This is a genomic window from Scopulibacillus daqui, from assembly GCF_016908855.1.
Lineage (GTDB): Bacteria > Bacillota > Bacilli > Bacillales > Sporolactobacillaceae > Scopulibacillus_A > Scopulibacillus_A daqui.
In genome coordinates, this window is record NZ_JAFBER010000003.1 from 1 (window position 1) to 200366 (window position 200366).

Below are 200366 nucleotides of genomic sequence, written 5' to 3' on the forward strand. Positions count from 1 at the left end.
CGTATATTATTACATCATCAATATAAATCAACGGGATATCAGTTGGGTTAAGGAGTAGAAGCTATTACTCCTACCCCAACATTTGACGTAGAACCAAATTTTATGCGTGAGTCTAGTGTGGGTTAAAAAAGGGCGGCACAACAAAAAAGCTAACAGCGACTGTTAAATGGGTTAAGAGCGGCGATATCTTGAAAAGGTTAACAACAACTTGACGAAAGCCATATTGGCGCAAATCATTGATTGCAGCCTAGAGATTAACGGCCAGCATAGCTTAAGGGAATAAAAAGCATTTCTGTTTTTCGGGCTAATCTTGTGCCCATTCGATTTTTATGTTTATTTTATTTGCAAATCATTCAGGTCAAATGATCTATATATCATTCTTTGATGTACCTAAATCTGTGATAGATGAACTATTTTCTTTAATAACTAATGAAAATGATAGCTAATCCTGATACGCTGTTTTTATGATAGTTATTATCAATAACAAGTGAAAAATAAAGTGGAGTCAGTTATTAAGAAAAAATCACCGAGCAAGGAGAATTTTATGATTTTAAAATCAATTATGGCGGCTGTCATTGCAGGGATTCTTTTCACGTTCATTTCTGGACTTTATTCGAAATCTAAACATAAAAAAATCAACCCATCCAATATATTTTTTCAAGGCATTCTTTTTGCAGTCGTTCTTTTTGTTTTATTTTTTATAGAACGTCCTTTTAAATAAAAGAAAAGCCGACACCATATGACAGCAAAAGAGAACTTTCGAGGCAAATTTTATTTTTTGAGAAATATTTGTTGACAAAAGTCAGATGCGTATTTTATAATACTTCATGTAATCGTTGGTTTTGAGAAAATCGCAATATCATATCGATGCTGGGTATATAATAAAATTCAAGATTTGCCATCCTATACAGACGCGGAAGTAGTTCAGTGGTAGAACATCACCTTGCCAAGGTGGGGGTCGCGGGTTCGAGTCCCGTCTTCCGCTCCACGGGGCCTTAGCTCAGCTGGGAGAGCGCCTGCTTTGCACGCAGGAGGTCAGCGGTTCGATCCCGCTAGGCTCCACCAAACTCAAAAACAAATCCCTTTAGAACCTTAGACTTTAAGTTTAAGGTTTTTTGTTTGTTTGCGGAATCTTCATTTGAAGCTTATCAGAATTATTTTCAGTATATTTTATCAAGATTGAAAAATTGACATTTGACAGATGCGGTTTCCATTGGCTGTTTATTGATTAATGACATTGTGCTTAAGAATCTATATAGATGAAATATTCGCTTTTTATTGTAGTCTCTTGGGCTTTATGTATAAAATGAATATGTAGTCAAAAAGGAGGCTGTATGCAATGAGTAAACAGATATCCATTATTGGGGCGCCAATGGATTTAGGACAATCAAGAAGAGGCGTAGATATGGGCCCGAGCGCGATAAGATATGCAGGATTAGTCAGCAGATTAGAGGCTATCGGCTATGAAGTAGAAGACTGCGGTGATATTGAAATCAGCCGTCCTGAAAAAGAAAATCATGATCATTCATCATTAAAAAATTTGAAAGCGGTTACTGAAACGAATGAGAGATTGTACCAAGCTGTTGCAGAGGTTATTAATAAAAAGCGTTTTCCGCTTGTTTTAGGCGGTGATCATAGCATTGCAATCGGTACATTAGCCGGTGCAGCTAAGCCCTATCAAAACCTTGGCGTTATTTGGTATGATGCGCACGGAGACTTAAACACAGCTGAAACATCTCCAAGCGGAAACATTCATGGCATGCCTCTTGCCGTCAGCCTAGGACTAGGACACCCTTCATTAACAAGCATCGGCGGCTATCAACCTAAAGTGAAGCCGGAAAACATCGTCATTATCGGTGCACGCTCCTTGGACAAAGGAGAAAGGGATCTTATTCGGAAAGAAAATATTCGTGTCTATACGATGCACGAAATAGATCGGTTAGGCATGACTGCTGTTATGGAAGAGGCCATTCATTATTTAAAGGATCGGACTGACGGCGTACACCTTAGTTTAGATCTGGATGGATTAGACCCAAGTGACGCTCCGGGTGTCGGGACGCCGGTTTTAGGCGGTATTTCATATCGGGAAAGCCATCTGGCCATGGAGATGCTCTCAGAAGCGGACATTTTAACATCAGCCGAGTTCGTTGAAGTGAATCCGATACTGGATGAAAAGAATAAAACAGCTGAAGCAGCTGTTGCGTTGGCAGGTTCCTTGTTTGGAGAAAAGCTTCTGTAGAAAAAACAACCGCTTTAACATATTAAAGCGGTTGTTTCCCATTTCTAAGCTGAGTGCCATGTTTTTTGATATTGATAAATCAGATGATCGAGTTTTGTGCTTAGATTGATGACATCTTTTGATGACAGTGTTTGATTATTTGCGGCTATCAGCAGATAGCGGCGTGTTTTTTCGATTTCAGCCATTAATTCATATTGAGTCATGGTAAGGGTCCTCCAAGACTTTATAATATCGTAAAGGATAAAAGTATAAGTTCAACAAATAACCCCAATTCTTCCTAAATACTATTTTTCCCTTTTTAATAAAATTAAAACATGTTTTTGGGAAATTTTGTTCGTTTAGTAAAAATAATGGGGTTTATAGTCCTGAAAGGAAGAAGTGCTGTCATGGAAAGGTTTCATGTGTTTTTGGCATCGAAATCCGGATTATATTTAACTTTTGAGCTAAAGCCCATATAACAGTAGAGCACAATGAATCCAATGCCTATAAGATAATTAATAAAAGGAATAAGGAAGCCGATTAACCCTAACAGCCATAAAGGACTCATGTTAAAGGCCTTGAAAAAGCGAACAGTCCACATAATGTTCAACACAATAGGAATAATTGAAAAAATAATGATCACAGCCACATAAATGATGAAGCCTGTGCTGTCTTGAAACCCAACCAATATGGCTGTTCCGATGGCAGCGCCTAGAAAAGGGAGTAAAAACCAAAGGATATTCCAAGCGCTCTTTTTAATGGCCCAAAAAAACGGCCATAGCTGTGCAATAGGAATATAGGCCAACCAGGGATGGTTAATGTTGGCTTTTTGATACAATTTAAACATAGCCGTCGCTTGTAAAATATAAATCGCTACTAGTACGATGCACATGACAGCGCCGAATGCTCCAAAACCATACGTGTTCATAGACATGCTGTTATCCATGTTGCTCCTCCTTTTCTCATCTGGTCTCCCCATTTCCAAAGGGAATTTTTCTTAACATTAAATGATCAGCACTTAATGTCATAAAATCATTTTATTCAATCGTTATGTATTGTATGACTTTCCATTCTTTGGTTTTAAAAGGGTTGATGTGGATTTTGAATATTTATTGAATAACTGCCGCTGAATATCATTTATTTGTTAATATTAAAATGAAACCTTAGTTTTTTATCTTCGTAATGATGATTTGCTCAGAAATGAGGCTGAAAATGGAGTCGAAGATTAAACGTTTGATTAAAAAGATAAAGAAAGGCGATCAAGCGGCATTCGAAGAGATTGTCAATCTATATAAAAATCAAGTATATAATATATGCTACCGCATGGTTGGGCTGCCTCATGAAGCTGAAGACCTGGCACAGGAAACTTTTTTGAGAGCTTATACCCATATTGACCAATTTAAGAGTGATAAGACATTTTCGACGTGGCTTTACAGAATTGCAACCAATTTGTCTATAGACTATTTAAGGAAGAAAAGGCCAAGCACTTATCTCGATGCGGATATTCCCGGGACAGAAGGATTCACGATGTATATGCATGTTCCCTCTGATGAGCGGCTTCCAGAAGACCGCTTGATAGAAAATGAGAAACAGAAAATCATTCATTATGAAATTAATCAATTGCCTCCGAAGTACCGTTCCGTTATTGTTCTAAAATATTTGCAGGACTTAAGTTTAAAAGAAATCAGCAATATCCTTAATCTACCTGAAACCACAGTCAAAACACGAGTGCACCGGGCAAGGGAAGCGTTAAGAAAACGATTGCGCCATTTTTAAATGAGGTGAGGACATGGCTTGTTCATTAGAGATGAAACGGCTAATAGATGCTGTTCTTGACGAAGAGGCGACAGCAGAGGAGCAGCAAAAATTAAAAACTCATATGCATGATTGCCGTCATTGCCGGCAGCATTACAATCAATTAGTTCAGTCAATAAACCTTCTTAAAGGATTAGAACAACCGAACGTCTCGGAACATTTTACAGCATCTGTTCTGAGCGTTGTCCCAATCAGGGAGAAAGGCCAAACATTAAAACGGTGGTTCAAGCCGCATCCTGTCTTAACGGCGGCAGCTGTTTTTATCATCTTAATGATCAGCTCTTTTTTCTCTTTATGGCAATTCACGCCGTTTCAAGCTGTTGTGAAAGGTAAGGGGCGTCTCGCGTATCAAGGAAACACGGTTATTGTTCCAAAAGACGAGGTTATCGACGGGGACCTTATCGTCAAGAATGGAAACGCAAAAATAGAAGGCAAGGTAAAGGGTGATGTTGTTCTTATTCAAAGTCATTCACTTTTGGCTTCAGCCGGCCATGTTAATGGAAAGATTGAAAAGATAAACAAGTTCATGGAATGGCTGTGGTATGATATGAAAGGTTTTTTCACGCGTGTATTTTTAATTAAAAGGCTGCCGGGTTAGGCAGTCTTTTCTTTGGAAATTGGACGAGTTATGTGAGTACCCTCATAATCTGCATTTAATCAATGAATAACTAAACAGATAACTGCTTTAGAATCAGCGGAAATCCAAGTTTTTCTAAAAAGAAATGTATGAACATATAATTTTTAAATTATGCTATAATTGGGGTTGCGGCATACATGACTGATATGGAGGAAAAAGGCCATGTTTTCATGGATTCATATAAATATTTTAGATTATTTAACTGAAATTATTGATATTCTGCTAGTAACTTTTGTGATCTATAACATCATCATGGTTATTAGAGGAACAAAGGCCGTACAGTTGTTAAAAGGTATTATGGTAATCATCGCCATTTGGTTTTTGAGCAGTTTCTTTGGCCTGAAAACCTTGGAATGGTTATCTAATATCGCTATTACCTACGGGTTGTTTGCCATTATTATTATCTTCCAGCCTGAACTTCGCAGAGCTTTGGAACAATTAGGACGGGGAAGGCTATTTTCGCGCCAAGTTCCTAAGGACGAAAAACAAAAGCAAACAATTGAAGGCATCGTTAAAGCAACATCTTACATGGCCAAGAGGCGAATTGGCGCTTTAATGTCTATCGAGCGTGAAACCGGCTTGAATGAATATATTGAAACAGGCATCCCTATGCATGCTAATTTGTCATCACAGCTTTTAATTAATATTTTTATTCCTAATACCCCTTTGCACGATGGGGCGGTTATTATAAAAGGAAATGAAATAACGGCTGCCGCATGTTATTTGCCGTTATCTGAAAGTCCGTTTATTTCAAAAGAGCTGGGTACAAGGCACAGGGCTGCAATGGGAGTCAGTGAGGTTACTGACAGTATTACTGTTGTCGTGTCAGAAGAAACAGGCAGCATATCGGTAACAAAAAACGGTGAGTTGAATCGTGATATCTCTGAAGACAAGCTGAGAGAATTGTTAGAACAGGAATTAATCTACTCCTCTAGATCTAACAGTTCCTTACGCTGGAATTGGAGAGGTAAGCACCATGGATAAATTATTTAAAAGCAAATGGTTTATAAGGATACTTTCATTTCTGATTGCGTTAATGTTATATACCGTTGTGTCATCGAATGATCAATCAGCCGGGGGCCAGGCAACAAGGATCATTGGCAGATCAAGCCAGACAGCGGCCGTGACGGAGCCGCTAAAAGTCGAATATGATCAGGATAATTATGTTGTTACTGGGGCGCCTAGTTCGGTTAAAGTCGAAATGAAGGGGCCGAGTGACCTCATATTGAAGGCCAAACTATTAAGTAATCATAAGGTTTATATCAATCTTAACGGCAAGGGGCCGGGACGTTATTCAGCTACGGTCCAAACGGAAGGTTTTCCATCAGGCATCCAAGTAACGCCGATACCATCGACTGTTGATGTAAATGTTCAAGAGAAAACAGCAAAGACATTCCCAGTCAGCATTGATGTAGCTAATAAAGATAAAGTTGCGAGCGGATATAATGTCGGTGTGCCTCAAACATCCCGAGACACTGTTAAAGTGACCGGAAGCAAAAAAATGGTTGATTCCGTCGCGTTTGTTAAGGGTGTTGTGGATGTGAGCGGAGCCAGCAGTACAGTAAGGCAGCAAGCGACATTGCATGCCTATGACAGCAGCGGCAATCTATTGAATGTCAATATCAGTCCATCCAAAACCTACGTTAAGGTGCCGATCATAAGCGGGTACGCGAAAAGGGTACCCGTTCATATTTCGGAGCAAGGGTCGCTGCCGGACGGCGTCAGTATCGACTCCATCCAAGTTGAACCTCAGACTGTAACTGTGTATGGAAGCAAAGATGCGCTGAAAGACATTGATTCTATCGATGGCGTCGTCTTGCCGCTTGACAATATTACTGATGATAAGACCTTTAAGCTGGATGTTCCGACACCGGATGGAGCGAAAAGCGTTGATCCCGGGACAATTAAGGTGAAAGTTAAAGTGAAGACTTCATCGGAAAAAGGACAGAAGGGTTCATCCGATAAGGGGCAGCAAGCTGACAACAATAATGGCCAATCTGCTTCTGAAGGCGATGCCTCAGGAAGCGATGATCAAAGCCAAACTGGATCATCAAATGAAAATACGCCAAATGATAATAGCGGCAATAACAGTAATAATGACGGCAATGACAAGAGCAACAGCCACGGCGACAGTGATCATCAGTCTGGTTCAAGTTCAACGTCAACAGGAAGCTCGAGCGATTCAAAGGACAATACGTCCAAAGATGATGGGCAGAATGTTGATAACGGCCAATCTTCTAAAGATGGCGATACGTCCGCGAACGGGGACCAAAATGAAACGGGCTCATCAAACGATGGCTCATCAAATAATAGCGGCAATAATTCTGATGATAAGGGCAACAGCCATAATAACAATGAAGGCGATCAGTCTTCATCAGGCCATCCGTCATCAGACCACTCGGATAGCTCGAATGATAATTCAAACAAAGATGACGGGCAGAATAACGGCACAAATTAGCTTGAATGATCTGGATACTCATCGTATCCTCTTGTTTTTTTAGTCATTCATCATGAACGCCGGATCAAAAATATAGCGTTAAAGGCGTTTGATTCTGATAAATAATAAAGTAAGAAGATCCATCCGTTTCCTGTAACTGTTACACCCCCGGGTCAGCCCAAGGAAGCAGTTCGTGCAAGCGGCGAAAATAACAAAAATGACAATAGTGATTCTGCCGATGAAAAAGCATCGATTCAGATAAACAATGAAGGCGAAGATAAGGAGCGATAAAGAAATGGGAAAATATTTTGGAACTGATGGTGTTAGAGGTGTAGCCAATACTGAATTAACACCTGAACTGGCATTTAAATTAGGCCGTTATGGCGGCTATGTATTAACAGAGAAAACAGAACGCCCAAAAGTTCTTGTCGGTCATGATACGCGCATTTCCGGATATATGCTAGAAAATGCATTTATCGCGGGGCTGTTATCTATCGGTGTTGAGGTTATGAAACTTGGCGTTATTTCCACCCCGGGTGTCGCCTATTTGACAAAAGCTATGGGTGCACAAGCGGGTGTTATGATTTCTGCTTCGCATAATCCTGTCGCTGATAATGGCATTAAATTCTTTGGCGCAGACGGTTTTAAACTCAGCGACGACCAAGAAGAAGAAATTGAACAATTATTAGATAAGGATGAAGATAACCTGCCGCGCCCTATTGGCGCTGAACTTGGTTCGCAAAGTGCTTATTTTGAGGGCGGACAGAAGTATCTTCAATTCTTAAAGCAAACGGTTCAAGTTGATGATTTTTCAGGCATCCACATTGCATTAGATTGTGCAAACGGTGCTACCTATTCCTTAGCACCGCATCTTTTTGCAGATTTGGAAGCAGACATTTCAACAATGGGGACATCTCCTAACGGAACCAATATTAACGATGGTGTCGGTTCCACTCATCCTGAGGCTTTAGCAAAATTGGTTAAAGAAAAGGGAGCTGATATCGGCCTGGCCTTTGACGGAGACGGCGACAGGCTCATTGCTATAGATGAGAATGGCAATATCGTTGACGGCGACCAGATCATGTATATTTGTGCAAAATATTTAAAAGACGAAGGCAGATTGAACCATGACACCTTAGTGACCACAGTCATGAGCAATATCGGTCTGTACAAAGCATTAGAAGAAGCCGGCATTAAAACAGAGCAAACAGCTGTCGGCGACCGTTATGTCATGGAAGAAATGAGAAAAGGCGGCTTCTCTTTAGGCGGAGAGCAATCAGGCCATATTATTTTCCTTGACTATATTACAACTGGAGACGGCATGCTTTCAGCGCTCCAACTCGTCAATATTATGAAAGCAACCGGCAAGAAATTATCTGAACTCGCAAGCGGCATGAAAAAATATCCGCAAAAGCTTGTTAATGTTAAAGTCACGGATAAATATAAGGTGACAGAGAATGAAAAGGTTGCTCAAACGATCGAAGAAGTTGAAAAAGACATGAACGGAAAAGGGCGCATCCTTGTAAGGCCGTCCGGGACAGAACCGTTAGTCCGCGTCATGGCAGAAGCACCGACAGAGGAAGCATGCGATCAATATGTACAAAAAGTGGTTGACGTTGTTCAAGAAGAAATGGGTCTGTAAACAGACAAGATATAACTTCATAGCATAAAATAAAACAGAACGTATGCATAGCATTTATAGATCTTCTATGCATACGTCTTTTTTTTAAGTTGAAAGTGAAAGGGCATTCATGGATGTTTTAAAATCCGGCTTGCCTCATTCAAGAAGTTGACGATTTAAATTGGGAATAATCATTGACATGACTGCGTGTATTTTGTAAAATTACTAAGTGTTTATTCAAAGATAGAAAGGTGGATCGCAGAACTATTAAGATGTAAAAAGCGCCTGAACTATTCTTGATCGGTCAAAAGAATAGTTGACGAGGAAGAGGTTAATCGAATGATCGGCGGATGCCTCTCGGGTAGTGCTCACCCCCGTAAATCCCAGTCTGAAAACAGAGGGGCAACCCTTTGCACAAGGGCGGGATAGTGAGTAAAAAATAAAAATGGAAAACAAGTGGGGTAAGAAAACCCCATTGGACGCTTTCTTACCCCACTTAAGGGGGAAGATATTATGTGCGGAATCGTAGGATATATTGGAACAAAAGACGTTAAAAGTATTTTAATAGAAGGATTAAAAAAGCTTGAATATAGAGGTTATGACTCTGCGGGAATCGCAGTTATGAATGATAACGGCGTTCATGTGTTTAAAGAAAAAGGACGGATTGCTGTATTAGAAGCGTCGGTTGACCCGAATGTCACAGCAACAATGGGCATCGGCCATACACGCTGGGCAACACACGGCGAGCCAAGCAAACATAATGCTCACCCGCATCAAAGCGCGTCACGCCGCTTCACATTAGTGCACAACGGTGTCATTGAAAACTACGAAAAGTTGAGAAACGAATACCTTGCTCATGTTGAACTTAAGAGTGAAACGGATACAGAAGTCATTGTTCAGCTTATCGAGGAATTCGTTAAAGAAGGCTCCTCTGTTGAAGAAGCCTTCCGGAAAACTTTATCACTCTTGCACGGTTCATACGCGTTGGCACTCATTGATAATCAAGATGCCGAAACCATTTATGTCGGCAAGAACAAGAGCCCGCTCTTAGTCGGCGTCGGCGAAGGCTTTAACGTTGTGGCAAGTGATGCCATGGCAATGCTTCAGGTGACAGACCAATTTGTTGAATTGATGGATGAAGAAATTGTCATCGTCAAACGGGATCACATTGAAATAAAAACATTGGACGGCAAAGCTGTTAACCGTGCGCCTTATACAGCTGAACTTGATGCCAGCGATATTGAAAAGGGTACTTACCCTCACTATATGCTAAAAGAAATCGATGAACAACCAGCTGTGATGAGAAAAATTATTATGGAATACCAAGACGAAAACGATAACATCAAGCTGGATGAAGACGTCCGCCATGCTGTTCAGCAGTCGGATCGCATTTACATCATTGCATGCGGCACAAGCTATCATGCCGGCCTTGTAGGTAAGCAAATGATTGAAACAATGGCGAAAATCCCGACTGAAGTGCATATTGCAAGTGAATTTTCATACAATATGCCGCTGTTATCTGAGAGGCCGCTATTCATTTTCATTTCGCAAAGCGGAGAAACAGCCGACAGCAGAGCCGTGCTCGTCCAAATTAAGAGCATGGGCCACCGTTCCCTAACGATTACAAACGTTCCCGGCTCAACATTATCCCGTGAAGCAGATCACACTTTGCTGCTCCATGCCGGTCCGGAAATCGCTGTGGCTTCAACAAAAGCTTATACAGCACAAATTGCCGTACTTGCGCTCCTTGCGGTTGACGCAGCAAAAGTGAAAGGCATTAAGCTTGATTTCAATCCGATCCAAGAGCTTGGCATCGTTGCCAATGCTATGGAAACGCTCGTTGATCAAAAGGACGTTATTGAAAAGATCGCCCGCGACTATCTTGCAGTCACTCGCAGCTGCTTCTTTATCGGCCGCGGCATCGACTATTATGTCTGCCAGGAAGCGGCACTTAAGCTGAAAGAAATCTCATATATTCAAGCGGAAGGCTTTGCAGGCGGCGAACTCAAACACGGTACCATCGCCTTGATCGAAGAAGGCACACCGGTGATTGCCATCGCCACTCAAGCTCACGTTAACGGCAGCATCCGCAGCAACGTCAAAGAAACCGTTGCCCGCGGCGCCCACGCCTGCATCGTCAGCATGGAAAGCACAAGCGAAACAGGAGATCAAATCGTACTCCCTGAAGTACATGAATATCTCACACCACTTGTTTCCGTTGTACCAATGCAGCTCTTAGCCTACTACGCTGCATTGCACCGTGACTGCGACGTCGATAAGCCAAGGAATTTGGCTAAGTCAGTAACGGTTGAGTAAGTTTGCAAGGGAAAGCAACTTTTAAACCCTAACTAGCTGTTTGCTATGTTAGGGTTTTGTTTTGCCTTTTTTCAGGCGCGGAATCTAATTGGCCAATCCTGCTTATAACGTGTTTGCTTTCGATTAAAGTCATTGGAGATATAGTGATGTGATGTAATAATATGTTAATATGTAAATGGGCGAAGAGTCAGATGATACAGACAAGTAGCGGTCAATTTGTTTATTTCAGGGGCTGTCATTTTAATATGTGCCTTTTTGGTCGGCAAAGATAAATATAAATGGTTATTAGCCGGTTTTAGGAATCGAAAAGATGATGCAAAGATTTATTATTCATTATTGGGCGGATCAATGATCGTTGGCAGTGTTATTGACGATCCTTGTGTAAACGGCTTTATTTTGCCAATGTTTGTGATTCTTCTTTCAATAATAACTATGATCAATGCAGCAGCCATGAAGAGAAAAAATGTGCATTAACTAACCAAATGATAATATCAAAGGGATAATGGGTGAGGCGTTTTAAAGTTTTTTATATTAAGCTTAATCATCGTTTTGTCCGTAATGTATGATTGTTTTTTGTTTGCTGATGAAAGAAAAAGATGGGGATGGATGAAAAATTGGTCTACGGGAAGCAAGTTCATATTTTTCGCTTGCTTTATCATTGTTTTGTTTATAGTTAATATGGCCATAAACTCGGATTTACTATAATCATTATTTGGATTTATATGCTCAATCGGGGCACTAAGGCCATTGCGCTTAGGCTTAGGCAGGCGCTTATGTATCATCGCCCTAAAATTAAAGTTCCAAGGACAATCGTGGAAATGTTTGTGTGGTGTTAATTTTTGGAATATGCCAGCCATAAGTCCCTGCTCATCATAACCGAACCTAATAACTGGGATCGGTAAGTGGGCTATTTTTTGCTTTTGTGAATAATATAATGAGTCTATTACAGAACCACTCCGAGCTGGACGGTTTACCTTTCATTGCAATTAACACCACAAGTTCTTCCTATCGGCTGAGGAAGAACTTGTGATTTGTCGAACCATCTTTTTAAATCATTTTCCGGGAAATAATGACGGGATTCGACTTAATATTATTTATGAATGACATAGGTTTAGATTACGTCATAAAGTCTATTTATTTCGGCACCTTTTGCAAACTTGGATCATTTGATCTTGATCAGTTTGGTGCGAGTACAATAGCTTAATGCCTGTTCTGCCGCATAACGGGCACTTTCCTCGTCCTCTATGGGGCAGATTGCCTAATGTTTTACCCCGGTATCTTTTAGCCATTTCCTTTTCACTCCATTTTTTGATTCTTTCTTTATTTAATGATGGAATGGCATAAATATTGTTAGGCATTTAATGGTTTTATTCCTTCTGGGATAAAAATGTTGATTCCTTTTAATTCATTTTTATTTTACTATGGTATGTAAGAATATTTGAAAAGGGGTAATAAGCGTTGGAAATTCGGTATCCAATAGGGGAATTGCACTTTCCAAATGAGATAAAACAGAGTCATATAGAGCTTTGGATTAATTAAATAGAAGAAGCTCCAGTTAAATTGAATGAAGCAGTCAAAGGGCTGGCGCAGGAGCAATTAGACACACCTTATCGTCAAGGTGGATGGAAACTGTATCAAGTTGTCCATCATTTAGCTGATTCACATCTTAACGGTTATATCAGAATTAAAATGGGTTTAACAGAGAATGAACCAATAATTAAAACCTATGATCAAGAACTTTGGGCGGAATTAGAAGATAATAAATGTCCGATTGAAGTCTCATTAAATCTGTTCTCGTCGGTGCATAAGCGCTTCGCATTTCTTTTAAAATCTCTTAATAATGATGAGCTTAAAAGAAAGGTTTGCCACCCAGAAAGCGGCCTTCTTACTATAGAACAGCTAATCGCTACTTACGCTTGGCACGGAAAGCATCATACCGCACATATTATATCTTTAAGAGAACTGAAAGGATGGTAAAACTCAGGAAAGTTAATTTCTTCCATTTCACACACTTAAACGTTTTTAGGGTTTTTTATAGGGCATTGGTAAACAAAGGAGTTGCAAATGACGAGAAAAATCATACATTTAGAAGGCTTTATTATCCTTATGGGCACAATCTATTTATATTCATTCAATGATTTTAACTGGTGGGTTTTTTTCTTATTTCTGTTGGTTCCAGATATTTCAGTGTTGGCCTATTTCATTAATCAGCGTATAGGAGCAGTCATTTATAATTTGTTTCATACTTATTCAATATCAATATTTAACCTCTTAATAGGCGCTTTATGTCACCAAGAGTTAATGCTTGCAGTTGGATTAATTTGGACAGCCCATATTGCGATGGATCGAATGTTAGGATTTGGGCTTAAATATAATACTTCATTCCAAGATACGCATATTCAAAAACTGTGAGAGTACTTACTTTTAAAATGATGATGCTTGCCTGATATCAAAAAACAGCTTCGAGCGGGAAATCATTCGTATATTGGAGTTAAATGACACAAATATTGTTTTGTATCCTAAAATGTAAGGGGATATGAAAAATAACTTAAACCAAATTGGTGGTGAATGAATTTGGAACCTAAATGGCTGACTTGGGCAAAACAATTACAATCCATTGCACAAGCCGGGTTAACGTATTCTAAGGATGTTTATGACTTGGAAAGGTTTGAATTAATAAGAAATATTAGCACTGAGATTTTATCGGAATATACAGACACAGATAAGACAGTGATCAAAGATTTGTTCGCCAATGAAACGGGTTATGCAACACCTAAAGTAGATATTAGGGCTGTTGTATTTAGAGATAATAAAATATTGATGGTCAGAGAAAATACTGATGGTGAGTGGTCTCTGCCCGGCGGTTGGGGTGATATAGGATTAACTCCTGGTGAAGTCGCAGTTAAAGAAGTAAAGGAAGAGTCGGGATTTGATGTGAGATCCGTTAAATTGATGGGGGTATGCGACAAAAAATGTCATCCGCATCCTCCTTCGCCCTATCACGTTTATAAGATATTTATTCAATGTGAAATCATTGGCGGCCAACCTAAAGAAGGGCTGGAAACGAGTGCGGTAGGGTTTTTTGAAGAACATCAACTGCCGCCATTATCAAACGCTAGAAATACAGAATCACAAATCAATTGGGTTTTTAAACACTTACATAATCCTCAAGAACCTGTATACTTTGATTAATTTTAAAACAAGGCTGCACTCAGGTTTAAAAATGAATGGCGGAATTTTACTAAGGAAACAGCTGTATTGATCAGCAGGAGATTAATACTTATTGAACAGAGAATAAAAAGGAATTTTCAGAACCTTTTTCGAATAACTACTTGAACCCAGGCTGTACGGGAGGTATACCATGATTCAAGTTTCATTAGTTCCACACGATTTAAAGTACGCACGGTCAATGTCATCTCAATCTTCCGTCCCGCAAGTTAAAAACGCTCTGGGATTAAGTGATGAACAAACATCACTAAACGGAACTATCGATTTTATTAAGTTTATACTGAAACAAGAAAAATTAGGAAAGCAATATTCAAGAGTTATTCTAAATGAGGAAGGGAATTTGTCAGGAGTTATAACACTTAAAGATATCAATCAAACAGATAAATCAAGCCATATTGGCACTTGGATAGGATACCAATATTGGGGAAAGGGATATAATCAGTCAGCAAAGGCAAAAATGCTGCATACTGCATTTACTATACTGGATTTGGAATATGTTTTTGCCGGAGCCAAGTTGACAAATATACGTTCTCAAAAGGCTCAGGAAAAGCTGCCCTATATAAGAATCGGAGCAGAAAAGGAATTTCCAGAATAACATAAAAAATTGGAATCTCAAGTAAATGAACCTTGTATTTTAAACGTCATTGAAAAGGATACGTTTTTAGAGTGGTATTCAAAACAAGACAAATCATTATAACAGGCGGAGGGCATTTTTTTTAAAAAAAGAAGAAGCTCTAGATAAGCAGGATCATAGCTTTTTCATGAGAATAATAAATTTTTTGCAAAGGAGGGGAAATCTTTGAATTCGCATGTAAACTCACCGCTCACGCAAAGTGAAAAAACAAAACCTAGAAAAGCGAATAAATGCATGAAAATAAGTAAAAACAATGCGGAACATTATATGTGGAGACAGCTGTGATGGGTGGTATTTGGTTAAAAATAATAATTTGACGGTTATTCATGAACGTATGCCAGTGAATACTATTGAAGTTAAACACTATCATAATCGTTCGCAGCAATTTTTCTTTGTTTTATCAGGGACTGCAACATTAGAAACTAATGGAGAGTTCATCACTTTGGGCCCTAATGAGGGACTAGAAGTGCCGCCTTTAATTCCCCATCAAATGAAAAATGAATCTCAAGGGGATGTAGAATTTTTAGTGATATCCCAGCCTCATAGTCATGGCGATAGAGTATTGACAGACTAAAAAAGGTTTTATTTGGAAATGTTTACAGGAGTGATCTCATTGCCGCGAGGGCTCATCCATCATGTTGAGATAAATGTATCCGATATAAAGAAGTCAGTTGAATTCTGGGATTGGTTTTTAAAGGATTTAGGCTACAGGATTTATCAAAAGTAGGAAAATGGGCAGAGCTGGAAATTAGGAGAAACATACATCGTTTTTGTTCAAACGGATGAAAGATTTCTTGATATTCCATACCATAGGCGCCGTGTTGGCTTAAATCACTTAGCATTTTATGCAAATTCTCGGGAACACGTCGATGAAATAACTATAAAATTAGAGAATAAGGGGATTAACATACTTTATAAGGATAAGCATCCTTTTGCAGGTGGAAAAGATCATTACGCCGTTTACTTTGAAGATCCGGATAGAATTAAAGTTGAACTTGCTGCACCATGATTGACTTGAAAATTCCGGATATCATTTCTTTTCGAGAGAAACTGGACAAGCATCTGTCTTTAAAGTAACCAAAAATGCTTCATATTTTCATGTAACGTCAAATAACCCGTCTAAGTAGCGGGCTATTTTGACGCTCATATTTAAAATTCTTCATAAACAGCGGGGTCTTGATTGTTAATTCTGCCATCAAGGCGGGTAAGTTCGGAAATACGGGTCATTTCCGATTCGTTTAGCGCGAAATCAAAGATTGAGATGTTTTCAAGTTGCCGTTGGGGAGATGAAGATTTAGGAATAGGAATTGCCCCGAGCTGGTAATGCCAGCGCAAAATGACTTGTGATGCTGTCTTATTATGCTGTGCGGCAATCTGTTTGATCGTTTCATTTTGCAAGACGTCATTTGCTCTAGCTAATGGACTCCAAGATTCAGTTGCAATATTATTCTCTTCGTGCCATTTTCTTTGTTCTTCTTGATTGAAAAATGGATGCAGTTCTATTTGGTTGATGCTTGGCTTAACACCTGTTTCCTTTTCTAACCGTTCGATATGTTCTGGCAAGAAATTGCAAACGCCTATGGAACGGATTAAGCCCCATTTTTTTGCATCAATTAATGCTTGCCAGGCTTCCACATAGAGGTCTTGCTTTGGATTTGGCCAATGTATAAGATACAAATCATAGTAATCCAGATTTGCTCGGTATAAGGATTCTTGAATAGTGTTAACTGCTTTTTCATACGTATGATAGCGCCCAGGCAGTTTAGATGTAATGATTAATTCTTGCCTCGGAACAGAACTGCGCCGAACAGCTTCGCCCACAGCCCCTTCATTTTCATAATTATAAGCCGTATCAATCAGCCGATAGCCAGCATGAATGGCGGTTGTTATCGCATTGGCGCCGAAATTGCCGTTAAGGCTGTATGTACCAAAGCCTACAGCTGGCAAAGTGACCCCATCGTTAAGTGTTACCTTCGGAATAGCTTTTCCCATAACAAGTCACTCCTTTCAGTATATTTTAAGGTTATCATCTAAATTAATGAGAATTCAAATAATCTAAACTGCATGTCAATTTATGGTATACTAAAGTGTCAATTGTTCGTTTGTTAGATTATCAGTATAAAAACTTCCTTTTCAACATATGGATGAAAGAGTGGTATGATGAACCAATCTCCTTCTATTAAAGGCAAAAATGTTCTCCTTAGAAAACGGAATTGACAGGGATGTCTATGACTATTTTAATTGTGGCATTAACAAGGAATTGATAAGAATGTACGGCGGTGATACAAGACATTTACAGCCGCTGACAATAGAGGATGCCCAAAACTATATAAACCGGATCTTATCGGATGTGATGATGGGTATCTTAGACAGGGAATATACGGGTTTAAAAGACCGATATATAACGATGATTTTATGCGATTAACGGACAGTAAAGGGGATAATATGATGGGGAACAAATCCATTTGGCATGACGTTGATAGCTATTTTATTGATAAACTCTTACCATTTGATCCAACTTTAGAACATGTATTAAAGGCAAATAGAGAGGCAGGCATTCCAGAAATAGAAGTGTCGCCAACTCAAGGAAAACTGTTGTATCTGTTAGCTAAAATTAAGGGGGCAGAGAATGTATTAGAAATAGGCACTTTGGGCGGATACAGCAGCATTTGGCTGGCACGTGCTTTGCCTGAAGCAGGGAAAGTTTACACGCTTGAAATTAACCAAGAGTACGCCAATATTGCGGAGGAAAATATTCGGCATGCAGGCTTCCAGGATAAGGTAGATGTCATTGCCGGTAAGGCGCTTGATACTTTGGCCAGCTTAAAAGAAAAAGGCGTGCCTCCGTTTGACTTGATTTTTATAGATGCGGACAAGCAAAATAATCCTCATTACCTAAAATGGGCATTAAATCTGGCAAACTCCGGTGCGCTTATCGTTGCTGACAATGTTGTGCGGAATGGAGAAGTGATTAATGAACAACGTACGGATGAACAGATAAGAGGCATACGCCGATTTATGGACATGCTGGAAAACGAGCCGCTTATTGAATCTACAGCGATTCAAACAGTTGGCCAAAAAGGGTATGATGGTTTTGCGATTGGCGTTGTAAAATAAATGTTTATAAAAATAGTAAAGTTGTGGACGAAGCGGTCTCAAAAAAGGTGTCCCAAAAGCTTAGCTTAAGGGGACACCCTTCTTATTTAAAGCAACAAATGATTAATTTTTTTCTTTTCTCTCTTTCATTTCATTGCTTTCAACGCCGGCTTCGGACGAACCGCCAGATTGAAAATATTCTTGACCCTTCAATTTAACCTCCGGCAAGAAGAATGTGCCAATGAAACAAAGGACCGCAAAAACTAAACCGACTAAAAATAATCGTTGGATGCCGTACGTTAGTGATGTTTTGACTGCATCCATCAATTGAAGATATAATTGATGGCCTTGTGCCCCCAATTTATTGAACGCCGCCGAAAGTGACTGCTGAGCTTGTGAAGTGATCAAAGATTGCGGATTCACATCAGAGAGTTTGCTTTGAAACTGTTTCAATGAAGCTGGCAATGTTTCATTCAGTTTATCCGAAAATGTCTTATTTAGAATAGTGCCGAAAATCGGTGATGCGATGACGCCGCTAAGCGACTGAACAAATTGTTGGGTAGAGTTAACGGTTCCCATCATACGGTATGGAAATGCGTTTTGGACTGCGACGTTCATCATCGGCATTAAAGAGCCAATCCCAAGCCCAAGCACTATCATATTAATGACAACCGTAGACCATGCTGTGTGAACGTTCATTTGATTTAAAAGAAATGACCCAAGGACGATAACAGCACCGCTGATCCAAGCCAACACTTTGTAGCGGCCTGTACGGGACATCACTTGGCCGGATACAATGCTTCCGACAATAAAGCTGATCATCATTGGCGCCATCACCCATCCGCTGCTTTGAGCATTAAGCCCGATGACTCCTTGAACATAGACAGGCAGAAACATTATGCTCCCAAACATTGTCATCCCCACTAATATGCCGAGAATTAACGATGTACTAAAAATACGGTTTTTGAATAGGGAAGGCGACAATAATGGATCTGATGCTTTACGCTCCCAAAACATAAACAGAGCAAGAACAATAATACCGCCAATAAAAAGTGTCAATTCAATTGGGGAATTCCAGTGGTACTTTGAGCCGGCCCATGTGAAGCCCAGAAGAATCGGGATGAGGCCGATGATCAAAAGCGCCGAACCGACCCAGTCCACCTTAACCCGTTGCTCAGCCCGAACTTTTGGCAAAGAAACAATGACACCGATGATGGCTAGAACCGCAAAGGGCAAATTGATGTAAAATACCCATCGCCATGAAAAAGTATCGGTGATCCAGCCTCCAACGGTTGGTCCAAGAATACTTGAGACCCCGAATACGGCACCCATAACGCCCATCCATTTACCGCGTTCTTTAGGATCAAAAATATCACCGACTGTGGCTCGAGGCATGCTCATCATAGCTCCGGCCCCGATGCCTTGAACAGCACGGGCCCAAACAAGTTCAGTCATCGTATGCGCTTGGCCGCATATAGCGGAACCTATTCCAAATATGATTAATCCAAACAAGTAAAAAGGCTTCCGGCCATAGACATCTGACAGTTTCCCGTAAATCGGGACGGTTACTGATGATGCCATCATATAAGCTGTAAACGTCCAAGCGTATAGACTAAAGCCGTGCAATTGTCCGATAATCGTTGGCATAGCAGTGGACACAACCGTTTGGTCCATTGAAGAGAAGAACATTGTCACAAGCACAGTTGCGAGTGCCAGCCACTTTCTTGAACCAGTAATATGGTTCGTTGTTTGTACACCTGATTGAGCCAAAATGATCCCTCCGATTCAGTTTTTTAACTTAATCATTGAATTTTTATGTATATTGCTTGAGAACGGCAGTCATATTCTAAAGTATGGATGTTCTTATCATAATTCATTTGGCGAGGATTAGGATGAAAAATTAGGTTGCGGCAATAATCTCAAATATCGGCTGATACCTTATAGAATTCATGAAGTATATAAAAAATCCCTTCGTTTTTTCATAACATTAAAAGCGGATTGTGTTTATATGAAAGTCCATGTTAAACTCGTACAGAAATGAGATCATCTTGTACGGGTTTTTTACCTTAGGAGATAACGAGATATCATTAATGATATGTTTTTTTTAGGCAAATTTCAAAATAAAAATAGCCATTCTTTTGAGCCTTGTATTGGAATGAGAGCTATGATAGGAATGCATAAAGAGCGGCATCGTGCTGCTTTTTATGCTATATTTTTTCATAGTGCATTTTCGCCGGCATCTAATGATGTCTTTTAATAAAAAATTTAAAAAGAAAGAGGTGGAAAAATGACATCCCACAATTATAATAGGAAATTGATTGTTTCACTGCTGCTGACTGGGGCATTTATTGCTATTTTAAACCAGACGACAATGATTACGGCTATTCCGCCGATTATGAAAGAAATGCATGTCAGCGCCAATTCAGCTCAGTGGCTGACAACTATTTTTATGCTTGTTAATGGCGTGATGATTCCTATCTCAGCCTTTTTGATTGAACGTTTTACGTCGCGGCAGCTCTTTATTTCCGCGATGAGCATTTTTGCCTTTGGAACATTGATTGCTGGCTTTGCGCCGAACTTCCCTATCTTGATACTCGGCCGGATCGTTCAATCAAGCGGCGCAGGGATTATGATGCCGCTGATGCAAACGATCTTTTTGTTAATTTTCCCGGTTAATAAGCGCGGTCAAGCGATGGGGCTTGTTGGTCTCGTTATTCAATTTGCACCGACTATCGGACCTGCTCTGTCAGGGTGGATGATCAATACTTATTCCTGGCGCGTCATGTTCTTTATTATTTTATTGATTGCTCTTATCATTATTGGCATTTCTTTTAAAGCCATGCAAAACGTTACAGAGCTGACCTATCCAAAGGTTGATATCTTATCCATTATTTTATCTTCGTTCGGTTTTGGAGGGCTGCTCTACGGCTTTACCAGTGCGGGTAATTACGGCTGGGGAAATATCGCCACCATTCTTACCTTGACGATTGGCGTTATTGCTTTAGTGCTGTTTATCTTTAGGCAGCTGCGGCTGGAACACCCTATGCTGGAATTTAGGGTATTTAAATATTTTATTTTTACATTGACCACTTTAATAGGTATGATCGGTTTTATGGGCTTGATCGGAATAGAAACATTAATTCCGCTTTATATGCAAAATATGCGGGGTTATACTGCGATGGCGTCCGGATTGGCCATTTTGCCGGGAGCGCTCATCATGGGATTAATGTCACCGATCACGGGCCGTATCTTTGATAAAGTAGGGGCGAGATGGTTAACGATTATCGGGTTAATCATTGTTACTTTATCCACAGTGCCTTTTGCAAACTTAACAACAACGACATCGTTTGCCTTTATCGCCATCTATTATTCCATACGGATGTTTGGCTTGGCGATGGTGATGATGCCTGCCACAACGGCTGGCTTGAATCAGCTGCCTAAGCGGCTCATTCCGCACGGCGCAGCGATGAATAATACCATGCGTCAGGTCTCCGCTTCGATTGGAACAGCGATTATTGTAACAGTAATGACAACAACTGGTGAAGCGGCAAAGCATAATCCAAGTATTTCTCATCCAATGATTTATGGTGTTAATGTCGCCTTTATAGTGATCACTGCGCTTTCCATTGTTGGGGTCTTTTTAGCCTTTTTTATAAAGAAAACCTATCCTCCTAAGGAAACGAACAAAGCATTTAGCCACCGTAAAAGTCCGGAGAGAGGTTAAATCCAGTTAAAACAGAGGGCATGTCCCTCTGTTTTTTACTTTCTTAGTGATAATGATAAGCGGGTTAGGGCTTCCATTTGCATTACGATAAAAAAACGCTTCGGAATTTCCTTTCTAATTTTTTATGAGAGGAATAGATTTAACATTGGAGGAATGACTATATGGCTAACGAATTAATAAATATTTGGTGATTGTTATATCTTTATTCATGCTTTTTTGGAGGGAGCCCATGTTTGTAAAAGTCTATAAATACCATATACCCGTTGAAAAACAATGAATTTCTCAAGATTCAGGAAAGGGCCGGAGAGATTTATCGAAAGTATTTAGAGTTTCGAACAGTTTATTTGAAAAGCAAGGAGGATGAAACACAATGGTTAGAGATTAGCTGGTACAAAGATGAAGAATGCTATGCAAAAAGTCTTAGTTTGATTAATAATCATCAAGACATTCAAGAACTGTTTGCGAGTTTTCAGGCGATACTTGCATCGGGGAAAGATGAAATTTCTGAGCAGGAGTATGATCAGATAGAAGAAATGTCCTATTAAACTGGGATTTTTAATTTCTATCATTTAAATCCCCGCCCGGAGCTGCTGGGCAGGAATGGTTTACTTCAATGGATGTTTAAATACATAACTGATTTTATCATAATTCATTTTATTCTCGTAAAAACGATGGGCATCTTTGCGTTGTAAACCTGAAGATAAGGCTACGCACTCATAATGATTATCTTTTGCCCATTGGTGAACATATGCCAGCAGTTTTTCACCGTATCCTTTAGAACGGTTTTCGCTGTCTGTAACAAGATCACAAACCCAAACAAACCTGCCATAGTATAGGGTTATCATTGGCTTAAAACCAACGATCGCGGTAATCCTATTATTTTCATATAAAGCAAACATTTTGTAGTTGTCATTGTCTTGGGCATCAATGACGAGATCAAGATAAGTGCGCTCATCTAAATGGGTTCTCAACTGCTTTACAACCGGAAAGGCTTCAGCGATTTCATTTCGAGATTTAAGCTCCTTAATGGTATTCATTGCTGAACGAGTCTCCTCTTGAATTTTTTGTATGCAGGTTAATTATACATTAAAATAACGAACTTTTTCAAAATTTCCTTTTTATAGTCATACAAAACGGTTGTAAATAAAGTGTTAGGAAAATCACAGTCTAAGCTGATAACATTTTAACTCATTTTCCGTTTGTAATCGCATATAACAATGAATCATCATGCAGGGGGATTATGATGCCGGAATTAAATACTGAAAGATTGAAGTTAGTCACATTCACTGTAGATATGATGAAAGCGAGTTTGAATAGCATTGACGACCTTATGAAAATTGTGCCGTATAAGGTTGATCCTGAATGGCCGATGGATGTTTATAAGCAGCTGTTTCCATATAAAATTGAAAGATTTACTAAATATCCGGAAGAAAATGAATGGGAAGGTATTATCATACTTAAAAAAGAAAATAGGATTATCGGCGATATGGGGTTTAAAGGCGGACCAAACCAGCAGGATGAGATTGATTTAGGATACAGCATTGTTCCGCGTTATCAGGGCAACGGTTATGCAACAGAAATGGCAAAAGCTATGATCAGTTGGGGATTAAAACGACCAGGTGTTAAAAAGGTCACCGCGAATTGTTTGGAAACGAATGATCCATCAATCCGCGTCTTAGAAAAGGCTGGGCTGAAACAAATAGGCAAAGCAAAGGATAGATGGCTTTGGTCGAGTTAAGGACGCTGTTTTAGTCTTTGGTTTCATTTCAATGACAGTCGAAAAGAACTGACCGTCATTGGTTAAACAGATTAAGCCAAAAAGCAGGCTTTAAAGAGTTTTCAAATAATTGGAGACTTAAAATTGTATGTGTGTGATGGGATTAAGGATTCCGCTGCGAATTACTTTAAAGTTCATTGTTTTTTTGGAGCATTAATTGACGATAATTCTTAAAAGAGGCAACCTTTTTGATTTACTTAATATAAGCCGCTATGTAAACTTGAGATATAGGAACTTTTGTATAAAGGAGCGGTTCTTTCATGTGTACGAGTTTGACATTGGAAACGAAAGACGGTCATCATCTTTTGGCAAGAACGATGGATTTTGCGCAAGATTTCAATCAAGAAATAATCATCACACCGCGTCGTTATAAATGGAAGAACATAACAAATGAGACGATTGCGGCGCGGCAAGCTGTTGTGGGTTTGGGAGTTAATCTTCAAGACAAAGCGATGCTTGCAGACGGCGTCAATGAAGCAGGGCTGACGTGCGCTACACTATATCTTGCAGGTTTTGCTGCTTACAATAAGACATTAGAAGATAATAAAACTAATCTGGCTCCATATGACTTTGTATTATGGTCCCTGACACAATTTGATTCGGTACAATCTGTGAAAGAAGCAATCAATGAGATTTCGTTTTTTGACGCGCCTATGCCTTTGCTGGAACTGACGCCTCCTTTGCACTGGATTTTATCTGATAAATCCGGAGAATGCATTGTCATTGAGCCGACAGTTGAAGGCGTAAAGCTGTATGACAATCCTGTTGGTGTCATGACTAATAGTCCTGAATTCGATTGGCATTTACAAAATTTACGGCAATACATGGGTCTCAGACCTCAGCAGTTAGAACCGGCTCAATGGGGAAGTTTAGAGCTGAGTGCCTTTGGCCAAGGGGCTGGTACAATGGGATTGCCGGGAGATTATACACCGCCTTCAAGATTTGTCAGAGCAGCCTATCTCAGACAGCATATTACGAATATAGAAAGCGAAATCGACGGGGTTACAGCGGCTTTCCATATTCTATCCAATTGTAATGTACCTAAAGGCGCAGTCATTAATTCAGAAGGTGCAGAGAATTACACCATCTATACTTCGACTATGTGTATGGAAACAGGTACATATTATTATCATACGTATGATTGCCATCAGATTTCAGCCGTACATTTGTTTAATGAAAATCTCGATACAGATCAAATTAAAACGTATCCCTTCCATCGTGCCCAAAAGATTAATAATGAAAATTGATTCGTTAATGTTAAAATGCCTTAACCAGTCTTAAAAAGTGCCCTAAGGGTAGACTCTTTTACTCTATCGGGCACTTTTTTATTTTAAAATGTCCTTTACAAAGACCCGTTTAAACATCCAAACGTTGGAATTTGTTTTAATTTTTTATAAAAAAAGTTGTACAATGAATAAAAAGGAGGGTGCTAAATGACTTTTCGAAAAATAGGCGCTGATAAAAAAGCAAATGTTGTTAAAGAGGCTTCTAAATCATTTGTCAAAGGACTGACTTTCAATTCGATTTTTGATAATGATTTAACGGAGGAAAAAGCCAATCATACCAAAGAGTTTTCGGATAAGGAAATATTAAACCATTTATTAGGCAGAGGGAAACTTTCAAAGATAGAAGTAGAAGATTTAAAAAGGGCGGCAAAGTATCGGAGTTTTTTGTAAGCCAACTTTTTTATTTGAAAAAGCCGGACAGGCTGGAACAAGAGACTCATAAGTTAGGGTGTAGTCAGTGTTATTGGTGAGTTCCTGTTTAGCAGGTTTAAAGGTAAGATATAACGGTTCGCACTGCTTAAATAATAAAATACGTCAGCTCATAGAAGAAAATAAAGCAATAACTGTATGCCCGGAATTGCTCGGCGGTTTTTGAACACCAAGAGAACCGGCCGAAATCGCAGGCGGCACTGGGGAAGATGTACTGAATGGAAAAGCCAAAGTGCTTGAAAAATCGGGGAGAGACGTTACAGACCTGTATCTAAAAGGCGCTTATCTTACTTTGAAAAAGGCCAAAGAGGTGAATGCAACCACTGTTATTCTTAAGGAATACAGCCCATCATGCGGAACTTCAATGATTTACAATGGGGATTTTTCGGGTGAGAAGACGGTTGGCAATGGGGTCACAGCCGCTTTGCTTAAAAGAAACGGATTGCAGGTCATTTCAGAAGAGGCGTTTATTAGATATTTTGATGAATGACTATGAAAATTTTTAATAGGCAATTAGATAAGGGAGGCTTACATGAGGAAGGTTGAAGTGACGCCATATCATCCGCGTTGGACTCGGATGTTTAATGAAGAAGCAGATCAATTGCGTGATGTTTTCGGATCTGTAATTCTTGATATCCATCACATTGGCAGCACTTCCGTAGAAGGGCTTAAAGCTAAGCCGATTATTGACATGATGCCGGTCGTGAGAGACATTCATAACATTGATGGATTTAATAAGGCAATGATTGCGATGGGTTATGAACCAATGGGTGAAAATGGAATACCAGGCCGCCGTTTCTTTCAAAAGGGAGGAGACAACCGCACACATCATATACATATGTATCAATTAGGCAATCCCGAAATTGAGCGTCATCTGGCATTTCGAGATTACTTGCGTGCCCATCCAAAGTCTGCAAAAGAGTACGGGAACTTAAAAGAGGCATTGGCTCAACAGTTTCCCTATGATATTGAATCGTATATCAAAGGGAAAGAACAATTAGTCACAGATATTGAACAAAAAGCCTTGGCGTGGTATAGAAGAAAAACATAAGCTTTTAACGATCATGTTCCATATGAAACATTCATAAAAGGGCTGGATTCATATAAAGCTGTTTCGTTCTGCATCAACGGATGGAGGGCTTTTTTTTGGCTTTATTAAAGGCATTAAATGGCGGATTATATTCTAATGCTTTCATTTTTGGGGAATAAAGGAATAGGACATAAGTTTCATTGACAATGATAATCATTATCATTTAAACTCTGTGTTAAGCGATGGTACCGAATCGCTTTTTTATTTCAAATCATATTGAGAATGATTATCAATTTCATTAAATAGAAAGGGTGTTTTTTCAGTGTTAAAGGTTGAGGGTAGACATTCGGAAAATGACTTCTTCTTAGGCAAACAGGCCATGCGCGAATCCAATGCGCGTTCTTATCCGAGAAGAATACCCATTTCAATAAAAGAAGCCAATGGGATTTATGTTAAAGACATGGATGGTACGACATACATAGACTGCTTGGCGGGTGCGGGTACGCTGGCACTCGGGCACAATCATCCGGTTGCTGTTGATGCAATGAAAAGGGTTTTTGCTGAGGGGGGGCCTTTACATACGCTTGATCTCACAACGCCAACCAAGGAAGCCTTTATTGACGAAATATTTTCAAGCCTGCCGGAAGAGTTTGCAAAACGGGCAAAAATACAATTTTGCGGCCCTACAGGGGGAGATGCGATTGAGGCTGCTCTAAAACTTGTAAAAACCGCAACAGGCAATCGAACCATTCTTTCTTTCCAGGGCGGATACCACGGCGCTACTCATGGAACGATGGGAATCAGCGGAAATATTAGTCCGAAGCTAAATGTTCAGGGGCTGATTCCTGATGTTCATTTTCTTCCTTATCCTTATCAATACCGCTGTCCATTTGGGATAGGGGGAGATGAATGCCACCGTATCAGCAGCAGTTACATTGAGAATCTATTGGACGATCCAGAGAGCGGGATTTTGCCTCCGGCGGGTATGATCTTCGAAGTGGTTCAGGGTGAAGGGGGTTCGATACCGGCACCTGTTGAATGGGTGAAAGAAATGAGACGGATCACACAAGAGCGCCATATTCCTCTAATTATTGATGAAGTTCAAACAGGCATTGGCCGGACAGGAAAGTTGTTTGCCTTTGAACATGCAGGCATTATGCCGGATGTCATTGTGCTTTCTAAAGCAATCGGCGGCAGTCTGCCGTTATCTGTCGTGATTTATGACGAGAATCTTGATCAATGGGGTCCGGGCGCGCATATTGGGACATTCAGAGGCAATCAGTTGGCAATGGCCGCCGGTACGGCTACTTTGAAATTTATTAAAGACAACCATTTAGTTGAACAAGTGGCGTATCTCGGCAGCAAGCTCATGCAAAAGCTAAAAGGACTCAAGCAAGCGTTCCCTGTCATAGGCGATGTCAGAGGGCTTGGACTCATGATTGGAGCAGAAGTGATTAATGTGAATGAGTCGCCGGATCGACAAGGCAGTTACCCGGCAAATCCCAAACTGGCGGGCAAAATTCAGCAAGAATGCTTCAAAAGAGGATTGATACTGGAATTAGGGGGCAGACATGGTAGCGTTGTTCGATTTCTCCCTCCTTTAATCATCACCGAACAACAAATTGAGGAAGTTGCGGCCATCTTTGAAGATGCTGTTAAGGCAGCCGTTCAATAAGCGAGGAGGTTGGTTTTATGAAACATAGCGAAACAGTTGACTCTTTTGACCGGTTTTTCCTTCATCAGGGAGAGAGCGGCCTGAAGGCTTATGAAGAAGCCGTTCAGATGACAAAAGACATACTGATGTCAGAAATAGAGGAACATCCCTCTCCATACAGCGGGAAGAGACCTGATGAATTAGAAAAGTCTATTGAAAAGATGCGGTTATCGTCTCCAAGCGGGGAAGATATAGAAACGGTTTTAACAGATATTAAAGAACAGATCATGCGCCATACCATTCGGGTCTCACATCCGAAAAGCATCGCTCATTTGCATTGTCCGCCGCTCATTGCGTCAATTGCGGCTGAAATGATCATTAGCGCATTTAATCAATCGATGGATTCATGGGATCAAAGTCCATCAGCTACCTATGTGGAAAAGGAAATGATTCATTGGCTTTGCCGGCAATTCAATTATCCTTCACAGGCGGATGGAGCGTTTACAAGCGGAGGGACGCAATCAAACTATACGGGTTTGCTGCTTGCGCGGGACTATTTCTGCCAAACGCGATTAAATTGGGATGTAAAGAAAAAAGGCCTGCCGCCAGAGGCGCGGCGCATGAAGATTCTTTGTTCGGAAAGCGCCCATTTCAGCGTAAGGAAGTCAGCGTCGCAATTAGGACTTGGAGAAGATTCAGTCATTCCTGTTAAGATCGATAACCATTTTCGTATGAGTATGAAAGATTTAGATCATAAGTTAGACGAAATCAAGAAAAAAGGCAATCTTCCAATTGCGATTGCGGCGACGTGCGGAACAACAGACTTTGGCAGTATTGATCCAATGCCATTGATTGCTGAAGCTGCTAAAAAGCATAACCTTTGGCTTCATGTAGATGCCGCATACGGCGGAGCTTTAGTATTAAGCGGCAGGCACCGTTATAAGCTCAACGGCATCCAAGAAGCCGATTCGATTGCTGTTGATTTTCATAAGCTTTTTTATCAGCCGATCAGCTGCGGCGCTCTCCTGTTAAAGGAAAGCAAACATTTTCAATTAATGAAGCTTCATGCCGATTATTTGAATCCCGAAGAAGACGTCATCGATGGGATGATAAACCTAGTCGAAAAATCTGTTCAAACGACTCGCCGCTTTGATGCTTTGAAACTTCTAATGGCGTTAAGAATAGTCGGGACGGAAAATTTTGCGAGAATGATTGATTATACGATTCATTTAGCCAATGACACGGTTAAGGAAATTGAAAGGCATGAAGCGTTTGAAATCATAAATAAAAAACCGGAGCTCAATGCTTTGGTGTTTCGCTACACGCCTGGTCTAGGAGATACGGATAAGGAAAATCAAATCAACCGCAAGATTCAGCAATCCCTTCTTATTCAAGGGTTTGCGGCGATAGCCAAAACCAGCGTCTTCGGAAAAACGTGCTTGAAATTGACGTTATTAAACCCAAGAACGACATTAAGCGATATCAGAGAAATTTTACGAGAGATTTCTTTATTGGGACATCAGATGACTTCCAAGAAGGAGGCGTGACATGCCAATGAAAACAGCTAAACAAATGGCAGAACATGCGACAATGCAAAGCTTTTTAAACTGCTATTTACGAGAGACGAATAACTACGAGGAATTGGAGCTTGCCACTTACCGGCAGCTATTGACGTTAAAAGGTTCACATGCGGAGAGGCTGATTAAGAGCTCCTTAAAGCATCAGGAAATAGAGCTGCTATTGCCTGTCCGCTATTGGTCGCTGACAGGAAGGCATCTGTTCGACTTTCCGGTTTATTACCAAGCAAAAGGAAGCGACGAACCCAAGCAGGCCGATTATCTGACATTAGCGGCACTGATTACAAAGGAGCTTTTACTTGAAAATAACCGTTATGACAGTGAAGATGAGTTTATTTTGCGGGTTATTTTAAGCTGCCGCAATATTGAACGGTATATTGAGGCACGGTTTGATGATGCTGATGCTCTTCAAGAATGGGAGATGGACTTCATAGATGCCGAACAATCATTGATATTCGGGCATCTTCTTCATCCAACGCCGAAGAGCAGGCAGGGCATGAACGAGCAGGAACAATCCATCTATTCCCCGGAATTAAAAGGCCGCTTCCAGCTCAGCTACTTCCTTGTACACGAGTCTATGATAAAGCAAGACTCCAGTTTAACGAAAAAGGCGTCAGAACTTATCAAGGAAGAGGTTAGAAACGATCATAGCATCAATCAATCATTTAAAAACAAGTATTGTCAAAAGGATGATTATATATTATTGCCGGCACATCCTTTCCAAGCTAAAGAACTGCTGAAGCGAGAAGAGGTAAAGGATTGGCTGCAAAAGGGGATGCTTAAATATTTAGGTTCTCAAGGAAAATATTTTACGGCGACCTCTTCAGTGAGAACAGTATACCATGAGGACTCTGATTTCATGTATAAGTTTTCGCTTAACCTAAAGATTACCAACTCTTTAAGAGTGAATAAACAAAAGGAGCTGGACCGCGGAGTAGAGGTGGCCAGGCTTTTGCAAAGCGATATTGGAAAACAATTAAACCAACGCTTTCATCAATTTAAAATCATCCCTGATCCTGCGTATATAACGATAGACAGCGGCGGACAAGAGTCGGGATTTGAAGTTGTGATCAGGGAGAATCCATTTAAAGCCAACACGAAGAAGAATGCCGCATTAATAGGCGGATTATGCCAGGATCATTTTCTTCGGGGGGAATCCCGGCTTGCAGCGGTTATCCGGCAGCTTGCGGAAAAGGAAGCCGCATCAACAGAAACGATCAGTATGAAATGGTTTAAGCGATATTTAGAAACGACTTTAAGACCGATGATGTGGCTGTATTTGCATTACGGCATTGCCCTCGAAGCGCATCAGCAGAATGCTATTATTCAATTAGAAGACGGCTATCCGGCAATTTTCTATTACCGGGACAATCAAGGCTATTATTTTTGTGAATCAAAGGCCGCAAAGCTTCGGGAATATTTCCCGGATTTAAATAAAAGAAGCCAGACAATATGCGGAGATGATGTAGCGGATGAAAGATTGAGATATTATTTATTTTTTAATCATTTATATGGATTGATTAATGCCTTTGGAACAGCCGGGCTGATTCATGAACAAAGATTGCTTGACATGCTAAGGGAGGAGTTAGAGCAGATAGACGAATTTTGGAATCATCAATCCAAATTAATTCACAGCCTGCTTAATGAGAGCGAACTCCCTTGCAAGGCGAATTTGCTCACGCGTTTTAATGACATGGATGAGTTATCAGGCGCTATGGAAACGCAATCTATTTACGTGAAAATAAAAAATCCATTGGTGAAACGTGCGGTGGTCAGCGGTGAAATATGATTATTCATATTTTGACAAAGGCATTGGGAAGACGATTGCTTTTTCCAAAGTCGAGCTGGAACGTGATGTGAAATTGATTCATTCTTGGATGAATGAATCTCACGTGATTCCATTTTGGGGCTTAGATGGTCCATTTGAAACATTTAAGCAGCATTTAAACAAAGCGTTAAATGACCCGCATCAGACCCTTTACTTAGGCTGTCTTGATGGCAAGCCAATCAGTTATTGGGAATCCTATTGGGTCAGGGATGATATGATTGCGGACTATTATCGTTTTGATGCAGCAGACCAAGGGGTTCATTTGCTGTTAGGCGAGAGAGCTTATCTTGGGAAAGGGCTGGCTCTCCCGTTTTTGCGGGCGATGGTGCGGTTTCAATTCCAAGTTTCTGAAACGCATAGAGTCGTGGCTGAACCGGATATCCGAAACGAAAAGATGATTCATATTTTCAAGAAATGCGGTTTTGAGCCCATTAAACCCATAGAACTCCCTGACAAAACGGGATTGCTTATGATTTGCCGGCGTGATTGTTTCGAAAGGAAGTGAGGATATGAAGGAAGAAAGCGGAAAGATCATTTATGATTTGATCGGTATAGGATTGGGGCCTTTTAATTTAGGACTGGCTGCTTTGTTAGAAAAAGTGCCGGAGATAGACGCGCTGTTTTTTGAACAAAAAGAACAATTTTCTTGGCACCCCGGGATGCTGATAGAAGGTGCGACTTTACAAGTCCCTTTTTTGGCGGATTTAGTCAGCATGGCAGATGTCACAAGCCCATATAGTTTATTGAATTATTTACAATCGCATCAGCGGCTTTACAAGTTTTACTTTTTAGAGCGGTTTCATATTCCGAGAACAGAATATAACGCCTACTGCCAATGGGTCGCTGAACAGCTGGACAGCTGCCTGTTTGGCGCAAAAGTTTTAGATGTTGAGAAACATGACGGTTATTACGAAGTGAAGGTGTTTAATCAAAAGTCAAGGCAATTGGAACGCTTTTATGCGGAACATCTTGTCTTAGGCGTAGGGACCCAGCCGGCTGTTCCAGCGTCTCTAGAAGGAAAGCTGGGAGATTCAATGTTTCACTCTTCCGAGTATTTGAACAGGAAAGACCGTTGTTTGGAAGCGGAATCGATTGCTATTATCGGTTCCGGACAAAGCGCAGCAGAGGTTTTTTACGATTTATTAGAACAACAGACAGATTATCGCTACTCGTTGGACTGGTTCACCCGGTCGAAAGGCTTTTTCCCAATGGAGTACTCAAAATTAGGTTTAGAGCATTTTTCACCCGATTACATTCATTACTTTTATCAATTGCCCCAATATAAAAAGGATGAAACGCTTCAATCTCAAGATTTGCTTTATAAAGGCATCAGTGCAGAAACCATTTCGGATATCTATGATTTGCTCTATGAACGTACAATAGGAGATCAGAACCCTCCTGTTCATCTTCAGGCAATGACGGAAATTCAGGAGGCGGACAGGTGCCGAAATACATATCATCTCAAGTGCTGGCAGTGGCACAGCGAACAAAGCTTTTCCCGCCAGGCTGAAGTGGTCATCTTAGGAACGGGGTACAAACCTGTCATACCCAGCTTCATGTCAGGTGTCTATCCTTTCATTGATTGGGATGAGCAAGGGAGATATCAAGTTGAACGCAATTATCAATTAAAGCTTAAACCGCCTTATAAAAATGATATTTTCATTCAAAACGGGGAATTGCATACCCACGGAATAGGCGCACCAGACTTAGGGCTTGGCGCATATCGAAATGCCGTCATTATTAACACAATAACGGGAAAAGGAATATACAAAATCGACAGCCGGAACGTTTTCCAAACTTTTAGCACAAAGGCATCAGCCGAGCGAGTCACCGTTTAGCTGAAGAAGGCATCGGCAATGAACTTAACAAAAAAAGCGAGGAGATATGAATGCCATCTGTACAGGATCTTGAAAAGGTTTTAAACAAACAAATTTGGTTAGATGTTAATCGGCATATGCTGGCGAAAATGATTTCTGAATTTATGTATGAAGACATGATTCACCCCGATGTCATTGAGGAAAATGATCAAGAGAAGCTTTATGAATTAGTCATCTCACCCGAAAAAAAATATCGCTACAAGGCCGCTGACCGTTTGTTCGACAGCTTCGACATCAATCCGGACTCTATCATTGTCAATCAGAACAGTCATTGGCAGAAAGCGGAGAGCGCCATTGAGTTTCTCCTGGACATTCAGCCGATGATAGGCATGTCATCAGAAACCGCGGGGCATTTGATAAAAGAATTAAATCATACATTATTAGCGGACGCTCATATTCTGGCAAAACAGCAGAAAGGTTCAGATGAACTCGTGGATACTGACTATGTTTGGCTTGAAGGTGAAATGACGGGGCATCCATGGATTACCTATAACAAGGGCAGAATCGGTTTCAGTTATGAGGATTATTTGACGTTTGCTCCAGAAAATCAGCAGCAAGTGCAATTATTTTGGATAGCTGTCCATAAAGAGAAAGCAACCTTTCATTCTGTTAAAGGCTTAACATATGATCGGCTAGTGAAAAATGAACTCAGGGAAGAAACCATTCAATCATTCACAGATCAATTAAAGAAAAGAGGCGTTTCAGCCCAAGATTATTATTTCTTGCCGATTCACGACTGGCAATGGAAGAACATGATTGTTCAAAATTTTGCTGAGGACTTGGCGCAGCTTGATATCATCCCGCTTGGGAAAGGGGAAGATATGTATCTTCCGCAGCAATCGATCAGGACTTTCGCGAATATCACACATAAGGAGAAGCACCATGTGAAGCTGCCGATGAGTATTTTAAATACACTGGTCTATCGCGGACTGCCAAGCGAGAGAACGGTCATCGCTCCGAAAATTACAGAGTATATTAAAGGCATTTATGATAAGGACCCGTTTTTAAAAGAACAATGCCGGGTTATTCTGCCAGGGGAAGCTGCCAGCATCAATTATGATCATCAATATTATAAGCAGCTGGATGGTGTTCCTTATCAATATCTTGAAATGTTAGGCAGCATATGGCGAGAAAGTATCTATACTTATTTAGAGGAAGGAGAACGGGCCATAACGCTGGCTGCATTGCTTCATATCGACCGTCAAGGCAAGCCGTTTGTTTCAAGTTTGATTGAAAAATCCGGCATCTCAGCTGAAGATTGGATAAAACAAATGTTTAATGTCATGCTGCCGCCATTGCTTCATTATTTATATCAGTACGGCACCGTATTTTCTCCGCATGGACAAAATACAATATTAGTCATAAAAGATTATAAGCCGCATCGTTTGGCAATTAAGGATTATGTCGATGATGTCAACATCAGTGATCAGCCGCTTCCTGAATTGGAGGTCCTGACAGAAGATTTAAAGGCGGTTTTGCGAAGCGAGCCTCCTGAAGGATTGACACAATTTATTATCACAGGGCTGTTTATCTGCCATTACAGATATTTATGCAGTATCCTTGTTAAGCATCATCGCTTGGATGAGAAAACATTCTGGGGGGAGCTGGTTCGCACAATCTTGAACTATCAAGAGCAGTTTCCGGAATTGCAAGCAAGATTTGAGCTGTTTAACCTATTCAAGCCGAGGATAACAAAGCTTTGCCTCAATCGGAATCGTATGGTTGACTATGGATACACAGAAGGCGATGATCGGCCTCACGCTTCTGAATATGGCAAGGTTAGAAATGCTTTATACGATGTTCAGAAAGAATAACAGCGGCGTTATTTGCCTTCTCAATATCATAGAAAAGAAAAAACCGGCTCAATGCCGGTTTAAATTTATTTAGGAAATGGCAGGATATCTTTCAGCTGAACCTTGCCATACGTGATGAAAGTTGCCTTTTCAAATCATACTGCATGATACGTCCTTTTATTAAACTAATTGTCCATCAGTATGGAACTGTACACTTGGGCGGGGGCAGAAGGGTCGATCCTGGCTTTAGCGCTGTTGACGGCAGTAATCGCTTCATTAAAGGCAGAAGCAATTAATCTCCATTTGTTCGGATACCCGGCAATGTCACCGGCAGCGTATACGCCTTCAATCTTAGTCTCCATCTTTTCATTCACTGGAATGCGCCGGCCATTAAGGCTGAACCCCCAATTTTTGACCGGATCAAGATCAAAATGGTAGCCTTGGCTAATGATGAAATCATCGACGTTTAGGTTCTCTATTTTGCGCTTATCCGTACTTTCTACGGTTACCGTTGACAAATGCTGTTTGTCACCGTATAAGCCGGTAACTGTACAAGGACACTTAACTTCAACATTGGCTTTAAGCAGTTCTTCCATTTCTTTTTCCAGCCCTTTAGACCCGCTGCGGCTGCAAATAAGATAGACATGGCGGGCTGTCTTTGATAATTGTACAGCCATCCGGCAAGATGATTGGACATCCCCAAAGACAGCTGTGCATTTTCCGGCAAAACCGGTTAAATCCTTTGGTTCATAGTGAACACCCTTGTCTTCGTAATGCTCGATGTTTTTCAGTTTTGGGCGGCGAATCTTGAATAGTCCCGGGCCTGCTGCTATAATAACGGTTTTAGAATAATGGGTTTCGCCGCTGCTTGCGGTTAACTTGAATAGGCCGTCTTCCATTTTTTTTAGGCCTTCAACGGCTTGCCCCAATATAAGGGTCGGGTCAAACCTAAATGCTTGTTCTTTGATTTGGCTAATTAAATCCCGGCCGCTGATTTTCGGTATGCCGCCGATATCATATATGTATTTATCAGGATAAAAAACTGAAACGGTGCCGCCTAAGTCATGGTGATATTCAATGATTTTCGTCTTCATGCCGCGCATCCCGGCATAGTAAGCGGCAAATAGCCCTGCCGAACCCCCTCCAATAATCGTTACATCAAAACATTCGTTATTTCTCAATTCCCTGCACTCCCTTAATCTATGTTAACGAACCGAAAAGTCAAAAAAACTTGATATTCTATTAAAAATGGCAGTTGACGATAAGTATGAAAAAAACTACAATACCATTGTAAACGAAAATGAGAATCATTATCAACAACATTTATACATTTTAAAATGGCGGACTATCCAATGGCAGAAGGAAACTGCTATTTTTTAATGGATTTATAGATTCGGCAACTTTTTTAAAAGGAGATGAAGCAAATGAAAAAGACGATGAGTCTTTCCTTGTTTCTGCTCGTGCTGGCATTTTTATTAGCCGCATGCGGAAGTCATCAATCTTCTGATACAAAAGAGCAGAGCAAAAAAAGCCAAAAGGAAGAACAAACGACAAAAGTTTATCAATCAGAAAACGGACCTGTGAAGGTACCGAAACATCCGAAGCGGGTGGTCTTGCTTTCCTCTTACTTTGCCGGAGATGTCGCTTCTCTTGGTGTGAATATCGTCGGCGTTGATAAATGGGGGAAAACCAGTCCGGTATTAAAAGATAAATTAAAAAACGCAAAAGTGGTTTCCGATCAAGACCTCGAAGAAATTATTGATTTGCATCCAGATCTCATTATTGGATTATCCAATACAAAAAATATAGATAAATTGAAACAAATCGCGCCAACCGTTACATATACGTACGGCAAACTTAATTATTTAGATCAATATACAGCTATCGGAGAGCTTTTGGGTAAAGAAAAGGAAGCGAAAAAATGGGTAGAAGACTTTAAACAGCGCTCTGAGGCTCTTGGCAAAAAAATAAAAGCGAAAATCGGCGAAGATGCCACTGTTTCAGTTATCGAGAAGTTTGATAAGCAGTTCTATGTATACGGAGATAATTGGGCCAGAGGAACAGAAATTTTATATCAGGCTATGGGTCTGAAAATGCCGAAAAAAGTGAAGGAAACGGCATTGAAAAAAGGATATCAAGCCATTTCTCCTGAAGCGATACCAGAGTTCGCCGGTGATTATATCGTGCTCGTACAAGAGCCGGGCAAGAGCAATTCATTTGAACAAACAAAGACATACAAGAATATTCCTGCGGTTAAGAATGGCCGTGTGATTAAGGTCAATGCGAAAGCTTTTGATTTCAATGATCCTCTTAGTCTTGACTATGAATTAAAAGTCTTTGAAAAAGCTTTCCTTGATAAAAAGTGATTTAATCAATCTATTGCCTGGGCTTATAGGGCAGGAATAACTGAAAATGCTTTGTTGTTTTTCGAACCCTTTTAGGAAGATGAGAGAATATGAGGACATTTAGAATAAAAATGCCGTTTATTTATAAGATAATAGCTGCCGTTCTTGTTCTGTTTATCTCTTTTTTCGCGACGATGATTTTCGGAGCGGGAGATGCAGCGGCGCATGATGTTTGGCTTGCACTGACCTCTAGGGTTGACTCAGAAGCCGCAACATTAATCCGGGAAATTCGTATGCCGCGGGAAATAGCTGCTGTCTTTGTCGGTGCAGCTCTTGCGGTTTCCGGGGCAATCATGCAAGGCATCACGCGAAATCCATTGGCTGATCCTGGGCTGCTTGGCGTGACTGCAGGAGCGAATGCCGCACTGGCAGTCACCCTGGCTTTCCTTCCTCATGCTCATTATTTTGCAATGACGATCGCTTGTATTATAGGCGCGGCGGCTGGGACATTGATTGTTCTCGGTATAGTTGGAACGGTTAGGAAAGGCGGCTTTTCGCCTTTCCGCATTGTCTTGGCCGGCGCCGCGGTTACCGCTTTTTTGAATGCTGCAGCGGAAGGCATTGGGCTGTATTTTAGAATTTCTAAGGATGTTTCTATGTGGACGGCCGGCGGTTTAATGGGAACGGCATGGATTCAGCTTAAGGCTGTTATTCCCTTTATCATCATCGGGATTGTCATGTCCTTTATCATGGCTCGTCAGCTGACCATTCTAAATTTGAATCAGGAACTCGCTGTCGGGTTAGGGCAAAAAAGCAGTCAAGTTAAAATTATTTTATTTCTCGTGATTATACTGCTCGCGGGTTCTGCGGTTGCGCTAGCCGGTAATCTGGCTTTTCTCGGGTTAATGATTCCGCATATTGTACGATTTATGGTCGGGACAGATTACAGGTTTATTTTGCCGATGTCAGCAGTTGCAGGGGCTGTTTTTATGCTTCTGGCAGATACGTTGAGCCGGACGATGAATGCGCCTTATGAAACACCGCTGGCCGCGATCATTTCAATACTGGGTCTGCCGTTTTTCTTATTTGTCGTTCATAAAGGGGGGCGGACCTTCTCATGATTCCAACAAGATTAATCAAAAAGCAGCAACTGGTTCTTTTGGTCTTGGCAGCTTTGATTTTGCTGACCGCTTTAATCGGAATGGGGCTCGGATCTGCCCCTTTATCTTACAAGAGATTGTTTTCGGTTATTTTAGGACAGGGAACATTTAAAGAAAACTTTATATTGTTTTCCATCCGGCTTCCTCGTTTAGTGATAACGATATTGGCAGGGATAGCGCTGGCTGTCTCCGGTGCCATATTACAGGGGATGACGCGAAATGACCTCGCAGATCCCGGCATCATTGGCATTCATTCAGGAGCCGGCGTTGCGATCGCTGTCTTTTTTCTCTTTTTTCCAATTGAGACCGGTTCTTTTGTATATTTGCTGCCGGTAGTTGCTTTCGCTGGGGCTTTTCTGACAGCAGGCTTAATTTACGTATTTTCTATCAGACGGGGCAGCGGTCTTCAACCGATAAGGATTATTTTAACCGGCATTGGTTTTTCCATGGCGCTATCGGGGATGATGGTTGTTCTGGTTTCATCAGGAGATCGCCAGAAAGTTGATTTTATCGCGCGGTGGATGTCGGGAAATATCTGGGGTACAGACTGGCCGTTTATTATTGCTTTAGTTCCGTGGCTTGTCATTCTTATCCCGTATACTTTATTTAAAGCCCGGCGCCTGAACTTATTAAGTCTAGACGATACAGTCTCGGCGGGGCTTGGCGTCTCTATGGGGAGAGAACGGTTAACGCTGCTAATCGCAGCAACAGCCCTTGCTTCTGCAGCCGTTTCAGTCACAGGAGGCATTGCCTTTATTGGATTAATGGCACCGCATATGGCTCGGGCGCTCATTGGACCGCGTCATCAGCTGTTGATACCGATCGCTGCGTTAATAGGCGGTTGGCTGTTAATGATGGCTGACACGATCGGGCGCAACTTGGCGGAGCCCGACGGTATTCCTGCAGGGATTGTCACTGCGCTTATCGGCGCGCCGTATTTTCTGTATTTATTAAGGAAAAAAGTATAGATGCTCTAAAAGGGAGTGTTCCTTCATGTCATAGTTTAGGTTGAAGGAACCTCCCTTTTTTGCTGCCTAATCAGTCCGCTTTTGTTTTATTTTTTTACATTTTTTCCTTGTGAATGAATAAGATCAAATTTGGATAATGGCCAAAAGCGTATGTTTACCTTGCCGACAACTTTATCCATATCAACAAAACCGAATTGGCGGCTGTCAACACTTTTTTGGCGGTTATCACCCATTACCCAAAGCTTTCCCTTAGGTACAGTTGAATGGCCGGTGTATTCTTTTAAAGTAAAGTCTTCCGTTAATTGGCCGGTGATGAGCTTATCTTTGTAAGGCTTTAAATAAGGTTCATTAACCGGCTTTCCATTGATATATAGGACATCATTTTTGTAAGCAATTTTGTCCCCCGGCAAACCAATGACTCGTTTAACATAATCTTTAGTTTTATCAGCGTGGAAGATTACAACATCGAAACGGTGCGGCTTGCTGATGTTATAGTCGATTTTATTCACGATCAGCCGATTGCCGTCCTGTAAATTGGGCATCATCGATTTCCCTTCAACGACATAACTGGAAAACAGAAAGGTCCTGATCATAATCGCGGCTATCACTGTAACCCCAAGTACCTTTAACCACTGGGGTATTTTCTTTCTGTTATTCATGATATTGCCTCCCTCCATAAGAGATTAAGCTTAGATTTCCTTGTATGAGAAACGGCACTCCTATTTCAAATGTGCAGATGTTCCAAACGATATCAGTTGGCCGATGTAGTCTGAAAAGTTTTAATGTCAGTGTTTGCAGCTGATTTTTTTAAACGAATGTTATGGTTCATCGCTGTTATGTATGTATAAATTTTACCAAATAACCGTTATCTATGTATACTGGGGCCATATCATAAGAATGATCCCTTATCTAAGACTAGCGAAAAGGAGTTTATCATAAGGTTATAGAAATATTTTAAATAGAATTTTTTTGAAGGCATTCATGTTCGGCAAGGGTGTGCCATTTGTCATTCAGGCACTTAAAATCAACGACTATGTTTTTGAGAATAAACATGGATGAATAGGAGGCTAATCATGTATTTTCTGAGTCATGAGACATAACAATTTTGCTGTTATACAAGAGGACCTCCATTATAGCGGTTGTTGTTGAAATATTAAACTGCGAATCGGGAGGCCAATATGTAGGAGCATTAGTCTATTATTTAAAGGCTGTTTCTTGGCAGGTTCCAGATTTTCATATCAAAAAATACTTGCCCAAATTGTATCGCATTCACCAGTTAATACAGTCAAATGGCTATTTTGATGTCAAACAGCACCGGTTTATTGTAAAAGCAAAAGCAATATAAAAAATGTTAAGTTAGGGGAAGAAGGATGAAATATACAGACATAAATGCGAAAAAGTGGGATCAATGGTCGAAGGAAAAGTGGATATGGACGGTCCCGATTACCCATGAACAGTATCTGGAGGCTTTAAATGGTTCAATTAAAGTTTATCTGACACCGCAGATTCAAGTACCGGAAGAGTGGTTAGCGGATATCAAAAATAAGAAAATATTAGGTTTGGCATCGGCGGCGGACAACAAGGGCCGATTTTTGCCGCTAATGGAGCGGATGTCACAATTTTAGATTATTCTGTTGCCCAATTAAATGCGGAGAGAACAGTTGCAGAACGAGAAGGCTATCAGATTAATCTTGTAAAAGCGGACATGTCGGAGAGGCTGCCGTTTGACGATGAGATCTTTGATATGATTTTTCATCCTGTTTCCAATACTTATATTCAAGATATTATGCCGCTTTGGAAAGAATGTTATCGCATTTTGAAAAAAGGCGGGCATTTGCTTGCGGGTTTTACCAATCCTGATGTTTATTTATTTGATGAAGATTTAAAAGTTGTAAATAAATTGCCGTATGATCCGCTGATTGACTTGAACGAGGAAGAACGGGAAGACGTGATAAAAAACGAAGGACTGCAATTCAGTCATTCATTTGAAACACAAATCGGCGGTCAATTGAAAGCGGGTTTTAAATTAATTGACTTATACGAAGATAAAGACTCGGACACTTTGTCACAATATATGTCCGCATTCATTGCAACAAGGGCAGTTAAATAAATAATCATTGCAAAATGAATAAAGCTGAAATGCCCTCTTGTCTTATGACGGGGCGTTTAAACCTTTATTTAAAAAAGATGCTATTTCAAAAATAACAGGAGGAATCCATATGTTTGTATCAGTCAATACCATTCCAGTCCCTCATCAAGACATGGTTTCAAGAATGGAAGAAAATTTTAAGAAAAGCGTTTCTGATTTGCATAAGATTGATGGCTTCATTCGCTTTGAATTATGGAAACAAGAGGGTCAAGTCAAAGCAGTTTCCTATTGGGAAACAAAAGAAGCTTTTGACAATTATATCAATAGTGAGGACTTTCAAAAGCATCATCACGAAAGCAGCGGAAACAAAAACCAGGCACAAGTGGAGTATTATGAAGCGAAGGAATTTTGATGCTAAAAACTTTATCTAAATAAAAAAAGAATCAAGATCGCATTTGTTTAAAATGTCATCTTGGTTCTTTTTCATTGCAAACACTTTGTCATGTTTCTTAAAAACATTCGGCTTGTTATCGGGCATGAGGCGTATTTTGCCCAATGTGAACCTCTCTTGGCAGCCGGTTGGAAACGCTGGGGATTTTTCGCGGAACAGTCTTTGTCATTTCGGAGGAGTATATGGTGACGATCATACTGCCTCGATGTGCTTTGGCCTTTATTAATATAGGCTGGCTATATTTATTTTTGAAACGGAAATCAGGGCCGTACCAGCTTACTGTCGCGTCGCGGCCCGGCGGAACGTACGGTACCCGCTTGCTGTGGGAATAGCGCTGAACGATTTGCAGCCCCGCGCGGTCAACAGCATTAAAGAGGGTTGATGACACTTGGCAAATCCCCCCGCCAACATCTTCAGACAGTTCTCCTTTTACAATAACAGGCGCTCGCTTATAACCCTTCATGATGGTCCTTATCCCGACAACTTTATTAAAAGAAAAGATGGCGTTAGGCAGAACAACATAATTGTTAATGGCATTGGCAGCCAAAGAAATGTTGTGAGACCGGTTTTTGTTATTAGGATTAAAATAAGTCACATATTGGCCGATCTGCTTTTCCTGAATGTGTGAAAGGAGTTCGCTGTCGATTTTTGGATATATGATATCGGTTGGCGCTTCTATAGAGGAAGGGCCATGGTTTAATAAATGGGTGTAGAGACGCTTTTTGAACGCTTCATGATTCAATCTGTATCCTGATTTTTCCGGAACGATTTTTCCTTGGTCATTAAACCAAGCGTTTACAGGCGCCTGGTAAATTTGCCGGTCAATTTTATCAATCAATTGATTGTATTTATTGACATCAATCAGCGGCGAACCAAGATAAGGAATTGTAAAATCTGAACGGTTAATGTTGGCAATCGTCTTGCCTTGGCGGGTTATGGATAAGTTATCAGGAAGATTAACATGCTGAGAAAATAGTAAAAATCCGATCAGCCAAATCAATTTCATTTGCGGTACCTCCCAACTTTAGTATTTGCAGGCGGGGGTTTTTTCATGTAAATAGGTAAAATGGAATTCTAGTTATAATTAATTAGAGGTGATTAAAAATAAGGATATCTATAGGGATACGCTAGCTGATAGATGGAGTAATCAAAAAAATCTAATAAAAAATGGAATTTCTGCCTAATCATATTCATTGGCTGTAAATTAGAAACTAAACAAGTAAGGAATATGATTAATATTTAGATGAAGATAATGAATATACGGTAAGATTGATAATTGAAGGATTTATCTATACAGAAGGTGGTTTGTAACGAATATTTTGATATTTCACCTGAATACATTTGTTATTTAATATTTTCTATTGACCGAATATTGTAAATGTGTTAACTTCTTACTGAAGAGGTTGTTATATATTAGATGAAATGGATGTGAAGTCCTTTTTGTATACTTTGTCAAACATATTTATTTGATGTATGAAAAATTATGTAAAATAAAAAATAAGGTTGCAGTTATGTCTCATATATTCAATACCAAATGGTTTGGTGTGTAAATTATAAGTGTAATATATTACCAATTTACTGTATAAATTTTTATAATATTATACAAAATTGCTTTGGATAACGCATTTATTATTACCATATAAAAAGTGATTTAACTATATTTAATTTTTGTCAATTGTTCAGCTTCAAATAAAACTATTTATAAGATTATTATTTAGAGGATATTCTGTTTAGAGGTTTATTGGTGGAATCGGTTGATTAACAGACTTAAATAAAGGATTGAAATGAATTAATTTGATATTTGAATGTGTGCTTTTATTTGACCCGTTATAGGGGATATTTGCAAATCATATAGGGGGACGTTACCGTATGGACAAGCTATTCGAAAACATAACAGGAGATACTCCGTATAAATTTCAAAGAGACGTATTTGAAAAATTAGTTCATGGGGAGAGTAATCTTGTTATAACAGCTCCGACTGGTGCAGGGAAAACATGGATGAGTGTCATTCCATTTATTTATGCGAAACAAAACCGTTTGGAATTCGCCGATCGTATGTTTTATGTTTTACCCCAGCGCACACTAGTGACGGCGGTCGCCAATACGATTAGACCAAAGTTAACAGAAGCAAAATTAGAGTATAAAGTTACTGTTCAAATGGGAGGGGAAAATAAAGATCCATACTTTGAAGGTGATATTATTGTTACAACGATTGATCAGCTTCTTGCGGCATATATTGGCCTTTCCTACGGTACTACACGTCCTCTGAGCAACATTCCACCAGGCGCTTTGCTCGGTTCTTATATTGTTGTCGATGAATTTCATTTATTAGAAAATGGTAAAGCGCTTACGACATTTATTGACTTAGCGCGCAGGCTATCTTCATTTACAAAGGTTTGTATGATGACTGCTACAGCTTCAACATCCTATATTAAAGAAATTGCTTCAAAGATTAATGCGCAAGATTATGAAGTTTCACCAAAGGAAATTGTTTCATTACAGAAAAATAAAAAAAGAAATGTGACGTGGGTAAACTCGCCAATTACCCCGGAATCCATCAAGCAATCACATAAAGATCGAACATTAGTTGTTGTAAATACCGTTCATCGAGCACAGCAACTGTATAAACATCTTAAGGAACTTTTAGAAAATGGCGAAATTGAACTTATTTGTCTTCATGCCCGTTTTCTTAAAGAAGACAGGTACGAGAAAGAGGATCGTATTAGAGATATTTTTAAAGAGGGTTTAGAAAAGGGTTCAGAAAAGGATTCAAAAAAGGGTTCAAAGAAACAAATGATTGTTATTGCAAATCAAGTAGTTGAAGTAGGACTAGATATTTCTGCTTCCGTTTTAATAACAGAGCTTTGTCCTGCTAATGCTCTTATTCAAAGAATAGGAAGATGTGCCCGGTTCGGCGAAGTAGAAGGTAAAGTTTTTGTGCACGAATTAGAAGGAAAAACTACGTATCCTTATACAAAAGATATTGTCGATAAAACAAGGGAATATTTGATTAAAAATACACCTATAAGAACAACGGCAATCGAAGAAGCAAAAATGGTTCAAGAGATACATGAAGAAGTGGATCGCAGTATAAGATTCCCAATTGATAAAAGAAAAAAAGAAGTTGAAAAATCTCTTTCGGATGGACATGTGTCGAACATCAGAAAATTAGTTCGAGAAGTGAATAATGTTCAAATTATTATTCATGAAAAACCTTGGGAGATAGATATTTTCCAAAAACCGCAACAGTTTTCAATTCCCATTTCAATTTTAAAAGCAAGGTTAAAAGATGCTCCTCTATCAGAAACGGTATATTATCCATATTTTTCAGAGGAAACCAAGTACAGGGAGCAACCGGAATGGAGGCCGATTCATCAAATAGATGAAATCGGTGAACACTTATTTCTATCCCTATCCTCGCGAATCGTTACTTATTCTAAGGAAATTGGTTTGGTTATAGGGGAGTCTGGGGAATTTTCTTCGCCATATTCAGCGCAATCAAGTGCCAAAAAGGAACCGTATTCTTACACGAAAGAGAGCTACGTCTTTCATGCGGAAAGTGTAAGAAGCTTAATTCGCAGTCAAGATCAATCTTATCAAGTTTTTACAAAAAAACTAGCTCAAGAACTTCAAACTGATAGTGAAACTATAAATGAATTTGCTAGTCTTGTGGGTGCTCTTCATGATGTGGGAAAACTAAGAGAAGATATTGCTTATTTTTATTTAACGTGGCAAAAAGAAGTGATTGGTGAAGAAGCAAATGAATATTTAGCCCATACGGATTACAATCCGGAAAGCAGCTATCATCGTGAACAGATAAAAAAATATAAAAAACAGCAGTCACATGCGCCCGAAGGAGCTTATATAGCTGCGCCGTTAATTGAACAATTTATGAGGAATAAATTTAGGCTGCCGGAAAAATATCATTCTCAAATCTTTAGGGCCGTTGTGGAAGCGATTAGAAAACATCATAACGCTTATGTGAAAAAGACTCAATGTTATCGTCTTGTTAGTGATGCGGAAAAAGTAGTAGAGAAAAGTTTAAAAGAGTTTAATATGAAAAGTATTGATCTTAACTTATCACTTGGCCCGGCAAAGAAAGTAGGGGTAAGTAAAATTAAGATTTGTCCCGATGAGAAACTTGGTTGGATGATTTATTGGTTTATTGTTAGAAGATTGCGGATCGCGGATCAACTGTCGCAAAAATTAAAAAACGAAAGGAGGTGATTTGTAATGCCGGGAAATATCTTTTATTTTTTGAAAAAACATGGCAGCTATGGAGATGCGTTAGCTGCGGTTGGGTTAGCGGAAATGATTTCAACCGTTTCTCATGTTGATGATGTTATTATTGAGGATCACGGAGCTTATTTTACGTGTACAACGGAAGAAGAAATAGACCTTATTAAGGTCGATGTAAATAAGCTTGTTCAATATCCCTGTTTTGATTATGTTCAATTCAATGAAAAAGATCCGAAGGCACCGCCGGAGGCGTATCCATACTATAAAGAAAAGGAACTTTATCAAGTAGAAAAAGAGCAAAAGAAGAAGTCGCGGAATAAAGTAGCAGCGCTTATTAGTGATGAAGAGATTCAAGCGGACAGTGTAAGTGACGATTATTTATTAATGCAGAGTTTAAGAATGTTGCAAGCTTTAGATACAAGTAATAAGTTTTACAAGGCAATTGAAAAAGCAAAGAAAGAAGATCTACAAAAGACGATTCAACTACGTCTAGAAATGTACTCCAAACTCGAACAAAAAGAGATTAAGAAAGAACCATTTAAAGTTTCTGTGTCCGCAGTTCAAGCTTATAATCCTGTTGTTGGGAAAGGAGTTAATAAGGCCAAAGCAAACTCTATTTCTGTTGCTACCATTTCAAACAAGTTTGTTGACTGGTTTGAAGAATGGTTAAGATTTATTGGATCAAAGATTATCTTAAATGCTTATAAAATAGAAAAAGATTTGAAATTTGCCGCGATCGTTCCTCAAAAGGCCAATATACGGACGATTAAGGATTTAAGACAGAAGTTTCTTTCTCTTAGAACATTTACATCCAGTAAAAATGATATTATTGTTTCCCTCGGATTAACAAAGTTTTTGGTTGAAAATTCTGAGGCATTTAAACGGCTTTTCAATGATGATTCTTTTTTTTCATACTTACCAAGCGATATCATTTCTGGACTTTCAACAGCCTACTTTAAAAGTCTAGGCTCTGGCCGCGCATTAATCAATAATTCTTTCATATCGTTTCCAAAATGGTTCCCGATTGTTGACGAAAGCGATGCTGATTTATGGATAGATGTGATTGAAGATCATGAGAATGTGATTCGCTCATTGGACGAGAGAAAAAGTGAAGAAATGGAGCTTCTTTTAGATTATCGCAACTTTTTGTCTGGTGGAGGATGGAGAAATTTTCTGTCCTATTTATCATCATATGGAACATTATATATGAGGCGAAAAGATGCTGGGAAATTCGTGGTTCAACACTCATTATCAATTTTCGAAAGGATGTGTAAAAGGGTGGGTTCTATATACGGTGAAGTAATGGCAAACGAAGGTTTTAAGGAAATTGCTAAAGCCATGCGTGAAGCAACGGTCAATGAACAATATCGCAAATCGAGAAATCAGCAACAATTTGAAATTCACTATGGACTGTTCCAAGAAATTAAACGAGAAGCAAAGTTTAAAGATCAAGTGATTAATCCAATAAGTAAATTTATTAGCGAATATAACATGGAAACAGTGAGGAAAATGGAACAAAAAGGCGCTGAATACAAAGGAAGAAGATTAATTTCTTATGAAGCCTTCGAACAACTTGTTCAACTATTTAAAAACTACCCGGAAAAATCAGAAACTATTGCTCTTCTTTTAATAGCGGCAGCTTCGTGTTATGACGGAAAGAAAAAAGAAAAAGGAGGAAATGAACGTTGATTAAAAATGTAACAATTTCTGGTTTACTAACAATGGACATGCATGCATTAAACAATGAAGGCGGCGAGGGGAATCAATTACAGACGCGCATGGTTCATGTTGTTGATGGAGAGGGTGAACTTCAGGTTGTTAATGCCATCAGCGGGGATATGTTAAAGCATATTCAAGCAGAACATTTAATTAACATTTCCTTAGAAAAAGATTTTTCGCTTTGCGATGGTTGTAAAGTATTTGATGCAAACAGGATTAATCGAGACGGGGCGTTTTTTGAACGGCTGAAAGATGAGAAAAAAGGAGATCTTATTATCGATCAGCTTTTGCCGCATTGTGTGATTGATGATTTAGAAGGAGTAATGATTACAAGAGATGGTAGGTCAGTATCACGAAAATCTGTTGTCGAATTTGGGTGGCTAGTCGGGCTGCCGGAATTTACACGTACAGAATCCTATTTCCATGTAAAGTTTGATCAGTCACGTGAGAAGGGATCGGGTGATGAATCGGGGGCAAACTTAGGGCAAAATATTTTTTACCGTCCGGCAAGTTCAGGGAAATATGCCATTGTAGTGAATTTAGAATTAAGCCGAATCGGTTTTAATGATATTACTCGGGAATATATTCTGTCGTCGGAAGAAAGAATTAAACGGACACAAGCGCTATTAGAAAGTGTTTTATTTACGTTTATTAAACCATTGGGAGCACATCGTAATACACAAAATCCGCATATATTAAATTTCGAAGGAGTAATAAGCTATTCTCATTCAAGTGTTCCTGCTCCGTCGGTCAGTGCTCTAAATGAAAAATACAGAGAAGAAATGGAAGGAATTATACAACAGTTAAATCGTAGCTATAACGGACAAGTCGATGCCAAACGATTTGATAATCAAGTTGAGTTTTCAAAGCGGATTATGGATTTAATCCAAGAATTGATGTAGGTGGTAGAATGGGTTGGTTAGTTGGTCGTTATAAGTTTACCGCACCTTTTTCATTAAAAAGTTCTTTAGCAACAAGTTCTGGTGGTCGAACAAATCTATTGCCTACAATGTATTCGTTTAAGATGGCTTTAATTAACGCAGCCTTTCAAATGGGGAAAGATGGAGAAAAAGAATTTGAATGGATTAAAAGGTTGGATATAAGGTTTAAACCTCCTAAAAAAGCAATCGTTCAAAATTCGTTTGTGAAAATTCTCCGTGAATCGCGAAAAGAAGTTTTAAAAGACAATCCAGATCAATGGCTTTCTCCAACCGTTTCGTTAAGGGAATATATCATATACGATGGTGAGTTATTAGTCGCTATTAAAGATTCTTTACTGATGGATGAACAAGTACAAACACTTGAAAAATTAATGGTTCATATTAATCAATTAGGTAAGAGAAGCTCCTTTGTCCAATTTATCTCATTCACGAAAATGAATGAGATCGATAGGGCTTTTACCTTTTTATTAAAGGATGAAATGATTCAAATGCCATCATCTTTAACGGTTCAGTATCTTGATGATATGGGAGAAAAAGCAATCTTTTCTTCTATTAATAGTTTTGATCAGAAAAGAGCAACAATTGGAAAAGACCGTTTGTTTGTACCGGTTGGCATACCCTACAAATTAAAAAGGTCAAGTAGGAGCTACTCCTGTTATGAACGAATAGATTGAATGTTATAAGGCTTCATTATAGATGATAGTGAAGCCTCTAGATTTTTTATAAAGGAGAATGAATAGTGAGTTTTACCTTTTTTAATGAGTTTAAGGTAGCGCGATTTTATGCAATGTATTCCGTAGGAGAAGAAGGACTTTATCTCCCCGCGTATAAAGGTTCAACATTTCGTGGAGTCTTTGGAATGGCATTAAAAGAAGTTGCATGCAATTGTCCGAAGGGTTCCGGGCACGAGCCATATTGTATATACGCTTACTTATTTGAAACAGCTTTATCAAATACAGAAGCAAATCATTTACCTCGTCCATTTATATTGGAACCGCCAAATAACGAAGAGGAATATTATCCGCCGGGGGAAAGGATTTGGCTTGGGTTTACATTATTGGGGGGAGCGATTCAATATCTGCCTATTATTATCTATACTTTAAAATTGTTAGGTGAAAAGGGGTTCGGAAAAGGGAAACATTCCGCAAAACTTGTCCAAGTTTTTTCATTAAATTTATCGGGATCAATGGAATCCATTTATAAAATAGATAGTCCAACCATTTGTAATCACTTTAGTATATATACCGGCAGTGAAATTATTGAACATTTCTTAAACAAAAATCATAAAATAAATCAATGTACATTACATTTCGTTACCCCAACAAGACTAAAATATAATGGACAATATACGGATTATCCAGAATTTCACATCGTTTTACGTTCAATAGTAAGAAGAATTACTTCATTATATTATGTTCATCATAATGGAGAGAAACAGTCAGAAAACTGGGCTTTACTTTTCGAAACTGCGGAAAATATTAAGTTGATCAAAAGCGCGGTACGCTGGTATGATTGGGAGAGATACTCAAATCGTCAACATCAGCGTATGAAAATGGGGGGGATTGTTGGACAAGCAACTTATGTAGGAGATCTTCAACTATTTATCCCATGGTTGATTCTTGGAGAATATGTGAATTTAGGGAAAAATGCAACATTTGGATTAGGGAAAATAAAAATAATATTAAAACATTAAAAAGAGAGTGGTAATGAGGTATTATTTAAATAGAGGATTGACAATAACAGTAACGGATTTTTTACTTAATTTCGAAGCTTACCCCAAGTTTGCCACAAAAATGAGATCTTCGAAATTAATTCAAATTTTTAAAACCAGTGATATTTAGAAATCCTTATTATTACGGGCAAACTGACACATAATAAAATGCGGTAACAAAGATAATGACTCATATTTGAGGATTGAAACTAAAAAATCCCATATTCTTTCGTTCCCCTTTTTTAGTAACAAAGATAATGACTCATATTTGAGGATTGAAACTTGTGCAATGATTAAAGATGCTAAAATATTATAATTGTAACAAAGATAATGACTCATATTTGAGGATTGAAACCAAGGGGCAGCAGGTGCAAATGGTTTTCCTTCTGAAGTAACAAAGATAATGACTCATATTTGAGGATTGAAACTCACATGTTTTATCTGATCCAAGTGATATTTTTATGTAACAAAGATAATGACTCATATTTGAGGATTGAAACATCGAAAAAATACTTGCTTAAAACAAACGATAGCTTGTAACAAAGATAATGACTCATATTTGAGGATTGAAACAAAAAAACGATTTTTATCAACTTCCGACAGAATACCGCTTATTTTAACCGTAACGAAGCGACAGCAGGTGAAGGTTAAGGAGGGGATAAATGTCGGCTAGGCGACAGCCTAAAGTGACTCTCTCGTAAGAACCTTTTCAGCGGCTTCGCTTTAACATTTACTTTAATAAATACTCATTTAACAAACATCGTTTTAAAAATGAGACACTTGGCAAAAATGAATAATAGATTAGGAGGTGACTTTGAATGATGTTAAAAGAGATTATTGTTGATGACTACGGTATTAGTTTGTCGAAAAAGAGTGAAAGAATGGTTCTAAGGAAAAATGGTAAGGTTATTGCAGAATATGCAATTAAGGAGCTCAATGATTTGGTAATAAGTTCCAAATGTGGAGCGGTTTCGATTTCCTTACTAGAAGAGCTGATCCAAAATGGCACTCAAATTCATTTTGTAGATTACCGTGAGGAACCATTTGTTACGATATATACACCGGCCCACCACGGTTCAGTAAGAGGGAGAAGGGAGCAATTGTTAAGCTTCTTTGATGAACGATCTGTTGAACTATCGAAAAGGCTCATTCATGCGAAAATACAGAATCAAATCAATGTATTGAAATATTTTTTGAAAAGCAGAAAAGCAACAAAAGGTAGCCAAAAAATAGAATCGTCGATTGTTTCAATGAAAAATTATTTGCAAAAGCTGAGCGAAATTACAGGAATGAATATTGATGAGGTTCGCCAAAATATTTTAACCTTAGAAGCGCATGCAGCTAAACAATACTGGAAGTGTATACAGATTGTCCTTTCAGATAAATGGCCTTTTCCTAGTAGAAATAAAAATTCAAATGATGAAGTAAACATGATGCTAAATTACGGTTATGCAATTTTAAGGTCGCGTATCAGCTCCTCTATTTTACGTGCCGGATTAGAGCCATATGCTGGTTTTATTCATATCGATCGCTCTGGAAGACCATCCCTCGTTTTAGATGTAATGGAAATTTTCCGTCCGGCAATTGTCGATCGGGTAGTAATTTCGTTAGTGACCCGTGGATATCAGCCAAAACTTGACAAGATGGAGGATGGCTCTCTATTTTTAGACATTAACACTTTAAACACACTACGAACTCACCTATTAAAAAGATTTGAAAAGAGAGATGACTATCGAGGGAAAAAATTTATGATAAAAACAATCATTCAATTACAAACTCGAGAATTAGCATCCTATTTTCGAAATGGAACGCCGTTTAAAGGTTATATTGCAAGGTGGTAGATATGAACATTTTGCTTATTTACGACATATCAGAAGATAAATTACGGACAAAAACTTCGGAAACATGTAAAGATTATGGCCTTGTTCGAGTTCAGTACAGTGCCTTTTACGGAAGTATGAGTAAAAACTTATATGGTGAATTGCAGCGTAAATTAAAGGATTTACTCAAAAATAGTGAACGTAGCAGCGTCATTATTTTTCCTTTAAGTCAAGAAAGTATCGATAAAGTTGTTTCTCTCGATTTTAATTACTCAAAAACGGCCATTTAATCAGGAGGAATTCAAATGGAGATTCTTGCTACAGATATTAAGCAGTTTGTTTATTGTCCAAGAGTCATATATTATACATATGTAGAGCCTGTTCCTAAAAAAGTAAGTTTTAAAATGAAATATGCAAGACAGCAGCATCACATATTAAACCAAAAGGAGAAACGTCGTAGTCTTAAAAGATATCATCTTATTGATGGGGAACGACTATTTGGATATGAAATTTATTCAGACATGCTTAATATTCGCGGAAAAGTGGATATCCTAATTGATACAAAGAGAAAACAGGGTCAACAATATTTTCCAGTAGAATGTAAAGATTCGGATTCGAAAATTCATAACAACGTGAAGTACCAATTAGTTGCGTATGCAATGGCAATTGAAGAAATGACAGGTACGAGAGTAAATAAAGGATTTATTTATAATATCAATGAGGGGAAAGCGTACCCGATAGAAATTACTAAAGAACAAAGAGACTTTGTAAGAAAAATGATATCCATGATTAAAAAAATAGTTTATGAAGAGTATTTTCCCGAACCGCGATCACGAAAACGATGTTTCGATTGTGAATTTAGAAGGTACTGTAATGATTTGGATATAGAAAGTGATAATAAGGTAAGGAAACAAAATTTTAAAAAAGTGCAAGAACTTTTTAACTTAAAAAAGCCCGCTCCCTGAAAAAGTTATGAAGAAAGGGCTAAAAATATTAATAACTTTTAAAAATATCATAATCAAATGTGTTATATTATGGGTATAGATAATATTCGAAGCAGACCCTTATTTTTGCACAAAAAATGAATCTTCGATTAATTAATCGGTTTTTTAAAATCTTTGTATTAGATAAACCTAAACTGCTAAAGAGTTCTTTGCTCTGTATAAATTGCGGTTACAAAGATCTAGACTCAGATTAGAGGATTGAAACTTCAAAACTTGATTGCTTAGTAGCAAGAACACTAGGCGTTACAAAGATCTAGACTCAGATTAGAGGATTGAAACCTTGAAAAGACCGTCCATAAATTTGAGCATGACTTTGTTACAAAGATCTAGACTCAGATTAGAGGATTGAAACATTGTACATTAATAACATCTTCTAGCATGTGTTCCTGTTACAAAGATCTAGACTCAGATTAGAGGATTGAAACGAACGTTGTGAAAAATGTGATTACTGTCGGTCTACAGTTACAAAGATCTAGACTCAGATTAGAGGATTGAAACCATTCTTACCCTTGCCGCAGCTAATGTCATTTTTAGGTTACAAAGATCTAGACTCAGATTAGAGGATTGAAACTAATGAAAAACAAAAACAGATTAAGAGAAATCGGGATAGTTACAAAGATCTAGACTCAGATTAGAGGATTGAAACGAACACGGGCACTTATAACAACAGGTGGTTCATATGGTTACAAAGATCTAGACTCAGATTAGAGGATTGAAACTTTTTATAAAACAGATATAAAAGGGTCATAATCTTGGTTACAAAGATCTAGACTCAGATTAGAGGATTGAAACATATCGATTACGCCCGGTCTTGCATCTATTGTTTCAGTAAGTTACAAAGATCTAGACTCAGATTAGAGGATTGAAACCATTCAACCGTCAAACCACCCGCCACAAAGACACATTCCGTTACAAAGATCTAGACTCAGATTAGAGGATTGAAACTTCATACTCTTGTTCATTCAAAAAAATGGCGCCTCTGTTACAAAGATCTAGACTCAGATTAGAGGATTGAAACATTGCAAACTTAGCATTTTTACCATAACCACGTTTTGTTACAAAGATCTAGACTCAGATTAGAGGATTGAAACTATTAAATGCACCTAAAATGCTCGGTGATGGTGGCTAGTTACAAAGATCTAGACTCAGATTAGAGGATTGAAACTCCAGTTTTTAATCTTGAATTCATCAAGTTCAAACGGTTACAAAGATCTAGACTCAGATTAGAGGATTGAAACTCTTAATTTGGAACGGTATTAAAAGGTTTATGAAATGTTACAAAGATCTAGACTCAGATTAGAGGATTGAAACTCGAGAATTTGAAAACGGTGGATATGTCCATGTTAGGTTACAAAGATCTAGACTCAGATTGAGGATTGAAACAGCAACGAAAAAACAAAAGTCGCGTTTGGGCAGACCTGTCGAACTTAATGATGCGGCAATGATTTACTTCTTAGTGGCAAGGATTACCTAACGAATTCCATTTATTAAAGACTTAGTCAAGCGATTAAAAAACGACATTTATTAAAGGGTATTCATGAACGTGTTCCACTTACCACTTTGCGCTATGAAGTAATGGATGCCGGGTTCGAATTCTGCAGGTCTGTTTTTCTTTTAACAATAGAATTATGAAATTGATTCAAATAAAAAGAATCAAGATCGCATTTGTTTAAATGTCATCTTGGTTCTTTTTCATTGCAAATACTTTGTCATGTTTCTTAAAAACATTCGGCATGTTATCGGGCATGAGACGCATTTTGTCCAATGTGAACCTCTCTTGGCAGCCGTTTGGAAACGCTGGGGATTTTTCGCGGTACAGTCTTTGTCATTTCGGAGGAGTATATGGTGACGATCATACTGCCTCGATGTGCTTTGGCCTTTATTAATATAGGCTGGCTATATTTATTTTTGAAACGGAAATCAGGGCCGTACCAGCTTACTGTCGCGTCGCGGCCCGGCGGAACGTACGGTACCCGCTTGCTGTGGGAATAACGCTGAACGATTTGCAGCCCCGCGCGGTCAACAGCATTAAAGAGGGTTGATGACACTTGGCAAATGCCCCCGCCAACATCTTCAGATAGTTCTCCTTTTACAATAACAGGCGCTCGCTTATAACCCTTCATGATGGTCCTTATCCCGACAACTTTATTAGGGGATCAACTAAATGTTAATGGCGGAACAGTTTATACAATTCACCATAGGACACATATGCACAGAAAAAAATATGGGCATCCACAGGTGGGTGAATATTTAGTTAGCCCTTGCCGTTCCTGCAGCATACAAATCATCGCTATAATATTCTGTTGACAAAAACATAAACATATATTAATTTTGTTTATATAATATATAGATATATTTTGGTGGTGTTTAAATCATGGATCGGAATGATTTGTTTTGGGAAGCATCTGTGGAGGAACTGAAAAAGGGCTTTATAGAAAAAGATAACAGCTTTATTTGCTTGCTTTGCGGAAAGGTGTTTGAAAAAGGTATTATTTATCCGGAAGATGGCGTTTTTTATGAGGCAGAGAAGTATACGCGGCTTCATATTGAACATAAACATCAATCCGTTTTTGATTACATCATTTGTATGGATAAAGAAATGACAGGTCTATCGGATCATCAGAGAAATCTTCTTCAGTTGTTTTATCAAGGGAAAAGTGATAAAGAGATCCAAAAGGAAATGGGAATTGGAAGCACCTCGACGATTAGAAATCACCGTCACACTTTAAAAAAGAAAGAGCGCCAGGCGAAAATGTTGCTGACCCTTATGGAGCTTGTAAAGGATAATGAAAAACGGCGTCAGGAAAATGACTTTTTTGAAACGGTTGAAATCTTAGACGGGCATTATAATATCTCAAAAGAAGAGTATAGAAAAATTTTAAATATGAACTTTCCGAAAGGTCTTAACGGGCCTCTGAGGACACTTAATGTAAAAGAAAAACAAAAAATCGTTGTTCTGAATGAAATCGCCAAACGCTTTGACAAACGGCTTATTTATTCCGAACAAGAGGTCAATGAAATGTTGAAGCCTGTCTATCATGATTATATTGGATTGAGAAGATATTTGGTTGATTATGGATTTTTAGATCGTCAATCAGATGGAAGCGAGTATTGGGTAAAAATGAGTTCTGAAAGAAGGGGAACAAAGAGCATGGATCGAAAAAAAGAGTTAAGGAAAATATATAAAGACTTGAAAACCAAAGCGGGTGTCTATCAAGTTAAAAATACGAAAAATGGAAAGATCTTTGTAGGAAGCACAATGGATATAAAAACATTAAATGGGCTCCGCTTTATGCTGAAAAACGGCGGCAATCCCAACAAAACGCTTCAGAATGAATGGGATGAATTTGGGGAAGGTGCGTTCGTTATCGAAGTGTTGGAAGAACTTAAGACGGAAGAAACAGAGCGTTCTAAAATCAAAAAGGAATTAGAAAAGCTTGAAGAGAAATGGTTAGTCAAGTTAAAGCCGTATGGAGAAAATGGATATAACTAAAAAATGAATAGGGGAAATGAACGTGGAGAGATCACGAGAAAAAGAAAATATGAGTTCACAGGTTAATGGAAATGGCGAAAAGCCGATTTGGCGGAGCATGCTAATATTTTTAATCCCGCTCCTTCTCAGCAATGTTTTGCAATCAATCGGCCAGTTAGTTGGCAGCGTGGTTGTCGGCCGCTGGCTCGGGGTCAGCAGCTTGGCGGCTATTTCAGCCTTTTTTCCGTTATTTTTCCTGCTTGTTTCTTTTGCGATAGGCATAGGTTCAGGGAGTTCGATTCTCATCGGCCAGGCCTATGGTGCACGCAATGAAGAGCGCTTAAAGGCGATCGTCGGTACAACACTGACGTTCACTTTCCTTGTTGGATTAGTGTTGGCTGTTGCCGGCGGTATCTTTACATGGGACATTCTGCGTCTGATGGGCACACCGGAGAATGTTATCGGCGTGAGTGTCCATTATGCTCGTATTCTGCTTATTTCAATGCCGATCATGTTTTTATATTTTGTCTATACAACTTTTATACGCGGTATAGGGGATTCAAAGACGCCTTTTTACTTTCTGATTATTAGCACCGTCCTGAATTTGGCGTTGTTGCCGGTGCTGATCTTTGGCTGGCTGGGCGTTCCTAAATTCGGCATCTACGGCGCGGCGTACGCAAATGTTATTTCAATGGTTATTACATTTATCGTTATGCTGATTTATTTAAAGAAAGTAAAACATCCGCTCCGATTCGATGCATCTGTCCGGCGGCATCTTGGGATGGAAGGCAGCTTGCTGAAATTATTGCTTCGTCTCAGTATTCCGTCAAGCATTAATATGATTTTGGTTTCCTTATCTGAAATCGCTGTAATCACATTTGTGAATAGCTATGGTTCTGAAGCTACCGCTGCGTATGGTGTTGTGAACCAAGTTGCCAGTTACGTGCAAATGCCGGCAGTAAGTCTTGGCATTGCTGTCTCAATATTTGCTGCCCAGTCTATTGGCGCTAATCAATTCAATCGCCTCAAACATGTGATACAGGCAGGTCTTGCACTGAATTATATGATTGGCGGGATCTTGATCGTTTTGATTTATCTGTTTTCAAACGGGATTCTATCTTGGTTCTTAACAGACAAAAGCACACTGGCCATTGCCCATAGTTTGTTAATGATCACATTATGGAGTTATTTAATTTTCGGCCATGCGCAAATCATTACTGCGACCATGAGGGCAAGCGGAACCGTCCTTTGGCCGACTGTGTTCAGCGTTATATCCATTTGGCTTGTTGAAGTGCCTGTGGCATTTGTGCTTTCACACTACACAAGCCTTGGCATTAAAGGAATCTGGATTGGATATCCGGCAGCATTTATCGTGAGTCTTATCTTGCAGTATTCCTATTATCAATTGGCATGGAAAAGAAAACGCATCGAGCGCCTTGTTCAATAAATAGAGGATAAACCGTTTCAACAATGGCGCATGCCGCTTGCTTTATGCCATACGCGGCATTTTAATTGTTAAACCATTTTTTGCGGCAGTCTATAATATCCTGTCTGTAATGGTCATTTCGTTATATTATAAACTGTAAAAATGATGATATAAAAAATTGCATTTTCTTATTGACTTCGTTTTATTATTCTGTATAATAAAAAACATCAAAACAAACGGAAACAAAATCGATGACAAAGAGAGTAGTTGCATGGACACTGCGAAAAGCGAGCCGGGATGGTGGAAGCCGGTGCAGAACATGTAATGAACCGCACTTTAGAGATGTCAGCCTGAACGGGCGAAAGCTTGAATAGGGCTGGCCGGGTGACGCCCGTTAACATGTGAGAGCTGATTCCGGGTTTTTTATCGGAATAATAAGAGTGGTACCGCGGGTATTGATATATACGCTCGTCTCTTTTTTTAAGAGACGGGCGTTTTTTATATTATCAGAGATATCTTGGCAGCATAAATGCAGCTGCCATAGAGTTGATAGCAAAGTTGACTGTGAACAGAGCAGGTCAGCAAGACTTGTGCTTTTACCGGCGCCTCAGTGTATGGGCGCAATTTGAACAGCATATATTTAAAATCAATGATGAAGAGAGTAGTTGCATGGAATCTGTGAATAGCGAGCCGGGATGGTGAAAGCCGGCAGCAGAACATGTAATGAACCGCACTTTAGAGATGTCAGCCTGAACAAAGGCTAAGCTTAAGTAGGGCTGACCGGGTAACGTCCGTTAACCGTTTCGAAAGCTGGTTCTGACTTTGGAACAATAAGAGTGGTACCGCGGGTGATATTTAACGCTCGTCTCTATTTTGAGACTGAGTGTTTTTTTATACCTTATTATTTAACTATATATTGGAATATTTCATGATTTGCCAATTTTCACTATAAATGATTTGAGATGAGATGGGGGGATTCAAGTGAAGGCAGGTATTATTGGTGCTAATGGGTACAGCGGTGTCGAATTAATTAGATTCCTCAGCAATCATCCTTTCGTTCAAATTGAGATGCTTATATCTCACTCGACGAGCGGAAAAAACATAAAGGACCTTTATCCACACTTGTCGGACGTTTGTGAAAAAACTTTGGAAAATGTTGATATTGATGAAATCGCCGAACGCACAGATTTATTGTTTTTTGCCGTTCCTTCAGGTGTCAGCCAGAGTCTTGTACCGCAATTCTTGAAAAAAGGTTTAACATGTATTGATTTGTCCGGAGACTTTCGATTAAAAGATCCGGATAAATATACAAAATGGTATCAGAAACCGCCGGCACATCAGGGTTATTTGCAACAAGCTGTCTACGGCTTGCCGGAATTTTATCAAGAACAAATCAAAAACGCGAAGCTGATTGCAAATCCTGGATGTTATCCAACCGCAGCTTTGCTGGGCATTCTGCCGGCTGTGAAAATGGGTTTGGTTAATTTTGAAACCTTAATTATCGACGGCAAGTCGGGCGTTTCAGGTGCGGGGCGAGGCGTCTCTTTAGGGTCACACTTTTGCGAGGTGAATGAAAACGTCAAGGCTTATAAGATTGGCGTCCATCAACATACGCCGGAAATTGAGCAAACGATTCAAGATATTAGCGGCGAGCAAATAAACATCAATTTTACTCCCCATCTTATACCGATGACAAGAGGGATTATGTGCACGATCTATGCCGGCTTGAAAAAACCATTAACAACAGAAGAAGTTGTAGAACAGTATAAGCAATTTTATGAATCCAGCTATTTCGCAAGAGTAAGAGAAGCGGGGGACTGGCCGGCGACAAAAGAGGTTTACGGCTCCAACTATTGCGATATCGGGATTGTGTCTGATGAACGCACGAACAGAGTCATGATTATTTCAGTGATTGATAATGTTATCAAAGGCGCTTCGGGTCAAGCGATTCAAAATATGAATCTGATTTATGGATGGGAGGAATGGACGGGATTAACTTTAACACCTGTCTTTCCGTAAACGGTCGGACTTCCAGCCAGGATAAATAATAGGAGGGTAAGGAAATGGCGAGCATTATCGATCAAAAGCAAGATAGTATTCGAGTGTTATCAGAAGGCGGCGTTGCTCAGCCAAAAGGATTCAAAGCGGGCGGGCTTCATTGCGGGATTAAATATAAACGGCCGGATCTTGGATGGATTTATTCAGAAGTGCCGGCCGCGGCCGCAGCGGTGTATACAACAAATCAGTTTCAGGCAGCGCCTTTGCTTGTCACACAGGAAAGCATTGCGGCCGAACAGAAGCTCCAATCAGTATTAGTTAATTCCGGCATAGCCAATGCGTGTACAGGAGAGGAAGGGCTTGAAAATGCCTATGAGATGCGGAAAATGTTTGCCGAGCATTTAACGGTTCCGGAACATTACGCGGCGGTCGCATCAACGGGAGTTATCGGCGATCTGCTGCCGATGGAGAAGATCAGTCAAGGCGTTAAACAAATAGCTTTAACCAATAATGAGGAGAGCCAATTTGAAAAAGCCATTTTAACGACGGATACAGCGACAAAGCATGCGGCTGTTCAGATAAACATTAATGGGAAAACAGTTGCGATCGGCGGGGCCGCCAAAGGTTCCGGAATGATTCATCCGAATATGGCGACTATGTTGGCATTTATTACCACAGATGCCTCTGTTGTTCAAGAAGATCTGTTAGAAGCGCTAAAAGAAGTAACCAACAAAACATTTAATATGATTACAGTTGATGGTGATACGAGTACGAACGATATGGTCTTACTTATGGCTAATGGACTAGCGGAAAACAAACCACTATCCAAGTCGCATGCAGAGTGGCCATTATTTGTCAAAGGCCTGACCCATGTTTGCCAAACCTTGGCTCAAATGATTGCCAGAGACGGTGAAGGAGCGACAAAGCTCGTTGAAGTCCACGTCAATGGCGCCAAAAATGATCAGGCCGCACAGGCTATCAGTAAAGCTGTTGTCGGGTCAAATTTGGTTAAAACGGCGATTTACGGCGAAGACCCGAACTGGGGAAGAATCGTCTGTGCTGTCGGATACAGCGGTCAGCCGATCGATACAAAACAAATTAAAGTATCCATCGGGCCGATAACGATTGTCGAAAAAGGGCTCCCGGTTCCGTACAGCGAGCAGGATGCTAAAGACTATTTAAAACAAGACGAGATTCAAATTTTTGTTGATTTATTTGAAGGGGACGGAAAGGGAACGGCCTGGGGCTGCGATTTATCCTACGACTATGTCAAAATCAATGCTTCTTACCGGACTTAAGAAGGGGGCGGCTTAAATGAATTTTCTTGTTATTAAATGCGGCGGGAGTGTAGTAGAAAAATTGCCTGATAGATTTTATGAAAATATTGCAGATATACAAAAAAGCGGAAAGTGGCTTCCTGTTATTGTTCACGGCGGCGGGCCGCTGATTTCAAGTTTTTTAAATAAATTAAACATTGAAACGTCTTTCCGCCACGGTTTAAGAGTGACGACAGAAGAAGTGCTGGATGCCGCGGAAATCGTGTTAAGCGGTTTGGTAAACAAACAAATTGTCAGAAAGTTATCAATGGCGAAGGGAAAAGCGTTTGGCATGAGCGGTGCTGACGGGCATCTATTAACAGCTGTCCCGGTTGATGACAGCGGCAATCTTGGATTTGTCGGGAAAATAGGCGGGGTCAAAAGCGAATGGCTTATTCAAATCATTAAAGAGGGATATATACCGGTCATCTCGCCTATATCGCTTGATGCCAAGGGCCAGCGCTACAACATTAATGCAGATGCCGCCGCTTCTGCAATAGCTCAGGCGCTTAAAGCACATCTTTGTTTTATAAGCGATATCCCGGGGATTTGGATTGAAGAAGACGGCAAGAAAAAAGTTTTGAATAAAGTCACCCAGCAAGAAGTTGTTGATATGATTGCCGAAAAAAAGATTGCCGGCGGCATGATTCCAAAGGTTCAAGCAGCCATTGAAAGTCTATTGGAAGGCGTCCCTGAAGTTGTCATTTTAAACGGCTTCGATGATAAAAGTTTGCTTGATTACACAAATAACGGAAGAGCAGGAACAAAAATCATCCTTGAAGGGGAGGCTGCCCATGTCTAATCAGCAGTTAACCGAACTAGAACCCTTAATGCCGACATATAATCGTTTTCCAATTGCCATAGCCAAAGGCAAGGAAAGTTTTGTTTGGGATTCGAATGGCAAACGGTATTTGGATTATACGTCAGGTATAGCTGTATGCAACCTCGGGCATGTGCCTGATGAAGTCAAAGAAAAAGTAGAACTGCAGCTGAACGATTTATGGCATTGTTCCAATTTATACCACATACCGCAGCAGAAAAAGCTGGCAGCGTTATTAGTCGAAAAGTCGTGCTGCGATCAAGTGTTTTTTTGCAGCAGCGGTGCTGAAGCAAATGAAGCGGCCATCAAACTCGCTAGAAAATATTCGCAAACCATTAAGCAGCAAAAAGCTTTCGAAATAGTTACATTCAGCCGATCGTTTCATGGCAGAACATTAGCGGCGCTGTCGGCAACTGCCCAAGACAAAATCAAAACCGGGTTTGCCCCGTTTATTGATGGTTTCCGTTATCTCCCTTATAACGATTTCGAAAGTATAGACCAGCTCCAAAACGGCAAGACATGTGCGGTTTTGCTTGAACTCGTTCAAGGAGAGGGCGGTGTTATCCCAGCTGATCAAGAGTGGATCGAGAAGCTTGCGGCAACATGCAAAAAAGAAGGGATATTATTGATGGCGGATGAGATTCAAACAGGCATCGGGAGAACCGGCACGTTCTTTGCCTACGAACAATATGGGATTGAGCCGGATGTCATTACATTGGCGAAAGGGCTGGGATCGGGTTTTCCAATTGGCGCCGTACTCGCGAAAGCTGAAGCGGCAAAAGCCTTTGATCCCGGAAGCCATGGCAGCACATTCGGAGGCAACCCGCTTGCCGCAGCCGCCGGTATTGCCACGCTTGAAGCTATCGAACAATACGAGGTATTAAAAACAGCGCAAGAAAATGGCAAATATTTAAAAGACCGATTAGAGGCGCTGCAAGATAAATATAGTTGTCACATTCAATCAGTCAGGGGAAAGGGCTTATTGTTAGGGCTTGTCACGACATCCGATGCTGTCAATATTGTCAACCAAGCAAGGGAAAAACAAGTGCTTATCTTAACAGCAGGTCAGAATGTTGTACGCATCCTGCCTCCTTTAACAACAGACCGATCAGAGATAGACATGTTTATATCTGTGATGGAAGAGATTTTTGCAAACTTAGAAGCATAAGAGGGGGAGTTTTATATGGAAACGGGTTATCTCGTATTAGAAACCGGAGATGTTTTCGAAGGCGCATTAATCGGAAAGAATAAGGCTTCTATGGGAGAGGTTGTCTTTAATACGAGTATGACAGGCTACCAGGAGATTTTAACCGATCCTTCATACGCCGGACAGATTGTTACTTTCTGTTATCCGCTGGTCGGAAATTACGGGATTAATCTTTTCGATAATGAGAGTGCAAAACTTCATCTGGAAGGGGCTGTTATCAGCGATTTGTGCATGGCGCCAAGCCACTACCAATCAATAAAAGCTTTTAGTGAGCATCTTGAGGCAAACGGCGTTGCCTGTCTTACAGGAGTCGATACAAGAGCCATTGTAAAAAAGATACGGCATCATGGGACGATGAAAGCGATCATCACTCAATCTCTTGATAAAAGTTTAATGAAATCTTTTGTTCACGACCCTGTTTTCAACACATCCATGGTCAAAAAGGTTTCTGTGAAAAAAATCAAACAATACGAAGGATCAGGGCCGCACATTGCATTGTTTGATTACGGGTATAAAAAGTCCATGCTTGACGCCTTGGTAAATGCAGGCTGCAAGGTCACAGTTGTCCCATACTGCACAACATTTCCAGAGATACAATCATTAAATCCAGACGGTGTCATGTTCAGCAATGGTCCGGGTGATCCGGCAGCGCTCAAGCCAATGCTGCCGGAGATTAAAAAGATTACGGAGCGTTATCCTTCGCTCGGCATCTGTTTAGGCCATCAATTGATAGCATTAGCATACGGTGCCGAAACGAATAAGCTGTTGTTCGGTCATCGCGGCGGCAATCACCCAGTGAAAGAAATTGAATCAGGAAAGGTATGGATAACATCGCAAAACCACAGCTATGTGGTCACAGATAAAAGTATTGATCAGGAGATTTTTGATATTACTTATGTAAATGTTAACGATCAATCCATTGAAGGATTAAAGCATAAAAAGCTGCCAATCGAAACGGTTCAATTTCATCCTGAAGCTCATCCGGGTCCTGATGATACACAATACATCTTTGAAAGATTTCTAAATACAATACGAAATGCAGGTGAAATGAAACATGCCATTACTTACTAATATCAAAAAAGTGCTGGTTATCGGATCAGGGCCGATCGTGATCGGGCAGGCAGCCGAGTTTGATTATGCCGGGACACAGGCATGCCTAGCCTTAAAAGAAGAAAATATTGAAGTCGTTTTAATTAATAATAATCCAGCAACGATCATGACTGATGAACAAGTGGCCGACAAGATTTATATTGAGCCGTTGACGGTAGAAGCCATTGAAGAAATTATAAAGAAAGAAAAACCTGACGGCGTGATCGGCACGCTCGGCGGCCAAACAGGATTAAATTTAGCCGTTCAATTATATGAAAAGAACATTTTACAAAAATACGGCGTCGAGCTCCTGGGCACCTCAGTTGAATCCATTCAAAAAGGTGAAGACAGGGAAAAATTCCGTCAGCTGATGATTGATATCGATGAACCGATTTGCGAGTCGGAAATTATTCATTCCTATGAGGAAGGTTTGGCATTTGTAAGAAAAATTGGATTTCCTGTTATTATCCGTCCCGCTTACACGCTCGGGGGTTCCGGAGGCGGATTTGCCGCAAATGAAAAGGAGCTGGCACTCGTTCTCAAGCAAGGACTTCAAGCAAGCCCGATTCACCAAGTGATCATTGAAAGAAGCATTAAGGGCTGGAAAGAAATTGAGTATGAAGTGATGCGTGATGCCAACGATACATGCGTTATTGTCTGTAATATGGAAAATATCGACCCGGTCGGTGTTCATACCGGCGATTCAATCGTAACAGCACCATCGCAAACTTTATCCGATGTGCAATATCAGATGTTAAGAAGCGCGTCGCTGAAGGTGATTCGGGCATTAGAAATTGTCGGCGGCTGCAATATCCAATTTGCCCTTGATCCGTATTCAGACAAATATGTGATCATCGAAGTCAATCCAAGGGTCAGCCGTTCTTCAGCGCTGGCTTCAAAAGCGACCGGCTATCCAATAGCGAGAATTGCCGCAAAATGCGCGATAGGATTTCATCTTGATGAGATTATCAATCCAATTACCGGTACGACTTATGCCTCCTTTGAACCAGCGCTTGACTATGTTGTTGTTAAGCTGCCGCGTTTCCCCTTTGATAAATTTACTGAAGGCGACCGTTCGCTCGGCACGCAAATGAAAGCGACCGGGGAAGTGATGGCGATTGACAGGACGTTTGAAGGTGCACTAAACAAAGGATTAAGGTCAATGGAGTTAGGCCTCTTCGGACTTTCGCTTTCCGCTTTTCAAGAGGCTGGCTTGGAAACATTGAAAGCTCATATTGAAGAAGCCGCGGACTTACGGCTGTTTGCGATTGCTGAAATGTTCAAGAGAGGCATGACCGTTGAGGAGGCATTTCAATACACGAAGATAGATCGGTGGTTTTTAACGAAGATTAAAGCCATCGTTGACCTTGAAGAGCATTTAGCCGCTTTGGCTTGGGAAGAGGTGCCTGTACAACTTTTAAAGCAGGCTAAGTCTTTCAACATCAGCGACAAGCGAATAGCGCAAATCTTCGGCATTAGTGAAAAAGAAGCCAGGCAGAAATGGAAAGCGCTCGGCTTAAAACCGGGATATAAATTAGTTGATACTTGCGCGGCTGAGTTTGAGGCCAAGACGCCTTACTATTATTCAACTTGGCGCGGCGAAGATGAGGCAGAAGTTCATGATCATAAAAAAATTCTTGTCATCGGCTCTGGGCCAATACGGATCGGTCAAGGCATAGAATTTGATTATTGTTCTGTTCAAGCCGCATTAGCTGTTAAGAAAAAAGGCTATAAAGCCATTGTGATCAACAATAATCCTGAAACGGTCAGCACAGACTATTCAATTGCTGACCGGCTCTATTTTGAACCGCTCGCGCTTGAAGATATTTTAAATGTCGCCGAAAAGGAAAATGCCGAAGGTGCGCTAATACAATTTGGCGGACAAACGGCTATTAACTTAGCCAAGGAACTGGAACAGGAAGGTATAACGATATTAGGCACGTCAACAGAAGCGATTAATCAAATGGAAGACCGCGGCCAGTTTTATTGTTTGCTGAATCAACTGAACATTCCGCATATTGAAGGCGAAACAGTCAACAGTGCCGATGATTTGCATCAGGCAGCAGAAGACCTTGGATTTCCGATACTTGTTAGACCTTCTTACGTCATTGGCGGCCAGTCGATGTTTATTTTCTACAACAAAGAAGAGTTAGAGCGCTATATCGGAAATAAGGGAGTTCTTGATAAAAAGTCTTGGCCGCTGCTCGTTGACCGTTATCTGCCGGGCGTTGAATGTGAAGTGGACGCCATTAGCGACGGTGAGAATATCGTCATTCCCGGCATCTTTGAACATATCGAAAAAGCAGGCGTTCACTCGGGTGACAGCTTTGCGGTTTTTCCGCCGATCACTTTGCCGGACGACATGAAATCGACAGTTGAAAATTATACAAAGCAAATTTGCAAAGCATTAAGAATCAATGGCTTGATAAATATTCAGTTTGTCGTTTCGGGAAAAACCGTCTACGTATTGGAAGTTAATCCGCGGGCATCGCGAACGGTGCCTATCATGAGTAAAGTTACAGGAGTTCCAATGGTAGAGTCGGCAGCAGCCGTTCAATTAGGCGAAAGCTTAAACGGCCTTTTCGATAAGTTTGGTCTATTAAGCGAACCGTCCTTTTATTCAGTTAAAGCTCCGGTTTTTTCCAATGAAAAGTTGAAAGATGTAGACCTTGTTTTAGGGCCGGAAATGAAATCAACGGGGGAGCTTTTGGGCTTAGGCCGTTCAGCCGAAGAAGCCATGGAAAAGGCAATGTTTCCAAACGGCGAAAATATTTTTCAGGATGCATCTGGAGATTCAATTGTTTTTTGTTCGATAGCAGACCGGGAGAAACCGGAAAGCATTGAGATTGTAAAAGCCTTGCAAAATAAAGGATTTCAAATAGGAGCGACCGTCAATACAGCTGCTTACTTTAATAAGTACGGTATCAAAACACCATTCGTTTCTAATGATTTGGATGAAATAAAGGCATTGATCGCGGACGGAAAAGCGGCCGCTGTTTTAAATAGTCCAAATCAAGGGAGAAATAAAGCATCGTTCGGTTTTGGCTTAAGAGAGCTTAGCGTTCGCTACAAAATACCATTGTTTACTTGTCTCGATACGATTAAAGCGGCACTTAACTTATCGGGAAGAACCGATCAATTGACAGTATTGACGCTTGCGGAATACCGCAGGCTTGAGATGATAACGAGTTAGGGGGAAGAGGAATGTTAAATGTTAGCCAGCCGGTTCAATTGAAGGCAGTTCCTTCAGATTTAAAGGGAAAAGACTTTTTAACTTTAGCCGATTTTACCCAAAATGACATTTTCTTTCTATTAAATCAAGCACTTGAAATGAAGAAACTGCAAAAAAAGGGTATTCCCCATCCGTATTTGCGCGGGAAAGTGTTGGGGATGATCTTCGAAAAACCGTCGACAAGAACGAGGGTTTCCTTTGAAGTTGGCATGATGCAGCTTGGCGGCCAGGCGATATTTTTAAGTTCAAACGATATCCAGCTGGGCCGCGGAGAAACAATAGGCGATACTGCAAAAGTATTGTCGCGCTATGTTGACGGCATCATGATCAGGACATTCGCCCACGATTCAATTGAACAGTTTGCGGAACATGCGGAAGTACCGGTGATTAACGGTCTGACCGATTTGCACCACCCGACGCAGGTGCTTGCTGACCTATTGACAGTTTATGAGCATAAGGGGACGTTGAGCGGACTGAAAATGTGCTACATCGGCGACGGCAATAATAATATGTGCCATTCGCTTCTCGAAGGGGCAGCAAGCGTAGGCATGGATATTTCGGTTGCCAGCCCGGCCGGTTATGAACCAAACCTGCAAATCTTTGAAAATGCTAAACGCATCGGCCAATCGACGGGAAGCCAGGTTGCATATACCTCTTCACCAGAGAAAGCGATTGAACAAACAGACATTATCGTTACCGATGTCTGGACCAGCATGGGTCAAGAGGCAGAAACTGAAGAAAGATTACAAGTCTTTGCACCTTATCAAGTGAACAAGGAACTTTGTTCATACGCGAAAGATGATTTCCTTTTTCTGCACTGCTTGCCGGCACACCGCGGTGAAGAAGTGACGCCGGAAATCATTGACGGTTCTCACTCAGTCGTTTTTGATGAAGCTGAAAATAGGATGCACGCCCAAAAAGCTATATTGAAACATTTAATGGAAGGCTGATTGTTTGATATAGAAGGAGATTTTTAATAAAGGAGAGATGCTTAATGGCCAAAGAAAAAATTGTTTTAGCGTATTCCGGCGGTTTAGACACATCTGTTTCAATCAAATGGATTCAAGAGAAATATGGATATGATGTCATCGCACTAGGACTTAATGTTGGAGAAGGGAAAGATTTAGAAGAAATTAAACAAAAGGCATTAAATGTCGGAGCGATTAAATCCATCTGCATTGATGCAAAAGAATTGCTTGCCAAAGATTATATTTTGCCGGCATTAAAGGCGAACGCCCTATATGAAGGTAAATACCCGCTCTCTTCCGCATTGTCGCGGCCGTTAATCGCAAAGCTCTTAGTTGATACGGCCGAACAGGAGGGAGCAGCCGCTGTAGCTCATGGATGCACCGGGAAAGGCAATGACCAAGTCCGGTTCGAAGTGTCGATTAAGGCCCTCAATCCAAGCTTGAAAGTTGTCGCGCCTGTACGCGAATGGGGGATGACAAGGGATGAAGAGATTGCTTACGCCAAAGAAAAAGGCATTCCGATTCCAGTGGATCTCGATAATCCTTTTTCGATTGACGCCAACATTTGGGGGCGTGCTTGTGAAGCGGGTGTATTAGAAAACCCTTGGACAGAAGCGCCGGAAGAAGCCTTTGAGTGGACAAATCCAATTGAGAAAACCCCGGATGAAGCGGAATATATTGACATTACATTTGAGGAAGGTGTTCCAACAGCCTTAAACGATAAAAAACTCCCTTTAGTCGAAGTCATTGAAACATTAAATGAAAAGGGCGGTCTTTATGGCGTCGGCCGGATCGATCATATCGAAAACCGCCTTGTCGGCATTAAGTCAAGAGAAGTCTATGAAAATCCAGCGGCGCTTATTTTAATCAATGCTCATAAGGAACTGGAATATTTAACTCTAACAAGGGAGGTTTCCCAGTTCAAATCAATAGTTGATCAGCAAATGGCAAAAATCATTTATGAGGGATTATGGTATTCGCCGCTTAAGCCGGCTTTGGACGCCTTCGTTAATGAAACACAAAAGGCCGTTTCAGGAAAAGTGCGCGTAAAGCTTCATAAAGGCACTCATGTCGTTGTCGGCCGGGAATCCGCAAACAGCCTTTATAATGAGGAACTAGCGACCTATACAAAAGGGGACGCGTTTGACCACAATGCGGCTGTTGGATTTATTAATCTGTGGGGTCTGCCGACAAAAGTGTACTCAGAAGTTCATCAAGGACTTTCGCCTGTTGGAGAACCAGCTGCGGGAAAGTAAGGGGCATTCCAAACTGCTGATAGAGCGTCAAGCTGTTTTTATAAGTGCAAATACTGAATGAATGCGTTGATTTTCAGGTCTGCATCAGCCAACTTTTTATAAATGTCTATTATGGATAGAAAGCGGGTGGCATTGTGGCAAAACTTTGGGGCGGACGGTTTACAAAGGAAACGGATAAACTCGTCGATACGTTTACTTCATCTATTTCATTTGATCAAAAATTAGCCAAAGAGGACATTCAAGGCAGCCTCGCTCACGTTCAGATGCTCGGTGAATGCGGTATTATTGCGGACGAAGAAGCAAGGCAAATTCAATCAGGATTATATACGATATTAGATAAAGTTGATAAAGGGGAAGTTGATTTTCAATTGGAGCATGAAGATATTCATATGAATATCGAAAAGCTGTTAATTGATGAAATCGGCCCGGTTGGTGGGAAATTGCATACCGGGCGAAGCCGCAACGATCAAGTGGCAACGGATATGCATCTTTATCTGCGAACAAAGACAAAAGAATTGATTAAATGTCTGGAAAAAGTCCAAATGGCTTTAATCAATCAATCGAAAGAAAATTTTGAAACGATATTGCCTGGATATACACATCTTCAGCGTGCCCAGCCTGTCTCTTTTGCTCATCATTTGCTCGCTTACTTTTGGATGTTTGAAAGAGATAAAGAAAGGTTGCAAGACAGCTTAAAACGGATTAACGTTTTACCTTTAGGGGCAGGCGCATTAGCAGGCACAACCTTTCCTATTAATCGCGGCCGCATTGCTGAACTGTTAGACTTTGATGATGTTTATCCAAACAGCATGGATGCGGTCAGTGACCGGGATTTTATTCTGGAATTTCTGTCAGTTGCATCAATTATAATGGTGCATATTTCAAGGCTTTCAGAGGAATTGGTCATTTGGAGCAGCCAAGAATTTCAATTTATCGAACTTGATGATGCTTTTTGTACAGGATCAAGCATGATGCCCCAAAAGAAAAACCCTGACGTTCCTGAATTATTAAGAGGCAAAGCAGGCCGCGTATTCGGCGGTTTAATCGGGCTGTTAACGGTGTTAAAAGGATTGCCTTTAGCCTACAATAAGGACCTGCAAGAGGATAAGGAAGGCATGTTCGATACGGTTGAAACGCTCGAAGGGTCTTTGAATTTGCTGGTACCGCTCCTCGAGACAATGACAGTCAATACTGAAAAAATGAGAAATGCTGTGGCGCAAGATTATTCAAATGCGACCGACATCGCCGACTATTTAGCCGCAAAAGGGATGCCGTTCCGCCAAGCTCATGAAGTCATCGGAAAAATAGTTATTTATGCCGTTCAAAAGGGAAAATATTTACTAGACTTAACGATGGAAGAATATCAATCATTCAGCCGGTTGTTTGAAGAGGATGTTTATGAGTATTTAACGCCGGAACACGTTGTAGACGCACGGAAAAGCGCAGGCGGTACAGCGGCAGCACAAGTTAAACAGCAGCTTAAGCTGGCGGAAAGCAAATTAGTCAAAAATAATTGACTTTAGGAGCGTTATATGCATAAAATAAATTAACAAAAATCGGAAGGGTGAAAAAAGTACATGATTTTATAATCCTATTTAAGAACAAACATTCGTTAAGGTCATTGAATGGTTTTTTGAATGGGATAAATCTGTACTTTTTTACCATTTTAAAGAATGGCATAGCGTTTGCACTCGGTTCTCCTATTCAGAAAATCATATTGTTTAACGATGTTTTCTGAATAGGATGAGTCATGTACTTATATAGACAAAAAGGATTTTCAGCACTGCTTTTGACAGCAGTTCTTTTTGCTATATGTTCATTGCCTCCTATTCGGAAAACGGATAGGAGGTTTTTTATATCATGAAGATCTTTTGACGGTGCTTAAAACAGTCGGGAAATGTATAGAAAGCAATGAGACCTAACGTTAAGGGAGGGGTTATATGATTATACTTGAAGCGAATCACATAGAAAAATCAATAAAAGACCGGAAACTTTTTGGCTTTGAGCAGTTACGGATTCAAGATAGAGAACGAATCGGTTTGGTCGGCCGCAACGGCAGCGGGAAAACAACTTTGTTAAACATTTTGGCGGGGCAATCAGAAGCGGATGAAGGAACAATCATGACGTCTGCGACGCGCTATTTGTTGCCGCAGTTGAAAGAAGCGGGTACTGTCAGAAGCGGCGGCGAGATCACAAAAAGATACATTGACAAAGCATTAGCGGCGAAGCCGGATATATTATTCGCTGATGAACCGTCAACAAATCTCGACGCTGAAAGCATTGAAAGACTTGAAGGACAGTTTAAAAGATTTCAAGGAGCCATTGTGCTTGTTTCCCATGACCGTTATTTATTAGACCAGCTCTGCACAAAAATATGGGAAATTGAAGATGGCCATGTCAGAGAGTTTACCGGTCATTACACGCAATACCTTGAACAGAAAGAATTGCTGCGGCAGCAAGAGCGGGAAAAATATGAACAGTATACTGCTAAGAAAAAGCAGCTGGAACAGGCTGCACAGCTGAAAGAGCAGAAAGCTAAGAAGATGACAAAAGCACCCTCAAAACATATGGGAACTTCAGAATCCCGCCTTTATAAGATGAAGTATGCGAAGAAGCAAAAGATGATGCATCAAAATATTAAAGCTTTAAAAACGCGAATTGATAAATTGGAAAAAGTCGAAAAGCCAAGGGAGCTGCCGCCTATTAAAATGGATTTGCCGGATGGATCGGAAATTCAAGGCCGCCGCATCATTCAAGTCAAAGACTTCACCATGAAAATTAATGAGAAAGTGCTGTGGAGAGAGGCTTCTTTTGATATAAAAGGCGGGGAAAAGGTCGCGGTGATTGGGAAAAACGGCGCCGGCAAAACGACCTTGCTAAAGCAAATTTTAGCAAGAGTCCCTGAGGTAATGATCTCTCCGGCTGTGAAGATCGGTTATTTCAGCCAAAATCTTGATATTTTAAATCCAGAAAAAAATATTTTGGAAAATGTCAAAGCCACGGCCATCTATCCAGAAGCGCTGATACGGACCGTTCTTGCCCGCTTGCATTTCTATGAGGAAGAAGTGTTTAAGCCTGTCAAAGCCCTCAGCGGCGGTGAACGAGTCAAAGCGGCATTTGCAAAGGTGTTCTTGGGCGATATGAATGTATTAGTAATGGATGAACCGACAAATTTCCTCGATATTCATGCAATGGAAGCTTTGGAAGATTTATTAAGCCATTATGAGGGAACGGTTATCTTTGTCTCGCATGACCGCCGTTTTATCGAAAACATAGCTGCTAAAATGATTGAAATTGAAGATCAATCCATTACAGTATTTACAGGAAATTATAAGGAATATCGGGAAAGCAGGCAGGAATCATCGCGGGATTTTGCAAGAGATGAGCTATTAAAGATTGAAACAAAACTGACTGAAGTGATTAGTAAACTCAGTGAGCATCCATCGGAAACGCTTGAACAAGAATTTCAAAGGCTTATAGCTGAACGCAAATCGCTTAAGGAAAATTTAACGGATATTTAAAGGATTAGGTGCCGGGTCAATATGTTCCGGCATCTATTTTTATTAAGCCGCGGGAACGCACTTGCTTTTTCTAAAATCGGGCAGTCAGTCCCCAATTTCCCTATAAAGGGTTGAATTCCAACTTTATCAAGGTTAAACTGAAAAAAAATAATAGGGGGAAAAATGAACATGAAAAAAGTCACAGGACTAGTCTCAGCACTTATTTTATCCTTTTCGTTAGCTGGCTGCGGTACTCAAGATAAGATGAGTGCCGAGGCGCAAACAAAACCTCTTGCCGCCAAGGAAACAGCAGAAAAAACAATGGGTGAAGAATCTATTATGGCGGATGCCTGGTATCAAACCTCGGGTGAGGCAAAAGCATTATATTACCAAGGCTATAATATTGGTAAAATGAAATTGGACGAAGCATTAAAAAAAGGCACTAAGAAAAAACCGGCTGTCGTCCTGGATTTGGATGAAACGGTCCTGGATAACAGCCCTTGGGATGCGTATGTCGCTCAAAAAGGGAAAGCTTTTCCTTACAAATGGAATGAATGGGTCAATGCGGCAAAAGCAAAAGCTGTTCCAGGAGCAGTAGACTTTTTAAATGATGCAAACAAAAAAGGTGTAGACATTTACTACGTTTCTGATCGTTCAGTTGATCAATTAGATGCAACAATTAAAAATCTAAAGCGTGAGCATATTCCTCAGGCAAATAAGGAGCATGTCCTTTTAAAGGGCAAAAATGACACAAGCAAAAAAGGCCGGGATGATCGTATAGCCAAGACACATGACATAGTTTTATTTTTCGGAGATAACTTATCAGATTTCCCTAATTTCAAAGGAAAATCTCTTGAAGACAGAAATAAGGCTGTAGAGGAGCAAAAAAGCCAATTCGGGGACAAATTTATTATCATGCCAAATCCAATGTATGGAGATTGGGAAGGGGCATTATACAATTTTAAAGACAAGAAAGCCCACGAAAAAATAAAAGAACGCAAAGCCCATTTAAATGCTTTTCAGCCGTAAAATTTTAATTACTGACGCCAATATTTCATTTTAAAATGTAGAAACCGCCGGTAAACCATGGTTACAGCGGTTATGGTTTTAAGTCGAAAGCAGTTCGCCTTGCTTTCGGCTTCTATGATATTTTTTTAATATTCACAATGGGGGAATATTAAATAAAAACTGCGGGGGGAAATCTGTATGAAAAAGGTGATTTTAGCCGTTTTACTTGTGTTTTCACTGTCAGTTTCACCGGCTGTATCACGTTTGACAGCACAAGCTCATGCAAAAGGACATAACAGCAAAGAGATTGCTTTCCAAATGCTTGCGGTTAATGACTTTCATGGCAATTTGAATACTGTAAGCGACATTAAAGATAACGGCAAGATGTATAAAGTCGGCGGAGCGGCTTACTTGGCTTCACACTTAAATCAAGCCGAACAGGATATGAATCAGCAGGCAAAGAAAGAAGGGCTCAGATCCTATACCATTCGTCTTCATGCCGGGGACCTTGTCGGTGCAAGTCCGCCGATTTCCGCGCTGCTTCAAGATCAGCCGACAGCAGCGGCATTCAATGCGATGAACTTTAAGATCGGTGTTCTCGGAAACCACGAATTTGATGAGGGAATACCAGAATTAAAGCGTCTTTTATATGCAGCTTCTGTCCATCCGAACGTTAAGAAATATACAAAAGGGTTTGACTATCGCTATAAAGGGATAGATAAAGACTTTGACTATCTATGCGCTAATGTTGTTGATAAAAAGACGGGCAAACCCATCTTTCCGCCTTATGCCATAAAAAATGCCGGCGGCGTCAAAGTGGGTTTTATCGGCATCGATACGCTGGAAACGATGAAAACAACATTACATAAAAATATCAAGGATTTTAAATTTCTTAATGAAGCCGATACGGTCAATAAGTACGTGAAAATATTGCATAACAAAGGGGTTCATGCGATTGCCGTCGATGGCCATATTCCTGCAGACAATAAAGATGGTAAAATCGTCGGTGATGCCGCGGATTTAGCCAAAAAAGTCAGCGATGATGTGGATGTTATTTTCGCCGGACACAATAACACAAATGTTAACGGTTTTGTGGATGGAAAGCTGATTGTCGAAGATCTGAAATACGGACAAGCTTACGGCGATGTGAGAGGCAAGCTTGATCCTAAGACCCAAGACTTTGTGAAAGGTTCTCTTAAGGCGAGTGTCGTTCCAAATACAAGAGACATCAAACCAGATCCTAAAATTCAAAGCATTGTAAATCAGGCGAAAACAATCACTGACAAAGTGACAAAAAGTCCAATCGGTTATGCAGCAGACGGTAAGACCATCGGCAAAAAGGACCCGGAAGAAGGCGAAGATCCTTTAGGAGATCTCATTACTGACGGCCAACGCGAAATGACGGGGGCACAAATAGCCTTTACAAACTCTGGAGGCATTCGTACAGGATTAGTGTCTCATACGAACACTAAAGGCTTGCATGAAGTGTCTTGGGGGGATGCTTACGCCGTTCAGCCATTTGCAAATCAATTGGGCGTTTATCAATTAACTGGGAAACAAATGAAAGCGGCTTTAAACGAACAATGGCAAAACCCTGACCATATGATGTTTATGCAAGATTCTGGAATAAAATACACATACGCCGATGGTGACAAAGTTCCCGGCTGTCATCAGAAATATTGTGTCAAGGATATGTATCTTTCAGATGGTGAAAAAATAGCAATGGATAAAACCTATACAGTGGCGTTAAATGAATTTTTGGCAACCGGAGGGGACGGGTTTTCTGCCTTTAAACAAGGAAAGCTGGTGAAACCTTACCAGTCCGATACTGATACCTTTATTGAATATTTAAAGAAACTAACTGCCGAAGGCAAAAAGCTCGATCCCAAAGTTGATGGACGCGCAACGCTGGCTGAACCCTCCAAAGCAGAACAAGTCAATGCCCTTAACGGCGATGACCGCCATGAGCAAAATCAAGGGAAGACATCAAGCAGCCATTCAAAAGCCGGGCACAAACTCCCGGATACAGCAACAAATATTTACAGTTATCTATTAGCGGGTATTATTCTAGCCGCTCTGGGCCTTATGGTGTTATTCTATCGAAGGAAAAGAACATAATTTTATTTGCAGGGCGGGCCTTTAACTGTATCTTTAAAGATTGGTGGCTAATATGCGCAAATTAATAGGATGCTTTCTATTATCTATTGGCGTCATTTTAATTTCTGTTTCAGGATGCATACTCTGGATTGATCATACTGGACAAAAGCAGGCCATTCACCAAGCAGAAGCCGCTGTAAAAAGCAATCATCCGCAAGATAAGGATATAAAAGAAAGACCGTTTCATCCAAGAAAAGGCCAAGTTTTATTATCCGGGCACAGAGATACAGTATTCCGGCATTTGGGTGATTTGAAACCCGGGGATAAAATCATTGTCCAAATGCCTTATGGAACATTCCAATATAGCATGAAGGGATGGAAAATTGTATCAGAAGACGATACAACCGTCATTCATTCCACCGCGCCAAAAGAAGTTTTAACGCTGTCAACGTGCTATCCTTTTCATTATATTGGCCATGCGCCTAAACGCTATATTATAACTGCTTATCCGCTTAAATAATGTTGATCAGGGCGGCTTTTAAGGTCAGATTCACAATAATATTGACATTTTGTTGAACAAAGGGGAATATTTATGAAACAAGGCAGGATTATTATAATTACTGGTTCACCAGGGACTGGTAAAAGTACAACGGCGTCTATTGTTGCTAAAGAATCTAGCTTATTAAAAGCTGTTCATATGCACACGGATGATTTTTATCACTATATTCAAAAGGGGGCAATACCTCCTTTTTTACCGGAATCACAAGAACAAAACTTAATTGTTATTGAGGCTTTTTTAGAAGCTGCAAAACGTTTTGCACGTGGCGGGTACGATGTGATTATAGATGGAATTGTTGGTCCTTGGTTCTTAAAGCCGTGGTTAAATGTTGTACAAGATAATTATGAAGTACATTACATTATCTTAAGAGCGACTAAAGAAGAAACAATGAAACGAGCAATCAATCGCACTAAATTAGACGAAGGCGCCAACATTGAATTGGTAGAAAAAATGTGGGAGCAATTTAACGATTTAGGTGCCTATGAATCCAATATTATCGACACAACAAATCAATCTATCGAAGAAAGTGTTTCAGCAATAAAAGCCATAATTGAAAAGAAATCTTTTTTACTCACGACGTGATGCGATACAAAAGTTAAGCAAACGGGCGCGATTGTTTAGACCGATCTCTTTTTTAGCCCAAGTTAACATAAACCATCTTAGCTGAACCAATGAAAAAGAAAAAAGCCTATATTCGGCCAAATTCGCCGATATGGGCTGATTTTTATGTCGGGAAATAATTACGAAAATCAGTCTGATAATCAAAAACCACGATCTTATGATTTCTCCGGATTGCTTTGATTTTCAGTGGCATTTGAATGTTGCCTAAAACCCTGTTATATATCATAAAAATACCTTTTATTTTCGATATAGCACAAAGCGATCAGGCAAAAGAACACATACTAATGTGTGGTAGCAAAAAAAATCATCTGCAGGCTAGAAGCAGGGCGGCTTTTGCATTTTTTCGACATTATCGAAAAAAATTAGACAGCGTTTTCAAAAGTTATGTTATAATAGTCACATAGTATTGTTAGAAAATAGCCACATATTTTAAAAGGGGTGTATGTGAAACTGCAAATCTGAAAAAGAAAATAATATGACAGAATATTTATTTAATTGTAAATATTTTATTATTCTTAAATCTATCCGTTGATAATATCATTTATTAATAACATTTAAACGCTTTGAGTATGTTTCATCTATTTCAGATTCATGACAGAAAGGAAGTTTCTATGTATGAAAGATAATATGCGGCGAGACATTGGAACCTTTGCGCTGACGATGACTGGTATTGGTTCGATCATTGGTTCTGGATGGCTCTTCGGGGCGTGGAAGGCTGCAAAAATTGCCGGTCCTTCAGCTGTTTTCGCTTGGGCTATCGGAACAATCATTATTTTATTGATTGGTCTGACGTTTTCTGAATTAGGGGCCATGTTTCCTGAAGCAGGCGGCATGGTTCGCTACGGCCATTATACACATGGCTCTCTCGTAGGTTTTATCGCCGGCTGGGCAAACTGGATTGCCATTGTCTCGGTTATCCCAGTAGAAGCGGAAGCCTCTGCGCAATACTTAAGTTCCTGGAATTTTGATTGGGCTCATAAGCTATATAACGGAACAGAATTAACAACCCCTGGCCTTATGGTAGCTGCGGTTTTAGTTATTGTTTATTTTATACTTAACTATTTTACTGTGCAGCTTTTTGCCAGGGTTAATACAGCGATTACCGTATTTAAATTTATCATTCCTGCCCTTACAATTATTGGACTCATTTTTGCTTCTTTTCACGGCAGCAATTTTACGTCTCACGAAACAGGCGGATTTATCCCATTTGGATGGTCGGGCGTTTTTACGGCGGTTGCGACATCCGGTATTGTTTTTGCATTTAATGGGTTTCAAAGTCCGATTAATATGTCGGGCGAAGCGCGCAATCCAAAACGTTCAGTGCCGATTGCTGTTATTGGTTCCATTTTAATTGCAGGCGTTATTTATATCCTTTTGCAAATAACATTTATCGGTGCTGTCAAGCCGGATATGGTAGCTCATGGCTGGGGGCAAATTAATTTAAACTCGCCATTTGCTGACTTGGCGATGGCATGGGGATTAAACTGGCTGGTTCTTTTGCTTTTTGCAGATGCCTTTGTATCGCCTTCAGGAACCGGCATCACTTATACAGCCACAACGGCCCGGATGATTTACGGAATGGAAAAGAACGGCTATTTTCCAAAAGTTTTTGGAAGGGTTCATCCGAAATTAGGCATTCCTCGTCCGGCTATGTGGTTTAACCTCATTGTCTCATTCATATTCCTGTACTTGTTTAGAGGCTGGGGATCACTTTCAGAAGTCATTTCAGTGGCGACGGTTATCTCTTATTTAATTGGCCCGATTTCCGTTATTGTATTGCGGAGAGTAGGGAGCGATTTAGACAGGCCGTTAAGAATTAAAGGCATATACATTCTCGCTCCAATTGCTTTTATTGCCGGTTCAATGATGCTTTATTGGTCAAGGTGGCCGCTGACCGGCGAGGTTATCATCGTTATGCTGATAGGTTTGCCGATCTATTTTTACTATCAAGCTAAAGCGAAATTCAAAGGTTTTGCCAAACACTTAAAAGCAGGGCTTTGGGTTATTATATATCTGTTATGGATGATGTTCGTTTCCTTTATCGGCGGCAAAGAATTTGGCGGTTTAGGCTTGATCCCTGCCGGTTGGGATTATGCGGCCATCGCCGCTTCATCATTAATTTTCTTTTTCTGGGGAATTAAGAGCGGCTGGAAAACACCGGAAATTGAAGGGAAAGAGCAAGAAAAAGAAGAAAATCCGCAAACTGCATAATAGCCATGCTCCGCGAAAAACGCGGGGCATTTTTTTCTATCCATGGATCAGCCATTGGATAACGATTTTTAGATGTTTTTTAGAAGAATCACAGAGTCAGCAGAATGCTTAATCTAAGCGATGCATGTCATGAAAAAGCTGGGGTTCAGTTGCGGATCATACTTCATATGTAAAGTAAAACGGCACTCCGCTGAGCGATTTCAGCAGGATTATTTTTCTGATATAATAGATAGAAAATTCGGAAACATAATTGACTTAACACCATTTTTGCCTTAATATAATCCCAAAAGACTGGCTCGATGAGGAGGGGTTTCTTATAGCGCATATAATGAATGTGACGATTGGCCAATTGCTCGAAGAAACAGCGGATAGACAACCTGACCGCGATGCTGTTGTGTATCCTGATCGAGGTCTGCGTTATTCCTATAAGACGTTTAATCAGTTGTGCAGGGAAGCGGCAAGGGGCTTTATGAAACTGGGCATTAAGAAAGGCGAACATATGGCCATCTGGGCTTCAAACCGTCCGGAATGGGTGACAACTCAATTTGCAGCAGGCAAAATGGGTGCTGTACTCGTTACGGTGAATACAAGTTATCGTTTGACAGAACTTGAGTATCTTTTGAAGCAATCTGATTCAACAACACTGATTTTAATGGAAAATTATCGAGGAACGTCTTACATCGATATGCTTTACGAAATTGTACCGGAATTGAAGACATCAGAACCTGGGAAACTCCAATCTAAAAAGTTTCCTTTTCTAAAGAATGTTATCGTTCTAGGGGAAAGAGGCTATCCGGGCATGTACCAATGGTCCGATATTTTTAAATTGAAAGATGAGGTAAGCGAAGAGGAACTGGATAAACGAATACAATCGCTGGATCCGGATGATGTCATTAATATGCAGTATACATCAGGGACAACAGGTTTCCCAAAAGGTGTTATGCTGAGCCATAACAATTTAGTGAATAACGCCGCAAATATTGCGGCGTGCATGAAGCTTACTTCAAGTGACCGGATGTGCATACCAGTGCCGTTTTTCCATTGTTTTGGATCAGTGCTTGGGACATTGACTTGTGTAACCGCTGGAGCAGCAATGGTTCCGATTCAGGAGTTCGATGTTAAACAAGTTTTGAGAGCGGTGCAGGATGAAAGGTGTACAGCATTGCACGGTGTACCGACCATGTTTATTGCAGAATTGAATGACCCTGATTTTGACAAATACGATTTGTCGTCATTGCGTACGGGCATTATGGCAGGCTCCACTTGTCCAATCGAGGTTATGAAAGCGGTGGCAGAAAAGATGTGCGCCAGAGAAATGACCATTGTGTATGGACAGACTGAATCATCTCCGGGGATTACGCAAACAAGGACTGACGACCCGCTTGAAATAAGGGTATCCACTGTGGGACGGGCATTGCCGAATGTAGAAGTAAAAATTGTTCAGCCGGGAACAAATAAAGCAGTTCATAATGGTGCTCGAGGAGAGTTGTGCACCCGCGGTTACCATGTGATGAAAGGGTATTATAAGGACCCCGAGGCAACAGCCGAAGCGATAGATGAGGATGGCTGGCTTCATACTGGAGACCTTGCTGTCATGGATGAAAATGGCTACTGTAAAATTGTCGGCAGACTCAAAGACATGATTATTCGCGGGGGAGAAAATATTTATCCAAGAGAGATTGAGGAGTTTCTTTACCAGCACCCGAAAGTTCTTGATGCACAGGTTGTCGGTGTACCGGATGAAAAATACGGAGAACAAGTGATGGCTTGGATTAAACTGAAACCGGGGCAAACAGCTTCAGCCGAAGAAATTCGTGACTTCTGCCTTGGGAGGATTGCTTCTTTTAAAGTGCCGCGCTATATCGAGTTTTGTGAAGAATATCCAATGACAGCATCTGGGAAAATCCAAAAATACAAGCTTCGCGAATTTGGGAGAAAGCTTCTAAATCGTTAAACCGAAAATCTTTTGAAATAGAAAATCGTTTGAGAGAAGATGGCTTTATATGTGAAACTGCTGCTATAGCGGCAGGTTTCTTAATATAAAAAATGTGTAACCCTTTCTATTTTTCTTGTGAAGAAGGTTACACATTACCGAAAGATATTAACTTTCTTATACACCAAATCATCCTTTCAGAATTAAGCGATATGCGGATATTTAACACCTTTGAATTCTACATTAACCAAGGATGACTTTTCTTTCTCATATTTTTTGCTTAATTGCTGTGCTTTATCAAAAGCTTCGAACATATGCTTAGACTCAATGACTTCATTCCATCTGTCTGGATGGTCACTATCTGTTTCAAATAAAAACACATACTGTTTCATTTATATCACCTCCTAAAAAGCCTATATTATATTAAGGATCTCAAAAATTAATGTCAGCCTGTTGTTACCCATTATACTTAGCTGTGATACTTGTGTAAACCCTTTCAAAAAAATATCCTTGACAAATTTGTTAACACGTGAAAAACGCCCTGCGTTTCCTTCGGTTCAAAAAATCAGGCTTGTATATATAAAAAAGGTACTGTTGATTTTTCACAGTACCCTTCTTTATATTTAAAATCTGCCGGAACGGAAAATAGAGAATAGCAGCCAAACAAACATAAGTATAGCTATAATGACCCCTATGCCGATCACAGGGATATTGGATAAAAAAGTGTTGCCAAAAGTTGAGGCAATAATTAAGCCCACAATAACAATGCTGAAAGCGAGAAGGGTGATGCTGAAAGATATTCTATTGCCGATCCGGTCGAGCCTTAACAGCAATTTATCAATTTGGGGCAAATTCATTTCAAGATGGGTTTGTCCTTTGTTTATCTTTGTCAGCGTGTGCCTAAGCTGTTTCGGCAACTGAAAAATGATCGATGCAAGTTCTGTGATCTCAACCCACTTTGCAGGAAAATTTTTGACTGGATTAATTCGATTTAACAACAGTTTTTTTCCATAAGGTTCTGCAAGATGAATCAAGCTCAGCTCTGAATCGAGATCGGTAATAAATCCTTCGATGGTCATTAACGCCTTGCCAAGCATGGTATAGTCCTTCGGGATGGTAATCCGATTTCTTTGCGTTGTATTAAAAAGATCTGCAATGGCATCGCCGATATTAATTTGACTCATCGGAATATCGTAATACTTGTCTTTTAATGTATCTATGTCGCTTTTCAGCTTGCTTTCGTCGATATCATGCGGCATATTGGCCATTCTTTGAACGGTATGTAAAAGCATATCAGTGTCTTTGCTCATTAATCCAATAATAAGCGAAGCGAAATTTTCTTTCATTTCGCTGCTTAAAACACCAATCTGACCGAAGTCGATGTAAGCTATTTTGTTTCCCGGCAAGAAAAATATGTTACCGGGATGCGGATCGCCGTGATAAACCCCTTTAATTAAAACTTGGTCTAAAAAAGAGTTGACGAGCCGTTCGGCAAGAAGCTTTTTATTAAATTCATCGGATGGCAATTCCTTCAGTTCAATAAATTTTTTTCCTTCGATATATTGGGATGTTAATACTTTCTTTGTTGAGTAGTCCCAATAGATTGAAGGAATAATGACATCATCGTTATTTTCGAACATCTGTCTGAACTTCTCAGTGTTTCTTGCTTCTTGTGAATAGTCCATTTCGTTTCTGATGGCAACGGCAAGCTCGTCGACAATTTCCCTTAGCTGATAATGCTTAGCCCATGCGTAACGGTTCTCGATCAGACGGGCCAAGTCTCTTAAAATTTCAACATCAATGTTCACCTGATCTTCAATATTAGGACGGCGAACTTTAACAACAACACTTTCGCCAGTTCTTAATGTCGCTCTGTGTGCTTGTCCTATTGAAGCAGCAGCGAGACATTCTTCTTCAAAGGTTTCGAAAAGGTCTTCGCATGGCGCGCCGAGTTCTTCGCTGATAATTTGCTTAATGACAGAACTGTTGACAGGTCTGACAGCATCTTGGAGTTTCTCCAGTTCCTTTGTCAGCGAGGCAGGTATCATGTCCCTCCGAATGCTTAGCAATTGTCCGAATTTAATAAAGGTCGGTCCGAGTTCTTCCATAGAATGCCTTAACCGTTTGCCAAGCGGTTTGGCATTGCCTTTATTTAAATCAGATTCTATTCTTTTCGGAAGGGACAATAAATGAAACAGCCCTACTTCTTTAACGAGATATCCGAACCCATTTTTAACGAGAACCGTTGTAATTTCCCGATACCGGTTCATGTGCCGCATTCTCTTTTTGATCATGATTCTCACCAACGCATTTCATGCTTACTTATTGTTTTTTTCAATCACTTCATCGAGCTTTTTCTCCAATGATTCAATCCGGGAATGCAAATCATTAACATGGTCAACTGTGACAAAACCAATTTGTTTTAATGTGGATATGAATTCTTTGCGAAATTGTTCATTCCATTCATTTTGCTTGCCTTTTCCTTTCTCTTGAAGCTCTCTTAAAATGCCTTTTGCTTCAGAAGGGGCGATTTCCTTCTTTTCCACAAGATCATTGATATATTTTTCAACTCTTTCTTTGCTTGCAACCGCAGCGCCTAATCCAAGGAAAAAGCCTTTTTTCAATAATTCATTCATTAGTCTCATCCTTTCTAAGTGCTTTTAGTTATCTATATACCCAAATTTGATAAGTATCTATCATACATTTTTTGTAAGGTAAATAAAAAGTGACCGATAATAAATTTTATTTGCGCATGTTATTGGTTATTTAAACAGTATTATATCAGTCATTAGTTAAACGCGAATGATGCCAAAAGTACTAAAAATTTATTTTATCCTTAAGAATGCCTTTTTATTCATATAAGAACTTCTTTTAATTTTTTATGAAATGGAATTGAAATTATTCTAATGCTAATTTAATGTAATGTTACGGACCGAATAAGGAATAAAAAACCGAATTTATCAAGTAAAGGAAGAGTGAAAGGAGCAATGTTTTGAAAGCATTCATTCTAATCTTCGTCATAATCATTGAGGCATTTCTTGTAATTGTTCCTGAATATGTTAGAAGTAAAACTGGAATGAAAGTCAAACATAAGAAAACGTGGCTTTTCTTAGTATCTGTATTAGCTTTAGCTATAGGAGTAATGCTGGCTGCTTGTATTTCGTAAAAAAAGGTCATGTTTCTTTTCGAAAAAGCGAAGTGAACTTTTGGTTATAGTTAAGGATTTTGAAAATATATTTACTATAAATGTTTTTTTACGTCACGGACCTTTTTTGGGAAAGAAGGAATGACTTATGGTAGCGCGACCGCCTATGTTGAGGCCAGGTGATACCATTGGCATTGTTACGCTTGGCAGTCCATTGGATGATAACATCATTAATGCGCGAATCAACACATTAAAAAACTTAGGATTTAATGTGGTATTAGGGCGATACGTATATGCCAAAAATGGATTTCTCTCTGGTACAGATCAACAACGTGCTCATGATCTGATGAGTATGTTTGAGAATAAACAGGTTAAAATGATCTTGCCTTCCAGAGGCGGAGAAGGAGTTGCCGGCATTCTTCCTTATTTAGATTTATATTTCATCTCGCAAAACCCAAAAATTGTAACAGGGTACAGCGATATCACCGTATTGCTCAATGTCCTGTACCAATATGCCAATCTGATCACCTTTCAGAGTCTTCTTCTTATTGATTTCAAGGAAAATACGCCTCGGTTTAATTACGATCAGTTTTTTGCTGCGGTATCTACATTGAATTACAGACAAATAAAAAATCCGCCGGGTGTTCCGCTAATCAGCAAGGTTCCCGGGAATGTTACGGGACCGATTGTCGGCGGAAACCTTACTTCATTTGTTGATACATTAGGCACACCTTTTGAGATTGATACAAGAGGCAAAATTTTATTAATAGAAGAAACGCATGAACCGGCAAATAAAGTCTACAGGCTTCTTAATCATTTGAAACTCGCCGGAAAGTTTGATGATTGCATTGGCATTATTATGGGGGAATGCACAGGGTGTCTGACTTCTTATGGGAAAACGTACGAGGATGTCATTGATGAGTTTATTGTTCCTCTTGGCAAACCGCTGATGACCAACCTTGCTACCGCGCATGGTTTTTATAAGACAGCTGTTCCCATAGGGGCTGCAGTAAACTTGAATACAATAAATAATACTATTACTGTCCTTGAACCTACTGTTCAATAATAAGGGTCAGTTCTGTCCGCGAGGCGGAGGAACTGACCCTTGTTATATTGATGAATATAACTGCAACAGCTATTGAAAGGCTCTTTAGCTTATAATTTGGTGCGCAGATCCCAAAGTTCAGGGAAAAATCGCTGATCAAGCACTTTTTTAAGATAATGAACGCCCGATGAACCGCCGGTGCCCATCTTATAGCCGATAATTCGTTCCACTGTTTTCATATGACGGAAGCGCCACTGTTGAAACCAGTCTTCTATATCGACGAGTTTTTCTGCAAGCTCATATAGATCCCAGTATTCTTCTACGTTGTGATAAACTTCAAGCCAAGCTGCTTCCACAGTCGGATCGGCCTGATACGGTTCGCTAAAGTCTCTGTGCAGAAGGTTCGGGTTAATCGCAAAGCCTGCGTTTGCGAGGGTTTGGATAGCGGCATCATATAGGCCGGGCTCATGCAAAGCTTTTTCTAAGCTTTGATGCAATTCCGGGTCTTTTTTATAAATATTAAGGACATGCGGCGTTTTATAACCGAGGGCAAATTCAATCATTCTATATTGATATGATTGAAATCCAGAAGCTTGTCCAAGCTTATCTCGAAACTGTATATACTCAGAGGGCGTCAATGTAGACAAGACATCCCAAGCCTTAATGATTTGCGATTGGATTTTTGAGACTCGGGCCAGCATTTTAAAAGCAGCCGAGAGATCATCCTTTTGAATGGATTTAATTGACGCATTGAGTTCATGAAGGATTAATTTCATCCATAGTTCACTGACTTGATGAATGATGATAAAGAGCATTTCATCATGATGCCCGGATAATCGCTTTTGGCTAGATAATAGGCTGTCTAAATGAAGGTACTCGCCATAGGTCATATGGTTCGTGAAATCCGTATGAATGCCTTTTTCAGTCACTATTTGATCATAGTCTTGACAGCTGTTTTTCTCCATCGTTATTCTCCTTTTTGCAGCGGTTTAATCACAGCGCGAACCGGACTCCCATCTGCTTCTGCAAGCGGCAGGGGCAGTGCGATAAGTTCGTAGTCGCCTGGCTTTACGTGATCAAGCACAATGTTTTCTAAGATGTGAACCCTATGATTGAATAGGGAGATATGCGCAGCCATATCTTTGCTGTCGAGGGGATCCACCGACGGCACATCAACACCGATTAATTGGATGCCTTTGTCTTTAAGAAACGGGCCGATATCTTCTCTTAAATAAGTGATTTTATTTGGAAAAACATAAGGGTTAGACGGTGCGGTCCGTACAAGCAAACGGCTGGCTCCATCTAAGTCATAGTTTGCCAGTTCTTTGGCTCCAATACTTTCAAATTGTGATGCATCAATGATTCGGGCCGGACCAGTGTAAATGTTAATATCCAGGTCAATGACTTTCCGGCCTTCATTATCAAAATGAAACGGCGCATCAATATGGGTGCCTGTATGCAGGCTCATTGTTATTTTCCCGATATTGACTGACCCTGTCTGTTCTTTTGTAAAGGCTGTTTCATAGGTGAAAGGCGTGTCATGAGGCCATGTTGCAATGTCATTATTTAAAGGCTGCGAAATATCGATCCACGCCATGATGTGCCCCCTCCTTAAGCGACAACGTCTCTGTTGTTTTCAAACTTTTTGTATTGGCCTTCTATCATGATTTTTTTCAGTATTTGCACGGTGTTCCAGATCTCCTGAAAAGTATTATAGAGGGGGACAGGTGCAAGTCGAATGCCGTTCGGCGCACGAAAGTCAGGGATGACGTTATTTTCTTTTAATGCTTTGCAAATGCGTGCTGCTTCCTGATGTTCTAAATATATATGACCTGTGCGCTTGTCATCCTCAATCGGATTTGCAATCGTAAATCCCATATCCTTCAATTCATGGGAAATAAGATCCATCATATATTGAGTCATTTTAAGAGACTTTTGACGGAGCCGCTCGAGGCCTGCTTCCTTAAAAATTTCCAAAGAACCGATTAAAGGCGCAAGACTGAGTATATGCGGGGTCCCCATTTGATAGGCGCCGGCATCTTCAGCCGGGGTTAGGTGATGTTCCATATCAAATTGTTTATCTTTATGAGAACTAAACCAGCCTGTTAGTCCGGGCGTACGGTGAAAATGCTTCTTATTGACATAGAGTCCGGCAACGCTGCCGGGGCCGCCGTTTAAATATTTATAATTGCACCAAAAAGCAAAATCGACATCCCATTCATTGACATAATGAGGAATTGAGCCGATTGAATGGCAAAGGTCAAACCCGATTAAAATTCCTCGCTGATGAGCTTCTTCAGCCAGCCGTTTCATATCAAGAATTTGTCCGCTCCGGTATAAGACGCTGGGCAGCACAATAAGCGCAATATCTTCTGTCATTGCTGAAATGATATCTTCTTCATTTAAAGTGCGCCCGTCACGGCTTTTAACTTGGATAAGATATTCATCAGGGTCATAGCCTTTTAGCTTCAATTGGCTTTGCAGAGCGTAAATATCGGTAGGGAAGGTTAATTCGTCAGCAAGAATTTTTGTTTTGGTTCCTTTAGGTTCGTAAAAGGTTGCAACGAGCTGATGAAGATTAACGGTTGTGGAACCGCTTACAAATACTTCGCCGGCATCAGCGCCTATAAACGGAGCGATTAAATCACCTAACCGTTCAGATAAATAAAACCAAGGATATTTGCCCTTTGTCCAGCCGTCAATGCCATATTGTTTCCATGAATCAAGGATGTTCAGCAAAGAGGTTTCAGCGCGTTTTGACAGAAGACCCAAGGAGTTGCCGTCCAAGTAGATTGTATCTTCTTTTACATAGAATTCATCGCGGAATGAGGCTAATTCATCTTCTTTATCCAATTGCTGTGCATATTGATAAGCTGGATCAAATGCATAAAGGCCCATTAAATCAATCCTTTCTTTTAGGAGTCTGGCATGGCTGATTGTGGATGCTGTGGATATTGTTGATAACTTTTCAGACTATACTTATTTTCGTAAACCATACAAATGAAGCAGTAAAGAGAACAATGGTGAATGAAATAATGTATTTTTGATACAAAATATTCTCTCAATTCAATATACTACGAACATGACACGGCGTCAATGACATCATGTCATTGACGCCGTGTCATGATTTATCTAGAATAATCAGAAAATGATTCGGAAAAGGTGAAGAATATGAAAAAAGAAATGAACCGGCTGTCATCAAGAAAATTGCGGTCCATTGAAACAAAGCATAGACTGCTGAACGCAGGTCGTGATATATTTATCAAATACGGATTCCAAAAGGCAACAATATCACAAATGATTAAACAGGCGCAAACAGGATATGGCACAGCGTATGTCCATTTTAAAAATAAAGATGATATTTTAATTGTATTAATGGAAGATGTAATGAATAAATTTTATGACATTGCCGAACTGCCATTTGAGCCAAAAACAAAGCAAGAAGCGTACGATTTGATTAAAAATCAAGTGCGTTTATTCCTAAAGATGGCCAGAAATGAACAATCGATGATGCAGGTGATTGAAGAAGCGATCAGAGTTTCCGCTGATGTCTATCACAAATGGCGATCCATTCGTGAGCGGTTTATACAGCGGATTGCCCAAGACATTGCCTGCTCTCAAAAAAACGGACTGGCCAGAACAGATGTAGATAGAGACCTGGTTGCCAGAGGATGGTTTTTTGCAAATGAAATGTATTTGTGGGAGATCGTTAGAAATGAAAACACCTCTTCAATAGAGGACGTTGTTCATAACCTTACTGAGATATACACAAGCGGACTGTATGCCGGATCTGACTCTGAAAACTGTGTATAATGTGGATAATATAGATGTTGTGGATAATGTTGATATTGTGGATAACTTTATAGGCCCTGGATAAGGAGGAGATATACATGAAGCAGCAAAGAGAGCAATGGTCATCGAAATTAGGCTTCCTTATGGCAGCGGCAGGTTCAGCCATTGGCTTAGGCGCAATCTGGAAATTCCCCTATGTTGTCGGAACAAGCGGCGGCGGAGCCTTTTTTGTCATCTTTTTATTATTCACGCTTTTTATCGGCTTGCCGATGCTTTTGGCTGAATTTATCATCGGGAGAGGATCGCAAAAAGATGCAATAAATGCTTATCGCACATTTGCACCGGGCACGCGCTGGGACTTGATCGGTATTATGGGGGTTATATCCAGTTGTGTTCTTCTTGCTTTTTACAGCGTAGTCGGCGGATGGATTATTATTTATTTTGTTGAAGCAGTCAGCGGGCGCTTATCTGGATTGGACAAGGGCGCCTATAATCAGCTGTTTAACCAATTAATTGCCAATCCAACGGTTGCTGTTGCCGCACAGCTTGTATTTATGCTCATTACAATTGTGATTGTTGCAAAAGGTGTCCAAAAAGGGATTGAACGGGCCAGTCAAATCATGATGCCGGCGCTATTTATTGCCTTTATGATTTTGATTGTTCGTTCTTTGACCTTAAGCGGTGTCGGAGAAGGCCTTAAATTTTTTCTTTATCCTGACTTTTCCAGCCTTTCTTCTAAGGCTATTTTATATGCGCTGGGGCAATCATTCTTTGCGTTAAGCGTTGGTTTTTCGGTTATGGTCACGTATAGTTCGTATTTATCGAAAAAGGAAAATTTGCCGAAGTCGGCAGCCATCATTGTGACCATGAACCTTTTTATTTCGATTTTAGCTGGTTTGGCCATTTTCCCGGCAGTCTTTTCCTTTGGCTTTAAGCCTGAAGCCGGTCCAGGGCTGTTGTTTGTCGTTTTGCCTGCAGTATTTGATAAGATGCCGTTTGGTATGGTTTTCCTTGTCCTATTTTTATTGTTGTTTTTGTTTGCAACCTTTACTTCTGCGTTTTCTATGTTGGAAATTATTGTTGCCGCGATTACACAAGGGAATAAGGCAAAAAGGAAAAAAGCCACTTGGATAACAGGCATCATTATTTTCTTGATCGGTATTCCATCTGCACTATCATCCGGCGTACTCAGCGATTTTAAGATATTTGGCAAAACAGCCTTTGATTTATCCGATTATCTGTGTTCCAATATTTTGCTGCCGCTCGGTGCTTTGGCCATTTCTATTTTTGTCCCTATGAAAATTTCCAGAGAGAAATTATGGGAAGAGTTTAGCGCCGGAATGACCGGAGGCAGACGGTTATTTGCCCTTTGGTTTTTATTAATCAAATACATTGTGCCGGTTGCTATTATTATCGTTTTTCTTGATGTTATAGGCGTCTTTAAGCTTTTGGGTTTTAAAAATTAACTTTAGAAGGTGAACATCTGTTAGGGTTCCTAATATATGTTCGCCTTTTTCGTCTATTAACCTTGCTGCATTGATATTAATTGAAATAGTATAATAAATTTGATTAGCATGAGGGATGGATATGGTGAAAAATGACACTTATACATTCAATGCGGATACCGATTGACCATTTCTTTTGGGGCATCGGTTTATCCTTCTTGACGCCGCTATTTCTTTGTTAAGAATCCATTTTTCTTGTATACTGTTTCACGAGGTGACAGACATGAAGTGGGTTTATTTATTTTTGGCTGCATTGTTTACTTCTATTATGCTGCTGAGCGGGTGCAGCCAAACTGCTGAAAAACATCATGGAGATTCTAAAACACATCATATCAGCAACAACATTCTTGATGAGATGGAAGGCCCTCCAAAGAACGGACATACTTTGGCAAGGCATGTGGGCAAATCAGACCATGAACTGGAAGCACGGATTCGGAAGGACCATATCTCAGCTGCCAGCACTTACTATGATAAAGAAACGGCAACAAAAGCCGTCCAAGAGGCTCTGCGCATTCATGATAAAAAAATCAATAACTGGCTTAATCACTCCAACAGAAATCGTCTTGTTCTAAAAACTCATCATTCTTTTGCGGTAGGCAAAGCAGTGCTCAGGTCAGATATGGAAGTTCATCCTCAATTGCATGATACAATAACAGTCTTGCAAAAAGATCCTTCCGGCAAGCTTGGCTACAAAATCATCACTTCTTATCCAACCGTAAAGGCGGGGAGATAGATGTATCCGGAATTCCAATATTTTTTAGAAGCGTATTGTATACAGAGCTTAGACACTGATGAGGTATGGGATGTCATCGAGCCATTTAAGCATAACGAAAATCCAGAGGTGCAAAAGTCGCTGCTGGCTGAATTGCAAAACATTTTGAATAATAGAGATTTGGCAGCGGCGGGAAAGATGATCCAAGAATATGGATTTAGACAGTTTTCAGATGAGGAAATCAAAGCCTGGTTAAACCATATGATCAAACAGCTGGAAGAAGAAGGGGAACAATAAAATCATTCAAAGCCCTTTTCTTGTTATGAAAAACGGCCCTTGACTCGATCGTTAAAGGCCTATATATGTACTATTTAATATTAGAAAGGCAGATCAGTTTAGTTCTGCCTTTCTTTTTTTATTTCGGGGATACCATTTGTCCAGCCGTTCGTATGTACGCTGGAAGATCAACTAGCTGATCCGTCAGCAAAATAACTATTATTTTATAAAGCGAATGGTCAAAGGATACCGGTATACTTTTCCTTCACTGGCTTGTACTGTAGCGATAATCACAAATATAAACCATACGATACAGACGGCCAAAAGCAGTAAAAAACCAATGAGAATCAGGCAAAGGATGGCGCTGATAATAAAATAAATCATAATGGAGATTTGGAAGTTAACGGCTTCTTTTCCGTTCTCATCGGCTAACTCGGATTGTTTCCGGAATATCAGCCATAATACCAGCGGACCAATAAGATTGCCAAAAGGAATCCCGATAAAAATAGAAAAAGACGATATATGTGTAAAAATCGCAGCGGTTGTTTCATTTCTCACTAACATTCACCTCCCTCGCTCGAGCCCTCTTAACATTGTACGAAAAGCGGGGACAAGATTCCAACTATATCATATTCATCTAGGGGGCGGTATATTAGAGAAATATTTTTTTTAACAAAGAACTCTCTCCATATTAAGAGGAGCCAATATATTAGTCTATTAACGAAGGTTGTATAAATGATTTAAACGAAGGAAATGAATGGAAAGGATAATAAGAAAGGCCGGTTAATTGAAAAATAATAGCGATAATTGATAATTAGAGATTAACCGTAATAACCCGTTTATATCTCTGTTTTACAATAATCCTCAAACCAATAACTGCAATAAGAACCAATATTGGTTACTAATGGTGGTTGAATATCTAATATAAAGCGGAATTTTATTCTTGACAAAAAAACAAGGTTGTATAATAATAAATATCGAATTAGAATTATTATAAATAAATAATTATGATTTATTGCTAATTGTTATTTACCTTTAATAGATTTAATAATTCTAATAAAAAACAGACTACACTAGGAGGAATTTCACTATGTCTCTTATTGGAAAAGAAGTTAAACCATTCAAAGCGCAAGCTTATCATAATGGCGAGTTTATTCAGGTGACCGAAGAAGATCTAAAAGGAAAATGGAGTGTCGTTTGTTTTTATCCGGCGGACTTTTCCTTCGTTTGCCCTACTGAACTTGAAGATCTTCAAAATCAATATGCAACTTTAAAAGAACTTGGGGTTGAAGTATATTCTGTTTCAACGGATACCCATTTTACGCATAAAGCATGGCACGATCATTCAGAAGCGATCAACAAAATCGAATACATTATGGTCGGCGATCCTTCGCAGCAAATCTGCCGCAACTTCGATGTACTTAACGAAGAAGAAGGCCTTGCGGATCGCGGGACTTTCATCATTGATCCGGACGGCATCGTTCAAGCTGTTGAAATCAATGCGGACGGTATTGGGCGTGATGCAAGCATTCTTGTTAATAAGATTAAGGCAGCGCAATATGTTCGCAACAATCCAGGCGAAGTTTGCCCAGCAAAATGGCAAGAGGGAACGACAACACTTAAGCCAAGCCTTGATCTTGTAGGAAAGATATAGGAGGAACGGTTAATGAAGCTGGAAGCAGATATAAAAGCACAATTAGAGCAATATCTTCAGCTGATGGAAGACGATGTACTGCTCAAAGTGAGTGCAGGTTCTGATCAAGTCTCCCGCGACATGTTAGCTCTCGTTGATGAATTAACAACGATGTCATCTAAAATTAAGGCAGAGCAAACATCATTGAAAAGAACGCCAAGCTTTAGTGTTAACCGTATTGGTGAAGATACCGGGGTCACTTTTGCCGGCGTCCCATTGGGTCATGAATTTTCTTCGCTTGTATTAGCTCTGTTACAGGTGAGCGGAAGGCCCCCAAAAGTCGAGCAGAATGTTATTGAGCAAGTGAAAAATATTAAAGGCGAGTATCATTTTGAAACTTATGTCAGCCTAAGCTGCCATAATTGTCCTGAAGTCGTGCAGGCTCTTAACTTAATGAGTATTCTTAACCCTGGGATTACTCATACAATGATTGACGGTGCCGCGTACAAGGAAGAAGCGGAAGGCAAAAACGTTATGGCGGTTCCAAGTGTTTTCCTTAACGGTGACTGGTTTGGGAGCGGCAGAATGACACTTGACGAAATTCTTGCCAAAATGGGCAATGGCCCTGATGCATCAGATCTTGCTGATAAGGACCCGTTTGATGTGCTGGTTGTCGGCGGCGGCCCTGCCGGTGCAAGCGCGGCGATCTATGCAGCCCGTAAAGGTATTCGTACAGGCATTGTGGCTGAGCGCTTTGGCGGTCAAATCATGGACACGGTGGGCATCGAGAACTTTATCAGCGTCAAGTACACCGAAGGGCCTAAGCTCGCAGCAAGCCTCGAAGAACATGTTAAAGAATATGACATTGATGTGATGAACTTACAGCGGGCTAAGCGTTTAGAAAAGAAAGACCTTATCGAAATTGAACTCGAAAATGGCGCTGTTTTAAAAAGCAAAAGCGTCATCCTTTCGACAGGTGCCCGCTGGCGTCATGTTGGCGTACCTGGAGAAGCCGAGTTCAAAAACAAAGGTGTTGCCTATTGTCCTCATTGTGACGGTCCATTGTTCGAAGGCAAAGACGTAGCCGTAATTGGCGGCGGCAATTCCGGCATTGAAGCGGCAATAGACCTTGCAGGCATTGTGAAACATGTCACAGTTCTTGAATATATGTCAGAGCTGAAAGCCGATTCTGTCCTTCAGGAACGTCTATACAGTCTGCCTAATGTAACGGTCATAAAGAATGCTCAAACGAAAGAAATTACCGGTACTGACAAAGTAAACGGCATCACCTACATTGACCGCAATACAGGAGAAGAACAACATATTGAATTGTCGGGAGTGTTTGTCCAGATCGGTCTCATGCCAAATACGGATTGGCTGGATGGAGCAGTTGAACGTACGCGAACCGGTGAGATTATCGTGGATAAACATGGAGCCACAAGCATACCGGGAGTGTTTGCTGCGGGAGACTGCACCGATAATCCGTATAAACAAATTATTATCTCAATGGGCTCAGGCGCGAATGCAGCTCTAGGTGCATTCGATTACCTCATTCGCAATTAATATACGAATATGATTTTCGAAAGCCGCTTTACAGTCTAAAAGTAAAGCGGCTTTCTTTTTAACCTGGGGAGCGGGAGTTGGTTTGCGGGTGCTAAGAATCATCAATTTTTTAAGTATAATAGCCTATTCATCGGTTAACAAAGCATCTTTCAATCTTTGTATCCCTTCCTCTATTTCTTTTTCGGATAAATTTCCGTAACCTAAAATAATTTTGTTTTTATGTACACCTTTCTGGATAGTATGGAGTTCAACAGGATAAATTTTTATTTTATGCTGATCTATTTTTTGTAACATCTGTTCAGAAAAAATGACATTATCAAAACTGGCAATTAAATGAAGTCCTGTTGAATCGCCAAATATTTTAACCTTATTTCTAAATTCAAAATTTAAGCTTTGTTTTAAAGCTTCACGACGTTTCTTATATATTTTTTTCATTTTGCTTATATGGTGTTCTAGGCAACGCTCCTCAATAAAATGTGCAAGTGTAAGTTGTTCCAAAGAAGTGGTATGAAGATCCGTAAACCATTTTAAATTTTTGCACTTCTCTACAAGAGATGGAGGAAGTACTAAATATCCGAGACGAAGTGCTGGTGATAAGATCTTACTGAATGTACCGATATAAATAACTCTTGAAGGATCTAACCCCTGAAGTGAACTAATTGGTGATCCTTTATACCGGAATTCACTATCATAATCATCCTCTACGATATAACAATTTGATTGACGGGCAAACTGTATTAATTGAATTCGCCGTTGAATCGGTAAAGTACCTCCGATTGGGAATTGATGAGATGGAGTAACAAAAACAAAGCTTGGTTTTTTATCGTGGGGTATCAGTTCTGTTCTCATCCCATTATGATCAACTGGAATGGGGTAAAGTAAGCTGCCAGGTGATGAAAAAATAGTTTGGATTTCCTGAGTAATAGGATCCTCAATAATTACTTCATCTCCAGGTGACAATAATAATTTTGCTATAAGGGAAAGGCCTTGTGTTGCTCCGGAAGTAATTACAATTTGGTCAGGATGACAATGAACGCCTCTTGTTCTTCTAAGATACCGTGAAAGGACATGCCTTAATTCTAATTTCCCTTCAGGTGAATCATAACCAAATGTAGAGTGATTGGTATTTATACAAACCTTTTTGGCGATATTCCCCCAAATGTTCCGCGGAAAAAGTTCCAAAGCAGGTATACCTGAACGGAAATCAATCATACCATTAGATTTTTCTTCAATATTTACTTTTTCTATTGAAAATAAATTTTCTTGACTAGGGTCTTGTCTTAAGTATGTACCCTCGGCAACATAGGTTCCGGAACCTTGCCGCCCTTCTATATATCCTTCCGCAAACAGCTGTTCATAGGCTTCAATTATAACATTCCTCGAAACTTCCAACTCAGCAGCAAATTCACGCGTTGGTGGAAGGCGTTCACCGGCCTTTAACTCGCCGCGTAGGATACGCTGTCTCATTTGTTCGTAAACTTGTCTTATTAAAGGAATATCAAGTGATCTATCAACAGTAATCCAAACCATTTTATTCCTCCAAATTAAATTGGTACTAAAAAAGTTTATTTAAATTGGTACTACTGAACATCATTTTATCATGGTAAATTGATTTAAGATGATAAATTTACAAAAAATTCTATAAAGGGGGGATAAAAATTGGATCTAACAGATCCTGTTATAGACGTACCTTTTACTTGGAACGCTCAATATCGAGCTTTAAAGAAGTTAATAACAAAAAAAGCATTAGTAAATGTAGCTACTTTAGGTCCATCTGGGACTAGTAGTGAAGCAGCGGCAAAGCACTTTCTTTCAGAGTTAAATTGTAAAAATGGTCAATACAAACTTTATCCAACATATGAAGAAGCATTCGAAGGGTTAATCTCAGGAAAGTCAGACTTTTTAATTGTTGCAAATGCCTATGAGCGAATTGACAGGATCTATATGTCTCAAGAATCTCATCTTTTGTTTCCATTTGTTTATGAAACGCCGTTGTATGGAATAGCTAAACGTTCAGGGGAAAACCTTCCGGAAAATCAACCTTTAAAAATTGCAACACATCATGCTCCGGTTAGTCTTATTCCGTGGTTTTTAACTGATTTTAATTATAAATATGATGTCTTATTTGTAAAATCAACAAGCGAAGCTGCTATGAAACTTAGAGATGGAGAAGTTGATCTTTGTGTTACAACGGAGAATGCTGTCAAAAAATACGGCGTTAAATTTATAACAAAAACCCGTCCAATTTTAATGTTATGGTCTGTTTTCATTAGACAGGAAGATTTAAATTCAATTAACTATTAAGTTTAATCTCCGTTATTTATGTTTACTATGTTTAAGGATTTCAAAAATAGGAGGAAAAAGGAAATGGAGAAAAAATGCGTTATGGTTATCGATTCAGAGTTATCTACTGGTCTCATTGCAAACACATCAGCTATTCTTGCACTTACTCTAGGAAAAACAATTGAGGGAATTATTGGTCCCGATGTTAAAGATGCAAGTGAGCAAATACATGCTGGTATTACCACTACTCCTATACCAATTTTAAAAGGAAATAATGAAAAAATCAAAGAACTTAGAAGCAATCTTTATAAAGAAGAATTTTCAGACCTCTTCGTAGTCGACTTTTCGGATGCAGCACAAATGACCAAAAATTATCAAGAATATACAAAAAAAAATATCACAGTCATCGGGAAATGATTTAAAATATCTAGGTTTAGCCTTATACGGCGATAAAAAGAAAGTCAATAAACTTACCGGCAGTATGGGATTATTAAGGTAATTTGTTGAGAGGGGATCAGTAATGACAAATGTAGATACGATATTAAAAGATATGATAATCATTCCGAAGGGAATCTTTTTTCGGGGAAGCAATGCATCTCCTGATGAACAACCAATTAAACAAATATTATTATCTGCTTTTGCGATAGATAAAACACCAATTACTAACAAACAATTTCGAGCTTTTGTAGAACAAGGAGGTTACGATGATCCAACCTTTTGGCAGCCAAAAGGTTGGGCATATATTCGGGAAAATGAAATTAAGTATCCAAATTATTGGTATGACAATCATTTTAATCAAGATGATCATCCTGTAACTGGAGTTAGCTGGTGGGAAGCAATGGCTTATGCTAAGTTTGCTGGAAAAACACTGCCTACAGAAGCCCAATGGGAATACGCTTGTAAGGGTACAGATGATCGTAAATATCCTTGGGGTAATAAAGAACCAACTTTAGCTTATGCAAACTTTGCATATGATTGTGATCCAACTGAATTGGTTCGGAGTTCTACCTCAGTCTACGACCATCCAAAATATAAATCTTTTTTTGGGTGTCTAGATATGGCAGGAAATCTTGCTGAATGGTGTTTAGACAATGCTTCTACAAATTATAAATGGGATAGAGACGGAAAAGACCCAATTTATATTACAAAAGATGAGGATTACCATATGGTACGTGGAGGATGCGGTCTTCATAATGAAGACTTTTTGAGATGTACTGCGCGCGACTACTACCCTGTGTCAGTTCGAGATAATTTAATTGGATTTAGATGTGTCGTAAACAACGTAAAGGAGGAAGAACTTTGAGCCAATCTATTAAAACACCAAATATCGAGAAGAAGCCTTCATCTCTCAGATACTATCAAGAAGGACCACCTAAATCAATTGATTTAAATACCTGGAGACTTTCAGTTACGGGTTATGTAAAAAATGAATTAAAGCTTACCTATAATGGATATTTTAGATTTACCGCAAGTTGAAGAAAGTAGAAGAATGGTGTGCGTTTGTAATTGGAGTATTCGCCGTACCTGGAAAGGTGTTAGGTTGGCGACAATTATTGAAAAAGCAGGAGTTTCAAATACCAATAATTACTTTTTAAAACAAATTAGTGTAGGAACCAAAGAGAAAGGCGTCTATGAGTCAACTATTCCTTTGGAAGATGCCCTTTCAAGGAATGCACTTCTTGTTCATTCTGTTGATGGAGCACCTCTCCCTATGGAACAAGGTTATCCTTTACGATTATTTGATTTTGGGTTATATGGATATAAAAATGTAAAAGGATTATCCATTTTGGAAGTTACAGATATATATGAATTAGGCGAATGGGAAAGGCGCGCAGGATACGATAAAGATGGAATTATTCGTCCTAAAAAATATTGGATGGTCGATCTTAAAGGATGGGGTTTTGCTGAAAAACCTGGAGAAATGACAGATTTTTAATTTTTTCCGGCAGGGAGGTTATTATGAGTCTAAAAAGGGACTTAAGTTGGAAAGAAGCAACTGCCCTTGGTACAGGAGCAATGGTTGGGGCTGGTATTTTTGTTCTGAGTGGTGTAGCTGCTGGTAAGGCTGGCCCATCGGTAATGATCTCTTTTGTTATGGCTGCTATTCTTGAAATGCTTCTTGGTCTTTGCTATGCGGAATTAGCTTCTAGATACCCTAGAGCAGGTGGCGCCTACGAATTTGTACGTCGGACAATGGGCCCCTTAGTAGGTACTATCATTGGATGGTCCTATTGGGGAGCATGGCTTGCTGCGAGCAGTTTTGTATCTCAAGGATTTGGTAATTATCTTCACTCATTAACAGGTGCCCCTCCAACTCTAAGTGCGGTTATATTGTTATTATTTTTAGGAACATTAAACACTTTTGGCATTAAATTTAGTGGGTTTATACAAGTTGGTATTGTTATTACTGAGATCATTGTATTGATTGGATTTTTTGTATTAGGGTTTTCCAAAGTTCATTATTCTCTCTATATACCTTTTGCTCCTAATGGATTCCATGGAATTTTAGCTGCAGCATTGGTTGGCTTTCTTTCTATGGTAGGGTGGGATTGTATTGTTGATGCTGGAGAAGAAATGAAAAATCCACGGAAAACAATTCCTAGAGCCATTTTTTTATCAATTATTTTAGTGCTTGTACTTTATTCCGGGCTTTTATTCGTATCAACTGGAGTCATTTCTTGGGAACAGCTTGGGGCGTCAAGTACTCCTGTTGCACTTGCCAGTGAACAATTTTTAGGTCATTTTGGCCCTGTTTTTATTAGTATAGTTATCGTCATTGCATTACCAGCAACTGCAAATGCCTTTATTGTATCTATTTCAAGAACGGCTTTTGCAATGGGGCGCAATAGATTATTGCCTAAAAAAATTGCTTATATTCATCCGAAGTTTCAAACCCCTGTATTTGCTATCATGTTAGGTGTAGGAATCCAGGTGATATTTACATTATTTAGTTCAATAAATATTGCGGTTAACGCAACAGGGTTCCTTTATCTGCTGACGTTTATTTTTACAATGATTGCATTCTTTATTTCAAGGAATAAAACTTCAAAGGATGAAAGAAAAAAGCAATTCTCCGTGCCATTATATCCAATAACTCCAGCTTTGGCCTTGATTATTTGTATAGGTTTATTAATTCCCGTTGGAAAAACAGGTTTATTGACAGGAATGTCTTGGGTATTAATAGGTTTCTTTATATATATTATTCGAAGTAAATCAATTAAAAGAACGGAAAAGATGCAATTAAAAAAAGAGGTAAATTTAACTCCACAACAGAATCTGATTGATTGAGTAGGTGTATAAATAAATCCGAAACCTTAAAATGAACCATTATCTTCTAGATAAAGGAATAGATATATAAGATTAATAATGTTGTTAATCTTTCCTCTAATGCTGAACGAAAAATCCGTTATTTGGAGCAAGAGACTTTCCCAACGTAAAACAGGTTCACGTCGATGGAATAAAGCCAAACAGCAATTGTCGAAGGTCTACGATCTCCAATAAATTTAAGCCGATTCTCCCTTAGCATAGGAAATCGGCTTAGTGTATATTTTCGCGTTTTTCTTCCAGACCTCTAAATCACACTTATTCTTAAACTGATTTTTATATTAAAAAGGTAATGCAATAAAAAGAAAAGAAGGAATAGTGACTCATTTATGGAATAAACAGAAGAGAAGTGAATCATTTTCCTAAAAAAGGGGTTGTTTTATGGATACCTTAGATAGAGGACAAAAAGCAGAGAAATTTTTTCAATTACATCAGCGAAACTCAATTTTTGTTCTTCCAAATGCTTGGGATGCTATGAGTGCCAAAATGTTTGAGGGATGTGGATTTGAGGCAATAGGGACGACAAGTGCCGGAATTGCTGCTTCGTTGGGATTCAGAGACGGCCAGAATATGACATTTGAACAAATGATTGAAAGCATTAGTCATATCGCGTCGTCTGTTAATGTTCCCGTCAGCGCAGATATCGAATCTGGATATGGATCAACCATTAACGAAGTCTTAAATCATGTAAAGAAGGTTATAGAAGCTGGTGCAGTTGGAATCAATATTGAAGATGGTACAGGGGATCCTGCTCACCCTATTTTTGATGCATCTGTACAGAAAGAAAAGATAAAGGCAATCAAAGAATTTTCAAATTCAAACGACATGCCTTTATTTATTAATGCACGCATTGATATGTATTGGTTAAATATTGGGGATGACTCCCAACGTTATAAAGAAACCATTAAACGTGCTCAAGCTTACCAAGAAGCTGGAGCTGACTGCATATTTATTCCCGGCTTAGACGATTTGGAGATTATTCGCAGCCTTCGGGAATTGATTTCATGTCCTATCAATTTATTGGTGAGTCCGAAGTTGCCTTCAATCGCAGAGCTTTCAAAAATGGGAATAGAAAGAGTAAGCTGTGGATCTGCTCCATTTAGATCTACTGTAACTTTGCTTAAGAAAATCAGTGAAGAGATAATAGATGAAGGGACTTTTCATCTATTAACAGATGATGTTATTCCTTATAGAAAAATAAATGACCTTATTTAAGGAGATGGGCATAGAAGCAGATTAATCGTTGAAAAAGGCGGGGAAACGACTGAATGATAGATCGGGATTCTTTATATTTAAGATAATATGATTTGAGCTATCTTTTATATATTTGTATGAATGACAAGAATGTGGGGAAATAGATCATATTCTCCACATTCTATCTTAATTTTACGGCTTGTACGATTCGGCTTTGCTGCTTATGCCATTTTGAATTTGCTGTTTTTTATTGAACAGTGATGTTTTAATGGCTATAAATGAAATGATAATTGTAATGGCACCAGCTAAAATAAATATGATGTTAACACTGATATGCTCAACAAATATACCAGACAGCATGCCGCCAAAAGGCAAAGCTAAATAGGATAGCATGCGTGTAGAGCTGATCACGCGTCCGAGTAAATGAGACGGAACGATCTCTTGGCGCAGAGTAAACCAATTAATAGACAATAAAGTAACGGATCCTATAATGATTATTCTGCATACAATTAATATGACGAGGAGCCCTTGAGATAATATTAATCCTGTCTGTCCCAGCCCTATTAAGATGCCGGCCAAAATCATTATATTTCCTCTCGGGAATTTATTTAGCTTGTTGGCTAAATAAATGGAAAAGAATGAACCTAATGTTTGTAGGGAAAAAATTAATCCTATGTATTGCGAAGATAAATGTAACGGGCCTTTAAGATAAAACATGAACAAAGATTCCATTGCTCCGTATCCTAAATTTATTAAAAATATAAAAACTGTACCTATAAATATCAGTTTCGTTTTAACGACGTAATCAATACCTTCTTTAATTGAATTTATCATCGATTGATTAGCATTGTTAATATTCTTGTATTTGTGAGCGATAAAACTAATAAACAATGCCGAAAAGAAATACGTAGCAAAGTTAAAATACAATATGTTGATAGATCCAATCATTGATATTAATACACCGGCAATGGACGGGCCGATAAATGTGGTTATCGTTTCAGAAAGCTTTAACAAAGAATTGCCTTGAATAAGGTTTTCTCCTTTTAAAATTTCTGGAACAATAGATTCAAAGCTTGGATGGTAAAATGAACTAATAGAAGATAATAGAAAGGCTATAATGTATACAAGCCAAATATCTAAATGATAAGTGAGTGCAGAGAGGGGAATAACAATAACTAAGGCAGCAGAGATAATATCCCCAATCAGCAAAATCATTTTTTTGCTGATTTTATCTGCAAATGCTCCCCCTATGAGACTAAATAACACTTGAGGTGTTATTTCTAACACGAAAGTCACTGCCATTAAACTTGGTGATTTCGTTAACTTATAGACCAATAAAGGCAAAGCGACTTGAAAAAATGAAGTGCCAAACTTACTGGTTGTAGCACTTAGAAATAAAAATATAAAGTCTCTATTTTTCAATACTTGATAAGATTTCATACTTACCCCTTCTTAGTCACTGTATTTGAAAGCTATTTAGAGTATATGGATTGGCAAACTGGACAACTGTCTTGTTTTTCCCACTCAGAAATAGCATATGTTTGATATGTCAGGTAATCTATTTCTATCATTCTTCCAAGTGAACGGGGCTCGCTTATACCAGTAACTAACCCTAAAAGCTCATTAACCATTGCACCGGCAAGCATGGCTACATTAGAACTAATGGCTGCGTTATTTCGCTGGAAGTTGACTTGATTCATATTATTAAGTTCTTCATTAACGCTTTGATCACTATCCATAAGAGTCTTTTTATGGCATTCCACACAGCCGGTTTTTCCAGGTATTATTGAATAAAAGCGCCCTCGTGTATTTAATACCCCGCCAGAAACTAAAGGTTTTCTTAACTTGACGACTGCTTCATTTACCCAGTCTTGAATATGCATTGTGGGTTTATCAGCTACACAAATGACAAAATCGCTGTCTTTAATATGATTCATTACATCATCTGCACATTCAATCCGTTTGTTTGTCATATTTAAATTAACATTCGGGTTAAATTTTGAAATCCTTTTTTTGGCAAGTTCTGTTTTTAACTCATTAATATTTTCTTCAGAATATAGCAGCTGTCGATTAAAATTACTTAATTCTAAAGTGTCAAAGTCTAATATATTGATGTTATGAAAGCCTAACCCTGCTAAATGATATAGTATCTGGCTGCCGAGGCCGCCAACGCCTAACAAGGCAACGTTTGTGTTCATGATTTTTTCTTGAATATCAAATTTGCTGTCATTTAAGGATGTGAAGAGTGAAAAATAGTTTAAATTTGCCTTATACCGTTCTATCTCGTATTCACCCATTATTTTTGGCCTTTTAGCATTGTCTTCTAAATAGTTTTCCGCATCTAAGGATCCAAGTGCGCTATTTATGTCTTCGGAAGTAATGTATGGATATTTTAATATGACTTTCTCTATAATATCTTCAATGGTGTTTTCTCCATCAATTAAGGAAATAAGATATTTAATACTGCCATTCGGATCTTCAATAATTCCTGCTATCCCATCTTCTTCGCCGATATGTATTTCATTATTCACAAAAAACACCGGTATAGTTTCTTTAAATTTAGGTTTAACCATTTATAGAGACCTCCAAGAATAAATGATATTAAAATAGGGAACCATTAACTGATAGTTCCCTATTTTCAAAATCTTTATGCTATAATCTGGAAGTTATTAACCTGGAAAACCTAACACAACGCCAGCTTTTTTGTTCGCTTTTTTGATTTTAATTGTCACATTTACCACCTCCATTTCTAAAAGGTTGTTTTCATCATACAGAAGAGGAAATGAAAAATCAATACAATTTTCAATTATTTGAAAAATAATACATATGGACTAAAAGTTGTTTCGGAGGGCAAAATTAAGAATCTAAAAAAGGACGTGTATAGGTAAAAAGCAGGGTAAAGAATATATTTACAGATTTTGTCTTATTAATGCGGATATTCCTTGACATAAGGGCTTTAGTATATTCAAGGACGGTTATATTAGAAAATGGAAATGATTAAAGGACGGATTTATATAAGAGCGGACGCTATATTAGTAATAAATGCCTGTTAAATAGATTGTCTGCCGGCTCTGAGTCTATCTTAAAAATCAAATGCCATTTGATTTTTAAATAAATACGCCTCTTTTTGAGTTTTATTTATAATAAGCCCTATATTGACAGAAATTTGCGTCTCGCCCAAAAATGCTAGTAAACTGATTTATGAGATAGTAAAGGAGGGAAAATATAAATGAATACCATTGATTTAATATTATTAAATTTAAAAGAAACGCGACGAAGAAGTATTATTGTATGGGAAGCTATACCTCATGATAAATTAGATTGGAAACCAGATGAAGAGGCGATGACCTGCATTGAAATGGTTCGTCACGTATTAGAATCAGAATATTATTATTGCCTTGCTATAGAAAATAGAGGAAGCTTACAGGAGTTCCATTCTCCTTTTGAAAACAGGCCTTATATTTCTGTTAAAGATGAGCTGAGTTTTGCAGAAAGTTATCGCCGGCAATTTTTAAATAGGGTCAGTTCTTTTTCTAACGAAGATTTAAGTGACATTAAAATCGACCGTTCCGATCAAGGCTATATACGTTCATTAGGAGATATGCTAATGAGAATAGCCTATCATGAAGCAGTACATACAGGACAACTTCTGGATTATTTAAGAACGATGAAGGCTGATAGACCGCATATTTGGGATTGATGGCAATGTATATTGGCGCCTTTGTCAGTGCATCTCATACGGTTTTTTCCTTTTTTGCTCTTGTTGTTCTTTAGCATTAAGAAATCGCCTGCATCCTAAAGGTGCTGGCAAGATGTCTTTTGGCGGAAAGACCTTTGCCTTAAAGGAGTGCAGGCGGTATGAACCGGCATGCTGTTATGACTGTTAAATGTTATGGCAGCGGATCCTTAACAGCTTCAACATTCGGATACACGGGCTGCCACATAGCATCTTGTACCGCTTGAATCATATCATCCGGCTTTCTTCTGGCCACGCCGTCCGCAATAGCCGCTTCAACGACTTTGACTGCGACAGTGGCGGATACTGATCTAAGATCTTCAACATCTGGAAGGACCGCGGCCCCGGGCTGCGAAACATCGACCGTAGATGCCACCGCTTCAGAGGCCGCCGCAAACATTCGATCGGTCATCAGCTTCGCTTGTGATACGATTGTTCCGAGGCCCAATCCTGGAAAGACAAGGGCATTATTCGCCTGTCCGATATAATAGGTTGTATTTTTGTATGTTACAGGATCAAATGGACTTCCAGTGGCAATAAGTGCCCGGCCGTCGGTCCATTCGATTAAGTCTGCCGGTTTTGCCTCTGACAAATGAGTGGGGTTTGATAATGGCAAAATAGCCGGTCTGTCCACATGGGCGGCCATTTCTTTGACAATCTCTTCTGTAAATGCGCCCGAGACTGTTGAAGTACCGATTAATATTGTCGGATGAACTTGCCGTACGACTTCACCTAAACCGATGCCGTGCCCTTCGCGCTGCCAATCTGAAACTTCTGAAGCAGGGCGTGCAAATTCCTTTTGAAAGTCCCGCAAATCAACCATATTATCAAGAAGAAGTCCCGGGCGATCCACACACCAAAAACGCCGGTTGGCTTCTTCTTTGGAAAGACCGTCTCGAATCATCGCATCACGAACTTGTTCGGCAATGCCGATGCCGGCTGTCCCAGCGCCAAAAACAACAATGCGTTGATCTCGAAGCGGCGTTTTTGAAGCCTTTGCCACAGATAATACCGCTGCAAGCGAAATCGCCCCCGTGCCTTGAATGTCATCGTTAAACGTACATATTTGATGGCGGTATTTTTTAAGAATTTGCCGGGCATTTCCCGATGCAAGGTCTTCCCAGTGCAGAATGGCGTTTGGGAACATTTTAGTCGCTGTTTGGACATAACGGTCTATGAATTCTTCATATCTCTTCCCGCGTATGCGAGAATGTCTATTCCCAATATAAAGCGGATCGTTCAACAGCCTCTCTTGATTTGTGCCAACATCCAAAATCACCGGTATGACGCGTCTTGGATCAATCCCGGCCGCTACAGTATATACCGAAAGCTTTCCTATAGAAATATTAATGCCGCCAACGCCCCAGTCACCAATCCCTAAAATCCCTTCTCCATCTGTAGCGACGATTAAGTCAATGTCGTCCGGTCCCGCGCCGAAATTTTGAAAAGCTTCTTCAATGCCATCGGGATCATCAATAGACAAGTAAATGCCATGCGGCCGCCGGTAGCCGTGACTATAGGTTTTGATGGATGTCCCGACTATTGGTGTATAGATAATTGGCAGCATTTCGCTCAGATGCTCGGATAATAACCGGAAAAACAGGACTTCATTTCGATCCTGCAAGGACGTTAAATAAATATTTTTCCCTATGTCGTCATGCTGGGAACAAAACTGGCTATACGCCCGTTTGGCTTGCTGTTCAATAGATAAAACAGCTGGGGGAAGCAGCCCTTTTAAACCAAGGGCTTCCCGCTCTTCACGTGTAAAAGCAACACCTTTGTTTAGAACGACTGTACTTAGCACATCGCGTCCTCTTAATGTTGTCTGAATATTGTTCTTTGAAGTTATGGTATATTTCTTATGCATAAAACCATTCCCTATTGATTATTCCGGCTTATTTTGCCCTGTTTGTTTATAGAATAGTCGTTAGTTCTCTATTCAAAATTTGATTTTTTTTAAAGAACTTGCAAATAATAATTGAATATTATATATTATTGATAAGATTTTGAGAGGAAAATAAAAGCAATGAAGAAGGATAATGGCTATTCTTAACGGTTTACAGAGAGGGAAGAGGAGCTGAGAACTTCCTAATGCAGGGGAATAGCTTACCGCCTTCGAGCTGCATCGGGGAAATGAGCCAAAGTATCTGATGCCGTCACAGCAACGTTACAGCTGTTGAGCCGTCAATCATGAGGTTTGACGGGAAATAAGGTGGAACCACGAAGCGCACTCGTCCTTATGCAAAGGATGATGTGCGCTTTTTTATATGGCTAAAAGCAATGAAGAAGGACAACAATGATTCCAACCGGTTTCACAGAGAGGGAAGGAGAGCTGAGAACTTCCCAAACACGAGGAATGATTGACCGCCTTCGAGCTGCATCAGGGAAAATGTAAAGTAACTGATGCCGTCATAGCGACGTTATAGCAGAATGAGCCGTCAAAAGAACAGGTTTTTGACGGGAACAAGGGTGGAACCACGAGGCCGCATTCGTCCCTTTTATAGGATGAATGCGGCTTTTTTATATGGTAAAAAAACATTGAACAGGAGTGTAGAAGATGAATGGTAAACTGATTCAGATTATTTTTCCAGACGGGAGGCAAAAGGCGTTTCCTCAAGGGGCAACGGTTGAAGACATTGCAGGATCTATTAGCAGCAGCTTAAAAAAGAAAGCTGTTGCGGGCAAGGTTAACGGCAAATTGTGCGATTTGCGCCGAGCTATTCATGAAGATGCGGCATTGACAATTGTAACTTTAGATTCGGACGAAGGCATTGACATTTTGCGTCATACAACGGCCCATGTATTGGCTCAAGCCGTAAAAAGAATTTACGGCCATGTCAACTTTGGCGTCGGCCCTGTCATTAAGAACGGCTTTTACTATGATATGGATCTTCTTGAAAACCTATCGATAGATGACTTGGGGAAAATTGAAGAACAAATGCAAGACATTATCAATGAAAATCTTGATATTCAACGCGTCGAAGTGTCGCGTGAAGACGCTCAAAAACTATTTCAAAATGATCCGTTAAAATTAGAACTGCTAAAAGATATCCCAGAAAGTGAAAAAATAACGATTTATAAGCAAGGGGAATTTACTGATTTATGCAGAGGACCGCATCTCCCATCAACAGGCTATATTAAAGCCTTTAAATTAACCAATGTTTCAGGTGCTTATTGGCGCGGGGACAGTGAAAATAAAATGCTGCAGCGAGTGTACGGCGCGGCATTTGCTAAGAAACAAGATTTGGATCGTTATCTTCATTTTTTAGACGAAGCTGCTGAACGGGATCACAGGAAACTTGGCAAGGCATTAGAATTATTTATGTTTTCAGAAGAGGCGCCGGGCATGCCTTTTTATTTGCCGAAGGGGTTCATCATTCGAGGTGAATTGGAAGCCTTCTTAAGGGAGCTGCAAAGAGCAAGCGGCTATGAAGAAGTCCGTACGCCTTTTATGATGAACCAGCGTTTGTGGGAGCAATCAGGCCACTGGGATCATTACAAGGAAAATATGTATTATTCAGAAGTTGATCATGCAGACTTTGCTCTTAAGCCGATGAATTGTCCAGGGCATATGCTTATTTTCAAAAACAAGCTCCGCTCTTACCGGGACTTGCCTATTCGCCTGGCAGAGTTTGGCCAAGTGCATCGGCACGAATTCAGCGGTGCACTGAATGGTATGTTCAGGGTTCGGACATTTTGTCAAGATGATGCTCATATCTACGCGGCACCGTCACAGATTGAAGATGAAATCAAAGAAATTATGAAACTCATTGATAAAGTTTACAGCACATTTGGCTTTGAATACAGTATTGAACTTTCGACAAGGCCTGAAGACTCAATGGGGGACGATCATCTATGGGAAAAGGCGGAAAGCGCACTGAAGCGTGTACTAGAAGACTTAAATTGCGATTATACAATAAATGAAGGTGATGGCGCCTTTTACGGACCGAAAATAGACTTCCATATTAAGGACGCTTTAAACAGAAGCCATCAATGTGCCACTGTTCAGCTTGATTTTCAAATGCCTTTTAAGTTTGATTTGCATTATGTTGATGATCGGGGAGAGAAAGTCCGTCCTGTTGTCATACACCGCGCCGTATACGGTTCATTAGACCGCTTCTTCGGCATTTTGGTTGAACACTTCGGCGGTGCATTTCCAGTTTGGCTGGCGCCGGTTCAAGCCAAAATTGTCCCTGTATCACAAAATCATCTTGATTACGCTGCCCATGTCGAAAAGGTATTGAAAGAAGCTGGCATAAGGGTTGAGATTGATGACAGAGACGAGAAACTTGGCTATAAAATTCGCGAATCGCAAATGAATAAAATTCCTTATGTTTTAGTTGCCGGTGATCAAGAGAAGAGCAATAACGCTGTGAATGTTCGTAAATTTGGCGAAAAGGAATCGGAAACAATGCTATTAAAAGATTTTTGTTCTATGATAAGGCATGCTGTTAAAGAACGGCGGCTCCAACACCGGCTTTAATGAAGGAAAGTTTAGGCAGAGGCATTAACGTTCTTTCAAAACCCATCGTTATCTTCTTCCTTGCCTCTTTTTCGGCGGGTTTTCATTATAATAAGAGCGGCTTCTGAAAGGCTTGAGAACTGAAACGGCGGTGAAAAAGCAATGTATTCATCAGTCAGTTCAGTTTTCTAGACATTTTTATTTAAAAATTATAGAATTTGAAATAATCTTATTCATATGACGTTAAAGGTGGACCGCATGGAATATTCAGAACGCTTGAAACAGCTGACCGTACAATTTTTTGCAACACTCGTTGAGAAGGTTAATAAAGCCATTGCCGAAGGCCGGGATATTATTAATTTGGGACAGGGAAATCCTGATCAGCCAACACCGGCCCATATCATTAAAGCGCTGCAAACGGCAGCGGAGGATGCCAATACACATCAATATTCTCCGTTCCGCGGCTTGCCCGAGCTAAAAAACGCTGCAGCGGAATTCTATAAAAAGCAGTATGGTGTCGAGGTTGATCCATCTGCGGAGGTTGCTGTATTATTTGGCACAAAAGCTGGACTCGTCGAACTGCCGTTATGTTTGTTAAACGAAGGCGATCTGATGTTGTTGCCTGATCCGGGGTATCCTGATTATTTGTCGGGTGCCGCGCTGGCCAACGTAAAGTGCCAAACCTTTCCTCTGAAAGCCCAAAACCATTTTTTGCCCGATTATAGCGCTATACCGGCTGAGCAGGCAAAGGCGGCAAAATTAATGTATTTAAATTACCCAAATAATCCGACTGGGGCAACAGCGGATCGGACTTTCTTTGAGGAAACAGTTGCTTTTGCGAAAGAGCATCATATCACGATTTTGCATGACTTTGCTTATGGGGCTATCGGCTTTGATGGTAAAAAACCGGTAAGCTTTCTTGAGGCGGAGGGGGCAAAAGAAATCGGTGTGGAACTGTATACATTGTCGAAAACCTACAATATGGCCGGATGGCGTGTCGGCTTTGCTGTAGGAAATCCCGTTATTATTGAAAGTCTAAATCTCATTCAGGATCATTTATATGTCAGCCTTTTTCCAGCTGTACAAAAGGCAGCTGCAGCCGCTTTAACAGGTGATCAGCAATGTGTAGAAGAGATTGTATCGCGTTATGAACAGCGCCGTAATACGTTTATTAGGGCTTGCCATGAAATTGGCTGGCGTGTCAAAGCGCCTTCTGGTTCATTTTTCGCATGGCTGCCTGTCCCTGAAGGTTTTACCAGTGAAGTGTTTGCCGATTTTTTACTTGAAAAAGCCGATGTAGCGGTAGCGCCTGGAAACGGCTTTGGCGAGTATGGCGAAGGTTATGTCAGGGTTGGATTATTAGTCGATGAGGCATTGCTTATAGAAGCCGTTAACCGGATTGGTAAGCTGAATCTCTTTTAACGTTCTGCCGTAAAAAGTAAACGATAATGCTTGCACTCTTTAAATGAAGGATCAAAAAGTCTAGGCCGTTTAAGAAGATGGTTCCTGCATTGAACAGGGGTCATCTTTTTTATCACCTGAAGCCGCATTTTTTCATTGAGAATGCGGCTATTTTAAAAATTTGTAATTGGAAAATGCTTTTGTGAGAATGTTTTAGCGAATATGATGAATAAAAAATAAGCAAAAATTCCATTCGCGCTTCAATGCCGCTTTATATGATCAGCCTGAAAAAAATAAAAAAAGGGTAATTCATTTACAAAGGAAGAGAGAGGAGATTATTATGAAGAATTTAATATGGAAATATTTTTTTATATATATAATAGGATCGATTATATTAGGGGTTATTGTCTTTTTGTTAGGTTATATAACTCCCCCTGACGATCAAGCTTGGATAAGATTCATTTTTTCCTCTATATGGTTAATTGTAGTTACGATGCTTTACAGCAGAGAAAAAAGGAAACGAACATAAACCGTCTATTAAGAAATAGGGTGAAAATAGGGATTACCTAATATTATCGTCCTGCTCTAAAACTTCTAAAATACTGTTTTAAGTTATCCTGCTATGCTGTCTTTTTCAAGCGCTTCATAAAACCGTCTTCAACAACCATTCTATCACCTGCTTTTACCAGTTATAATAAAATTAATAATCATACAATGCCGTTCAAAAATCAATGTCGCTTATATTAATCAGCTTAAAAACATCGGATGATAAACACCCCATACCTTAAACATATCTTGTACTTGAGCCTTATCTGATTCAACAACACCAATAATCCCAGCATATAATTTTGTAAATATAGTCAATCTAAAGGTTATGGCAAGCAGTTAAAAGGTTATTTTACTGATGCTAACGATAAATGAAATAAAAAATTTAATAAGAAACAGATTTTAAAAAGTAACGCTGATTGGATACAATAGGAGAAGTCTATTAAACTTTAATGTTAAATAATTTGGTGATACATAATGGAAAAACAGATTTTTTATCAAACACCGCCAGGCTCCGATTATAAAAAAATACCTCGCGCGGAAATAGCGAACGGCGTAACGAGCCTAGGGATCGTTAAAGATGATGAACCGGATGCTTTTTATTTTCGGTTATTGGAAAAGCAAAATATTTTTCTTAACAAGCCGCAAATTGAAGCCGTTCGTCATGTGAATGGCCCGGTGTTAACATTAGCAGGTGCGGGATCGGGAAAAACGTCAGTATTAATCAGCCGAACCGGTTACTTGATTAACGTCAATCATGTTGCCCCGGAAAATATTCTTTTGGTCACTTTTACAAAGAAAGCGGCAGACGAAATGAAGACTCGGATTTCTCGGCTTCCGGGCCTTACTCAGCGAATGGCCAATAAGGTTCAAGCTTGTACATTCCACTCCTTTTTCTTGACCATCTTAAGGCACAGCGGCTGTCAACAGAATATCTTAGGGTCGGAAAGGGCCAAGCAAATCACGATCAAGCAAATTCTAAAAACTATGGGGCTGCAAGATGACTATCAACCCGAGACGCTTCTGTCGCTATTTTCTTCATATAAAATTAATCTTAAAGATATGCCTGGCAAAACTGATATAGAAAAAGAACAAAAGCTCATCTATCAGCATTATGAGAAATGGAAAAAAGCCAACAACAAAATGGATTTTGATGATATTCTGCTTTCTGCTTACGATCTTTTAAAGCGTTCGCCTGCTTTGCTTCAATCTTTGCAGCGGCGTTTTAAATATGTCATGGTTGATGAGTTTCAGGATACGAATGTCGTGCAATATGAACTAATGAAAATGATCGTTAAACCGCATCGGAACTTTTTTGTCGTCGGCGATGATGATCAGACTATTTATTCCTTTAACGGCGCAAGCAATCATTTTATATTAAACTTTCAAAAGGAATATGAAGAGGCGGCTGTCGTTACGTTAGATATCAATTACCGCTCTTCACCCAGTATAGTCGGCTTGGGGAATAAGGTGATTCAAGATAACTCAAAGAGAAGAAAGAAGACGTTGCAGACGGCAAAAGCGCTGGATGCTGCCCCAAAATATTGCCGGCCGCAAACGACAGATGAGGAAGCCGAAATCGTGATCAGCCATATTAAGCGTGAGGTAGAGGAAGGCAGAAGATCTTTTGGCGACTTTGCGATCCTTCATCGAACAGCCAGCTCGAGCCGGGCGATGTTTGAACAACTGATTATCAATCGCATTCCATTCATTCCGTATTCCATCAAGGATGAAAGCTTCTATGAGCATTGGGTCGTTAAACCGGTTATTGACTATTTAAGCCTTTCGTTAGACCCAAGGGATTTTAATGCCATTGAAGGCGTATTGCCGACACTTTATATTAATCGCTATAACGGAATGGCATGGATTCATGGACAGGAGAGCATGAAAAAGAAAAAATATCCGTTAATTCATCTGGTCCAATCTTCTGATCTAAAAGATTATCAAAAGAATAAAATTAAGGAACGCATTGAATTTACGAGAGATCTTAAAGACGAGAAGCCGTTAAAGGCTATTCGCCAAATACGTCAATCTTTTTATGATAAATATCTTGAAGCTCATCATGACAAGGCCTCACTGCATAAGGAAAATATCAAAGAAACATTGGACGAGCTTGAATCGTCAGCCAAACGTTTTGACAGCATTGCCGCCTTTATCCGCTTTACAAGAGACATTGCCAAAGAGCAAAAGATGTTAAGCGGAAGGACAAAAGCAGATGGTGCTGACGCGGTGTCGCTAATGACCATTCACAGATCCAAGGGTTTGGAATTTCCGGTCGTTTTCCTTATTGGTGCATCAGAAGGTATACTGCCTCATAGTTCTGCAATAGATGCCGAACAGTTAGAAGACGTCAGGGTAGATAAAGGGAAGGAAGAAAAAGTCATTGACGCTATTGAAGAGGAGAGGCGGTTGGCTTATGTCGCGATAACCCGGGCAAAAGATGAGCTGTATATTAGTTCTCCAGCATTTTATCGAGGGCAAAAAGCTGAAATTTCCCGGTTTATTTTATCGCCTTTTAGCAGCCGTCAGTCAGGAAAAATAGGCAAAGGACGAATAAAGCGGCAAACAGTCTTTAACAATAAAGAACAGCCGGCTGCAAAAAAATCCGTATCGGCGTGGATATGTACAAGTTCAACATGCATTGCTTGGCAGCGGATCACTTCTTATAAAGAAGGAAGGCTGAAGCATAAGGACTGTCCGTTATGCGGCTCACCGATGGAAAAAGGGCGCAAGATCATCTGAATGGGTTGCTTCTGCCGTTTCAGCGGGTTTTTAAGTCTTATTTAAAATGATTTAGGAAGGGTAAAATATTATTTTTAGAGAAAAAATATAGACTAAATCATGATAAGTAACGATAATTAAAATAACGAATAAGGAAAATATTGCATTTATAATTTGAAATAGATTATGATAGTTGTCAGGACATATTGTTATATTGAATGGAAAGGATGTCATTTATGTCCTCCAGTATAATGAAACGGATAACAAGTATTTTTAAAATCGTCTTTCCTATTTTTTTGATACTGTTTATTTTTTACCAAGGCGAAAGGGAATTAAGCCGCATTTCTATAAAAAAGTCATTTGCAGCTATTAAAGAACTGCATGCTGGAGGCTTTATTTTAACAATTATTGTAGGCTTATTGGCTGTATCGGTGATGTGCTTTTATGATTATTTTTTAACCCGTTCCGTAGATGCCAAAATACCTCTCAGTAAAGTGTTCCGCGTTTCTTGGATAGCCAATTCATTTAACAATGTGATCGGATTTGGCGGCTTGGCAGGCGTCGGCCTCCGTTCCATGCTTTACCGCGATCATGTAGAAGAAGGACGCAGCCTTCTCAAAAGCATTGCCTGGATGACGCCAAGCGTCATGAACGGATTATCTATTCTATTATGGCTTGTTTTATTTAATGTATTTCCGGTTCGTGCCGTTCTGCATACTCAGCCATGGCTGTGGATTGCTGTGATAGGCGCCATGCTTATTGCGCCTGCTTATTTAATTTATTCGTTTGCAAGAAACTCAAAAAATATATCGTTTAAAGCATCATTACAGTATACAGTCACTTCTTTAGCCGAGTGGATCGCCGCCGGACTCGTTTTGTTTGTTATTTTTCGGCTTGTTCATATCCCAATAAGTTTTCTCCATGTTTTCGGTATTTTTACCGTTGCCGGCGTTACGGGATTAATTAGTTTGATTCCGGGCGGATTCGGCTCTTTTGACTTAATGATTTTGATCGGGGCCCAAACCTTATATCCGGATCAAGGAACGGTTCTAACCGCGTTGTTAATATACCGGATCGTATATTACTTTATCCCGTTTATCATCGGGCTTATCTTTGCTGCTCTGGAGATGTCTGAGACAATCAAAAAGAAGGTCGAGGATCATCAAATATTTACGCCGGCTATTGAAACAACCAGCGTAATATGGAAACTGCAAAGATTATTCTTGCAAAAATTGGCAAACTTAACTTTTCCGCTGCTCATGATATGCATCAGCGGCACGATTTTTTTCAGTGTTTCGATAGGCGTTATATTACTGAGATATGAAGTCAGTTCGCGTCTTGACTTTAAAATATTTTTCTTTCTTTATATGCTTTTGTTTGGATGCGGCCTGATTCTGCTGTTCTTGATACATGAAATTTACATGCGGACCAAAAGGGTTTTTTACATGGTCAGCATCATCCTTGTTTTAACCGCTATCCTTGGTATCTTTACAATTTCCTTATTGGTAAGCATTATCATCTTGTTGGTTTTGGTTGGGCTGTTTTTAAAGCGTTCCTCTTTCGTAAGAGAAAGTTATCCATTTTCTTTTGCGACGATAGGCCGGACAATAGTATTGGCTGTCTTGGCGCTTGCAGTTTACTTAAAGTCAAGCTCATTGGTGCTGGAATTATTAAATCAGCCGCATAAGCTGAATTTTGTTTTTTACGGAATTGCCATGGGGGCGCTGATATTCGCTATTGTTTATATATCTATTTTCGAGTTTATCTTTAATAAAATCCATCATCAGCTGCCGGGGGAAGCGCCGAATTTTGAAAAACTTCAAGAATTTCTTGAAAAGAACGGCGGCAATGCTTTAAGTCATCTCGGATTTTTGGGAGATAAGAGGTTCTTCTTTAGCAGTGATAATAAAGCGATGCTCCAATTTGCTAAATCAGGCCACAGGCTGATTGTGTTAGGTGATCCCGCAGGAGATCCTGAATCATTCGGAAAAGTGCTGCAAGAATTTCATGAAGCCGCCGATTATTACGGGTATACGATCATCCTTTACCAAATAGACGGCGAGAATATGGCGTTCTACCATGACCTTGGATATCGTTTCTTCAAACTGGGCGAGGAAGCGATTGTACCGCTCGAAACCTTTAAAATATCAGGGAAAAAGCGCGCCGGAATGCGGGCGACATTTAATCGATTCAACCGGGAAGGCTATGTTTTTGAATTGCATTCACCGCCATATTCGGATAAGTTTATGGAAGATATTAAAAAGGTTTCTGATGCATGGCTCGGCAAGAAAAATGAGAAAGGCTTCTCTCTGGGCTATTTTGATGTCTCTTACCTTTCAAAAGCTGAAATCGCCACTTTAGCTGACAGTGACGGAAAGATTGTTGCTTTTATGAACCTTATGCCGATGTATCAAGAGGGATATCTTTCTGTAGACTTAATGAGATATTATCCGGACTCGCCAAGCGGAATTATGGACGCTATGTTTATCCATTTGCTGCAATGGGCGAAAGAGCAAGGATATAAATATTTCAATGCCGGCATGGCGCCATTATCGAACGTTGGCCAATCACAGTATTCTTTTCTCTCTGAACGCATTGCTGCGATTATCTTTAACAATGTGAACTATATGTACAGCTTCAGAGGACTAAGGAAATTTAAAAGCAAATATTACCCAATCTGGAAGGGAAAATATCTAGCGTTCCGAAAAAACCGATCGCTGCCTATTACAATGTTAATTGTCACCAGATTAATCGGCAAAAAGCCTAAAGACAGGCCCACATCTTAAAATTAGGGATGTGGGTTTTTCTTATGGCTGGCCATAATTGTTTGAATAGTGGTACAATTGATAAAAAAGGCGGCAGGTGAAGAATATGGCTGAACACTATCCGGTTTTAAAGGAAGCAGAACCCTTTTATTTTGAAGGGAACCGAACGGGCATTTTAGTGATTCACGGTTTTACAGGATCGACACAAAGCATGCTGGGTTTGGGGGAGGCATATGCGAAAAAAGGCTATACGGTTTGCGGGCCGCGTCTGAAAGGCCACGGCACACACTATCACGACATGGAGCTTACGACATACACCGATTGGATTGCCTCTGTAGAGGAAGGTTATCAACGGTTAAAGGAAAAGTGTCAAACCATTTTTGTCACCGGATTATCAATGGGCGGAACATTGACCTTATACATGGCCGAAAACCATCCGGACATTCAAGCGATCATTCCTATTAACGCGGCCATCGACTTGCCTGATATGGCGGCGCTTAATAATATAAGCGAGCCGCGATTCCTGGATGCCATCGGCTCAGATATAAAAAAAGCAAATGTAAAAGAACTGGCATATGAAAAAACACCGTTGAGATCCGTAAAAGAAATCGTCAAGCTTATGGAAAAGGTCAAAAGCGGGCTTTATAAGATTCAATGTCCGGCGCTGATTTTTGTATCAACAGAGGATCATGTTGTTCCGCCCGGCAATTCGCAAACCATATTCGATTTTATTTGTTCCAAAGAGAAGCAGCTTATAAGACTGGAAAACAGTTATCATGTGGCGACTTTAGATAATGATAAAGACTTGATTATTGAGAAGACTTTACAGTTTATTAATAGCAAATAAAAGTCATGGATTTTTCTTGCTGGTAAGGGCTTAGAATAAAATAACAGAATTTGTGAAATATTACTGGCAAGGAGGGATTCATTTGGATAAGAAAAATGCTTTTAAACAAAGTTATGAATCAGACGGCAAAATGAATCTGACAAGTGCTGACGCGCAGGAAAAGAAGAAAAAGACAAAAGATAATCAAGAGGCTGACATGTTTTTTAATGCCACTCAGTCGAGTGAATAGCTTGCCTATGTGATTCAATGGTATCGAGATAGTAGAAAATCAAGACTATTATTCTGTATAGCTGCCGAACGCGGCGGCTTTTTTCATTAAAGGCCGTAAGAGATTCATCAGGAGCGGACTGAAAACCATTCATTATTTATAAGATTCGATTCTTTGCAGCCTGAACTCAGCCTCCCGAATCATATTTTTGAATGATACAATAGAACTGAACGGAGGGGATTCACTTTGTCCACATTTCAACAAAAACTTGAAAAATATGCAGAACTTGCAGTGAAAAACGGTGTAAATATTCAAGAAGAGCAGGAACTTGTCATTACTGCTCCCATTGAGGCGGCTGACTTTGTTCGTCTTGCGGCAAAAAAGGCTTACCAGGCGGGCGCGAAATATGTCCATTTTAATTGGCATGATGACGAACTGACGTTAACGCGTTTTAAGTATGCGCCTGAATCGTCATTTCAAGAGTATCCGGAATGGACAGCCAAGGGTCTGGAGGCTTTTGCGGAAAAAGGCGCGGCATTTCTCGACATTCGGATTCCAAATCCAGATTTGTTAACAGACATTGATCCTGAAAAAATTGCCGCAGATAATAAAACGGCTGCTGAAGCTTTGGCGCCTTACCGCCATTATCGAATGTCTGATAAGGTCAGCTGGTCAATCGTAGTTGTTCCTTCTAGCGGCTGGGCAAAAAAGATTTTTCCTGATTTGAATGAAGAAAAGGCTGTTCATAAACTGTGGGAAACAATTTTCCATTTGACAAGAGCCGACCGTGAAGATCCCGTTCAAGCTTGGGAAGAACATAAGCAGCAATTAAGCGAGAAAGCCGGATATCTTAATAAAAAGAGATATAAAAAGCTTCATTATAAAGCGCCGGGAACGGATTTGACAATTGAGTTAAATCAAAAACATTTATGGGCGAGCGCGGCTTCCAGCCATCCGGACGGGACGGTATTTATCAAGAACATTCCAACAGAAGAAGTGTATACGCTGCCATTGAAAACGGGCGTCAATGGGAAAGTGACCAGTACAATGCCGCTGAACTACAGCGGAACGCTCATTGAAGGCCTTTCATTAACGTTCGAGAATGGAAAAATTGTTGATTTTTCTGCTGACAAAGGTTATGAGACGTTAAAAGGATTAATCGAAACAGATGAAGGATCCCATTATTTAGGGGAAGTTGCTTTAGTTCCTCATAATTCGCCAATCTCACAATCCGGTCTGATTTTCTTTAATACATTATTTGATGAAAATGCTTCATGTCATTTGGCTATTGGCAAAGCCTATCCAACGTGTTTAGAAGGCGGCACGCAAATGACATCAGATGAGCTTGAGGAGCATGGCGCAAATAACAGCCTTGTGCACGTTGATTTTATGATTGGTTCAAGTGAACTTAATATTGACGGGGAAACGGAAAAAGGAGAAATTGAACCGATTTTGCGAAACGGGCTTTGGGTGATTTAGAAGACTGCTGATGTTAATTCTTGCATTCAGAAGAATGCCGCATTTTTAAAGCTATGGCGATTTAAAATAAGGGGGAGATTGGTTGATGTCGCCCAAGCCTAACATTCTTATATACAGCCCTGATCAGGCGGACTCGTACGCAGAATGTATCCGTGGTTACGGATTTTCCTCGGTGAAAGCAGCATCAACTGTGGAGGAAGCTGAAAAATATTTGCCGGGGACTGAAGTCATTTTAGCATGGAAATTTCCGACCCAATTGCTTCATAAACCAATCGCTTCGTCCGTTCGCTGGTTTCAATCAATGGGCGCCGGCGTTGATGACTTGGCCAGTGATACTCATATACCCGAGAACATTATCTTAACGAGAATCGTTGATCAATTTGGCGGTTATATATCTGAGTATGTTTTTACATATCTATTGTATCTAGTTAAAGACGTCCCCCGCATGAGCAAGGCACAATTAGAACGCCGTTGGGACCCTTTTATATCGGAAACTTTGGCAGGAAAAACGATTGGGATAGCCGGACTTGGGTCTATCGGCGCTGAAATTGTCCGTAAAGCCCGGTCTTTTGATATGAATGTATATGGATTAAGTTTTAGCGGAAAACAAGCAGAACTCGTAGATCGTCATTTTGCCTCGGATGAGTGGAAGGTATTTGTTAAAGAGATTGATTATTTAGTTTTAACCCTTCCTTTAACAAAGGCTACGCATCATGTTGTTAACCGGGATGTTCTATTAGCTATGAAACCGGAATCTGCAATTATAAACGTTGGCCGCGGCGCGTTAATTAATGAGAAAGAATTGCTGGCTGTGATGCGCTCAGGACACCTTCAAGGCGCGGTTCTCGATGTTTTTGAGACAGAACCGCTGCCCAAAGGCCATCCTTTCTGGGAAATGCCTCATGTATATGTCACTTCGCATTTGTCCGGACCGAGTACAAGGGATGGTGTCAGCCGTTTTTTTGTCGACAATTTAAATCGATACTTGAATAAACAGCCTTTACAAGGATTAGTAGATCGTAAGCGCGGTTATTAAGGCTGATCAATGTTTGCAGCAAAGAACCGATTTTCTTAAGAAACGAGAATCGGTTCTTTTTTGTGGGGGATTGGTGATTAGATTGAAGTTCCTGTCAGGTGTTCTTATCTTGCTTGAAGTTGTTGAGGTTTCTTGTGTTTATTATTCTAATGACTTTTATCAAAATAATCTTTTAATAACGCAATAAAGTTTTGTGCTGTTTTGGATAAATAATGATTTTTCAGCCATATTAGCCCAATCGAGGCGGACATCATGTTATCCGGAATTTTATATACCTCAATAGGATAGCCTTTAAAACATTTTAGCGATGTTTCCGGAACAATGGACGTACCAAAATCAGTTGAGACCAATGCCATTAAGAGTGAAATGTCAGAGCACTCGCTTATAATATGAGGCCGCAATTGAAAGCGGGAAAAGGCTTCTAAAATCAAATAATGGACGCCTAACCCTTCTGTACTTGGCAAAATAAGCGGATAGTTTTGGATTTCGGCCAGTGAAACCTGGGGATCCAACGGCTTCCTAGTTTTTGATGTAATAAAATAAAACGGTTCTGTGTAAAGATGCATCATTGAAAAATCATCTAAATGAAGAGGCAATCGAATCATCGCCAGCTCTACTAAGCGTTCTCTGACTAATTGGCAAAGGTGAAGGGATTCGTTTTGTTGTATTTTATAAGTCACTTTAGGATATTGTTTTTGAAATCGGTGAAGGATTTCTGGCAGTTCGATAACTGAATGCGTATTTGTGCCTATGGTCAGCGTTCCGTTTACCCCATTTCCAACTTCTTTCACTTCCTTCTTAGCCTCTTCCATTAACTCAGTCATTCTTAAGGCATATTTATATAAGGCTTTCCCTGCTTCTGTAAATTCTATAGACTTGCCGTTTCTTATGACTAATGTTGAGCCGAGTTCTTCCTCCATAGCTTTTAAATGTTGACTTAACGGCGGCTGCGAAATATGAAGTCTTTCAGCGGCGGCTGAAATTTTGCCTTCCTCTACTATCGCTATAAAATATCGGAGCTGTCTGATATCCATCTTAAAAAGCCTCCTCTTTATATATGAAAAACTTAAGTAAAAGTTATTTTTTTAATATTTTTCATATAACTATTCCCATGGTAGCATAATTGTAAAGGTTCGAGGAATGATCATGTACCGCAAATTGTTGATGCTTTCATCCATTAATCGCCAATTGGGTTCCAAGAGACAAACAATAAAGAAGAAGGGTAGGTGAAGGCGATCCAAAAATGGTTTTAACGTCTTAAAGCATGTGCAGATATGAATGCAAGGGATGTAAAAAAGGGCAGCAGATAGGGCTGCCATATGAGGTGATTGTCATGAACTTTGTCAAACGAACAATAGAATTAGCACTTAAAAATGTTGAAGAAGGCGGCCGCCCTTTTGCGACTGTCATCGTTCGGGACGGAGAAATTATAGCTGAGAGCCCGAATCTTGTTGCGCAAATGCATGATCCGACAGCTCATGCCGAAATCGTTGCAATCAGAGAGGCATGTAAAAAGCTGCAAACAGAACATTTAACTGATTGTGAGATTTATATTCTTGCAAGTCCTTGTCCAATGTGCTTAGGCGCTCTCTATTATTGCAGCCCGAAAAAAGTCACTTATATTACGGCACGTGAGGATTATGCTCCTTACTATAAAGACGACCGCAAATATTTTGAGTTAGAGACCTTTTATGATGAATACTCGAAACCAATCGAGGAGCGGCGATTACCTATGGTTCAACAAAAAGATGAAGACGGAATCCGGGTTTATAAGCGCTGGGCCGAATTAAACAATCAATAAGCGTCATCAATAGGGCAGTCTTTCATTCGACCCTGTGATTGGACTGAAAAATCTAGAAGCCTCACTAGAAGCGGCGGAAGCTTATAAAGAAAAAGCTTCCGTTGAGATTGTGGCTTTTCCGCAGCATGGATTATTGCGCAGCCGCTCAGTTTCGCTTGTTAGGGAAGCATTAAGAATGGGCGCTTCATTAGTCGGCGGTATCGATCCTGCCTCAATTGATGGAGATATTGAAAAAACATTGCAAACAGTTATCGAGCTTGCGGTTGAGGCGAATGCAAATATTGACCTTCATATTCATGACCCGGGCCATCTCGGTATTTTTACTTTTAAGCGATTAGCGGCTTTAACGGCTGAGGCTGGATGGCAAGGAAGAGTCACAGTCAGCCATGCCTTTGCTTTAGCAGATGTCACAACCGAAGAAGCAAGCGAAGTTGCGGAACTGTTCGCTCATCAGGGCATTTCGGTTACATCGTCGGTTCCATTAGCAAAGACGATACCGATTCCTCTTTTACATGAAAAAGGGGTAGACGTCTCCCTTGGTGATGACAGTATAACAGATCACTGGTCTCCTTTTGGAAAAGGTGACAGCTTGGAAAAAGCCGGGGTGTTAGCAGAACGTTTCCGCCTAGTTGATGAGCGTTCGCTCGGACAAACCCTCGGATATATAACAGGGGGCATAACACCTTTAAATAAAGAAGGAAAACGTGTTTGGCCAAATGCCGGCGACGATGCTCATTTTGTTGCCGCAGATGCGAGCTGTTCAGCAGAAGCTGTGGCAAGGCGAGCAAAGAGAGCGGCGGTTTTATATAAAGGCAAATGTGTTGCCGGAAAACTATAAAGGAAAGGGAAGATCGCAAATGAACGATGCTTTTTGGCTGTTAAATGCTCGATTGGAAAGCGGTTACGAAGTTGAAGATGGGGCGGTTATAGGGACAAATACTAAATGTCATCACCTTTTAATCAAGGATGGAAAGATTGCTGATATACGTTCATCTAACGAAACGATAACAGACCATTTACCGAAAAGAGATGCCAAACAGCTGTTGGCGCTCCCGGCTTTTATAGAAAAACATTGTCATCTGGATAAAACATTGCTCAGTGATCGCTGGCGTCCTGTGACCCCCGCCAAAAACATTTTTGAACGGCTTGAAATAGAGAAAAAAGTGCTTCCTTCCCTGGAAACGACCACTCAAGAACGTGCGGAAACATTGCTTGATATTTATGTAAAATTCGGCGTGTCTCATGTTCGTACACATGTGGATATTTATCCTGAGATAGGATTAAAGCATTTAGAAGATGTCCAAAAAGCGCTGGAGACGTTTGAAGGAAAGTTATCTTATGAAATTGTTGCATTTCCTCAACATGGCTTATTGCGTTCAAAGGCAAAAGATTTAGTGAGAGAAAGCCTTCGCCAAGGGGCCGGCTTTGTCGGCGGGGTTGACCCTGCTACTGTAGACGGCGACATTGAAGCTTCCCTGCAAGAAATGGTTGAACTTGCTGTTGAAGGAAACGCGGGTATCGACTTGCATTTGCATGACGCCGATCATCTAGGCGTTTTTACAATTAAGAGACTCGCTCAATTGACAAAGGAAGCTGGGCTAGAAGGCAAGGTAGCGATTAGCCATGCCTTTGCACTTGGGGATATCTCTGAAACCGAGGCAGAAGAAATGGCGGAAATATTAGCGGATGCTGGGATTACCATTATTACTAGTGTGCCTATTAATCGAAAGTTTCCGCCTGTTGGCTTATTGCAAGAAAAAGGCGTACCGGTTGCTGTTGGATGCGACAACATTTTTGATGTCTGGTCGCCATTTGGAAACGGCGATATTTTAGAAAGGGCCGGCCGTTTAGCAGAAGTTTTGAATTGGTCAGATGAACGGTCATTGGCGCAAACACTCTGTTTTATAACCGGAGGCCAAACACCGCTTAATCACGACGGCGAACAAGTCTGGCCGAAAGCGGGCGATGAGGCAAACATTGTATTTGTCGAAGCTTCATGTTCCGCTGAAGCTGTTGCTAGAAGGGCGAAACGTGCCGCTGTAATGTTCAAGGGAGAAATCGTTTCCGGTTCGTTATAAAATTGGGCCGAATGAAAATCAATAATGTTGCGCCAAAATAGGTGGATGCTAAAGATAGACGCCAGATCAAGCGCATCGATTAGCAAATGCTAGATTAGAAGCCGGGTAGCATTTTGCGATTTATAATTGGATAAAACGCTGCCTGGCGGCCGATGGCGTCCTGCAAGTTTATCCACATGTGGATATCTATTCTAAGGATGGACTAAAAAATGGAAACCGTTGTTTGGTTTCCTCCTCATATATGTTAATAAATTTTGGATAAGCCGAATATGATTTCTATGTATAAAGTTTTTATGAGGAGGAAAAAACATGGACCTGCCGCCTGGTTCACCAAAAGGCCGTCTTGGATTGTCTCGAAATGCCGTTGGTCTTCGTGAAGTTGTGTTTCAGTCTATTACAGGAATGGCCCCTGCAGGTGCGGTAGCATTTGCTTTGACTTATGTCGCTTCAGCCGCAGGAGGAGCATTGCCCCTTTCATTGCTTTTAGCAATGATTCCAAGCTTAATGGTTGCCAGCACTGTAGCGCAATTTGCTAAAAAGCTGCCATCTGCAGGCGGTTATTACACCTATACCTCGAGCGGTCTGGGGCCAGGCGCGGGATTCTTAACGGCTTGGTTTTATTTGTTTTATGAGCCGCTGATGCCATCAACAGTATTTGCTGTCGTCGGGTTTTTAGTTCAAACGACATTTCCAAAAGTCTTTGGTATTCCAATTCCTTGGTACGTTTGGTCTGTTGCTGGCATCTTATTATTATATTTTATTACGTATAGAAGCATTCATGCATCTGCCAAAGTTGCCAGTGTTTTAGGTGTCTTGGAAATAGGCATTTTTCTCATGCTGGCTTTATCTATTCTTTTTAGTGCGCCTCATACTCCGGGCGTCGCCCCTTTTACTCCTGGGGCATCATTGAATCACGGCTGGTCAAGCGTGCTGTTAGGTATGGTTTTTGGTGTGTTTACTTTTGCAGGTTTTGAAACAGCTGCCCCTTTAGGAGAAGAATCGCGCCATCCGAGAAAGACAGTTGGCAGAGCCGTTTTACTGGCCTCGGTGATTATCGGTCTTTTTTATATGATTTCGGCATATGCGGCGATAACCGGGTGGGGCCTTGATAAGATGTCTAGTTACGCGTTATCCTCCAACCCTTGGAATGTATTAGCGCATCGTTACTGGGGATGGGGGTGGATATTGATATTCTTAGCGCTAATGAACAGCCAGATGGGAAACGGCATTGCTTCGCAAACAGCCTGTACCCGCGTTTTATACGCAATGGGCCGGATAGGCGTATTGCCAAAATCATTTGCCTTTATTCATCCTAAATACCGAATCCCTTCCACATCATTAAATGTTCAAACTATCATTACCCTTGTTCTTACGCTCGGGACTGGCTTTTTATTCGGCCCCTTTGCCGCAAGTCAGCTGATAGCGGAGGTTCTGACATTATCTCTCATAATGGTCTATATATTAGGAAATGTTGCTTTGGTTTTCTTTTATCGAAGAGAATATCCCAATGAGTTTTCTTGGTGGCTGCATGGATTTTTTCCTATTGTTTCAAGCGTCTTTCTTTTGATAGCACTGTATGGGTCGATATTTCCAGTGCCGGCTTATCCTATGAATTTGCCGCCGTATATTGTCTTAGTATGGATTGTTATTGGATTTGCGGTATTAGCGTACTTGAAACGCAATCGTCCGGAGGCTATTAAGGCGGCAAGGCATATCGTTATACAAGATCAAGATCAAGATATGGACCATGCGCGATAAAGATCGTAGTGTGAAAATGCCCCATCCTAATCAGGCGGGGCATTTATCATTAATCAATTTTTAAGTCTTTGCCGCTTTTCTTCAGAATAAACACGTTTATCAGCAATATCATCAAGCCTATCACAAACCAAGTCACGCCAAGGTAAAAGGTCATTTTGTCAAAGTTAATCCATACGTAAAGAAGGATAGCAAAACCTAACAGGGGCATTATGAGATGCTGCCACCATTTCCCGGTTCTTTTCCTTATGAAGAAGTAGATAATGACGGTTATATTAAGCACAATAAACGTTGTGACCGCACCGAAGTTTACTAGGCGGCTCAGGTTTCCGATTGACATGATGTAACCGATCACAACAGATACACAAGCAACTAACAATATAGCCGGAACCGGTGTTTGATATTTTTTGTGCAGTTTTGACAGAACTTTTGGAAGAACACGATCGCGCCCCATACTGAATAATAGTCTTGAAATAGCGGCTTGTGCTGCCATCCCGCAGCAAATGGCTGAGAAGAACTTAAGGACTATAACAATCGTTTGCATCCATGGCCCGCCGACTTGATTAAGAATATAATAGAAAGCAACATCAAGGTTTGGAAAAGTGTTGTAATTTGGATGAACAATAGCTCCCAAATAAACAAATGCAATATACATCACTGAAACGATAATCAATGACCAAACCGTTGCCATCCCAACAATTGAACGCTTAGATTTCGTTTCTTCCGCCAATGTACTGATACCGTCAAAGCCAAGAAAACTGAGGACGGCAATAGACATCCCCGAAGCAATAAGACTTGGGCTGAATTCATGCGGTTGATAAACGGGATCCATAGAGAAGGAAGCTTTCCCTTGAATGACATAAATAACAGCCAGCACGCCAAATAATAGGAAGAATGCAAATTCAGCCAAAAATACAATCCAGCTGACCATCATCGCGAGCTTAACCCCTCTGATGTTAATGGCTGTATTTATTATCACAAAAAGCAGCAGCCAAACAAAGTTCGGAATAGACGGCATCCAAGCATGCAGCCAAGAGGCTGCTATCAGCACATTCAATGCGGGAATTAACATATAATCAAGCAAAATCATCCAGCCGGCCAAAAAGCCAATATGCGGATTCAAGCCATGCTGGATATAGGCATAAGCGGAACCGGCGGAAGGAAATTCCTTAGACATATGAAAATAACTATATGCTGTAAAAAGCATTACAACACACGAGACGATATATGTCAGAACAATCATGCCGTGGGAAGCCTGCACAACATCGCCGTAAATTCCCATAGGTGCAAGCGGCCCCATAAAAATTAACCCATAGACAATTAAGTCCCTCATGGATAATGAACGTTTTAATTGTTGTGTACGATTAGATTCAGCAGGTGCTGCCATGAATCAGCCTCTTTCCTGTTTCTATATGATTTAAAGTTTATTGATTCAAATCCGATTAGTCAAGTGGGAATTTTGGGCCTGAAGCTATGAGCTGCGGACAACTTTATTATAACGTTTGCTGCTACGCTTATATTGGAGCAACGCTCAGGAAGGCAAGGCGCTAAAGACAAAGTAAACTTCACCGAATAAACGTTTTTCCGCCAAGAGCGTCCAGTAAACTAACAAATATATGGTAAAATAAAAGGTAAAAGGAGGAAATCTATGATGGATGCAGCGCAATTATCTTCACGGTTTAAGCATTTTGCTGAATTAGAATGCAAAGGATCGAGCAGCCTTTATGAATGTTTAGCCTTTAAAGTTTCTGAAGATAGTGAAATGATTGAACTATGTGCCGAAGCTCGAAATGGACAGCCAGTTCCTAATTTATTATTTGGTGCCGTCCATTATCTGCTGTTAAAAGGCGAAGAACACCCTTTAAAAGAATATTATCCAAGCATCACGAAAAATCCAAGAACGATAGCAGGGTGTTATGATCACTTTAAGGATTTTTGCAATGTTAATAGGGATGAGATTATTGCAATTCTTAAAAGCAAGTTAGTACAAACAAATGAAGTTAGGCGCTGTGCTTACCTATATCCAATTTTTTGCTTAATATACAGTAAGACAGGAAAGCCTTTGTCACTGATTGAAATTGGAACAAGTGCAGGACTGCAGCTATTATGGGATAAGTACAGCTATTCATATGATACTCATAATATCTATGGCGACAGAGGCTCAAGCGTTCTTATAAAGTCTAAAATAAAAGGGCGGCTGACGCCTTCGCTTCTCCAAAAGTGTCCGCCAACGGCATCAAAAATCGGATTAGATCTGCATGTATGTGATCTCAGACATTCTGAAGATTTCCTTTGGCTGAAATCGCTCATTTGGCCGGAACATAAAGAAAGATTAGACTTGTTTGAACGCGCAGCCAAAGTATTTAGGGAAAATCCCGCAGAACTTATTGAAGGTGATGGCGTAAAATTATTAACAGATGTAATCGAGCAACTTCCTAAAGATACTGCCGTATGTATTTTTCATACCCATGTTGCGAATCAAATGGCGAAAGAGTCAAAATATGAACTTATCGATAAAATAAAGAAAATTGGCAGTCAAAGAGATGTTTTTCATATTTATAACAATATGTGGGATCGGAAGCTTCATCTCGACTATTGGATGAATGGCATTGAATATCATCATACAATTGGAGCCGCTGATGGCCACGGCCGGTGGTTTGAGTGGAATTTAAAGGATATTCGCTAAAATTCGCCAAAGGGAATTCCCGAAAATAGCGGATAATCGCTTTTTGCGTCGACATAACAACTTTTTTGGAGAAAAATAAATCACTCGATGTATAGCATACTGGCTGGTTGATTTAATAAACTGTATATGTATGTTTTTTCCATGGCCTGTGATTCTATATACCCGGTTAATATTTTGGCAATAAGGGGTATATAAAACAATGCAGCCGTTTTTTTACAGGCCTATTCTTAATGATTAGAGGAGAGATAAAAAATGCTTTCAAAGAAATCATTTACAAAGGTCATTGCAGCTTCATTATTGACTGGTTCCATATTAGGAGTCGGAACATTATCGGAAACCGCTGCACATGCAGCGTCTAAAAAGGCAGCTGTCTCCGAGACTGTTAATCATGTTAATCAGAGTGCGGTAAATACTTTAAATGATATTTATCATGCTGCCTTTAAGGGAGAGATGCCGGGAAATGTTAAAGGGCTTAAAATTAATAAAAGCACAAAAAAAGATGTTCATGCCAAATTTGGAGATCCCGATAAGGTAGATCATCAATTTGATTTATATAGCTGGACTATGGGGCAGCCTGGATATGGGTTTGCTTATAATAAAGACAACACTATTTCAGAAATACGAAATTTCGGAACAGCTGTTGAGCGGCAAACAAATCTTGGCGGCATTACACCTGACCTATTAAAAAAACAGCTGGGCCGTGCTGATAAAATTCTTAAAGATCCAGGTACAGGCGAAAAAGACTATGTTTATAAAACAGGCCGCTACGAACTTCATTTTGTAATTGGCGATAACCCGATTATAAGTGGTTACGATCAAACTGTGAATCATGTAAACTTAACCGCTGCAGCCGCTAAAACTAAAATTTCCAGCGGAAGCGCTGCAATAAAGCATTTGAGGCATCAATTGAAGATGGATAACAATAAGGATATAGCCTTCAGTGATATGGGCGGAGAACTAAAGACTGATAAAAAAGGATCCTACTATACTATAAAATTAACCTCTAAATCTATGCAGAATAAGGGGGGAACTGGAACCGTAGGCTTGTATAAGGTATATCAAGACGGCACCTATAAGTTAGCCTATTGATTGAGTTTAATCAAAACCGATTCTCCATTTATGCTGGGGAATCGGTTTTGTTTCTGATCATATGATGAAATGACAGCATTCATGATTAGTTATTAACATCCTTGCATTGATAACTTTTTTCCTTTATCCATTGATGTGCAAATTTTATTTATCGAATCTTCGGTGACTTTCTCCGTTTTACTCTTCACTTGATTCATTTCCATCTGGATAGTATGAATTTTAGTTAAATGTATCAAATAACGTTTAATTTTTGAAGCCATTTCATTTTGAAAGGGACCATTTGAATTGAATGGACGTTTATCATTAGGCAATTCTCTTCTTTGATATAGAGGAATTAGCCCCCTTATGGCAGAATATAGGTAATAAAAAAAGGTGAGCTGTTATGGCTGAATTTTTTTATCTGTAGATAAACAACGTATCAAACGCTTTTTTATAACTAACTGGGGTACTTGTGAAATGGTTTATTCTCAAGGGGTTTTCAATTGTTTAAACCTAGATGGATTTGCAGCTGTGGACCAGAAGGATATTATTGGATTAATAACCTTTTATATAACTGAATCAACCAGTCATATTATTTCGCTTGACAGTATCCGGCAAAATCAAGGAATCGGCTCTTCACTATTAACAAGAACTGAAGAGCATGCAAAGAAACAAAATTGTTCGTCTATTCAATTGGTCACAACCAATGATAACTTAAAAGCACTCTATTTTTATCAAAAGAGGGGATATCAATGTATTAAAGTATTGCCAAATGCAGTAAATAAAGCTCGGGAAATAAAACCTGAGATCCCCCTTTTCAGCAATGATGGAATTCCAATTCGAGATGAATTTATTTTATCTAAACGCCTCAAATAACATTTATTCAAGTATATAGCTTGTGGGGATTTGAAAGACTCCAATGTCTTGGCAGTAGAGATGCAGGGGGATTTTTATAAGGAAAGAGGTCAAACTATTGGGTGCAATGGGATTGGTTGTTTGAATAAACCATAAAACATGTTCGTTTTTAATAAGCATGAAGAAGATCAGTCCTATTTAAAATGAACCCCGCCCGGTGGACATGCAAAAACGTCTGCCTATGGGGTGCTTTTTTGTATAAATCGGTGTCATTGATTGCTTCTGCGAATTGTATTGCGAGGGAGCGCTTCATTCAGATCTATGGATAATATATGCCCCGTCTCACTGTCTTTTTAACGGGCATCATAAGCCCATCATAAATACAGAACGGTGTTTGTTAACAGAGCAAATTGTACACTTTATGAATAGAAGTGTATTTAATATAGGATTTAGGAGGCTTGAAGATATGGGGAGATTGGGAAATAAGGTGTCATTGATAACCGGCGGTGCATCGGGTATTGGAAAAGCTATTGCTTTGTTGTTTTCAAAAGAGGGCTCTAAAATAATTATCACTGACATTAACGAGGACAATGGGCAATCTGTTGTCGATGAAATAAAAGACTGCGGCGGCGAAGCTATGTTCATTCAGCACGACGTGACCAAGGAAGATGAGTGGAAAAAGGCGCTGGATATTGCCCAAAAACAATTTGGCAAGCTCGATGTATTAGTGAATAATGCCGGGATTGGCCTAGCAGCTAATATTGAAGCGTGTACTTTTGAGCAATGGCGAAAAGTGTTAAGCATTAATTTGGATGGCGTTTTTCTGGGAACAAAATACGGTATACAGGCGATGAAAAATAATCAGACCGGTTCAATCATTAACATGTCGTCAATCGAAGGTTTTGTTGGTGATCCTAATTTAGCAGCTTATAATGCCAGTAAAGGCGGCGTACGGATTTTAACAAAGTCGGCTGCCTTGCATTGTGCGAAATCGGGATACGGTATTAGGGTAAACAGCGTCCATCCGGGCTATATTAAAACGCCTATGGTGGAAAACGATGATGAAAAGAGTAAGGCTGCTGTCAAATATTTGGAGTCTCTTCATCCGGTCGGACATTTAGGGGACCCGCTCGATATTGCCTATGGCGCATTATATTTGGCATCTGATGAATCTAAATTTACGACTGGTTCTGAACTTTTAATAGATGGCGGTTATACAGCTCAATAGGATTTTTCATAAAGCTGGAGCTTTTAATATTGGGTTTAGTGTTATTCAGTAAGAAGCGGACATACTTTAGCTTTCTAGCTTAGGTATGTCTTTTTAATGCTTAGTATAAAAATGGAACAGCGGCAGGGGCGTTTTATTCAAGTTATCCACAAAATCCACATTATCCACAAATTCACAGGGACAGAGCCGTATTTCTCACACTTTTTCTTTTTGGCTATATGATAAAACAGTAACGAATGACTCCTTTTAGCGGATATGCAAATAAAAAAATTTCCCTTTGTTCGTCGATTTTTCTTTATCAGATCGGGGATTATCATAAATAATACTATTCCGACCAAAAAAGTCGGGTTGACTTTTCTGTCTATTATGATAAGATTTAAAATCAATAATACAAAAATACTTATCAAGAGAAGGTGAAGGGATTGGCCCGATGAAGCCCGGCAACCTGTTCGGAACCCATCATTGTGATCATAGCTGAAACGGGTGAAGGATAAGGTGCTAAATCCAGCAAAATGGAACCCATTTTGAAAGATAAGTAAGGCAGTAAAATGACCTCACAGTCTTTCTTAAGTGGATATATTTCATAATATTTCGACTATACCTATGCCTTGGGCGTTAAGCCAAGCCCAAGGCTACGGCGATAGTACGCGCAGCTAAAGAATAGTCGCATCCAACGCTTGGCCTGAGCCAGGTTTTTTAATAAAAGGGGGGACTGAAGTGGGTAATAGTGAGCAGCTAGATCCGGTTATTTTGCGGATAAAAGATATGCTTAAATCGATGAAATTTGGGTCGATCACGCTTGTTGTCCAGGACGGAAAAGTGATTCAGCTTGAAAAAAATGAAAAAGTAAGATTGAAATAAATTCGCTGACTAGACAAACTAGAGGCGGTTTTGGGCTTTTAATGCTTAATAGCCGAAAACCGCTTTTTTATAGCTTTTAAAACTATCGGATTTTCATTTGACTATTTAAGTTATGAACAGTTATTTGTGCGCTATAACTTGGCACCGGATCAATTTTCTTTAATGAAGGGAGCACAAAAATATTGATAACATATCAAAATTGGATAACACCAGATATATCTTTTGATTCAGATTCCGAAACAAAGGGAGCGCTTGAAGTTCTCGAATGGGCTTACTCAACATACGGAGATGAAATATTATATTCGTGCAGCTTTGGCGTAGAAGGCAGCGTTTTAATCGATCTTATCTCTAAAGTCAATCCGTTTGCACAAGTTGTCTTTTTAGACACAGGATTGCACTTTCAAGAAACCTATGACGTGATTAATAGCGTTAAAGAGGCGTATCCCAACTTAACGATTATTTTAAAAAAGCCGCTGCTCACTTTGGAAGAACAAGAGGTTCAGTACGGCAAGGCGCTTTGGAAAAGCAGCCCGAACTTGTGCTGTCAATTAAGAAAGATCGAACCTTTGCAAGAGTCACTGGCACATGTGACTGCTTGGATTTCCGGACTAAGAAGAGAGCAATCGCCGACACGAAGGCATGTCCAATATATCAATCGAGACGAGAAATTTAAAAAGGTGAAAATTTGCCCGCTTATCCATTGGACTTGGAAAGATGTTTGGAGATACGTTCATAAGCATCAATTGCCTTATCATGCGCTTCATGACAGAGGATATCCTAGTATCGGGTGTCATCCTTGTACACAGCCTGCTTTCGATGAAAATGATTTACGGTCAGGCAGATGGGCAGGCCAAGCAAAATTAGAATGCGGATTGCATGAAGATACAAGAGGGACGCTATCATGACGTGGTTAGCCATATTAGTAGGCATGTTGTTTGCGCTTAATATCGGCGGAAGCGGAGCCGCCGCTTCAATGGGTGTGGCTTACGGTTCCGGCGCTGTGAAAAAGGTTTACTATGCACTGCTGTTGTGCGCAATAGGCATTTTGCTGGGGGCTACTATTGGCGGCGGAGAAGTCATTAAGACCATTGGGTCCGGGCTTATTAATGAAAAATATTTGAGTGTTCCAATCGTTGTCATCATTTTAGTTTCCGCCGCGGTCTCATTGTTCATTGCCAATATAACCGGTATTCCGCTTTCGACGAGCGAAGTAACTGTCGGCGCTGTTGTTGGCATAGGGGTTGCCTATCAATCTATGTATTTGCCAAAGCTGATTTTTATTGTTACTTGCTGGCTGATTGTTCCTATTCTTGCTTTTATTGTAACGATCTCAATGAAAAAGCTTTTTGAAATTATGAGACTAACACATTTTCTTGAAAAACGATCATTGGTTTTGACGGTTTTGCTAATCGTGGCCGGATTCTTTGAGGCTTTTTCATCAGGGATGAACAACGTCGCCAATTCGGTAGGGCCTCTTGTTGGAGCTGGCATCTTTAATGTTAATGAAGGCAAATGGATTGGCGGGATTGCTGTCGGCATCGGGGTGCTTCTGTTAGGAAGAAAAGTGATTGAAACAAACGGCAAGAAAATCGTGGCCTTTTCAAAAATAGAAGGGATCATCATCTCATCAACAGGTGCAAGTCTTGTTATAACGGCTTCAATTTTCGGTATTCCTGTTCCGATGGCTCAGATAACGACTTCATCGATACTTGGGATCGGTTTTTCGAAAAACGGCTTCAACGTTTTTCAAAAAAACATTGTTAAGCGGCTTTTAAAGGTATGGGTTGTATCCCCTTTATTTTCACTGATTTTATCTTATGCGTTCGTTCAGGCGTTTATTTTTTCCAATTGGTATGCCTTTATCGTCGTTGTGATTGTATTTGCCGCTACTATTGGAGGCATTAGTTTGGTCAAATCAGTGAAATGGGATTTATTTCAGAAAAAAGTTGGTTACAAAACCAAGTAAACAACTTTGATAAATATGATTTGAATAATGACAGGGAGGAATTGCAATGGCCATTCAACCGCATGGAGGAACGTTAATTCATCTATTTCAACCCAATTATGAGGTTTCTGCTGTTCGGCATTCAGTAGAGCTCGATGCAACAGCTCTTCGCGACCTTGAATTAATCGGTATAGGGGCCTATAGTCCATTAACAGGCTTTCTTAGTCAAGAAGACTATGACAGTGTTGTAGAGAATATGAGACTTAAAGACGGAACGGTTTGGTCTATTCCGATTACATTGCCTGTCAATGAAAATAAGGCGTCATCTATCAAGATCGGAGAAGAAGCCAAGCTTGTTTATCATGGCGAAGTTTACGGTGTCATTCGAGTAGAAGATAAATTTAAACCGGATAAGGAAAAGGAAGCGGAATGCGTTTATCGAACAGCCGAGCTGGCGCATCCCGGCGTGGCTAAACTGTTTCAGCGTCCGAATGTGTATCTTGGCGGTAAGATTATCTTAACGAAAAAGCCTGAAAAATTGTTCCCTGATGAAACGTATGAACCTGCCGAGTCCCGGCGGCTTTTTCAAGAACGGGGCTGGAACACAATCGTCGGATTCCAAACGAGAAATCCAGTCCATCGCGCGCATGAATATATTCAAAAAACAGCGCTTGAGACCGTTGATGGATTATTCTTGCAGCCGCTTGTTGGCGAAACGAAAAATGATGATATACCGGCAGACATTCGTATGAAGAGCTATCGTGTTCTGCTTAAGCATTATTATCCGCAAGATCGGGTTTTACTGGGGGTATTTCCAGCAGCCATGAGGTATGCTGGTCCGAGAGAAGCCATTTTTCATGCGATGGTTAGGAAAAATTACGGATGCACGCATTTTATTGTTGGAAGGGATCATGCAGGAGTCGGCAGCTATTACGGCACCTATGATTCCCAAAAAATCTTCAGCCATTTCTCCCAAGAAGAGTTAGGGATTACGCCGCTGTTTTTTGAACACAGTTTTTATTGCTTAAAATGCGACAGCATGGCTTCGTTAAAAACCTGCCCGCATTCTCATGAAGATCGGTTAATTCTTTCTGGAACAAAGGTAAGAACTTTGTTAAGAAACGGAGAGGATCTCCCAAGCACTTTCAGCCGTCCGGAAGTCGTAAAGGTTCTTGCAGAGGGATTATCGGAAAAAGTCACTCAGTAAAAAGAAGGGAGTTTATCACAATGTCTGCGAACATTACCTGGCATGCTTCATCCATTTCAAAAAGCGAACGAAGATTGCGCAACGGACATCATAGCTTTGTCATCTGGTTTACCGGATTATCGGGTTCGGGCAAATCGACATTGGCTAATGCTGTCGCTGGCAGGTTGTTTGATGACCATTTGCAATCGTATGTATTAGATGGTGATAATATAAGATTCGGCTTGAATAAAGATTTAGGTTTTTCGGAGAGAGACAGGAAAGAGAACATCCGCCGTATCGGGGAAGTAGCGAAACTGTTTGTTGACAGCGGAAGCGTGGTTTTAACAGCTTTTATTTCCCCTTACAAAGAAGACCGCCGCGCCGTGCGGGAATTATTAAAGGCTGATGAGTTTATAGAGATCTTTGTTAAATGCTCGATAGATGAATGCGAAAAGCGTGATCCCAAAGGGCTTTATCAAAAGGCGCGTAATGGGGAAATCAAAGCATTCACAGGTATTAATGCTCCCTATGAAGAACCGGACAAACCGGAAATGATCATTGATACCGAACATTTCACCATTGACCAATGTGTTAATCAAATCATTGATTATTTAAAAGCAAACAAATTCATTTAGCGGGAAGGGCTGTCTCATAATATATGGGGCAGCTTTTTTTAGCTGATGCCGCTATAAGATCGAGCGCATAAAGGCCGATTGACAATGGCAAGGAACAACATTAGTATAATTAATGAAAATGATTATCATTTTTAATTGTGTATTCTCAATGGTTAGAATCAACTTCATCCATTTTAAATTGAATATGATATTGTTCCAATCCTTTCGGCGTTCGGTTTATATCTATACGAACGTATAAAAAGAGGTGAGTGAATTGACGGTTTCTGCTAGAAAAGTTTCTATCGGATACGGCGATCAGTTAATTATAAAAGACTTATCATTAGAAATTAGAAAGGGTGCCATTACCACAATTATTGGACCTAACGGATGCGGGAAGTCTACTCTTCTTAAAACAATAGCCCGTGTTCAGCAGCCAAAAGACGGCGCCATTTACCTGGACGGGAAGGCGATTCACAAAGAGCCGAAAAAAGAAATAGCGAAACGAATGGCCATACTCCCGCAAAACCCGGAAGCGCCAAACGGTTTAACGGTCCGTGAGCTTGTCTCTTACGGCCGCTTTCCCCATCAGCGGGGCTTTGGCCGGTTAAAGAAGGAAGACAAAGATGCTGTCGATAGAGCGTTGTCTATGACCAATACATTAGATTTTGCCGAAAAACCTGTTGAATCATTATCAGGGGGACAAAGGCAGCGCGCTTGGATCGCGATGGCGCTCGCCCAGGAAACTGATCTCCTAATATTGGATGAACCGACAACCTTTTTAGATATGGCTCATCAGCTTGACATATTAAAGCTTTTAAAGCAATTAAATATTGAAGAGCAGCGCACCATTGTCATGGTCATCCATGATCTCAATCTTGCGGCGAGGTTTTCGGATTATATGATTGCCATGAATTCAGGAACGCTGATCGCTGAAGGCACATATCGGGACATTATGACAAAAGATACGCTTCGAAAAGTCTTTGATATAGATGCATACATCGTGAATGATCCGCAATATCATAGGCCTGTTTGCTTAACTTATGATACCGCGGGCGATCATCAGGAATTTAAAAGAAACGTTTCCGTTTAAGCTGTGTTGAAGGGTTTTCAGTTTTGATTGGTATTGGCGGTTTCCTTTATTCAGGGAACTGCCTTTTTTTGGTTTTTAAACATTAAAATTTCAAGATTCCGGGGCAAGTTTGCTAAAATAGTTAGCGTGTATTTAATCAGAAGATACTATTAGGGAGGAATAACCATGCTTTTTGGAGCCATAGAAGCTGGTGGAACAAAATTTGTTTGCGGTATAGGAAATGAAAACGGTGAAATCCTTGAGAGAGTTAGTTTTCCTACGACAACACCAGAAGAAACGATGGGGCAAGTGATTAATTTCTTTAAAGATAAACAAATGGATGCGATGGGCGTTGGCACATTCGGACCAGTTGATCCAAATGAGTCCAGTCCGACATACGGATATATTACAAGCACCCCAAAAATAAAATGGAGAAACTTCGACATTATTGGCGAATTAAAAAAACATTTTAATATACCTTTTGGCTTTGATACCGATGTTAATGCGGCTGCGCTTGGTGAAACTGAATGGGGTGCCGCAAAGGGCTTGGACAGCTGTGTCTATATGACAGTCGGCACAGGCATAGGCGGAGGAGCTGTTATCAGAGGAGAAATGGTTCATGGCATGCTTCATCCTGAAATGGGGCATATCCTAGTTAAGCGTCACCCAGAAGACGACTTTGCCGGCAATTGTCCATACCATCAGGATTGTCTGGAAGGCATGGCAGCGGGACCAGCCATTGAAAAGAGATGGGGAAAGAAAGGGATTGAACTTCAGGAAGTTGATAAGGTTTGGGAAATTGAAGCTTATTATTTGGCGCAAGCGGCAGTCAATCTTATTTATACCCTTTCACCAAAAAAAATTGTACTAGGCGGCGGGGTCATGCACCAAAAACAATTGTTCCCAATCATTCGGGAAAACGTTAAAGAGCTGCTTAACGGTTATGTGCAAACGAATGAAATTCTATCAGACATCGACCAATATATTGTACCTCCTGGATTAGGAGATAATGCTGGTTTATGCGGGGCTGTTGCCCTGGCAAAAAAGGCTTGCGGCATTTAAAACTTTAATTCATGCCTTTACGTACAATTTATAGATAAGTTTTACAAATCAATCATAATATCATAATATAAAATCAGAGCTTGTTAAAGTTGCTGTAAACATAAAAGGGGGATTAAGAATGGTAGAAGCCATCGTCAATTTACCGAATGACCCATTATTATGTTCTGCACTTATGACTTTGCTTATCCCTGTCACACTCAGTGCGGTTTGGGGGTTATTGATACGAAGGCGCCATTCAGAGGCATTTCCAAACCCCTGCTTTGTTTATAGCAAAAAGATTAATGAGTCATCAGCCCAAACTCATATCATTGCTCATCATCTTGTAGCAAAGTGGCTTTCGAGATATATCAAACGCAAAGATAAGCCTTCTGCGGAGGATGATGGAGACCATATATCCTCCTCATTGCATCTATGAAAACGATAATGAGGAGGACAATCATAATGAAAAAGGGCTGTTTTGCCATACTCGCTATATTAGCGATTCTTACGTTATCAGCTTGTCAAACACAAAACAAACAATCACATGCGCAAATAGGCATATTTCAAAACTATTTAGTCGATCCGTTTGCAAAGTTAATCCATTACACAGCTTCTCTCTTTAACGGCAGCTACGGCATTGCCATCATATTAATAACACTTGTGATACGCCTTATTCTATTGCCTTTCATGTTGAAACAATACAAACATCAGCAGCAAATGAAAGAAAAGATGAATAGAATCAAGCCGGAAATGGAAGCGTTTAAAAGTCGTTTAAAAGAAACAACAGACCCTGATAAACAGAGGGAAATTCAACATGAGATGCTATCCCTTTATAAAAAGCATGGCATCAACCCGATCTCACCGATGGGCTGCTTGCCTCTCCTGGTTCAATTGCCTGTCCTGATGGGTTTTTATTACGCTATTAGAAGTTCAAAAGAAATCGCTTCACATAATTTTATGTGGTTCAGCCTTGGGCATACAGATATTTTTCTCGCGATACTTGCCGGTGTTGTTTATTTTCTGCAGTTCAGGGTGCAGCTGATGAATATGCCCGATGATCAGCCCAAGATGATGCAGTGGATGGGGCTGGCATCTCCGGCAATGATTTTAATTGTTTCATTCAACTCGCCTGCGGCCTTGCCGCTGTACTGGCTTATCGGCGGTGTGTTTCTTATCGGCCAGTCCTTATTAGCAAAATTTTTATTTGCCAAAGAATACGAGAAACAAAGTGTGTCTGCTGAACAATGATGATAATGAGACAGGCGTTGTTTTAATATACTTAAATGCAGCTGACAAGCTGTGCTAACGGCTTTTGTCAATGACTGCACAGGCGATGCGCGAAGTTTTGCGGGAGTCTAAAATAAGGAGAATTAAACAGTCGAGGATGATAATCTCGGCTGTTATTTTTGTTTCAAAATGTGCAAAAATGGTTTTAACTATATTGGAATAAATAGTAAAATTAACTTAGCGGGCCATTTTCTTTACAAACGCTTCTGGTTAAAGAATAGTGCGAAAATATCCAGTATAATGAAGATAACAATAATTGGGAGGTTGGGTATATGAAGAGTATAAAAGACCAATATGAATTGACGGATTTTGTTAAAGACATGACTGCGGCTGTAGAAACTGAACAAGATGATGCGGCATTGGTTTCTAAAGCGGAACATCTTGTCGGCAAACTCATTCAGAACAAGTCATGGTTCCCATCTGAAAAAATCGCTCCTAACCGCGATCACTATGCCCGTTATTCTTTATATGTTGATCCCCTGGATCGATTTGAGGTTCTAGCTCTTGTCTGGGCACCCGGACAATCGACCCCGTTGCACGACCACGACGGTACATGGGGTGTTGAAGGCGTTTTCAATGGCCGTATTAAAGTGACAAACTACCTGCAATCAGAAAAGATTTCAGAGGATGTTGTCAAGCTTCGATACAGCGGCACTATGACGGTTGGTGAGCACAGCACTGGACAGCTTCTCCCGCCTGCGGATTGTCATATTCTTGAGGCGGCCGACGATCAATCGGCAATTACAATTCACGTGTACGGCAAGCAGCTAAATAAATTTAAGATTTTTCAACCACTTAATGATAAGGGAGCTTTCAAAGCCTATGATCATGAGGTAGGCTACACGACTAAACTGCATTAGCTGTTGGACAGCATCCAGCCGCGCGCGGGTAGTTAACTTCATTTGTCAGCATCCATTTATCCTTATCTTATACACAGTGATAATTATGAAATGATAAAAACTCGCCTGGTTCAAAGGCGAGTTTTTATATCTTACATGCGGGTAGCATCCTTGTCCTTCGGTTCCAGCCTGAATAATTTAACGCCGAATTTTGTTAGAGGATAAAGTAAAGATGACAGTTTCCAGCCTAATCGTCCGGCAATTATTCCAATGACGATGGCCGCAATGACATCAGTCGGCCAATGGACGCCGGTATAAACCCTAGAAAAGGCAACAACGATGGCAAATATAGTAAATGCCCGGCTTACCCATTTGGAATTTTTTCCCCATGTAGCCGACGCGAAAGCGAAACTGCCTGCCGTATGGTCGCTCGGGAACGACGCGTTGGCAGGATGAGGAATGAGTTTATGGAAGCTGTCATGAGGCAAAACGACAAAAGGACGCTGACGATACCAAATATGCGAAATAATAAAGTTAATGAATAGGGCAATAACACCTGCAAAGAAAGCGACCACTAACGTATGCCGGCTGTTAACCTTGGATCTCGGCAGTGTGAACCAAAAGACGACAAACAAAGCGGCATATATTTCCATCGCGTAATGTGAGATAAATGCCATGATTGCATCGAACCAGAGAACATGCCCGGATAAATTGTTAATCGCATGGTATACTGCTGTATCAAATGGATTCATAGATGCCTCCTTTAATTCTTATAAACTTATGATTAGTCGGTAGTAAACCCAACAATTTGAGTATACGAATATAAAATTCGATAATCAACTTCAAAATAAGGGTTATGGGAATAATATATATTTCTTCATATTTCGCTAAATTTGTTAATCATTATGCCGAAAATAATAATATCTGGGGTTTTTGCAATAGATTTTGTAATGCAAACGTAAAATTTTTGGAAATATTGTTATGTTATGATGAAATTACTGATCTATTGAAATATTAAAACTTTACTTAAGAGATAGAACATTGCATTTTGGGGGAGATTTTATGAAAAAGAGAGCCGCTTCAAAAAGGTTTATTCCTGCGGCTGTACTGGCTACTGGTATTATATTTTCTGCTAATGGCGCGGGACATGCAGCAACCGGAAGCGAAATTTTAAGCTACGGCAATCAATTTTTAGGCAAACCGTACATATACGGCGCTTCTTATGGACAGACTCAGTCTTTTGATTGTTCTTCATTTACGAAAACAATCTTTGCTCATTTCGGCATTGATATACCAAGGGTTTCCTCAGCTCAGGCGACTGTCGGCGTGCCGGTTTCAAAGAGCAATCTGCAAGTTGGCGACTTGCTTTTTTATGATACGGACGGTGACGGCGTTATTAACCATGTCGGCATTTATGCCGGGGATGGCCAAATGCTGGATGCTGAACCTACATACGGTGTCAGATACACGTCAGCTTTTTCAAATGCGTATTGGAATAAGTATTTTGTTACAGCACGGCGGGTGTTAGGCGAAAGCGGCAGCGCCAATCCACCGGGCAGTTCAACGCCAGCGCCGCCGGCAAATAACGGCAGTTCTTCACACAGCAGCGGGTCATTCTACACTGTCAAACCCGGCGATTCGCTTTGGAAAATTGCCTCAAGTCACGGCATGTCAGTGGCTCAGCTTAAGTCAGCAAACGGTTTGGCTTCTGATCTGATCTATGCCGGCCAGAAATTAAAGTTAAGCGGAAGCGCGTCATCATCCGGCGGGTCAAATAGCGGAGGATCATCAGGAAATCAAGCCTCTTCCGGCGGTACATATGTTGTTAAATCAGGCGATTCCCTGTGGAAAATTGCCGCCAATCATGGGATGTCAGTATCAAAGTTAAAGTCTATCAACGGATTATCCTCAGATATCATCTATCCCGGCCAAAAATTAAAGTTAAGCGGCAGCGCGTCATCATCCGGCGGGTCAAATAGCGGAGGATCATCAGGAAATCAAGCCTCCTCCGGCGGTACATATGTTGTTAAACCGGGTGATTCCCTGTGGAAAATAGCTGTAAATCACGGCATGTCTCTATCATCGCTTAAATCTATTAATGGCTTAAAATCAGATGTTATTTACCCTGGTCAGAAACTGAAGCTAAGCGGTCATGCGTCAACATCGAACACTTCATCAAGCAAACACTCATCAAAGAAACCAGCCTCTTCTTTCTATATCGTTAAGAAAGGCGATTCGCTGTGGGACATTGCCTTATTAAATGACACATCCGTCAACAAACTTATGAAAGCCAACCATTTATCATCTATTGTTATCTATCCAGGCCAAAAGCTGGCTATACCTCAATAAATTTTTAGCAGAACATCCGGTTCTTCTTCAACCGGGTGTTCTGTTTAATTTTGGCATTTATTAAACAAATCTTAAGAGACGGGTTTTGCGTAATAAAAATAGATCATTCTTATCATGCACATGATCCTCTTCCAAATGTTTATCAAAAAATGTCATAAGTTTACATGGAATCTATGTTAAAATAATTGAATCAGTGAGAAGATCAATAGTTTACAAAAGTGATAGATTATACATGATGTATTGGAGAGAACTTAAATATGCTTAGTCAATCTTTGCTGCAAATGAATACGATTTTTATCAGCTTGTTAATTGAAGCTGTCCCGTTTGTTGTTGTAGGTGTATTTATTTCGGCTCTCATTGAGTTGTTTGTTACAGAGGAAATGATAACCAAAGTCATACCTAAAAACCGCTTTTTGTCGGTAACGATGGGGACATGCATTGGATCATTATTTCCGGGATGTGAGTGCGGCATCGTTCCTATAACACAAAGGCTAGTCAAAAAACGCGTGCCGCTTCATGCGGCAATCGCTTTTATGCTAACAGGGCCGATTATTAATCCGATAGTTATTTTTTCCACTTATATCGCTTTCGGCAATAGCTGGAAGATGGTATTTTATCGCTGCGGTCTGGCGATATGTGTTTCTTTTGTTGTTGGTATCATTATTTCTTTCCTTTTTCGTGAAGACCAATTAAGAGAATATATTTATAATAAAGGAAAGAAACATCAGCATCACGACCACCACCATCACCATGAACATGATCATCGCAAGATGTCATTCATAGGCAAAGTGAAAGCTGTGATAGATCATGCGATCGATGAATTTTTCAGTGTCGGCAAGTTCCTGGTTATCGGTTCATTAATCGCCTCGGCTATGCAAACATTTATAAAAACAAGCACACTGCTTTCAATGGGAAATACAAAGGTAACAGCTATTCTTGTTATGATTCTATTAGCCTTTATTCTGTCAGTCTGCTCGGAGGCAGATGCTTTCATCGCGGCGTCATTCCGCAACACCTTTCCAATTGGTCCATTAACCGCCTTTTTGGTGTTCGGGGCAATGGTAGATATGAAAAATCTCATCATGATGCTCAGTTTCTTTAAGAAAAAATTTGTCTTGACGCTTGTATTGTTGATATTTGTTTGTGTGTTTACAGGGGCGCTATTCATCTAAGAAGATCTTAGAAAGCCAGCACCGGCGCTGTTGCGTGGATGCGATGTTTTTTAGTCCGTATCGCCGGTTCTATTTATCCTGTTTCTCAACACGCGCTTTAAGAGGGGAGTGAGCGGATTGTTTCGGCTTATTATTTTATTTGGCTTTTTCTATTTGTTTATGCATTTGCATGTGACAGGCGATATTAGTAAATACATTAATATGAAATATTCGTATTTATCCTATACCATGATCTTTGTATTTGCCTTCTTGACGCTTTATCAAATGATCAAGTGGGTTTCAGAAGGGAACAAGAAAGAAAAACATGCGCATGATCATGGGCACTGCCATGATGGCCATGATCACAATCATGAGCACGACCATGGGCATTCACACGGCGAACACACAATTTTTCAGAAAATCGTTGTTTACGGATTGCTTCTTATACCGATAGCCACTGGATTGTTTTTGCCTGTCGCAACTCTAAACTCTAGCATTGTAAAAGCTAAAGGATTTCATTTTTCGCAAGTTGACGATGGCAATGAAAGTGAATTGCACCAAGTGTTGCGCCCTGATACAAGTATGTATTATAACGCAGACCATTATAAAAATATGGAGCAATCTGATTTGAAAAAATACAGTTCGTCCCGCAAGCTCGTACTGAATGACAGCAATTATCTAAGGGCTTTAGAAACCATTTATAATTTTCCGGGCAATTTTGAAAATAAGCGGCTGACGATGAATGGATTTGTATACCACGATACTGCCGATCATCAAACAAGCAAGAAACAATTCTTTCTATTCAGATTCGGCATCATCCATTGTATCGCAGATGCCGGAACATACGGTATGATGGTCGAATTCCCTAAGAACGTCGATTACAAGGATGATCAATGGCTGCAAGTTGAAGGGAAGATCTCGACCACTTATTATCAGCCGTTTCAACAAACGATACCCGTTCTAAAAGTAACTAAATGGCAGCCCATCAATCAGCCGAAAGATCCATATGTTTATCGGCAATCATAATGGATCCGGTCAATCGCTGGGGGCAATTCCCAGAAAGGAATGAAGATCATGAAGAAAGTGATTTTGGATGTCGATACAGGTATTGATGACGCCTTAGCGATGATACTGGCTTTTAAAAGTGAAGAACTTGATATTTTGGGCATTACAACGGTTTCCGGAAATGTTTGCTTAGATCAGGCCGCATTGAATACAAAAAAGGTCTTAACATGGCTTGGTCTTGGCAATCAAGTCAAAATTTTTCGGGGAGCTGACCGCCCGTTATTGCGGGAACCTGTATTTGAACATGAGGTGCATGGGAATGACGGTCTCGGCGGCGCGCTAAAAGACATGGAAGCGGACATGCCGGAGGACGGTGCTGTTGATTTTATTATTGAACAAGCGGAAAAGTATAAAGGGGAGTTAACCCTTATTCCGACGGCGCCGTTAACAAATATTGCTCTCGCTATCCGCAAAAAACCGGAAATCACACAATGGATAAAAGAAATGGTGATCATGGGCGGATCGGTGAAAAGCCTTGGCAATATAACGCCTCTTGCCGAGTTTAACAGTTATGTTGATCCTGAAGCCGCAAAAATTGTTTTTCATTCGGACATGCCCATCACGCTTGTTGGTTTGGACGTGACTAAGAAGGCGCTGCTGACAGATGAACATATCGCCCAGTTGGAAGGGTCGCGAGTTGGAGAATTTGTGAAGAATGCTACCGCCCATTATATGAATAACTCCTATAAAAGGAACGGTGTTAAATCATGCGCCCTTCACGATCCGTTAGCTGTCGGCGTTGCATTGGACAAATCGCTGGTCAAAACCGAGAAGCTTTACGTTGATGTAGAAACAAAAAGCGAATTGTGCGACGGGCAAACGGTATGCGACTTCGGGAACAGACTTGGCAAAGAACCTAACATTGACGTTTGTCTTGAAGTCGACCATGAGAAATTTATTCGTATGTTTATTGATTATCTGAAAAGATGACGCAGGCTAATAAATAATCCCCTGAGTGCAAGCTGAGCTCATAGGGGATTATTTTTTTTGCTGTCTATCAGATTTTTTGGGCTTTATAAATTGTATTTTTTTATTTTATTGTACAAGGTCACTCTTGAAATGCCTAATAATTTTGCTGCAGCCGATTTATTTCCGTATGTTTTAGCTAATGCCTCTTTTAATTTCATTTTTTCGTTTTCTATTACAGGAGTCGGCGATTCCACCACCGGCTTGTCCAATTTTAAATCCGGTTTATTTTTTATAAAATTCTTCGGCAAGTGATGCAGATGAATCATATCTTCGTCTATAAGAATCATTATCCGTTCAATAGTATTGCGAAGCTGTCTAATGTTTCCCGACCATGGATAATGCAAGAACGTATACATGACTTCAGGGTCGATTTCAGGAACCGCTTTCTTATATTTAATAGAGAATTCTTTTAAAAAGAGTTGAATAAGTTCCGGAATATCCTCAATTCTTTCCCGCAGCGGCGGAATTTCAATAGAAACAACATTTAACCTGTAAAATAAATCTTGGCGAAACAGTCCGTCATTGACCATTTTCTCCAAATCCCTGTTTGTAGCGGCAATAATTCGAATATCGATTGGAATTGGTGTATTTCCCCCAACTCTGTAAAACTCTTTTTCTTGAATAACGCGCAATAACTTAACTTGAAGATCCAGCGGCAACTCGCCTATTTCATCTAAAAATAAACTGCCGCCTTTAGCTGCCTCTATTTTTCCCTTTTTTCCTTGCTTTGCTGCGCCGGTAAAAGCTCCTTTTTCGTATCCGAATAATTCACTTTCAAATAACGCTGCCGGTATAGCGCCGCAATTAATGTCAATGAATGGCTGATCTGAGCGCGGGCTGGACTTATGAATTGCCCGGGCAAATAATTCTTTGCCGACGCCGCTTTCCCCGGTCAATAGGACGGAAGCGTCGGTAGCTGATACTTTTTTGGCTAAATCAATAGCCGTATATAACGCTTGGCTTCTTCCTTTAATTTTATAAAATGGATCATTCGCATATGTCGTTTCAATTTTGCTTTCCAGATCGTGGATGATAGCTGTTGTTGTTGATAGTTCATCGTTAAGTTTAACCATGTCGCTAATATTTCTTTCGACGGATACACCGCCAATAACAGATTGGCCATCATAGACAGGCAATGTATTAATTAATACATGAACATTAGGATGAGGCTGATTATATTTTCTAACAACACCTTTTCCGTCTTGTAAAGTTGACATTAATACAACCGATTCTTTTTTGAAAAAGTCAGTAATTGGTTTGCCTAAAATATCTTCACCTGAACATTGATAGAGTTCTTCAGCTTTCGGGTTCCAAGAAACAATCTTCCCATGCTTATCCACTACGGCAACGGCATCATCAACAGCCTGAAGTAAAGTCTGATAATAGGATAAGAGAATTTTCCACTGATGAAAGATCGTTTGTGCGAGTTTACTAAAAGGCAGCCATCCAACGGTCATGCCGTTATGATCTTTGAGTGCAATGTCCTTTTGATCTGGCAAAGGCCCGATTTCAGAAAGCGGCGTTTCCTTAGGGAGAATGTGCATCTCTTTAATGTCCAGCGTATCCTCCCATGGTAATGATATTGAAATAAGCGGCGTGTTTTGGTTTAACATCATCATCACCTCAGGTTATAAGTCACTCATAACGCTTACAAAAGTGTATAGTCTTTACACCCATTTTACAAAATTGTTAATAAAAAGTGAACATTCTTTCCTATAAATCTTTTAATTGTCTTAAAAGTATTTTTTGGCACAAAACTTGCATTAAGAAAAGTGAGAATTATAAACAGCGATTTGGAGGGAATAAAATGGTCTTATCATATAAACATGAACCATTCACAGACTTTACAAATATAGAAAATCAAAAGGCTTTTGAAAAGGCTTTACAGGATGTTCATTCACAGCTTGGGAAAGATTACCCTCTTGTGATTGGCGGAGAACGGATTACAACAGACGAGAAAATCACTTCAATTAATCCGGCTGACAAAGAAGAGGTTATTGGCACGGTTTCAAAAGCTAATAAAGAATTAGCTGAAAAGGCAATGCAAACAGCTCTTAGAACATTTGAAACATGGAAAAAGTGGGATCCTGAAGCACGGGCAAATATTCTATTTCGCGCAGCAGCTATATTGCGCCGCCGCAAGCATGAATTCTCGAGCTATCTTGTCAAAGAAGCAGGCAAGCCATGGAGGGAAGCGGATGCTGATACAGCCGAAGCCATTGATTTCTTAGAATACTATGCGCGCCAAATGGTGAAATTGAAAAGCGGTGTCCCTGTAGAAAGCCGTGAAGGAGAAATTAATAAATTTAACTATATCCCGCTTGGCGTCGGTGTGATTATTTCTCCATTCAACTTCCCGTTAGCCATCATGGCTGGGACGACAGTTGCCGCGATTGTTGCTGGAAATACAGTTCTGCTTAAGCCAGCGAATAATACACCGGTGGTAGCTGCGAAATTCGTTGAGGTGATGGAAGAAGCCGGCCTTCCGAATGGTGTGCTTAACTATATTCCAGGAAGCGGCTCAGAGATTGGAGACTACCTGGTTGATCATCCGAAGACGCGCTTCGTATCATTTACCGGGTCCCGCGAAGTCGGCTGCCGCATCTATGAGCGTGCAGCAAAAGTGCATCCGGGGCAAATCTGGCTAAAGAGAGTTATCGCGGAAATGGGCGGTAAAGATACAGTCGTCGTAGATAAAGACGCTGATATCGATTTGGCCGTTTCATCAATTGTGTATTCGGCGTTTGGATTCTCAGGACAAAAGTGTTCTGCCGGGTCACGAGCTGTTATACATGAAGATGTCTATGATGAAGTGCTTGAAAAGGCAGTGGCGTTAACAAAGACATTAACCGTCGGCAATCCTGAAGATGTCAATAACTATATGGGTCCTGTCATTGACCAAGCGGCCTACAACAAAATTATGAAATACATCGGCATCGGCAAGGAAGAAGGCAGACTGATGTGCGGCGGTGAAGGAGACGACTCAAAAGGATACTTCATTCAGCCGACTATTATCGCTGATGTAGATGAAAAGGCAAGGCTGATGCAAGAAGAAATCTTCGGTCCTGTTGTTGCCTTCTGCAAGGCGAGAGGCTTTGATCATATGATGGAGATTGCCAACAATACTGATTACGGTCTAACCGGTGCGTTAATTTCTAATAATCGTGAACATATTGAACGTGCAAGAACAGAGTTTCATGTCGGCAACCTTTACTTCAATCGCGGATGTACCGGCGCAATCGTAGGCTATCAGCCTTTTGGCGGATTTAACATGTCGGGTACAGATTCAAAAGCAGGCGGACCTGATTATCTCATCTTGCACATGCAAGCGAAGACAACTGGGGAAATGCTATAAGAAAGATGGGCAGCTTATCTTAAGTTGCCCCCTTCAAACGAAACAATGGATGAATGAGGGGGATAAGCTATGTTAGAAACAGTTTCAAGAAATGTTTTTCTATACGCTTCACAAAGCAAGTCATTAAATAAAGCTGCGAAAAAGTGGGGGCTTAAATTTGGCGCTTCTCAAGTGGTTGCCGGAGAAACCATTGAGCCAACGATGTCAAAGATCCGCGAATTAAACGAAAAGGGTTTGGTTTGTACTCTTGATCATTTAGGAGAATTTGTTACAAGTGAAGAGGAAGCTATTGAAGCCACAGATTACAATATAAAAACTTTGAAAGCGATTTCAGAAGCCGGGGTAAACTCTCAGCTGTCAGTTAAAATGACCCAGCTTGGCTTAGATATTGATGAAGCATTTTGTCTCAGCAATATGCGCAAAATTTTATCAACTGCAAAAGAATGCAATAATTTTGTTACCATTGATATGGAAGATTACGCACATTGTCAAATAACGCTTGATATTTTAAGGGAACTGCGCAAAACCTATGACAACGTCGGAACGGTTATCCAAGCCTATCTATTCCGGGCAGAACAGGACGTCAAAGATTTAAATGGCGTGACGCTAAGGCTGGTTAAGGGTGCGTATAAAGAATCTCCTGATGTGGCCTATCAAGAGAAAAAAGATGTTGACAGCAATTATATGAGAATTATTAAAGAACATTTGCTGAGCGGCAGCTACACAGCCATAGCAACCCATGACCATCATATTATCGATAAGGTCAAAGCATTTGTCAAAGAACACCATATACCGAATGATCAATTTGAGTTTCAAATGCTATACGGATTCAGAACGGATATGCAGCTGAGCTTGGCTCAAGAAGGTTATAAAATGCGAGTCTATGTCCCGTTTGGCAATGACTGGTTTGGGTATTTTATGCGCCGTTTGGCAGAAAGACCGCAAAATGTTGCTTTTGCGCTTAAAGGCTTTTTCTCTAAGTAACCTATCAAGCTGTTAAAAACTAGCATAGTTAAAGTCTATAGTGCCCTCCATAAACGGAAGGGCTTTTTTGTTTTTCTGGTGACTTTTTGCTAAGCTGAAATCAATGGTAAAATGTGAATAGTATTTAAATTTTTTGCAAGGAGAATCCGTATGCTTGATCAGGCGCTGAAGATTCTTAAAGACACTTTTGGCTATGATTCGTTTCGGAATGGACAAGCGGAGATTATTCAAAATCTGCTTGAAGGGCGGGATACTGTAGGCATCATGCCGACAGGAGGCGGAAAATCTATTTGTTATCAAATCCCCGCTCTCATTCTTCCCGGTGTCACTCTCGTTGTCTCCCCTTTGATTTCATTGATGAAAGATCAAGTCGATGCCCTTGAGAAAGAAGGCGTTCCGGCAGCATTTATTAACAGCTCTATTAGCGCTTCAGATGTTCGTGATCGGCTAAATGGCGCTATGGAAGGGCGCTATAAAATCATTTATATTGCACCGGAGCGTTTGGAATCAGCGGCTTTTTTGGACTGGCTTAACAACGTCAATTTATCCTTAATAGCGGTTGACGAAGCGCATTGTATGTCTCAATGGGGGCATGATTTCCGGCCCAGCTATCTCTTAATTAAAAAAATGATTGATCGAATTCATGCAAAACCTGTCATCGCTGCATTAACGGCAACGGCGACCCCTAAAGTAACCCGCGATATTTGCGACATGCTGAATATTCCGGCTGAGAATGTGACAGCCACAGGGTTTGAGCGTGACAACTTGTTTTTCCAAGTCATTAAAGGACAAGACCGAGACCGGTTTCTGGAATCGTATATTAATAAAAACCGTTCTCACTCCGGCATTATTTATGCCGCTACCCGCAGAGAAGCAGAGCGTTTGCATGCTTTTTTAATTAAGCAAAATATCAATGCAGGGAAGTATCATGCCGGTATGGCGGAACAGGAACGCAACGATAATCAAGAACGATTCCTCTATGATGATCTCACCGTTATGGTAGCAACATCGGCATTCGGAATGGGCATCAATAAATCGAACGTGCGTTATGTGATCCACTACAATATACCGCGAAACATTGAGTCATATTATCAAGAAGCCGGGCGTGCCGGACGTGACGGCGAGGAAAGTGAATGTATTCTTTTATTTGCGGCTCAGGATATCCAGATTCAAAAGTTCTTGATCGATCAGTCGGAAATGGATGAGGAACGAAAAAGGCATGAATACGATAAATTGCAGCAAATGGCCGGCTATTGCCATACAGAGGCTTGTCTGCAGCAATATATTTTAAAATACTTTGGCGACCGTGATGCGAAGGGCTGCGGTCATTGCGGCAATTGTACGGATAAGCGTGAGTCCGTTGATGTGACGCGCGACGCACAAATGGTATTTTCATGCATTAAACGAATGAAAGAACGCTTCGGAAAAACATTGATTGCGAAAGTGTTAACCGGATCATCTGACCGTAAAATACAAAGCTTCGGATTTGATAAACTGTCTACATTCGGCATTATGAGCGACCGCACACAAAAGCAGGTTTCAGAGCTTATTGACTATCTGACTGCCGAACAATATCTTCTGCCGACGGGCGGCCATTATCCGGTATTAGGCTTAACCTCAAAAGCTGTCGAAGTTCTCTTAGGCAAGCGTTCAGTTTTAAGGAAAGAAAATGTTCAAGCAAAACAGTTTGTCGTGCAAGATGCGCTGTTTGAGCGTCTGCGGAAGATAAGAAAAGAAATAGCTGACGCTGAACAGGTGCCGCCGTTTGTTATTTTCTCAGATGCGACATTAAAGGAAATGGGTGCGAAACTGCCGGTTAATGAACAAGCGCTTCTAAATGTTAAAGGCATTGGCAAGCAGAAGCTGGAATTATATGGCCAAACATTCATAAATGAAATTCAGGATTATTGCACAGAGAACGGGATCGCTCAACCTGAACCAAGCTTAGTTTCTCCTGAACCCCAAGCGAAAATAAAGAACAGTTCCAAGGAAAAGTCCCATCATATAACCTATCAAATGTTCAGCGAGGGCTTATCAATCCAAGAAATTGCCAATGCGCGCGGCCTCTCAACAACAACCGTTGAATCGCATTTGATTCGCTCGGCTGAGGACGGCTTTGAGATAGATTGGGGTCAATTTATCGATAAAGCACTGGAACCGCTGATTGCTAAATCTGTCGAGGAAGCAGGAACGGAAAGATTAACCCCGATTAAACAAAGGCTGCCCGAAGAAGTGAGTTATTTTATGATTAGGGCTTATTTGCAGAAAAACATAAGAAAATAACCAGATCAGTTCAATTTGCCAGCAAAAGCCCCTCCAGATGGGGGCTTTTTTGCTGGCTTTTAATATTTAAAAAAATGGAAAGCCTATTTTTAAAAAAACCTATTGTATTAAGTGTATTAAGTGATATAATACACTTGAACCACATGAAATTAACGCTCCCCTGGATGGAGGGAATGCAATGGATATACGACAGGTTGGAGCTTTGACATTTCAGCTAGACTTTAGCCAACCGCTTTATGAACAAATTTTAGAACAAATCCGGAGTGCTTTAGCAAAAGGAGAGATTGGATTGGGAGAGAAAATTCCATCGGTTCGTGAAATGGCGCACGCGCTGAAAATTAATCCTAATACGGTAATGCGGGCATATAAAGAATTAGAACGAGATGGTTTAACAGAAAAGCGCCGGGGCCAAGGCACTTTTGTTACGACTTCAGAAGAGCGTGTTAAGACGTTTCGTGCTGAACTCGTTAAAGAATATATAGACGACTTTTTAAATAAAATGGAGAGTCTCGGGTACTCATGGGAAGATATTGAAGGCTATATGCAAGAGAGAGGATCGAGGCGAAAAGGGAGTGATTTAACATGACCGCATCTATTGTAAATTGTCAGCAAATCACAAAAAGATATGGCGATAAACACGCTTTAGATGAATTAAACGTCTCTATACCTGAAAACAAAATTGTTGGGATACTTGGACCAAACGGATCAGGCAAATCAACTTTCTTTCGTATGATTACCGGATTGGTGAAACCTGACAGCGGCGAGATTGAAGTGTTAGGGAAACGGCCGGGCTCGGGAATTAACCGCGAAATCGCCTATTTGCCTGACAGAGCTCGCTGGTACCCCAATCATACCGTGGCCGGCGCTTTTGAATGGGCGGAAAAGCTTCTCCCCGGCTTTGATATAGCTAATGCGAAAGAATTGGCTGATTTTATGGAGATGAAACGAGATATGCGAGTAAGCGGCATGTCCCGCGGCCAAGAGGCAAGGCTCATGTTAATTCTTTGTATGGCAAGAAATGTACCGCTCATCATTTTGGATGAACCATTCTCCGGCATCGACGTCATTTCGCGGGAACGCATTATTGAAGGGATGATCGATTATCTCAGTGACCGGGATCAGACTATTCTTATCAGCACACATGAGATCTACGAAGTGGAAGGCATGTTCGACTATGCCATCTTCCTTAATCAAGGGAAGGCCATTTTATCAGGGGATACAGAAGAGCTTCGTGCACAATACGGATCAATGCATGATATCTTTCGACAATTTTATCGTTATGGAAAAGGAGGGTTTTAACATTGCCTTCTTCAAATGTTTTCTGGACGCTCGTTAAATATGAACTTAAATCTGGATATATGACAAGAAAAAAAATGCGCAAGGGCAAAATGCCTCAGAAAATTTGGCTGATGTATGCCGTGCTGCTTTTTATCGTATTTCTATGCTTTACAGTCTATGCGACTAATCAACATTGGGGTTTCCAACTGAGAAATGTATGGTATTTTACACTTGGTCTGCCGTGGATGTTGTTTGGTTATGGGATGGGAGCGATTAAAAATGAATGGGAAAACAGTACGGAAGGCTGGTGGCTGACGCTTCCTTATTCGCGAAACACATTAATCGGAGCGAAATATATCGCAGCTTTGCTTAAGACTCTGTACATTCTCCTGGTCACTTATGCATTAGCTATTGTTTATGGTGTTCTGTACGGCGTCTGTATCAGTGTTTTAAAAGGGGGCTTTCCTCTTCATGAGGTGATCTTTTTTATCGTGTCGGGATTCTGGTGGTATTTATTATTAATGGGCTTAATGCCGCTCATGGTCTCCATAGGGGTGCTTGTCGCTGTCATTAAGTATACAAACGCTAAATATATTTCCCCGCTGATTTATTTCTTTATGTTTATATTAGGATACGGTATGTACGGCGGGTTAGGCGTCATGAATCAAAAGCATAATTTATATTCCATTTTCAGCGGCGAAACAAGTCCCGGTTCATCGCCATTTCCAGTTGTATTTTTCTATTTCTTGATCGCAGGATGGATTTTGGCCTATTTATTGACCCGTTTTTCGGCTTACTTGTTAAAAAATAAATTGGATGTATAAATGTAACCTAAGGTAGGAGGGGCTGTAATGGAAACAGTGTTGAATTCAGAGTCTTTTAATGCTCAAAGCCAATCGGCAAATACCCTTTTGGAAGTTAGTCATTTGAAGAAAACATACGGTAAGAAGCAAGCGTTGGAAGACGTTACCTTTTCGGTCAAAGCGGGAAGCTGTTTCGGTTTGCTTGGACCAAACGGCGCCGGCAAGTCGACAACAATGAAGATTTTAACAGGTATTATTAAGGCGGATGGCGGCAGTGCAAATCTTTTGGGCACAGATGTTTCAAAGGATAAAAATATGGTTTCGAAATACATCGGTTATGTACCGCAGGAAATCACTTTGTATGAGCAATTAAGCGCCTATGATAACCTTGTTTTTTTCGGGGAAGCGTACGGCATTCGCGGCAGCGAGTTAAAGCGCCGGATTAATGAAGTCTTGGAGGACACTGGTTTATCAGAGCGTGCGAAGGACGCGGTCAAAACCTTTTCCGGCGGTATGAAACGGCGGATCAACATTGCCTGCGCTTTATTGCATCGTCCGAAATTGCTCATTTTAGATGAACCGACAGTTGGGATTGATCCGCAATCACGCAATCGCATTTTTGAAATGATACGCGCGCTGAATCAATCAGGAATAACGATCATTTATTCTACACATTACATGGAAGAGGTCGAAACATTATGTGACGAAATTGCCATTATTGACCACGGCAACGTCATGGCTCAAGGTCCGCTTGGCGAATTGCTCGAACGTTTCGGGCAAAGAGCCATTTATATTGAAACAAGCGGATTAACAGAGATCCCGCAATTGCCGCATGTGATGAAAACACGCAAAGAAGGGTCGGGCTGGGTTCTAGAAACGGACCAAGTCTCAAATGTTATGACAAACCTTATTAAACTGGCGGCAGACAATCATTGGGATGTTAAACAGATCGAAGTCGTCAGACCATCGTTGGAAACTGTCTTTTTATCTCTCACTGGAACGGCTCTCAGAGATTAATAGGGGTCTATCTCACGTGAATTGTGGATAACTTATGAGAAGGAGATTGCGATGAAATCAATTATAGTTAAAGAGTTAAAGTTGATTTTAAAAGAAAAGAGAAGTTACTTTTTTCTTTTGATTATGCCTCTGCTTATGATTGTTATGTTCGGTTCGGTCTTCGGCAATACAGATGATTCAACCGTAGATATTCATGTTATTGACCAAGATCATTCTTTGGCATCTAAAGCCTTTCTTAGCCAGATGGGCCATATTAAAGGCATTAACTTGGAGAAAACTGCTTCGAAAAACACAAAAGACGAGATTGATAAAATTAAAAAAGGGCAGTTGTCGTCCGTCATCGTTATAAATAAAGGGTTTCAAAAGGCTTTGAAGGAAGGGAAACAAGCGGACTTGAAGCTTTACCAAGACCCGTCCTCAGCTTCATCCGTTGCGCCTGTTAAAGCCGTGCTTAAAAATATTGCCAATGGCTATCGGGAACAAAAGTTATCTCAAACACTTGCGGCCAAAGGGATTTCTAAAGAGGATATTTCAAAAACATTAGCTCAGCCAATAGTGATTAAAGATGTCAATACAACAGCAACGGGTATTAATTACATTTCACAAATCGTTCCAGGCATGACTGTTATGTTTGTGTTCTACATTATGATTTCAATGGCCAAACGTTTCTTTGATGAAAAGAAATCGGGGTTGTTGGCAAGGGTTCAAAGCACAACCGTCAAACCCTATCAATATTTGATCGGGATGTGGCTCCCATTTGTTATTATCGTTTTTGCCCAATGCGTACTCCTCTTCGCTTTTGGACATTGGGTTTACAACCTTAACCTTGGGGATCTCGCTGCATTAGGCCTCATTATTATTTGCATCAGCATCTGCAGTTCGGGGCTTGGCTTGGCGCTCTCATTAATTGTCAGCAGCGAAAATATGGCCATGGTTATTTCACAGATTATTGCGCTTGGCGGCGCGATGGTCGGCGGATTATGGATGCCTTCTTATCTCATGCCGTCATTTGTGCAAACGATCGGTCAGTTTACACCGCAATTTTGGGCTCAAAAGAGTCTGCAAGATGTCATCGCCCGCGGCGCGCATATTGGAAATGTTATAGATGGTCTCGCCATTCTTACGGCATTCGGCATTGTGGGATTAATTGTAGCGATGATTTGTTTTCCAAGGTTTTTACGTTCAGCAGCAAACTAGCAAGCGGGGAAAATATCATTGCAGCATGAGGCGGAAAAGGATAAGATTCCTGTTATTCTTCAAGAAAAATCGGGTGTATGGCCCGATTTTTTCTATATAAATAAACTTCTTAAGAAGAATTAATCGGCAGAGGCTGTCTTGATTTGATTCTTTACAGCTTTTACAAATGAATCAATATCTCCTTTTTGTATTAAGGACATTGACTCCTTTGTTCCTTCATGGAAAAAACTCACTTTTTCGTTATGGCCAATATAACTTTTCTCTTTGTTTATTTTTTGGATAACCTCATATGGATATTTTTCAATAATTTCCGTTTTCATGTAATGACAATAAAAAATAATCTGTTTATTTGTTGCCGCTAAAATGCCTTGTCTTCGGCCGCCGACTCCTGCAAACGGGTATGAATATTGTCCGTAAATCGCGGCTAAAAGGGTTTCATCATTTTCTAATACCTTTGTTTTGACTTCACTCAATAACTTTTCGTACATAGCGGCCTCCTCATCAATCACTTTTTAGGATGACATTAATAGAAGCAATATAAACAAACCTTCCTACATCTTAATATTCTCACTTCCCCATCAGCATGCAGATTTCTTTGTCTTCTGTAAATAATATGATAAGTGCAACAACAAGAGACATCATAAAGTAAGATATGAAATGTTTTTGTCCTTCGTATCCTGGTAAATCATTAAATAAGGTCAATTTTTTAAATATGATATATTTTAAAATAAAAAATTTAAATTGTAAATAATATGTATTTTTGAAACCATTTAAGTTAGGCCGATTCCTCTTTTACGGATCGATTTTTTATTAGCCATTGTTGTTTAAAATTTATTAAAACCTTGGGCTGACCTACTGGAAACTTAGATGATGACAACAAAAAAATGGTGATCAACATTTTTTAAAAATTCATTTTTAGGCTCTTTGCTTTACCATATGATAGTTGGGTAAAGATCATTAAGCCATTCGCCGCTGAACAGAAAACTGAATGGATAGCCGCTGATGTTCCGATGCGAATGTTTTATAAAAAAATGCAAATAATACTTTAAGGAAAAGGAGGAAGGATAATGGCAAAGCGGAAACAGCCGAGAGAAGCGGCGCGGAACAATAATTTTACACCAACAGAAAGCATGGCTAATATGGATTTAACGGATAAAACATTTGCGGAAGCTGAGATTCCGGAGAAGCTTAAAAATCCGCACCGCAAGGAAGAGTAAAGGGGCTTGAAAACGGCCCCTTCTTTTTCATTCAGCGGCTTGCCCTTTACTAACATACAGCAAAAAATTTTTGTGATGACCCCAATGAAATCCATCGTGATACGTATGATATAATAAAGTATATTTTGACATCTCTTATCTGCGAATAGTATGATTGAATCATTGGTCTATCATTCTATTATCCAGCGGTAGATTTTAACTCAAGAGAGGTTATTAAGATGTTAAATAAAATCATTGTTCCGATTTTATCGGCCATATTAATTGGTATAGGAATATCCGGGACGATATCAGCTAAAGCAGATTCAGCTCCAGGCGATGTGATTGTCACGATGGGGGCGAATCTGACGAAAGAGCAGAAGGATAAAATGTTAAGGGAAATGAATGTTGACCCGACACAAGCTGAGATTATTACCGTTACAAATGCGGAAGAGCATAAATATCTTGACAAATATATGCCGAAATCCCAAATCGGCAGCCGGGCGATCAGTTCCGCCAAAATTACTTTGAAGGACAAAGGAACGGGATTATCTGTCCGTACCCATAATATCAATTATGTTTCAGATGATATGTACATTAACGCCTTATCAACAGCAGGCGTTAAAGATGCCAGCATATATATCACGGCTCCTTTCAATGTGTCGGGAACAGCGGCATTGACAGGTTTAATCAAAGCCTATGAAACATCCACGGGCAAAGTGATACCTGAAAAGCAAAAACAAGTGGCTAACGAAGAAATGGTGAAAACAGCGCAGCTGGCGGATGAGAACGGTATCGGAAAAGAAAAAGCAGCGGATCTCATGACAACTATCAAAGAAAAAATAGCCAAGGATAAGCCATCCAGCGATCAAGAAATGAGAAATATTATTAATGATTCGGCAAATAAAGTCGGCATTAACTTAGACAGCCGCGATACCAACAAATTAGTCGTCTTATTTAACAAAATTGAAAACTTGAATATTAATTGGAACACAGTGGCTGACCAGCTGCAGAATGCTAAAAATAAAATAACGCAAACTGCAAATTCTGAAGAAGCCAAAGGCTTTTTTGAAAAGCTCAAAGACTTTTTCCAATCGCTTGTGAATAAAATAAGTTCAGCTCTTTAATATATAAAACGCGCCAAAAAAACGGCGCGTTTTTTTATATTTCCACACAGCCTGAATAGATCCGATACGGTCAGCATCTGAGGCAACCGGCGGCGGAATCTTAAGGTAGAAGCCGTGAAACGTCACTCTGGAAAAGAGAACGGGAGAGAACTGATGGATTTAAATAGGGGGTTTTATACAGGAAATGAATGGAATATTAACGGTTGGATAACCTAATTGTATAAGACTGTCGTATGGTGGTGACAACCTTTGAACAGACATGCTTATCAACCGTATATATCGGTTGTGACGCCGGTATATGGATGTGAAAAATGCCTTCGTGAATTGTACCAGCGGTTAAAAAGAGTTCTTACTCAAATTTCCAACCGGTTTGAAATTATTATGGTTTGCGATCACAGTCCGGACCGGTCATGGGATGTTATTCAATCTTTAGCACGGCAAGATATGCGGGTAAAGGGAATCAAGCTTTCCCGAAACTTTGGCCAGCATATCGCCATTACGGCAGGGCTTGATGCAAGCAAAGGGGATTGGGTGGTCGTCATGGACTGCGATCTTCAGGACCAGCCTGAAGAGATTATACCGCTCCATTCGAAGGCGCTCGAGGGTTATGATATTGTGTTTGGGCGTCGTGCAGAGCGTCATGATACATGGATAAAAAGGCTGCAGTCGAAACTATTTTATAAAGTGTACAGTTATTTGGCGGATACCAAGTTTGATCATTCGATCGCAAACTTTAGCATATGCTCGAGGCAAGTGGTTAATGAAGTGGTTCGGCTGCGTGAACGAAGCCGCTCTTATCCGCTTTTTTTAAAATGGCTCGGTTTTAATTGGACATCGATTAACATTCATCATGCGAAGCGGGAATTAGGAAAGTCAAGCTATAATTTCTCTAAGCTGATCCGTTTCGCTATGGACAGCATCGTTTCCCAGTCTAACAAGCCGCTGAGATTAGCGATCAAGCTGGGCTTTGCCATTTCGTTTATTTCGCTGTTGTTCGGCTGCTTTCTTATTTATAAATACTTTTTTCTTATGCAGCCTGTGGCCGGGTGGACAAGTTTTATGGTGTCTATTTATTTTATTGGCGGACTCATTCTCGCTAATTTAGGCGTGTTAGGCCTCTATATTGGAAAGGTTTTTGATGAGGTTAAGGGACGCCCGCTTTATATCATTCATCAAGCCGTTGGTTTTGAGGACCCTGTTCAAGTGATCAAAAATAAGGAGACTGACGTGTGATGGAAGATGTTGTTAAGACCCCGTGGGATCAGCGGGTTTTTGGTTTTGATACATACGAAATCCGCCGCGTGTCAGAGGATATTTTATCTTCGTTAGATCAAATAAACGGTCACTTTACTGTTAAGGTTTCCCCTTTAGATTCGAAGGCTCTGCTGCACCGGCATGGCTTTTATTACTGCGATACGCTGATTGAGCCTTACGGGACTAGCAGCTGCTTTTGTCCTTTTTTCGAACCCGGCATCTCGATCAGCGACAATATTGATTTAGAAGAGTTAGTGCCTATGTGTTTTAATGCTTTTCGCTTTGACCGGTTTCACCGCGATTTTCATATTGACCCAAATCAAGCGGACCAGCGGTATGCCAATTGGCTTCGCGATATTCACCGGTACGGCCATGTTTTCGCACTTCGCTTAGGGCAGACAACAGCAGGCTTCTTTGCATGTGTTGATGAACGGATATTGCTCCATGCTTTACATGAAGATTTTAGAGGAAAAGGATTGGCTAAATACTTTTGGAGCGCCGCCTGCCAGTATTTGTTTTCATTAGGCTGCAAGGAATTAGTGAGTTCTATATCGGCGGCTAATGTCGCTATAATGAACGTTTATCACCGTCTGGGGTTTTCTTTTAGAAATCCTGTGGATATTTATCATAAGGTCAATCATAAACATTTATAATAGGAAGTTTAAAGGCGGCAATGATTGCTGTTTAAGCTTCCGGCAGAGGAGTCTAGCATTGGGTTATTTATATATTTTCGGAACAATATTCTTTACAGTTTACGGCCAAATGATTTTGAAATGGCGGATCAATGGCATAGGCCAGCTACCGTCCGGATCTCTGGATAAAGTTTTATTTTTGCTTAAAGCAGTGTTTGACCCTTTTATATTTTCAGGGCTGGCTTCCGCTTTTATTGCCTCTCTTTTCTGGATGGCCGCTATGACAAAGTTTTCTCTAAGCTATGCTTATCCATTTACAAGCCTTTCATTCGTATTGGTCTTTGTTTTGTCTATATTATTTTTCCACGAAGCCGTGACGGTATATAAGGTTGTTGGATTATTGTTGGTGATTATTGGCGTTATTGTATTAAGTCAGTCTACTTAGGTGGTGTAAAGTATGATTCCTTTTAATCAGCCGGCTGTAACAGGCAATGAAGAAGCTTATCTGATTCAAGCGGTCAGGAATCGCAAAATTTCCGGGGACGGACGGTTCACTCAGCTTTGTCATCAATGGATTGAAAAGACTTTCCAATGTCCAAAAGCCCTCCTCACGCCGTCTTGTACTCATGCCTTAGAAATGTCCGCGGTGTTAATGGATATAAGCCTTGGTGATGAAGTGATCATGCCGTCGTACACTTTTTCATCAACAGCCAACGCCTTTGCGCTGCATGGAGCCAAGATAGTATTTGTCGATATACGTCCGGATACGATGAATATTGATGAACGTTTAATTGAACAGGCCATTAATCCAAAAACTAAAGCGATCGTTGTTGTTCATTACGCAGGGGTCGCATGCGAGATGGACGCGATTATGGATTTGGCAGAGAGATATGGATTATTCGTCGTTGAAGATGCGGCACAGGGCGTTATGAGCAAGTATAAAGGGCGCCCTCTGGGAACCATCGGCCATTTTGGCTGTTACAGTTTCCATGAAACAAAAAATTATACAAGCGGAGAAGGCGGTGCGCTGTTAATTAATGATCGGCGTTTCGCAGAGCGTGCTGAAGTGGTAAGAGAAAAAGGCACGAATCGGAAACAATTTCTGCAGGGCCAAGTTGATAAGTACTCTTGGGTTGATATCGGCTCCTCTTTTTTGCCAAGTGAACTTAATGCCGCTTATTTATATGCGCAATTTGAAAAATCAGAAGAAATTAATGCGGATCGCTTATCCAGCTGGGATTTTTATTATAGCGAATTATCCGCCTTAGAGAAGGCAGAGAAGATAAAACGTCCTTTTATACCTGAAGATTGTCAGCATAATGGCCATATGTTTTATATTAAAGTTAATGACATAAAAGAGCGTTCCGATTTTATTGATTATTTGAAAAATAATGGTGTTATGGCGGTTTTTCATTATGTTCCTCTCCATTCATCTAAAGCTGGACAAAAAGTAGGCACATTTTTCGGCAAGGATCAATATACAACAAGGGAAAGTGAAAGGCTGGTCAGACTTCCCATGTTTTATGGTCTTACAAAAGATTCCATAAAGTACATAACAGAATGTATTAAAAGCTTTTATGAAACCGCGGCAGGTTAACCGTCTTGCGGTGTCAAGCAAGATATATCCCTAGCGAGCTGCCATCTCTGACATAAAGATTAAGGCTTAAGTTTTCATATCGCAGTTTTTTTAACAGTCAATACTGTATTGACGGCACCGAATATTTCTAGAAGAAAAGCTTTCTTTGGGGGAATGTTCATGTCAATACTTGCCAAGCTAAAACCACTTCCCGTGGAAGAAATATCAAAAAATGATGCTCTTTATCGAAGTTTGGAAATTAAGATGCAGCAACTCGGCTATTTAACGCCTTATCGTGAATCTCTTAACTGGGACAAAGAAATTGCTTCTTATGAATTAGGCAGCCGTGAATTAATTGAAAAGTTAAAGAAAACCGCGGCGAAAAATGACGGCGTGCCGTTGTTTTATGCGAAGCTTTTGAAAAAGACGATTTACCAAAACCTTATCCTTCATCCTAATAATCAAGGCTTTTATTTGCCGTTTCGTTTTGAGGAACCATTTACTATTGACATACAAGGCGAAAAGATTTGGATCGGCTCCTCCATTCGGTTATCCGAAGAATTGCAATGGCTTGAAATAACGATGAATAATGAAAATGATGAAGATCTTATCGAAATATGGCAGACACTGCGGGAAATTTGCAGTGAAAGCTCTGAGCATATGACCCCGGTGCAATTGCATTCTGCTTAGCTGATAACTTTGAACATGCAGGAATAAAGTTCCCTTCTTGAAACACAATAATAATGATTCGTGTTTAAAAGGAGGGAACGACCTATGCCAAGACCAAAGCCAGATGATCGCAGCGATAATGTTGAAAAGCTGCAAGAAATGGTGCAAAACACAATCGAAAATCTTGAAGAAGCTCATGATACACTGCACAATGAGGATCTTTCAGGAAAAGACCGTCAAGCTATTCTTGAAAAGAACGAACGACGGGAAGAAGCCATTGCAGGAATGCGTGAAGAAATCAAAGATGAAGCGGCTTATCAAAATCAAAAGGATTAGGCAGGCATTTGCCTAATCTTTTTGATTTAGTCAGACAAAATGTGCCGTCATGATTCTCTATGAAATTGCCAATATTAAACAGCCTAATGGCTTTATTCATTTGTTTAAAAATGTCTAATGATAAAAAGTTTTGTCAAAACAATTGCAATTTCTATCGATCCTTTGCATAATAGACAATGGTTTGTGGAAACCGTTACACTAAAGGAGAATAGAGGTAAAGAAGAGATGAAGGAAAGTAGCCAAGCATCAAAAATTGATCTGCTTCAAATGATAAATCGAAAAAGAAAAGAAATGATCAGAATTGCATCGATCAGAGGTTTCAAAAATAAAGAAACTGTAAAACAAAGCAAAGAATTAGATGATTTAATAAATATGTACCAACGTCACATGCTGCAATCGAAAAGTTCTTGAAAATGGATTATTGGATATAGATTTCCTCATGGACACCTTCTTCATCTTTGCCTTACACCATCCAATAACCATGTTTTGAATTCTCCCTTTACAAAAGAAAAACCTCTATTGCAGAGGTTTTTGATCTTTGGGCGAATCAATAGGTTCATCTTGGTCTTCCTTGCCATTTAAAGACCTTTTAAATTCATTTAGGGTTTTGCCAGCAGCTTTTCCGAGTTCAGGAAGCTTTTTCGGACCGAAAATAATAAATGCGACTAATAAAATGAGAGCAATTTTGCCAGGGCTTAACAATTCCATTAGAAATTCCCCCCAATCATTGGTTTATATTCATTATAACTCGTTTATAGAATTTAAAAAATATTTAAAAATAAAAAGAACTGCGAGCCGTATATTTTATTTTGCATAAGCGCTTTTTATGTGAAAAAGACGCAAACAATTTTAATTTGCGTCTTTTCTTTTTGCATCTTTAAGCGAAAGCCATATCTTTTCTAAATCAGACAAAGTTAAATCATATAAGTGCTGTTCGCCTTTTTTATATATACCATTTTGGATTAATTCATTAATAAGGGCAGTTTTTCTTTTTTCAAGTGCTTTTTTTCGCATCATTTGTTCGTTCATTTAAAACACCATCTTTTGTTCACAACTTTTTGATAGTTGATTTTATATGATTGTATTTTACTTGTCAAATCTAAAAAATGAATGAAATGAATGCGCGCTGTGAATGATAAAAAAGCACAACATTATTTTTATAGGAGATGATATGCCATGGCGAAAGATGTGTTGTGTGAAGTCAGTAACTGCAAGTACTGGGAAAACGGAAATAAGTGCAGCGCTAAATCCATTTATGTCGTTAGCCACACAGGAAAAAAGGCAAAAGATCAAGAAGAGACTGATTGTAAAACTTTTGAGCCGATGGCATAACAAAAGGGGGGTGAAGATACCTCCCCTTATTTTATTTATATCATCACGGGATATCTAACATATAATAAAGGGAAATAGCCCATTTTTTGTGTAAAGCCGCGAAGGACGGATCCTTTGGTAAATGATTTTATAAGGAGATGAGGGCTGTGCCATATGCGATAAATATCTTTAATATAAAAACGAACGGTGTTACAATGAACGGCAATATTGATATTGGCCCCACCGTTCATAACAGCCATACAGCCAATACTAAGTCGATTGGTGCCAATGTCTCTCTTGGAGATTTTTCGCCATCCAGTTCATTTAGTTTAAATGGCAGTTATGATCCGGATATCAGCGATCAAGGGCAAGTTGCCAACCCATCTTTACCGCAAACCGGCCAAGTTTAGTATGTTCTTTTGGAGATTAAAATTCCTTTTTATATGTGGTGATCCCCATGTCCTTTATTTTTAATATAAGAAACATAAAAATCAATAACATGTCCCATAATGCTTCTGTTATTATTGGGCCGGGTTACCATAACAGCCATACAGCCAGTTCAAAATCCCAGGGCGGCAACAACTCCATTGGAGACCAATCGCCGGTTTCAGGACTATTTAATAATCAATTATACGACCCTGATATTAACGATCAAAGCGAGGTTGCGAATACTGACAGTGTTAATGGCAATCAAGCTTTTTGATCTGATTAAGGATGTCTGTGGAAGGCCGGTTAGCCATGCGTTCCCCAAGTGCTCTTCCGGAAGTTTTTTAAGAAGTTTAATCATAGTTGTGGCAAAGCCGTAAAAGCAGCCTGTCCAGCAGCGGCTTTGCTGTTTTTATGTCATTTAATAGGGGAACTTGTCCGTCGACTGATATGCACATGAAGTTTAATTCATGTTAAAATAGGGTACATACACACAAATAATCATTTGCTGCGAATATTATAATGGCCTTTATTAATGGCATTCTAAATGGTATGACGATAAATAGTCGAAATGTTATAAGGTATGACAAGGCAATGAGTTAGTTATCCCTTAATGTCCATTAATGATTTATTTATTTGGTTGGTTTGAGGATAAAAGGAGTTATAAATATGAAAATATTGTTGTTGCCTTTGTTTAAAATGCCTTCCGGGCATCATCATGTTGCAGATGCAATTATAAATTTAATAGAGAAAAGAACGAATAAAATTGAGTGCAAGAAAGTTGATTTGCTAAGCTACAGCAATCAATTATTGGAAAAGGCTGTCTCAACATTTTATTTAAAATGGATACATCATACGCCTCGCTCTTATGATTGGGCATACAGGCACTTTGCTTATACGAAAAATCATAAGCATGTATCCTTTAGTGTTATAGAACGCTTTTTTATAAATAAGCTCTACAAGCTGCTGACGAGGGAACAGCCTGATCTCGTTATATGTACGCACGGTTTTCCATCATTATTGATGAGCCGGTTAAAGTTATCCGGCATTGTAAAGATACCTGTTATTAATATATATACGGATTTCTTTATGAATGACATATGGGGGCGAAAAGGGATTGACTATCATCTCGTCCCGAATCAAGAAATGAAACAGCAGATGATTGAACATTACCATATTAAGGAACGCAGTATTATTGTAACCGGAATCCCTGTACACGAAAGCTTTTTAAAGCCAGGCAAAGTCAAATCCCATTATTCTCAAAAGAAAATTCTTATAGCCGGCGGCAGCAGCGGGCTCGGCAATATCATTGACTTAGTCAAACATACAGGGGAAAAATCAAATTATCAATATATTATCTTATGCGGTAACAACAAGAAGCTGTATCATGACATTCTGAAACTGAAATTAGATGATGTCAAGGCGCTGCCTTATCTATCATCAAAAGAAGAAATGAATCAGCTGTATGATGAGGTTGATGCCATTGTTACAAAACCCGGCGGTGTGACCATCAGTGAAGTGCTCAGAAAAGGTTTGCCGATATTTGTCCATTCAGCCTTGCCTGGTCAAGAATATATTAATTTGCAATATTTGAAGAATCAGCATTTAGTCTATGAGATCGATCAACAAGGCAATTTGGAAACGATCATTTCCAGCGTCTTGCAAAATGAGCTGGAGATGAGAAGGTGGAAAAAAGCTGTTCAGACATATCTGGATAAGTTCGAAATCCCATCTACCAATACCCTTTTCCAATTAATCTCAGCCAATACGCTGAAAGGCGCTTATTTTAATCGAAGCGGCTATCAGTTTCTGCGGACCCGGGGTGTCGTCAACAAAGTGATGAAATATATGAAGAAGATCTCGCCTATAGACAACGTTTAAAAGAATGTATAATAAAAGCGAACCATGCGGGTTCGCTTTTTAATCATTCTCTTTTTTCTTAATGCGGATGATATGAATAATTGTAGCAACAGCAAAAATTAACAGGAATATTCCCGCAATAATCGCTAAATGCTGAGGCTTAAAAGTCAGATATTGTTGTATTTTGTTTCCCAGGAAATAACCCAAAAAAATAAAGGTGAGGACCCAAACTGCGCCGCCTATGGCTGAGCTGATAATGTATGTAATCAAAGAGGAACGGCTTATACCGGCTAAATAAGGATTGATTTGCCTTATACCGGGGATGAAATAGCCAAACGCAATGGTCCAAGCGGCATGCCTTTTATATTTTGTTTCAGCTTTTTCCCATCTTTCCGGTGTTAAACCGACATATTTGCCGAATTTATTTATAAAAGGCTTCCCGATATATTTTCCAATAAAGTAGGAAGTTATCATCCCTGAAAAAACACCCAAAAAGGCGCATCCTAAACTGCTGTATAAGTTAAGCGTGTTTTGAGAAATGGCAATGCCGATAAAAACCATAAAGGACTCTTCGGGTGAAGGGATGCCTGTAATGCCGAAGAACAGCAGGAAAAAGATCGCAAAATAACCATAAGTAATCAGAAACGGTTCAAAGTGTGCCATATTATTCCCCATTTGACTATTATTTTATAGTTTATGTAGAGTATTTAGGAGGAAGTCCAAAAGTCTTAATGTCAAGTTATGACTTTCCTCTCTTTTAGATATACACTTAATATCAAAGTTAATATAAAAAAATCTAAATGTAAACTTAAATCCTAAAAGAGGAAGATAGAAATATGTCTATTTTACTTATTTTATTAATATTTTTATGTATTTTTGTCGTTTACAGCATTATTCCGACGATTGTCATGCGGCTCTTTCCCATTGGTATTTTTAAATCTTCATCTATAAAAAATAAGGCCGCATTAACATTTGATGATGGACCAAATCCCATTTATACGCCAAGATTATTAGATCTCCTTAAAAAACACGATATTAAAGCGACATTTTTTGTAGTAGGCGAAAACGCCAAAGCCTATCCTGACATTATATCCAGAATGTACCTTGAAGGTCATACTATCGGTACTCATCATTATAGACATTTAAGCAACTGGTTATTAACGCCTCGTGAAGTTAAGGAACAATGCCGTATGGCAGCGGACACTGTTGAATCAATAACAGGGAAGCGCCCGGTATATTACCGGCCGCCTTGGGGGCATCTTAATTTATTTGTCAAATGGTCGAGCCAGCCTTTTAAAATCATTATGTGGTCGGCGATCCTTGGGGATTGGCGATGCAAACTCGGGAAAGATAAGCTGAAAAAGCGTCTTCATAAAAGTTTGCATGATGGAGCTGTCATCGTACTGCATGATTCAGGAGAAAACATAGGTGCAGATCAATTGGCTCCCGAAATGATGCTTCAGGCTTTAGAAGAATTTCTGCTGGAGAAGGAAGACAAGATTGAATTTGTTCCAATAGACGATCTTTATGAGCATGAAACAGCAAAAAAGCGGCGATAACGAATGATCCAAAAGTGTTCAGCGCTTACCTGGGTTAAAATATTTTTTGATAAACTGACTAAATGTTAAATGAAGGGGTGGCGAAATGGCAAATAATCATGAGAAAAGATTAAAAGAACAACGAAAGCGTGAAAGGGAAAACCAAAAGCAAAAAAGAAGACAAAGACAAATGATAGTTATCAGCACGATCATAGTCGTGGTGCTTATTGCTGGGATAGTGGCCATCGTTCTGCAAAATATCAACAAAAATAAAACAGCTGAACCGAGCCCAAATGCCGGAAAACAAACGCAAACGAAAGCAGCCATTAACTATAACGGGCAACCGATGATGGGACAAGCCGATGCGCCTGTACGCATTGCGGAATTCGGGGATTATAAATGCATTTACTGCAAAAAATTCGAAGAAACGATAGTTCCAAAGCTTAAAAAAGATTTTATTGATACTGGAAAAGCAAAATTTTATTTTATAAATGACACGATCTTCGGAGAAAATTCACAGCTGGCGGCTAATGCGGCTGAAGCTGTTTTTCACCAAGATCCAAAAGGCTTTTGGGCATTCCACCAAAAATTATATAAAAGCCAAGGTCCTGAAGATAAAAACTGGGTGACTAAAGAATTGCTGTTGAAAATTGCAAAGGAGACGGTGCCTTCGATTGATATGAACAAATTAAGAAACGATATTAACAATATGTCTTACCAAGATGATATTGTTAAGGACTACAGCATGGCTCAAAATATTGGCGTCAAAGGCACACCGGCACTGTATATTAACGGCAAGCAGGTTGATCCGTTTAATTATCAAGAAATAAAAGAGGCCATAAAGGAAGCTGCCAATGAGTAAACCAGCTCAATCAAATGATGCTTTGAATTTGCGTCTTTATTTTGCCTGGGTTGTCGCTATTGCAGCGACTCTCGGCAGTTTATTTTTCAGCGAAATTTTGGGATTTGAGCCATGCAAATTATGCTGGGTACAAAGGATCTTTATGTATCCGCTTGTGATTATTCTAGGCATTGCTTGCTTTCGAAATGATCGTTCGATTAGTATTTATACGCTGCCGTTGACAATCATCGGCGGCAGCGTGTCAATCATTCATTACAGTGAACAGAAACTAGGTTTGTTCGGGGGAATATGCCGGTCAGGGATTCCTTGCAGCGGTGAGTATATTGATTGGTTTGGCTTTATCACGATACCTTTTCTTGCTCTGCTGGCTTTTGTTTTAATCACCGTTGTTTTATTGATTGATTTAAGAAAATTTAGGCGTTAAAACAATATAAGAGCTTATTGGGGGAGTCAAGGTGGCTAAGCAGACCATATGGCGTGTTCTATTTATTTTCAGTGTGTGTTCTTTTTTGGTCGCATCACAAGCATCTGCGCAGGATAACCATCATCAATCCGGATTAATGATCACCAGTCTAACAAATGATAAAGAACCTATTGCCAACAAGAAAATTCCCTTTACAGTCCATGTTTCAAGTATTAATGAAAAAGACCCTGAACAAAGTATTAAAGATGACAATCATGTGGTTGTTTATGCTTTCTTCAAAAAGGGCAATGAAATCATTAAGCGCAAATTGACGAACGACCAAAAAGGGAATTATAAAGGTACCGTCACCTTGCCGTGGGACGGAAAGTGGCAAGTCATGGCTTTCGCCTTAACGAAAGATCAAGGAAACATTCAACCGGAATCTATGAAAACGGAATGGAAAGTGGAAAAGCCAAGGAGCATTCAATCAATCATTTGGCCGATCGTATTAGCCGTTATTATCATTTTAGCAATCGGGTATTTTATTTTTAATAGATTGAGATTGAAAAGAAATGATCATTAGAAGGTATAGGGCGGTTTATCCTTAATAAAAAAGCGTATAATGGTAGAAAAAAACGTTTGGCGAAAAGACCAAACGTTTTTTTCCTTATATATATGCCCTTTTTTGAACGATGAAAATTGGCAGGTTTTTGCCCGTTCGCAAAGAATATATAAATTTGACACGAGATTTGATCATTCGGCGCCAGGTTTTAAGACTTATGATTTTTGATATAAGGGATCAATAATGACGTCATAATGCTCTTCCACTTCATCTAAAGTGTAGATGTTTAGTTTGCTTTTTTGATTTAAAATCATTTCAATGTTGCCTTTTAATAAATTCATGGCATGTTCTCCGATAAATTCGCCTTGATATTCTTCAAAATAGATATCATCAAGTTTGCGGCGAAAGGAAAGATCCATAAAGGCATTGACAAGAATAAGGGTATCTTCCTTTTGATCAATCGCGTAATAGTAGTTTCCAAAGCAGTCGACGATAAGGTCACCGCGTTTTTTAATATTCATGGCTTAACATCCTTTCACCAAAATATAAAAACATTAACCTAAAAAGAGAGGTTATTCATATGGAGTTAAAAAAATAACTGACGAATGTTACTATTTTCAAAGCCCGGTCAATGTCGGCTATATTAAAAAAGGTTCGACAGGCATCCTGATTGATGCAGGACTTGATGCCTCAGCATCTAAAAAAGTGCTGAGACAATTGGACGAACTGGATTGGCCTTTAACTCATCTGCTCATTACTCATGCACATGCCGACCATTATGGCGGCGCTTATAAAATTTTGCAACAAAGAAAGGTTATGACATTGGCTCCAAAAGTGGAAGCAGATGTTTTACGGTATCCCAAGTGGGAACCGATATATTTATTTCAAGGCAGCGAACCGCATGAATCCCTTAGGAACAAATTTATTGAAGGACAGCCTGTTCAAGTCGATGAATATTGTAAAGAAGGTTCTATGGGATTAGGAGAAGCATCATTAGAATGTATGTCATTGCCGGGACACACTGAAAACCAAATGGGCGTCATCTATAAAGGCGTTTTATTTGCCGCAGACAGCTATATGTCTACAGGTGCATTGAATAAGCATCGCATACCCTTTCTGGTTGATCTAAGACGCACGCTGGATTCTCTGAATAAAATGCTCGCTCTCTCAGTTAAAGGCGCGGTTCCCGGACATGGGGTATTTGAAGAAAATTTCAAAGAAACAATCCGGAAGAATATTCAATTTCATGAGGATATTCTATCACGAATCATAGTATTACTGAAGCACGAATCAGACGGTTTATCCCATGAACAATTGATCCAAAAAGTTTGCCGGGAATGGGATATAGAGTTAAAGGTGCTCTCCAGTGGGCGCTGTACCGAACGGCAGTGACAAGTTATCTTCACTACTTGGCGCAAACAGAGCGATTGAACATGTATATAAAGGAAAATGCACTTTGGTTCACTGTGAAGTAAATGTTTTAAAGGTGGATAATTATGGGGCATATCATAACCGCAGCCGGTACCCCCGAAGATATGAAATACATACAAATCACTTAAAAGGATGAGAGAATTTTGCAAAACGACAAACAGCTGTTAATATGGTTGATCCGTCATGGGGAAACCGAATGGAATAAATTAAAAAAAGTTCAAGGGCGCGAAGATATTGAATTAAATGAAACAGGGATAGCTCAAGCAAACGCTGCTGGCAAGTTTGCCCGAAAAATAGACTGGGATGCTTTCGTCACAAGTCCTTTAAAGCGGACAGTCAAAACGGCTGAACGTATTGCCGCTAACCTCGATAAGGATGTTCCCATCTATATTGAAGACGATTTAATTGAAAGGCATTACGGCAAGGCTTCCGGGTTGACTTATGAAGAAAGGGTTCAAATATTTAACAGCAGGCCGATTGAAGGGATGGAGGAACTGGTTGATTTAGAAAAGCGCGCGCAACGTTTGCTTAATCATCTTTTGCATCAATGGCAAGGCAAGCGGATTATAGCTGTCACTCATGGCGGATTAATTAAAACGCTTCTGGCGCTTGTTTCTAAAAATACGTTGAAAAGAGACGATATTTATGTTGATAACTGCAGTATTTCAAGCATTTATTATATGAATAACGACTGGCATATCGGTTTATGTAATGAAAAGGAACATTTAAGTTAAAAACCATCATAAGGCAATAAAGATCATAGCAAAAGTTAAGTCTAATACAGCAAATATTATTTTCAAATGTTCATATATATTATGTTAAACTTTAGTAAAGTTTTCTTAGGAGAATATCTATGGCTGAAAATAAGACGAAAAAAGGCATTCTAGTGACAATAGGATTACTTATATTAACTAAACTGAAATGGCTGCTCGCCGTATTAAAATTTTCCAAATTTGGCGGTACATTAATAAGTTTAGTTGTCTCCTTGGCGGGCTATGCTGTCTTCTTTGGCTGGGGATTTGCGGCAGCGATTATTTATCTCATTTTCGTACATGAAATGGGACATCTGGTTGCCGCTAAGATAAAGGGGATCAAAACATCACCCGCAGTATTTATACCGTTCCTCGGGGCGGTCATCGGTATTAAGGAGCAGCCGAAAGATGCGGCAACGGAGGCGTTTCTTGCTTATGGAGGGCCTTTTGCAGGGCTGATTTCAATTTTTCCTGCTATTATCCTTTTTTACTTGACTCACCAGCCTTATTGGGCGCTTGTTGTTGTGCTGGGAGCTATGCTGAACTTATTTAATCTGTTTCCAGTATCTCCGCTGGATGGAGGGCGAATCGTGGGTGTGCTCTCGACAAAAATATGGTTTGTTGCACTTATTGCTCTATTGGTGCTGATTATTTTATCTCCAACGCCCATCATGTTTTTAATTTTAATTTTCGGCTTTTTAACATGGTGGAACCGAGCGCGTGAAGGCTATAAACGAAAGAAAATAGATCTTCGCATTGAAGCCAAACAAAAGATGATTGAAAGCCTGGAAAAATTTAAAGACGATATTTTTTATGTTTACGGTTTTGATGATGAAGACGGGCCGATGATTAATGAAACGATGATTATGTATCATTTAAGAACGCTTCGCCAGCACATAGCTGACATTGAGATGCGGCTCTCAGACATGAAAAAATGGTATGTTCCTTTCATTCAGGATAAAGACCGCTTGAAGAAGGATGCCCTTATATATGAAATGAACCTCTATGAAGAATTGACGGCCTTTTTGCAAAAGGCGCCCGACTATTCAAGCATCGAAAGAAAAATTAATCAGACTAATCAGGAGATCACCGCCCTAGAGAAAGAAAAGAGTGCATTAAAAGAATATTATAAAGCCAAGCCGTCAACAAAATGGAAAGTGCTGATTGCTTATGTTTTGCTGGCTGCATGTCTGTCCTTCTTATTTGTTTACGCCAGGCAGGTTTTAGATGTTTCTTTGGAATATATATACGAGTAATGAGAAAGGATGTAAAACTTTGACAGCGGCGGGCGCCAATGATGAGTCAGGGGGCCGCCGCTTTTCATTTCATTTCTTTTCCGTGAATATCGCCTCATGTATAATTAGGTTAAAACGCTTACAATGATTTTGAGAAGTTTTTAAGGGGGAGGTTTCATGCCGGAACATACCATTGTCAAAATTGACGGAAAGGAGTATCTTGCTGATCCCGAACAGAGCTTAATAGAGCTGATCAAAAATAACGGTATTGCATGCCCGAGTGTTTGTTATCATGAAAGTCTGGGGCCTATTCAAACCTGCGATACATGTATTGTTGAAGTCGATGGAGAGTTAAAGAGGGCTTGCGGAACGGCTGTACAAGCCGGAATGGCTGTGAATACACAAACAAAAGCTTCAAAAGAGGCCCGCCGCATTGCCATGAACCGGATCCTAGCAAATCATGAGTTATATTGCACGGTTTGCGATTATAATAATGGGACATGTGACATTCATAATACGGTAAAGGCTATGGAGATCGAGCATCAAGATAAACCGTTTGAGCACAAGCCTTATGAGGAGGACTTCACCGGTTCTTTTTACAGATATGATCCGGACCAATGCATTATGTGCGGACGTTGCGTAGAAGTTTGTCAAAATGTTGTGGTTAATGAAACGCTTTCGATTGATTGGTCGCTGGATCGTCCGCGCGTCGTTTGGGACGGCGGGACATCAATTGATACATCTTCATGCGTTAACTGCGGCCAATGTTCCACCGTTTGTCCGTGCAATGCAATGATGGAAAAGGGCATGGTTGGTGAAGCGGGGTTTTTATCAGGTATTGAAAAAGGGACGCTGCGTTCTATGATAGAGCTGACCAAAAAAGTGGAGAACGGCTACGGTTCCCTTATGTCCATTTCCGATGCTGAATCCGTTATGAGGGAAGAACGAATCAAGAAAACGAAAACGGTCTGTACCTATTGCGGTGTCGGCTGTTCCTTTGATGTCTGGACAAAAGACAGAAAAATTCTAAAAGTCCAGCCGCACCCTGAATCCCCGGCAAACGGCATTTCGACATGTGTGAAAGGCAAGTTCGGCTGGGACTATGTCAACAGTCCGGAACGGTTAACGAAGCCGCTGGTCCGTAAAGGCGACCGTTTTGTTGAAGTTGAATGGGACGAAGCTCTGAGAACGGTCAGCGATAAGTTAAAGGCGATTAAAAAACAATATGGCAGCGATGCGATAGGGGTCATTTCGTCATCAAAAGCTACTAACGAAGAGTCGTATCTCATGCAAAAGCTGGCCAGGCAAGTCATCGGAACGAATAACGTGGATAATTGTTCCCGCTACTGCCAGTCCCCGGCCACAATCGGTTTATTCCGAACGGTTGGCTACGGCGGCGATGCCGGATCATTTTCGGATATCGCTTCAGCTGATCTTGTGATAACCATTGGTTCTAATACAGCTGAATCCCATCCGGTGCTTGCCTCAAAAATCAAACGGGCCCAAAAACTTTATGGACAGCGCCTGATTGTTGCCGACCTACGCAAGCACGAAATGGCTGAACGCGCCGATCTGTTTATTCATCCGAAAGCGGGATCTGATCTCGTCTGGCTTCAGGCTGTGACGAAATATATTATTGACCAGGGCTGGGCAGATAAAGATTTTATTGAGCAGCGAGTGAACGGTTTTGATGACTATGTCAAAAGCTTAGCTAAGTATACGTTTGACTATGCAGAACAAGCGACAGGAATATCGAAAGACATTTTAATGAAGGTGGCCGAAGAAATTCGCCAGGCTGACTCAGTTGTGATTTGCTGGGCGATGGGTGTCACGCAGCAAAAGGGCGGCAGCGATACATCGACAGCCATTTCTAATTTGCTTTTGGCGACGGGAAATTACGGGCGAAAAGGTACGGGCGCTTATCCGCTTAGAGGACATAATAATGTGCAAGGCTGCAGTGATTTCGGCAGCATGCCAAATAAACTCCCTGGCTATCAGGATGTTTCGGATGATGAGGCTAGAAAACGTTTTGAGGAGGCTTGGGGCTGCACGATTCCTGCAGAGGCTGGTTTAAACAACCATGAAATGGTTGAAGCGATTCATGGCGGCCGCTTAAAAGCGCTGTTTTTGCAAGGAGAAGATATGGGCATTATTGATTCTAACATCAATCACGTTCAATCAGCCTACGAAAAGCTTGATTTCTTTGTCGTTCAGGATATTTTCTTGACAAAAACGGCTCAATTTGCCGATGTTATTTTGCCGGCCAGTCCGAGCCTTGAGAAGGACGGCACGTTTACAAATACGGAACGCCGTTTTCAGCGGATTTATCAAGTGCTGGAACCGTTAGGCGATTCAATGCCGGATTGGCAAATTATTCAGCGGCTTGCTCAATATTTAGGCGCTGACTGGTCTTATCAGCATCCTTCAGAGGTTATGGATGAAGCAGCTGAACTCACACCGATGTTTAGCGGGGTTCGCTATGATCGTCTGGAAGGCTATAACAGTCTGCAATGGCCGGTCGCTAAAGACGGTACTGACAGCCCGCTGCTCTATGAAAAATCATTCCCGTTTGATGATAGTAAGGCGCGCTTTTTTGCGGTTGAATGGACCGAACCGACAGGAACAAGCGTTGAATATGATTTACATGTCAATAACGGCCGTCTGCTTGAACATTTTCATGAAGGCAATCTCACGTATAAATCTGAAGGGATTAAGAGGAAAACGCCGCATGCATTCATTGAAGTCTCACCTGAATTGGCAAAGGAACGCGGCATTAAGGATGGGTCGACCGTTCGCCTTGTCTCGCCGTACGGCGCTTGTAAAGGGCGTGTTGTCGTCACAGACCGCGTTCGCGGAAAGGAGTTGTATATTCCAATGAATGACAACGGCGAAACCGCGATTAATCGGTTAACATCGAGCGAAGTTGACAAAGACACTGATACGCCGGCATATAAAGATACCGCCGTTCGCATGGAAGTCCTGGAGGTTGAAGGCGAAAACCCGCTGCCGGCAAATAATCACCGCTATGGAAATCGAACACCGCAACAAGGCGTGTTAGTCGAAAGAAAATGGGAACGTGACGATTATGTGTTTCCAGGGGATCTCGTTAAATATAAAAAGGAGCTGAGGACCAATGGCTAGTCCAATACAAAAAATTGAACGGATGAAAATAGATCCTGAGGTTCAAAAAAAGCAAGAAGCGGATCAATTGCTCTCAGCCCTATTAGAAAACAAAGAGGCGGTACAGTCGCTGATAGAAATTGTCGTTAAATTGCAGGAGCGCGGTATCCTTGATCTGTTAAACGCATTGCTCGGCCAAGGCGATAAGGTTCTCGCTATTGCGGTTAGCGAACTTAATAAGCCCGGTATAAGCGATACAATAGATCATGCCATGAATCTGGCTCAAATGCTCGGCAATTTGGAAGTGAAAAAATTGAATGGCTTAATCGATCATGTCAATGCAGGCATTGATGAGGCGGAAAAACAAATTAACAGCGGTAAGCATACAACCCTTTTTGGGCTTGTAAAAGCTTTGAAAGACCCGGATGTCAACCGTACGATTACGGCACTGGTCGGCTTTTTGAAAGGGGCGGGGAAAGGTAAGGGAGCGGAATGATTTCCGTTCCTTTTTTCATTTAAGTTGCAAGGTCTGTATCAGAAAAGTCTTGGAATATATAGGAGAAATTGAGCAGGAAAAAAGCAAACCTAAACATCTAATAGGATAAACGCTCCTTTTTAAAGGAGCGCTGTCATTGTATGGATTTATTTTGTGAAGAAATCCCTGTTTAATTGAATATACTCCTGTTCTTCTTCAGGCACCTCATCGTCAGGATAAATCGCTTCGACAGGGCATACTGCTTCACAAGCTCCGCAGTCAATGCAAACGTCCGGATCGATATAAAACATATCTTCTCCTTCTTCGATGCAATCAACGGGGCATGTTTCAACACATTCAGCAGCTTTTTCGTCTTTGCATGGTGATGTGATTACAAATGCCATTTGAAAAGTCCCCCTTTCCAGTTCGGATTAAAACTAAACCAATTATAACACTTCGTTTTAAGTATAACCCAATCTGTGGTGAAGTTTTAAATATTTTTAAATAAACGGTTAGATGTTTATTTAATGGAATATATCATAAAATTTTTATATCATAACATTTTATAAATAGCAAGGAAGGGTTTATGGTTAAAAGTTGAATTGGGAGGGAGATTGTCCAAAAGTTATTTTGGATATAAGTGTTTTTCTATACTGCTAAGTGAAACAGCATTTAAACAAATATAAAAATTAAGACAGCTATCCCTTTGGATAACTGTCTTAATTTTTAAAGATCGTTATAAGCTACTGCTGCTGGTGGATTAAGTTCATGTGCTAAACTTTTTTCAGAATTTAAATGTGTAAAAGATAAGCTTGTAACAAAGGCAATGGCACAAAGACCAAAGATAAATTTTTTCAAAATGATCCCCCCAATCTTATTTAATTTCTTTTCTAGCATTATTTGCTAGTCTATAATATTGACTTGCACTTTTATATTGTCCCTTATCATAGTAGTAGTTGGCAAGTTCTTCAGCGAATTCGGAAACGTGTTCCCATTTATTATTTTTTTTAAAAAAAGGTATTGCTTCTTTTCTTAATAGTGATTCGTAGCAATCTTTATTGTTAATTTGAACATCCAGTATTTTAAATTCAAAATAAGAATCTTTGATGTTATGCTTTTTTGCCAATGATAACCCTTCATAAATAATCTTTTGGGCTTTATTTGTTTCTTTTATGTTCAGAAATTCTTTTGCTAATAAATATAAAGTGTAACAACGACTTTTGGGATCAATATTAATCCTGTATTTAAGGCTTTTTCCAAGATGATCAATAGCTTCTTTTGATTTGCCTTGGCATGAATAAACAAATCCAATATTATGATGAATAATACCACGACGCTCATCATCATCATATAATTCTGCAAATTTTAGAGCTTGCCGGTAGTGGTATTCAGTTTGTTGATAATTATGAATACGTCTGTAACAAATACCGAGTAATGTTTGGCAATCCGAAATCCTTTTTAAATTATAATTTTTCTCAAATATGTTTAAAGCTCTATAAGCATAATTAATACTTTTTCCTATTTTATAGGAATAAATATAATTTAAGCTTAATTGATAATATAATTCAGCTGACTCTTGTTCAGAAAGGTTAAGTTTGTTTTCTAAAATTTCTTCAGCTTTTTTTAAATAACTTAAAGTTTTTTCGTAGTCTTCATTGTTATAATAAACATAGATGCTCTTAAAATGAAAGAAAAAGTATTGTAACTCTGTTGTGAAAATGTCTTTAAATTTTTCAACTTCCTCAAGTAATGAATAGGCTCCATCAAAATTTCTTTCTAATAGCAAAAGCCTAACTTTATATAAATCATATTTTAATAAGGGATGAGGATCTTCAATTTTTTTTAGTCTTATTGTAATATTATTTTCTATATCTTTTACTATGTTTATATTTTGATCCCTAATTGCCTTATACCACTCATCCAACAACTCATTAATTTCATCCAGCTCTTCTTGGTTATCTACATCCTCATAAGATATCCCCAACCTCTCGCAAAGGCGTTTGATCGTGTCTTCGCTTGACTTATCGCCGTGTTCAATTTTGCTGAGGTAAGAAACTGAACAAATGCCTTCGGATAGCTGTTCCAGGGTCATCCCTGATTTTTTTCTATAATATCGTATGCGGGTTCCTATCATGATATACCATCCTTTTTGCTTTGGGAAAATTCACTATCATACCCCCTAATATTTTATGTATTTTGAATCAATTTTCCCAATAAAAGAGTACCATTATTTCTGGTATGATAGAAATATAGAAAATCATTTCACACTTTTATCAATTTAATTTGAAACATTAGTACTAAATGGTTATTAAAAATATATTCTAGCTTTTTATTAAGAATCCTTGTTTTTTTAATATTAAAGGAGGATTGGTGGAAATGGTCAGGATGTTTAATGAAAAAGCCGATCTTAAGACAGTGCGTGAGGAGAATGCCGGTACCATTGATGACGTCAAAAATTCCTTCCAGTCGCAATCCGTGTTATTTAATACGTTTGTGGATATGATTGATGAATCCTTCCAGGAAACGGCCGGTTTTGATCAGTTCCTTCTTGATACCAATGGCTTTTACTGGTTTACAGAAAAGACGGCTGAAGGTCAAAGCGCTTCCAGCATTTATATTTTTAACAGCTGCGGCCAATTAGTCAAAAGCCTTAGAGTTAACGGCAAGGCGGCAACGTTGTATGAGTATGATGATTGCATTCTGGCTGCATGCGAGGGTGTCGACAGCAAAGGATATATTTACAAATATGCCAAGGAAGATCAAAGACTGTTAGAACATTGGGATATTAGCGGTTTCCTTTGGGATTTGGAGAAGTTGGGCGATGTACTGTATATTACAAGTTATCTGGCTGAAACTAATGAAGCTGTTTTATATACCATTTCCGGTCAGGAAGTAAGCTGCAAGGTGCTTGGCCAAGGCTTTTTCCCAACAGGAGTGCTTATTCAAGATAACCTTCTTTACATTCCGGTTTGCCCGCTTTATTCTCCTAACACAGGTTCTGTATTATGTATTGATTTTTGCGGCAATGATGTTGAAGAAATACCGGTTTCTGTATCGCCGAGGCAAATATTCAGCTATGATGGACAGCTGATCCTGCATGGTATTGATATGTCCCAAGGAAGGGCTGAAAGCATTATTTATCTCGATCCCGCCACTAAAAAAACAGAAAGCTTTCAAATACCAAAGGCGCAAGATATCAGAACACAGGGAGAACATTTGCTTATCTTTAATCAAGAGACCGAAACAATCGTTTATTGGAGCCATGCCAAAAAGAAAATCACCCGAATTGTCCAATGGCCTATAAAAAGGAAAAATAATAGTAAGAATAATGTACTGCTGAACCACTAACCATATATCGGATAGTGGTTCTTTTTTACACTGTCAAATGTCACAGCTTGTTTTTTAGTTTGAATGAAAAGGGGGATGCTGAAGAAAAATAAGGAAAACAACCGAGAGGATGAGCCGCTTGTCATACATTCTATCAATTGGAACATGCAATCCTCCATATGCCCTTAATCAGGATCAAGTGATGGGATTTGCCAAAAATTTTTTTAGGCAGGATTTTTCCGATATCGACCGGCTGCTAAAAATATTTCACAATGGCCAAATTGATCAGCGCTATTTTTCTGCTCCAATGGACTGGTTCCAAACAGAAAGAACATTAAAAGAAAAAAATGATCTATACATTAAGACAGCCGTTGAATTGGGGGACAAGGCTGTCCAGGCTTGCTTGAGCAATGAGGAATACTTGGCATCAGCCATTTCAGCTGAAAATATTAATGCATTAATATATATTTCAACAACAGGTATGGCAACACCTAGCATCGAGGCCAAATTAATGAATCGGCTGCCATTTAATCCTCATACAAAGCGCATCCCTATATGGGGATTAGGCTGTGCGGGGGGAACGGCGGGTCTTGCAAGGGCGCATGAATTTTGTGAAGCTTATCCTGATGCAGCTGTGCTTGTTCTTTGTATTGAACTTTGCAGTTTAACGTTTCAGTACGGCGACCGTTCGAAAAGCAATTTGGTGGGAACTTCCCTGTTTGCGGATGGCGCGGCGTGTATATTAGTTGCAGGTAATGAGTCTCCATTAATTAAAAAAAGTAAACGGCACAGTTGCCCGGCGGTCGTAGAGACTCAAAGCACCTTAATGCCCGACTCTGAAAATGTCATGGGCTGGGACATACGGGATAAGGGGCTGTTTGTTGTTTTTGACAGGAGTATCCCGCAAATTGTCGAGAAATGGCTTCGGCCGATCCTTGATAACTTTCTTCGCAAAAATGATGTCACCTCTGACATGTTGAGGCATTTTATCGCGCACCCGGGAGGAAAAAAAATCCTTGAGGCTTATGAGAAAGCTTTAAATTTAAGAGATGGCATGACTGATGAAGCGAAGGAAGTATTGCGCTGTTACGGGAATATGTCATCGCCTACCGTTTTGTTTGTTCTTGACCGTGTGATGAAAAAAGTGAATCAGCCGGGTGATCTGGGTGTGGCAGTTTCTCTTGGACCGGGCTTTTCATCAGAGGCGGTTTTGTTGGAATGGGAAGCGATCTCATGATATTGTTTGCGGTGCTTTTCTTATTTGTTGTGCTGCAGCGGGTAACGGAATTAATCATTGCCCGCTCTAATGAAGCCTATTTAAAATCAAGGGGCGCTGTGGAAATCGGCCATTCTCATTATAAGTGGATCGTTTTGGTTCATGCCGGCTTTTTCGTCTCGCTTTTAACAGAAGTGCTGATATTGCGAAAAACATTGGCAAGCTGGTTCTGGATACCTTTAGCCTTTTTTGCTGCGGCGCAAGTTCTCCGCCTATGGGCATTGCTGTCACTGGGAAGGTATTGGAATACAAAAATTATTATTTTGCCTAATGCTCCAGTTGTTGCCAGAGGACCTTATAAATATCTCAGACATCCAAATTATCTTATCGTCGCAACTGAAATATTAACGCTTCCGCTGATTTTTCGGGCATATTTCACAGCTTTTGTTTTTACTATCTTAAACATTATTGTCTTATCAATAAGAATCCCCATTGAAGAAAAGGCATTAGAAGATGTAACGGACTATTCAAAAATGATGAAATCGCGGCGCCGTTTTATCCCAAGCGGCAGGGAAAATTAAAGAAAAAAAGAAAAGATGCCGACTAATGTATAAAAAGAAAGCGGCCATAAGAAGCTGATGCTTCCTATGGCTGCTCATTATTGATATAAGGATTTTCTTTAACCTTTAATAAAAGGAACGGAGCCAGTATAAATCCGCCGAGAAAGCCAAATAAATGTCCGAGAACGTCAATATCAGGGTAAATAAAGGTCGAGATAAGCCCTAATATAAGTATAACAACGATGATGGTAGTATTTGTTTTATCGATAAGGTCGCGTCTGATGGCAACCATATAGAGATAAATGCCAAATAAGCCAAATATAGCGCCGCTCGCACCTAAATGCGTATAACCCATTGGCTGGAAGATGAAGGAAGCTAAATTGCTAATGAATCCAGCTCCGAGATAAGCAGCGATAAACCGCCATTTGCCGAGCAATAATTCAAGCGCCGGCGCAAATAACAAAATTGAAAAGCAATTAAATAAGATATGCGGGAAAGTGATATGCAGAAATATAGGTGTAATCAGTCTCCACCATTCGCCATAAGCAATGGCGGCATTGAAGCCAATCCCTGAGCTGAGAATAGAATAGCCTATTCCAGAGGGAGTAATCTTATCAAGAAAGATAATGAGATAGACGAGAATATTTATAGCTATGATGCATGTTACAATAGGGTATAGTCTGATAAATGTTTTAAAATTTTCATTTCTAACAAACACAGATTGGCCTCCTTAAATTTATCGTACTTATAGTATAAATGAAAAAAGCTGATCTGTAGAACTCAAATATTAAAAGGTGAAAAAATGATTATTGGAACGGGTATAGATATTATTGAATGTCATCGGATAAAAAAACAAATTAACAATGCTAAGTTCATAGACCGCATTTTAACAATACAAGAGAAACAACGGTTTAATCAATTATCTGATCATAGAAAAGTTGAATTTCTTGCCGGACGATTTGCGGCCAAAGAAGCTTATGCAAAGGCGAAAGGGACAGGCATAGGCAAAGCGTTGTCATGGCGTGACATTGAAGTGATGAACAACAGTCAAGGCAAACCTATCTTAAAAGATATGACAAATGAAAAGCAAGTCATCCATCTATCTATTACTCACACAGAAATGTATGCCGCGGCTTTTGTCATTATTGAAAGCGAGTAGGCTAGTCTGCATATTGAGGGAAGTTGTCTCATATATTTTTAATGCGCTAGGAGGGACTATTGTGCATATCGTATCACGAGAAGAAATGCAAACCATCGATCAGTATGCAATTGAAAATATTGGCCTGACGGGGCTGGTCTTAATGGAAAATGCCGGACGCGCTTTCCTAGAGCATTTGAAGCCCTTTTTAGCCGAGGGAGAAAGAATAGGGGTGGTGATAGGCAAAGGAAATAATGGGGGAGACGGCTTTGTTACAGCGAGACAGTTATTGGATCAGCCTTATGAAACCGATGTATGGGTTGTTGTAAATAAGGAGGATATAACAGGTGATGCAGCCTTTCATATGGACGTTTATTTACGTTCCGGAGGATCAATAAAATATGTTCACGAACAGCCTGAAGTTTTTAAAGAAAAAGTCAAAGAATATACAATGATCATTGATGCTCTGCTTGGCACAGGTTTTCGGGGAACGCCGAAAAAGCGTTATCAGGAGGCTATTCACACTATAAATAAGGCGGATGCTAAGGTTATTGCGGTTGATTTGCCGAGCGGCGTCCCGGCTAACGGGGGTCATTTTGAGCACGAGGCGATTAAAGCAGATTATACTTTTACATTACAATGCCCGAAAATGGGAATGTATACACAGCCGGGCGCCATTCATTTTGGGCAAACTAAAATCATAGATATCGGAATACCGCAAGCGGCTGTTAATCAAGCAAACATCACAAAACAATTATGGACGAAAAAAGATTTTATTAGCACGCTTCCCAAGCGTACGCCTTTTTCCCATAAAGGCAGTTTCGGAAAAGGTTTATTAATTGCCGGATCTGAAAATATGCCCGGGGCTTGCGCATTGTCGGCAAAGGCCGCGTTAACGTCTGGAATAGGCCTGCTAAGCCTCTATGTTCCGAAAAGCATCAAACCAATCATCGCATCCCATGTTCCCGAAGCTATGTATGTTTCCGGTGAAGATATTGACTGGAACGCTTATGACGGCATGGCAATAGGCCCGGGAATAGGCAGAACCGGGCCGGCTGAAGCACAGCTACGCGATATATTAGCCAAAACAGACAAACCTTTGCTGATTGATGCCGACGGCTTGTATCACCTGAAGCATTATTTGCCGATGTTAAAGAACAAACAATCTCCTGTTATTTTAACGCCGCACCCTGGAGAAATGGCCGGATTAACCGGACTTTCCATTAAAGAAATAGAGAATAGCCGGTTTGAAATCGCTCATCAGTTTGCCAAAGAATACAATGTCTATCTTGTATTAAAAGGGAAATATACTATTGTCGCTTCACCAGAAGGAGAGCAGGCGGTTAATCCAACAGGTAACCCTGCCCTTGCCAAAGGCGGAACTGGAGACGTCCTTTCCGGAATGATTCTGGCCTTTATGCTCCAGCACAAGAATCTGTTCCCGGCAATCTGCAACGCTGTCTATCTTCACGGGGCGGTCAGTGATCAATTGATATTAAAAGGCCATTCACAAATGGATGTTCTGGCGTCCGACATCATTAACGGAATACCGATGGTTTTGCATGATTTTTGCCGTGCTGCGGTTTGCTAGAATAGAATCCCTCCTTTGTCACCGACATGAGACAAAGGGGTTGGATAAAAAGTGAAGAAGACTCTCGCAATGTTGTTACTCGGCATCATGTTCCTTGTTGTCTTGGCAGGATGCGGTGAGAAAAGTCAAAAACACGTTGTATCTGATTTGGGCAAGAAAATGGAAGATATGCAAGGTTATAAAACAAAAGCCGTCATGACTTTCATGCACGGCAGTAAAAAGCAAAGTTATCACGCTGAAATTTGGTATAAGAAACCTTCCTATTATAAAGTTGTCCTGCAAGATAATAAAAAGGAAAACAAACAAATGATCATTCGCAATAATGATGGTGTATTTGTATTAACGCCTGCTTTAAATAAAAGTTATCGTTTTGAGAGCGATTGGCCGAACAATCGCAGTCAATTTTACTTGTATCAGTCGCTTGCCAAAGACATTCTGAATGATGAGAGCGCAACTTTCGAGTCCAAAGATGACAAATATATTTTTAAAACGAAAACCAATTATCCAACAAAAGATTTATCTAATCAAAAGATCGCGCTGTTAAAGAAAGATCTAACACCTAAATCTGTCCAAGTTATGGATAGAGATATGAATGTCATCGTTGATGTGAACTTTAAAGATTTTAAAATGAACCCGGCGTTTGGAAAAGACGATTTCGATGTTAAAAAGAACATGACAGCTGCAAAACTTGAAACACCAACAATGGCTGCAAGTCATCAAGAATTTAAAGTGTCTTATCCAACTGTTAAATTGCCAAACACAAAGCTATCTGTCATGAAGCCGGAAGTGACCAATCATCAGAAGAAGTTTGTGATTAAATATAAAGGGGATAAGGCATACACACTCATTGAGACAAAGAGTGATGTCGCACCGACAAGCAAGCCGGTGATGGAAATGGGGGAACCGGTCAACCTTGGCTTCACGATCGGCACAATGACGGATCACTCCCTGTCATGGTCCTATGAGGGTATGGATTATTATTTGGCATCCAGCAAGTTAACAGGTGAAGAGATGCAAGACATCGCTCGCTCAACTAACGGTATGTTGACGAAATAACATCATAGCTAAGCCGTCTTTTGATGGCTTAGTTATTTTATTATGCGTTTTTTAACATAGCTGCTTATAAATTAAACTGGGCTGGAACGAGCGAAACAGTCCGTTTTTTCGTTGAACGGCCGGAACCTGGAGGGAGCTTTGGGGGCGTACCAGGCGAATCGTCTCAAACGACTTCGAACTTTGAGGGGAATTGGAGAATATTCTTTAAATCTGCGGTACAGGATGATATCGAGACCTTATTAAAGCTTGCCACTCGACAAGTTTTATTTATAAAATAAATTGGAAACGTTCGAAGCATAAATCATTTTAAAGGAGATATAACAAATATGATGGCCCCTTATTACAGAGATACATGGGTAGAAGTTGACCTTGATGCCATTGAGTCGAATGTACAAAATATGATTAATTATTTGCCGGACAAGACTCAATTAATGGCGGTCGTAAAAGCTAATGGCTACGGCCACGGCGCCGTTGAAGTCGCGGAAACTGCACTGGCATCAGGGGCGGATTGGCTGGCGGTCGCTTTTTTGGATGAGGCCGTTGAATTGCGGTTGGCTGGAATAGAAGCTCCCATTTTAGTATTAGGGCGTGCAAGGCCTGAAGATGTTCTAACAGCTGTTAAATACCATATTTCTTTAACTGTTTATCAAGCTGAATGGCTTGAAGAGGCAATGCGTTTTTACAAAAAGAACGATCCGGTTTTCTTGCATCTTAAATTAGATACAGGTATGGGCCGTTTAGGCATCCGGGATGAACAGTCATTATCGCGTTTTGCCCGTAAGCTGAAAGAAGATAACCGGTTTGTTTTGGAAGGCGTTTACACGCATTTTGCTACTGCTGATGAGGATGACGAGTCTTATTTTAACGAGCAGTATCAACGATTCAAAACAGGCCTGTCATGGCTGAAAAAAGAGAACATCAACCCGAATATGATTCATTGCGGAAACAGTGCGGCTTCACTTAAGCATCCTGATAAGATGTTCAATTTAGTTCGATTCGGGATTTCTATGTACGGTTTATCGCCATCGCCGAGCATGAGAGAAAAGCTGCCCTTTCAATTAAAAGAAGCCTTCTCTTTATACGCATGTCTCACTCATGTTAAGAAGGTTGAACCTGATGAAGCGATCAGCTACGGCGCCACATACCGGACGTCAAGCTATGAGTGGATAGGAACGGTCGGGATCGGTTATGCGGACGGCTGGAGAAGAGAGCTTTCCGGACAGCATAATCAAGTCATTGTGAATGGCGAACGCTGCCCGGTCGTTGGGCGCATCTGCATGGATCAATTGATGTGCCGCTTGAATTCAGAAGTTCCGGTCGGGACCAAAGTTACCCTCATTGGTTCAGATCAAGATGAACGCATTACAATCGATGAAATTGCGGAACTATTAGAAACAATTAACTATGAGGTGCCGTGCATGATTAATGAAAGAGTTCCGAGGATATACTTAAAAAATAAAGAAATAATAAAAATAAAGAATCCGTTGATTAAGGGTATAAGACTATAGTAAAATTAATAATCATTTAATAACGTTCGTATGATGGCTGATGTTTGTCCATGCAGACGCTTTACATTGGTTATTTTGGAATGATATGATTACTTTTAGAATATGATTGAGTCGAAGCGATTTGTTGGAGGTGCACTTATGCCTGAGTCGAATTCTAAAGAAATTGTAGTGAAATTACCGCAGTATTTATTGAAAGAAATGGACGGGATTGCTCAAAAGGATAAGGTAAATCGCAGTGAGTTTCTTAATCGAGCAGTAAGAATGTATCTTCGTGAGAGAAACAAACGCCAGATTCGTGAATCGATGCGTCAAGGCTATATGGAAATGGCTAAAATTAATTTAAACATCGCCTCAGAAGCGTTTCTTGCAGAAGAGGAGGCAGAAATTACCTCAGAGCGCCTTGTTAGCGGGGTGTAAATAGGGTGATTGTAAAACGCGGCGATGTTTATTTTGCCGATCTCTCACCGGTCGTTGGTTCTGAGCAGGGTGGCGTGCGGCCGGTTTTAATTATCCAAAACGACATCGGCAATCGTTTTAGTCCAACGGTGGTTATAGCTGCTATTACCGCCCAAATCCAAAAAGCAAAATTGCCGACACATGTTGAAATTGATGCTAAAAAGTACGGATTTGATCGTGACTCAGTGATATTGCTCGAACAGATTCGAACGATTGACAAGCAACGGTTAACTGATAAAATCACACATCTTGATGACGATATGATGCATAATGTCAATGAGGCGATTCAAATAAGCTTAGGGCTTATTGATTTCTAGACTGCTCAGCTGCTCTTAAATAAAAAGGGCGGCTTTTTATTTTTGAACAGAATTTTACCGAGACATGAAATTAAATGATTGCGAAATATATTAATGAATGGAATAATTATCACAAGAAAGAGAGATTTGAAGGGAGTGACTTCATTGGACTCGCCGGTTATCGCACATTTAAAAGAACATAAAGATAAGATTGTCGAATTGTGGATGAAGAAAATGGACGAGGCAGCAGCGGAAGCGCCGCAATCCAATATTAATTATAAAGCTTTGATCACAACAAACGAAACGTTTGCCGAAGTCATTTACAACTATATACTCAATGACGGTTCGAGCAGAAACTTAAACGAATTTATCGGCAGAATTCTCCAATTTGGCTGGCCTCTAAGCTATCTTACCCATGGCATCCAAGTATTTCGAAGAGTGGTTATAGAAGTTATTGGAGGAAAAGCGGAAAATACTAAAGAACTCCTTCAGCTGTATCAACAAACGGACGCGATCATAGATCCGATTTCTAATAAATTAATTCATGATGCCGCAGAGCAATGGGAAAACACTGTTTACCTGCAAAAAAATGCCCTGATGGAGCTATCGGCCCCGTTAATCCCCGTTATGGAAAAGATATCAGTGATGCCGTTGATCGGGACCATTGATACTGAAAGAGCAAAGCTTATCATGGAGAATTTGCTCGAGGGCGTGATTGAACATAGATCGGAAGTCGTTCTTATTGACATTACAGGTGTGCCTATCGTGGATACAATGGTTGCTCATCATATTATTCAGGCTGCCGAAGCGGTTCGATTAGTCGGCGCAAAATGCATTCTTGTCGGAATTCGTCCGGAAATTGCGCAAACGATTGTGAACCTCGGCATTACATTAAGCGATTTTCCTACAAGAAGCACATTGAAAGAAGGCATTGAGACAGCCTTAAAAATGACAAAACGCGAAATAGTCTTTATTGATCAGGAGGGCTCAGATTGAGAATTCCTATACTAAAATTGCATGACTATTTGTTAATTTCTATTCAAGTAGAATTGGATGATCAGACCGCTATTCAATTCCAGCAAGATTTGCTTGAAAAAATTCATGAAACAGGCGTAAAAGGCGTGGTCATAGATTTAACATCTGTAGATATGATTGATTCTTATATAGCCAAGATTCTAAGCGATGTGGTCAGAATGTCATCTCTCCTTGGTGCAAAGGTTGTTTTGACGGGTATCAGGCCTGCAGTCGCCATTACGCTTATTGATTTGGGCATTACGTTAAAAGACGTGCCAACAGCGCTAGATTTAGAAAAAGGACTTGAGAAACTGCAACAGGAATTGGAGGGATGACTATGCGCACCCAATCCTGTATAAAAATCAAAAACGAATGGAATATTGTCCAAGCCAGACAGCTTGGCCGCGATTTGTCAAAACAGCTTGGTTTTCAGACAGTTGACCAAGCTAGGATTACCACAGCCATTTCAGAACTTGCCCGGAACATCTATCTTTATGCTAATGATGGATTTATTAAGGTTGAACCTATTAATGATATGGGTAAATTAGGGTTGAAAGTTGTCTCATCCGACAAGGGGCCGGGTATTAAAGACGTCCGCAAGGCTATGGAGGATGGCTATACGACATCCGGAGGCTTAGGTGCGGGACTCCCGGGGGTTAAAAGGCTAATGGATGAGTTCAAAATTCACTCTCAGGAAGGCGTCGGCACAGAAATTGTTGCGATAAAGTGGCTCCGTTAATAAGAGAGGAGACAAATTAATGGATAGTCAAAGCCTTTATAAAAAATATGAAGAGATATTATTGAATTATTTAGAAAATAGAAACGAAAGGGCTTTATATAAAGCTCAGCAATTTGGCCGGAAAATGATTGAACAAAACATTTCTCCTGAGGAAGTCGTCAGCATGCATGTCAAGGTGCTTTCACGGACGATGCCGAATTTGGATAAGGAAACCCTTGATGCGTTTGACTTTTTGTTAGAGGTGATGGTGGATTATGGATTGGCCTACCGCGAACACCAAAGCTTAAGAAATAAGCAGCGGCAGCTTGACTCTGAAATCGAAGTGGCGGCCAACTTGCAGCAATCGCTGTTAAAGGGAGATGTCCCTGACTGTGAATTTGCAGATATAGGCGTCATCAGCCAGCCTGCGAAAAAAATGAGCGGAGATTATTATCATTTTGTCAATGATAATCATAATTGTATAAGCGTTGCCATTGCTGATATTGTCGGCAAGGGCATTCCGGCCGCAATGTGCATGTCCATGATCAAATATACGATGGACAGCCTGCCGGAACAAAGAATGCAGCCCGGATCTATGTTGGAAAATCTTAACCGTGTCGTTGAGCAAAATGTCGATCCCAATATGTTTGTCACGATGTTCTACGGTCTTTATGATCCTAGAGTTCAAGAGTTTTTCTACTCATCGGCTGGTCATGAACCAGGCTTTTTTTATTCAGCCAAAGAAGATCAATTTACTGAGTTGGAAGCTAAAGGGCTTGTTTTAGGGCTGACGCGTTCGACAAAATACAATGAGTATGTTAAAAAAGTTCATTCGGGTGATATGATTGTACTGTTGACGGATGGCGTAACTGAATGCCGGACGGAAAAAGGCTTTATTGAACGTGAAGAGGTTGTGAGTTTAATAAGAGACAATATGGAAAAGCCGGCTCAGGAAATTGTTGATCATGTCTTTTATGAATTAGAGAAGCTGCAAGACTTTGATCTGAGAGATGACTTTACATTAATTGTCATTAAGTTTTAGGTTTAATCTTTATTTCTATGGGGTAAATCCATAGTACGTTTGAATGATCTTGAACTAAAGTTCGATTTCTTGGCCGCGCATAGGCTAGTGCGGTGAAAAGCCAGGTTTCTTACAGGGGGTTTCCAGATGAATTTACGGATAGTGCACGAAGAAGTGGGTTCAAATAAATATATCATTAAACTAATCGGTGAAGTTGATGCATATACCGCACCGGACCTTCGCGAGGAGCTTATTCCATTGGTGGAAAAGGGCGGAGATCTGATAACAATGGATTTAAGCGAAACGGAATATATGGACAGCACCGGCCTGGGCATTATAATCGCTGGTTTGAAGGCCGCAAAGAAAAGCGGCAGTACATTAGTGGTTGGGAAAATGACGCCTCGTGTAGAAAGGCTCTTTAAGATTACCGGGCTTTTGGACGTTTTGAATAACAATAACGAAGCAAAGGAGGGAAAGTGCTAATGTCCACTGACTCCATAGAGCTTACCATACCCGCCAAACCTGAATTTGTCGGAGTTGTCCGTTTAACAATCTCGGGGATAGCCAATCGGATGGGATATACTTATGAGGATATTGAGGATATTAAGATAGCCGTATCCGAAGCCTGTACCAACGCTGTCAATCATGCTTACCGGGAAGATGAAGACGGGAAAATAAGCCTGAAAATCGACAGCTTTGAAGATCGAATTGAAATTATGGTTATCGACCGCGGCAAAAGCTTTGATTTCCAAGAAACGATCAGCAACCTGCGTCCGATAGACCCGAGCATGTCATTAGACAAGATCAATGAAGGCGGGCTCGGTTTATTTTTAATTGAAACACTTATGGATAAAGTGACCATCAGCGGTGATTCCGGAGTTATCGTCGTTATGACAAAGTTTTTGAAAAGAGACGAGGTGGATGGCCATGCCAGCAAAGTCTCAACTTCAACAGAATGACTCAAAAACTAAAATTAACGATTTAATTGCTGCTTATCAAAACAATCCGGATGATGAAGCGATTCAAAATAAACTTGTTGCCCAATATGAGAATCTCGTTATTGCCATGTCAAACAAATTTTCAAAGAACAGCGATATAAAAGAGGATCTATATCAGGTTGGCATGATTGGCTTATTGGCAGCATTAAAACGCTACGATCCGTCGATGGGCAGAAGTTTCGAATCTTTTGCGGTTCCGACTATTGTCGGTGAAATCAAAAGGTATATGCGCGATAAAACATGGAGTGTCCATGTGCCGCGGCGAATCAAAGAGCTTGGCCCGAAAATAAAAAAAACAGTGGATAAACTGACTAATGACCTTCAACGCTCGCCTAAAGTTGCGGAAATAGCTGAATACCTTAATGTGGATGAAGAAGATGTGCTGGAAACGATGGAAATGAGCAGGAGTTATCATGCGCTATCCGTCGACAGCAAAATTGAGGCCGACTCTGAAGGAGGGACTGTCACTCTCCTTGATCTTGTCGGGAAGCAGGATGACGGTTATGAGGCTGTTAATCGAAAAATGCTCTTCGAGAAGGTCTTTCAATCACTGACTGAGCGAGAAAGGCAAATTCTTGAATTTACTTACTTTGATAATCTGAGCCAAAAGGAAACAGGTGACCGGCTCGGCATTTCCCAAATGCATGTATCAAGGCTGCAGAGAAGGGCGCTGCGGAAACTTCGTGAGACTTTACCAGAGGAAGGGCTTGAAAAACTGACATGATTGAACACTATCCCTTTCAAAAATTTAAAATATCCGCCTTTCAAAGGGCGAAAAAAGATAAAACATGCTGTGGAGACAGCTATTTTGTCAAAGAAACAGACAACTACTTGATCTGCGCGGTTGCTGATGGCTTAGGAAGCGGCATAGGTGCCAAGGAAGCTTCGCAAACCGCTATTGAAACCATCGAAACCAATTATAATCTTCCCCTTGACCTTTTAATGGATAAAGTTAATCGATCATTAGTCAGGCACCGGGGAGCGGTTGTCACGATTTTTAAGATCGATTACGAAGCTAAGCTAGTCTCCTTTTGTGGTGTAGGCAACGTAAAGCTCCTTATATATCCGCGATTTGGAAAGCCGATTTCTCCATTGCCAAAGCGCGGCTTTTTATCAGGTCAGCCTTTGCGCCTCCAAGTGCAAGAATTTAATTATCCGGATCATGCGATGTTTGTTCTTTATTCCGATGGCATAACATTGCATGCCAATCAGGTTCAAACGATTCAAAACATGTATCATGTTGTAGCGGAAGAAGGAGAATCCTACCTTGACCGTTATGTACAATTAAACAGCAATGACGATTTAACGCTTTTGATTGGGAAACCGTTGTAAACGCAGCTTCTAAACAGGGAGCTGTTTTTTTATGTTCAAGTTTTGATATGATAAAGGTACGTGTTTAAAAAGGGAGGCGGCAGTTATGAGCCAAGACATAATGGACAAGGAAGCGATATATCAGCAATTAGCTAAGTCGCTGAATATTCAGCCGCAGCGTGTGGCCAACGTCATTAAATTGCTTGAAGAAGATAATACAATTCCTTTTATCGCCCGTTATAGAAAAGAATTGACGGGAGGATTAGACGAAGTCCAAATTAATAATATCCATGATGGCTGGCAATACGCCTTGCAGTTGGAAAAAAGAAAAGAAGAAGTTTTGCGGCTTATTGATGAACAGGGGAAATTAACAGATGAGCTGCAAAAGGCTATCAAACAATCGACGAAGCTGCAGGAAGTAGAGGATTTATACCGTCCTTATAAACAAAAGAGGCGAACAAGAGCAACAATAGCCAAAGAAAAGGGGCTTGAGCCATTAGCCGATTGGCTCATGAGTTTCCCTGAAATCCCTGTTGAACAAGAAGCGGAAAAGTATTTATCCGACGAGCATGAACTTTACAAAGCAGAAGATGTCATCGCCGGTGCCCAAGATATCATTGCTGAACGAATTTCTGATGACCCTGAAATAAGAAAATCAATCAGAACAAAAACATTTAAAAAAGGCGTGCTTCACAGCGAACGAAAAGACAAGAAAGAATTAGAAAAAGACGAAAAAAAAGTTTATGAAATGTATTACGACTACGAAGAAAATGTACAAAATATCGTGCCTCACAGAATATTGGCGATTAATCGCGGTGAAAAGGAAGACATTCTGAAAGTTAACATTAATGCTCCTGTTGAAGAAATTTTTGATTGGATGTACAAGCATATTATTACGAATGTCAAAACTTCAGCATTACAGATTCTTAAAGACTCCATTCAAGATGCGTATAAACGGCTGATTGCGCCTTCAATTGAAAGAGAAGTCCGTCAATCATTAACTGAGAAAGCGGAAGAACAAGCCATACATATTTTTTCTGAGAACTTGAGGTCTTTGCTCTTGCAGCCGCCTATTAAAGAAAAGATTGTTTTAGGAGTTGACCCTGCATATCGAACGGGCTGCAAGTTAGCGGTCGTCGATGAAACCGGAAAAGTTCTGGATATATCAGTTATTTACCCGACTCCGCCGCGATCAGAGATTGAAAAAGCTAGGGAGCATGTCTTAGATTTAATTAAAACATTTAACATTGAGATGATTGCTATTGGCAACGGCACAGCTTCTAGGGAAACCGAAAAGTTCATTGCCGATGTTATTAAAGAAATAAAAGACAGAAAGCTATATTATCTCATTGTCAATGAGGCCGGAGCCAGTGTTTATTCAGCCTCCAAGCTCGCGCGTGAAGAATTTCCGAATCTGCAAGTTGAGGAAAGAAGCGCTGTTTCTATTGCAAGGCGGCTGCAGGATCCTCTCAGCGAATTAGTTAAAATTGATCCTAAGTCAGTTGGCGTAGGCCAATATCAGCATGATGTCTCGCAAAAAGAATTGAATGCGTCTCTAACGTTTGTCGTTGAAACAGTGGTTAACCGAGTCGGCGTAAATGTAAATACCGCTTCATCGTCTTTGCTTCAATATGTTGCCGGACTGTCAAAGACCGTTGCGAATAATATTGTTAAAAAGCGTGAGAAGGACGGAAAATATTTGAACAGAGAGCAATTAAAAACCGTTCCGCGCTTAGGGGACAAGACCTTTGAGCAATGCGCGGGCTTTCTAAGAATTCCTGATGGAAATGAGCCTCTGGATAAAACGGCTATTCACCCTGAAAGTTATCAAGACGCGCTTAAATTGTTGGATCTGTTAGATTGTTCGACAGCTGATATCGGTACCGAAAAACTGATTGAAAAATTGAAAGCCATTAATTTAAAGGAAACAGCAAAACATTTAAACATGGGTGAACCAACGTTAAAGGATATTATTGATGCTTTTATCCGCCCGAACCGTGATCCCCGCGATGATGTCAAAAAACCGCTGCTTAAAACGGACGTCCTTGAGCTTGAGGATCTAAAAGAAGGGATGCAGCTGGAAGGAACGGTAAGAAACGTTGTTGATTTCGGCGCTTTTGTAGATATTGGCGTTAAACAAGACGGTCTTGTTCACATCTCGAAGTTATCCAGCAAATACGTTAAGCATCCGCTTGATGTCGTGCAGGTAGGGCAAATTGTAACGGTATGGGTTGACGGCGTCGACGTACAGAAAGGCCGTATTTCACTGAGTATGCTGCCGGACAATAAAGAAAGCTAGGCACTGTTTATCATGAACAGTGCCTCTCTTGGTAAAAAAACCAGCATTGATTTAATAATTTAATCTGATGTCGATCCTTTTTGTAATAAGCTTCTCTAAGTTGTTTTTTAAACCAAAAGGGCATGCGAAGGAAGGGACCTCCTTTAAAAAACAGATAAATGCTTTCATATTTAATTTATGAAGTACAGCTTGTTAAAGTGCCCAAAAAACGTAAAAGGACGAGGTAAATGACGAATAAAGAATTGCAGGCTCTTGTAGAACAAATATCACTAAAATATTTTAAAAAGCCGTTTAAGCACCAGGCAGCCTTTAATAAGCGCTTGAGAACAACAGGCGGGCGCTATTTGCTTGCCAGCCACAACCTTGAGTTTAACCCCAAACAGCTTGAATTTTACGGTAAGGATGAATTCATTAAAATTATTAAACATGAACTTTGCCATTATCACTTGCATATCGAAGGGAAGGGGTATCGTCATCGCGACCGTGACTTTCAAGTCTTGCTGTCTGATGTAGGCGGATCGAGGTACTGTAAAACGATCCCCGGGACAAGAAATCAAGCGAGACATATTCATGTTTATGAATGTAAAAAATGCAGGGAAAGGTATTATAGAAAAAGGAAAATCGACACAAATCAATATGTATGCGGAAAGTGTCGAGGCAAACTTCGATGGGTATTAAAGAAAACTTGCCGTTAGGGGGACAGAGAGACTTGAGCCAAGCTCTTTGCAGCTTTTTGCGAACGCGTTACGCAGGAACAAACGATACAACCCGACATGCTTCGACTATGGCGGGAACATGATGTTAATAAGCCGCTGTGCTGGAGAACGATGTTTTTAAACCTTTCTTTGTTTCACGAATGACCCCTGCTGAATGGAATGAATACCTGTCAGTTAACGATTTAAAAAATCTTTTAAAAAAGGGTTGACGATATCTTTTGCAATGTGATAAATTATAAAAGTCGCTGATGAGCGGCACTAATCTTAGAAAAAAACATCGAAAAAAGTTGTTGACATTCGCAACATCTTGATGTATAATGTTAAATGTCGTTGCTGAGATAAAAACATCGAATATTATTCCACAGTAGCTCAGTGGTAGAGCAATCGGCTGTTAACCGATCGGTCGCAGGTTCGAATCCTGCCTGTGGAGCCAACGGAGAAGTACCCAAGTTGGCTGAAGGGGCTCCCCTGCTAAGGGAGTAGACGGGTAACCCCGTGCGAGGGTTCGAATCCCTCCTTCTCCGCCATAGAAGAATCTTTGGCCCGTTGGTCAAGTGGTTAAGACACCGCCCTTTCACGGCGGTAACACGGGTTCGAATCCCGTACGGGTCACCATTTTCATATCATGTTTATTTTGGGGTTGAATAGAGAGGATCTTGTGCATGGATCTTCAAATGCGGTCCCGTGGTGTAGTGGTTAACATGCCTGCCTGTCACGCAGGAGATCGCCGGTTCAAATCCGGTCGGGACCGCCATTTTGTTGGCCCATAGCCAAGCGGTAAGGCATCGGATTTTGGTTCCGAGATGCGCTGGTTCGAATCCAGCTGGGCCAGCCATGAGCCATTAGCTCAGTCGGTAGAGCATCTGACTTTTAATCAGAGGGTCGGAGGTTCGAATCCTCCATGGCTCACCATTTTAGAAATTAGAAACTAGAGGTTTTGAGGAAAGAAGTTGGAGCAGGAACTTTCAACTTCTAGATTTTATGTGCAAAACACCTTGTATCTAATATCTATTATCAATTCAAAGAATTGAATGCGGGTGTGGCGGAATTGGCAGACGCGCTAGATTTAGGATCTAGTGTCTCGCGACGTGGGGGTTCGAGTCCCTTCACCCGCACCATTGCTTTTGGGAATTTCATACTATGAGTGAATCTGCGGTCGTGGCGGAATGGCAGACGCGCTAGCTTGAGGGGCTAGTGGAGGAGACTCCGTGGAGGTTCGAGTCCTCTCGACCGCACTTATTATTTTCTTTAAAGACACTTCCTTTTTATTTTAAATAAAAAATATGCGCCCTTAGATCAACTGGATAGATCGTCTGACTACGGATCAGAAGGTTGGGGGTTCGAATCCTCCAGGGCGCGCCATTAGCGGGAAGTAGCTCAGCTTGGCAGAGCACTTGGTTTGGGACCAAGGGGTCGCAGGTTCAAATCCTGTCTTCCCGACCAGGCTAAAATAATCTGCGGGTGTAGTTTAGTGGTAAAACAAGAGCCTTCCAAGCTCTGGTCGTGGGTTCGATTCCCATCACCCGCTCCATTTATCAACTATAGATGGGCCTGTAGCTCAGCCGGTTAGAGCGCACGCCTGATAAGCGTGAGGTCGGTGGTTCGAGTCCACTCAGGCCCACCATCTATTAAGTTATTTCCAGTTGACAGTTTTATTTAATTGTTTTATTATATATTAGCTGTCATCTTTAATTAGCTATGATAGAATTTTTGTTCTTTGAAAACTAAACAAAAGCCAAGCGTGATTGAAAGGGCAACTTTCAACAACAGCTAAGGATCATAACGATTAAAAGTTTAACTGTTTC

Annotated in this window: 184 protein-coding genes, 14 tRNA genes, 9 pseudogenes, 2 CRISPR repeat arrays, 1 riboswitch and 4 other annotated features; of the genes and pseudogenes, 172 read left to right on the plus strand and 35 right to left on the minus strand. The window is 40.1% G+C overall.

Features of this window, described 5'->3' with window-relative positions; genetic code table 11:
• Nucleotides 1-487 precede the first annotated feature (487 nt).
• From JOD45_RS03340 to rocF, 4 genes are all read left to right on the plus strand, one after another.
• Nucleotides 488-721 carry a hypothetical protein gene (locus tag JOD45_RS03340; RefSeq protein ID WP_205002467.1) on the plus strand — a complete coding sequence of 78 codons (234 nt, stop codon included), beginning with the start codon at nucleotides 488-490 and terminating at the stop codon, nucleotides 719-721.
• A gap of 192 nt (nucleotides 722-913) precedes the next feature.
• A tRNA-Gly gene (locus JOD45_RS03345) sits at nucleotides 914-988 on the plus strand.
• Between the two features lies 1 nt (nucleotide 989).
• Nucleotides 990-1065, plus strand: a tRNA-Ala gene (locus tag JOD45_RS03350).
• Between the two features lie 274 nt (nucleotides 1066-1339).
• Nucleotides 1340-2239 (plus strand): arginase, encoded by a 900-nt coding sequence (gene rocF / locus JOD45_RS03355; RefSeq protein ID WP_205002468.1) that lies wholly within the window; start codon nucleotides 1340-1342, stop codon nucleotides 2237-2239.
• Nucleotides 2240-2283: 44 nt separating this feature from the next.
• On the opposite strand, the gene JOD45_RS03360 is transcribed toward rocF, so the two are convergent.
• Both JOD45_RS03360 and JOD45_RS03365 read right to left on the minus strand, forming a co-directional pair.
• Entirely contained in the window at nucleotides 2284-2442 is a 159-nt protein-coding gene (locus JOD45_RS03360; protein WP_205002469.1) for an aspartyl-phosphate phosphatase Spo0E family protein, read from the minus strand.
• A gap of 194 nt (nucleotides 2443-2636) precedes the next feature.
• Nucleotides 2637-3164, minus strand: coding sequence for a hypothetical protein (locus JOD45_RS03365; RefSeq protein WP_205002470.1), 528 nt, complete (start codon nucleotides 3162-3164; stop codon nucleotides 2637-2639).
• A gap of 266 nt (nucleotides 3165-3430) precedes the next feature.
• Between JOD45_RS03365 and sigW the strand changes: the two genes are divergently transcribed.
• From sigW to JOD45_RS03400, 7 genes are all read left to right on the plus strand, one after another.
• Nucleotides 3431-3994 carry an RNA polymerase sigma factor SigW gene (gene sigW, locus JOD45_RS03370; RefSeq protein ID WP_205002471.1) on the plus strand — a complete coding sequence of 188 codons (564 nt, stop codon included), beginning with the start codon at nucleotides 3431-3433 and terminating at the stop codon, nucleotides 3992-3994.
• Between the two features lie 13 nt (nucleotides 3995-4007).
• Entirely contained in the window at nucleotides 4008-4631 is a 624-nt protein-coding gene (locus tag JOD45_RS03375) for a zf-HC2 domain-containing protein (protein WP_205002472.1), read from the plus strand.
• Nucleotides 4632-4832: 201 nt separating this feature from the next.
• Nucleotides 4833-5654, plus strand: a complete 822-nt coding sequence (gene cdaA / locus JOD45_RS03380) for a diadenylate cyclase CdaA (protein ID WP_205002473.1) — start codon at nucleotides 4833-4835, stop codon at nucleotides 5652-5654.
• Nucleotides 5647-7128: a CdaR family protein gene (locus tag JOD45_RS03385; RefSeq protein ID WP_205002474.1), complete on the plus strand. Its 1482-nt coding sequence runs from the start codon at nucleotides 5647-5649 to the stop codon at nucleotides 7126-7128. Before cdaA ends, JOD45_RS03385 begins: the two co-directional genes overlap by 8 nt.
• A gap of 274 nt (nucleotides 7129-7402) precedes the next feature.
• Complete coding sequence (glmM, locus tag JOD45_RS03390; RefSeq protein WP_205002475.1) at nucleotides 7403-8749, plus strand: phosphoglucosamine mutase; 1347 nt, start codon at nucleotides 7403-7405, stop codon at nucleotides 8747-8749.
• A gap of 492 nt (nucleotides 8750-9241) precedes the next feature.
• Nucleotides 9242-11044 (plus strand): glutamine--fructose-6-phosphate transaminase (isomerizing), encoded by a 1803-nt coding sequence (gene glmS / locus JOD45_RS03395; RefSeq protein WP_205002476.1) that lies wholly within the window; start codon nucleotides 9242-9244, stop codon nucleotides 11042-11044.
• Between the two features lie 255 nt (nucleotides 11045-11299).
• On the plus strand, nucleotides 11300-11518 hold the full coding sequence (locus JOD45_RS03400) for a hypothetical protein (protein ID WP_205002477.1): 219 nt from the start codon (nucleotides 11300-11302) through the stop codon (nucleotides 11516-11518).
• 656 nt (nucleotides 11519-12174) lie between these two features.
• Here the strand turns inward: JOD45_RS03400 and JOD45_RS03405 are convergent.
• Nucleotides 12175-12402: a hypothetical protein gene (locus tag JOD45_RS03405; protein WP_205002646.1), complete on the minus strand. Its 228-nt coding sequence runs from the start codon at nucleotides 12400-12402 to the stop codon at nucleotides 12175-12177.
• 100 nt (nucleotides 12403-12502) lie between these two features.
• Here JOD45_RS03405 and JOD45_RS03410 point away from each other — a divergent pair.
• The 6 genes and pseudogenes from JOD45_RS03410 to JOD45_RS03435 all read left to right on the plus strand — a co-directional run bounded on the left by JOD45_RS03410 (nucleotide 12503) and on the right by JOD45_RS03435 (nucleotide 15915).
• A pseudogene (locus JOD45_RS03410) lies at nucleotides 12503-13021 on the plus strand (YfiT family bacillithiol transferase).
• 87 nt (nucleotides 13022-13108) lie between these two features.
• A complete protein-coding gene (locus JOD45_RS03415; RefSeq protein WP_205002478.1) occupies nucleotides 13109-13456 on the plus strand; it encodes a DUF4260 domain-containing protein in 348 nt (115 codons plus the stop codon).
• A 162-nt stretch (nucleotides 13457-13618) separates the two neighbouring features.
• The gene (locus JOD45_RS03420; RefSeq protein ID WP_205002632.1) at nucleotides 13619-14236 is read left to right on the plus strand and encodes an NUDIX hydrolase; all 618 of its coding nucleotides are present in this window, start codon (nucleotides 13619-13621) and stop codon (nucleotides 14234-14236) included.
• 169 nt (nucleotides 14237-14405) lie between these two features.
• Nucleotides 14406-14969: pseudogene (locus tag JOD45_RS03425) on the plus strand (GNAT family N-acetyltransferase).
• Between the two features lie 171 nt (nucleotides 14970-15140).
• Nucleotides 15141-15480: pseudogene (locus tag JOD45_RS03430) on the plus strand (cupin domain-containing protein).
• Nucleotides 15481-15519: 39 nt separating this feature from the next.
• Nucleotides 15520-15915: pseudogene (locus JOD45_RS03435) on the plus strand (VOC family protein).
• 140 nt (nucleotides 15916-16055) lie between these two features.
• Here the strand turns inward: JOD45_RS03435 and JOD45_RS03440 are convergent.
• On the minus strand, nucleotides 16056-16898 hold the full coding sequence (locus JOD45_RS03440) for an aldo/keto reductase (protein ID WP_205002479.1): 843 nt from the start codon (nucleotides 16896-16898) through the stop codon (nucleotides 16056-16058).
• Between the two features lie 199 nt (nucleotides 16899-17097).
• On the opposite strand from JOD45_RS03440, the gene JOD45_RS03445 reads away from it, so the two are divergent.
• Nucleotides 17098-17331, plus strand: a complete 234-nt coding sequence (locus tag JOD45_RS03445; RefSeq protein WP_205002480.1) for a hypothetical protein — start codon at nucleotides 17098-17100, stop codon at nucleotides 17329-17331.
• Nucleotides 17332-17354: 23 nt separating this feature from the next.
• Nucleotides 17355-18023, plus strand: coding sequence for an O-methyltransferase (locus JOD45_RS03450; protein WP_380897890.1), 669 nt, complete (start codon nucleotides 17355-17357; stop codon nucleotides 18021-18023).
• A gap of 102 nt (nucleotides 18024-18125) precedes the next feature.
• On the opposite strand, the gene JOD45_RS03455 is transcribed toward JOD45_RS03450, so the two are convergent.
• Nucleotides 18126-19772, minus strand: a complete 1647-nt coding sequence (locus JOD45_RS03455) for an MDR family MFS transporter (protein ID WP_239549054.1) — start codon at nucleotides 19770-19772, stop codon at nucleotides 18126-18128.
• A gap of 517 nt (nucleotides 19773-20289) precedes the next feature.
• On the opposite strand from JOD45_RS03455, the gene JOD45_RS03460 reads away from it, so the two are divergent.
• On the plus strand, nucleotides 20290-21726 hold the full coding sequence (locus JOD45_RS03460; protein WP_205002481.1) for an MDR family MFS transporter: 1437 nt from the start codon (nucleotides 20290-20292) through the stop codon (nucleotides 21724-21726).
• Nucleotides 21727-21989: 263 nt separating this feature from the next.
• Nucleotides 21990-22271 (plus strand): hypothetical protein, encoded by a 282-nt coding sequence (locus JOD45_RS03465; protein WP_239549055.1) that lies wholly within the window; start codon nucleotides 21990-21992, stop codon nucleotides 22269-22271.
• Between the two features lie 60 nt (nucleotides 22272-22331).
• Here JOD45_RS03465 and JOD45_RS03470 read toward each other — a convergent pair whose 3' ends face one another.
• Nucleotides 22332-22763: a GNAT family N-acetyltransferase gene (locus tag JOD45_RS03470; protein ID WP_205002482.1), complete on the minus strand. Its 432-nt coding sequence runs from the start codon at nucleotides 22761-22763 to the stop codon at nucleotides 22332-22334.
• 206 nt (nucleotides 22764-22969) lie between these two features.
• Between JOD45_RS03470 and JOD45_RS03475 the strand changes: the two genes are divergently transcribed.
• From JOD45_RS03475 to JOD45_RS03525, 11 genes and pseudogenes are all read left to right on the plus strand, one after another.
• The gene (locus JOD45_RS03475) at nucleotides 22970-23464 is read left to right on the plus strand and encodes a GNAT family N-acetyltransferase (protein ID WP_205002483.1); all 495 of its coding nucleotides are present in this window, start codon (nucleotides 22970-22972) and stop codon (nucleotides 23462-23464) included.
• A gap of 299 nt (nucleotides 23465-23763) precedes the next feature.
• Nucleotides 23764-24750, plus strand: coding sequence for a choloylglycine hydrolase (gene bsh, locus JOD45_RS03480; protein WP_205002484.1), 987 nt, complete (start codon nucleotides 23764-23766; stop codon nucleotides 24748-24750).
• A gap of 186 nt (nucleotides 24751-24936) precedes the next feature.
• The gene (locus tag JOD45_RS03485; RefSeq protein ID WP_205002485.1) at nucleotides 24937-25179 is read left to right on the plus strand and encodes a hypothetical protein; all 243 of its coding nucleotides are present in this window, start codon (nucleotides 24937-24939) and stop codon (nucleotides 25177-25179) included.
• 67 nt (nucleotides 25180-25246) lie between these two features.
• A pseudogene (locus tag JOD45_RS03490) lies at nucleotides 25247-25708 on the plus strand (2-thiouracil desulfurase family protein).
• Nucleotides 25709-25750: 42 nt separating this feature from the next.
• Nucleotides 25751-26269, plus strand: a complete 519-nt coding sequence (locus JOD45_RS03495; RefSeq protein WP_205002486.1) for a GrpB family protein — start codon at nucleotides 25751-25753, stop codon at nucleotides 26267-26269.
• 358 nt (nucleotides 26270-26627) lie between these two features.
• Nucleotides 26628-27923 carry an aspartate aminotransferase family protein gene (locus JOD45_RS03500; protein WP_205002635.1) on the plus strand — a complete coding sequence of 432 codons (1296 nt, stop codon included), beginning with the start codon at nucleotides 26628-26630 and terminating at the stop codon, nucleotides 27921-27923.
• Between the two features lie 17 nt (nucleotides 27924-27940).
• A complete protein-coding gene (locus tag JOD45_RS03505) occupies nucleotides 27941-29449 on the plus strand; it encodes a pyridoxal phosphate-dependent decarboxylase family protein (RefSeq protein WP_205002487.1) in 1509 nt (502 codons plus the stop codon).
• A gap of 7 nt (nucleotides 29450-29456) precedes the next feature.
• The gene (locus JOD45_RS03510) at nucleotides 29457-31268 is read left to right on the plus strand and encodes an IucA/IucC family protein (protein WP_205002637.1); all 1812 of its coding nucleotides are present in this window, start codon (nucleotides 29457-29459) and stop codon (nucleotides 31266-31268) included.
• Nucleotides 31269-31290: 22 nt separating this feature from the next.
• Nucleotides 31291-31812, plus strand: coding sequence for a GNAT family N-acetyltransferase (locus JOD45_RS03515; protein WP_205002636.1), 522 nt, complete (start codon nucleotides 31291-31293; stop codon nucleotides 31810-31812).
• A 4-nt stretch (nucleotides 31813-31816) separates the two neighbouring features.
• Entirely contained in the window at nucleotides 31817-33145 is a 1329-nt protein-coding gene (locus JOD45_RS03520) for a lysine N(6)-hydroxylase/L-ornithine N(5)-oxygenase family protein (RefSeq protein WP_205002488.1), read from the plus strand.
• A 50-nt stretch (nucleotides 33146-33195) separates the two neighbouring features.
• A complete protein-coding gene (locus tag JOD45_RS03525; RefSeq protein WP_205002489.1) occupies nucleotides 33196-34998 on the plus strand; it encodes an IucA/IucC family protein in 1803 nt (600 codons plus the stop codon).
• Nucleotides 34999-35162: 164 nt separating this feature from the next.
• On the opposite strand, the gene JOD45_RS03530 is transcribed toward JOD45_RS03525, so the two are convergent.
• A complete protein-coding gene (locus tag JOD45_RS03530; protein WP_205002490.1) occupies nucleotides 35163-36158 on the minus strand; it encodes an NAD(P)/FAD-dependent oxidoreductase in 996 nt (331 codons plus the stop codon).
• 243 nt (nucleotides 36159-36401) lie between these two features.
• On the opposite strand from JOD45_RS03530, the gene JOD45_RS03535 reads away from it, so the two are divergent.
• The 3 genes from JOD45_RS03535 to JOD45_RS03545 all read left to right on the plus strand — a co-directional run bounded on the left by JOD45_RS03535 (nucleotide 36402) and on the right by JOD45_RS03545 (nucleotide 39450).
• Entirely contained in the window at nucleotides 36402-37343 is a 942-nt protein-coding gene (locus JOD45_RS03535; protein ID WP_205002491.1) for an iron-hydroxamate ABC transporter substrate-binding protein, read from the plus strand.
• 89 nt (nucleotides 37344-37432) lie between these two features.
• Nucleotides 37433-38443, plus strand: a complete 1011-nt coding sequence (locus tag JOD45_RS03540; protein WP_205002492.1) for a FecCD family ABC transporter permease — start codon at nucleotides 37433-37435, stop codon at nucleotides 38441-38443.
• Entirely contained in the window at nucleotides 38440-39450 is a 1011-nt protein-coding gene (locus JOD45_RS03545; RefSeq protein WP_205002493.1) for a FecCD family ABC transporter permease, read from the plus strand. Before JOD45_RS03540 ends, JOD45_RS03545 begins: the two co-directional genes overlap by 4 nt.
• Before the next feature lie 86 nt (nucleotides 39451-39536).
• On the opposite strand, the gene lepB is transcribed toward JOD45_RS03545, so the two are convergent.
• Nucleotides 39537-40109 (minus strand): signal peptidase I, encoded by a 573-nt coding sequence (gene lepB / locus JOD45_RS03550; RefSeq protein WP_205002494.1) that lies wholly within the window; start codon nucleotides 40107-40109, stop codon nucleotides 39537-39539.
• Nucleotides 40110-40630: 521 nt separating this feature from the next.
• Here lepB and JOD45_RS03555 point away from each other — a divergent pair.
• The 4 genes and pseudogenes from JOD45_RS03555 to JOD45_RS03565 form a co-directional block, all read left to right on the plus strand.
• Nucleotides 40631-40795, plus strand: a pseudogene (locus JOD45_RS03555) (SAM-dependent methyltransferase); the annotation flags it as partial.
• Nucleotides 40796-40820: 25 nt separating this feature from the next.
• Complete coding sequence (locus JOD45_RS16480) at nucleotides 40821-41075, plus strand: hypothetical protein (protein WP_239549056.1); 255 nt, start codon at nucleotides 40821-40823, stop codon at nucleotides 41073-41075.
• A complete protein-coding gene (locus JOD45_RS03560) occupies nucleotides 41069-41560 on the plus strand; it encodes a class I SAM-dependent methyltransferase (protein WP_338056021.1) in 492 nt (163 codons plus the stop codon). Before JOD45_RS16480 ends, JOD45_RS03560 begins: the two co-directional genes overlap by 7 nt.
• Nucleotides 41561-41669: 109 nt before the next feature.
• The gene (locus JOD45_RS03565) at nucleotides 41670-41951 is read left to right on the plus strand and encodes an antibiotic biosynthesis monooxygenase family protein (RefSeq protein WP_205002496.1); all 282 of its coding nucleotides are present in this window, start codon (nucleotides 41670-41672) and stop codon (nucleotides 41949-41951) included.
• Nucleotides 41952-42066: 115 nt separating this feature from the next.
• Here JOD45_RS03565 and JOD45_RS03570 read toward each other — a convergent pair whose 3' ends face one another.
• Complete coding sequence (locus JOD45_RS03570; protein ID WP_205002497.1) at nucleotides 42067-42996, minus strand: VanW family protein; 930 nt, start codon at nucleotides 42994-42996, stop codon at nucleotides 42067-42069.
• Between the two features lie 863 nt (nucleotides 42997-43859).
• Between JOD45_RS03570 and cas3 the strand changes: the two genes are divergently transcribed.
• The 8 genes from cas3 (at nucleotide 43860) to cas4 (ending at nucleotide 53385) form a co-directional block, all read left to right on the plus strand.
• On the plus strand, nucleotides 43860-46217 hold the full coding sequence (gene cas3 / locus JOD45_RS03575; RefSeq protein WP_205002498.1) for a CRISPR-associated helicase Cas3': 2358 nt from the start codon (nucleotides 43860-43862) through the stop codon (nucleotides 46215-46217).
• A gap of 6 nt (nucleotides 46218-46223) precedes the next feature.
• Entirely contained in the window at nucleotides 46224-47918 is a 1695-nt protein-coding gene (locus JOD45_RS03580; protein ID WP_205002499.1) for a hypothetical protein, read from the plus strand.
• Entirely contained in the window at nucleotides 47915-48850 is a 936-nt protein-coding gene (locus JOD45_RS03585; protein WP_205002500.1) for a DevR family CRISPR-associated autoregulator, read from the plus strand. Before JOD45_RS03580 ends, JOD45_RS03585 begins: the two co-directional genes overlap by 4 nt.
• Nucleotides 48851-48858: 8 nt before the next feature.
• Nucleotides 48859-49563 carry a type I-A CRISPR-associated protein Cas5 gene (locus tag JOD45_RS03590; protein WP_205002501.1) on the plus strand — a complete coding sequence of 235 codons (705 nt, stop codon included), beginning with the start codon at nucleotides 48859-48861 and terminating at the stop codon, nucleotides 49561-49563.
• Nucleotides 49564-49628: 65 nt separating this feature from the next.
• A complete protein-coding gene (gene cas6, locus JOD45_RS03595; protein ID WP_338056018.1) occupies nucleotides 49629-50582 on the plus strand; it encodes a CRISPR system precrRNA processing endoribonuclease RAMP protein Cas6 in 954 nt (317 codons plus the stop codon).
• A gap of 191 nt (nucleotides 50583-50773) precedes the next feature.
• A CRISPR array of direct repeats spans nucleotides 50774-51173; the repeat unit is 37 nt; unit sequence GTAACAAAGATAATGACTCATATTTGAGGATTGAAAC.
• 245 nt (nucleotides 51174-51418) lie between these two features.
• Entirely contained in the window at nucleotides 51419-52441 is a 1023-nt protein-coding gene (cas1, locus tag JOD45_RS03600; RefSeq protein ID WP_239549057.1) for a CRISPR-associated endonuclease Cas1, read from the plus strand.
• Nucleotides 52442-52443: 2 nt separating this feature from the next.
• The gene (gene cas2 / locus JOD45_RS03605; RefSeq protein ID WP_205002502.1) at nucleotides 52444-52710 is read left to right on the plus strand and encodes a CRISPR-associated endonuclease Cas2; all 267 of its coding nucleotides are present in this window, start codon (nucleotides 52444-52446) and stop codon (nucleotides 52708-52710) included.
• A gap of 15 nt (nucleotides 52711-52725) precedes the next feature.
• On the plus strand, nucleotides 52726-53385 hold the full coding sequence (gene cas4 / locus JOD45_RS03610; protein ID WP_205002503.1) for a CRISPR-associated protein Cas4: 660 nt from the start codon (nucleotides 52726-52728) through the stop codon (nucleotides 53383-53385).
• 207 nt (nucleotides 53386-53592) lie between these two features.
• Nucleotides 53593-54735: a CRISPR direct-repeat array (repeat unit 37 nt; unit sequence GTTACAAAGATCTAGACTCAGATTAGAGGATTGAAAC).
• Between the two features lie 425 nt (nucleotides 54736-55160).
• On the opposite strand, the pseudogene JOD45_RS03615 reads toward cas4, so the two are convergent.
• A pseudogene (locus JOD45_RS03615) lies at nucleotides 55161-55574 on the minus strand (VanW family protein); the annotation flags it as partial.
• Nucleotides 55575-55798: 224 nt separating this feature from the next.
• Between JOD45_RS03615 and JOD45_RS03620 the strand changes: the two are divergent.
• The 18 genes from JOD45_RS03620 to JOD45_RS03705 all read left to right on the plus strand — a co-directional run bounded on the left by JOD45_RS03620 (nucleotide 55799) and on the right by JOD45_RS03705 (nucleotide 82158).
• Nucleotides 55799-56917 carry a DUF2087 domain-containing protein gene (locus tag JOD45_RS03620; RefSeq protein WP_205002505.1) on the plus strand — a complete coding sequence of 373 codons (1119 nt, stop codon included), beginning with the start codon at nucleotides 55799-55801 and terminating at the stop codon, nucleotides 56915-56917.
• A 49-nt stretch (nucleotides 56918-56966) separates the two neighbouring features.
• Entirely contained in the window at nucleotides 56967-58343 is a 1377-nt protein-coding gene (locus JOD45_RS03625; protein ID WP_239549070.1) for an MATE family efflux transporter, read from the plus strand.
• Between the two features lie 221 nt (nucleotides 58344-58564).
• Nucleotides 58565-58801 (plus strand) — a binding site (T-box leader).
• 161 nt (nucleotides 58802-58962) lie between these two features.
• Nucleotides 58963-59195, plus strand: a binding site (T-box leader).
• A 108-nt stretch (nucleotides 59196-59303) separates the two neighbouring features.
• Nucleotides 59304-60341: an N-acetyl-gamma-glutamyl-phosphate reductase gene (gene argC / locus JOD45_RS03630; protein ID WP_205002507.1), complete on the plus strand. Its 1038-nt coding sequence runs from the start codon at nucleotides 59304-59306 to the stop codon at nucleotides 60339-60341.
• A 44-nt stretch (nucleotides 60342-60385) separates the two neighbouring features.
• On the plus strand, nucleotides 60386-61618 hold the full coding sequence (argJ, locus tag JOD45_RS03635) for a bifunctional ornithine acetyltransferase/N-acetylglutamate synthase (protein ID WP_205002508.1): 1233 nt from the start codon (nucleotides 60386-60388) through the stop codon (nucleotides 61616-61618).
• Nucleotides 61619-61634: 16 nt separating this feature from the next.
• Entirely contained in the window at nucleotides 61635-62438 is an 804-nt protein-coding gene (gene argB / locus JOD45_RS03640) for an acetylglutamate kinase (RefSeq protein ID WP_205002509.1), read from the plus strand.
• Nucleotides 62431-63624 carry an acetylornithine transaminase gene (locus JOD45_RS03645; protein WP_205002510.1) on the plus strand — a complete coding sequence of 398 codons (1194 nt, stop codon included), beginning with the start codon at nucleotides 62431-62433 and terminating at the stop codon, nucleotides 63622-63624. Before argB ends, JOD45_RS03645 begins: the two co-directional genes overlap by 8 nt.
• A 15-nt stretch (nucleotides 63625-63639) precedes the next feature.
• Nucleotides 63640-64734, plus strand: coding sequence for a carbamoyl phosphate synthase small subunit (locus JOD45_RS03650; protein ID WP_205002511.1), 1095 nt, complete (start codon nucleotides 63640-63642; stop codon nucleotides 64732-64734).
• Nucleotides 64718-67945: a carbamoyl-phosphate synthase (glutamine-hydrolyzing) large subunit gene (gene carB, locus JOD45_RS03655; protein WP_205002512.1), complete on the plus strand. Its 3228-nt coding sequence runs from the start codon at nucleotides 64718-64720 to the stop codon at nucleotides 67943-67945. Before JOD45_RS03650 ends, carB begins: the two co-directional genes overlap by 17 nt.
• Before the next feature lie 11 nt (nucleotides 67946-67956).
• A complete protein-coding gene (argF, locus tag JOD45_RS03660; RefSeq protein ID WP_205002513.1) occupies nucleotides 67957-68934 on the plus strand; it encodes an ornithine carbamoyltransferase in 978 nt (325 codons plus the stop codon).
• Between the two features lie 44 nt (nucleotides 68935-68978).
• Nucleotides 68979-70208 carry an argininosuccinate synthase gene (locus JOD45_RS03665; RefSeq protein ID WP_205002514.1) on the plus strand — a complete coding sequence of 410 codons (1230 nt, stop codon included), beginning with the start codon at nucleotides 68979-68981 and terminating at the stop codon, nucleotides 70206-70208.
• Between the two features lie 134 nt (nucleotides 70209-70342).
• Complete coding sequence (gene argH, locus JOD45_RS03670) at nucleotides 70343-71725, plus strand: argininosuccinate lyase (protein WP_205002515.1); 1383 nt, start codon at nucleotides 70343-70345, stop codon at nucleotides 71723-71725.
• Between the two features lie 423 nt (nucleotides 71726-72148).
• Complete coding sequence (locus tag JOD45_RS03675; RefSeq protein WP_205002516.1) at nucleotides 72149-73729, plus strand: Vga family ABC-F type ribosomal protection protein; 1581 nt, start codon at nucleotides 72149-72151, stop codon at nucleotides 73727-73729.
• Between the two features lie 162 nt (nucleotides 73730-73891).
• Nucleotides 73892-74737 (plus strand): 5'-nucleotidase, lipoprotein e(P4) family, encoded by an 846-nt coding sequence (locus JOD45_RS03680; RefSeq protein WP_205002517.1) that lies wholly within the window; start codon nucleotides 73892-73894, stop codon nucleotides 74735-74737.
• A 177-nt stretch (nucleotides 74738-74914) separates the two neighbouring features.
• Nucleotides 74915-76834 carry a 5'-nucleotidase C-terminal domain-containing protein gene (locus tag JOD45_RS03685; RefSeq protein ID WP_205002518.1) on the plus strand — a complete coding sequence of 640 codons (1920 nt, stop codon included), beginning with the start codon at nucleotides 74915-74917 and terminating at the stop codon, nucleotides 76832-76834.
• Between the two features lie 52 nt (nucleotides 76835-76886).
• Nucleotides 76887-77333, plus strand: coding sequence for a sortase (locus JOD45_RS03690; RefSeq protein ID WP_205002519.1), 447 nt, complete (start codon nucleotides 76887-76889; stop codon nucleotides 77331-77333).
• Between the two features lie 72 nt (nucleotides 77334-77405).
• Nucleotides 77406-77954, plus strand: coding sequence for a P-loop nucleotide/nucleoside kinase family protein (locus tag JOD45_RS03695; RefSeq protein ID WP_205002520.1), 549 nt, complete (start codon nucleotides 77406-77408; stop codon nucleotides 77952-77954).
• A 654-nt stretch (nucleotides 77955-78608) separates the two neighbouring features.
• Nucleotides 78609-80204, plus strand: a complete 1596-nt coding sequence (locus JOD45_RS03700; protein ID WP_205002521.1) for an APC family permease — start codon at nucleotides 78609-78611, stop codon at nucleotides 80202-80204.
• A 325-nt stretch (nucleotides 80205-80529) separates the two neighbouring features.
• Nucleotides 80530-82158: an AMP-binding protein gene (locus JOD45_RS03705; protein WP_205002640.1), complete on the plus strand. Its 1629-nt coding sequence runs from the start codon at nucleotides 80530-80532 to the stop codon at nucleotides 82156-82158.
• Between the two features lie 182 nt (nucleotides 82159-82340).
• Here JOD45_RS03705 and JOD45_RS03710 read toward each other — a convergent pair whose 3' ends face one another.
• The 3 genes from JOD45_RS03710 to JOD45_RS03720 all read right to left on the minus strand — a co-directional run bounded on the left by JOD45_RS03710 (nucleotide 82341) and on the right by JOD45_RS03720 (nucleotide 84773).
• On the minus strand, nucleotides 82341-82529 hold the full coding sequence (locus JOD45_RS03710; protein ID WP_205002522.1) for a hypothetical protein: 189 nt from the start codon (nucleotides 82527-82529) through the stop codon (nucleotides 82341-82343).
• Between the two features lie 231 nt (nucleotides 82530-82760).
• The gene (locus JOD45_RS03715; protein WP_239549059.1) at nucleotides 82761-84407 is read right to left on the minus strand and encodes an ABC1 kinase family protein; all 1647 of its coding nucleotides are present in this window, start codon (nucleotides 84405-84407) and stop codon (nucleotides 82761-82763) included.
• 48 nt (nucleotides 84408-84455) lie between these two features.
• On the minus strand, nucleotides 84456-84773 hold the full coding sequence (locus JOD45_RS03720; protein WP_205002524.1) for a phasin family protein: 318 nt from the start codon (nucleotides 84771-84773) through the stop codon (nucleotides 84456-84458).
• Nucleotides 84774-85430: 657 nt separating this feature from the next.
• Here JOD45_RS03720 and JOD45_RS03725 point away from each other — a divergent pair.
• Entirely contained in the window at nucleotides 85431-86348 is a 918-nt protein-coding gene (locus tag JOD45_RS03725; RefSeq protein WP_205002525.1) for a S66 peptidase family protein, read from the plus strand.
• A gap of 89 nt (nucleotides 86349-86437) precedes the next feature.
• Here the strand turns inward: JOD45_RS03725 and kynA are convergent, their stop codons facing one another.
• Genes kynA through kynU form a run of 3 tightly spaced genes read right to left on the minus strand, consistent with a single transcriptional unit; the run spans nucleotide 86438 to nucleotide 89225 of the window.
• Entirely contained in the window at nucleotides 86438-87292 is an 855-nt protein-coding gene (kynA, locus tag JOD45_RS03730; RefSeq protein ID WP_205002526.1) for a tryptophan 2,3-dioxygenase, read from the minus strand.
• A gap of 2 nt (nucleotides 87293-87294) precedes the next feature.
• Nucleotides 87295-87924: an arylformamidase gene (gene kynB, locus JOD45_RS03735; protein WP_205002527.1), complete on the minus strand. Its 630-nt coding sequence runs from the start codon at nucleotides 87922-87924 to the stop codon at nucleotides 87295-87297.
• A 14-nt stretch (nucleotides 87925-87938) separates the two neighbouring features.
• Nucleotides 87939-89225, minus strand: a complete 1287-nt coding sequence (gene kynU / locus JOD45_RS03740) for a kynureninase (RefSeq protein WP_205002528.1) — start codon at nucleotides 89223-89225, stop codon at nucleotides 87939-87941.
• 273 nt (nucleotides 89226-89498) lie between these two features.
• On the opposite strand from kynU, the gene JOD45_RS03745 reads away from it, so the two are divergent.
• The 4 genes from JOD45_RS03745 to JOD45_RS03760 all read left to right on the plus strand — a co-directional run bounded on the left by JOD45_RS03745 (nucleotide 89499) and on the right by JOD45_RS03760 (nucleotide 92633).
• Nucleotides 89499-90140: a TetR/AcrR family transcriptional regulator gene (locus JOD45_RS03745; protein WP_205002529.1), complete on the plus strand. Its 642-nt coding sequence runs from the start codon at nucleotides 89499-89501 to the stop codon at nucleotides 90138-90140.
• A gap of 77 nt (nucleotides 90141-90217) precedes the next feature.
• The gene (locus tag JOD45_RS03750; RefSeq protein ID WP_205002530.1) at nucleotides 90218-91585 is read left to right on the plus strand and encodes a sodium-dependent transporter; all 1368 of its coding nucleotides are present in this window, start codon (nucleotides 90218-90220) and stop codon (nucleotides 91583-91585) included.
• Nucleotides 91586-91847: 262 nt separating this feature from the next.
• Nucleotides 91848-92357 carry an RNase A-like domain-containing lipoprotein gene (locus JOD45_RS03755; protein WP_205002531.1) on the plus strand — a complete coding sequence of 170 codons (510 nt, stop codon included), beginning with the start codon at nucleotides 91848-91850 and terminating at the stop codon, nucleotides 92355-92357.
• On the plus strand, nucleotides 92358-92633 hold the full coding sequence (locus tag JOD45_RS03760) for a hypothetical protein (protein WP_205002532.1): 276 nt from the start codon (nucleotides 92358-92360) through the stop codon (nucleotides 92631-92633).
• Nucleotides 92634-92831: 198 nt separating this feature from the next.
• Here the strand turns inward: JOD45_RS03760 and JOD45_RS03765 are convergent, their stop codons facing one another.
• The gene (locus tag JOD45_RS03765) at nucleotides 92832-93170 is read right to left on the minus strand and encodes a DUF4870 domain-containing protein (protein ID WP_338056020.1); all 339 of its coding nucleotides are present in this window, start codon (nucleotides 93168-93170) and stop codon (nucleotides 92832-92834) included.
• Between the two features lie 532 nt (nucleotides 93171-93702).
• Between JOD45_RS03765 and ahpC the strand changes: the two genes are divergently transcribed.
• Nucleotides 93703-94266, plus strand: a complete 564-nt coding sequence (ahpC, locus tag JOD45_RS03770) for an alkyl hydroperoxide reductase subunit C (RefSeq protein WP_205002534.1) — start codon at nucleotides 93703-93705, stop codon at nucleotides 94264-94266.
• 12 nt (nucleotides 94267-94278) lie between these two features.
• Complete coding sequence (gene ahpF, locus JOD45_RS03775; RefSeq protein WP_205002535.1) at nucleotides 94279-95808, plus strand: alkyl hydroperoxide reductase subunit F; 1530 nt, start codon at nucleotides 94279-94281, stop codon at nucleotides 95806-95808.
• Nucleotides 95809-95931: 123 nt separating this feature from the next.
• Here ahpF and pdxR read toward each other — a convergent pair whose 3' ends face one another.
• Nucleotides 95932-97338 carry a MocR-like pyridoxine biosynthesis transcription factor PdxR gene (gene pdxR, locus JOD45_RS03780; protein WP_205002536.1) on the minus strand — a complete coding sequence of 469 codons (1407 nt, stop codon included), beginning with the start codon at nucleotides 97336-97338 and terminating at the stop codon, nucleotides 95932-95934.
• A gap of 129 nt (nucleotides 97339-97467) precedes the next feature.
• On the opposite strand from pdxR, the gene JOD45_RS03785 reads away from it, so the two are divergent.
• The 8 genes from JOD45_RS03785 to JOD45_RS03810 all read left to right on the plus strand — a co-directional run bounded on the left by JOD45_RS03785 (nucleotide 97468) and on the right by JOD45_RS03810 (nucleotide 102630).
• The gene (locus tag JOD45_RS03785) at nucleotides 97468-98112 is read left to right on the plus strand and encodes a bacilysin biosynthesis protein BacA (protein WP_205002537.1); all 645 of its coding nucleotides are present in this window, start codon (nucleotides 97468-97470) and stop codon (nucleotides 98110-98112) included.
• Between the two features lie 63 nt (nucleotides 98113-98175).
• On the plus strand, nucleotides 98176-98508 hold the full coding sequence (locus tag JOD45_RS03790; RefSeq protein WP_275583920.1) for a DUF2000 domain-containing protein: 333 nt from the start codon (nucleotides 98176-98178) through the stop codon (nucleotides 98506-98508).
• Nucleotides 98486-98590 carry a DUF2000 family protein gene (locus JOD45_RS16850; RefSeq protein WP_338056022.1) on the plus strand — a complete coding sequence of 35 codons (105 nt, stop codon included), beginning with the start codon at nucleotides 98486-98488 and terminating at the stop codon, nucleotides 98588-98590. The genes JOD45_RS03790 and JOD45_RS16850 overlap by 23 nt, the downstream gene beginning before the upstream one ends.
• 21 nt (nucleotides 98591-98611) lie before the next feature.
• The gene (locus JOD45_RS03795; protein ID WP_205002538.1) at nucleotides 98612-99394 is read left to right on the plus strand and encodes a formylglycine-generating enzyme family protein; all 783 of its coding nucleotides are present in this window, start codon (nucleotides 98612-98614) and stop codon (nucleotides 99392-99394) included.
• Complete coding sequence (locus JOD45_RS16485; RefSeq protein WP_239549060.1) at nucleotides 99391-99567, plus strand: hypothetical protein; 177 nt, start codon at nucleotides 99391-99393, stop codon at nucleotides 99565-99567. Before JOD45_RS03795 ends, JOD45_RS16485 begins: the two co-directional genes overlap by 4 nt.
• Nucleotides 99539-100027 carry a molybdopterin-dependent oxidoreductase gene (locus JOD45_RS03800; protein ID WP_239549061.1) on the plus strand — a complete coding sequence of 163 codons (489 nt, stop codon included), beginning with the start codon at nucleotides 99539-99541 and terminating at the stop codon, nucleotides 100025-100027. The genes JOD45_RS16485 and JOD45_RS03800 overlap by 29 nt, the downstream gene beginning before the upstream one ends.
• A gap of 23 nt (nucleotides 100028-100050) precedes the next feature.
• Complete coding sequence (locus tag JOD45_RS03805) at nucleotides 100051-101379, plus strand: APC family permease (RefSeq protein WP_205002539.1); 1329 nt, start codon at nucleotides 100051-100053, stop codon at nucleotides 101377-101379.
• A gap of 417 nt (nucleotides 101380-101796) precedes the next feature.
• Nucleotides 101797-102630 carry an isocitrate lyase/PEP mutase family protein gene (locus tag JOD45_RS03810; protein WP_205002540.1) on the plus strand — a complete coding sequence of 278 codons (834 nt, stop codon included), beginning with the start codon at nucleotides 101797-101799 and terminating at the stop codon, nucleotides 102628-102630.
• Nucleotides 102631-102801: 171 nt separating this feature from the next.
• Here the strand turns inward: JOD45_RS03810 and JOD45_RS03815 are convergent, their stop codons facing one another.
• Nucleotides 102802-104049 carry an MFS transporter gene (locus tag JOD45_RS03815; RefSeq protein WP_205002541.1) on the minus strand — a complete coding sequence of 416 codons (1248 nt, stop codon included), beginning with the start codon at nucleotides 104047-104049 and terminating at the stop codon, nucleotides 102802-102804.
• 32 nt (nucleotides 104050-104081) lie between these two features.
• A complete protein-coding gene (locus JOD45_RS03820; RefSeq protein WP_205002542.1) occupies nucleotides 104082-105182 on the minus strand; it encodes a HesA/MoeB/ThiF family protein in 1101 nt (366 codons plus the stop codon).
• 656 nt (nucleotides 105183-105838) lie between these two features.
• Between JOD45_RS03820 and JOD45_RS03825 the strand changes: the two genes are divergently transcribed.
• Complete coding sequence (locus JOD45_RS03825) at nucleotides 105839-106309, plus strand: DinB family protein (protein ID WP_205002543.1); 471 nt, start codon at nucleotides 105839-105841, stop codon at nucleotides 106307-106309.
• 190 nt (nucleotides 106310-106499) lie between these two features.
• Here JOD45_RS03825 and JOD45_RS03830 read toward each other — a convergent pair whose 3' ends face one another.
• Entirely contained in the window at nucleotides 106500-108212 is a 1713-nt protein-coding gene (locus JOD45_RS03830) for an NAD-dependent malic enzyme (RefSeq protein WP_205002544.1), read from the minus strand.
• A gap of 150 nt (nucleotides 108213-108362) precedes the next feature.
• Nucleotides 108363-108587: a binding site (T-box leader), on the plus strand.
• Nucleotides 108588-108616: 29 nt separating this feature from the next.
• Nucleotides 108617-108845 (plus strand) — a binding site (T-box leader).
• Nucleotides 108846-108902: 57 nt separating this feature from the next.
• On the opposite strand from JOD45_RS03830, the gene thrS reads away from it, so the two are divergent.
• The 8 genes from thrS to JOD45_RS03870 all read left to right on the plus strand — a co-directional run bounded on the left by thrS (nucleotide 108903) and on the right by JOD45_RS03870 (nucleotide 121810).
• A complete protein-coding gene (thrS, locus tag JOD45_RS03835) occupies nucleotides 108903-110828 on the plus strand; it encodes a threonine--tRNA ligase (protein WP_205002545.1) in 1926 nt (641 codons plus the stop codon).
• 237 nt (nucleotides 110829-111065) lie between these two features.
• Nucleotides 111066-112229 (plus strand): pyridoxal phosphate-dependent aminotransferase, encoded by a 1164-nt coding sequence (locus JOD45_RS03840; RefSeq protein WP_205002546.1) that lies wholly within the window; start codon nucleotides 111066-111068, stop codon nucleotides 112227-112229.
• Between the two features lie 1002 nt (nucleotides 112230-113231).
• Nucleotides 113232-115496, plus strand: a complete 2265-nt coding sequence (locus tag JOD45_RS03845; protein ID WP_205002547.1) for a UvrD-helicase domain-containing protein — start codon at nucleotides 113232-113234, stop codon at nucleotides 115494-115496.
• A 215-nt stretch (nucleotides 115497-115711) separates the two neighbouring features.
• Nucleotides 115712-118261: a bifunctional lysylphosphatidylglycerol flippase/synthetase MprF gene (mprF, locus tag JOD45_RS03850; protein ID WP_205002548.1), complete on the plus strand. Its 2550-nt coding sequence runs from the start codon at nucleotides 115712-115714 to the stop codon at nucleotides 118259-118261.
• An 85-nt stretch (nucleotides 118262-118346) separates the two neighbouring features.
• Nucleotides 118347-119087, plus strand: coding sequence for an alpha/beta hydrolase (locus tag JOD45_RS03855; protein WP_205002549.1), 741 nt, complete (start codon nucleotides 118347-118349; stop codon nucleotides 119085-119087).
• 82 nt (nucleotides 119088-119169) lie between these two features.
• A complete protein-coding gene (locus JOD45_RS03860; protein WP_205002550.1) occupies nucleotides 119170-119316 on the plus strand; it encodes a hypothetical protein in 147 nt (48 codons plus the stop codon).
• 225 nt (nucleotides 119317-119541) lie between these two features.
• On the plus strand, nucleotides 119542-120774 hold the full coding sequence (locus JOD45_RS03865; RefSeq protein WP_205002551.1) for an aminopeptidase: 1233 nt from the start codon (nucleotides 119542-119544) through the stop codon (nucleotides 120772-120774).
• A gap of 85 nt (nucleotides 120775-120859) precedes the next feature.
• Entirely contained in the window at nucleotides 120860-121810 is a 951-nt protein-coding gene (locus tag JOD45_RS03870; RefSeq protein WP_239549062.1) for a D-2-hydroxyacid dehydrogenase, read from the plus strand.
• 146 nt (nucleotides 121811-121956) lie between these two features.
• Here the strand turns inward: JOD45_RS03870 and JOD45_RS03875 are convergent, their stop codons facing one another.
• On the minus strand, nucleotides 121957-122844 hold the full coding sequence (locus tag JOD45_RS03875; RefSeq protein WP_205002553.1) for a LysR family transcriptional regulator: 888 nt from the start codon (nucleotides 122842-122844) through the stop codon (nucleotides 121957-121959).
• Between the two features lie 299 nt (nucleotides 122845-123143).
• Here JOD45_RS03875 and JOD45_RS03880 point away from each other — a divergent pair, with 299 nt between their 5' ends.
• From JOD45_RS03880 to JOD45_RS03895, 4 genes and pseudogenes are all read left to right on the plus strand, one after another.
• A complete protein-coding gene (locus JOD45_RS03880; RefSeq protein ID WP_205002554.1) occupies nucleotides 123144-123611 on the plus strand; it encodes a nucleoside deaminase in 468 nt (155 codons plus the stop codon).
• Nucleotides 123612-123633: 22 nt separating this feature from the next.
• Nucleotides 123634-124449, plus strand: a pseudogene (locus JOD45_RS03885) (amidohydrolase family protein); the annotation flags it as partial.
• A gap of 19 nt (nucleotides 124450-124468) precedes the next feature.
• A complete protein-coding gene (locus JOD45_RS03890) occupies nucleotides 124469-125689 on the plus strand; it encodes an amidohydrolase (RefSeq protein WP_205002641.1) in 1221 nt (406 codons plus the stop codon).
• 309 nt (nucleotides 125690-125998) lie between these two features.
• A complete protein-coding gene (locus tag JOD45_RS03895) occupies nucleotides 125999-127447 on the plus strand; it encodes an APC family permease (RefSeq protein ID WP_205002556.1) in 1449 nt (482 codons plus the stop codon).
• A 49-nt stretch (nucleotides 127448-127496) separates the two neighbouring features.
• On the opposite strand, the gene JOD45_RS03900 is transcribed toward JOD45_RS03895, so the two are convergent.
• Nucleotides 127497-128831: an APC family permease gene (locus JOD45_RS03900; RefSeq protein WP_205002557.1), complete on the minus strand. Its 1335-nt coding sequence runs from the start codon at nucleotides 128829-128831 to the stop codon at nucleotides 127497-127499.
• Between the two features lie 261 nt (nucleotides 128832-129092).
• Between JOD45_RS03900 and JOD45_RS03905 the strand changes: the two genes are divergently transcribed.
• The 14 genes and pseudogenes from JOD45_RS03905 to JOD45_RS03970 all read left to right on the plus strand — a co-directional run bounded on the left by JOD45_RS03905 (nucleotide 129093) and on the right by JOD45_RS03970 (nucleotide 142144).
• Nucleotides 129093-130130 (plus strand): DUF2332 domain-containing protein, encoded by a 1038-nt coding sequence (locus tag JOD45_RS03905; RefSeq protein WP_205002558.1) that lies wholly within the window; start codon nucleotides 129093-129095, stop codon nucleotides 130128-130130.
• A gap of 252 nt (nucleotides 130131-130382) precedes the next feature.
• Nucleotides 130383-130979 (plus strand): annotated as a pseudogene (locus JOD45_RS16490) (YjgB family protein); the annotation flags it as partial.
• A gap of 630 nt (nucleotides 130980-131609) precedes the next feature.
• Nucleotides 131610-132074, plus strand: coding sequence for a GNAT family N-acetyltransferase (locus JOD45_RS03915; RefSeq protein ID WP_338056023.1), 465 nt, complete (start codon nucleotides 131610-131612; stop codon nucleotides 132072-132074).
• Nucleotides 132075-132519: 445 nt separating this feature from the next.
• Nucleotides 132520-133281 (plus strand): SDR family oxidoreductase, encoded by a 762-nt coding sequence (locus tag JOD45_RS03920; protein WP_205002561.1) that lies wholly within the window; start codon nucleotides 132520-132522, stop codon nucleotides 133279-133281.
• Nucleotides 133282-133678: 397 nt separating this feature from the next.
• Nucleotides 133679-133819: riboswitch (SAM riboswitch) on the plus strand.
• A gap of 179 nt (nucleotides 133820-133998) precedes the next feature.
• Nucleotides 133999-134142, plus strand: coding sequence for a DUF2292 domain-containing protein (locus tag JOD45_RS03925; RefSeq protein ID WP_205002562.1), 144 nt, complete (start codon nucleotides 133999-134001; stop codon nucleotides 134140-134142).
• 182 nt (nucleotides 134143-134324) lie between these two features.
• Nucleotides 134325-135047 (plus strand): phosphoadenylyl-sulfate reductase, encoded by a 723-nt coding sequence (locus JOD45_RS03930; protein WP_205002563.1) that lies wholly within the window; start codon nucleotides 134325-134327, stop codon nucleotides 135045-135047.
• Nucleotides 135044-136108, plus strand: coding sequence for an inorganic phosphate transporter (locus tag JOD45_RS03935; RefSeq protein WP_205002564.1), 1065 nt, complete (start codon nucleotides 135044-135046; stop codon nucleotides 136106-136108). The genes JOD45_RS03930 and JOD45_RS03935 overlap by 4 nt, the downstream gene beginning before the upstream one ends.
• Nucleotides 136109-136154: 46 nt before the next feature.
• Nucleotides 136155-137294, plus strand: a complete 1140-nt coding sequence (sat, locus tag JOD45_RS03940) for a sulfate adenylyltransferase (protein WP_205002565.1) — start codon at nucleotides 136155-136157, stop codon at nucleotides 137292-137294.
• Nucleotides 137295-137314: 20 nt separating this feature from the next.
• Complete coding sequence (gene cysC / locus JOD45_RS03945; protein WP_205002566.1) at nucleotides 137315-137908, plus strand: adenylyl-sulfate kinase; 594 nt, start codon at nucleotides 137315-137317, stop codon at nucleotides 137906-137908.
• 253 nt (nucleotides 137909-138161) lie between these two features.
• On the plus strand, nucleotides 138162-138977 hold the full coding sequence (locus JOD45_RS03950; protein ID WP_239549063.1) for an ABC transporter ATP-binding protein: 816 nt from the start codon (nucleotides 138162-138164) through the stop codon (nucleotides 138975-138977).
• A gap of 165 nt (nucleotides 138978-139142) precedes the next feature.
• Entirely contained in the window at nucleotides 139143-140018 is an 876-nt protein-coding gene (locus tag JOD45_RS03955; RefSeq protein ID WP_205002568.1) for an ROK family protein, read from the plus strand.
• A gap of 118 nt (nucleotides 140019-140136) precedes the next feature.
• On the plus strand, nucleotides 140137-140433 hold the full coding sequence (locus tag JOD45_RS03960; RefSeq protein WP_205002569.1) for a hypothetical protein: 297 nt from the start codon (nucleotides 140137-140139) through the stop codon (nucleotides 140431-140433).
• A gap of 26 nt (nucleotides 140434-140459) precedes the next feature.
• Nucleotides 140460-141245 carry a membrane protein insertase YidC gene (yidC, locus tag JOD45_RS03965; protein ID WP_239549064.1) on the plus strand — a complete coding sequence of 262 codons (786 nt, stop codon included), beginning with the start codon at nucleotides 140460-140462 and terminating at the stop codon, nucleotides 141243-141245.
• Nucleotides 141246-141556: 311 nt separating this feature from the next.
• Nucleotides 141557-142144 carry a cysteine dioxygenase family protein gene (locus tag JOD45_RS03970; RefSeq protein ID WP_205002571.1) on the plus strand — a complete coding sequence of 196 codons (588 nt, stop codon included), beginning with the start codon at nucleotides 141557-141559 and terminating at the stop codon, nucleotides 142142-142144.
• Nucleotides 142145-142275: 131 nt separating this feature from the next.
• On the opposite strand, the gene JOD45_RS03975 is transcribed toward JOD45_RS03970, so the two are convergent.
• The gene (locus tag JOD45_RS03975; protein ID WP_205002572.1) at nucleotides 142276-142875 is read right to left on the minus strand and encodes a phosphatase PAP2 family protein; all 600 of its coding nucleotides are present in this window, start codon (nucleotides 142873-142875) and stop codon (nucleotides 142276-142278) included.
• Between the two features lie 310 nt (nucleotides 142876-143185).
• On the opposite strand from JOD45_RS03975, the gene JOD45_RS03980 reads away from it, so the two are divergent.
• From JOD45_RS03980 to JOD45_RS03995, 4 genes are all read left to right on the plus strand, one after another.
• Entirely contained in the window at nucleotides 143186-144472 is a 1287-nt protein-coding gene (locus JOD45_RS03980; RefSeq protein ID WP_205002573.1) for a LysM peptidoglycan-binding domain-containing protein, read from the plus strand.
• Nucleotides 144473-144729: 257 nt separating this feature from the next.
• Nucleotides 144730-145644, plus strand: a complete 915-nt coding sequence (locus JOD45_RS03985; RefSeq protein WP_205002574.1) for a permease — start codon at nucleotides 144730-144732, stop codon at nucleotides 145642-145644.
• Nucleotides 145645-145761: 117 nt separating this feature from the next.
• Complete coding sequence (locus tag JOD45_RS03990) at nucleotides 145762-146649, plus strand: TIGR03943 family putative permease subunit (RefSeq protein ID WP_205002575.1); 888 nt, start codon at nucleotides 145762-145764, stop codon at nucleotides 146647-146649.
• Nucleotides 146650-146697: 48 nt separating this feature from the next.
• Nucleotides 146698-147618 carry a nucleoside hydrolase gene (locus JOD45_RS03995; RefSeq protein ID WP_205002576.1) on the plus strand — a complete coding sequence of 307 codons (921 nt, stop codon included), beginning with the start codon at nucleotides 146698-146700 and terminating at the stop codon, nucleotides 147616-147618.
• An 83-nt stretch (nucleotides 147619-147701) separates the two neighbouring features.
• On the opposite strand, the gene JOD45_RS04000 is transcribed toward JOD45_RS03995, so the two are convergent.
• Entirely contained in the window at nucleotides 147702-149270 is a 1569-nt protein-coding gene (locus tag JOD45_RS04000; RefSeq protein WP_205002577.1) for a sigma-54 interaction domain-containing protein, read from the minus strand.
• Between the two features lie 194 nt (nucleotides 149271-149464).
• Here JOD45_RS04000 and pruA point away from each other — a divergent pair, with 194 nt between their 5' ends.
• From pruA to JOD45_RS04040, 8 genes are all read left to right on the plus strand, one after another.
• Nucleotides 149465-151012 carry an L-glutamate gamma-semialdehyde dehydrogenase gene (gene pruA / locus JOD45_RS04005; RefSeq protein ID WP_205002578.1) on the plus strand — a complete coding sequence of 516 codons (1548 nt, stop codon included), beginning with the start codon at nucleotides 149465-149467 and terminating at the stop codon, nucleotides 151010-151012.
• Between the two features lie 69 nt (nucleotides 151013-151081).
• Nucleotides 151082-151996 (plus strand): proline dehydrogenase family protein, encoded by a 915-nt coding sequence (locus JOD45_RS04010; RefSeq protein WP_205002579.1) that lies wholly within the window; start codon nucleotides 151082-151084, stop codon nucleotides 151994-151996.
• A 150-nt stretch (nucleotides 151997-152146) separates the two neighbouring features.
• The gene (gene recQ / locus JOD45_RS04015; protein WP_205002580.1) at nucleotides 152147-154279 is read left to right on the plus strand and encodes a DNA helicase RecQ; all 2133 of its coding nucleotides are present in this window, start codon (nucleotides 152147-152149) and stop codon (nucleotides 154277-154279) included.
• Nucleotides 154280-154457: 178 nt separating this feature from the next.
• Complete coding sequence (locus JOD45_RS04020; RefSeq protein ID WP_205002581.1) at nucleotides 154458-154865, plus strand: GntR family transcriptional regulator; 408 nt, start codon at nucleotides 154458-154460, stop codon at nucleotides 154863-154865.
• On the plus strand, nucleotides 154862-155578 hold the full coding sequence (locus JOD45_RS04025) for an ABC transporter ATP-binding protein (RefSeq protein WP_205002582.1): 717 nt from the start codon (nucleotides 154862-154864) through the stop codon (nucleotides 155576-155578). Before JOD45_RS04020 ends, JOD45_RS04025 begins: the two co-directional genes overlap by 4 nt.
• Nucleotides 155579-155580: 2 nt before the next feature.
• Nucleotides 155581-156381, plus strand: a complete 801-nt coding sequence (locus tag JOD45_RS04030; RefSeq protein ID WP_205002583.1) for an ABC-2 transporter permease — start codon at nucleotides 155581-155583, stop codon at nucleotides 156379-156381.
• 27 nt (nucleotides 156382-156408) lie between these two features.
• On the plus strand, nucleotides 156409-157377 hold the full coding sequence (locus JOD45_RS04035; protein ID WP_205002584.1) for an ABC transporter ATP-binding protein: 969 nt from the start codon (nucleotides 156409-156411) through the stop codon (nucleotides 157375-157377).
• 51 nt (nucleotides 157378-157428) lie between these two features.
• Nucleotides 157429-158574, plus strand: a complete 1146-nt coding sequence (locus JOD45_RS04040; RefSeq protein ID WP_205002585.1) for an ABC transporter permease — start codon at nucleotides 157429-157431, stop codon at nucleotides 158572-158574.
• 119 nt (nucleotides 158575-158693) lie between these two features.
• On the opposite strand, the gene JOD45_RS04045 is transcribed toward JOD45_RS04040, so the two are convergent.
• The gene (locus JOD45_RS04045; protein ID WP_205002586.1) at nucleotides 158694-159062 is read right to left on the minus strand and encodes a PH domain-containing protein; all 369 of its coding nucleotides are present in this window, start codon (nucleotides 159060-159062) and stop codon (nucleotides 158694-158696) included.
• A gap of 579 nt (nucleotides 159063-159641) precedes the next feature.
• Here JOD45_RS04045 and JOD45_RS04050 point away from each other — a divergent pair.
• From JOD45_RS04050 to JOD45_RS16495, 9 genes are all read left to right on the plus strand, one after another.
• The gene (locus JOD45_RS04050) at nucleotides 159642-159791 is read left to right on the plus strand and encodes a hypothetical protein (RefSeq protein ID WP_205002587.1); all 150 of its coding nucleotides are present in this window, start codon (nucleotides 159642-159644) and stop codon (nucleotides 159789-159791) included.
• A 218-nt stretch (nucleotides 159792-160009) separates the two neighbouring features.
• On the plus strand, nucleotides 160010-160894 hold the full coding sequence (locus JOD45_RS04055; RefSeq protein WP_205002588.1) for a DUF1002 domain-containing protein: 885 nt from the start codon (nucleotides 160010-160012) through the stop codon (nucleotides 160892-160894).
• 249 nt (nucleotides 160895-161143) lie between these two features.
• A complete protein-coding gene (locus tag JOD45_RS04060) occupies nucleotides 161144-162127 on the plus strand; it encodes a glycosyltransferase family 2 protein (RefSeq protein ID WP_205002589.1) in 984 nt (327 codons plus the stop codon).
• Nucleotides 162127-162801 carry a GNAT family N-acetyltransferase gene (locus JOD45_RS04065; RefSeq protein WP_239549072.1) on the plus strand — a complete coding sequence of 225 codons (675 nt, stop codon included), beginning with the start codon at nucleotides 162127-162129 and terminating at the stop codon, nucleotides 162799-162801. Before JOD45_RS04060 ends, JOD45_RS04065 begins: the two co-directional genes overlap by 1 nt.
• Before the next feature lie 58 nt (nucleotides 162802-162859).
• Nucleotides 162860-163225 carry an EamA family transporter gene (locus tag JOD45_RS04070; RefSeq protein WP_205002591.1) on the plus strand — a complete coding sequence of 122 codons (366 nt, stop codon included), beginning with the start codon at nucleotides 162860-162862 and terminating at the stop codon, nucleotides 163223-163225.
• Nucleotides 163226-163237: 12 nt separating this feature from the next.
• Nucleotides 163238-164377, plus strand: a complete 1140-nt coding sequence (gene rffA / locus JOD45_RS04075) for a dTDP-4-amino-4,6-dideoxygalactose transaminase (RefSeq protein ID WP_205002592.1) — start codon at nucleotides 163238-163240, stop codon at nucleotides 164375-164377.
• Nucleotides 164378-164536: 159 nt separating this feature from the next.
• Nucleotides 164537-165046 (plus strand): hypothetical protein, encoded by a 510-nt coding sequence (locus JOD45_RS04080; RefSeq protein ID WP_205002593.1) that lies wholly within the window; start codon nucleotides 164537-164539, stop codon nucleotides 165044-165046.
• An 84-nt stretch (nucleotides 165047-165130) separates the two neighbouring features.
• Entirely contained in the window at nucleotides 165131-165361 is a 231-nt protein-coding gene (gene tlp / locus JOD45_RS04085; protein WP_205002594.1) for a small acid-soluble spore protein Tlp, read from the plus strand.
• A 117-nt stretch (nucleotides 165362-165478) separates the two neighbouring features.
• The gene (locus JOD45_RS16495; protein ID WP_239549065.1) at nucleotides 165479-165772 is read left to right on the plus strand and encodes an aspartyl-phosphate phosphatase Spo0E family protein; all 294 of its coding nucleotides are present in this window, start codon (nucleotides 165479-165481) and stop codon (nucleotides 165770-165772) included.
• Nucleotides 165773-165877: 105 nt separating this feature from the next.
• On the opposite strand, the gene JOD45_RS04095 is transcribed toward JOD45_RS16495, so the two are convergent.
• On the minus strand, nucleotides 165878-166069 hold the full coding sequence (locus JOD45_RS04095; protein ID WP_205002595.1) for a twin-arginine translocase TatA/TatE family subunit: 192 nt from the start codon (nucleotides 166067-166069) through the stop codon (nucleotides 165878-165880).
• A 141-nt stretch (nucleotides 166070-166210) separates the two neighbouring features.
• Entirely contained in the window at nucleotides 166211-166390 is a 180-nt protein-coding gene (locus JOD45_RS04100) for a Fur-regulated basic protein FbpA (RefSeq protein WP_205002596.1), read from the minus strand.
• 147 nt (nucleotides 166391-166537) lie between these two features.
• Between JOD45_RS04100 and JOD45_RS04105 the strand changes: the two genes are divergently transcribed.
• The 4 genes from JOD45_RS04105 to JOD45_RS04120 all read left to right on the plus strand — a co-directional run bounded on the left by JOD45_RS04105 (nucleotide 166538) and on the right by JOD45_RS04120 (nucleotide 168979).
• On the plus strand, nucleotides 166538-166693 hold the full coding sequence (locus tag JOD45_RS04105; protein WP_205002597.1) for a DUF1540 domain-containing protein: 156 nt from the start codon (nucleotides 166538-166540) through the stop codon (nucleotides 166691-166693).
• Nucleotides 166694-166839: 146 nt separating this feature from the next.
• Nucleotides 166840-167082: a spore germination protein gene (locus JOD45_RS04110; RefSeq protein WP_205002598.1), complete on the plus strand. Its 243-nt coding sequence runs from the start codon at nucleotides 166840-166842 to the stop codon at nucleotides 167080-167082.
• Nucleotides 167083-167129: 47 nt separating this feature from the next.
• Nucleotides 167130-167375, plus strand: a complete 246-nt coding sequence (locus tag JOD45_RS04115; RefSeq protein ID WP_205002599.1) for a spore germination protein — start codon at nucleotides 167130-167132, stop codon at nucleotides 167373-167375.
• 392 nt (nucleotides 167376-167767) lie between these two features.
• Complete coding sequence (locus tag JOD45_RS04120) at nucleotides 167768-168979, plus strand: MGDG synthase family glycosyltransferase (RefSeq protein ID WP_205002600.1); 1212 nt, start codon at nucleotides 167768-167770, stop codon at nucleotides 168977-168979.
• Nucleotides 168980-169018: 39 nt separating this feature from the next.
• Here JOD45_RS04120 and JOD45_RS04125 read toward each other — a convergent pair whose 3' ends face one another.
• A complete protein-coding gene (locus JOD45_RS04125) occupies nucleotides 169019-169621 on the minus strand; it encodes a DedA family protein (RefSeq protein WP_205002601.1) in 603 nt (200 codons plus the stop codon).
• Between the two features lie 173 nt (nucleotides 169622-169794).
• Here JOD45_RS04125 and JOD45_RS04130 point away from each other — a divergent pair, with 173 nt between their 5' ends.
• The 4 genes from JOD45_RS04130 to JOD45_RS04145 all read left to right on the plus strand — a co-directional run bounded on the left by JOD45_RS04130 (nucleotide 169795) and on the right by JOD45_RS04145 (nucleotide 172344).
• Nucleotides 169795-170517 (plus strand): polysaccharide deacetylase family protein, encoded by a 723-nt coding sequence (locus JOD45_RS04130; protein WP_205002602.1) that lies wholly within the window; start codon nucleotides 169795-169797, stop codon nucleotides 170515-170517.
• An 85-nt stretch (nucleotides 170518-170602) separates the two neighbouring features.
• On the plus strand, nucleotides 170603-171358 hold the full coding sequence (locus JOD45_RS04135; protein ID WP_205002603.1) for a DsbA family protein: 756 nt from the start codon (nucleotides 170603-170605) through the stop codon (nucleotides 171356-171358).
• A complete protein-coding gene (locus tag JOD45_RS04140; RefSeq protein WP_205002604.1) occupies nucleotides 171351-171782 on the plus strand; it encodes a disulfide oxidoreductase in 432 nt (143 codons plus the stop codon). The genes JOD45_RS04135 and JOD45_RS04140 overlap by 8 nt, the downstream gene beginning before the upstream one ends.
• A gap of 31 nt (nucleotides 171783-171813) precedes the next feature.
• Entirely contained in the window at nucleotides 171814-172344 is a 531-nt protein-coding gene (locus JOD45_RS04145) for a hypothetical protein (protein ID WP_205002605.1), read from the plus strand.
• Nucleotides 172345-172538: 194 nt separating this feature from the next.
• On the opposite strand, the gene JOD45_RS04150 is transcribed toward JOD45_RS04145, so the two are convergent.
• The gene (locus tag JOD45_RS04150) at nucleotides 172539-172844 is read right to left on the minus strand and encodes a hypothetical protein (protein ID WP_205002606.1); all 306 of its coding nucleotides are present in this window, start codon (nucleotides 172842-172844) and stop codon (nucleotides 172539-172541) included.
• Between the two features lie 73 nt (nucleotides 172845-172917).
• On the opposite strand from JOD45_RS04150, the gene JOD45_RS04155 reads away from it, so the two are divergent.
• From JOD45_RS04155 to JOD45_RS04175, 5 genes are all read left to right on the plus strand, one after another.
• The gene (locus tag JOD45_RS04155) at nucleotides 172918-173715 is read left to right on the plus strand and encodes an MBL fold metallo-hydrolase (RefSeq protein ID WP_205002643.1); all 798 of its coding nucleotides are present in this window, start codon (nucleotides 172918-172920) and stop codon (nucleotides 173713-173715) included.
• A gap of 182 nt (nucleotides 173716-173897) precedes the next feature.
• The gene (locus tag JOD45_RS04160) at nucleotides 173898-174488 is read left to right on the plus strand and encodes a histidine phosphatase family protein (protein ID WP_205002607.1); all 591 of its coding nucleotides are present in this window, start codon (nucleotides 173898-173900) and stop codon (nucleotides 174486-174488) included.
• 119 nt (nucleotides 174489-174607) lie between these two features.
• Nucleotides 174608-175762: a site-2 protease family protein gene (locus tag JOD45_RS04165; protein WP_205002608.1), complete on the plus strand. Its 1155-nt coding sequence runs from the start codon at nucleotides 174608-174610 to the stop codon at nucleotides 175760-175762.
• Between the two features lie 156 nt (nucleotides 175763-175918).
• Nucleotides 175919-178882 (plus strand): formate dehydrogenase subunit alpha, encoded by a 2964-nt coding sequence (gene fdhF / locus JOD45_RS04170; protein ID WP_205002609.1) that lies wholly within the window; start codon nucleotides 175919-175921, stop codon nucleotides 178880-178882.
• Complete coding sequence (locus JOD45_RS04175; protein ID WP_205002610.1) at nucleotides 178875-179357, plus strand: helical membrane plugin domain-containing protein; 483 nt, start codon at nucleotides 178875-178877, stop codon at nucleotides 179355-179357. The genes fdhF and JOD45_RS04175 overlap by 8 nt, the downstream gene beginning before the upstream one ends.
• Nucleotides 179358-179503: 146 nt before the next feature.
• Here the strand turns inward: JOD45_RS04175 and JOD45_RS04180 are convergent, their stop codons facing one another.
• From JOD45_RS04180 to JOD45_RS04185, 3 genes are all read right to left on the minus strand, one after another.
• Entirely contained in the window at nucleotides 179504-179740 is a 237-nt protein-coding gene (locus tag JOD45_RS04180; RefSeq protein WP_205002611.1) for an indolepyruvate ferredoxin oxidoreductase subunit alpha, read from the minus strand.
• Between the two features lie 322 nt (nucleotides 179741-180062).
• Complete coding sequence (locus tag JOD45_RS16730) at nucleotides 180063-180194, minus strand: hypothetical protein (RefSeq protein WP_275583921.1); 132 nt, start codon at nucleotides 180192-180194, stop codon at nucleotides 180063-180065.
• A 16-nt stretch (nucleotides 180195-180210) separates the two neighbouring features.
• A complete protein-coding gene (locus JOD45_RS04185) occupies nucleotides 180211-181470 on the minus strand; it encodes a helix-turn-helix domain-containing protein (protein ID WP_205002612.1) in 1260 nt (419 codons plus the stop codon).
• A gap of 242 nt (nucleotides 181471-181712) precedes the next feature.
• On the opposite strand from JOD45_RS04185, the gene JOD45_RS04190 reads away from it, so the two are divergent.
• The 3 genes from JOD45_RS04190 to JOD45_RS04200 all read left to right on the plus strand — a co-directional run bounded on the left by JOD45_RS04190 (nucleotide 181713) and on the right by JOD45_RS04200 (nucleotide 184460).
• Nucleotides 181713-182684, plus strand: coding sequence for a hypothetical protein (locus JOD45_RS04190; protein ID WP_205002613.1), 972 nt, complete (start codon nucleotides 181713-181715; stop codon nucleotides 182682-182684).
• Nucleotides 182685-182802: 118 nt separating this feature from the next.
• Nucleotides 182803-183900, plus strand: coding sequence for a type III polyketide synthase (locus tag JOD45_RS04195; protein WP_205002614.1), 1098 nt, complete (start codon nucleotides 182803-182805; stop codon nucleotides 183898-183900).
• Nucleotides 183882-184460, plus strand: coding sequence for an isoprenylcysteine carboxyl methyltransferase family protein (locus tag JOD45_RS04200; RefSeq protein ID WP_239549068.1), 579 nt, complete (start codon nucleotides 183882-183884; stop codon nucleotides 184458-184460). Before JOD45_RS04195 ends, JOD45_RS04200 begins: the two co-directional genes overlap by 19 nt.
• A gap of 64 nt (nucleotides 184461-184524) precedes the next feature.
• Here JOD45_RS04200 and JOD45_RS04205 read toward each other — a convergent pair whose 3' ends face one another.
• Nucleotides 184525-185157: a rhomboid family intramembrane serine protease gene (locus JOD45_RS04205; RefSeq protein ID WP_205002615.1), complete on the minus strand. Its 633-nt coding sequence runs from the start codon at nucleotides 185155-185157 to the stop codon at nucleotides 184525-184527.
• An 84-nt stretch (nucleotides 185158-185241) separates the two neighbouring features.
• On the opposite strand from JOD45_RS04205, the gene acpS reads away from it, so the two are divergent.
• The 15 genes from acpS (at nucleotide 185242) to JOD45_RS04280 (ending at nucleotide 197845) form a co-directional block, all read left to right on the plus strand.
• Nucleotides 185242-185598: a holo-ACP synthase gene (acpS, locus tag JOD45_RS04210; RefSeq protein WP_205002616.1), complete on the plus strand. Its 357-nt coding sequence runs from the start codon at nucleotides 185242-185244 to the stop codon at nucleotides 185596-185598.
• Between the two features lie 61 nt (nucleotides 185599-185659).
• The gene (locus JOD45_RS04215; protein ID WP_205002617.1) at nucleotides 185660-187168 is read left to right on the plus strand and encodes an NAD(P)H-hydrate dehydratase; all 1509 of its coding nucleotides are present in this window, start codon (nucleotides 185660-185662) and stop codon (nucleotides 187166-187168) included.
• A gap of 51 nt (nucleotides 187169-187219) precedes the next feature.
• Nucleotides 187220-188224, plus strand: coding sequence for an outer membrane lipoprotein carrier protein LolA (locus tag JOD45_RS04220; protein WP_205002618.1), 1005 nt, complete (start codon nucleotides 187220-187222; stop codon nucleotides 188222-188224).
• A gap of 329 nt (nucleotides 188225-188553) precedes the next feature.
• Nucleotides 188554-189732 (plus strand): alanine racemase, encoded by a 1179-nt coding sequence (gene alr / locus JOD45_RS04225; protein WP_205002645.1) that lies wholly within the window; start codon nucleotides 188554-188556, stop codon nucleotides 189730-189732.
• 138 nt (nucleotides 189733-189870) lie between these two features.
• Nucleotides 189871-190149 (plus strand): CopG family ribbon-helix-helix protein, encoded by a 279-nt coding sequence (locus JOD45_RS04230; RefSeq protein WP_205002619.1) that lies wholly within the window; start codon nucleotides 189871-189873, stop codon nucleotides 190147-190149.
• A 5-nt stretch (nucleotides 190150-190154) separates the two neighbouring features.
• On the plus strand, nucleotides 190155-190505 hold the full coding sequence (locus tag JOD45_RS04235) for a type II toxin-antitoxin system PemK/MazF family toxin (RefSeq protein WP_205002620.1): 351 nt from the start codon (nucleotides 190155-190157) through the stop codon (nucleotides 190503-190505).
• Nucleotides 190506-190598: 93 nt separating this feature from the next.
• Nucleotides 190599-191480 (plus strand): STAS domain-containing protein, encoded by an 882-nt coding sequence (locus JOD45_RS16735; protein WP_205002621.1) that lies wholly within the window; start codon nucleotides 190599-190601, stop codon nucleotides 191478-191480.
• Nucleotides 191477-191833: an STAS domain-containing protein gene (locus JOD45_RS04245; protein WP_205002622.1), complete on the plus strand. Its 357-nt coding sequence runs from the start codon at nucleotides 191477-191479 to the stop codon at nucleotides 191831-191833. Before JOD45_RS16735 ends, JOD45_RS04245 begins: the two co-directional genes overlap by 4 nt.
• 2 nt (nucleotides 191834-191835) lie before the next feature.
• Nucleotides 191836-192237, plus strand: a complete 402-nt coding sequence (locus JOD45_RS04250) for an anti-sigma regulatory factor (protein WP_205002623.1) — start codon at nucleotides 191836-191838, stop codon at nucleotides 192235-192237.
• 19 nt (nucleotides 192238-192256) lie between these two features.
• On the plus strand, nucleotides 192257-193258 hold the full coding sequence (locus JOD45_RS04255; protein ID WP_205002624.1) for a PP2C family protein-serine/threonine phosphatase: 1002 nt from the start codon (nucleotides 192257-192259) through the stop codon (nucleotides 193256-193258).
• Between the two features lie 126 nt (nucleotides 193259-193384).
• Nucleotides 193385-193720, plus strand: coding sequence for an STAS domain-containing protein (locus JOD45_RS04260; RefSeq protein ID WP_205002625.1), 336 nt, complete (start codon nucleotides 193385-193387; stop codon nucleotides 193718-193720).
• Complete coding sequence (gene rsbW, locus JOD45_RS04265; protein WP_205002626.1) at nucleotides 193720-194196, plus strand: anti-sigma B factor RsbW; 477 nt, start codon at nucleotides 193720-193722, stop codon at nucleotides 194194-194196. Before JOD45_RS04260 ends, rsbW begins: the two co-directional genes overlap by 1 nt.
• Nucleotides 194165-194959, plus strand: a complete 795-nt coding sequence (sigB, locus tag JOD45_RS04270) for an RNA polymerase sigma factor SigB (protein ID WP_205002627.1) — start codon at nucleotides 194165-194167, stop codon at nucleotides 194957-194959. Before rsbW ends, sigB begins: the two co-directional genes overlap by 32 nt.
• Nucleotides 194956-195567 (plus strand): SpoIIE family protein phosphatase, encoded by a 612-nt coding sequence (locus JOD45_RS04275; protein WP_205002628.1) that lies wholly within the window; start codon nucleotides 194956-194958, stop codon nucleotides 195565-195567. Before sigB ends, JOD45_RS04275 begins: the two co-directional genes overlap by 4 nt.
• Nucleotides 195568-195652: 85 nt before the next feature.
• Nucleotides 195653-197845, plus strand: coding sequence for a Tex family protein (locus JOD45_RS04280; RefSeq protein WP_205002629.1), 2193 nt, complete (start codon nucleotides 195653-195655; stop codon nucleotides 197843-197845).
• A gap of 10 nt (nucleotides 197846-197855) precedes the next feature.
• On the opposite strand, the gene cmpA is transcribed toward JOD45_RS04280, so the two are convergent.
• Entirely contained in the window at nucleotides 197856-197969 is a 114-nt protein-coding gene (gene cmpA, locus JOD45_RS04285) for a cortex morphogenetic protein CmpA (RefSeq protein ID WP_205002630.1), read from the minus strand.
• A 103-nt stretch (nucleotides 197970-198072) separates the two neighbouring features.
• Between cmpA and JOD45_RS04290 the strand changes: the two genes are divergently transcribed.
• From JOD45_RS04290 to JOD45_RS04350, 13 genes are all read left to right on the plus strand, one after another.
• Nucleotides 198073-198540, plus strand: a complete 468-nt coding sequence (locus JOD45_RS04290; RefSeq protein ID WP_205002631.1) for a SprT family protein — start codon at nucleotides 198073-198075, stop codon at nucleotides 198538-198540.
• Between the two features lie 379 nt (nucleotides 198541-198919).
• Nucleotides 198920-198994: transfer RNA gene (locus tag JOD45_RS04295), tRNA-Asn, on the plus strand.
• Nucleotides 198995-198996: 2 nt separating this feature from the next.
• Nucleotides 198997-199088: transfer RNA gene (locus tag JOD45_RS04300), tRNA-Ser, on the plus strand.
• Nucleotides 199089-199101: 13 nt separating this feature from the next.
• Nucleotides 199102-199176: transfer RNA gene (locus JOD45_RS04305), tRNA-Glu, on the plus strand.
• A gap of 63 nt (nucleotides 199177-199239) precedes the next feature.
• Nucleotides 199240-199315 (plus strand) — tRNA-Asp (locus JOD45_RS04310).
• Between the two features lie 6 nt (nucleotides 199316-199321).
• Nucleotides 199322-199396 (plus strand) — tRNA-Gln (locus JOD45_RS04315).
• Nucleotide 199397: 1 nt separating this feature from the next.
• Nucleotides 199398-199473, plus strand: a tRNA-Lys gene (locus JOD45_RS04320).
• Nucleotides 199474-199594: 121 nt separating this feature from the next.
• Nucleotides 199595-199679 (plus strand) — tRNA-Leu (locus JOD45_RS04325).
• Between the two features lie 34 nt (nucleotides 199680-199713).
• Nucleotides 199714-199796: transfer RNA gene (locus tag JOD45_RS04330), tRNA-Leu, on the plus strand.
• A 50-nt stretch (nucleotides 199797-199846) separates the two neighbouring features.
• Nucleotides 199847-199923, plus strand: a tRNA-Arg gene (locus JOD45_RS04335).
• A 4-nt stretch (nucleotides 199924-199927) separates the two neighbouring features.
• Nucleotides 199928-200004 (plus strand) — tRNA-Pro (locus JOD45_RS04340).
• A gap of 14 nt (nucleotides 200005-200018) precedes the next feature.
• Nucleotides 200019-200092: transfer RNA gene (locus tag JOD45_RS04345), tRNA-Gly, on the plus strand.
• 16 nt (nucleotides 200093-200108) lie between these two features.
• Nucleotides 200109-200185: transfer RNA gene (locus JOD45_RS04350), tRNA-Ile, on the plus strand.
• The last annotated feature ends 181 nt before the right edge of the window (nucleotides 200186-200366 follow it).

Coding starts and splice junctions, on each gene's coding strand:
- JOD45_RS16495 (WP_239549065.1), top strand. CDS start 165,479: ATGATAAAAAGTTTTGTCAAAACAATTGCAATTTCTATCGATCCTTTG.
- rffA (WP_205002592.1), top strand. CDS start 163,238: ATGATTCCTTTTAATCAGCCGGCTGTAACAGGCAATGAAGAAGCTTAT.
- JOD45_RS03695 (WP_205002520.1), top strand. CDS start 77,406: ATGAAACAAGGCAGGATTATTATAATTACTGGTTCACCAGGGACTGGT.
- JOD45_RS04260 (WP_205002625.1), top strand. CDS start 193,385: ATGAATTTACGGATAGTGCACGAAGAAGTGGGTTCAAATAAATATATC.
- JOD45_RS04180 (WP_205002611.1), bottom strand. CDS start 179,740: ATGGCATTTGTAATCACATCACCATGCAAAGACGAAAAAGCTGCTGAA.
- JOD45_RS03905 (WP_205002558.1), top strand. CDS start 129,093: ATGATGGATGCAGCGCAATTATCTTCACGGTTTAAGCATTTTGCTGAA.
- ahpF (WP_205002535.1), top strand. CDS start 94,279: ATGAAGCTGGAAGCAGATATAAAAGCACAATTAGAGCAATATCTTCAG.
- JOD45_RS04190 (WP_205002613.1), top strand. CDS start 181,713: ATGGTCAGGATGTTTAATGAAAAAGCCGATCTTAAGACAGTGCGTGAG.
- JOD45_RS03525 (WP_205002489.1), top strand. CDS start 33,196: ATGCCATCTGTACAGGATCTTGAAAAGGTTTTAAACAAACAAATTTGG.
- JOD45_RS03545 (WP_205002493.1), top strand. CDS start 38,440: ATGATTCCAACAAGATTAATCAAAAAGCAGCAACTGGTTCTTTTGGTC.
- JOD45_RS03985 (WP_205002574.1), top strand. CDS start 144,730: ATGCTTAGTCAATCTTTGCTGCAAATGAATACGATTTTTATCAGCTTG.
- glmM (WP_205002475.1), top strand. CDS start 7,403: ATGGGAAAATATTTTGGAACTGATGGTGTTAGAGGTGTAGCCAATACT.
- JOD45_RS04120 (WP_205002600.1), top strand. CDS start 167,768: ATGAAAATATTGTTGTTGCCTTTGTTTAAAATGCCTTCCGGGCATCAT.
- tlp (WP_205002594.1), top strand. CDS start 165,131: ATGCCAAGACCAAAGCCAGATGATCGCAGCGATAATGTTGAAAAGCTG.
- JOD45_RS04140 (WP_205002604.1), top strand. CDS start 171,351: ATGAGTAAACCAGCTCAATCAAATGATGCTTTGAATTTGCGTCTTTAT.
- thrS (WP_205002545.1), top strand. CDS start 108,903: ATGAATGGTAAACTGATTCAGATTATTTTTCCAGACGGGAGGCAAAAG.
- JOD45_RS03880 (WP_205002554.1), top strand. CDS start 123,144: ATGAACTTTGTCAAACGAACAATAGAATTAGCACTTAAAAATGTTGAA.
- JOD45_RS03675 (WP_205002516.1), top strand. CDS start 72,149: ATGATTATACTTGAAGCGAATCACATAGAAAAATCAATAAAAGACCGG.
- JOD45_RS03690 (WP_205002519.1), top strand. CDS start 76,887: ATGCGCAAATTAATAGGATGCTTTCTATTATCTATTGGCGTCATTTTA.
- JOD45_RS04250 (WP_205002623.1), top strand. CDS start 191,836: ATGCGCACCCAATCCTGTATAAAAATCAAAAACGAATGGAATATTGTC.
- JOD45_RS03900 (WP_205002557.1), bottom strand. CDS start 128,831: ATGGCAGCACCTGCTGAATCTAATCGTACACAACAATTAAAACGTTCA.
- cas3 (WP_205002498.1), top strand. CDS start 43,860: ATGGACAAGCTATTCGAAAACATAACAGGAGATACTCCGTATAAATTT.
- JOD45_RS04275 (WP_205002628.1), top strand. CDS start 194,956: ATGATTGAACACTATCCCTTTCAAAAATTTAAAATATCCGCCTTTCAA.
- recQ (WP_205002580.1), top strand. CDS start 152,147: ATGCTTGATCAGGCGCTGAAGATTCTTAAAGACACTTTTGGCTATGAT.
- argB (WP_205002509.1), top strand. CDS start 61,635: ATGAATTTTCTTGTTATTAAATGCGGCGGGAGTGTAGTAGAAAAATTG.
- JOD45_RS03855 (WP_205002549.1), top strand. CDS start 118,347: ATGGCTGAACACTATCCGGTTTTAAAGGAAGCAGAACCCTTTTATTTT.
- rocF (WP_205002468.1), top strand. CDS start 1,340: ATGAGTAAACAGATATCCATTATTGGGGCGCCAATGGATTTAGGACAA.
- JOD45_RS03800 (WP_239549061.1), top strand. CDS start 99,539: ATGGATATTTTAGATTTACCGCAAGTTGAAGAAAGTAGAAGAATGGTG.
- JOD45_RS03520 (WP_205002488.1), top strand. CDS start 31,817: ATGAAGGAAGAAAGCGGAAAGATCATTTATGATTTGATCGGTATAGGA.
- lepB (WP_205002494.1), bottom strand. CDS start 40,109: ATGAATAACAGAAAGAAAATACCCCAGTGGTTAAAGGTACTTGGGGTT.
- acpS (WP_205002616.1), top strand. CDS start 185,242: ATGATTATTGGAACGGGTATAGATATTATTGAATGTCATCGGATAAAA.
- rsbW (WP_205002626.1), top strand. CDS start 193,720: ATGTCCACTGACTCCATAGAGCTTACCATACCCGCCAAACCTGAATTT.
- cas2 (WP_205002502.1), top strand. CDS start 52,444: ATGAACATTTTGCTTATTTACGACATATCAGAAGATAAATTACGGACA.
- pruA (WP_205002578.1), top strand. CDS start 149,465: ATGGTCTTATCATATAAACATGAACCATTCACAGACTTTACAAATATA.
- JOD45_RS03795 (WP_205002538.1), top strand. CDS start 98,612: ATGACAAATGTAGATACGATATTAAAAGATATGATAATCATTCCGAAG.
- JOD45_RS04115 (WP_205002599.1), top strand. CDS start 167,130: ATGTCCTTTATTTTTAATATAAGAAACATAAAAATCAATAACATGTCC.
- mprF (WP_205002548.1), top strand. CDS start 115,712: ATGTCCTCCAGTATAATGAAACGGATAACAAGTATTTTTAAAATCGTC.
- JOD45_RS03535 (WP_205002491.1), top strand. CDS start 36,402: ATGAAAAAGACGATGAGTCTTTCCTTGTTTCTGCTCGTGCTGGCATTT.
- JOD45_RS04280 (WP_205002629.1), top strand. CDS start 195,653: ATGAGCCAAGACATAATGGACAAGGAAGCGATATATCAGCAATTAGCT.
- JOD45_RS03470 (WP_205002482.1), bottom strand. CDS start 22,763: ATGAATACCATTAAGGAGCTTAAATCTCGAAATGAAATCGCTGAAGCC.
- JOD45_RS03495 (WP_205002486.1), top strand. CDS start 25,751: ATGAGGAAGGTTGAAGTGACGCCATATCATCCGCGTTGGACTCGGATG.
- JOD45_RS04050 (WP_205002587.1), top strand. CDS start 159,642: ATGGCAAAGCGGAAACAGCCGAGAGAAGCGGCGCGGAACAATAATTTT.
- JOD45_RS04055 (WP_205002588.1), top strand. CDS start 160,010: ATGTTAAATAAAATCATTGTTCCGATTTTATCGGCCATATTAATTGGT.
- kynU (WP_205002528.1), bottom strand. CDS start 89,225: ATGGGCCTTTATGCATTTGATCCAGCTTATCAATATGCACAGCAATTG.
- JOD45_RS03445 (WP_205002480.1), top strand. CDS start 17,098: ATGTTCTCCTTAGAAAACGGAATTGACAGGGATGTCTATGACTATTTT.
- JOD45_RS04290 (WP_205002631.1), top strand. CDS start 198,073: ATGACGAATAAAGAATTGCAGGCTCTTGTAGAACAAATATCACTAAAA.
- JOD45_RS03460 (WP_205002481.1), top strand. CDS start 20,290: ATGACATCCCACAATTATAATAGGAAATTGATTGTTTCACTGCTGCTG.
- JOD45_RS03710 (WP_205002522.1), bottom strand. CDS start 82,529: ATGAAACAGTATGTGTTTTTATTTGAAACAGATAGTGACCATCCAGAC.
- JOD45_RS03805 (WP_205002539.1), top strand. CDS start 100,051: ATGAGTCTAAAAAGGGACTTAAGTTGGAAAGAAGCAACTGCCCTTGGT.
- JOD45_RS04010 (WP_205002579.1), top strand. CDS start 151,082: ATGTTAGAAACAGTTTCAAGAAATGTTTTTCTATACGCTTCACAAAGC.
- JOD45_RS03650 (WP_205002511.1), top strand. CDS start 63,640: ATGGAAACGGGTTATCTCGTATTAGAAACCGGAGATGTTTTCGAAGGC.
- JOD45_RS04200 (WP_239549068.1), top strand. CDS start 183,882: ATGGGAAGCGATCTCATGATATTGTTTGCGGTGCTTTTCTTATTTGTT.
- JOD45_RS03440 (WP_205002479.1), bottom strand. CDS start 16,898: ATGGGAAAAGCTATTCCGAAGGTAACACTTAACGATGGGGTCACTTTG.
- JOD45_RS03750 (WP_205002530.1), top strand. CDS start 90,218: ATGAAGCAGCAAAGAGAGCAATGGTCATCGAAATTAGGCTTCCTTATG.
- JOD45_RS04105 (WP_205002597.1), top strand. CDS start 166,538: ATGGCGAAAGATGTGTTGTGTGAAGTCAGTAACTGCAAGTACTGGGAA.
- JOD45_RS03810 (WP_205002540.1), top strand. CDS start 101,797: ATGGATACCTTAGATAGAGGACAAAAAGCAGAGAAATTTTTTCAATTA.
- JOD45_RS03715 (WP_239549059.1), bottom strand. CDS start 84,407: ATGAACCGGTATCGGGAAATTACAACGGTTCTCGTTAAAAATGGGTTC.
- JOD45_RS04020 (WP_205002581.1), top strand. CDS start 154,458: ATGGATATACGACAGGTTGGAGCTTTGACATTTCAGCTAGACTTTAGC.
- JOD45_RS04025 (WP_205002582.1), top strand. CDS start 154,862: ATGACCGCATCTATTGTAAATTGTCAGCAAATCACAAAAAGATATGGC.
- JOD45_RS04125 (WP_205002601.1), bottom strand. CDS start 169,621: ATGGCACACTTTGAACCGTTTCTGATTACTTATGGTTATTTTGCGATC.
- JOD45_RS03815 (WP_205002541.1), bottom strand. CDS start 104,049: ATGAAATCTTATCAAGTATTGAAAAATAGAGACTTTATATTTTTATTT.
- JOD45_RS04065 (WP_239549072.1), top strand. CDS start 162,127: ATGGAAGATGTTGTTAAGACCCCGTGGGATCAGCGGGTTTTTGGTTTT.
- JOD45_RS03485 (WP_205002485.1), top strand. CDS start 24,937: ATGACTTTTCGAAAAATAGGCGCTGATAAAAAAGCAAATGTTGTTAAA.
- JOD45_RS03760 (WP_205002532.1), top strand. CDS start 92,358: ATGTATCCGGAATTCCAATATTTTTTAGAAGCGTATTGTATACAGAGC.
- argF (WP_205002513.1), top strand. CDS start 67,957: ATGTTAAATGTTAGCCAGCCGGTTCAATTGAAGGCAGTTCCTTCAGAT.
- JOD45_RS03975 (WP_205002572.1), bottom strand. CDS start 142,875: ATGAATCCATTTGATACAGCAGTATACCATGCGATTAACAATTTATCC.
- JOD45_RS03540 (WP_205002492.1), top strand. CDS start 37,433: ATGAGGACATTTAGAATAAAAATGCCGTTTATTTATAAGATAATAGCT.
- JOD45_RS03665 (WP_205002514.1), top strand. CDS start 68,979: ATGGCCAAAGAAAAAATTGTTTTAGCGTATTCCGGCGGTTTAGACACA.
- cas1 (WP_239549057.1), top strand. CDS start 51,419: ATGATGTTAAAAGAGATTATTGTTGATGACTACGGTATTAGTTTGTCG.
- sat (WP_205002565.1), top strand. CDS start 136,155: ATGGCCATTCAACCGCATGGAGGAACGTTAATTCATCTATTTCAACCC.
- JOD45_RS04035 (WP_205002584.1), top strand. CDS start 156,409: ATGGAAACAGTGTTGAATTCAGAGTCTTTTAATGCTCAAAGCCAATCG.
- JOD45_RS03875 (WP_205002553.1), bottom strand. CDS start 122,844: ATGGATATCAGACAGCTCCGATATTTTATAGCGATAGTAGAGGAAGGC.
- JOD45_RS03475 (WP_205002483.1), top strand. CDS start 22,970: ATGCCGGAATTAAATACTGAAAGATTGAAGTTAGTCACATTCACTGTA.
- glmS (WP_205002476.1), top strand. CDS start 9,242: ATGTGCGGAATCGTAGGATATATTGGAACAAAAGACGTTAAAAGTATT.
- JOD45_RS03570 (WP_205002497.1), bottom strand. CDS start 42,996: ATGAAATTGATTTGGCTGATCGGATTTTTACTATTTTCTCAGCATGTT.
- cmpA (WP_205002630.1), bottom strand. CDS start 197,969: ATGCCCTTTTGGTTTAAAAAACAACTTAGAGAAGCTTATTACAAAAAG.
- JOD45_RS04040 (WP_205002585.1), top strand. CDS start 157,429: ATGAAATCAATTATAGTTAAAGAGTTAAAGTTGATTTTAAAAGAAAAG.
- JOD45_RS03415 (WP_205002478.1), top strand. CDS start 13,109: ATGACGAGAAAAATCATACATTTAGAAGGCTTTATTATCCTTATGGGC.
- JOD45_RS16735 (WP_205002621.1), top strand. CDS start 190,599: ATGAATGGAATAATTATCACAAGAAAGAGAGATTTGAAGGGAGTGACT.
- argJ (WP_205002508.1), top strand. CDS start 60,386: ATGGCGAGCATTATCGATCAAAAGCAAGATAGTATTCGAGTGTTATCA.
- JOD45_RS03620 (WP_205002505.1), top strand. CDS start 55,799: ATGGATCGGAATGATTTGTTTTGGGAAGCATCTGTGGAGGAACTGAAA.
- JOD45_RS03820 (WP_205002542.1), bottom strand. CDS start 105,182: ATGGTTAAACCTAAATTTAAAGAAACTATACCGGTGTTTTTTGTGAAT.
- JOD45_RS03625 (WP_239549070.1), top strand. CDS start 56,967: ATGAGTTCACAGGTTAATGGAAATGGCGAAAAGCCGATTTGGCGGAGC.
- JOD45_RS03385 (WP_205002474.1), top strand. CDS start 5,647: ATGGATAAATTATTTAAAAGCAAATGGTTTATAAGGATACTTTCATTT.
- fdhF (WP_205002609.1), top strand. CDS start 175,919: ATGCCGGAACATACCATTGTCAAAATTGACGGAAAGGAGTATCTTGCT.
- ahpC (WP_205002534.1), top strand. CDS start 93,703: ATGTCTCTTATTGGAAAAGAAGTTAAACCATTCAAAGCGCAAGCTTAT.
- JOD45_RS04080 (WP_205002593.1), top strand. CDS start 164,537: ATGTCAATACTTGCCAAGCTAAAACCACTTCCCGTGGAAGAAATATCA.
- kynA (WP_205002526.1), bottom strand. CDS start 87,292: ATGGAGAAAAACAGCTGTCAAGACTATGATCAAATAGTGACTGAAAAA.
- JOD45_RS04175 (WP_205002610.1), top strand. CDS start 178,875: ATGGCTAGTCCAATACAAAAAATTGAACGGATGAAAATAGATCCTGAG.
- JOD45_RS03890 (WP_205002641.1), top strand. CDS start 124,469: ATGAACGATGCTTTTTGGCTGTTAAATGCTCGATTGGAAAGCGGTTAC.
- JOD45_RS04185 (WP_205002612.1), bottom strand. CDS start 181,470: ATGATAGGAACCCGCATACGATATTATAGAAAAAAATCAGGGATGACC.
- JOD45_RS03580 (WP_205002499.1), top strand. CDS start 46,224: ATGCCGGGAAATATCTTTTATTTTTTGAAAAAACATGGCAGCTATGGA.
- JOD45_RS03970 (WP_205002571.1), top strand. CDS start 141,557: ATGAAGAGTATAAAAGACCAATATGAATTGACGGATTTTGTTAAAGAC.
- JOD45_RS03995 (WP_205002576.1), top strand. CDS start 146,698: ATGAAGAAAGTGATTTTGGATGTCGATACAGGTATTGATGACGCCTTA.
- JOD45_RS04150 (WP_205002606.1), bottom strand. CDS start 172,844: ATGAATATTAAAAAACGCGGTGACCTTATCGTCGACTGCTTTGGAAAC.
- JOD45_RS04095 (WP_205002595.1), bottom strand. CDS start 166,069: ATGGAATTGTTAAGCCCTGGCAAAATTGCTCTCATTTTATTAGTCGCA.
- bsh (WP_205002484.1), top strand. CDS start 23,764: ATGTGTACGAGTTTGACATTGGAAACGAAAGACGGTCATCATCTTTTG.
- JOD45_RS03365 (WP_205002470.1), bottom strand. CDS start 3,164: ATGGATAACAGCATGTCTATGAACACGTATGGTTTTGGAGCATTCGGC.
- JOD45_RS03960 (WP_205002569.1), top strand. CDS start 140,137: ATGGTAGAAGCCATCGTCAATTTACCGAATGACCCATTATTATGTTCT.
- JOD45_RS03645 (WP_205002510.1), top strand. CDS start 62,431: ATGTCTAATCAGCAGTTAACCGAACTAGAACCCTTAATGCCGACATAT.
- kynB (WP_205002527.1), bottom strand. CDS start 87,924: ATGGCGTGGATCGATATTTCGCAGCCTTTAAATAATGACATTGCAACA.
- JOD45_RS03685 (WP_205002518.1), top strand. CDS start 74,915: ATGAAAAAGGTGATTTTAGCCGTTTTACTTGTGTTTTCACTGTCAGTT.
- JOD45_RS03935 (WP_205002564.1), top strand. CDS start 135,044: ATGACGTGGTTAGCCATATTAGTAGGCATGTTGTTTGCGCTTAATATC.
- cysC (WP_205002566.1), top strand. CDS start 137,315: ATGTCTGCGAACATTACCTGGCATGCTTCATCCATTTCAAAAAGCGAA.
- JOD45_RS03700 (WP_205002521.1), top strand. CDS start 78,609: ATGAAAGATAATATGCGGCGAGACATTGGAACCTTTGCGCTGACGATG.
- JOD45_RS03565 (WP_205002496.1), top strand. CDS start 41,670: ATGTTTGTATCAGTCAATACCATTCCAGTCCCTCATCAAGACATGGTT.
- JOD45_RS04000 (WP_205002577.1), bottom strand. CDS start 149,270: ATGTTAAACCAAAACACGCCGCTTATTTCAATATCATTACCATGGGAG.
- JOD45_RS03790 (WP_275583920.1), top strand. CDS start 98,176: ATGGAGAAAAAATGCGTTATGGTTATCGATTCAGAGTTATCTACTGGT.
- JOD45_RS03745 (WP_205002529.1), top strand. CDS start 89,499: ATGAAAAAAGAAATGAACCGGCTGTCATCAAGAAAATTGCGGTCCATT.
- JOD45_RS03755 (WP_205002531.1), top strand. CDS start 91,848: ATGAAGTGGGTTTATTTATTTTTGGCTGCATTGTTTACTTCTATTATG.
- JOD45_RS03980 (WP_205002573.1), top strand. CDS start 143,186: ATGAAAAAGAGAGCCGCTTCAAAAAGGTTTATTCCTGCGGCTGTACTG.
- carB (WP_205002512.1), top strand. CDS start 64,718: ATGCCATTACTTACTAATATCAAAAAAGTGCTGGTTATCGGATCAGGG.
- JOD45_RS04165 (WP_205002608.1), top strand. CDS start 174,608: ATGGCTGAAAATAAGACGAAAAAAGGCATTCTAGTGACAATAGGATTA.
- JOD45_RS03895 (WP_205002556.1), top strand. CDS start 125,999: ATGGACCTGCCGCCTGGTTCACCAAAAGGCCGTCTTGGATTGTCTCGA.
- JOD45_RS03375 (WP_205002472.1), top strand. CDS start 4,008: ATGGCTTGTTCATTAGAGATGAAACGGCTAATAGATGCTGTTCTTGAC.
- JOD45_RS03505 (WP_205002487.1), top strand. CDS start 27,941: ATGAAACATAGCGAAACAGTTGACTCTTTTGACCGGTTTTTCCTTCAT.
- yidC (WP_239549064.1), top strand. CDS start 140,460: ATGAAAAAGGGCTGTTTTGCCATACTCGCTATATTAGCGATTCTTACG.
- sigW (WP_205002471.1), top strand. CDS start 3,431: ATGGAGTCGAAGATTAAACGTTTGATTAAAAAGATAAAGAAAGGCGAT.
- JOD45_RS03870 (WP_239549062.1), top strand. CDS start 120,860: ATGTCGCCCAAGCCTAACATTCTTATATACAGCCCTGATCAGGCGGAC.
- JOD45_RS03450 (WP_380897890.1), top strand. CDS start 17,355: ATGGGGAACAAATCCATTTGGCATGACGTTGATAGCTATTTTATTGAT.
- JOD45_RS03825 (WP_205002543.1), top strand. CDS start 105,839: ATGAATACCATTGATTTAATATTATTAAATTTAAAAGAAACGCGACGA.
- JOD45_RS16480 (WP_239549056.1), top strand. CDS start 40,821: ATGAAATATACAGACATAAATGCGAAAAAGTGGGATCAATGGTCGAAG.
- JOD45_RS04135 (WP_205002603.1), top strand. CDS start 170,603: ATGGCAAATAATCATGAGAAAAGATTAAAAGAACAACGAAAGCGTGAA.
- pdxR (WP_205002536.1), bottom strand. CDS start 97,338: ATGGTTTGGATTACTGTTGATAGATCACTTGATATTCCTTTAATAAGA.
- JOD45_RS03920 (WP_205002561.1), top strand. CDS start 132,520: ATGGGGAGATTGGGAAATAAGGTGTCATTGATAACCGGCGGTGCATCG.
- cas4 (WP_205002503.1), top strand. CDS start 52,726: ATGGAGATTCTTGCTACAGATATTAAGCAGTTTGTTTATTGTCCAAGA.
- JOD45_RS04130 (WP_205002602.1), top strand. CDS start 169,795: ATGTCTATTTTACTTATTTTATTAATATTTTTATGTATTTTTGTCGTT.
- JOD45_RS03840 (WP_205002546.1), top strand. CDS start 111,066: ATGGAATATTCAGAACGCTTGAAACAGCTGACCGTACAATTTTTTGCA.
- JOD45_RS03510 (WP_205002637.1), top strand. CDS start 29,457: ATGAAAACAGCTAAACAAATGGCAGAACATGCGACAATGCAAAGCTTT.
- JOD45_RS03500 (WP_205002635.1), top strand. CDS start 26,628: ATGCGCGAATCCAATGCGCGTTCTTATCCGAGAAGAATACCCATTTCA.
- JOD45_RS03955 (WP_205002568.1), top strand. CDS start 139,143: ATGCTTTTTGGAGCCATAGAAGCTGGTGGAACAAAATTTGTTTGCGGT.
- JOD45_RS03360 (WP_205002469.1), bottom strand. CDS start 2,442: ATGACTCAATATGAATTAATGGCTGAAATCGAAAAAACACGCCGCTAT.
- JOD45_RS03720 (WP_205002524.1), bottom strand. CDS start 84,773: ATGAATGAATTATTGAAAAAAGGCTTTTTCCTTGGATTAGGCGCTGCG.
- sigB (WP_205002627.1), top strand. CDS start 194,165: ATGCCAGCAAAGTCTCAACTTCAACAGAATGACTCAAAAACTAAAATT.
- JOD45_RS04230 (WP_205002619.1), top strand. CDS start 189,871: ATGCCTGAGTCGAATTCTAAAGAAATTGTAGTGAAATTACCGCAGTAT.
- JOD45_RS04045 (WP_205002586.1), bottom strand. CDS start 159,062: ATGTACGAAAAGTTATTGAGTGAAGTCAAAACAAAGGTATTAGAAAAT.
- JOD45_RS03830 (WP_205002544.1), bottom strand. CDS start 108,212: ATGCATAAGAAATATACCATAACTTCAAAGAACAATATTCAGACAACA.
- JOD45_RS04255 (WP_205002624.1), top strand. CDS start 192,257: ATGGATAGTCAAAGCCTTTATAAAAAATATGAAGAGATATTATTGAAT.
- alr (WP_205002645.1), top strand. CDS start 188,554: ATGGCCCCTTATTACAGAGATACATGGGTAGAAGTTGACCTTGATGCC.
- JOD45_RS04100 (WP_205002596.1), bottom strand. CDS start 166,390: ATGAACGAACAAATGATGCGAAAAAAAGCACTTGAAAAAAGAAAAACT.
- JOD45_RS03590 (WP_205002501.1), top strand. CDS start 48,859: ATGGGTTGGTTAGTTGGTCGTTATAAGTTTACCGCACCTTTTTCATTA.
- JOD45_RS03725 (WP_205002525.1), top strand. CDS start 85,431: ATGGTAGCGCGACCGCCTATGTTGAGGCCAGGTGATACCATTGGCATT.
- JOD45_RS03405 (WP_205002646.1), bottom strand. CDS start 12,402: ATGCCTAACAATATTTATGCCATTCCATCATTAAATAAAGAAAGAATC.
- JOD45_RS03680 (WP_205002517.1), top strand. CDS start 73,892: ATGAACATGAAAAAAGTCACAGGACTAGTCTCAGCACTTATTTTATCC.
- cdaA (WP_205002473.1), top strand. CDS start 4,833: ATGTTTTCATGGATTCATATAAATATTTTAGATTATTTAACTGAAATT.
- JOD45_RS03845 (WP_205002547.1), top strand. CDS start 113,232: ATGGAAAAACAGATTTTTTATCAAACACCGCCAGGCTCCGATTATAAA.